The sequence below is a fragment of the Maritalea porphyrae genome (assembly GCF_027213965.1).
Lineage (GTDB): Bacteria > Pseudomonadota > Alphaproteobacteria > Rhizobiales > Devosiaceae > Maritalea > Maritalea porphyrae_A.
The window spans coordinates 629,496-805,463 of the sequence record NZ_JAPWGX010000003.1 but is presented as its reverse complement, the minus strand read 5'-3'; the positions used below and the strand labels follow the sequence as shown (position 1 = coordinate 805,463).

At 49.5% G+C, this 175,968-nt stretch carries 170 protein-coding genes, 7 tRNA genes and 1 pseudogene; 99 read left to right on the top strand and 79 right to left on the bottom strand.

The window, feature by feature from the left end; translation table 11 throughout:
• The first annotated feature begins 133 nt into the window (after window positions 1-133).
• The 14 genes from O4H47_RS12825 (at window position 134) to O4H47_RS12760 (ending at window position 10,025) form a co-directional block, all read left to right on the top strand.
• A complete protein-coding gene (locus tag O4H47_RS12825; protein ID WP_269394369.1) occupies window positions 134-706 on the top strand; it encodes a hypothetical protein in 573 nt (190 codons plus the stop codon).
• Between the two features lie 3 nt (window positions 707-709).
• The gene (locus O4H47_RS12820) at window positions 710-1,054 is read left to right on the top strand and encodes a DUF1353 domain-containing protein (RefSeq protein ID WP_269394368.1); all 345 of its coding nucleotides are present in this window, start codon (window positions 710-712) and stop codon (window positions 1,052-1,054) included.
• A 68-nt stretch (window positions 1,055-1,122) separates the two neighbouring features.
• Complete coding sequence (locus O4H47_RS12815) at window positions 1,123-2,610, top strand: phage tail protein (RefSeq protein ID WP_269394367.1); 1,488 nt, start codon at window positions 1,123-1,125, stop codon at window positions 2,608-2,610.
• A 23-nt stretch (window positions 2,611-2,633) separates the two neighbouring features.
• Window positions 2,634-3,158, top strand: a complete 525-nt coding sequence (locus O4H47_RS12810; protein ID WP_269394366.1) for a phage major tail tube protein — start codon at window positions 2,634-2,636, stop codon at window positions 3,156-3,158.
• Between the two features lie 2 nt (window positions 3,159-3,160).
• The gene (locus O4H47_RS12805) at window positions 3,161-3,535 is read left to right on the top strand and encodes a hypothetical protein (RefSeq protein WP_269394365.1); all 375 of its coding nucleotides are present in this window, start codon (window positions 3,161-3,163) and stop codon (window positions 3,533-3,535) included.
• A gap of 164 nt (window positions 3,536-3,699) precedes the next feature.
• Window positions 3,700-5,988: a hypothetical protein gene (locus O4H47_RS12800; RefSeq protein WP_269394364.1), complete on the top strand. Its 2,289-nt coding sequence runs from the start codon at window positions 3,700-3,702 to the stop codon at window positions 5,986-5,988.
• A complete protein-coding gene (locus O4H47_RS12795; RefSeq protein ID WP_269394363.1) occupies window positions 5,988-6,404 on the top strand; it encodes a phage tail protein in 417 nt (138 codons plus the stop codon). Before O4H47_RS12800 ends, O4H47_RS12795 begins: the two co-directional genes overlap by 1 nt.
• Window positions 6,401-6,628, top strand: coding sequence for a tail protein X (locus O4H47_RS12790; RefSeq protein ID WP_269394362.1), 228 nt, complete (start codon window positions 6,401-6,403; stop codon window positions 6,626-6,628). The genes O4H47_RS12795 and O4H47_RS12790 overlap by 4 nt, the downstream gene beginning before the upstream one ends.
• A 3-nt stretch (window positions 6,629-6,631) precedes the next feature.
• Window positions 6,632-7,750, top strand: a complete 1,119-nt coding sequence (locus O4H47_RS12785) for a phage late control D family protein (protein WP_269394361.1) — start codon at window positions 6,632-6,634, stop codon at window positions 7,748-7,750.
• Between the two features lie 15 nt (window positions 7,751-7,765).
• Entirely contained in the window at window positions 7,766-8,764 is a 999-nt protein-coding gene (locus O4H47_RS12780) for a glycoside hydrolase family 19 protein (protein WP_269394360.1), read from the top strand.
• Entirely contained in the window at window positions 8,761-8,988 is a 228-nt protein-coding gene (locus O4H47_RS12775; RefSeq protein WP_269394359.1) for a hypothetical protein, read from the top strand. The genes O4H47_RS12780 and O4H47_RS12775 overlap by 4 nt, the downstream gene beginning before the upstream one ends.
• Window positions 8,970-9,173 (top strand): lipoprotein, encoded by a 204-nt coding sequence (locus tag O4H47_RS12770; protein ID WP_269394358.1) that lies wholly within the window; start codon window positions 8,970-8,972, stop codon window positions 9,171-9,173. The genes O4H47_RS12775 and O4H47_RS12770 overlap by 19 nt, the downstream gene beginning before the upstream one ends.
• A 148-nt stretch (window positions 9,174-9,321) precedes the next feature.
• The gene (locus O4H47_RS12765) at window positions 9,322-9,540 is read left to right on the top strand and encodes a hypothetical protein (RefSeq protein ID WP_269394357.1); all 219 of its coding nucleotides are present in this window, start codon (window positions 9,322-9,324) and stop codon (window positions 9,538-9,540) included.
• Window positions 9,537-10,025, top strand: a complete 489-nt coding sequence (locus tag O4H47_RS12760) for a hypothetical protein (protein ID WP_269394356.1) — start codon at window positions 9,537-9,539, stop codon at window positions 10,023-10,025. Before O4H47_RS12765 ends, O4H47_RS12760 begins: the two co-directional genes overlap by 4 nt.
• A gap of 81 nt (window positions 10,026-10,106) precedes the next feature.
• Here O4H47_RS12760 and O4H47_RS12755 read toward each other — a convergent pair whose 3' ends face one another.
• The 7 genes from O4H47_RS12755 to O4H47_RS12725 form a co-directional block, all read right to left on the bottom strand.
• The gene (locus O4H47_RS12755) at window positions 10,107-10,628 is read right to left on the bottom strand and encodes a hypothetical protein (protein WP_269394355.1); all 522 of its coding nucleotides are present in this window, start codon (window positions 10,626-10,628) and stop codon (window positions 10,107-10,109) included.
• Window positions 10,629-10,773: 145 nt separating this feature from the next.
• The gene (locus tag O4H47_RS12750) at window positions 10,774-11,178 is read right to left on the bottom strand and encodes a hypothetical protein (RefSeq protein WP_269394354.1); all 405 of its coding nucleotides are present in this window, start codon (window positions 11,176-11,178) and stop codon (window positions 10,774-10,776) included.
• A gap of 41 nt (window positions 11,179-11,219) precedes the next feature.
• Entirely contained in the window at window positions 11,220-11,597 is a 378-nt protein-coding gene (locus tag O4H47_RS12745) for a hypothetical protein (protein ID WP_269394353.1), read from the bottom strand.
• Window positions 11,597-12,790, bottom strand: a complete 1,194-nt coding sequence (locus O4H47_RS12740) for a tyrosine-type recombinase/integrase (RefSeq protein ID WP_269394352.1) — start codon at window positions 12,788-12,790, stop codon at window positions 11,597-11,599. The genes O4H47_RS12745 and O4H47_RS12740 overlap by 1 nt, the downstream gene beginning before the upstream one ends.
• Before the next feature lie 303 nt (window positions 12,791-13,093).
• Window positions 13,094-13,169 (bottom strand) — tRNA-Glu (locus O4H47_RS12735).
• A 116-nt stretch (window positions 13,170-13,285) separates the two neighbouring features.
• Window positions 13,286-13,735 carry a YcbK family protein gene (locus O4H47_RS12730; protein ID WP_269394351.1) on the bottom strand — a complete coding sequence of 150 codons (450 nt, stop codon included), beginning with the start codon at window positions 13,733-13,735 and terminating at the stop codon, window positions 13,286-13,288.
• Window positions 13,736-13,847: 112 nt separating this feature from the next.
• Window positions 13,848-14,264, bottom strand: coding sequence for a VOC family protein (locus O4H47_RS12725; protein WP_269394350.1), 417 nt, complete (start codon window positions 14,262-14,264; stop codon window positions 13,848-13,850).
• Window positions 14,265-14,533: 269 nt separating this feature from the next.
• Between O4H47_RS12725 and O4H47_RS12720 the strand changes: the two genes are divergently transcribed.
• Both O4H47_RS12720 and O4H47_RS12715 read left to right on the top strand, forming a co-directional pair.
• Complete coding sequence (locus O4H47_RS12720) at window positions 14,534-15,163, top strand: cold-shock protein (RefSeq protein WP_269394349.1); 630 nt, start codon at window positions 14,534-14,536, stop codon at window positions 15,161-15,163.
• Between the two features lie 37 nt (window positions 15,164-15,200).
• Complete coding sequence (locus O4H47_RS12715; RefSeq protein ID WP_269394348.1) at window positions 15,201-15,629, top strand: DUF192 domain-containing protein; 429 nt, start codon at window positions 15,201-15,203, stop codon at window positions 15,627-15,629.
• 251 nt (window positions 15,630-15,880) lie between these two features.
• On the opposite strand, the gene O4H47_RS12710 is transcribed toward O4H47_RS12715, so the two are convergent.
• The 5 genes from O4H47_RS12710 to O4H47_RS12690 all read right to left on the bottom strand — a co-directional run bounded on the left by O4H47_RS12710 (window position 15,881) and on the right by O4H47_RS12690 (window position 20,127).
• On the bottom strand, window positions 15,881-16,285 hold the full coding sequence (locus O4H47_RS12710; protein ID WP_269394347.1) for a LuxR C-terminal-related transcriptional regulator: 405 nt from the start codon (window positions 16,283-16,285) through the stop codon (window positions 15,881-15,883).
• Window positions 16,286-16,377: 92 nt separating this feature from the next.
• Window positions 16,378-17,097: a helix-turn-helix transcriptional regulator gene (locus O4H47_RS12705; protein WP_269394346.1), complete on the bottom strand. Its 720-nt coding sequence runs from the start codon at window positions 17,095-17,097 to the stop codon at window positions 16,378-16,380.
• A gap of 193 nt (window positions 17,098-17,290) precedes the next feature.
• Window positions 17,291-19,201 carry a monovalent cation:proton antiporter-2 (CPA2) family protein gene (locus O4H47_RS12700; protein ID WP_269394345.1) on the bottom strand — a complete coding sequence of 637 codons (1,911 nt, stop codon included), beginning with the start codon at window positions 19,199-19,201 and terminating at the stop codon, window positions 17,291-17,293.
• A complete protein-coding gene (locus O4H47_RS12695; protein WP_269394344.1) occupies window positions 19,198-19,812 on the bottom strand; it encodes an NAD(P)H-dependent oxidoreductase in 615 nt (204 codons plus the stop codon). Before O4H47_RS12695 ends, O4H47_RS12700 begins: the two co-directional genes overlap by 4 nt.
• A gap of 144 nt (window positions 19,813-19,956) precedes the next feature.
• Window positions 19,957-20,127 (bottom strand): hypothetical protein, encoded by a 171-nt coding sequence (locus tag O4H47_RS12690; RefSeq protein ID WP_269394343.1) that lies wholly within the window; start codon window positions 20,125-20,127, stop codon window positions 19,957-19,959.
• A gap of 234 nt (window positions 20,128-20,361) precedes the next feature.
• On the opposite strand from O4H47_RS12690, the gene O4H47_RS12685 reads away from it, so the two are divergent.
• Window positions 20,362-20,853, top strand: a complete 492-nt coding sequence (locus O4H47_RS12685; RefSeq protein ID WP_269394342.1) for a hypothetical protein — start codon at window positions 20,362-20,364, stop codon at window positions 20,851-20,853.
• A 78-nt stretch (window positions 20,854-20,931) separates the two neighbouring features.
• Here O4H47_RS12685 and O4H47_RS12680 read toward each other — a convergent pair whose 3' ends face one another.
• The 4 genes from O4H47_RS12680 to O4H47_RS12665 all read right to left on the bottom strand — a co-directional run bounded on the left by O4H47_RS12680 (window position 20,932) and on the right by O4H47_RS12665 (window position 21,841).
• Window positions 20,932-21,186 carry a GlsB/YeaQ/YmgE family stress response membrane protein gene (locus tag O4H47_RS12680; RefSeq protein ID WP_269394396.1) on the bottom strand — a complete coding sequence of 85 codons (255 nt, stop codon included), beginning with the start codon at window positions 21,184-21,186 and terminating at the stop codon, window positions 20,932-20,934.
• Window positions 21,187-21,274: 88 nt separating this feature from the next.
• A tRNA-Arg gene (locus tag O4H47_RS12675) sits at window positions 21,275-21,351 on the bottom strand.
• A gap of 75 nt (window positions 21,352-21,426) precedes the next feature.
• Complete coding sequence (locus O4H47_RS12670; RefSeq protein ID WP_269394341.1) at window positions 21,427-21,732, bottom strand: ETC complex I subunit; 306 nt, start codon at window positions 21,730-21,732, stop codon at window positions 21,427-21,429.
• Window positions 21,733-21,764: 32 nt separating this feature from the next.
• Window positions 21,765-21,841: transfer RNA gene (locus O4H47_RS12665), tRNA-Pro, on the bottom strand.
• 116 nt (window positions 21,842-21,957) lie between these two features.
• Here O4H47_RS12665 and O4H47_RS12660 point away from each other — a divergent pair.
• On the top strand, window positions 21,958-22,734 hold the full coding sequence (locus O4H47_RS12660) for a phosphatase PAP2 family protein (RefSeq protein WP_269394340.1): 777 nt from the start codon (window positions 21,958-21,960) through the stop codon (window positions 22,732-22,734).
• On the opposite strand, the gene metC is transcribed toward O4H47_RS12660, so the two are convergent.
• Window positions 22,731-23,921 (bottom strand): cystathionine beta-lyase, encoded by a 1,191-nt coding sequence (metC, locus tag O4H47_RS12655; protein ID WP_269394339.1) that lies wholly within the window; start codon window positions 23,919-23,921, stop codon window positions 22,731-22,733. The genes O4H47_RS12660 and metC overlap by 4 nt on opposite strands.
• A gap of 226 nt (window positions 23,922-24,147) precedes the next feature.
• Here metC and O4H47_RS12650 point away from each other — a divergent pair, with 226 nt between their 5' ends.
• From O4H47_RS12650 to O4H47_RS12630, 5 genes are all read left to right on the top strand, one after another.
• Complete coding sequence (locus O4H47_RS12650; protein WP_269394338.1) at window positions 24,148-25,170, top strand: amino acid ABC transporter substrate-binding protein; 1,023 nt, start codon at window positions 24,148-24,150, stop codon at window positions 25,168-25,170.
• Window positions 25,171-25,299: 129 nt separating this feature from the next.
• Window positions 25,300-26,496, top strand: a complete 1,197-nt coding sequence (locus O4H47_RS12645; RefSeq protein WP_269394337.1) for an amino acid ABC transporter permease — start codon at window positions 25,300-25,302, stop codon at window positions 26,494-26,496.
• Window positions 26,497-26,507: 11 nt separating this feature from the next.
• On the top strand, window positions 26,508-27,647 hold the full coding sequence (locus tag O4H47_RS12640) for an amino acid ABC transporter permease (protein ID WP_269394336.1): 1,140 nt from the start codon (window positions 26,508-26,510) through the stop codon (window positions 27,645-27,647).
• 6 nt (window positions 27,648-27,653) lie between these two features.
• Window positions 27,654-28,448, top strand: coding sequence for an amino acid ABC transporter ATP-binding protein (locus O4H47_RS12635; RefSeq protein WP_269394335.1), 795 nt, complete (start codon window positions 27,654-27,656; stop codon window positions 28,446-28,448).
• 117 nt (window positions 28,449-28,565) lie between these two features.
• A complete protein-coding gene (locus O4H47_RS12630; protein WP_269394334.1) occupies window positions 28,566-29,582 on the top strand; it encodes a transporter substrate-binding domain-containing protein in 1,017 nt (338 codons plus the stop codon).
• A gap of 9 nt (window positions 29,583-29,591) precedes the next feature.
• Here O4H47_RS12630 and O4H47_RS12625 read toward each other — a convergent pair whose 3' ends face one another.
• Genes O4H47_RS12625 through O4H47_RS12615 form a run of 3 tightly spaced genes read right to left on the bottom strand, consistent with a single transcriptional unit; the run spans window position 29,592 to window position 31,766 of the window.
• Window positions 29,592-29,951, bottom strand: a complete 360-nt coding sequence (locus O4H47_RS12625; RefSeq protein ID WP_269394333.1) for a GFA family protein — start codon at window positions 29,949-29,951, stop codon at window positions 29,592-29,594.
• 26 nt (window positions 29,952-29,977) lie between these two features.
• Window positions 29,978-30,724 carry an alanyl-tRNA editing protein gene (locus O4H47_RS12620; RefSeq protein ID WP_269394332.1) on the bottom strand — a complete coding sequence of 249 codons (747 nt, stop codon included), beginning with the start codon at window positions 30,722-30,724 and terminating at the stop codon, window positions 29,978-29,980.
• A complete protein-coding gene (locus O4H47_RS12615) occupies window positions 30,717-31,766 on the bottom strand; it encodes a cysteine synthase A (protein WP_269394331.1) in 1,050 nt (349 codons plus the stop codon). The genes O4H47_RS12620 and O4H47_RS12615 overlap by 8 nt, the downstream gene beginning before the upstream one ends.
• A gap of 425 nt (window positions 31,767-32,191) precedes the next feature.
• Here O4H47_RS12615 and cysD point away from each other — a divergent pair, with 425 nt between their 5' ends.
• Entirely contained in the window at window positions 32,192-33,106 is a 915-nt protein-coding gene (cysD, locus tag O4H47_RS12610; protein WP_269394330.1) for a sulfate adenylyltransferase subunit CysD, read from the top strand.
• A 1-nt stretch (window position 33,107) separates the two neighbouring features.
• A complete protein-coding gene (cysN, locus tag O4H47_RS12605; RefSeq protein ID WP_269394329.1) occupies window positions 33,108-35,024 on the top strand; it encodes a sulfate adenylyltransferase subunit CysN in 1,917 nt (638 codons plus the stop codon).
• A 78-nt stretch (window positions 35,025-35,102) separates the two neighbouring features.
• Here cysN and O4H47_RS12600 read toward each other — a convergent pair whose 3' ends face one another.
• The 3 genes from O4H47_RS12600 to dctP form a co-directional block, all read right to left on the bottom strand.
• Window positions 35,103-36,374, bottom strand: coding sequence for a TRAP transporter large permease (locus tag O4H47_RS12600; protein ID WP_269394328.1), 1,272 nt, complete (start codon window positions 36,372-36,374; stop codon window positions 35,103-35,105).
• Window positions 36,375-36,376: 2 nt separating this feature from the next.
• The gene (locus O4H47_RS12595; protein ID WP_269394327.1) at window positions 36,377-36,916 is read right to left on the bottom strand and encodes a TRAP transporter small permease subunit; all 540 of its coding nucleotides are present in this window, start codon (window positions 36,914-36,916) and stop codon (window positions 36,377-36,379) included.
• Between the two features lie 66 nt (window positions 36,917-36,982).
• Window positions 36,983-38,002 (bottom strand): TRAP transporter substrate-binding protein DctP, encoded by a 1,020-nt coding sequence (gene dctP / locus O4H47_RS12590; RefSeq protein WP_269394326.1) that lies wholly within the window; start codon window positions 38,000-38,002, stop codon window positions 36,983-36,985.
• A 171-nt stretch (window positions 38,003-38,173) separates the two neighbouring features.
• On the opposite strand from dctP, the gene O4H47_RS12585 reads away from it, so the two are divergent.
• Window positions 38,174-38,566, top strand: a complete 393-nt coding sequence (locus O4H47_RS12585) for a MarR family winged helix-turn-helix transcriptional regulator (protein WP_269394325.1) — start codon at window positions 38,174-38,176, stop codon at window positions 38,564-38,566.
• A gap of 17 nt (window positions 38,567-38,583) precedes the next feature.
• Here O4H47_RS12585 and ubiV read toward each other — a convergent pair whose 3' ends face one another.
• From ubiV to O4H47_RS12550, 7 genes are all read right to left on the bottom strand, one after another.
• Window positions 38,584-39,495: a ubiquinone anaerobic biosynthesis protein UbiV gene (ubiV, locus tag O4H47_RS12580; protein ID WP_269394324.1), complete on the bottom strand. Its 912-nt coding sequence runs from the start codon at window positions 39,493-39,495 to the stop codon at window positions 38,584-38,586.
• Window positions 39,496-39,497: 2 nt separating this feature from the next.
• On the bottom strand, window positions 39,498-40,502 hold the full coding sequence (gene ubiU / locus O4H47_RS12575) for a ubiquinone anaerobic biosynthesis protein UbiU (RefSeq protein WP_269394323.1): 1,005 nt from the start codon (window positions 40,500-40,502) through the stop codon (window positions 39,498-39,500).
• A complete protein-coding gene (gene ubiT / locus O4H47_RS12570) occupies window positions 40,499-41,029 on the bottom strand; it encodes a ubiquinone anaerobic biosynthesis accessory factor UbiT (protein ID WP_269394322.1) in 531 nt (176 codons plus the stop codon). The genes ubiU and ubiT overlap by 4 nt, the downstream gene beginning before the upstream one ends.
• Window positions 41,030-41,123: 94 nt before the next feature.
• On the bottom strand, window positions 41,124-42,422 hold the full coding sequence (locus O4H47_RS12565) for an NAD(P)/FAD-dependent oxidoreductase (protein ID WP_269394321.1): 1,299 nt from the start codon (window positions 42,420-42,422) through the stop codon (window positions 41,124-41,126).
• Window positions 42,423-42,444: 22 nt separating this feature from the next.
• The gene (locus tag O4H47_RS12560; RefSeq protein WP_419719631.1) at window positions 42,445-43,827 is read right to left on the bottom strand and encodes an aspartate aminotransferase family protein; all 1,383 of its coding nucleotides are present in this window, start codon (window positions 43,825-43,827) and stop codon (window positions 42,445-42,447) included.
• Window positions 43,828-43,851: 24 nt separating this feature from the next.
• Window positions 43,852-45,219 (bottom strand): glutamine synthetase family protein, encoded by a 1,368-nt coding sequence (locus tag O4H47_RS12555; protein WP_269394319.1) that lies wholly within the window; start codon window positions 45,217-45,219, stop codon window positions 43,852-43,854.
• Window positions 45,220-45,272: 53 nt separating this feature from the next.
• Complete coding sequence (locus O4H47_RS12550; protein WP_269394318.1) at window positions 45,273-45,959, bottom strand: GntR family transcriptional regulator; 687 nt, start codon at window positions 45,957-45,959, stop codon at window positions 45,273-45,275.
• A gap of 93 nt (window positions 45,960-46,052) precedes the next feature.
• Between O4H47_RS12550 and speB the strand changes: the two genes are divergently transcribed.
• The gene (speB, locus tag O4H47_RS12545; protein WP_269394317.1) at window positions 46,053-47,000 is read left to right on the top strand and encodes an agmatinase; all 948 of its coding nucleotides are present in this window, start codon (window positions 46,053-46,055) and stop codon (window positions 46,998-47,000) included.
• 61 nt (window positions 47,001-47,061) lie between these two features.
• Window positions 47,062-48,489 (top strand): aldehyde dehydrogenase family protein, encoded by a 1,428-nt coding sequence (locus O4H47_RS12540; RefSeq protein WP_269394395.1) that lies wholly within the window; start codon window positions 47,062-47,064, stop codon window positions 48,487-48,489.
• Here O4H47_RS12540 and O4H47_RS12535 read toward each other — a convergent pair.
• Window positions 48,486-49,205 (bottom strand): GntR family transcriptional regulator, encoded by a 720-nt coding sequence (locus O4H47_RS12535; protein ID WP_269394316.1) that lies wholly within the window; start codon window positions 49,203-49,205, stop codon window positions 48,486-48,488. The genes O4H47_RS12540 and O4H47_RS12535 overlap by 4 nt on opposite strands.
• Before the next feature lie 133 nt (window positions 49,206-49,338).
• Between O4H47_RS12535 and O4H47_RS12530 the strand changes: the two genes are divergently transcribed.
• The 7 genes from O4H47_RS12530 to O4H47_RS12500 all read left to right on the top strand — a co-directional run bounded on the left by O4H47_RS12530 (window position 49,339) and on the right by O4H47_RS12500 (window position 56,814).
• On the top strand, window positions 49,339-50,655 hold the full coding sequence (locus tag O4H47_RS12530) for a glutamine synthetase family protein (RefSeq protein ID WP_269394315.1): 1,317 nt from the start codon (window positions 49,339-49,341) through the stop codon (window positions 50,653-50,655).
• Window positions 50,655-51,962: an NAD(P)/FAD-dependent oxidoreductase gene (locus tag O4H47_RS12525; protein ID WP_269394314.1), complete on the top strand. Its 1,308-nt coding sequence runs from the start codon at window positions 50,655-50,657 to the stop codon at window positions 51,960-51,962. Before O4H47_RS12530 ends, O4H47_RS12525 begins: the two co-directional genes overlap by 1 nt.
• 26 nt (window positions 51,963-51,988) lie before the next feature.
• Window positions 51,989-53,074: a polyamine ABC transporter substrate-binding protein gene (locus tag O4H47_RS12520; RefSeq protein ID WP_269394313.1), complete on the top strand. Its 1,086-nt coding sequence runs from the start codon at window positions 51,989-51,991 to the stop codon at window positions 53,072-53,074.
• A 62-nt stretch (window positions 53,075-53,136) separates the two neighbouring features.
• A complete protein-coding gene (locus tag O4H47_RS12515; protein WP_269394312.1) occupies window positions 53,137-54,279 on the top strand; it encodes an ABC transporter ATP-binding protein in 1,143 nt (380 codons plus the stop codon).
• Window positions 54,276-55,223 (top strand): ABC transporter permease subunit, encoded by a 948-nt coding sequence (locus tag O4H47_RS12510; protein ID WP_269394311.1) that lies wholly within the window; start codon window positions 54,276-54,278, stop codon window positions 55,221-55,223. The genes O4H47_RS12515 and O4H47_RS12510 overlap by 4 nt, the downstream gene beginning before the upstream one ends.
• 8 nt (window positions 55,224-55,231) lie before the next feature.
• Window positions 55,232-56,044, top strand: a complete 813-nt coding sequence (locus tag O4H47_RS12505; RefSeq protein ID WP_269394310.1) for an ABC transporter permease subunit — start codon at window positions 55,232-55,234, stop codon at window positions 56,042-56,044.
• A 68-nt stretch (window positions 56,045-56,112) separates the two neighbouring features.
• Window positions 56,113-56,814: an SDR family NAD(P)-dependent oxidoreductase gene (locus O4H47_RS12500; protein ID WP_269394309.1), complete on the top strand. Its 702-nt coding sequence runs from the start codon at window positions 56,113-56,115 to the stop codon at window positions 56,812-56,814.
• A gap of 25 nt (window positions 56,815-56,839) precedes the next feature.
• On the opposite strand, the gene O4H47_RS12495 is transcribed toward O4H47_RS12500, so the two are convergent.
• From O4H47_RS12495 to O4H47_RS12480, 4 genes are all read right to left on the bottom strand, one after another.
• Window positions 56,840-56,915 (bottom strand) — tRNA-Asn (locus O4H47_RS12495).
• A 109-nt stretch (window positions 56,916-57,024) separates the two neighbouring features.
• The gene (gene mobA, locus O4H47_RS12490) at window positions 57,025-57,633 is read right to left on the bottom strand and encodes a molybdenum cofactor guanylyltransferase (RefSeq protein WP_269394308.1); all 609 of its coding nucleotides are present in this window, start codon (window positions 57,631-57,633) and stop codon (window positions 57,025-57,027) included.
• Window positions 57,634-57,728: 95 nt separating this feature from the next.
• On the bottom strand, window positions 57,729-58,454 hold the full coding sequence (locus tag O4H47_RS12485; RefSeq protein WP_269394307.1) for an alpha/beta fold hydrolase: 726 nt from the start codon (window positions 58,452-58,454) through the stop codon (window positions 57,729-57,731).
• Between the two features lie 210 nt (window positions 58,455-58,664).
• A tRNA-Cys gene (locus O4H47_RS12480) sits at window positions 58,665-58,738 on the bottom strand.
• Between the two features lie 180 nt (window positions 58,739-58,918).
• Between O4H47_RS12480 and O4H47_RS12475 the strand changes: the two genes are divergently transcribed.
• From O4H47_RS12475 to O4H47_RS12450, 6 genes are all read left to right on the top strand, one after another.
• Entirely contained in the window at window positions 58,919-59,569 is a 651-nt protein-coding gene (locus O4H47_RS12475; protein WP_269394306.1) for a protein-L-isoaspartate O-methyltransferase family protein, read from the top strand.
• 208 nt (window positions 59,570-59,777) lie between these two features.
• Entirely contained in the window at window positions 59,778-61,082 is a 1,305-nt protein-coding gene (locus tag O4H47_RS12470; RefSeq protein WP_269394305.1) for a TolC family outer membrane protein, read from the top strand.
• A 138-nt stretch (window positions 61,083-61,220) separates the two neighbouring features.
• Complete coding sequence (locus O4H47_RS12465; protein ID WP_269394304.1) at window positions 61,221-62,120, top strand: DUF2497 domain-containing protein; 900 nt, start codon at window positions 61,221-61,223, stop codon at window positions 62,118-62,120.
• 120 nt (window positions 62,121-62,240) lie between these two features.
• A complete protein-coding gene (locus tag O4H47_RS12460; RefSeq protein WP_269394303.1) occupies window positions 62,241-64,898 on the top strand; it encodes a valine--tRNA ligase in 2,658 nt (885 codons plus the stop codon).
• Window positions 64,899-65,188: 290 nt separating this feature from the next.
• Window positions 65,189-66,913, top strand: coding sequence for a dihydroxy-acid dehydratase (gene ilvD, locus O4H47_RS12455; protein ID WP_269394302.1), 1,725 nt, complete (start codon window positions 65,189-65,191; stop codon window positions 66,911-66,913).
• A complete protein-coding gene (locus tag O4H47_RS12450; RefSeq protein ID WP_269394301.1) occupies window positions 66,900-67,685 on the top strand; it encodes a tetratricopeptide repeat protein in 786 nt (261 codons plus the stop codon). Before ilvD ends, O4H47_RS12450 begins: the two co-directional genes overlap by 14 nt.
• 9 nt (window positions 67,686-67,694) lie before the next feature.
• Here O4H47_RS12450 and xth read toward each other — a convergent pair whose 3' ends face one another.
• Complete coding sequence (gene xth, locus O4H47_RS12445; protein ID WP_269394300.1) at window positions 67,695-68,474, bottom strand: exodeoxyribonuclease III; 780 nt, start codon at window positions 68,472-68,474, stop codon at window positions 67,695-67,697.
• Window positions 68,475-68,542: 68 nt separating this feature from the next.
• Window positions 68,543-68,893 (bottom strand): HesB/IscA family protein, encoded by a 351-nt coding sequence (locus O4H47_RS12440; RefSeq protein WP_269394299.1) that lies wholly within the window; start codon window positions 68,891-68,893, stop codon window positions 68,543-68,545.
• Window positions 68,894-68,994: 101 nt separating this feature from the next.
• Here O4H47_RS12440 and O4H47_RS12435 point away from each other — a divergent pair, with 101 nt between their 5' ends.
• The 13 genes and pseudogenes from O4H47_RS12435 (at window position 68,995) to O4H47_RS12375 (ending at window position 83,188) form a co-directional block, all read left to right on the top strand.
• The gene (locus tag O4H47_RS12435) at window positions 68,995-70,194 is read left to right on the top strand and encodes a deoxyguanosinetriphosphate triphosphohydrolase (RefSeq protein WP_269394298.1); all 1,200 of its coding nucleotides are present in this window, start codon (window positions 68,995-68,997) and stop codon (window positions 70,192-70,194) included.
• Window positions 70,195-70,235: 41 nt separating this feature from the next.
• The gene (gene argS, locus O4H47_RS12430; RefSeq protein ID WP_269394297.1) at window positions 70,236-71,996 is read left to right on the top strand and encodes an arginine--tRNA ligase; all 1,761 of its coding nucleotides are present in this window, start codon (window positions 70,236-70,238) and stop codon (window positions 71,994-71,996) included.
• An 89-nt stretch (window positions 71,997-72,085) separates the two neighbouring features.
• Window positions 72,086-74,248, top strand: a complete 2,163-nt coding sequence (locus O4H47_RS12425) for an SPOR domain-containing protein (protein WP_269394296.1) — start codon at window positions 72,086-72,088, stop codon at window positions 74,246-74,248.
• 106 nt (window positions 74,249-74,354) lie between these two features.
• Complete coding sequence (locus O4H47_RS12420; protein ID WP_269394295.1) at window positions 74,355-75,146, top strand: segregation and condensation protein A; 792 nt, start codon at window positions 74,355-74,357, stop codon at window positions 75,144-75,146.
• A 10-nt stretch (window positions 75,147-75,156) separates the two neighbouring features.
• Window positions 75,157-75,864, top strand: a complete 708-nt coding sequence (scpB, locus tag O4H47_RS12415) for an SMC-Scp complex subunit ScpB (protein ID WP_269394294.1) — start codon at window positions 75,157-75,159, stop codon at window positions 75,862-75,864.
• The gene (locus tag O4H47_RS12410) at window positions 75,842-76,966 is read left to right on the top strand and encodes an ABC transporter ATP-binding protein (protein ID WP_269394293.1); all 1,125 of its coding nucleotides are present in this window, start codon (window positions 75,842-75,844) and stop codon (window positions 76,964-76,966) included. The genes scpB and O4H47_RS12410 overlap by 23 nt, the downstream gene beginning before the upstream one ends.
• A gap of 63 nt (window positions 76,967-77,029) precedes the next feature.
• Window positions 77,030-77,182 (top strand): annotated as a pseudogene (locus tag O4H47_RS12405) (twin-arginine translocase TatA/TatE family subunit); the annotation flags it as partial.
• A gap of 105 nt (window positions 77,183-77,287) precedes the next feature.
• Entirely contained in the window at window positions 77,288-78,076 is a 789-nt protein-coding gene (gene tatB, locus O4H47_RS12400) for a Sec-independent protein translocase protein TatB (RefSeq protein WP_269394291.1), read from the top strand.
• On the top strand, window positions 78,076-78,888 hold the full coding sequence (tatC, locus tag O4H47_RS12395) for a twin-arginine translocase subunit TatC (protein WP_419719622.1): 813 nt from the start codon (window positions 78,076-78,078) through the stop codon (window positions 78,886-78,888). Before tatB ends, tatC begins: the two co-directional genes overlap by 1 nt.
• A 69-nt stretch (window positions 78,889-78,957) precedes the next feature.
• A complete protein-coding gene (serS, locus tag O4H47_RS12390) occupies window positions 78,958-80,238 on the top strand; it encodes a serine--tRNA ligase (RefSeq protein WP_269394290.1) in 1,281 nt (426 codons plus the stop codon).
• On the top strand, window positions 80,239-81,015 hold the full coding sequence (gene surE / locus O4H47_RS12385; RefSeq protein ID WP_269394289.1) for a 5'/3'-nucleotidase SurE: 777 nt from the start codon (window positions 80,239-80,241) through the stop codon (window positions 81,013-81,015). It abuts the gene before it with no gap.
• 7 nt (window positions 81,016-81,022) lie between these two features.
• The gene (locus O4H47_RS12380) at window positions 81,023-81,682 is read left to right on the top strand and encodes a protein-L-isoaspartate O-methyltransferase family protein (protein ID WP_269394288.1); all 660 of its coding nucleotides are present in this window, start codon (window positions 81,023-81,025) and stop codon (window positions 81,680-81,682) included.
• 66 nt (window positions 81,683-81,748) lie between these two features.
• Window positions 81,749-83,188, top strand: a complete 1,440-nt coding sequence (locus O4H47_RS12375) for a peptidoglycan DD-metalloendopeptidase family protein (protein WP_269394287.1) — start codon at window positions 81,749-81,751, stop codon at window positions 83,186-83,188.
• A gap of 32 nt (window positions 83,189-83,220) precedes the next feature.
• On the opposite strand, the gene O4H47_RS12370 is transcribed toward O4H47_RS12375, so the two are convergent.
• Entirely contained in the window at window positions 83,221-84,087 is an 867-nt protein-coding gene (locus tag O4H47_RS12370) for an ATP-binding protein (RefSeq protein WP_269394286.1), read from the bottom strand.
• A 161-nt stretch (window positions 84,088-84,248) separates the two neighbouring features.
• On the opposite strand from O4H47_RS12370, the gene yajC reads away from it, so the two are divergent.
• Genes yajC through O4H47_RS12350 form a run of 4 tightly spaced genes read left to right on the top strand, consistent with a single transcriptional unit; the run spans window position 84,249 to window position 88,421 of the window.
• A complete protein-coding gene (gene yajC / locus O4H47_RS12365; protein WP_269394285.1) occupies window positions 84,249-84,596 on the top strand; it encodes a preprotein translocase subunit YajC in 348 nt (115 codons plus the stop codon).
• 33 nt (window positions 84,597-84,629) lie between these two features.
• Window positions 84,630-87,167, top strand: a complete 2,538-nt coding sequence (gene secD / locus O4H47_RS12360; protein WP_269394284.1) for a protein translocase subunit SecD — start codon at window positions 84,630-84,632, stop codon at window positions 87,165-87,167.
• Window positions 87,168-87,560 carry an Mth938-like domain-containing protein gene (locus O4H47_RS12355; protein ID WP_269394393.1) on the top strand — a complete coding sequence of 131 codons (393 nt, stop codon included), beginning with the start codon at window positions 87,168-87,170 and terminating at the stop codon, window positions 87,558-87,560.
• A gap of 6 nt (window positions 87,561-87,566) precedes the next feature.
• Window positions 87,567-88,421, top strand: coding sequence for a phytoene/squalene synthase family protein (locus O4H47_RS12350; RefSeq protein ID WP_269394283.1), 855 nt, complete (start codon window positions 87,567-87,569; stop codon window positions 88,419-88,421).
• Here O4H47_RS12350 and trmFO read toward each other — a convergent pair.
• The 6 genes from trmFO to uvrA form a co-directional block, all read right to left on the bottom strand.
• Window positions 88,418-89,809, bottom strand: a complete 1,392-nt coding sequence (gene trmFO / locus O4H47_RS12345; RefSeq protein ID WP_419719621.1) for a methylenetetrahydrofolate--tRNA-(uracil(54)-C(5))-methyltransferase (FADH(2)-oxidizing) TrmFO — start codon at window positions 89,807-89,809, stop codon at window positions 88,418-88,420. The two genes, O4H47_RS12350 and trmFO, sit on opposite strands and share 4 nt — an antisense overlap.
• 131 nt (window positions 89,810-89,940) lie before the next feature.
• Window positions 89,941-90,090 (bottom strand): DUF1127 domain-containing protein, encoded by a 150-nt coding sequence (locus tag O4H47_RS12340; RefSeq protein WP_269394281.1) that lies wholly within the window; start codon window positions 90,088-90,090, stop codon window positions 89,941-89,943.
• Window positions 90,091-90,305: 215 nt separating this feature from the next.
• Window positions 90,306-90,455, bottom strand: coding sequence for a DUF1127 domain-containing protein (locus O4H47_RS12335; RefSeq protein ID WP_269394280.1), 150 nt, complete (start codon window positions 90,453-90,455; stop codon window positions 90,306-90,308).
• 204 nt (window positions 90,456-90,659) lie between these two features.
• Window positions 90,660-90,809: a DUF1127 domain-containing protein gene (locus O4H47_RS12330; protein WP_269394279.1), complete on the bottom strand. Its 150-nt coding sequence runs from the start codon at window positions 90,807-90,809 to the stop codon at window positions 90,660-90,662.
• 125 nt (window positions 90,810-90,934) lie between these two features.
• Window positions 90,935-91,102, bottom strand: a complete 168-nt coding sequence (locus tag O4H47_RS12325; RefSeq protein WP_269394278.1) for a hypothetical protein — start codon at window positions 91,100-91,102, stop codon at window positions 90,935-90,937.
• A gap of 136 nt (window positions 91,103-91,238) precedes the next feature.
• Window positions 91,239-94,121: an excinuclease ABC subunit UvrA gene (gene uvrA / locus O4H47_RS12320; RefSeq protein ID WP_269394277.1), complete on the bottom strand. Its 2,883-nt coding sequence runs from the start codon at window positions 94,119-94,121 to the stop codon at window positions 91,239-91,241.
• A 273-nt stretch (window positions 94,122-94,394) separates the two neighbouring features.
• On the opposite strand from uvrA, the gene O4H47_RS12315 reads away from it, so the two are divergent.
• Window positions 94,395-94,883 carry a single-stranded DNA-binding protein gene (locus O4H47_RS12315; RefSeq protein WP_269394276.1) on the top strand — a complete coding sequence of 163 codons (489 nt, stop codon included), beginning with the start codon at window positions 94,395-94,397 and terminating at the stop codon, window positions 94,881-94,883.
• A 68-nt stretch (window positions 94,884-94,951) separates the two neighbouring features.
• Here O4H47_RS12315 and O4H47_RS12310 read toward each other — a convergent pair whose 3' ends face one another.
• Window positions 94,952-95,488 (bottom strand): hypothetical protein, encoded by a 537-nt coding sequence (locus O4H47_RS12310; protein ID WP_269394275.1) that lies wholly within the window; start codon window positions 95,486-95,488, stop codon window positions 94,952-94,954.
• Window positions 95,488-97,692 carry an efflux RND transporter permease subunit gene (locus O4H47_RS12305; RefSeq protein ID WP_269394274.1) on the bottom strand — a complete coding sequence of 735 codons (2,205 nt, stop codon included), beginning with the start codon at window positions 97,690-97,692 and terminating at the stop codon, window positions 95,488-95,490. The genes O4H47_RS12310 and O4H47_RS12305 overlap by 1 nt, the downstream gene beginning before the upstream one ends.
• A 369-nt stretch (window positions 97,693-98,061) precedes the next feature.
• On the opposite strand from O4H47_RS12305, the gene gyrA reads away from it, so the two are divergent.
• From gyrA to pgi, 8 genes are all read left to right on the top strand, one after another.
• Window positions 98,062-100,743, top strand: coding sequence for a DNA gyrase subunit A (gene gyrA, locus O4H47_RS12300; protein WP_419719630.1), 2,682 nt, complete (start codon window positions 98,062-98,064; stop codon window positions 100,741-100,743).
• A 31-nt stretch (window positions 100,744-100,774) separates the two neighbouring features.
• A complete protein-coding gene (locus tag O4H47_RS12295; protein ID WP_269394272.1) occupies window positions 100,775-101,401 on the top strand; it encodes a LysE family translocator in 627 nt (208 codons plus the stop codon).
• Window positions 101,402-101,413: 12 nt separating this feature from the next.
• Window positions 101,414-101,905, top strand: a complete 492-nt coding sequence (coaD, locus tag O4H47_RS12290) for a pantetheine-phosphate adenylyltransferase (protein WP_269394271.1) — start codon at window positions 101,414-101,416, stop codon at window positions 101,903-101,905.
• Window positions 101,902-102,534 (top strand): peptidylprolyl isomerase, encoded by a 633-nt coding sequence (locus tag O4H47_RS12285; protein WP_269394270.1) that lies wholly within the window; start codon window positions 101,902-101,904, stop codon window positions 102,532-102,534. The genes coaD and O4H47_RS12285 overlap by 4 nt, the downstream gene beginning before the upstream one ends.
• An 85-nt stretch (window positions 102,535-102,619) precedes the next feature.
• Window positions 102,620-103,090 (top strand): peptidylprolyl isomerase, encoded by a 471-nt coding sequence (locus O4H47_RS12280; protein ID WP_269394269.1) that lies wholly within the window; start codon window positions 102,620-102,622, stop codon window positions 103,088-103,090.
• 25 nt (window positions 103,091-103,115) lie between these two features.
• On the top strand, window positions 103,116-104,192 hold the full coding sequence (queA, locus tag O4H47_RS12275; protein WP_269394268.1) for a tRNA preQ1(34) S-adenosylmethionine ribosyltransferase-isomerase QueA: 1,077 nt from the start codon (window positions 103,116-103,118) through the stop codon (window positions 104,190-104,192).
• Complete coding sequence (tgt, locus tag O4H47_RS12270) at window positions 104,189-105,325, top strand: tRNA guanosine(34) transglycosylase Tgt (protein WP_269394267.1); 1,137 nt, start codon at window positions 104,189-104,191, stop codon at window positions 105,323-105,325. Before queA ends, tgt begins: the two co-directional genes overlap by 4 nt.
• 8 nt (window positions 105,326-105,333) lie before the next feature.
• Window positions 105,334-106,968: a glucose-6-phosphate isomerase gene (gene pgi / locus O4H47_RS12265; RefSeq protein WP_269394266.1), complete on the top strand. Its 1,635-nt coding sequence runs from the start codon at window positions 105,334-105,336 to the stop codon at window positions 106,966-106,968.
• Here the strand turns inward: pgi and O4H47_RS12260 are convergent.
• Window positions 106,965-108,275: a di-heme oxidoredictase family protein gene (locus O4H47_RS12260; protein ID WP_269394265.1), complete on the bottom strand. Its 1,311-nt coding sequence runs from the start codon at window positions 108,273-108,275 to the stop codon at window positions 106,965-106,967. The genes pgi and O4H47_RS12260 overlap by 4 nt on opposite strands.
• Before the next feature lie 98 nt (window positions 108,276-108,373).
• On the opposite strand from O4H47_RS12260, the gene O4H47_RS12255 reads away from it, so the two are divergent.
• Entirely contained in the window at window positions 108,374-109,330 is a 957-nt protein-coding gene (locus O4H47_RS12255; RefSeq protein ID WP_269394264.1) for an ornithine cyclodeaminase family protein, read from the top strand.
• 17 nt (window positions 109,331-109,347) lie between these two features.
• On the opposite strand, the gene O4H47_RS12250 is transcribed toward O4H47_RS12255, so the two are convergent.
• Together O4H47_RS12250 and O4H47_RS12245 are read right to left on the bottom strand one after the other, a co-directional pair.
• Window positions 109,348-109,953, bottom strand: a complete 606-nt coding sequence (locus O4H47_RS12250) for a helix-turn-helix transcriptional regulator (RefSeq protein WP_269394263.1) — start codon at window positions 109,951-109,953, stop codon at window positions 109,348-109,350.
• Window positions 109,953-111,068, bottom strand: coding sequence for an aminotransferase class I/II-fold pyridoxal phosphate-dependent enzyme (locus O4H47_RS12245; RefSeq protein WP_269394262.1), 1,116 nt, complete (start codon window positions 111,066-111,068; stop codon window positions 109,953-109,955). The genes O4H47_RS12250 and O4H47_RS12245 overlap by 1 nt, the downstream gene beginning before the upstream one ends.
• Window positions 111,069-111,185: 117 nt before the next feature.
• Between O4H47_RS12245 and O4H47_RS12240 the strand changes: the two genes are divergently transcribed.
• Window positions 111,186-112,145: a pyridoxal-phosphate dependent enzyme gene (locus tag O4H47_RS12240; protein WP_269394261.1), complete on the top strand. Its 960-nt coding sequence runs from the start codon at window positions 111,186-111,188 to the stop codon at window positions 112,143-112,145.
• A 13-nt stretch (window positions 112,146-112,158) separates the two neighbouring features.
• Entirely contained in the window at window positions 112,159-112,797 is a 639-nt protein-coding gene (locus O4H47_RS12235) for a 5'-methylthioadenosine/S-adenosylhomocysteine nucleosidase (RefSeq protein ID WP_269394260.1), read from the top strand.
• 85 nt (window positions 112,798-112,882) lie between these two features.
• On the opposite strand, the gene O4H47_RS12230 is transcribed toward O4H47_RS12235, so the two are convergent.
• Together O4H47_RS12230 and O4H47_RS12225 are read right to left on the bottom strand one after the other, a co-directional pair.
• Window positions 112,883-112,958 (bottom strand) — tRNA-Lys (locus O4H47_RS12230).
• 95 nt (window positions 112,959-113,053) lie between these two features.
• Window positions 113,054-113,896: a hypothetical protein gene (locus O4H47_RS12225; RefSeq protein ID WP_269394259.1), complete on the bottom strand. Its 843-nt coding sequence runs from the start codon at window positions 113,894-113,896 to the stop codon at window positions 113,054-113,056.
• Between the two features lie 159 nt (window positions 113,897-114,055).
• Here O4H47_RS12225 and glmU point away from each other — a divergent pair, with 159 nt between their 5' ends.
• The 3 genes from glmU (at window position 114,056) to O4H47_RS12210 (ending at window position 118,054) form a co-directional block, all read left to right on the top strand.
• A complete protein-coding gene (glmU, locus tag O4H47_RS12220) occupies window positions 114,056-115,396 on the top strand; it encodes a bifunctional UDP-N-acetylglucosamine diphosphorylase/glucosamine-1-phosphate N-acetyltransferase GlmU (protein WP_269394258.1) in 1,341 nt (446 codons plus the stop codon).
• A gap of 9 nt (window positions 115,397-115,405) precedes the next feature.
• Complete coding sequence (glmS, locus tag O4H47_RS12215) at window positions 115,406-117,232, top strand: glutamine--fructose-6-phosphate transaminase (isomerizing) (RefSeq protein WP_269394257.1); 1,827 nt, start codon at window positions 115,406-115,408, stop codon at window positions 117,230-117,232.
• Between the two features lie 99 nt (window positions 117,233-117,331).
• Window positions 117,332-118,054 carry a DUF502 domain-containing protein gene (locus tag O4H47_RS12210; protein WP_269394256.1) on the top strand — a complete coding sequence of 241 codons (723 nt, stop codon included), beginning with the start codon at window positions 117,332-117,334 and terminating at the stop codon, window positions 118,052-118,054.
• An 8-nt stretch (window positions 118,055-118,062) separates the two neighbouring features.
• Here the strand turns inward: O4H47_RS12210 and recG are convergent, their stop codons facing one another.
• On the bottom strand, window positions 118,063-120,171 hold the full coding sequence (gene recG, locus O4H47_RS12205) for an ATP-dependent DNA helicase RecG (RefSeq protein WP_269394255.1): 2,109 nt from the start codon (window positions 120,169-120,171) through the stop codon (window positions 118,063-118,065).
• Between the two features lie 100 nt (window positions 120,172-120,271).
• Here recG and O4H47_RS12200 point away from each other — a divergent pair, with 100 nt between their 5' ends.
• The 3 genes from O4H47_RS12200 (at window position 120,272) to O4H47_RS12190 (ending at window position 124,915) form a co-directional block, all read left to right on the top strand.
• Window positions 120,272-120,586: a succinate dehydrogenase assembly factor 2 gene (locus O4H47_RS12200; RefSeq protein ID WP_269394254.1), complete on the top strand. Its 315-nt coding sequence runs from the start codon at window positions 120,272-120,274 to the stop codon at window positions 120,584-120,586.
• Between the two features lie 95 nt (window positions 120,587-120,681).
• Window positions 120,682-124,110, top strand: a complete 3,429-nt coding sequence (gene mfd / locus O4H47_RS12195) for a transcription-repair coupling factor (protein ID WP_419719629.1) — start codon at window positions 120,682-120,684, stop codon at window positions 124,108-124,110.
• Between the two features lie 160 nt (window positions 124,111-124,270).
• Window positions 124,271-124,915, top strand: a complete 645-nt coding sequence (locus O4H47_RS12190) for an invasion associated locus B family protein (RefSeq protein WP_269394252.1) — start codon at window positions 124,271-124,273, stop codon at window positions 124,913-124,915.
• Window positions 124,916-124,968: 53 nt separating this feature from the next.
• On the opposite strand, the gene O4H47_RS12185 is transcribed toward O4H47_RS12190, so the two are convergent.
• The gene (locus O4H47_RS12185) at window positions 124,969-126,114 is read right to left on the bottom strand and encodes an FAD-dependent monooxygenase (RefSeq protein ID WP_269394251.1); all 1,146 of its coding nucleotides are present in this window, start codon (window positions 126,112-126,114) and stop codon (window positions 124,969-124,971) included.
• Window positions 126,115-126,293: 179 nt separating this feature from the next.
• Here O4H47_RS12185 and O4H47_RS12180 point away from each other — a divergent pair, with 179 nt between their 5' ends.
• Together O4H47_RS12180 and O4H47_RS12175 are read left to right on the top strand one after the other, a co-directional pair.
• On the top strand, window positions 126,294-127,019 hold the full coding sequence (locus O4H47_RS12180; RefSeq protein WP_269394250.1) for a TerC family protein: 726 nt from the start codon (window positions 126,294-126,296) through the stop codon (window positions 127,017-127,019).
• Window positions 127,020-127,195: 176 nt separating this feature from the next.
• Window positions 127,196-127,286, top strand: a tRNA-Ser gene (locus O4H47_RS12175).
• Window positions 127,287-127,324: 38 nt separating this feature from the next.
• Here O4H47_RS12175 and O4H47_RS12170 read toward each other — a convergent pair.
• Window positions 127,325-127,759 (bottom strand): hypothetical protein, encoded by a 435-nt coding sequence (locus tag O4H47_RS12170; protein WP_269394249.1) that lies wholly within the window; start codon window positions 127,757-127,759, stop codon window positions 127,325-127,327.
• A 164-nt stretch (window positions 127,760-127,923) separates the two neighbouring features.
• Between O4H47_RS12170 and O4H47_RS12165 the strand changes: the two genes are divergently transcribed.
• The 8 genes from O4H47_RS12165 to folD all read left to right on the top strand — a co-directional run bounded on the left by O4H47_RS12165 (window position 127,924) and on the right by folD (window position 135,870).
• Entirely contained in the window at window positions 127,924-128,631 is a 708-nt protein-coding gene (locus tag O4H47_RS12165; protein WP_269394248.1) for a hypothetical protein, read from the top strand.
• Between the two features lie 29 nt (window positions 128,632-128,660).
• Window positions 128,661-130,337, top strand: coding sequence for a vWA domain-containing protein (locus O4H47_RS12160; RefSeq protein WP_269394247.1), 1,677 nt, complete (start codon window positions 128,661-128,663; stop codon window positions 130,335-130,337).
• Window position 130,338: 1 nt separating this feature from the next.
• Window positions 130,339-130,728, top strand: a complete 390-nt coding sequence (locus O4H47_RS12155) for a hypothetical protein (protein WP_269394246.1) — start codon at window positions 130,339-130,341, stop codon at window positions 130,726-130,728.
• Between the two features lie 172 nt (window positions 130,729-130,900).
• On the top strand, window positions 130,901-132,577 hold the full coding sequence (locus O4H47_RS12150; RefSeq protein ID WP_269394245.1) for a formate--tetrahydrofolate ligase: 1,677 nt from the start codon (window positions 130,901-130,903) through the stop codon (window positions 132,575-132,577).
• Between the two features lie 22 nt (window positions 132,578-132,599).
• Window positions 132,600-133,286, top strand: a complete 687-nt coding sequence (locus tag O4H47_RS12145; protein WP_269394244.1) for a 5-oxoprolinase subunit B family protein — start codon at window positions 132,600-132,602, stop codon at window positions 133,284-133,286.
• Window positions 133,283-134,197 (top strand): biotin-dependent carboxyltransferase family protein, encoded by a 915-nt coding sequence (locus O4H47_RS12140; RefSeq protein WP_269394243.1) that lies wholly within the window; start codon window positions 133,283-133,285, stop codon window positions 134,195-134,197. Before O4H47_RS12145 ends, O4H47_RS12140 begins: the two co-directional genes overlap by 4 nt.
• Complete coding sequence (locus tag O4H47_RS12135; RefSeq protein ID WP_269394242.1) at window positions 134,197-134,949, top strand: 5-oxoprolinase subunit PxpA; 753 nt, start codon at window positions 134,197-134,199, stop codon at window positions 134,947-134,949. Before O4H47_RS12140 ends, O4H47_RS12135 begins: the two co-directional genes overlap by 1 nt.
• A gap of 18 nt (window positions 134,950-134,967) precedes the next feature.
• Window positions 134,968-135,870 carry a bifunctional methylenetetrahydrofolate dehydrogenase/methenyltetrahydrofolate cyclohydrolase FolD gene (gene folD, locus O4H47_RS12130; protein WP_269394241.1) on the top strand — a complete coding sequence of 301 codons (903 nt, stop codon included), beginning with the start codon at window positions 134,968-134,970 and terminating at the stop codon, window positions 135,868-135,870.
• 1 nt (window position 135,871) lies between these two features.
• Here the strand turns inward: folD and O4H47_RS12125 are convergent, their stop codons facing one another.
• Genes O4H47_RS12125 through bmt form a run of 6 tightly spaced genes read right to left on the bottom strand, consistent with a single transcriptional unit; the run spans window position 135,872 to window position 141,466 of the window.
• Window positions 135,872-137,908, bottom strand: a complete 2,037-nt coding sequence (locus tag O4H47_RS12125; RefSeq protein ID WP_269394240.1) for an ASKHA domain-containing protein — start codon at window positions 137,906-137,908, stop codon at window positions 135,872-135,874.
• 4 nt (window positions 137,909-137,912) lie between these two features.
• Window positions 137,913-138,818: a dihydropteroate synthase gene (locus tag O4H47_RS12120; RefSeq protein ID WP_269394239.1), complete on the bottom strand. Its 906-nt coding sequence runs from the start codon at window positions 138,816-138,818 to the stop codon at window positions 137,913-137,915.
• Between the two features lie 5 nt (window positions 138,819-138,823).
• Window positions 138,824-139,126 (bottom strand): virulence factor, encoded by a 303-nt coding sequence (locus O4H47_RS12115; RefSeq protein WP_269394238.1) that lies wholly within the window; start codon window positions 139,124-139,126, stop codon window positions 138,824-138,826.
• A gap of 1 nt (window position 139,127) precedes the next feature.
• Window positions 139,128-139,742, bottom strand: coding sequence for a DUF1638 domain-containing protein (locus O4H47_RS12110; RefSeq protein ID WP_269394237.1), 615 nt, complete (start codon window positions 139,740-139,742; stop codon window positions 139,128-139,130).
• Window positions 139,743-139,751: 9 nt separating this feature from the next.
• Complete coding sequence (locus O4H47_RS12105; protein ID WP_269394236.1) at window positions 139,752-140,438, bottom strand: corrinoid protein; 687 nt, start codon at window positions 140,436-140,438, stop codon at window positions 139,752-139,754.
• Window positions 140,439-140,467: 29 nt separating this feature from the next.
• Complete coding sequence (bmt, locus tag O4H47_RS12100; RefSeq protein WP_269394235.1) at window positions 140,468-141,466, bottom strand: betaine--homocysteine S-methyltransferase; 999 nt, start codon at window positions 141,464-141,466, stop codon at window positions 140,468-140,470.
• A gap of 224 nt (window positions 141,467-141,690) precedes the next feature.
• Between bmt and O4H47_RS12095 the strand changes: the two genes are divergently transcribed.
• From O4H47_RS12095 to mazG, 9 genes are all read left to right on the top strand, one after another.
• Window positions 141,691-142,827 carry a septal ring lytic transglycosylase RlpA family protein gene (locus O4H47_RS12095; protein WP_419719620.1) on the top strand — a complete coding sequence of 379 codons (1,137 nt, stop codon included), beginning with the start codon at window positions 141,691-141,693 and terminating at the stop codon, window positions 142,825-142,827.
• Between the two features lie 79 nt (window positions 142,828-142,906).
• On the top strand, window positions 142,907-144,073 hold the full coding sequence (locus O4H47_RS12090) for a D-alanyl-D-alanine carboxypeptidase family protein (protein ID WP_269394234.1): 1,167 nt from the start codon (window positions 142,907-142,909) through the stop codon (window positions 144,071-144,073).
• Window positions 144,074-144,115: 42 nt separating this feature from the next.
• Window positions 144,116-144,769 (top strand): dTMP kinase, encoded by a 654-nt coding sequence (gene tmk / locus O4H47_RS12085; protein WP_269394233.1) that lies wholly within the window; start codon window positions 144,116-144,118, stop codon window positions 144,767-144,769.
• On the top strand, window positions 144,769-145,818 hold the full coding sequence (locus O4H47_RS12080) for a DNA polymerase III subunit delta' (RefSeq protein WP_269394232.1): 1,050 nt from the start codon (window positions 144,769-144,771) through the stop codon (window positions 145,816-145,818). Before tmk ends, O4H47_RS12080 begins: the two co-directional genes overlap by 1 nt.
• Entirely contained in the window at window positions 145,815-147,359 is a 1,545-nt protein-coding gene (gene metG, locus O4H47_RS12075; protein ID WP_269394231.1) for a methionine--tRNA ligase, read from the top strand. Before O4H47_RS12080 ends, metG begins: the two co-directional genes overlap by 4 nt.
• A gap of 12 nt (window positions 147,360-147,371) precedes the next feature.
• A complete protein-coding gene (locus O4H47_RS12070; protein WP_269394230.1) occupies window positions 147,372-148,148 on the top strand; it encodes a TatD family hydrolase in 777 nt (258 codons plus the stop codon).
• On the top strand, window positions 148,145-148,957 hold the full coding sequence (locus O4H47_RS12065) for an MBL fold metallo-hydrolase (protein ID WP_269394229.1): 813 nt from the start codon (window positions 148,145-148,147) through the stop codon (window positions 148,955-148,957). Before O4H47_RS12070 ends, O4H47_RS12065 begins: the two co-directional genes overlap by 4 nt.
• A gap of 354 nt (window positions 148,958-149,311) precedes the next feature.
• Complete coding sequence (locus O4H47_RS12060) at window positions 149,312-149,716, top strand: DUF1801 domain-containing protein (protein ID WP_269394228.1); 405 nt, start codon at window positions 149,312-149,314, stop codon at window positions 149,714-149,716.
• Entirely contained in the window at window positions 149,713-150,525 is an 813-nt protein-coding gene (gene mazG / locus O4H47_RS12055) for a nucleoside triphosphate pyrophosphohydrolase (RefSeq protein ID WP_269394227.1), read from the top strand. Before O4H47_RS12060 ends, mazG begins: the two co-directional genes overlap by 4 nt.
• Here the strand turns inward: mazG and hflX are convergent.
• The 9 genes from hflX to dusB form a co-directional block, all read right to left on the bottom strand.
• On the bottom strand, window positions 150,522-151,829 hold the full coding sequence (gene hflX / locus O4H47_RS12050; protein ID WP_269394226.1) for a GTPase HflX: 1,308 nt from the start codon (window positions 151,827-151,829) through the stop codon (window positions 150,522-150,524). The genes mazG and hflX overlap by 4 nt on opposite strands.
• A 107-nt stretch (window positions 151,830-151,936) precedes the next feature.
• Window positions 151,937-152,185, bottom strand: coding sequence for an RNA chaperone Hfq (hfq, locus tag O4H47_RS12045; RefSeq protein WP_269394225.1), 249 nt, complete (start codon window positions 152,183-152,185; stop codon window positions 151,937-151,939).
• A gap of 164 nt (window positions 152,186-152,349) precedes the next feature.
• Window positions 152,350-153,768, bottom strand: coding sequence for a hypothetical protein (locus O4H47_RS12040; RefSeq protein WP_269394224.1), 1,419 nt, complete (start codon window positions 153,766-153,768; stop codon window positions 152,350-152,352).
• Window positions 153,769-153,776: 8 nt separating this feature from the next.
• The gene (gene trkA, locus O4H47_RS12035; RefSeq protein ID WP_269394223.1) at window positions 153,777-155,153 is read right to left on the bottom strand and encodes a Trk system potassium transporter TrkA; all 1,377 of its coding nucleotides are present in this window, start codon (window positions 155,151-155,153) and stop codon (window positions 153,777-153,779) included.
• Window positions 155,154-155,175: 22 nt separating this feature from the next.
• Window positions 155,176-156,555 carry a sigma-54-dependent transcriptional regulator gene (locus O4H47_RS12030; protein WP_269394222.1) on the bottom strand — a complete coding sequence of 460 codons (1,380 nt, stop codon included), beginning with the start codon at window positions 156,553-156,555 and terminating at the stop codon, window positions 155,176-155,178.
• Complete coding sequence (locus O4H47_RS12025; RefSeq protein ID WP_269394221.1) at window positions 156,556-158,823, bottom strand: sensor histidine kinase NtrY-like; 2,268 nt, start codon at window positions 158,821-158,823, stop codon at window positions 156,556-156,558.
• Window positions 158,824-158,943: 120 nt separating this feature from the next.
• Window positions 158,944-160,392, bottom strand: a complete 1,449-nt coding sequence (gene ntrC / locus O4H47_RS12020) for a nitrogen regulation protein NR(I) (protein ID WP_269394220.1) — start codon at window positions 160,390-160,392, stop codon at window positions 158,944-158,946.
• Window positions 160,385-161,503 carry a two-component system sensor histidine kinase NtrB gene (locus O4H47_RS12015; protein WP_269394219.1) on the bottom strand — a complete coding sequence of 373 codons (1,119 nt, stop codon included), beginning with the start codon at window positions 161,501-161,503 and terminating at the stop codon, window positions 160,385-160,387. Before O4H47_RS12015 ends, ntrC begins: the two co-directional genes overlap by 8 nt.
• Window positions 161,500-162,507 carry a tRNA dihydrouridine synthase DusB gene (gene dusB / locus O4H47_RS12010; RefSeq protein ID WP_269394218.1) on the bottom strand — a complete coding sequence of 336 codons (1,008 nt, stop codon included), beginning with the start codon at window positions 162,505-162,507 and terminating at the stop codon, window positions 161,500-161,502. The genes O4H47_RS12015 and dusB overlap by 4 nt, the downstream gene beginning before the upstream one ends.
• Window positions 162,508-162,667: 160 nt before the next feature.
• On the opposite strand from dusB, the gene O4H47_RS12005 reads away from it, so the two are divergent.
• Both O4H47_RS12005 and O4H47_RS12000 read left to right on the top strand, forming a co-directional pair.
• Window positions 162,668-163,864: a bifunctional 2-C-methyl-D-erythritol 4-phosphate cytidylyltransferase/2-C-methyl-D-erythritol 2,4-cyclodiphosphate synthase gene (locus O4H47_RS12005; protein ID WP_269394217.1), complete on the top strand. Its 1,197-nt coding sequence runs from the start codon at window positions 162,668-162,670 to the stop codon at window positions 163,862-163,864.
• A gap of 2 nt (window positions 163,865-163,866) precedes the next feature.
• Complete coding sequence (locus O4H47_RS12000) at window positions 163,867-164,370, top strand: CinA family protein (RefSeq protein WP_269394216.1); 504 nt, start codon at window positions 163,867-163,869, stop codon at window positions 164,368-164,370.
• Here O4H47_RS12000 and O4H47_RS11995 read toward each other — a convergent pair.
• The 8 genes from O4H47_RS11995 to O4H47_RS11960 all read right to left on the bottom strand — a co-directional run bounded on the left by O4H47_RS11995 (window position 164,352) and on the right by O4H47_RS11960 (window position 172,273).
• Window positions 164,352-164,795, bottom strand: coding sequence for a type II toxin-antitoxin system RatA family toxin (locus O4H47_RS11995; RefSeq protein WP_269394215.1), 444 nt, complete (start codon window positions 164,793-164,795; stop codon window positions 164,352-164,354). The two genes, O4H47_RS12000 and O4H47_RS11995, sit on opposite strands and share 19 nt — an antisense overlap.
• A gap of 15 nt (window positions 164,796-164,810) precedes the next feature.
• Window positions 164,811-165,764 (bottom strand): lipoyl synthase, encoded by a 954-nt coding sequence (gene lipA, locus O4H47_RS11990; RefSeq protein ID WP_269394214.1) that lies wholly within the window; start codon window positions 165,762-165,764, stop codon window positions 164,811-164,813.
• A gap of 61 nt (window positions 165,765-165,825) precedes the next feature.
• Window positions 165,826-167,265 (bottom strand): dihydrolipoyl dehydrogenase, encoded by a 1,440-nt coding sequence (lpdA, locus tag O4H47_RS11985; RefSeq protein ID WP_269394213.1) that lies wholly within the window; start codon window positions 167,263-167,265, stop codon window positions 165,826-165,828.
• Window positions 167,266-167,295: 30 nt separating this feature from the next.
• Window positions 167,296-167,937 carry an SGNH/GDSL hydrolase family protein gene (locus tag O4H47_RS11980; protein WP_269394212.1) on the bottom strand — a complete coding sequence of 214 codons (642 nt, stop codon included), beginning with the start codon at window positions 167,935-167,937 and terminating at the stop codon, window positions 167,296-167,298.
• A gap of 7 nt (window positions 167,938-167,944) precedes the next feature.
• Window positions 167,945-169,309 carry a pyruvate dehydrogenase complex dihydrolipoamide acetyltransferase gene (locus O4H47_RS11975; protein ID WP_269394211.1) on the bottom strand — a complete coding sequence of 455 codons (1,365 nt, stop codon included), beginning with the start codon at window positions 169,307-169,309 and terminating at the stop codon, window positions 167,945-167,947.
• A gap of 30 nt (window positions 169,310-169,339) precedes the next feature.
• Window positions 169,340-170,716: a pyruvate dehydrogenase complex E1 component subunit beta gene (locus O4H47_RS11970; protein WP_269394210.1), complete on the bottom strand. Its 1,377-nt coding sequence runs from the start codon at window positions 170,714-170,716 to the stop codon at window positions 169,340-169,342.
• Between the two features lie 24 nt (window positions 170,717-170,740).
• The gene (pdhA, locus tag O4H47_RS11965) at window positions 170,741-171,751 is read right to left on the bottom strand and encodes a pyruvate dehydrogenase (acetyl-transferring) E1 component subunit alpha (RefSeq protein WP_269394209.1); all 1,011 of its coding nucleotides are present in this window, start codon (window positions 171,749-171,751) and stop codon (window positions 170,741-170,743) included.
• A 204-nt stretch (window positions 171,752-171,955) separates the two neighbouring features.
• Window positions 171,956-172,273 carry an FtsB family cell division protein gene (locus tag O4H47_RS11960; protein ID WP_269394208.1) on the bottom strand — a complete coding sequence of 106 codons (318 nt, stop codon included), beginning with the start codon at window positions 172,271-172,273 and terminating at the stop codon, window positions 171,956-171,958.
• 98 nt (window positions 172,274-172,371) lie between these two features.
• Here O4H47_RS11960 and O4H47_RS11955 point away from each other — a divergent pair, with 98 nt between their 5' ends.
• Window positions 172,372-172,809 (top strand): VOC family protein, encoded by a 438-nt coding sequence (locus tag O4H47_RS11955; protein ID WP_269394207.1) that lies wholly within the window; start codon window positions 172,372-172,374, stop codon window positions 172,807-172,809.
• Window positions 172,810-172,865: 56 nt separating this feature from the next.
• Here O4H47_RS11955 and eno read toward each other — a convergent pair whose 3' ends face one another.
• Together eno and O4H47_RS11945 are read right to left on the bottom strand one after the other, a co-directional pair.
• On the bottom strand, window positions 172,866-174,140 hold the full coding sequence (gene eno / locus O4H47_RS11950) for a phosphopyruvate hydratase (protein WP_269394206.1): 1,275 nt from the start codon (window positions 174,138-174,140) through the stop codon (window positions 172,866-172,868).
• A gap of 154 nt (window positions 174,141-174,294) precedes the next feature.
• The gene (locus tag O4H47_RS11945; protein WP_269394205.1) at window positions 174,295-174,669 is read right to left on the bottom strand and encodes a rhodanese-like domain-containing protein; all 375 of its coding nucleotides are present in this window, start codon (window positions 174,667-174,669) and stop codon (window positions 174,295-174,297) included.
• Window positions 174,670-174,809: 140 nt separating this feature from the next.
• Between O4H47_RS11945 and O4H47_RS11940 the strand changes: the two genes are divergently transcribed.
• Window positions 174,810-175,637: a carbon-nitrogen hydrolase family protein gene (locus tag O4H47_RS11940; protein WP_269394204.1), complete on the top strand. Its 828-nt coding sequence runs from the start codon at window positions 174,810-174,812 to the stop codon at window positions 175,635-175,637.
• Window positions 175,638-175,968: the final 331 nt, after the last annotated feature.

The following is a 175,968-nucleotide window of genomic DNA, read 5'->3' as shown; positions in this document are numbered from 1 at the left end:
GGTTACAATGCGGACGGCTATCCTGGGGGGGCATCGGGACACGGCACAGGCCAGTACGGTCGTGGCGGTATTGGTGGGAAGCCCACAGCAAGCGCAGGAAATGACGGCATTGTCGTTGTGATGTGGTGATCAAATGAAATTTGCGAAAATTGAAAATGATGTCGTGGTCAACATTGTTGTTGCCACCGATGAATTTGCGCAGGCAAACGGTCTCACTGAAGTGAACGACAATGTTGGAATTGGGTGGGTCATTGAAAATGGGCAGCCAGTTGAGCCAGTTATTGTTGAAACATTGGACGAAAAACGTGCGCGCGCACTCCAAATGTTGGCTGATTATGGGCAGAGCATTTTGCGCCAAGGCTACACCCATAACTTTGGCACGATTGAAGAGCCAAACTTTCAAGTGTTACAGCTACGCGCACCAACTGCTCAGAACGATGATGAAAAGAATTGGTCGTCGGCACTTGGCGCTTATACTGCTGCAGTTGTCGCAGGGCAAGGCGAGGTGATGGGGGCAACAATTCGAGTTGAAAGCAATGCGGAAATTGTATTGTCTTTCGCCGATGGCATGGGTTTGCTGATGTCCATGTTCGCATGGGCCGCAAACAACTATAAAACCACATGGCAGAAAAAAGACGCCATAAATGCCGCGTCAACTGAGGCCGAATTAGACGCTCTAATCGCAGATATTCCAAACGGCTGGTAATCCATGTCCCAATACACCAGCCATCAAGGCGCGGTGCATGTGGGCGGCATTCAATATCAGTTCAATCGTGATCTTAAATGGGCAGTTGGGCACAAGGGCGGTGAAGTCTTTGTGGTCAAAGCGGGCACGCCTTTTGACGTGTCGGTGCCTTGGTGTTTGCGATGGCTGATTAGCCCACACGATCACCGCTATCACAAGGCTGCGGCCTTACACGACGAAATGTTGAAACAAGGCTGGTCGCGGGCAACTGCGGCAGCTGAGTTCTTCAATGCGCTCAAAGCAGACGGGGTAACCGGCATAGAGCTTTGGGCAATGTTTCTTGGCGTGGTCGTTGTGACCGTTCGCTGAGCCAATTTCAATCACATTCACAGGCCGTCCTTTGGGGCGGCTTTTTTTATGCCATCAAGGAGAATGTAATGGCTATAATCTCAGGCATTGAGCACGTCCGCGATGGTGTGGACCCCGCTCTAATCGTCGGCTTGGACATGAGCATTATCGGGGTGATTGGCACCGCCGAGGGTGCTGAAGCTGCCAAGTTTCCTCTAAACGAACCCGTCTTTGTTCGCACAAGCGATAGCACCTTGCGTGCTGCCTTGGGCACAACTGGAACGCTGGTTGATGCTCTATCGGGCATTTCATCCCAGCTTGGCAGCGGTGCTGCTCGCGTCGTCGTGGTTCGGGTGGCCGAAGGTGTTGATGCGAAGGCAACCATTGCCAACATCATCGGCAACGAAGAAAACCGTACAGGTATTTGGGCTTTCCTTGATGCCGGCAAAGAACTCACCTACACGCCTCGCATTATCATTGCACCTGGTTACACTTCTCAGACCGAAAGCGGCCTGGGCGAAACAACCATTAGCGCTGCGGGCACTGACGGTACAGATGGGACGTTTGCTCTTGCCTTTACCGGTGGGACAGGTAGCGGTGCTGCGGGAACATTTACTGTAACAAGCGGCTCGGTCACCAGCGTTTTGATCACAGATCCGGGCGTCTACACAGTTGCGCCAACTCTGGATCTTTCTGCCAGTGCTGGTTTGACAAGTGCGACGGCTACAGTTGCCCTTGAACAATTGGCGAACGGTGTTTGTGCGGCTATCCCCACAGTGCTGGAACGGCTTAAAGCTGTGTTTCCCCCAGAAGGGCCAACCTCGACGCGTCAGGCTTATTTAGATTGGCTAGAAACGCTTCCTGCGAGCCATCGGATTATCCACCCATTGCGCGTTGACGCGAAGGTACTGGATAGCAGCGGCGATCCTGTCGTTAAGCCAATGTCGCCCTACATTGCGGCAGCATATGTCCGCCGCGATGGTGAAAACCGAGGTGTTCCATCTGGTTCAATCCACAACCAACCGATTTATAAAATAGTCGGGGTTACTCCTAACATCGACTTTTCATTCATGGACGGTTCAACAGAAGGCCAAGACGATCTGGCTGTTTCTGCTGGTATCGTGGTTCGTGGCGAGGCTGGTGTTGATGGTTCCGTGGGATCAACCGGCTTTACTTTCTTGGGCACCGATACGTTGGCCAGCGAAGATGAATGGCGTTTTGCCCATGTCGTGCGGATGCGCGATGCTATCGAGCTGACAAACGCTAAAATGCAGGCTCAGTATCTTGGCAAGCAAAACATCACAGTCCAAACGGTTGAAGTGCTGTTAAACAACTTGCGTTCGCTGTTTTCGCAGTTGGCGCACGATGGTCACATCTTGCCAGACTACAAGATTGCGTTTTCGCCTGATGCCAATTCACCAGCCGATCTGCGTGCGGGTACTGTTGACCTTGCATTTGCAGTCGAAGAGCCACCCGTACTTCGTAAGATCATCAACCGCTCGCGTCGTAATCCAGATGCTTTGGTTGGTCTTACACAGCGCATTTCCACTCAGCTTGGCGCTTCACAGTCGCTTTAACCCGTCACTAGGAGAATAAATCAATGTCTGGTGCAACAATTCGCCATTTGACGGCGGCTAACTTGTATATCGGAGATGACGATACGTCGCTCCACCTCATCATCAACAATGTGAAGCTGCCAAAGCTCACAGAAAAGACCAAGGATCACCAACCTGGTGGTTCACCCATGGGCGTTAAGCTCGGCATGCAGAAGCTTGAACCTCTCGACCTAACGTTCAAGTTGGAAGGTTACACGCCTGATCAGCTTTCCCATTTCTTACAGCCAAACCGCATCTGGTACACGGTTCGCGGAAACATTCGCGATATGTCCCAACAGCTCGATATTGGCGTGAAGATCTTGGTCGAAGGTCGCATGACCGAAGTTGACCGGGGAGAAATGGGCGACGACTCCATTTCCTCAGATTTCACGATTACCGAAATCTTCAAATACCAAGAGTTCTGGGGTGTTGAAGAGAAATACAACTTCGACTTTGACCAAGGCTACAACGGCATTCGGATTGACGGCAAAAATCCTTATGAAACCGTCGCCTCCAATCTAGGGTTCTAATCATGGAAAACCAGCCCCAACAAACTGAGGGCGTGGCCGATGTGGCCGCGCCTGCTGAAGAGCCGAAGGCGAAACCTGTCGCTGAACATGTTCGTAAAAACGAGCGGTGTAAAAATGTCCCGCTAGAGTGGCCAATTTCTTTCGATGGCAAAGAGTACAAGGAAATCACAATCCGTCGCGCCACTGGCATGGAGATCGCTGAATACATTGGTCATTTGGCGTCGGGTGATGCAAATGTTCAGCCACCATTTATTGATTGCCCTGCTGAAGTCTATGCAGTTTTGGACGACGAAGACCTTGTTACAATTGACGAGGAACTCAAGCCTTTTTTGTCCGAACGCTACCTGAAGGTAGTGAATTACACCCCGGAGACTTAGAGCAAATCGTCAGCCAAATAGGCCACACGTTGCATTACAGTCGTTCTGAGACGCTATCGCTCGATTGGCCAAAGATCTGCGAAATATACGGGCACGCCATCGAAATTGAGCGGGCAAAATCTAAAGAAAGAAAGCTCCTTGCTGGGGTCAAAATGAGGTAACCAATGGCTCGTACATTGCTTGGTATTCTGCAATTAAAGTTGCAGCAAAATGTTTCCTCCGAGGCCAAACAGGTCACAGGTGCGCTCAAAAAGATTGAAGCGGAGACAGCTCGGCTTGGTGCAGCCAAATGGGGTGTTGGGTTCCAACGGCAGCTGGATAAACTAAAAGTCAGCCCAGCTGAATATGCTGCCATCGTAGGTTCGTATGACCGGTTGGCTAAAGGCGTCAACGGCAAGATTTCCAAGGCCGATTTTTCGGCGTGGCGGGGTGGGGTTACTTCCCACCTTACGGCCACTCGCGCCGAATTGGATGAAACTCGCCGTCGTGCAGAAAAAATGCACGCGTCAATTATAGGTAAAAACAGCTATGCAGGCAATATCGCCAAGTCTGCCATGGTTGCATTTGGTGCATATACCCTTTGGTATGGCGCCGGTGTAGCAATGCGCGAAGGCTTTATGGCCGGCGCGGATCGTCAGCGTGAGTTCTTTCGTCAGAAAATGGCTGGCGTTCCACAGGATGAGCAGGATGCCGCGATCGCTCGTGCTCAAGAACTAACATTGAAATATCCAAGTGTTGGCCTAACGGAAATTCTTGAGATGTTTCGAACTGCCAGAAACACGATGGGGAACACTGGAGATGGCCTTGCCATTTTAGAAGATCTTGTTCGAGGACAAGTAACTCTTCAATCGTCTCAAGGTACAGACGTTGCAAGCTCGTCAATGTTGCGACTTATTCGTGGCTTGGACAACATGGGTATCAACTCTGGCGGCGAAGTTGGCATTGAAGCCATGAAAGAGATTATTGCGGGTGCTATAAGAGCAGCGCAGATTGAGGGAAGTGAGATTGATGTTGGCAGTTATTTCGATTTTGCACGGCGTTCAAAAATTGCCGGTCCAGCTTTGTCGGATGAGTTTTTAGCGACGACCGCACCTGTATTGATGCAGGATATGACATCTTCTACTGCCGGTAACGCAATCGCCATGTTCTTCAAGGCATTCATCACAGGTGCGAAAGACACTGCGTCGAAAGTCAATATTGAAGCACAGAAACGAATTGGCATTAGAGATGACAACGGGTTGGTCGACGCCCAGTTGGCAGGTGAAAATCCATACGAATGGACCAAAAAGTATCTTGTGCCGGCACTTGAGAAGTCCGGTGTGGATATGTCTAACGAACTCGCGATTTCAAAAGCAATTGCTGACCTTTCCCGAAATTCAAATGCTACGGGCCTATTGACCAGGATGGTCACACAAAGTCAGCAAATCGAAAGATTGATTGGCATGTATGGGCAAGCAATGGGCCCAGACGCGGCGGACTTAGCTCGCAACGAAGACCCTTACGTTTCTGCAAAAGGGTTTAGCACAAGTTTGCAAAACCTGGCCGCTGCGTTTGGAGAGCACGTTTACCCTGTTCTTATTCCCGGCATGAACAGCATGGCAGATGGCATCAATAGCTTTGCTCAAGCCGTGCGTGAAGCAGATGGGGCCGCAGTTGGTTTAACCGCGCTTGCAACTGGAGTCGGTGCTTTCGGAGCAATTAAAGTTGGCAAAGGCATCTTTGACAGGTTCTCTTCGCTAGGCACAGCTGGACTTTCGTTGCAGAAATCCGCGGTTGATCTGACTGGTGCGGCTGCCGCTTTGAAGGGCAGTGCTGCAGCCGGGGGGATGGGTGTTGATAACGCCGGCAATAGTGCGAAAAAAGCCGGTTGGTTGGCCGCAGGACTCGCTTATGCCAAGAAAGTTGGCGTGGCTGTCGCCCCTGCTGTTGGAGCTGAATTGCTCATCGATAGCCCAACAAGCATGGACGATTTTAAAGCCCAAGTTGCCCAACAAGCGAAAAACAAAGAAGATCTTCGAGAATTTACAAAACCGTGGCGCGAGCCGATGGAAGACTTCTTTTCAAACGCTCTAAATTGGGCGGGTTCTGGTCCGAAGGACACTTCGGTATCTGAGTTTGAGGGTCTTCGAAGCAATGGCCTGAACACGCCACTGTCTGCCGCATTGGAGCCAAACACCGATGGACAAAAACCCAGCGGTGTAGTTGGCCCGTCGAGCGAAGCCGATCCTGCAATTCTCGATCAAATCAGAACAAAGTCTAGCAGCGCCGCGCAGTCTCTTTCGAGTTTGGGACAGCCTGTTGAACTGAACATTGGCGACAGGGCTCTTGATAATATCAATCGGAAGCTGCGGGAGACTGTTGGATTGTTGGACAGGTTGGGTGGCGGTGCAAGCTCAAGCTCAAGCCGCGACCAGGTAAACTCTAGCTTTGCAGACTATGGGGTAACGCCATAATGTTGATGAAACTTGGTTCTGTCGAGTTTGATCTCAAGGTCAACCCTCAAACCCTGTCATATGATGCGGAGCACCCATTTGCTACGCACGAGGTAATGGGCACCAGCCCAATCCATGAGAACATGGGTGACGGAAACGAAAACTATGAAATCAAGGGCGTTGTTCATCCACATCATTTTGGCGGACTTGATGGGTTGAACAAACTCAAACAAGCAAGAGCGAGGGGCGTTCCGGTGCCCTTCATGCGTGGAAATCTAACCCCCAAAGGCTGGGTGTTGATCACTAAATTGAATTTCACCGAGGAAGAACTCGGAATTGGTGGGGTTGGAATGGTGATCAACTTCAATGCCACATTGGTTTCAACTGGCCGACCATCTGCCAACATGGCTCAATTTGTCTTGGGATTGTTCTTATGACCTATGAGACGATCACGGTAACAACTGAGGGCGTTACGCTGGCGGCTATCATCTGGCAGTTCTTAAAACGGCAGCCCGAAGGTTACCTCGAATTGGTGCTTGAACACAATCCAGGCGTTTCGGCGCTTGGACCTGTTCTTCCAATAGGTACAGCTGTGAAACTGCCAATTGAAGAAATACCCCAACAAACCTCAACACGAACTTTGGTTCGCCTCTGGGATTAGACAATGCTTGATTTTGACGGTCCCATCGAAACGCCTTTCGAGGTTACGGTCGGCGGCGTTAATGTCACCAGTGGCTTTCGCGCAACTACCAAGTCGATCACCGTAAACCGTGCAGCCCGAAAGGTTTCAGATACGGCAGACATCACGCTTGCAGATCCTGACGGCTCAACGTTCATGCCACCAACCGGCGCGCCCATTCAGATAATGATGGGCTTGAGCACCTTAGATATGGGCCTAGCGTTCGATGGCTTTGTCGACACGGTGCGGTCGACCGGTAGTAAGTCTGGTGGCCGCGAGATCTCGATTAAAGGCAACTCAGTCGACAATAAGTCCAAGGTCAAAGCACCCGGCATGCGGAGTGAAGACAAAAACAATTTCGAGGCTGTTGCCAAGAAGTGGGGCGGTCTTGCCGACCTAGATATTCGCGTTGCTGGCGACCTTGCTGGTGTTGAGCGTGACTTCTGGCTCATGCAAAACGAAAGCTTCATGCAGTGGGGGCACCGGATTGCCGGTGAACTCGGTGGAGCATTTAAGATCATCGGCAAGAGCGGCTACTTCGCTCCTCTAAATGAGGGCATATCAGCCACAGGGAAGCCGCTGACGGCCATTTCGGCCGCATGGGGCGTCAATCTACTGTCATGGGACGTTGCGCCCATTATAGGACGCCCACAATACGGCAAGATCGTAAGTCGGCACTATGACCTAAATCTTGCCAAATATGTGACAGTCGAGGTTGCTGTAGATGGAGCCGAAGTTGATGTTGATTTCGGCTCGATGTTCAGCGATGCCACCGAAGCCCATTCCAAGCAAACGGCCAAGGCAAAAGCCAAAGAGTCCGAGCGCGAAAAAGGCGAGGGGTCTGTGTCCGTTGTTGGAGATTATGCGGCAGAACCTGAAGCGCCGTTGGTTCTGTCCGGTGCGCGACCAGGCGTTGATGGCACCTACACAATCGATAGCCTTGTTCAAAAGGCGGACAAAAAGTCCGGTTTTGTGACTGATTTAAAGATCAAACGCCCAACGGGCGGCGCCGGCAAAGACAGCCGCGGATCTTCCGCGCCAACACCACCAGCCCGACCGGCAGGGTTGGGCGAACCGATGCTCGGCCCTTTTACACCTTTCTGACATTTGGAGCCCACCATGAAATTGACAGCAGCACACCTCAAGGCAATCGCCTTGGGGCCAACAGACGTGTCCAACATTAACTCGATTGTGGATTCGGTCAACAAGTACGGCCCCAAGTTCGGCATGCTTGCGCCACACCGTTTGGCTCAATTCATTGCTCAACTTGGCGGTGAAAGCGCAGGCTTCCGGTACGACCGCGAAATCTGGGGGCCGACAAAGCAACAGCGCAAGTATGACACTCGGACAGATCTGGGCAACTCGCCAGAACGTGATGGTGACGGCAAAAAGTACAAAGGGCATGGCCCTATTCAAGTCACTGGTCGCTACAACACTGAGGCGTTTTTCAAATGGTGTAAGGCGCAGGGCTACAATCCACCAAGTTTTGTAGATAATCCAGAGTTTATTAATACGGACCCTTGGGAGGGGCTTAGCGCAATATGGTATTGGGAAACCCGCAACCTCAACAAGTGGGCCGACCAGAACGACATCGAGACTGTTCGCAAGCGCGTGAATGGTGGTCTGAACGGGTTTGACCTGGTTCTCACATACTACACTCGCGCGGGCCTTGTTCTGCTCGGTCGCAATATCGGCAAGGGCTCAAAGGCATTTGAGAATGCAGTTCGCAAGTTCCAAGAGCACGCCAAGGCCGATGGCAGCTACAAGGGCGAGATTGATGGCGACGATGGTCCCAAGACACGCGCGGCGTTGCACGCGGCTCTGGTGAAGCTCGGGAAGGCCACGCAGACACAACTCAGCCCTGTGGTTGAAGAAAAGACGGTTGAAAAGAAAGTGGCCGTTTCCCCAAAAGATGTTGAGAAGCCCAAGAAAGATATCTTCACGATTTTCATCACCGGCATTCTGGCAGCGTTCAATACATTCTCTGGTCTTGATTGGCGCGTGCAAATGGCGATTTTCGCGTTCATGGCGATTGGTTTCATCCTATTGCTCACTGGCCGGTTGAACCTTGCGAAAAGTGCGAAGCAAATTCGTTTAGCCATTGAAGGTGGACCATGATTGCCAAGCTGAAACTATACGCAGCTATGGCAGGAGCGTTTGTCGTGGCCTTGGTCGCTGTTTGGTTGAAGGGGCGCTCCGAAGGGAGCTCAATCGAACGCGCCAAGGCTGCGGCAAAGCAGATCAAAGACGCCAAAACCGTTCAACAAAAACGCACCCAATCTGAGCGAATGAGCAAGGATGAGGCCAATAAGGAGTTCGGAAGATGGACGCCAAGAAAGTAATTGTTTTGCTCGGCCTAATCTTTGTCCTTTCGGGCTGTTCAAGCACTGGCGGCGGGCTGTGTTCCATGGGCCCGTTTATACCCGACATAGGCGCGGGCGAACGCTGGACGCTAAATGAAAAACGCAAACTTATCGCTCGCAACAATGCGGGCGTTGAAGTCTGTGGTTGGGAGCGCCCAGCATGAACCATCATCATTTGGCTGATCTAGCCACAGGCGGCATCATAAGTGCTGTACTTTTAGTTTTACTTTTGGCGGACCCTCCTATTGCGGGGATCTGGTTACTCGTTTCGTTGGCCTATTCGTCACACAAGAAGAAAAAGGGGCCAAGGAAATGAAAGGTTGGTTGACGTGGCCGAACATATTGCGTGCGGTTTCGACCATCGCTCTGATTGTCGTGTTCGCAATTGATTATGGGTTTGATGGGTTCGCTAAACCCTTCCCAAAGGAAGCATATGCGGGACTAATCGCGATTGCTCTTGGTGTTGACGTACCCGCCCTGCGCGGGATTGTTCTTCGCTTGCTTGGCGGCGGTAAGGATGGCGGAAAATGATTAGGAGCGCAGTGTCAGCAGTGCTGTCTAGCGTGATCAGCATGACCGCAGTATTCATACTAATGCTCGTGGGTTTTGACGCTGGTTGGCGCCAATACAGTGCGATGGTGCCAGCGGAAGATTGGTTGTCGATCGGTGATATCCATGTCAGCGATTCCTATGAAGGTGTTTGCCCGTCTATGACGGTCGATCGTGATATCCGACAGGACTTCTTTGCCAATTGGCGAGTTGAGGCTGAAAGGAAGGTTGGTGCACTATATGTGTTTCGCCGGATTGCCAATGGGTCAAATTCCTATTCAACCGATGCTGTTCTACCCCCCAATTTAGATCTTGGATGGTGGACCCTTGATGTGTTCTGCAACAAGGATGGTAAAATCATGTTGCCGAGCGGTGTTTATCGCATTAACACGACATGGATAATCGAACCTGCCCATTTTCCGCCCAAGCGGGTGTCTATCAATTCAAACGACTTCACCGTTTACTAATGCCTCCCTCCAAAATTCAGCTCGCCCCCACCTTAACCGGTGGGGGCTCTTTTTTGCGTTCTGGGCCAGGGAAAATGACAATTAACAGGCCGTCGATGTCCACGTAAAAGAGACCTTGCCCCAGTCTGCAAAGAAGTTCGCGTTAGAACTCACGTGGCAACTACGACCGACTTGTTTTCCAAAACCAAAACCAATGGTAGTGCCAGTTTTGCGGTGGTGGTAGTAAGGTGATATCGACCAATGCACTGCACCGTGGTCCTTGCGAGACGCGCTTTCCATGAGATTCCAGTTCATCGTTTTCCCATTGGTCTTATTGATGACAAAGCAACTACCTATGTACGTCGTTTCACAGTGATTAAATGGCCCACAATCCCATTTGTATGTCCAGCTGGAAAACCGCAGCTCAAGGTCTTTCGGTTTACTCAGATCAATTGATTTGCGTAGTAGGTCTTCATCAAAAATTTCCGTTTCAATTGCACATTCAGGAACTTCGATGATTTCGCTGGATCGAGGTTCTAGCAAGCTCATTTGGTTGGCCAGTCTTTCAACCTTTTCCTCCAAATCTAAAAATCTCTGTGATTGTATATCAGTCTTTTTTCCCATGTTTTTTCTCCCTTAAGTATCAGTATCAGCGTAGCACAGCTCCACACATGTTCAAGACGACCAGAATTCAAGAGACTTGTTGAGTTGAAAAATAAGAGGCTGTCGCCTGCGAGTGCGCCAGCTGATCGTAAGAACTCAACTGCGTTCAATCGCTTACGACCCAAGGGTCAAGACCTCTAAGACTGCGTTGCTCGTTTACAAACTGCAAACACACCCCGCGCACAATTGCATCATGAAATATATAAAACGCACCCTCTGACCAACGAGACGTGTTCGTCTTGTAATAATAGTCAACAGCCTCCGACATCATTACCGAGTTGATCTCTAGATCTTTGACACATTTTGATACACCGACCGCCACTGCCTTTTCACCCTCTTCGTTGCTCCATACCTTCAAAGTACGATCATAAATGCCCATTACATAGCCCTGTTGAACCAAAGGATGCGCCCCTTTCCATCGCGCATATGAGTTTAGGAAATCTGCTGATGCTTGATGAGGAAACAGTACAATTATTGCTGCCAAAAAGGCCTTCTTCAGTATAGCAAACACGAAGTATTCCTTTCATAAGAATTTCTTTATTACGCTGCTGATCAACCATCCCGCTGAGCCATGTGAGATGCAATAGTTGATTTTAAAAACTTATCCAATTCATGCCTGACAGCTGGGTCTGTCGCAAGCATTTGCTCGACGATCAATCGCTGGTTGTTGAGAGTGTTGTAGAAAGCCCTTCGGAGATCGTCTAGCCCGCTTTTCATGTCAATTGAGCGACCACTGCCTTTAACTACCTGCCCTTTGTAGTGACCACCCCAACGACCATTCCAATCCCATGTGCCTACATGCGTGCCTTGGCTGTTTCTGCGAATTGAGCCAATTAGCGCCGGACCAAGATAAACTTGAAAATGATAGGGGTCGCCATATGGGCCCGGATCGCGGCGATAATACCAAATGTGCTGCGCCTCTTTTGCCATTATGCTTCATAAATCTTAGGGTCAAATTTGAAGGCAATCGACTGCAGTATGTCTTGCTTGCGTCGCAAGGTTGTCGCCTCGCCATATTTGGGACGGTCAAATTCGTGACCCATCAAATCTGTTTCTTCTCGATCGGTCACACCAAACTCCCTAATTCTCTCGCTGAAACTGTGGCGCAGTGAGTAGAGCGTTATTCCTTTTTCTGGGTAGAGGTTGTTTCGTCTGAAATATCGCCCAATCGCCGTCGTGGCAGAATCGGATTTGTCGCGATATTCGGGGAATCCATCTGGAAACTTGCGCATTGCATAAAGTGCACAGCCAACGAGCGGTATCTTACGAATTGAGGCGTCGGATTTATAGCGCCTGTCGTCTCGATCCGCGACAACGATATGAGGGTACTCGTCATCCAATGCAATGCAGCTGCTATCTAGGTTGCAAATTTCAGTCGGCCGCAGGCCCGTCTCAATCATTGTGAGTACAATAGCCCGTCGAGGCATTTGCAGTGTCTTGAGTGTTGCTGGGGCTAGAAGCCGATCTTGGATGTATTCTTTAGGGAAGGCGTGTCGCACGCCCATCTTATTGGCATTGGTCTGCTTTATTCTCAGTTTCCCCCAAACACTCCAATAATCTGTTTGCAGTGCGTTATCGACCGGCGTGATCATCCCCCGAATATCGCCAATAGATCTGTTCGCAGTGTGAGCGGTCAACCCTTCGTCGCGGATCTTAGTCTCCCACCACTTTTTGAATGCGAGTGTGTCCTCGCGTGTGATAGCGCTCAATGGCTTGTCGCCAAGCACGGATATGAAATAATCGATCGCACGGCGTCGAGCGACCAAGTGCCTTTTTATTTGGCCCTCTGACATTCCTTCCAAGCCATCGCTGTTATACTGGACATACAAATCTGCCAGCTGACTAAACATGTGCACAGGCTTCTCAACAGCACCCAGAATCGCTTTGGCGGTTTTTGGCTGTGAGATGTGCATATGAGCATCTGAGACGCGAGACAACAGATCCTCAAGGTCGCCATTGGCGATTTGTCTGGTTGTCCGATAACCGTAACCAGCAAGTCTCGCACGCCTGATGCCGTCTTCGTACTCCTGCTGGGCCGTTTCAGCATGCCCCTCGGACAGAAGATGCCACTTCTTTTCCAATTCCTCATGGACTATGGCCGCGCGCTCTATGGCCACCGGCATGTCTTTTGTCTTGAGGCTTATGAGGTTCCTGTCTGGCAATCCATGAATCATTAAATTCTTGGGTGTTCGTCGATAGTACACAAGAACCCCGGATTTTCCCCGAGGTTTGATAAATTTTCTAAATGTCATTCCCAGCCCGAAATGTAAAAGTGCATCAAAAGTGCATCAAAAAGTGCATCACTTTTGGATCGCTGTCAAACGGGAAAAATCCCAAAGGTGTTAGGAAACCCCTGTAAATGCAGGAAATCTATGGGATAATAAAAAAAGGCTCCGCATTTCTGCGAAGCCTTTTGGTGCAGTTCGTGGTGCGCCCTACGGGACTCGAACCCGTGTTTCCGCCGTGAAAGGGCAGCGTCCTAGACCACTAGACGAAGGGCGCTTGCGAACTGTGTGGACCGTATATTGGGCCAGAACGAAAGACGCAAGAGGCAATTTCATTTTTTTTGTTTTTTTTCAAAAAAATGCGGATTTTGGGTCCTAACCAGTGGAAAAAACTCAACAACCTTTAAATTGCACCGGGTGCTTGTAGCCGCGTGGCCGTCCACGAATGTCGACGTGAACAAATTTCCGACCCGGATAACAACCCAGTCCGCCAACTTCGCCTGTTTTTTTCAAAAATGCGATTAACTTTGATTTTGAAACCCCAGGAATAAAGATGTCGGCGGCCATGCATTTCTGGTGATATGAGCCCCAAGCCCCGCCCACTTTCCAGTTATGGAACGGATTTCGATAGCCCGAAGACACAACAGGAGCACGTTTGAAGTGCATTTCGGCCTTCCACAACACAAACCGCAACTTAGGCAACAAACAAAAAGTTTGAATTTTGGAGTGCTCCACATAGAGCCCATATTTCTTCTGGTAGTTTGTGCCGCCTTTGAAGCCACCAAGAGAGGCGCAACCTGCCAATACAGTCACACTCAGCAAAAGGGCAATGAACACACGCATCTAGGACTCGCAAATTTCAAAATGGAAAACGAGCCGTTAAGATAGCCCGGCGATGCCTAATCGCCGGTCAAGAAGCATGGTTAAGATTTTACTGTTTTTGGAAACGCACCGATTACCATTCACCAATATTCGGCATGGAAACCCATGGTTCTTTTGGCGCCAAATCGCCTTCTTGTAAAAGCTCAATTGAAATATTGTCTGGCGAACGAACAAAGGCCATGTGCCCATCGCGCGGCGGCCGGTTGATGGTGTAGCCCATATCCATGAGGTGCTGACAAGTTGCATAGATATCGCTAACACGATAGGCGAGGTGGCCAAAGTTGCGCCCGCCATCATAACCCTCTTCGCCCCAATTGTAGGTCAATTCAATTTCACTTTTTTCGTCACCTTCAGGTGCCAAGAAGATAAGCGTAAATTTGCCTTTTTCGTTTTCGAAGCGCCGTGTTTCTTTCAACCCTAGGCCCTCACAATAGAACCTTAGGCTTTCTTCAACGTTCGAGATTCGCACCATCGTATGCAGATATTTCATCGTGATTCCTTTGTATGAACTTGTTTTTACGTTTCGGACAATTGCGTATTGCCAAAAAATCGCACTTTGTGAATGTGAATAACTCGCATGTCGTTATCTATTTGAAGTGGCAATGTTTTTGCTGCTCTAAGCGGGTCATTATGTTGGTAGGTAATTATAATGGTTAATGAATTCTAATTATTTACTTAACAAAGCCGTCTGAATCGGACAAACTTAGAACTTAGTAAGGTGTACCCTGTTTGTGGTGGGACAGGAGAGACAAGAGGGACATGGCGATTATGGGGGCCAAATATATAGCCGAAGTTGATGGTGATACAGAGTACGAGGGCCAAGAGCCATCGGCTGGTAGCAGCGCCAATGAACTAGCCAATGACCCGACTGTGGATGTTATTGAAATTGCTGGGTCGATAAAGTGGTTTGATGTCGCAAAAGGCTTTGGCTTTATTGTGCCAGACAACGGCATGCCTGACGTATTGGTACATGTGACCTGTTTGCGCCGTGACGGCTTTAAAACGGCTTATGAAGGCTCGCGGATCGTTGTAGAGGCATTAGACCGCCCCGGTGGTCTGCAGGCCTTTAGAATCCTTTCTATGGATGATTCAACTGCCAAGCACCCAGCGCAAATGGATCCAGCAAAGACACACGTTGTCGTGGAGCCAACTTCAAAGCTAGAGCGCTTGCAGGTTAAATGGTTTAACCGGCTGCGTGGCTTTGGCTTCCTTTCTGCTGGTGAAGGTCATCCAGACATTTTCATCCATATGGAGACATTGCGCCGTTTTGGTCTTGCTGAGCTTCGCCCCGGTCAATTTGTCTTGGCGCGCTACGGCGATGGCCCAAAGGGCCTAATGGTTGCGGAGATTCGTCCTGATGGATGGGGCGACGCGCCGTCATCCCACTAGACCTATGCTCAACGCAAAACGACGACTAGCGCGCGCCATGTGCGCTCTTTTTCTTTTTTTAGGCCTTTCAGCCTGCAGTGCCAATGAGCATGAGCTGACATTAACCAGCGATACTGGCGCCCATCATTTTCAAATTGAAATCGCTGACGATGATTCTGAGCGCGCAAAAGGCTTGATGTACCGAACAGAGCTGGGCCCTGACGCTGGCATGTTATTCGATTTTTATGAAGAACGACCAGTTTCCTTTTGGATGCGCAACACACTAATCCCGCTTGATATGATCTTCGTGAAAGCAAATGGCAGGATCGTCAATATTCACGTCAATGCAAAACCACACGACCCGACGCCAATTCCGTCAGCCGCACCTGTGCGATTTGTCTTTGAAATTGCAGGCGGGCGAGCCGCGCAGATTGGCTTGAAAGCCGGGGATATGATGACCCATTCCCGGGTGACGACTACACCGTAATCCAGCGATCATTTCTCCGAATTTGCGAATGTTCTACTGCTGACGAGGTAGGATCGCCCCAAGATCTATTTTGACGAGGAATATACGAGCCAAGAAAGGTAAGAATTTCCCAGTTTTCACAATCAACCATCACTGAGAATCACTATAACGCGTCCATTGGCCCAAGAGCGTTGTGATTTCAGGCTCCAATTGGTTCTAAATTCAGCAAAACCTCAAGCCTGTTTGTTGCAATAAAATCTCGTGAGCCAATTTCAACTGGCGGTTGCAGTTTTAGCATATTCCACGGCCGCCGAATCGGTGGCCATCAGGGTTTCCAAGATTGAGAAATAGCGGGCTGCGACGACCATGTTGCCGATTTCCATCTTTTGTATGAAACGCGATTTGTGGACATCCACCGTCCGTGGGCTGATATTTAGTCTTTCTCCAATTTGAACAGCTGTCAGGCCTTCGATGACCTGCTCAAACACCTGAAACTCACGGGTGGTGACACGTTCAAGCCGTCTTGCGAAATGTAAAAGCTCAATGACCTCGGGAACAGGACTTGTTCTTTCCCGCCTCAGGGCAGATGAGTTGTCATTTAGCCATTCCAACAGCGTTGAAAACTTTTCGCTTTTGCTGTGGGCGTTTACCGTTACGCCAAAATCTAATTCATTCATTACTATTCCTAAAATGGACAATAATTTTTTTACTACGCTTCATTATGCGCATGAAAATACACAAAATCACCACCCCCAAATAGGGGGGGCACTCAAATAATACCCAACCGCACAGCTGTTACGACGGTGTGCAATTTGTTGCAACATGCTAGTTTTCGCTGGGCATTCTGCAGGTATGATTTTACGGAGTGATCAGAGATGCCTAATATCCGACTGGTTTCCCAAACCGACTTACCCTCAGCTGCCCACTTTAAAGCTTCACTTTCTCGAGGTGAAAGCGTTATTTCCGGCAGTTTTAGCCTGCGAATATTCAAGGCTTTTTCGTTGAATTGGTGCGCGAACAGCATGATATGAGGCAAGACCTCTTGCCGCATTTTAATCCAGTCTCCATCGCTAACATCTGCATTAAACGACAAAGCGCACATCTCGCCATTTGGCCCATGGATTGGTATGGCAAGGCCCTGTCGCCCCAAGCCATGCTCAACGGACTCGCCAAAGAATGTTTTGAGCGGGGTGGAGTCGTACTTGGCGGTTTCCCAATCAAATGGGATTCTGGCCGACGAAGCGGTTTTAAGGATTGGATCTTGAATGTGATAGCTTTGGCTGAAGTATCTTTCCAACCAAGCAGGCGAGTACGTAGTTATGGCATCAAAGGCGAGGCGAGGCGAAGATTTGCCGGGGTTCAAAATGCCATAGGCAATGTGCTTGCCACCAAATTCGGACGCCTTTTTGCTTAGCTGATCGATTGCTTCATCACGTGTTGCGAATTCTACGTCTTCCGCTAAATATTGGTCCACCGATAAGCTGGTCATAGATCACACAAAATCTTCAATTCTTGAAATATATCAACTCCAACGATAGTGAAAAAAACAGTGCCGTCGAGTTATTTTTTACAATTGTGTTAATTAGCAAAGCAAAGCTGCAAATTCAACTACACATTGTGTATCACTTTGGCGAAATTCTTGCCATTCGCTCTGAAATACTGGTGACTTGTTGAAGGTTTGCCTATTGCTCCGAATCATCAGGGCGATGCCCGGGCGGCATCCAAGCCCTATCTACTGCGCCTTTGTGGCCATCTGTTGAGCCAACCATTGCCCGGTCCATTTCATCCCGCACCTCAATTGCTTTCTTGATGTATTCGTCATTTTCGTGCGGTGGAATATCCGGGTTGTGCAATTCGGCGAGTTGGCGAATCCCCCAAAGGTCAAGTTCTACAAATGCTGAAGCAATTTTTTCGGCCTCATATGGGTGAATGCCCAAGCCTTCTAATGCGGAACGCCCGGCGCGGACAGAACTGTCAAATGTTTCTCGGATCATATCGTTGGCGCCAGCATAGTACATGTCATACACCGAGTTGCGGTCTCTCGCGCGCGCTACGATGTGTATGTCTGGTCGCACCTGGCGGGCGTGGCGCACAATCTCAAGGGCTCGTGCTTCATCGTCGATCGCAACGACAATCATCTTGGCTTCGTGCAATCCTGCGGCGTGCAGCAGATCTGGACGGGACGCATCGCCGAAAAATGTCTTTACGCCAAAACGACCAACGCGGTCGACAGCCTCTGCACTCAAATCAAGAACGACGGTCTTGAACCCATTGCCCAACAACATGCGATTGACGATTTGCCCAAAACGTCCCGTACCCGCAATGATGACGGTACCTTGTTCGGTGATTTCATCCTCTTTGCGCTGTTGTTCGTTCGTCAGTTTTGGCAGAAGCAAGCGCTCGTAGGCTATGAACAAAGCTGGGGTAAGGAGCATTGAAAGCGCCACCACCAGAAGGAGAAGTTGAGATAATTCGTTTGAGATAACGCCATTTTGCAGGGTGAAAGAAAGCAAAACGAACCCGAATTCACCTGCTTGCGCCAGCCCCAACGTGAACAACCATTTGTCTGCGCCCTTGAGTTTAAAAATGATGGCCAAACAATAGAGCACCAAGGCCTTGATCGACATCAGCCCAACAGTAAGCCCCACAACGATGGCAAACTGGTCGAAGAGGTAACCAAAATTGATTCCTGCACCCACGGTGATGAAAAATAGACCCAACAATAGTCCCTTAAATGGGTCTATGTCGCTCTCAAGCTCGTGGCGGAATTCTGAGTTTGCCAGCACGACACCAGCCAAAAAAGTACCAAGGGCAGGGGAAAGGCCAACCAATGTCATTAACAAGGCAATGCCCACCACCAAAAGCAAAGCTGCAGCGGTGAAGACTTCGCGCAATTTTGCACCGGCAATAAAACGGAATAGCGGGCGCGACAAATAATGGCCGCCAACCACCACGGCGACAATGGCCAAAACAGTGACGCCTGCAACTTGCCAGCCCGCCAACCCTTCAACCAAGCTCATTTCTGCGCCATGGCCACCAGAACTTGCACCGTGATCGTCGTGCAGATGGTCAAGGTACTCTTGAATTGCCAAAAGCGGGATTAGCGCCAACATGGGGATGACGGCTATGTCTTGGAACAAAAGAACGGAAAAACTCGACTGACCGCCGTCACTCTTCATCAAGCCTTTTTCGTTCAGCGTTTGCAGAACAATAGCAGTAGAAGAAAGGGCAAAGACCAAACCAACGGCAATCGCGCTTTGCCATGGCACGCCCAAAAGGTAGGCGATTGTGCCAATAATTAAGGTGGTTGCCCCAACTTGCAGTCCACCCAAACCAAGCAAACGGTTGCGCATATCCCAAAGGGCCCTGGGTTCAAGCTCCAACCCCACGAGGAACAACATCATCACAACACCAAATTCGGCAAAATGTTGAATATCTTGAGTTTCTGAGCCAACCAATCCTGTTATGGGTCCAATGACAATCCCAGCAATCAAATAGCCAAGCACTGAACCTAAGCCCAGTCGCTTGGCAATGGGAACTGCAATCACGGCGGCGCAAAGATAGATGAAGCCCTGAAAAAGCAGTCCGGTCATTTCTTTTCCCCCACAACAGATGATATGTTTTCAGCCGTCAATATGGGCAGCTGCTTGGCGCTCTCAAAGTCGAATTCATCGTCCCTCAATGCTTCGAGCAATCGTTGATATTGTGTGGTGTGCTGGGCAAGCCTGCCGTCATTTCGTGCGCGCAAGGAGGCGAACAAGGTGAATGGCGACACATATCGCATCGAACAAAGATTTGCCGTCTGCTGAAGGGGAGACAAGAAAGATGGCAGCTCAAAATTGTTATAGCCTTGCGGGGCATAGGCGGTTTGTGGGCCACCGACCGAAACGACCGGGAGTAGGCATTTGCCGGCCAATGCCGTGCCACCTTCGCCATAGGCAAACCCATACTCAAGCACAAGGTCTTGCCATTCTTTCAGCAAAGAAGGCGTAGAGTACCACATTAGGGGGAATTGAAATATGATGACGTCGTGCGCCAACAATTGTTCTTGTTCTTTATCGATATTAATTTTGAAGCGCGGGTAACGCGCATATAAGTCAACAAAGGTGACGCCTTCAACCTCTTGGGCGACTTTCGCCAAATCCGTGTTGGCGTTTGAATGGCGTGGTGCTGGATGTGCGTGAAGCACAAGAATCGATTTCATAGTCATCCCCAATATCCAACAAACACTATGGGTTTGGCGCTGACAATGAAAGGCAGAACTGCCTGATTGCTAGGCAGCTCTAATGGTTTCGTTATTTAGCAGGACGCAAGCGGTCAAACCCGCGTTCGCGACTTGTAACGACGCTTAGCCGCCGACAAGTGGCGCAAAATGCGAACCTAAGTAGTAGGGCCAGACAATCAATCCAAGTAAGCCTTTAAAAAAACCTAGTTTCAAATAGCCGACAGTGAATAACCACCCAATAAACCACAGCATGCCTGTGCCACTGTGCTGGGTTATGTTGATCTTGCGTTCCATGTTGCCTCCAGGGTTCTACCGTACTCTTTGCCTATCAGTAGTATGTTCAATGAAATTAGGTATTGATTGGTGTCAATTCAATGAATGTTCTGCTGTTTGATCTAAAGAGTTCTTCATTTCGCGTATTTCATACTCCAAATAATTTCCAATTTACAAATTCACTTTTCCGAATAAAGGTAATTTGCGTCACAAATGGCGCTATATGCGGCAATAGCCGTAATCGGGGAGCGTATAATGAAAAAAACTGTTTTAGGGGCGGTGGCCCTTGCGACACTGGTGCTGGCATCACCTGTCGTCGCGCAAGAACTGACACAATGGGACCAGGTTGAAGGTTGGGACATTATGGTTGATCCATCCCTTGGAAACGGTTGTCTTATTCAAGCGGCATATGAAGATGGTTCAATTGTGCGGATCGGTTTCGACCGCAATAATGAATCAGCCTACGTAACGGCCTTCAATGAAAGCTGGGGCGAGATTGTTGAAGGTGAAACCTACGTCGTAGGATTTACACTGGACGACGAACCCTATGAGGGCGAAGCAAAAGGCATTTACCTGGGCGGCGTTCCGGGGGCAGATATCGCGTTTACCAATGAGGATTTTCTATTTGATATTGCTAAGAAATACACCATGACGTTGTACAATGGCGACGAGCAGGTCATGGCGATTGACTTGGCCGGTTCCTACGCTGCACTTGAAGCGGCTGTTGAATGCCAAGGCGCGCAGTAAACTCTATTCGTTGATTCTGCTAAATGCTGATCGAAATAGACCTGCTGGGCAAATCCGCTCAGCAGGTTTTTGTTCGGTTCAAATGTCTTTGATGACTTTAATGAGGAATAGCAAAACGACAGCGCCGATTGTGGCATTGATGATGCCGCCAATAATTCCGCCGCCAATGGCGATGCCCAAAGAAGGCAACAAAATTCCTGCGACAAAAGCCCCAACAATCCCTACGACCATATTGCCGATAAGGCCAAATCCAAATCCTTTGACAATTTTGCCTGCTAGCCAGCCTGCAACAGCTCCAACAAACAAGAATGCAATTAAACTACCAATGCCCATCATTTTACCCTTTCGCCTAATATACCAAGTGCAAATGGGGAATGTTCCGTGAAAAACAAGGGCGTAGATTTTTGCGGTGGGGTCGTCATGGTGATCCCGGCAGGACTCGAACCTGCAACCTGCTGATTAGAAGTCAGCTGCTCTATCCAGTTGAGCTACGGGACCAATAGGTGGCGCTAAGCCAATTGACTAGCGAAATGATGTTAAACTCAGATGTCTAACGAAAGTGCAAAAAGCTGGTTAGTGTGTCCAAGGAGCCCGGCGGTCGCTTTTGAAATTATCAGAATAAGCAACTTTCTTCGGGGTCGCATCGTGTGGTTGCTGCACCACATACTCGATGTTCTTACGTTGGGCGTAGCTTTCAGCCGCTTCCAAAGAGTCAAAAGTGAGTTTCACTTGTGAATTCATGTCTGTGGAAGAGGTGTAACCCATAAGCGGATCAATGGATCTGGCAACTTCGGGTTCAAAAACAAGCACCCAATGCTTGGTTTTGCCGCGGCCAGATTGCATGGCGTTCTTTGCTGGACGAAAGATTTTAGCGGTCATGATCCTACCCAATCATTGTTCCGTTGTGGTGATGGTCGGAGTAGCAAGATTCGAACTTGCGACCCCTGGTACCCAAAACCAGTGCTCTACCAGGCTGAGCTATACTCCGACATTCTCACAACGGATGTGATCACCGGACTGCGATGTACACATTCTTGTGGCATACTGCAAGTCATGTTATCTGCTCATTCTAAGAATAATGCACTTTTTTGTCTGGAATATGAGTTGCCAAAATCCAAAATCAACGCGAATGCAGCTCAAAAACCCTTGTCGTCTGCGGGTTTTAGCCCAAAATGGGTCGGTGTAAGTTTTTTTCTATTCCTCGCCGTTTTTTTGCTGACAATTCTTTGGGATAGAACAACCACTGAGCAATTGACCAATTGGCCAGAGAGAGAACGTGCGTTTTTTGCAGTTTTGGCCCGCGTTGGGGAATCAGATTGGATGCTTATTCCAACCTTGACCCTTTGGGTATTGGCGCAAATCATTGGCCGTTTTCCTCTGGGATACACCCTGCGATGGTTTGTGCGCGGAACTGGAGCAATGAGTGGATTCATTTTTCTAGCTGTTGGCCTGCCCGGCGCACTGTCCGCCATATTGAAAGTCGCCATCGGCAGAGCACGGCCAATTCTAATGGATGAAGTTGGAATTCTGCATTTCACACCCTTTGCTGGGGACTGGCGTTTCGCTGGCTTTCCATCTGGTCATGCTACAACCGCCTTTGCATTCGCATGGGCGCTATACTTTTTGTTTGGTGCACGGATTGCAATTGTCTTTGTGGGAGCCTTTTTGTTGGCCCTTGCTCGCATTGTCGACAGCGCACACTATTTGTCCGACGTATTTGTTGGCACAGGTTTGGGTACAATTGGCGCGTTTTGGGTGCGGGAACAATTTGGCAAACGGGGCCTATTGTTCAGTGCAAAAGTCAAAGGGCGAAAGAATCGAATGCTAACGCCCTTTAAGAGATTGCTTCGTAAGCGCAAACATGCGCGATCGACAGCTTAAAGATCTGCCGCCAATTTGTAGCGCTCAAATCCATCGGCCAAGTCTGATTTTAGGTCGTCAAAATCCTCCAAGCCAACATGCACTCTAAACAGATTGCCTTTTTCCAACCATTTGGTCGCGGATCGTTGGTTTTTGATCGTAACGGGCAATATGAGGCTCTCAAAACCGCCCCAAGAATAGCCCATGCCGAACAGCCGCAAGTGATTCAAAAGTTCAGAAACTGCATTTTGTGGCGCTGGGAGCAGCGAAAAGCCAAAAAGTGAGCCCGAACCAGTGAAATCACGCATAAAAACATCGTGATCAGGATGTTGGGGCAGGGCCGGGTGAAAGACCTTCTCGACGATTGGATTTGCCTCAAGCCACTGTGCCAATTCCAGAGCCCGTCTCTCGTGTTCTTTCATGCGGATGGCAAGCGTGCGCAAGCCCCGCGCCACCAAAAAACTGTCTTCGGGGGAAACGCACACTCCTAGTGCTGTATAAGTCGCTTTGACCTTGTCCGCCCATTTCTCATTTGCTGAGATGGTGCCAAACAAAACATCTGAGTGCCCAACAAACATTTTGGTGCCCGCGTGAATAACGATGTCCGCGCCCATCTCCAATGGTTTGTAATAGAGTGGCGTCGCCCAGCTATTATCATCAATGATCGCAATATCCCGATCTCCGCGCGCTTCAACAATGGCGGGCAAATCTTGAACTTCAAAAGTGAGGGATCCTGGCGATTCGGTGTGAATTGCTTTTGTATTGGCGCGGATCAGTGTGCTGATTCTATTGCCGATTCGCGGATCGTAGTACTCAACATCAACATTGTTGGCACGCAACACCGTTTCGCAAAAGTGACGCGTTGGTTCATATGAACTATCACTAATAAGCACATGGTCGCCAGCGTGTGCCACTGCGAGCAATGTTGTACTGATTGCGCTAAGGCCCGAAGGCGTTAGCAATGTATCGTGCGCGCACTCGAGTTGAGTAATGACGTCCTTTACCGCATCGTTGGTGGGGTTGCCGTGGCGCCCATATTTGTAGGCACTTTTGCCCGCCAAAAGGTCTTCATGAGAATCAAATAAGACTGTCGAGCCACGCACAACAGGTGTGTTGACGAATCCATTTTGGTCACTTGGGTTTCGTCCCAAGTGTGTGAGCACCGTTTCGGGGCCAAATGATGAATTAGAATATTCAGCATTACTCATAAGTTTTTCCATCATCAAAAAAATTTTCCTAAATACCCATGAATGGGGTCAACTTCACTATAGCGCAGGATTTATGTAACTAAAGGCCTTGACCCGGGACCAAAAACCCTTTTCCATTGGTAACTGCTTTGTAGGACAAAAGTTCCTTCATTGCATGTGGTGTCTCAACTTCGGAGGGGAGTGCACCACAAATCAAAAAAAGGGTTAGGAAACAAAAGGCAACGTTATGAAGAAACAACTCGTAACAATCGCTCTTGGAGCAGTGCTGGGTCTATCAGCTTCTGCTGCTTTTGCGGACACACTTGCAGACGTACAGGCTAAAGGCTACTTGCAGTGCGGTGTATCACCAAGCACTCCAGGCTTTGCAGCACCAGACGCGAACAACGAATGGGCTGGCTTGGATGTAGACTTCTGTCGCGCTATGGCTGCGGCGATCTTTGATGATCCAAAAGCTGTTCGCTTTACGCCATTGACATCTAAAGAGCGTTTCACAGCGCTTTCTTCAGGTGAAATTGACGTTCTTTCACGTACAACAACATGGACAATGAGCCGTGATACCAACCTTGGTATCGATTTTGCGGGTACAATGTTCTATGACGGCCAAGGCTTCATGGTTCGTAAAGATCTCGGTGTAGCTTCGGCAACTGAGCTTTCAGGTGCTGCTATCTGTATTGAAGCAGGTACAACAACTGAATTGAACGCTGCTGATTACTTCTCTTCAACTGGCATGGAATACAACGCTGTTGTGTTCGAAGACCAAGACGAAGTTGTAAAAGCATATGATGATGGCCGTTGTGACGTGTTCACAACTGACTCATCAGCTTTGGCTGCAGAGCGTTTGTCACTTGCAAATCCTGATGAGAACATGATTCTTCCAGAAATCATTTCTAAAGAGCCTTTGGGCCCATCAGTACGTCAAGGTGACGACCTTTGGTTCAACATCACACGTTGGGTTTACTTCGCACTCCTAGAGTCTGAAGAACTCGGCATCTCACAAGCAAACGTTGACGATATGCTCGGTTCAGATAACCCAGGTGTTCGTCGTGTGCTTGGCGTTGAAGGTGACTTTGGTACAGCAATCGGTCTTTCAACAGACTGGGCTTACAAAATCATCAAACATGTTGGTAACTACAACGACATCTACGAGCGTCATGTTGGTGCAAGTACACCAGTTGGCATCGCACGCGCAGGTTCAGTTAATGATCTCTGGACACGTGGCGGCTTGATGTACGCTCCACCAATTCGCTAGTCGAATTTGTGATTTGCGGCTCGGCGCCTATGGTGCCGAGCCGTATTTTAAGGGGGAGGGCAATTTGCCCGCCAACTCTGATTGGTCAATATCAGAGAGACTACTCAACAAAAAACTAATAGGGTAGGTATGGCTAAAAGTCAGGAACAGCTGCAGCAAACGCGCAGCGCTACGTCATTAATATATGACCCAAAGTTCAGATCATATGCATTTCAAATTTTGCTACTGATTGGACTTGTCGCGTTTGGTTGGTGGATATTCAACAATACCGTCACCAATCTACAAGCGCAGAACAAAACAACCGGATTTGATTTTCTCGGAAACACCTCGGGATTCAACATTGGTTTCACGCTAATGGAATATGACCGGTCTTCAACATATTTCGATGTGTTCAAGGTTGGTATTCTAAACACTTTGCTTGTTTCCGTAATCGGCATCGTGTTGGCAACCGTGTTGGGCTTCATCATTGGTGTTGCACGCTTATCCAGCAACTGGATCATCGCGCGCCTTGCAACTGTATACATCGAAGTTTTCCGCAACATACCGCTGCTATTGCAGTTGTTCTTTTGGTATTTTGCGGTTCTCAAAACGATGCCATCAGTTAAGAACAGCATCGAGTTTGTCACCGGATCCGTCTATCTGAACAACCGCGGTCTATATGTGCCAGATCCACAACCGAACGATAGTTTCGTTTGGGTTCAGTTGGCCATTGTTGCGGTCATCATCGGTGGATACTTCCTTAATCGATGGTCAGTTCGTCGTTTTGAACAAACAGGGCAGCGTTTTCCGTTTGTACCAGCATTTATTGGGATGCTTGTCGTCATTCCAGCAATTGTGTGGATGGTGACGGGTGCGCAAATCGCACTAGATTATCCAGTGCTTGAACGCTTCAACTTCGCTGGCGGAATTCAAATTCCACCTGAGTTTGTTGCGCTTTTGTTTGGATTGGTAATCTACACAGCGGCCTTTATTGCTGAAACTGTTCGCGCAGGTATTCTTGCGGTGAGCGATGGGCAAACAGAAGCTGCACAATCACTGGGGCTGAAAAACTCTGACCGTCTGAATCTTGTGATCATTCCACAAGCGATGCGTGTGATTATTCCACCGTTAACAAGCCAATATCTTAACCTCACCAAAAACTCTTCTTTGGCGGTGGCGATTGGTTATCCTGACATTGTTAACGTGTTTATGGGCACTGCATTGAACCAGTCTGGTAAAGCTGTTGAAGTGATCTTTATGACCATGATGGTCTATCTGACGCTTTCATTGCTTACTTCAGTTGTCATGAACATTTACAACGCGCGCATTGCGCTAACCGAGCGATAGGGAGAACAAACATGACTGATACAAGTTTTGCCTATGTGCGCAACGAGATGCTTGGGGAGCAGCCAGCTCCTTCAACAAGCAAAGGCCTAGTGGGTTGGTTACGTCAGAACTTATTCTCTGACATCCCCAACTCAATTATGACCATTGTCGGCATTTTGTTCTTGGCTTGGTTCTTGCCGCCGATCTTCAACTTTTTGGTCACTCATGCGGTTTTCCCGTGGTCGGTGGACAACACGGTTGAAGCTTGTCGAACTGAAGAAGCAGGCGCCTGCTGGATTTATGTGGTCGACCGCTTTAATTTCTTCATCTACGGATTTTATCCTTCGGAGTCATATTGGCGAGTAAACATTTGCTTCCTTTTGGGCATAGTGACTTTGGTCCCACTTTTGTGGCCAGACCTACCCCATAAGGGCCTGTCAGCAATTGGTTTCTTTGTTGTTATGCCTGTTGCAACATTTTTCTTGCTCAACGGCGGCGTGTTTGGCCTTACAGAAGTGCCAACAGAAAAATGGGGTGGCTTGACCATCACATTGATCATTGCCACCGTGGGTATCGTTGCTTCGTTGCCTATCGGTATTGTGTTGGCCCTTGGTCGGCGTTCACATATGCCATTTGTGAAATACGTTTGTATTGCGTTCATCGAGCTATGGCGTGCGGTGCCACTGATCACCGTGTTGTTCATGGCGTCGATTATGCTGCCATTGTTCCTGCCGGAGGGGACAACAATCGATAAGCTGCTTCGTGCACTTGTTGGTGTGTCGCTCTTTTCTGCTGCATATATGGCGGAAGTGGTGCGTGGCGGTTTGCAAGCTTTGCCAAAAGGGCAGTATGAAGCTGCAGATGCATTGGGTTTGAACTACTTCAAAGCCATGTATCTGGTCATTCTGCCCCAAGCGTTGAAACACGTTATCCCGGGCATTGTGAACAGCTTCATTTCGTTGTTCAAAGATACCTCTCTGGTATCAATCGTGGGTCTGTTTGACCTTTTGAACACCGTGCAGGCAACCACAGCGCAAGTCGAATGGAAATCACCTCACCAGGCAACAACCGGCTATCTGTTTGCAGCCGCAATGTTCTGGGTATTCTGTTTCGGTATGTCACGTTACTCCATGTATATGGAACGTCGCCTCAATACCGGACACAAGGAGTAGATAAATATGTCAGAAGTATCAGCAGACCAAATCAAGGTCGACCGCACCAAAATGACAGTGTCCGACACGGACGTTGCTGTTGAAATCAACGGTATGAACAAGTGGTATGGCGACTTTCACGTTCTCAAAGATATCAATTTGAAAGTGATGAAAGGCGAGCGGATCGTTATTGCGGGGCCATCTGGGTCAGGCAAATCGACACTTATCCGTTGCATCAACCGTTTGGAAGAACATCAGCAAGGCGAAATCATTGTTGATGGGATCGAGTTGACCAACGATTTGAAGCGGATCGATGAAGTGCGGCGTGAAGTTGGAATGGTATTCCAGCACTTCAACCTGTTCCCGCACTTGACCATTATGGAAAACTGCACACTGGCCCCAATGTGGGTTCGTGGAATTCCAAAAGCAGAAGCTGAAGCAACTGCGATGGAATACCTTGAAAAAGTGAAGATTCCTGAACAAGCAGACAAGTTCCCGGGCCAATTGTCCGGTGGTCAGCAACAACGTGTGGCGATTGCGCGGTCTTTGTGCATGAACCCAAACATTATGCTGTTTGATGAACCAACCTCAGCACTTGACCCTGAAATGATCAAGGAAGTGCTCGAAGTTATGGTGAACTTGGCTGAAACTGGGATGACCATGTTGTGTGTGACCCACGAGATGGGTTTTGCCCGTCAGGTTGCTAACCGCGTTATCTTTATGGACCAAGGTCAGATCATTGAACAGAATGATCCAGACAACTTCTTTGACAATCCGCAGCATGAGCGGACCAAGTTGTTCTTGAGCCAAATCCTGCATTAAACCGATCAATTGATAGGTGTGGCGAAAGTTACACCAATTCAATTGCTTAGTGTTTTGGATTGAACTAAACATATTTTGAGCGGCCTCATTGGGCCGCTCAAAGCTTAAGAGGGATCAATGAACGGTTTGCGTATCATTTTGGCCGGTTTGTTGTTGGCACTTGTGACGGTTCCATCCGCACAGGCTGATACCCTAGATAATGTGCTTGAAAGTGGTATCGTTCGCTGCGGCGCCACAGATGGCCACAAAGGGTTCTCCGAGGTCGCGGAAGACGGCTTTTGGAAAGGCTTCGACGTTGATGTTTGCCGCGCTGTTTCGGCAGCAGTGTTCGGTGTCGCCAATCGCGTGGATTTCACAAAATACTCGGGTACCAACCGTGTTGCTCCTCTACAAAGTGGGGAGGTGGACATCATGGCACGCAGTGCCTATTGGACCATGTCCCGAGACACTCAATTCGCCGTGCAAAACGTTACAGTTACCTATTTTGATGGCCAAGCATTATTGGTGCCAGAGACACTAGGTGTTGTTTCGGCAATCCAATTGAACGACATAATGGTCTGCGCAGTTCGTGGTTCAATCGAACAAGATCGAGCTGAACGCTATTTTTTCGAGCACGAAATAGCTTACAAAGAATCATATTATGAGGAATTCGAAGACCTCATCGTCGCTTACAAAGCAGGGCTCTGCAATGTTGTGACGGCGCCAGCAAGCACATTGCAAGCCATCATTGAAAAAGAACTCAATACGAGTGAACACCGTATCTTGCCTGAGCGACTGTCCATTGACGCATGGGGACCACTTGTGCGCAACAATGATGACCGCTGGCAAAATGTCGTCCGCTGGACGGTATTTGCGCTAATTAATGCCGAAGAACTGGGCGTTAGCTCTCGAAATATTGACACGATGATTGGCAGCAAAAACCCCAAGGTGAGAAGATTGCTCGGCCTTGACGGTAAATTTGGTGCCCCTTTGGGCATTCCTGATACATGGGCGCAAGACGTTATTCGTGGGGTCGGCAACTATGGCGAAATGTTTAGTCGAAACTTTGGCCGTGAAACAGATTTCGCCATTGCGCGCGGCAAGAACGAACTCTGGACCCGTGGCGGCCTGATGTACGCTCCACCAGTGCGCTAGCACTTATTCCTATGCTTCAAGCGACAATGATGCGCCGTCCAACAGGGGCGGGTTGAGCGAACGTGCGTCGACACCATCCAAACAAGCAAGGTTTATCCCATACTTGTCGGGTGCTGAACGGGGTCGATGAAATGTATAGATTCCACAGTTTTTGCAGAAGTGGTGTTTGGCAACCTTTGTGTTCCATTGATAAAGGCCGAGCTGATCTTCACCAGAGAGCAGTTTGAAATTTTCCCCCGGAATGCGAACCATCACAGCATTTTTCTTGCTACACAATGAACAGTTGCAGGTTATCGCATCGGCCAAATCCAGTTTGGCTTCAAACTGCACCGCGCCGCAATGACACGAACCATGATATTGTTTTTCCATCAGTTTTCTCCAATAGGTAGCAGGTGTCAGTCAGCAAAATGTATCGCTACGCGACGATTGATCTTGCCCTTTTTCTCAACTTTGCCAAATCGTATTTTTCCAATTTCCCGCGTGTTGGCCACATGCGTCCCCCCACATGGTTGCCAATCAATGGTCTGATCGCCATCCGAAATTCGGATCATGCGGATTTTGCCTTGGCCAGAGGGTGGTTTTACCGACATGGTTTTGACCAAGTCCGGATTGGCGTCCAATTGGGCCTCGGTGATCCATTCTTCGCTCACATCTAGCTCACGAGCGATGAGAGCATTGACTTGCTCCGCCAATTCTTCTTTGTTTTCGGGAGGTTCAGGCATCTGAAAGTCGAGCCGACCCTTTTCTGCCCCAATCGACCCGCCGGTCACTGGAAGGGGAATTACGACCGACAACAGATGTAATGCTGTATGCATCCGCATGAGTTTATAGCGGTTGTCCCAATCGATATGGCATGTAATGTCATCACCAACTTTGGGCACTTTTTGTCCTTCGGCGGGGACATGGACAATCTGGTGTTTTTCGCCATTCGGATGAACGGTGGTTGCCACTTGGATCTTGTCGCCTGCATCGGTTTCTAAGAAACCAAAGTCGCCGGGCTGGCCGCCGGAGGTGGCATAAAAATTTGTACGGTCAAGAACAATGCCGCCAAGCTCATTGATTTCAACAACCTTGGCGGCAACTGTATTTAAATAGCTATCACTACGAAAAAGAAACTCTGTTTGGTCTGAACCACTATCCATCATCACTCGCCATTACAGATTGAATATCAATATCCAAACTGTTGTCCAAAAAGGACGGTACTGGCAAGCCTTTTGAGTTCAAGAAATCTTTATTGAAGAGTTTGGTTTGGTAGCGATTGCCGTAGTCGCACAAGATGGTGACGATGGTTTTGCCCGGGCCCATTTCTTTTGCCATGCGCACTGCGCCTGCAATATTGATGGCGCTTGAGCCGCCAAGGCACAGGCCTTCTTCGGCCAATAGGTCATAGATATAGGGCAGGGCTTCGGCGTCCGGTATTTGATAGGCTTGGTCCACTGTTAGGCCCTCAAGGTTTGCAGTTATGCGCCCCTGGCCAATACCCTCGGTGATCGAGCTGCCCGTTGAAGCAAACTCGCCGGTTTTGTAATAACTATAAAGCGCTGCGCCTTCTGGGTCGGCAATGCCAATTTGAATATCTTTGTTGCGCTCTTTTAAGGCGTGGGCCACACCGGCAAGAGTACCGCCAGATCCAACCGCACAAATGAACCCATCAACTTTGCCATCTGTTTGCGCAAAAATCTCGGGCCCTGTTGTTTCAATATGCGCTTGGCGATTTGCCACATTGTCAAATTGTTGGGCCCAAATGGCACCCTCTGGCAATTCGTTGTTCAGCTTCTCAGCCAAACGGCCAGACAGCTTCACATAGTTGTTTGGGTTTTTGTATGGCTTTGCCGGCACTTCAATCAATGTTGCGCCAGCTAGGCGGATGCTGTCTTTTTTCTCTTTGCTTTGGGTATCTGGAATAACGATCACTGACTTATAGCCAAGGGCATTGGCGACCATGGACAAGCCGATGCCTGTGTTTCCGGCTGTGCCTTCAACAATGGTGGCGCCTGGGCGCAAAAGTCCGCGTTTTTCCGCATCGCGGATTATGTAAAGCGCTGCGCGGTCTTTCACCGATTGTCCCGGATTCAAAAACTCAGCCTTGCCCCAAATCTCACATCCTGTCGCCTCAGATACTGCATTGAGCCGGATAAGCGGAGTGTTGCCAATTGCGTCTAAAACACTTCTGTGCTGGGTCATACGAGTCATTCCTTTTGATGTTGGCTAGACATTAGGTCTCAAAACGCGGTTTCTCAAGGCACAAATTGGTGAAAAACAAAGGCTTTTCCCATTATTTGGAAAACTTGGCAAACCGATCTAGCGTCTACAAAATAATGGCGAATTAAATTCTCATGTTCTTGGGGTGACATGCCCCTGATTGCCCCACATGTGCCCCAGCTTTTGGTCTTGGCTTTCTGTGCCTTTTGAAAAACTTTGCCCCCAAATTGGCAAAACGAACAATCACGTTTCCCTAAACTTTGCTCAAGCATGGCAGGTCGTGCGCGGATTGTGCCAATGGCAAAAACTACGTTCTTTATGGCCTAACGCACTGATTTGTATGATTGTTTTGCGCGACCCCTCAGCCTATTTTAGGGGCAACTCGTTTTGCCCGTTTTGGAGCCATCATGTCGGCCACACAAAAATCAATTTCCCACCTTCAAGCACTCGAAGCTGAGAGCATAGAGATCTTTCGCGAAGTTGCTTCATCATTCGAACGTCCGGTGATGATGTATTCGATTGGTAAAGATTCAAGCGTTTTGCTGCATTTGGCGCGCAAAGCATTCTTTCCTTCAAAGATTCCATTTCCGCTTTTGCATGTGGACACAACGTGGAAATTTAAGGAAATGATCACCTTCCGTGACCGCATGGCAGATGAGCATGGATTTGATCTGTTGGTGCACACCAACCAAGAAGGTAAAGCGGAAAACATCAATCCATTCGACCACGGCTCTTCGCGATATACAGACATCATGAAAACCGTTGCGTTGCGCCAGGCGCTGAACGCCGGGCAATATGATGCAGCGATTGGCGGTGCGCGCCGGGACGAAGAAAAGTCTCGCGCAAAAGAGCGTATCTTTTCGCATCGCAACGCGCAGCACGCGTGGGATCCGAAGAATCAACGCCCAGAACTCTGGCGGGTGTTCAACACGCGCCTGGCACCGGGCGAAAGCATGCGTGTGTTCCCATTATCCAACTGGACTGAACTCGACATTTGGACCTACATCTATTCTGAAGGCATTGAAATTCCGCCGCTCTACTTGGCGAAAAAACGCCCCGTAGTTGAGCGTTCTGGCACATTGATCATGGTCGACGATGATCGTTTGCCACTGAACGACGGCGAGGTGCCACGTGAAGAAATGGTGCGGTTCCGCACGCTTGGCTGTTATCCGCTAACTGGCGCCATCAAATCAGACGCAGCAACCTTGCCAGAAATTATCTTGGAAATGAATGCCTCCACCACCTCAGAGCGCGAAGGTCGTTTGATCGACAGCGATCAGGCGGGTTCGATGGAGAAGAAGAAACAAGAAGGATATTTTTAATATGTCTATTCAAGAAAATATCCAGAAAAACAATGCTTTGGACGTTGATAGTTGGCTTGGCCAACAAACCAACAAAAGCCTGTTGCGCTTTCTCACTTGTGGGTCTGTTGATGACGGCAAATCAACACTGATTGGTCGGTTGCTTTATGATAGCCAGTTGATCTTGGACGATCAGCTCGCCGCTTTGCAAAAGGAAAGTCACAACCGGACCACGGGTGATGAAGGCATCGACTTTTCGCTATTGGTGGATGGGCTAACCGCAGAGCGCGAGCAGGGCATCACCATTGATGTGGCCTACCGGTTTTTCACCACCAACAAACGCAAGTTTATTGTGGCCGATACACCAGGTCACGAGCAGTACACGCGCAACATGGCTACAGGTGCATCAAATGCAGATGTGGCGATTGTCTTGATCGATGCACGCAAAGGCTTGCTGACTCAAACTCGTCGCCACAGTTTTATCCTTTCACTGATCGGCGTGAAGCATGTTGTGGCCGTGGTCAACAAAATCGATCTCGTTGGTTACGATAAGGACGTGTTCGATAAAATCGAGGCGGAGTATCGCGAGTTCGCGGGTCAATTGGGGTTCAAATCCTTAGTGACTATCCCGATCTCAGCGCTGCGTGGCGACAATATCGTCAACAAAAGTAAAGAGATGGATTGGTATCGAGGCCCGCAACTTGTGCCATATCTCGAAGAAATCGACGTGACCGAAGACAAGACGGAAAAACCCTTCCGTTTCCCCGTTCAATGGGTAAACCGCGCAAGCCTGGATTTCCGTGGCTTCTCAGGAACCGTAGCTGGTGGATCTGTAAAACCAGGTGACGACGTGCTGGTTGCTGCTTCGCGCAAACCCGCAAAAGTTGAACGCATCGTCACGATGGATGGCGATTTGGACGAGGCGATTGCCGGTCAGGCGGTAACGCTTGTTTTGGATCGCGAAATTGATATCTCGCGTGGCGATGTTTTATCTGCCCCTGGCGCAGTGCCTGAGTATTCCAATCAATTTCAAGCAAAACTGGTCTGGATGAATGAAGATCGGGCCATGTCTGGTCGCTCTTACCTGATTAAGGTTGGCACCCAATTGGTGCCCGCTACGATCACCAACATCAAGTATAAGACCAACGTCAACAGCCTAGAGCAAAGTGCAACAAAGTGCCTGGACCTCAACGAAGTTGGCACCGTGACCATCGCAACAGACAAACCGATCGCGTTTGATCCTTATGCTGAAAATGGCACAACTGGTGGCTTTATTCTGATTGACCGCTTGTCCAACGCGACCTTGGCGGCAGGCACCGTGGAATTTGGCCTGCGCCGCGCTCAAAACTTGACCTACCAAGATTTTGACGTGAACCGCAAAACCCGTTCAGAAATGAAGGGGCAAACACCAAAAATTGTCTGGTTTACCGGACTGTCTGGTTCTGGCAAATCAACGGTTGCGAACCTCTTGGAAAAACGCATCGCCGCTGAAGGCAAGCACACATATATTCTTGATGGCGACAATGTACGCCACGGTCTGAACAAAGATTTGGGTTTCACCGATGAAGATCGGGTCGAAAACATTCGCCGCATCGCCGAAGTTGCCAAACTAATGGCCGATGCTGGGCTGATCGTTCTGGTGTCCTTCATATCGCCGTTCAAAAACGAGCGCAAATTGGCACGTGAAGTGGCAGGTGATATCGAATTCATCGAAGCCTATGTGAACACACCGATTGAAGTTTGCGCAGAACGTGACCCCAAAGGGCTTTATGCTCGGGCGAAAAAAGGTGAAATCAAAAATTTCACCGGCATCGACTCGCCTTTTGAAGCGCCTGAGAACCCTGATATTACGCTAAACACGTCGGACCACGATCCGGCAGATTTGGCCAATGAATTGTATGACCTCATGTTTGAGGGCCATCAATATCGTGCGCTCTAATTTTATTTCCTCTGATTAGTCGCTGCACAAACAACTTTAGGCGGCCCCTGGGCCGCCTTTTTTGTTTTGACGCTCAAATTACAGGAGCTTGTAGGGGATGAACAACGCTAAGTCTTTCCAAAACCACAGCAAAATGGCGGTCGACAACATGATCAGTGCAAACGGCATTGCACCTTTCACCACGTCCTCAAGGCGCGCTTTTCCCACCGCTTGAATTACGAACAAGTTCAATCCCACGGGCGGTGTAATTAGTGCTGTCTCGATAAGCACAACAAAGAAAATGCCGAACCAAATGGGGTCGATGCCCATTGCCTGCAAAGCTGGATATAGTACTGGTACCATGATCAGCAGCATCGATAATGCTTCTAAGAAGAAGCCGACGATCAACAATACAAGTCCAACGGCAAGGATAAATAGGGTTGGGCTGGAAATATTGCTCGTTAAGAAACCGCTGATGGTCTGTGGAATGAGATAGAGCGTGATGGCGTAGGAGAATACTTTTGCGCCGGCCACAATGATGAAAATCATTGAAGTTGTGCGCATCGCATCATGAACAGCGGCAGAGAACTTCTCCCAGTTCATGCGCCCCATAGCAAAGGTCATGACAATTGCCAGCACGAAACCAACGCCCGCGCTTTCAGATGGTGTTGCGATTCCTGCGTAAATTGAACCGATTATGGCAATCGCCAATACAACGGTTGGTAATGCGTAAAGCGTTGCCCGAAACCGTTCTCCCCAGCTGTATCGTTGGAGCATTTGAGCATTACTCTTTCGATTGTAGATGACCGCATAAATGATAAACAAAGTCGCCAAAAACAGACCCGGCCCAACGCCTGCAAGGAACAGAGTTGGAATTGAGGACTCGGTAACGACGCCGTACAAAATGAGTGGGATTGAAGGTGGAATAAGAATGCCCAATGTACCGCCGGCGGCCAGCTGGCCAAGGGTGAATGGGCGGTCATAACCGCGTTTATCCATTTCGGGGACGGCAACAGTGCCAATCGTGGCCGCTGTCGCAACGGATGAACCAGAGATTGCAGAAAAGAGTGTGCAGCTCATTGTTGTTGCAACGCCAAGCCCGCCTGGCAGGTGACCAACCCAAGCCTGAACACTGGCAAAAAGATCCCGTCCCACGCCCCCCTTTAGCAGTACATTGGACATGAGTAAGAACAGCGGCACAGCCAACAACTCAAAACTGTCCATCGATCCGAATAATCGCTGCGGCACTGCGATGAGCGGAAAGCCCTTGAGCCAAAGCAAAACCACACCCAGAGCACCCATGGCAAAGGCAACCGGCACCCTGAGCAACAAAAGCCCAATCAGGCTGAAAAGGATAAGAATGACTTCCATTATCAGTGTTGTCCTAATGTGGCATTTTTGATGAGATTGGGGTCGCGCAAAACCTTGATGATTTCCGATAGGCCCTGCAATGAAAGCAAGCCAAATCCAACCCAAATAGAGCTATCTACGAAAACTTTGGGCACTGCTAAGTAAGAGTCCGTGGTGTGGCCCGACTGTGTTGATTTAAGCCAAATATCAAAGCCATATTTGGCAGCGATCAACCCGAAGAACACAACGACCGATATTGAAAATATTTCAACCCAGAACCGTCGCGGGGTGGCCGTGTCACGGAATGCGACATCGATAAGAATGTGTTGTCGGTATTTAAGGACGTAGGCAATTGCAAGGTAGGTTGTCCAAACTTGAAGTATTCTGCTGATTTCATCGACCCAGATCGTCGGCATTGTGAATGCGTATCGCATCACAACTTCGTAGAACACGAAAAAGCCGATGGCACAGAACATCCAACCAGCCAGTCGACCTGTAAATTCTGATACGGCGTCAACTCCGCTGACAAAACCGTCCAAAACAGCTCCCATATTGTTTTTCAACGAAAACAAACTCCCCAAAAGGGCAGGGCGGCACTTCTGACGCCCTGCTGATTGTTTAGACCGATGTTAGTCCGCCCGAGCAGCGGCAACGACATCTGCAGCGACTTGGCCACCACTTTCCACAAAGCGGTCCACAACACCAATGGTGGCTGAAACCCATTCTTGACGTTCTTGCGCGCTCAGCTCAACAACTTCGATGCTTTTGCCCACTTCGGCAACCGCTTCTGCTTCCTCTGCATAAATTGCGTCGCGGAGTTGTTGTTCAACTTGCAAGGCCGCTGTGTCGATGATTGAACGTTCTTCGTCCGTTAAATCCTGATAAAAATCGTTATTGATCACTGCAACAAACTCGATCGCACTGTCATAAGACAATGTCATGTGATCCATGACTTCAAAAAGCTTGCGCGATTTCACTGCCGAGGCACCAGTCATTCCAACATCAACTGCACCTTGCTGATAAGCAAGGAATTGTTTTGAACCAGACATAAGTGTTGGGGCACCTCCAAGCGCTTCCACAGTCCAGCCAAGCACCTTGCCGTAGGTTCTAACTTTTTTCTTATTTAAGTCAGCGGGCACGCGCACGGCTGAGCCTTTCGACAAATAAACATTTCGACCGAAAGCTTGCCACCATAGGACGCGCGAGTTGGTTTCTTCTAGAATTGCTGCGTCCAAAATGTTGCGCATGGCTGAGCCTGTTGCAACACTCGCGCGCAAATGCGCTTCGTCTTTGAAGAAGAAAGGTAGATTGATGACATCCACCGCAGGGACTGCACCTGCAAAACGGCCCAAGAATGCTGATCCAGCCTCAACAGCTCCCGTACCCACTGCAGTGGGGACCTCTTTGTCCTTAAACAACTGAGCTGAAGGGAACAAAATGACTTTCAACGAGCCATTGGATTTCTCTTCAACAATCTCCTTGAAGGCGTTCCAATTGTGACCCAACGAATGAGATTCAGGCAATTGAAGTGTAACGCGGATGGTTTTCTCTGCGCTAGCTTGTGTGCAGCTGAGCGCCAGAAGTGCCGCGGTTATCGTACCAAGAATGGCGTTTTTCACAGAATGTCTCCCCATTGTATAGTCGGACATCAGAACCCTCTTTCTAATCTCCGCAATATTTGCTATCATTTGTATTACATATGTAACTCAGCGTTAGCAGATAGGGTTCTTTAACTCATGTCAAGGGCAAAGCAAGTTGAAAAGGGCGATTCGCTAATCGGAGCAATCTATGCGCTGTCGCAGAAGATTATGCGACTCTATTTGAATGCTGTTGTTAGAGAAACAGGCCTGAATTGGCAGGACTGGCGAATTCTGCGGGCTGCCGTGGAACTGCAGACTTGCCGAGCGCAAGACATTAGCTCAGAAAGTGGTTTGCAAAAGACACACGTGAGTACAGGCTTATCGAGGCTAGAAAAACTTGGTCATATCAAACGCGTGAGCAACCCTGACCACGCCCGAAACAAGCTCATTATCAGCACGGAGAAGGGGAACGAATTAGTGCAATCCGCGAGCCCTGTCCTTGATGAGTTGGAAAGCACTTTGGCCGCCGCCAACGATGACAACGAAGGCAAGGCTTTGCTCAGGAGCTTGCAAGAATACGAAGAGCATCTGGGGAAAATGTTTGAAGATCCAGACGTTGCCAGCAAAAAATAGCTTCTCTTGATTTTATCCTAACGCACCACCGCATCGTGCCATTCGTAGCCCGGCAATTGATGGTAAAACCCGTTGGAGAAGGGCGCATTGATGCCATCATCGCGCATGAGTTTTAGTGCTTCGGATGGGCTGAGTTTATTGTCGAGCACATCGCGGAATGCATTGATGGCTGTGAAGGTACCTTTGGACTGGGGCGAGATGCGGAAGGTTTTGATGCCGATGTTTTGCATTTCGTCTAGGCATTCGACCAGATTAAGCACGGAGTGCGACTGGGTTTGAATGCCGTTCACGGTGAGGAATTTGTCCCCCTCAAGGGTGTCCAGCCGCATGCCATCGGGATCTTCATCACAAACAAAGAGGCATGAATCTTTGGTCCGGTTATGGGCCCGGGCGTGATAACAGCGCGCAGAAAGCGCTAATGACATGCGGCCATAGACTTGTACTTCCAAATCCACATTGAACGGAGCGGCGGCCTTCACCAGCGCTTCAATGCCCGATTTTGGAATTTCGGGGTTTAGACAAATCGAAATGGCGCCGCCTTTTGCATAGACTTCAAGCGCTTCCTCATTGTAGCAGTTCATTAAAGGACCAATATAGTGTGGCTCTTTGCCCATCTGATAAAGCGCAGACACATCGTTGGCCTCAATTAAGAAGCCTTCTGATGTGGCGATTTTTTTCACCTGGCGACGGTCAATGTCCGTGGTGACTTCGGATAATGTTGAAAATACAACGGTTTTACCGGCGTCGGTAAGGCGCTCATAAATATCGGGAATATGCTTGTCGTAGAGCGGTGCGCGTTTGGAGCAAATCACTTCGCCCACAAAAACTGTTTCAACTGGCGCTTCATCAGCCACTTTGAAATAGAAATCGCGCCAATCATCTGCCGCCCAATTATATTGAACAGGGCCAAGGGTTATTTGAGCACTCATTACTATCTCCACGTCTTAGATTTAAACGCGCCTTCGGTTTCTTTGCCGCCTTCGGTCAAAGCAATCAGCTGCGAAATGTCTGGTTCTTCCCCAATCGCATAAGCATCAATCGCTTCGCGGAAGGATGAAACAACTGAGCGGATGTAGGCACGCGAACGTTGACGACCTTCAATTTTCAAGGCGGTCACACCTGCTTTGATCAGATCAGGCAGCAAGCGCGTTAAATTGAGGCTGATTGGCTCTTCAAACGCGTAATAGTTCTTCTTGATCGCCGTATCGTAGCGACCTTTGCAAATAGTTGGGTAACCAGCTGTTTCGCCACATGAAATGCAGTCAATCGCAAACTCGCCTAAACGGGTGGTGAGGTTTTCTTCTTCGTCTGGCTCATACTCGACGTGACTAGCCGGTGAACAAACCCCGTCCATATTGGTAGATACGCCTGTCACATAGTTGGTAAGCGAACAGCGCCCTTCGGCCATCATGCCGATATTGCCGAACACGAAGGCTTCAATTTCGCAATCAATCGCGTCATGTACCCGTTTGATTTCAGCAACAGTCAAAATACGCGGCAAGACCACACGCTTCACACCAAACTGCTCAACGTAATAGTTGATCGCTTCAGGTGAGGATGCTCCCGCTTGCACAGACAAGTGAAGACGCTGTTCGGGATGCTCACGCGCAACATATTGCGCCATGCCGATATCGGCGATGATTACTGCGTCCAAGCCAAGCTCTACGGCATCATCAACAGACTTTTTCCAAAGGTCCGTGCGGCCCGCTGTTGGAAACGAATTGATCGCCGCCAAAACCATCGCATCTCGCTCGTGCGCATATTTCACACTTTCCGTTAGTTCTGCTTTGGTGAAATTAAGGCCAGAGAAGTTGCGCGCGTTCGTTGGGCCTTTAAAGCCGCAATATACCGCGTCTGCACCTGCATCAACTGCTGTGCGTAAGCTCGCTGGCGTGCCCGCCGGGCAAACCAATTCAGGTTTTTCAAGTTGGGTCATGCTCGTGCGCCTGTAATTCTGTTGGCCATATTGATGCTCGCCCGCAGCGGTTTCGCCAGTGGGCCAAATGCCGTTGCAACATCATCTGCAAGGGTCGTGTCCATATCGTCGAGCGCGTTGCGCAATAACAAAATGGCTTCAGTATCGCCGGTAATTAGAATGTCGCGGTTGAAAAACAGCGCGTCGCTGTCCGTTTTACTATCGATCATTTGCAGCAAGGTTGAAAACTTGCCGCTGACCAAAACATCATACTGAATTTCATCATGTCGCGATCGAGCCACCAACGTGGGATTGGCTGGGTCAGGCTTAAGCACCAGCAAAAACGGGACGCCTTTGGCATTGATCAAAAACGTCTTGTTGGCGCCTGATTCCAAACGCTCAAAAAGCTCTGGGTGAATTTTTGCCACATGGCGTACAATTCGGCGAAGCACTGGTTGCAACGGGAGCAACGGGAGCACCCGAGAAATAGGACCAGCTTTTGGGTCGCGAAAAATGCGCGGTTGGCCACGATGTGTTTTCTTTTTCATGGCAAATCGATACGCCTGACGGCTGAATGCAAACTTGATATAAATCAAGTAAATATCAATTTGCGCGGTTTTGCCTCAATGAAGTTGGCTGCGCCTACAATTTGTCGCGCAGCGCGTAATAGGTCATGGCTAGAATGAGCAAGGGCGTGCGCAGGCCAATGCCGCCAGGGAACTTGTGCGTAGGCACATTGGCGAGTACATCAAATCGCTCCGCGGTACCTGCAATAGTATCGGCCATAATCTGCCCAGCAAGTGTCGCCATGCCCACGCCATGGCCCGAATAGCCAGAGGCTGAGTAGATATTTTTACCCAAACGCGCGAAGTGCGGCATGCGGTTTATCGTGATGGCCAGTGTGCCACCCCATGCGTAATCAATTTTTGCGTTTTCAAGCTGAGGAAAAATCTCGAGCATGCATTTGCGTACCAAGCCGGAAATGTCTGCGGGGAACTTGTAGCCATAGCTTTCCCCGCCACCAAACAGCAAACGATTGTCGGCAGACATGCGGAAATAATTGACCACGAATTTGCTGTCAGCAACGGCCAACTTTTCTTTGAAAACTTCTGGAGCCAATTTGCTGCCAAGTGGTTCAGTGGCGATGATAAAATTGTTGATGGGCATCACCCGCTTGGCGGTTTGTCCATTAAGATTGCCCAAATACCCATTGCAACCCAACACGATATGTTTGGCTGTCACCGAACCTTCTGCTGTAGATATTCTGCCCGCATTTTCATCGATCTGCGTAACCCGGCTGTTTTCAAATATCCGTGTACCTGCCTTTTGCGCAGCATCGGCCATGCCAATGGCCAAGGCGAGGGGATGCAAATGCGCCGCACCCATGTCGACCGATCCACCATAATAGGCAGGAGAATCTACCAGTTCGCGCAGTTCTTCCTGTTCGACAAAGCGAATCTGATCATAGTCGTATTCGTTTTGCAGTTTTTCCACATAGTGGCGGCTTTCAGGGATGTAGCGTTTGCGATGATCTGCGTGAATAATGCCCGGCGTTAAATCGCACTCAATGTTGTGTTTCTTGACCAATTCTTTGACGAGATCTTTGGATTGTTCGGCAAACTTCCAAAGCAGATGCGCATTATCGCGGCCGACCATTTTTTCAAGCGCATCTTGTTCAACCCGTTGCCCGGAGCCGAGCTGCCCACCATTGCGGCCAGACGCTCCCCAGCCAACGCGTTGCGCGTCAACGAGCACCACATCGAACCCGCGTTCTGCTAAGTGCAGCGCAGCGGAAAGCCCAGTAAATCCGCCACCAACAACGGCCACATCAGCTTTGATGTCGCCCTTTAGCGTTGGAAAGGGAGCCAGTTGCTTCGTGGTCGCTGCGTAGTAGGACGCAGGATATGCGCCCGCAACATCGTTGGCGGTTAAAACGTCCATGGCCATAGCCAAACCTCAGATTTTAGAGCATACCGTTTTGGCGCATTTTGGCATGAGATTGATCCAGCACACGAGCAACTTTTTCCGCCAACTCGTCAACTTGAGCTTTTGAAATTATGAGCGGTGGCGAAATGATCAAACCATCGCGTACCGCACGCATCACCAATCCATTCTCAATTGCAAAGTCCCGGCAAATGTTACCCGCATCACCAGTCGGTGTTTTGAAAGGTGCTCTGGCGGACTTGTCTGGGGTTAGTTCCAAACCCGCCACCATGCCGCAAATTCTGGCTTCGCCCACAAGCGGATGATCAGCAAACTGCATCCATTTGTCTTTCAAATAGGGGGCTGTCTCTTTCGACGCTGTTTCAACGATTTTTTCTTCGTCCAAAATGCGCAAGTTTTCCAGTGCAACAGCTGCAGCAACGGGGTGACCCGAGTAGGTATAACCGTGGGCAAATTCACCGCCCTTTTGGGCCAATACTTCAGCAACATGGTCCGAAACCATGGAGCCGCCAATTGGCAAATAACCCGAGCTCAGCCCCTTGGCGATGGTCATAATGTCAGGTCGAATGCCAAATGTTTGGCTGCCAAACCAATTGCCTGTGCGCCCAAAACCGCAAATCACTTCATCCGCAATCAACAGGATTTCATATTTGTCGCAAATGCGCTGAATTTCAGGCCAATAGGTATCAGGTGGGATAATGACACCGCCTGCGCCTTGGATCGGCTCGCCGATAAAGGCCGCCACTTTGTCTTCGCCCAAGCGCTCGATCTCGGCCTCTAATTCTTGCGCACATTTAAGGCCAAACTCTTCAGGTGAAAGATCGCCACCTTCGGCATACCAATAGGGCTGCGCGATGTGCGTAATGTCAGGAATTGGCAAACCACCTTGCTCGTGCATAAACGCCATGCCGCCAAGGCTTGCTGCCGCAACGGTTGAGCCGTGATAGGCGTTTTGACGCGAAATGATGACCTTCTTATTTGGCTTGCCAAGGGAAGACCAATAATGGCGTGCCATACGAATATTCGTGTCATTCGCCTCTGATCCTGAACCGGCATAAAACACATGGTTTAAGTCGCCAGGTGCCAGTTCTGCCAGTTTTGCACTCAACTCAATTGCAGGGACATTGGTCGATTGAAAGAATGAATTGTAATAGGGCAGCTGCTTCATTTGTTTTGTTGCAACATCCACCAATTCTTGACGACCATAGCCAACGTTCACGCACCAGAGACCGGCCATACCGTCCAACAGTTTGTTGCCGTTGCTGTCCCAAATATAGGCGCCGTCGGCACGCGTGATAATGCGAGTTCCCTTTGCGTTCAATTCGCCCATGTCAGAAAATGGATGAATATGATGTGCCGCATCAAGAGCCTGCAGCTTTTCGGTTGGCAAATGGTTGTCGATAAAATTCATGGGTCTTCCAATCTATTAAACGTTGAGCAACAAGTGCTCGCGTTCCCAAGGGGAAATCTCGTTCAAGAGTTCTTCGATCTCTTGGAATTTGATGCCTTCATAGACTTTGCAAAAGTCTTCACCCAACATGTCGCGCAGCGCTTGGTTTTCTTCAAATCGGGGCAGGGCCTCGTTAATAGATTGTGGCAGCGTCACACCGTCCTTATAGGCATCTCCGGTACGTTGTTCGCGCGGCTGAGTGCCCGCTTTCATGCCCAAGAAACCACAAGCAAGGCTTGCCGCAAGCGCTAAATATGGGTTGCAATCCATGCCAACGATTCGGTTTTCAACACGTCGAGATTCGGTGTTTGAAATCGGAATACGCAGGCCGGTTGTGCGATTGTCTTTTGCCCATTCGATGTTAGCAGGTGAGGAATCGTCTGCTTTAAAGCGACGATATGAGTTTACGTAAGGTGCGAAAATCGGCACGGCTGAATCCAGGTGTGCTTGTTGTCCCCCAAGGAAACTCCAAAAATACTCGCTCTCGGTCCCATCTTTATTCGAAAAGATGTTCTTGCCCGTTTTTGCATCCACAACGCTTTGGTGGATATGCATGGCGCTGCCCGGCTCATCACGCATTGGTTTCGCCATAAAGGTCGCAAAACAATTGTTGCGTAGTGCTGCTTCACGAATGGTGCGTTTAAAGTAAAATACTTCATCGGCCAGTTTCAACGGGTCGCCGTGCTGCAAGTTGATTTCAATTTGCCCAGCGCCACCTTCTTGGATGATTGCGCCGATTTCCAATCCTTGCGCTTCAGCAAAGTCATAAATATCGTCAATCACCGCGCCATATTCGTCAACAGCGACCATTGAGTAAGCTTGTCGGCCAATTCCTTTGCGCCCTGAGCGTCCAATTGGCGGCTCAATCGGCTCATTTGGGTCAGTATTGGGACGTGTGAGATAGAATTCCATCTCTGGGGCCACAACAGGGCGCCAGCCCTCTGCCTCATAGAACGACAAAACACGCTTGAGGACGTTGCGCGGCGCAATTGTAATTGGTTCCCCGTCGGTTGTTTCTAAGTCATGAACAACCTGCAAAATAATGTCGTCAGTCCAAGGTGCTGCGCATGCGGTACTCAGATCGGGCCGCAAAACCATATCAGTTTCAGTCCACTGGTCTTTAATGTCCATATCCGCATATGCACCAGTTACCGTTTGGTAGAATATTGAAGTGGGCAAAAAAGAGTTGCCGGTTTCGGAGAATTTCTTCGCAGGCATCGTTTTACCGCGCGAAATACCCACCAGATCGGGCACGATACATTCAACTTCTTCCACACGTCGGCCATCGAGCCATTCAGTGGCATGTTCGGGGATTAAGTCCATCCAACTTGGTATTTGTGCCATGAGTTTTCCTTGCTATCCATTTGAATATGGATGTCGCATATAATTTGATCAAATTATGATTTGTCAATCGAATTTGTTTCGACTTCGGGTTGAGGCGTAGTGCGTACAAAGGCCGCGCCGGAGGAAATATCCTCCATGATCGAAGCACGCAGTGCGCCAATATCTTTCGCTTCGATGGCCGCGATGGCACGTTTGTGTTGGTCGTCAAGGTTGCTGGTGCCAACGCGCCCGCAAACCACGCGCATGTACGGTGCCATTTGCAGCCAAAGGCTTTCTGCCATCGAGATCATAATGCTCGCATTTGAGGCTCTATAAAGGGCGAAATGAAAAGCAAAATTGCACTTAAGGTAGTTATCGACACTGCCCTCAAGAATCGCCTTGTCCATTTGGTCGTCAATTGCCCGCAAAAGCATCACATCGACGTTGTCGATTGCACGTACAGCAATTTCTGGTTCAAGCATCAAACGCACCGCCAATAGTTCTTCAATGCGATCGTCATCCATCTCGGGTACCGAAATGCGGCGGTTGCCATGCATTTCTAACGCGCCCTCTGCCACAAGTCTGCGGATTGCCTCGCGCACCGGCGTAAGGCTGACCTCGTGATCATCAGCGATGCCCTGCAAAGTTACAGACATGCCCGGCCGGAACTTCCCAAATAGCAACCGCTCTCTCAAATCACGATACAATCGTTCGTGGGTCGGCAGGTTCACGTCTTCGAGGTCTTGTTGTGGCAGGTCCATAATTCGCTCAGATCTGATTTCGATTTTCGCAATATGGTTGACATTTGATCAAAAAGCAATATTTGATCAAATTATATCGTGGAGGCGATTTTCATGTCTAATGAGTTTAATGGCGATCAGGCAATCCAGTCAGCCAGCCTAAATGGCAGGCAGCCAGAAATGACCTATGCGGGAGTGCTGAGCTTCTTGCGTCGAAAATACAGCAAAGATATTTCTGGCGCTGATGTGGTTGTGTCGGGCGTCCCTTATGATGGCTCCGTTAGCCATCGTTCTGGTTGCCGCATGGGGCCGCAGGCCATTCGCGCCGCCTCGGTTCAATTGGCAGAGCTAAAGGCGTTTCCGTTCGGCTTTGATCCCTTTGAGAATCTGTCTGTGATCGATTTCGGCGATTGTTTTCTGACCCCGCAAAATCAAGCAAGTGTGCCTGAAACCATTCAAAACCATGCGCGTAGTATCATTTCTCAAGACGCCAAAATGCTCACTTTTGGTGGCGATCATTTCGTCACCTATCCACTTCTCAAAGCGCACGCGGAAAAATATGGTCCCGTTGCGCTCATCCAATTTGATGCACATAGTGACACATGGGACGCGGTGCCAGAGCACCTAGATCACGGCACAATGTTCACGCGCGGCGTTGCCGAAGGGGTGATCGACGCAAACCATTCGATCCAAGTGGGCATTCGGACCCACAACGACCAAACGATGGGCTTTGAGATTCTGACTTCACCTTGGGTTCATCGAAACGGGGTTGATAAAACGATTGAGCGCATCTTAGAACGCGCCAGCGACCAACCTGCATACATTAGCTTTGACATTGATTGTTTGGACCCAGCATTTGCTCCCGGCACCGGCACGCCAGTAGTTGGCGGTTTGGCCTCTTGGCAAGCCCTTGAAATTCTACGTGGCCTAGGTAGTCTCAACCTAATAGGTCTGGATGTGGTGGAAGTATCGCCCGCCTATGACCATTCTGAAATTACTGCCATTGCAGCAGCAACCATCGCACATGATTGGCTTTGTCTTTTGGCCCAAAAATCGGTGTAACGATAATGCCCCAAATTAGCTGCGATTGCGGAACTTTGTTCGAGGAACGAACCAAATGACTATGATTGAAAAACGCGAATTCTACATCGATGGCAAATGGGTGGCACCAACCGTGCCCAACGATTTCAATGTGATCAACCCGGCAACCGAGAAACAGGTTGCAACAATCTCGCTTGGTTCGAAAGCTGACGTAGATAAAGCCGTTGCGGCTGCAAAAAAAGCATTTGATACATTCTCACAGACATCAAAAGAAGAGCGTCTTGCCCTGCTCAAACAAATTCTTGAGGTCTACAAAAAACGCCAAGGCGAAGTCGCAGAAGCAATCAAACTGGAATTGGGCGCGCCGCACAAGCTGGCCCATGGTCCGCAAGCAGGCGTTGGGGTTGGCCACCTTGAAGGCTTTATCGACGCGCTTGAACGATTTGAATTTGAGACCAAAGAGCCAAATGGCGATTTGATTTTTAAAGAGCCAATCGGCGTTTGTGGTTTGATAACGCCGTGGAACTGGCCAATCAATCAAATCGCGTTGAAAGTGCTTCCAGCCATAGCAACAGGGTGCACTGTTGTTTTGAAGCCAAGTGAAATCACACCACTGAACGCAATCTTGTATGCTGAGATTTTGGATGAAGCTGGCGTTCCTGCGGGCGTTTTCAACCTTGTAAATGGTGATGGTCTAAATGTAGGTGCCGCACTTTCCCAACATCCTGATGTGGCCATGATGTCATTCACTGGTTCAACGAGAGCAGGGATCGCCGTCTCAAAAGACGCTGCGGAGAACGTCAAAAAAGTAACCCTGGAGCTTGGCGGCAAGTCGCCGAATATCATCTTTGACGAAGAAGGTGCGCTAGATGTTGTGAAGCGCGAAACACGTCGTGTTTTTTCAAACTCCGGTCAAAGTTGCAACGCTAGAACGCGCATACTTGTGGAGCGGTCGATCTATAACGAGGCCATGAAAGTGGCAGCGGATGCGGCAAACGGGCAGAAAGTTGGAGACCCCAACGAGGAGGGGTACCACATCGGACCGCTTGTGAGCCAATTGCAATTTGACCGTGTGCAAGCGCTTATTCAGGCCGGTATTGATGAGGGCGCCACTTTGTTGGCCGGCGGAACTGGGCGTCCAGAAAATGTGAAAAGCGGTTTTTATGTGAAGCCTACCGTTTTTGGCAATGTAAACAACAATATGCGCATCGCCCGCGAAGAGGTGTTTGGACCCGTTGTGGCATTGATCCCTTTTGACACCGAAGAAGAAGCAATTGCCATTGCCAATGACACTGAATACGGATTGGCCGCTGCCGTGCAGACCAATGACCCCGAAAAGGCGATGCGGATTGCCCGCAAACTTCGTGCAGGTATGGTCCATATTAACAATTCAGATATTGGCTACGGCACACCATTTGGTGGCTACAAAATGTCTGGCACAGGGCGCGAAGGCGGCCATTATGGGCTCGAAGATTTCTTGGAAATCAAAGCGGTCTCGGTCCCCGCTTAGCCTTCGCTCAGAATAGTGGCGACGGCGTCGTGTCCAAGTTGGCCAACGCCGTCCCGCACGTCAGCCTCTATGGCTGCACGAAGTAGTTTGGGATCGCGGGCGCGCAACGCCGCTATCGCTTCTTTGTGGCGGTCAATCTTGTAAAAATCGCCCATTTCGCGCAAAGCGATGCGCAAAAATGGGCCGAGCTGCAACCAAACGCTTTCAACCATGGGCATGCGGATATTGTCTGGGTTGGCGCAATAAATCGTACGGTGGAATAGTTGGTTATCTCTTATCTGTTTGTCGCGATCACCTGCCAAAACCGCTTTGTCAATTCTTGCGTCAATGACTTCTAATTCGTCAATGAGGCGGTCGTTGATAAAGGGCAGGGCACGCACGGCGGAAAACCGCTCCAGCTCGACACGTGTTTCGATGAGTTCTTCCAATCGTTCTGCCGTCATGCGCGGCACAACAATTCTTCTGTTCGGCAAGAGTTCGAGCCCATTTTCAGATGATAGGCGGCGCAGGGCTTCGCGCACCGGGGTGGGGCTGGTTTTCAATAGTTCGGCCAATCCGCGAATGGTCACAGACATGCCTGGACGAAACCGGCCAAGCATGATCGCATCGCGTAATTGGGCGTAAATATGCTCCTGAGTAGTTACCCCTTTTTCCCGATTGTTGGCGTGCAGAAAAAGGGAATTGCGATCTGTTGGTTTTTCGTCGATTTTTGTCATGCTGGAGGGCAATATCACCTCTCTAAATGATTGACAATTTTTCTCTTAGTGATACTTTTTATAAAAATGATATCACATTTTTCGAAATAGCCAAGATGTTTGAAAATTTTCGTGATGTGGCAGGGAGTTTGAATTGAGTCGACCTAACGAATATGTGAATCTGATCGTCGGCGTTTGCGACATCAATGGATTGTTGCGGGGCAAACGCCTTGCCGCTTCCTCAATGGAAAAAGTGCTAAAAGAAGGCATTCGCATGCCCACTTCGTCGTGTTCTGTTGATATTTGGGGGAACGATATTGAAGATAGTCCACTTGTTATGGCTAGCGGTGATCAAGATGGTATCTGTTTAGCAACCAGTCGCGGTGCCGTTCCATTAGATTGGAGCGATCGGCCAACAGCTTTGATCCCAGTAACCATGCACGATGCAGAGGGTGTCCCATATCTTGGTGACCCACGAAATGCCTTGGCCGACGTGTTGAGCAAATACGAACAGATGGGGCTAACACCAGTCGTCGCGACTGAATTGGAATTCTACCTGGTTGATAACTCCGGTCATCGGCCAACGCCGCCAAACTCGCGCGAACTTGATTTTTCCCAGAATGATGTGCTTTCGCTGGATGCTATTGCGGATAATTCTAAGTTTCTGGACGCTTTGTACGATTCCTGCATGCTACAGGATATCCCAGCGGATGCTGTTATCTCTGAGGGTGGTGCAGGGCAGTTTGAAGTGAACCTGAACCACCAAGATGATGCCCTGAAAGCGGCCGATGATGCCCTTTATTTCAAGCGCGCGGTCAAAGGTATTGCTCAAAAACACGGCATGGCAGCGACATTTATGGCTAAGCCATACATAAACCGCGCGGGCAACGGCTTTCACATGCACTTCTCGGTTTTGGATCGAGACGGGAACAATGTTTTCGACGATGGCACTGAAGATGGTAGCGACGTCATGAGGTCTGCCATTGCCGGACTGCTTTCAACAATGGAAGAATCTACGCTGATTTTCGCGCCACATTACAATTCCTACCGTCGCTTTGCTGAAAATACGCACGCACCAACCGGGATATCGTGGGGATATGAGAACAGAACTGCAGCAATCCGTATTCCCGGCGGTCCGCATCAAGCGCGACGGATAGAGCATCGCGTCGCTGGCGGCGATACCAACCCATATTTGGTCCTGGCTGCAGTGCTCGGCGGCGCTTTGCATGGCATAAAGAGCAAATTGTCGGCGCCAAGCCCAGTTGTTGGGAACGCATATGAGAAATCTGAAAACTTCATTCCAACCAATTGGCAAGCCGCAATAGACGCGTTTTGTGGCGGCAAAATCTTGCCCACCATATTCAGCGAGCAAATGATCGAAAACCTAAGTTCCTGCAAGCAGCAAGAATTAAACCAAATTTTTCGGCAAGTGACGGACCGAGAGTTCGCCAGTTATTTGGAGACCGTTTGATGAGCCTCGCAAACACGAGTTCAAGTGAACAAGAGCACGTCAATTCCTACTATGCTGCATCAGCCAATCCGGCGCCAAACCGCCCTGCTTTGGTGGGAGAGTTTCAGACGGACATTTGCGTTGTCGGCGCAGGTTATTCCGGCCTATCTACGGCGCTTCATTTGCTTGAGCGCGGATATAAAGTAGCGGTGGTCGAAGGGGCAAAAGTTGGATGGGGCGCTTCTGGCCGCAATGGCGGGCAAATCGTCAACGGGCTCAATGCAAGTCTAGACACCATCCAGAAACGCTATGGTGACGAGTTTGCAGGTTTTGTCGGAGGTCTGGTCACCGAAGGCGGCAAGATCATTCGCGAACGGATTTCAACCTACGACATCAAGTGTGACCTGAAAGAAAAGAACGTTTTTGCGGCGTTTACTCAAAAGCAAATGCGTGAATTGGAAGCCAAAAAAGCGCTATGGTCTAAGCACGGCATGAACGACCATGAGATGCTAGATAAGGCGCAGATTGCGACATACGTCAAAACGGATGCTTATGTTGGTGGCTTGGTCGACCATTCGGGCGGCCATATGCACCCGCTCAACCTAGCACTTGGCGAAGCGGCGGCCATTGAAAAACTCGGCGGCAAAATCTTTGAAATGTCACGAGTCATATCGACGCAAAAAGCGGACGCAGACCAACTTGTTTTAACTGATCAGGGCCAAATTCGATGTAAGACCATCGTCTTTTGCGGAAACGCTTACCTGGGCGATGCATCACGCAAACTAAAATCGCGAGTCATGCCCGTTTCAACACAAATTATGGCGACAGAGCCGCTATCAGATGACATCGCAAATGGTATATTGCCAACCGACACCTGCGTCGAAGACGTGCGCTACATTCTAGATTATTATAGATTGTCTGCAGATAAGCGCTTGTTGTTCGGCGGCGGTACGGTCTATGGCGGCACAGATCCAGCGGACATTGTGGGAAAACTTCGCCCGAATATGCTCAAGCTATTTCCGCAATTGGCAAATACCAAAATCGACTACGCTTGGAGCGGAAACTTTGCGCTTTCGTTTAGCCGCGTTCCGCAGTTAGGGCGTTTGGACAATAATACCTATTTTGCGCATGGATACTCGGGCCATGGCGTCACCGGCTCTCACTTGTTTGGCCGGATTCTGGCAGAAGCAATCGATGGCGATATGTCTCGATTTGACGTTTTTTCAAGCGTACCTTGGATTCCATTTCCGGGAGGGAGGCTCCTTCGGGTGCCATATTCGACAATGGGATCTTGGTACTACGCACTAAAAGACAAACTTGGAATATAAACAGTTCTGATAAAGGGAGAAGTCGGATGAAGAACAAATATGTATTGGTGCCACTAATGGCACTGGCAACAACAGTTGGGGCACAGGCGGAAACGCTAAACGTCTACAACTGGTCGGATTACATTGCCGAAGATACAATCGCAAAGTTTACAGAAGCGACCGGTATCGAAGTCAATTATGACGTATATGACAGTAACGAAGTGTTGGAAGCCAAAATGCTGGCGGGTAGCGCGGGCTATGATGTGGTGGTCCCCACATCTGACTTTTTGCAGCGGCAGATCATGGCGGGCGTTTATCAAAAACTCGATTTCAGCAAACTGCCAAACCTGAAGAACATGGACCCTGACTTAATGGCCGGTGCTGCGGGCTACGACCCTGGCAACGAGCACTCAGTTATTTATATGTGGGGAACCACCGGTATTGGGTTCAATGTCGGCAAAGTGCAAGAGCTTTTGGGTGACGACGCGCCAACTAATAGCTGGGAATTGCTATTCAATCCCGAGTATTCGTCAAAACTTGCAGCTTGCGGCATCAGCATGCTCGATGCCCCAACCGAGCTGTTGCCGGCTGCTATGAACTACCTTGGGCTCGATCCTAAATCGACCGACGCAGCTGACTTTGAAAAAGGAACCGAGCTGCTTCTTAGCATTCGGCCAAACATTCGCTACTTCCACTCTTCGCAGTATATTTCAGATCTCGCGAACGGCGATATCTGCGTCTCTGTAGGTTGGTCCGGTGATATTTTTCAGGCACAAGCACGTGCAGCTGAAGCGGATAACGGCGTTGAAATTGCATATGTAATTCCAAAAGAGGGTGCATTGCAGTGGTTTGATATGATGGCAATTCCAGTGGATGCGCCAAATCCAGATGCGGCGCACAAATTCATCAACTTTGTGATGGATGCGCAAATTACCGCTGATATTACGAATTATGTTTGGTATGCGAACGGAAATGCGGCTTCTGTGCCGTTGGTGGACCCAGATATCACTGGCGATCCTGCTATTTTCCCAACTGCTGATGTAAAGAAAAAGCTCTGGAGCTCAACAGTTTACGGTCAAAAAACCGACCGCATGATCACGGGTCTTTGGACTAAGATCAAAACTGGTCAATAATAGCGAATATTGGAGAGGCGGTTTCCGCCTCTCCGTTTTATGGATAAGTTTTGGGAGGAACCATGTCCGCGCAGACACAACTTGCAGCTGATGAAAAACCTTGGCGACGGCCTGGTGAAAAGCCATTTATCCGTATCAAAAAGCTAACTAAGAAATTTGGCGATTTCATCGCCGTTGATGACGTCAGCCTTGATGTATTTCGCAGCGAATTATTTTGCCTATTGGGTGGTTCTGGTAGTGGAAAATCGACGCTGCTTCGAATGCTGGCAGGGTTTGAAACCCCAACTTCAGGCACAATTGAAATCGACGGCCAAGATATGGCCGGAATTCCCTCGCACGAACGGCCAACAAACATGATGTTTCAATCTTATGCGTTGTTCCCACATATGAGTGTGGAGCAGAACATCGCTTATGGGTTGAAACGCGACGGCGTGGCTAAGTCCGAAATAGCTGACCAGGTTGCTGACATGCTTGGCTTGGTTCAAATGAGCAATTTTGGCAAGCGCAAGCCCGATCAACTTTCTGGTGGGCAACGCCAAAGGGTGGCGCTGGCACGTTCGTTGATTAAACGGCCCAAACTGCTGTTACTTGATGAACCCTTGGGCGCGCTCGACAAAAAATTGCGTGAAGAAACGCAGTTTGAACTAATCAAAATACAAGAAAGCTTGGGCATCACTTTTATGGTGGTTACCCACGATCAAGAAGAGGCGATGACGCTTGCCACTCGCATTGGCGTCATGAACTATGGTGAAATCGTCCAGGTGGGCGAACCTCCCGAGATTTACGAATACCCAAACACGAGATTTGTTGCCGATTTCATCGGCTCAGTGAATATGTTTGAAGGGCGCGTGAAGGAAGACGATAAAGACTTTGTGCGCATAGAGTCTCAAGAGGCAGGTACAGAGATTTATGTGGGGCACGGCGTTAGTTGTTCACCTGATCAAAAACTCTGGTTTGCCATTCGCCCTGAGAAACTCATTTTGAATCGAAAACGACCTGACGGCGATTCCAACATCCTTAAAGGCATGGTGGAAGACGTTGCCTACATGGGCAATCTGAGTGTGTTCCGCATCAAGCTTGATAGTGGAAAGGTTGTGAAAGCAACACAATCCAATCGTGTTCGCAGAGATGATGAAGCAATTTCTTGGGATGAAGAAGTCTATCTAACCTGGGACGAAACGGCTGGGGTGGTGCTCCAATCATGACAGAATCGATCGTCAACTCAAAACCGTTTCAGTGGACTGCTAGGTTTCTTGCCCGATTTGGCTTGAGTGGAAAAGGACTGGTGATTGCAGTCCCAACGCTTTGGTTGCTCGTATTCTTTCTGATTCCGTTCATCGTTGTTCTAAAAATCTCCTTCGCCGAGGCGATGATTGCGCGCCCCCCATATTCCAAACTCGTTCAAGGCACTGAATCAGGTTTTGCGCTGAATTTCAGCTTTCTTAGCTATCAGTATTTGGTTGAAGATGGTTTGTACCTCGCGGCCTATGGGTCTTCGTTGCGCATCGCATTCTTTTCAACCATTTTTGCGCTGTTGGTTGGATACCCGATGGCATATTTCATTGCGCGATCAAGTGGACGGTGGCGCAACATCTTGTTGATGTTGGTAATTATGCCATTTTGGACGTCTTTTTTGCTTCGTGTCTATGCATGGATAGGCATCCTGAAGGGCAATGGATACATCAACAATCTTTTGATGAGCATTGGCATCATCAATGAACCATTGGTAATGATGCAAACAGATTTTGCTGTCTATATCGGCATTGTCTACACCTATTTGCCCTTCATGATTCTGCCGCTATACGCCAACCTGGTTAAACTGGATGGGTCATTGCTTGAGGCCTCAAGCGACCTCGGTGCGCGGCCGTTCACCACTTTCTTAACAGTGACATTGCCATTGTCTCTCCCGGGGATGTTGGCAGGCTGTATGCTTGTTTTCATTCCCGTCGTTGGTGAGTTTGTAATTCCCGCTCTGCTCGGTGGGCCTGACACAAATATGATCGGGCGTGTGCTCTGGGATGAGTTTTTCCGGAATCGCGATTGGCCGACCGCCTCAGCTGTCGCCATCATCATGCTGTTGGTGTTGGTGTTGCCGATTATGCTTTTGCAAAAAGCTCAAGACGGCCAAAACCGATCAGAAACGCTGTAGGAGTTGTTATGACAAAGAGATTCAGGTTCTTACCCATCGCAACGTTCTTGGGATTTGCGTTTCTTTACATCCCCATCATTGTTCTTGTGGTGTTTAGTTTCAACAAATCAAAACTGGTAACGGTTTGGGGGGGCTTTTCAACACACTGGTATGGTGAGCTGTTGCAGGACCCCCAAATATTGGGCGCCGCCTGGATCAGCCTTCGCATTGCCTTTATCAGTGCGTCCTTGGCACTGGTGCTTGGCACACTTGCGGCATTTGTGCTGACACGGCTGGGACGGTTCTGGTTCAAGCCAATGCTCAGCGGGATGACAGCCGCGCCCTTGGTGATGCCAGAGGTGATTACCGGTTTGTCTCTGTTGCTTCTATTTGTTGCAATGGAATCAATGTTTGGATGGCCGGCAGGACGCGGATTTACGACAATTGTTATCGCCCATACGACGTTTTGCTTGGCCTATGTAGCCGTTGTTGTGCAATCAAGGTTGAGCGATATTGACGAGTCGATTGAAGAAGCGGCGAGGGACCTTGGTGCCAAGCCCGTGCGCGTTTTCTTTGATATCACCCTGCCCACCATCGCCCCGGCATTGATGTCTGGCTGGCTTTTGTCTTTCACCTTGTCGTTGGACGATTTGGTGATCGCCAGCTTTGTGTCGGGTCCGGGGGCATCGACCTTGCCGATGGTGATTTTTTCCAAAGTCCGCTTGGGCGTTAGCCCTGAAATCAATGCGTTGGCCAGCTTAATGATTGGTGTGGTCGCACTTGGCGTGGGACTTGCCGCCTGGCAACTGCTCAAATCGCCAAGAACGAAGCCTGTGGAGTGAGCGTGAAACTTAAACGGTGATCTAAGAACACAAGCGGTGCGTAAATCTCTATAGAAAAGAGGAGCGCCATGCAAAGTTTGGGTCAGAGTTTTAATGCGTTGGTCATAGGGGCAACCGGTGGAATTGGTGGAGCATTCCTTGAACAATTGGAAGCACACGGCAATTGCCAATATGTGGCACGTTTGGATCGTGCGAATTTCGAAGGCTTCGATCTGAGGACAGAGTCCTCAATTATTGAAACGAGCAACCACTTTCAAAACGAAGGGGCGTTGTTTGACCTGATAATAGACGCCACTGGTGCACTTGAAATCGACGGCAAAAGACCCGAGCGCGCCTTTGCCGAAATTGATCCTGCAAACATGGCCGCGCATTTTGCGATCAACGCCATTGGAACAGCGCTAATCATTAAACACTTCGCGCCATTGATGCGCCCGGGCGAACGATCGGTCTTTGCAACGCTCGGCGCTAGAGTTGGTTCAATTGAAGACAATAAACTTGGTGGTTGGGTGAGTTATAGGGCCGCAAAAGCAGCTAAGAATCAAATTGTACGTACCGCATCAATCGAAATACAACGGAAACAGAAACAGCACATTTGTGTCGCGCTGCACCCCGGCACAGTGGCTACGCGACTATCTGAAAACTACAACACGCCAAGCGAAAAATTCACGCCACTTATAGCCGCGAAGAAACTGCTGAGCGTCATTGATGGATTGGTACCAAATGACAGCGGATATCAGTTCGCCTATGACGGCAGCCGAGTGCAAAGTTAAGTCAGCAATTTCAGAGAGTTGTTTTTGGCTCCTCAGGCAAGACTCGAACTTGCGACAAATCGGTTAACAGCCGATTGCTCTACCAACTGAGCTACTGAGGATCACCAAACATTCCTGATGATCAGGTGAGACGGGGTTTAACTGTTTTGAACGGGCTTGCCAAGACCTTTTTTGCCATTTTTTCAAACTTTTTTGTTTGTATCGACCAAATTAGGTGGTTCGGGCACTTAGTTTAATTAAGTCGCTAATTTTGTTGACGTTCTTGAATGGATCTTCAGGGTGTGACGACAAAAAATCAATGTAACCAACTTCCAGTTTATCCAAATATCCTCGAACCGAGTTGTTTCGCGCGCCCGACCTTGTTGCTCCAATTCTTGATGCAGCTCCGCAGCGCCACAAACTGCAAGTGGGGTATTCCTGATCACCATACCGGGCCACCACCACATCACTGATTTGCATGAGGGGCACGGCCTGTTGAACAAAATCGCTCGGGAAAAGCGGGCTATCAATCGGAACAATCAGCAAATAGTCGTTCTGATCTGTTGCGCCCAAACTCTTTGCCCATTCAAAACCAGCGTAGATACCGCCCAGCGGGCCAATCTGTGGATCAAATTTGTCGGTTAATCGCGCAACATTTTCAGGCAGTGACGAACGCTCACTATCTGGTGCAAAAGTAATGCTCAAGAAATCAGATTGCGGAAAAATCTGATTGTAGACGAGGGTGGCGAGGTTTGTATTTCCCAGCTTTAGCTGGGCTTTGTCGACGCCGCCCAATCGCACGCCACCACCACCTGCAAGCATTACGCCGAATATCGCCATGGCTGAACCTTAGAAACCCTATATGATAGTTGCCATTTCTTAGGTTATTTTCGCGAAGGGCACCAGTGCAACCTTTAAGCGCCCCGAAGCTGTTTTTAAGCTACTAATTCGACGCGAGCGGAATCAAGCAGGATCGAATTGAACGTCTCATGCGCATCAAGATTGACCAAGTGACCCGAGCCATTGATTTTGTGCAGCGTTGCGTTTGGTATGAGTTCTGCAAACTGTTCAGCTTGTTTGGCCGTTCTATCGAAAAACTCGCCCACAACAACGTCGGTCTGCACGGGTATTTTCGGCAGCTGTTTTTTGCCGTTCCAATCAAGCGCCGCGAGCATTATATCGCGCGCCAAAACGGGTTCTGCAGTCGGAGGTAAAACAGAATCCAAATACAAATTCGATTCGATTGAGTGCTTTCCGTGTAGATCCAGAATGTGCTTGCGCAGCCGTTCCCACGGCGTCGAACGCAATATGACTTTAGCCAACTGCAAGGACAGCGTATCGAGCAAGCCATCGCCAGAGCAATAGTTGGTTTCGACCAAAACCAAACGAGCAACAAGATCAGGTCGCCGGGCGGCCACAATTTGAGCAATTATGCCACCGAAAGAGTGACCGCACAGGGTTACGGGGCGCCCGATGTTGGCGATATATTTCAGTGTATCTTTGGCCCAAGTTTCAATTATGCTGTCGCGCGCAATTTTGCGCGTCGTTGTTCCATATTCGAACACACTCACGGCGTGTTCTGGCGATAGCTTTCTAAACTGTGGCGCAAACTGGTCTGCATCCAAAAGTGTCCCAGGCAAAAATACGAAGTGCTGTTTCACTTGCCGCCCCCCCCAAAAAAAACCAAAAAAGTACTTAAATGCGCCGCGGCACAATAATTGCCGCGTCTCAGGACCTTAAGTCAAAAACTTGATAAATGTAAAGTATTGGGCACGGAAAAGCGCATCAAACCAACAGCAATTGGTCGATAGATCGTTGTAAAGCACAGGAGAATTGCGCCGTCACAATTGATGCAAAAAAGTGGGAATTGTTGGAGGCCACGCCCGGAATCGAACCGGGGTACACGGATTTGCAATCCGCTGCGTCACCACTCCGCCACGTGGCCTCATAACGACAGCGTTGCTATACCAAACGCAAACTGGTTTCAAGAGATTGTTGAGCACTTCGCTTTTAAAGTTGCGCGGCTTTGGCACAAATCCCCAATAAATTGATTTCCCATCGCTTGCATATCAGTAGATACGGCGATATTGAGTTCATCAAGACGCAATGCCAAAAGGAATCTAAAATGGACTTTGAACGCGCACGCACGGCAATGGTTGATAGTCAAATTCGTCCGAATGCGGTTACGGATTTTGACATCATTAGAATCATGAGCGACGTACCAAGAGAAAATTTTGTTCCTGCAGGGCAACGACAACTTGCATATTTGGATCAGCACCTCACACTGTCTGACCAACGTAAGATGATATCGCCCATGCGACTTGCACAATTGATCCAATTGGCAGATTTCAAAAAGACGGACATCGTATTGGATGTGGCATGTGGCACTGGCTACGCCGCTGCCATCATTGCAGGACTAGCCGGATCTGTTGTGGCAATAGATGATCAGGCTGGTTTGGTCGATGAGGCAACCGAAATCTTGGCTGATCTTGAAATCGGAAATGTCGCGGTACTAAACGCTGATTTGCGAACTGGTTGCAGCAAAGAAGCGCCATTTGATGTGATTTTCATTGAAGGTGCGATAGAGAGCCCAACTCTCGAACTCAAAGAACAATTGGCTGATGGAGGCCGTATCGTCTGCGTGGAGCCTGCAAACGGAGTGCTTAGCGCCGTGGTCTACACCAAGAGCGGCTCCGATATCGCGCGACGCGAAGCATTTAATGCAACGGTGCCTCAATTGGCCGCGTTTTCAAGCGTCGCTGAGTTCAGTTTATAGAAAATTTACTGTAGGGACTTGATTATGTCCATAACCCGCCCAACTTGGGGTAGGTGGTGTTGCGTCGAAGCTACATGGCAGAGTAAATAAAATTATTAATGAAAAGTTAATTTTCATTCTTGTGTAATTCGGTGCATATTATGGGCGCTTGGAACAGTTCGGGGTATTTGTTGTGTTATTGAAGCAGTCTATTTTAGCGGCGGCACTAGTGTCGGTCACCTTTTCCGGTTTTGCGCGTGCTGAAAGCCTAACCAACGCGCTGGCAAAAGCTTACACAAACAATCCGGCAATGGCCGCAGCACTTATTAGCGTCAAGCTAGCTTCTGAGGACATCGTGTTGCGCAAAGCGGGGCAACGGCCTCAAGTAAACCTTTCGGGCACAACTCAATACAGTTGGGCAAGCGTTGGTGGCAGTACCACAGCCAATACCAACACAACATTGAATTTGCAGTACAACCAGCGCTTGTTCGATGGTTTTAAAACCGCAGCTCAGATTGATCAGGCGCGTGCCTATGCGAACGCGACGACACACAGCTTGCGCAATACCGAACAAAACGTTCTTTTGTCTGCCGCAACGGCCTATATGGACGTGGTACGAGACACAAATCTTGCTAGCTTGCGAGCTGACAACGTAAAATTCTTGCGTGCCCAAGTCTCTTCTGCGCGCAACCGATTGAATATTGGTGAGGGCACAAAAATTGACGTCGCTCAAGCTGAGGCACGTCTTGCCCAATCTGTTGCCGCCTACAAGTCAGCAGTTAATTCCTTGCGCACGTCGCAAGCGAGTTATGTGCGTTGGATGGGCTCTAAGCCATCTGGTTTGAACTCAAACTTCAAATTTGGCAATGTTTTGCCACGCTCTCTTGATGAAGCTTTGCGTTCTGCAAAAGCCAACCACCCGGCGATTCAAACGGCGATGGCGCAGGTAGAAGCCGCAAAATTTGGTACAGATGCTGCTATGCGGGCTTTCGGTCCTACTCTTGATCTTATTGGCTCAATCTGCGCGATCGACTGCGGCGGCGGTTCTTCACAGGGCACTTCTGGGTCCATTCGTTTGACCTTGGCGATTCCCATCTATCAAGGCGGTGCATTGGGCGCATCAGCACGAAAAGCAAATCTATCGCATATCAATGCTGAGGTAGACGCAAGAGCAACAGTTAATCAGGTCGAAGAGGCCGTTATTTCTGCTTGGTCGGGATTGCAGTCGTCGATTGCATTGATTGAATCTGCAAATGCTGCAGTTCGTTCAAGTCAAATCGCACTTGATGGTGTGATTGAAGAGCGCAACGTTGGTCAGCGCACAACTCTTGATGTTCTAAACGCCAGAGCTGAACTCACCAGTGCCAATGAATCTTTGTACACTGCTCAACGAAACAAAGTGGTTGCTGCATTTTCACTCGTCTCTGCTGCTGGCAAACTAGACGCAGCTTCATTGCACTTGCCCGTAACAATTCAGTCAGCTGATGGCTACCGGGCGCGTGTAGAAGACATCTGGGGCGAATTGCGCGAATAACTCAACTAATTGGTGGAAAACGCTGTTTTTGCACGTCGACTAGACTAACAAGTTAATATCTCGCACAATAAGCTTTAATAGTGCGAATCGCGTCGTGTATTTGATGTGCTTGTTGCTTCGCACGATTGTGAGGCCAAGATGAATCAACCTGCGTCTAAAGACCCATCGATGGACGAAATACTGTCTTCTATTAGGCAGATCATTGCAGATGATGAACCGCCCGCCGATGAGCCGGCGGCGGCACCAGAAATGTTGGCAACCGAAATCACGGCCGACGACGAGCCCGAGAGCCTGACTGCAATGGTGGAGGAGCCGAAACAAGCAGCTAAAGCCGCTCCGCCAGCGCCAGCAAAAAGCGTTTCGCCTCCCGAAGAGGATGAAGAAGTGCCTCTTGCCCTTGGTGCCGAGCAAATGCTTAACCCACCAAACACCAAGGCCGGTATGCCTGACTTGCCTGACGATGATGGCGACGAGGCTCCCTTGGCGCTGAGTGCTGATCAAATGCTAAATCCACCTAAGGCGGAACCAAAAAGTGCTCCCGCTGATGATCTTGTGCGCGCCGCACCGTCGCCGGAAGAATTTGTCGCCGAGTTTGGTGATGATGTCTCCGAAGATGTGGCAATGGTGGTTCCAGACGATATTGCCTTTATCAATGACGACGATTCAGAAGAAGAGTCGGTTGCTATGGATTTAGATGATCTGACAACCGATGTGGACTTGGCTTCGCTTGATGATGCAGTTCCGGCGCAAGAACCAGAACCTGAAGAAGAGATTCCGGCCAGCCCTTTACCTGATCCCACTTTAACAACGCAAATCTCTGAAGAGTTGTTAGAGCCCGCGACCCAAGCCGCCGCTTCTAGCGCCTTCAGTCAGTTGGATGCACTAACCCTTTCTGGCGGTAACGGCCAAACGGTCGAAGACTTGATCCGAGAAATGTTGCGTCCAATGCTTAAAGGCTGGCTAGACGAAAACTTGCCGGGCGTGGTTGAAAAACTGGTTCAACGCGAAATTGAACGTGTTTCTCGCGGTAATCGCTAATCCAAATTGGCTTTTTAGCGGCTGACCTGTTGACAGGGCGGCTCGCCTTGGCTTTACACCTAAATCAAAGTATTTCAGCTGTGGGCAGTCCTTGCCCATGGCAGACAAAGGCTGTGCGACATGATTGATAAGAGCTACAACCCACAAGAGGTTGAAAACCGGATTTATGACGGCTGGACCAGCGAAAACCTGTTTGCGGCAGGGGCTGGCGCTAAAAAGGGGGCAGAGAGCTATACAATAGCCATGCCACCCCCAAACGTCACCGGTGACCTTCACGTCGGGCACGCGCTTACCTTCACCATTCAAGACTTGCTGGCCCGCTTTGAGCGGATGCGTGGCAAAAATGTTCTATGGCAACCGGGCACTGACCATGCAGGCATCGCTACGCAAATGATTGTTGAGCGCCAATTGATGGAAAATCAATTGCCATCACGTCGCGAACTTGGTCGTGAGAAGTTCTTGGAAAAAGTCTGGGAATGGAAAGAAAAAAGCGGCAACACAATTGTGTCGCAACAAAAGCGCCTTGGCGCATCCGCTGATTGGTCGCGCCAACGCTTCACAATGGACGAGGGCATGTCCGAAGCGGTGCTGAAGGTATTTGTTCAGCTGCACAAAGAAGGCCTGATCTACAAAGATAAGCGATTGGTCAACTGGCATCCGGTTTTGCAAACAGCCATTTCTGATCTTGAAGTAGAGAACATCGAAACCAACGGCCACATGTGGCATTTGCGGTATCCAATTGAGGGCACAGACGAAACCATTGTTGTTGCCACAACGCGCCCCGAAACAATGCTGGGTGATACCGGCGTTGCCGTGCACCCAGACGATGAGCGATACAAGCACCTTGTTGGCAAGATGGTAGTGTTACCGCTAACTGGACGCAAAATTCCGATCGTTGCAGATGAGCACGCTGATCCTGAACAGGGGTCTGGTGCCGTGAAGATTACGCCTGCTCATGATTTCAATGACTTTGAAGTTGGCAAGCGCAATAATCTTGAACAGATCAACCTTTTCACCGTTGATGCGAAAATCAATGACGAAGCACCTGAGGCCTATCGCGGCCTAGACCGTTTTGAAGCGCGCAAAAAGGTCGTCGCTGATCTTGATGCCCTGGGCGCGTTGGTTGAAGTTGAAGAAAAGGTTATTGCCGTTCCATACGACGAAAAGTCAAAGCAGGTCGTGATCGAACCCTATTTGACGGACCAGTGGTACGTGGATGCGGTAACCCTTGCAAAGCCTGCGCTTGCCGCAGTTAAAGAAGGGCGCACCAAATTCGTTCCGAAAAACTGGGAAAATACCTATTACGCTTGGATGGAAAATCTTCAGCCTTGGTGTATTTCACGCCAATTGTGGTGGGGACATCAAATTCCAGCTTGGTACGGGCCAGACGACGAAGTGTTTGTGGCCTCATCAGAAGCAGAAGCGCAAGCGGCGGCTGATGCGCACTACGGGGCGCCGACAGAAATCAAACGTGATGAAGACGTGCTTGATACATGGTTTTCTTCAGCACTTTGGCCGTTTTCGACCCTTGGCTGGCCTGAAAAGACCGAAGAATTAGCGACCTATTATCAAACAAACACTTTGGTTACCGGCTTTGACATTATTTTCTTCTGGGTGGCCAGAATGATGATGTTTGGTATTCATTTTATGGACGAAGAGCCGTTTGAGAACGTTTATGTTCACGCACTTGTGCGGGACGAAAACGGTCAGAAAATGTCTAAAACCAAAGGCAACGTAATTGATCCATTGGTGCTTTTTGACGAATATGGCACCGACGCCACGCGCTTCACTTTGGCCGCGATGGCCGCACAGGGCAGGGACATTCGCTTGTCTTTGTCGCGCGTTGAAGGCTACCGCAACTTTGTCACTAAAATCTGGAACGCCGCCCGTTTCCTTGAAATGAACGAGTGCGTTCGCGTTGAAGGCTTTGATCCCAATTTGGTCAATTCAACCCTTAATAAATGGATCTTGAGCCGTACAGCGAAAGCCGTTGCTGAAGTTGAAAAGTCAATTGAAACCTTCCGTTTTAACGAGTCTGCAAATGCGGCCTACGATTTTGTTTGGGGCACATTCTGCGACTGGTTCGTTGAGTTGGCCAAGCCAGTCTTTAACGGCGAAGATGAGGCGCTAAAAGCTGAAACGCGCGCGACAGCCGCCTACGCACTTGACCAAATCTTGGCCCTTTTGCACCCATTCATGCCGTTCGTCACCGAAGAGCTTTGGGCGCAGACCGGCCAACAAGGTCCTGCACGCAAAAAGCAACTCATCATATCTGAGTGGCCACAATTGTCGGCGCTCGTTGATGACGCTGCTGAAGGCGAAATGACTTGGTTGATCGATTTGATATCGGGAATTCGATCAGTCCGCGCAGAAATGAATGTGCCTGCAAGCGCAAAAGTGCCGCTTGTTGTGGTCGGCTCGGATGCGACTACTCAGTCGCGGTTGCAAAGCCAAGAACCAATGGTCAAACGTTTGGCACGTATTGCGGATGTATCCTTTGCTGATGCAGTTCCAAATGAAGCGGCACAATTGGTCTTGAATGAAGCAACATTCTGCTTACCACTTGCCGGTGTCATCGACATCTCTGCCGAAAAAGAACGTTTGGGCAAAGACCTTGCGAAGTTGGACAAGGAAATCGATGGTGTCGATCGCAAACTGGCGAATGAGCAGTTCATATCAAAAGCGCCCGAAAGCGTTGTGAATGATCAAAAGCAACGACGTGATGATGCAAAAGCAAAAAAAGAGCGTGTTGAAGCTGCACTTGCACGACTTGGCTAGTATGGTTGGCTTTTGCCAAGCGGATATGTCATAAATTTGCAACACCGCGGTAAAAATCACTCGAATGTGAAAGGCGGCCACATTTTGACGATGTGGTCGCCATTTTTTTAACCCAATGGGTATTCATAACAGGTCAAGAACAACGCCGTGGGCGGATGGTACGTTGTTTAGTCGCACTGGATTGCGAACCGTACCGTACGCCTTGTCACAATTGTGCCTTGCATCAAACGGTGGCCGAAGTAAAAACATTTTAATGCTACGGCAACAACGATGCTTGGAAGGAATAACCAGTGGACGACAATAACATCGACAAGAGCAAATTACCTAGTCGACATGTAACAGAGGGCCCATCTCGGGCACCGCATCGCTCGTACTATTACGCAATGGGCCTCACCAGTGGACAAATTCACCAGCCTTTCGTTGGCGTAGCTACCTGCTGGAACGAAGCCGCACCATGTAACATCGCGCTTTCGCACCAAGCACAATTTGTTAAAAGAGGCGTTGCCGCAGCACATGGCACACCACGTGAGTTTACAACAATCACTGTGACTGACGGGATTGCCATGGGCCACCAAGGCATGAAGTCTTCGTTGGTTTCACGCGATGTGATTACCGACTCGGTGGAATTGACCATGCGTGGCCACAGCTATGACGCACTTGTGGGTCTCGCTGGTTGCGATAAGTCTTTGCCGGGCATGATGATGGCGATGGTGCGGTTGAACGTGCCGTCTGTGTTCCTTTATGGCGGCTCAATTTTGCCAGGCAATTTCAAAGGCAACCCTGTAACAGTTCAAGACGTGTTTGAAGCTGTTGGTAAGCACTCTGTCGGCGACTTCTCTGATGCTGATTTGGAAGAGCTTGAACGCGTAGCTTGTCCTTCTTCTGGTGCATGTGGCGCACAGTTTACAGCTAATACGATGGCAACTGTTTCAGAAGCGATAGGGCTTGCATTGCCTTACTCCGCTGGCGCGCCAGCACCTTACGAAATTCGTGATCAATTCTGCTACACGGCAGGTGAGCAAGTGATGGAGTTGATCAAGCAAAACATTCGTCCACGCGATATCGTGACGCGCAAAGCCCTTGAAAATGCGGCCACAGTCGTTGCAGCCTCTGGTGGTTCCACAAATGCGGCGCTGCATTTGCCAGCGATTGCAAACGAAGCAGGCATTGATTTTGATCTGTTTGATGTGGCCGAGATCTTTAAGAAGACACCATATATCGCCGATCTTAAACCAGGTGGTCGATATGTGGCCAAAGACATGTTTGAAGCCGGTGGCGTGCCCCAACTCATGAAAACATTGCTCGACAATGGGTTTATGCATGGTGATTGCATGACCGTAACGGGGCGCACAATCGCTGAAAACCTTGAAAAAATCACATGGAACGATAAGCAAGACGTCGTTTGGCCCGCCAATAAACCGATCACCAAAACTGGTGGCGTTGTTGGCTTGCGCGGAAACTTGGCACCTGAAGGCGCCATCGTTAAGGTCGCGGGCATGTCTGATCTCGAATTCACAGGTCCTGCTCGCTGTTTTGACAGTGAGGAAGAGTGCTTCAAAGCTGTGTCCAAGCGTGAATACAAAGAAGGCGAAGTGCTTGTTATTCGTTATGAGGGGCCAAAAGGTGGTCCTGGCATGCGTGAAATGTTGGCAACCACTGCTGCCCTTTACGGCCAAGGCATGGGCGACAAAGTCGCTCTGATCACGGATGGTCGTTTTTCTGGTGCAACACGTGGCTTCTGTATTGGTCACGTTGGACCAGAAGCTGCCGTTGGCGGCCCAATTGCCCTGATCAACAATGGCGACATGATTACCATCAACGCCAATACTGGTGAGATCAATGTTGATCTTTCTGACGAAGAATTTGAAGCCCGCAAATCCAAATGGCAACCGCGCGAAACCAACTTCGGTTCTGGTGTTATTTGGAAATATGCTCAAGGTGTCGGCTCTGCGCGCTATGGTGCGTTAACCCACCCCGGTGCAAAGGGCGAAAAGGAGTGCTATGCGGACATTTAGCATCAGACTCTTAGCTTGTTTGACTGCGGTTTCATTGGCGCTTGCACCGGTGTGCAGCGCCAATGCGCAGGACAACACCAACATTCTATCTCTGTTTGGTAGTGGCGAAGAAGAAGTGTCCAACCAAGACCTGCTGGCGGCTTTGGAAGAAGCCGCCGATGCCGGGCAACCCATCGCTTTGTGGCGATTGGGTGTGATGTACGAAAAAGGCGAAGGGGTGCAGAAAGATCGCACGAAAGCCTTCCTCTACTTCCGTGAACTTGCAAATGAAAACGCGGACACACCACCAAAATCGGTTGGCGCAGACATTGTTGCGCAGAGTTTCTTGAAAATTGGCGAGTATTATCGCGAAGGCGTGCCAGATGCAGGTGTGCAGGCAGACAATTCTTTGTCCCGCAAGCTTTTGCTACATGCGGCTTCCTATTTTGGCGATCCAGATGCACAGTTTAAAGTGGGACAGCTTTATCTAGACGAGAATGAGTTTGGCTATTCACCGCTGCAAAGTGCACGCTGGTTGTCGCTTGCTTCGCGAAAAGGCCATGCAGCCGCCCAGGCAACTCTGGGCGACCTAATGTTTAATGGCGAAGGCATTGATGCAGACCCCGTGGAAGGCCTGATGTGGCTTACCTTGGCCGAACGTCATGCTGGCGGCACGGATGATGAGCATTGGATAGCTGAACTGCACGAACGCGCGCTTTCTGTTGCATCGCCAGATCAGCGTCAACAAGCCATAAAGGCCGCAGATTCGCTTGGCGGCCGGTTTGGTGGTTAGTTGTTTCGACTAGAAATCGAACTTGCCAACAACTGGCACGTGATCTGAAGGCTTTTCTCGCCCTCGCATATCTTTATGAATTTCTACGCTCTCAAGTTTGTCTGCGGCTTGTGGCGAGCACATCAAGTGATCAATGCGAATTCCATTGTTTCGGCGCCAAGCGCCTGCTTGAAAATCCCAAAACGTAAAGGCTTGCTCGTTGTTTACAGCACGCAATGCGTCCGTCATGCCCATAGCTTGGAGCGTTCTAAACCGCTCAAGGCTTTCTGGACGATAAAGCGCATCGCCCCACCAAGCATCATGATCGTGCGTATCCAGCCGATCCGGGATAATGTTGTAATCTCCGGTGACTATTAGAGGTTCTTCAAGCAATAAACGAGCTTTTGTCCAAGCGTTTAATCGGTCCATCCACGATAGTTTATATGGAAATTTCTCGGTATCAACGGGATTACCATTTGGCAAATAAATGCCCGCAATGCGCACCGGGCCTGCAGGGCGTGCGATTACACCTTCTATAAACCGTGCTTGTTCGTCTGTTTCATCACCCGGCAAGCCGCGATTGACTTCCTCGAACGGGTGAAGCGAAAGCAAAGCGACGCCATTAAAGCTTTTTTGTCCGTGCGTCTCAACGTTATAGCCGAGGTCTTCAAACACCTGACGTGGGAAGTTCTCGTCGATGCTCTTGATTTCCTGCAAGCAAACAAGGTCAGGTTTATGCGCTTTCAACCAGTACTCGACCTCCGGCAGGCGCGCTTTAATTCCGTTTATATTCCAAGTTGCTATTTGCATTTTCTTTGGATCGCTTCCATTTGAATCAGTGCTCTAAACTAGAGTGAAGCTATCCTCGCCGCAATAATCTAAACCGAGAAACTGGTGCCACATCCGCACGAAGCGACGGCGTTTGGGTTGTTGATTTGAAAACTTTGGCCAATAAGGTCATTCACAAAGTCAATTTCGGCCCCTTGCATAAACTCAAGGCTCATTGAATCGATTAAAACGCGGGCATTATCGGTTCCTAGTACCAAATCATCGTCGGTGGGCTTCTCTTGAACCAAATTATATTCATACTGAAAGCCCGAACAACCGCCACCAGATACGGCCACACGCAGAACCGTGCCCGGCGCTTGCTTGGCCAATATCGCCTCAATCCGTGCTAATGCGCTGTCGGTGACGACGACTTTTGCCGCTGCTGTTGCAACATCTGACATATTTAATCCCTATCACGTACGCCAAAAGGCGATTTTACAAGTCTTGTTTAATAGATAAGCTTCATAAAGCGCTTTGAAAAGAGGGTACAAGGAAAGTTGAAATGCAATTAAACCGCGCACTCGCGTCTTACGCATCACATTCACACCAATCCTTGGGGCGACAATACCCAACGAGCAGCAGCCCAACTCGCTCTGAGTTTCAACGCGACCGTGATCGTATTATACACTCAAATGCCTTTCGGCGTTTAAAGCACAAAACGCAGGTTTTTCTCCATCATGAAGGCAATCACTTTCGCACACGGCTAACGCACACTCTAGAAGTTTCACAAATCGCGCGTTCAATTGCGCGTGCGCTAAACCTGAATGAAGATTTGGCGGAATGTTTGGCCCTTGCCCATGATCTGGGGCACACCCCATTTGGTCACGCGGGTGAGCGCGTGCTGAACGGAAGGATGAAGGACCACCAAGGGTTTGATCACAATGTGCAAGCAATGCGTGTGGTTACTTTGCTTGAAAATCGATACGCAGAACATGATGGACTGAACCTAACTTGGGAAACTCTTGAAGGCATCATCAAGCATAATGGACCGCTAACGGACAACAATGGGGCTCCCATTGGTCGATATAAATCTGAGGGGCTGCCGTTTGGACTAGATCATATTCCAGCAGTTGCTGATTTGCGATATGACAGTTTTGCGAGCCTTGAGGCGCAAGCCGCTGCAATTGCAGATGATGTAGCCTACAACGCCCATGACATTGATGATGCCCTAAGGGCCGGATTGCTGTCGCTTAATCAACTGCGGGATGTGGCCCTTGTTGGCGAAATCGTATGTGAGGTTCAAGATAGATATCCGGATGTTAGCGCAGACCGACAATCCCACGAAACAATTCGGCGATTAATCACAAGAACAATTGAGGATGTCATTCACACCGCTCAAAACAATATTTCAGGCCAAGCACCGCGCACCGCAGAAGACATTAGGACCGCAGGTCGCGCGATGATTTGTTTTTCAAAACCCATGGAGAGCAAAGAAAAGGAGCTTAAATCCTTTCTGTTCGCCAATGTTTATCGCTCAGATCAGGTGATGGCATCTGTTCGCCAAGGCGAAGAAATCGTTGGGAGATTGTTTGATGCGTTCAAAGAAGGTGAACCCATGCCGCCAGAATGGGAAGTTTTGGCTAACTCTAACCCGATAGGGGGCCGCGAACGAGTTGTTTGCGACTTTGTTTCGGGCATGACAGACCCATACGCCACCGCTACATTTAACCGATTGTTTGACGCGGACGTGGATTTCCGGTAACCGCTTGCACAATCAATTCTTTATGAGATGGACACATCAAAATGGACGCATTTGCAGTCTTTCGCAACCGTGTGGAAGAGAAACTGATCAACCTTTATCCTGAACTGAGCGACAACAAAGCTGCGCTTAGCCGATTTGTGGTTGAACCGCCGCGCGATGCGAGCCATGGCGATTTGTCCTGCAATGCGGCAATGGTGCTCTCAAAGACGCTGAAATCAAATCCGCGCGCAATTGCCGATAGCATTGTTGCAGCGTTTGAGGGCGATCCCCAAGTTGCGAACATCGAAATCGCTGGCCCAGGGTTTATCAATTTCACTTTGACCCCAGACGTTTGGCAGTCAGTGATTGCTGATGCAAACGAGCAGGGCGCTGACTACGGTCGCCCCGCTGTTGCACCTGTTGGCAAAGTAAACGTTGAATATGTATCCGCAAACCCGACTGGTCCGCTGCACGTGGGGCATACGCGCGGCGCGGTATTTGGCGATGCTCTTGCCAGTCTTATGGCGTTTTGTCGCTACGAAATCACGCGCGAGTACTACATCAACGACGCGGGTGGGCAGATCACCGTCTTGGCCAACTCAGCTTATTTGCGGTATTGCCAAGCTCTAGGCGATGATATTGGCGAAATTCCTGCAGGTTTGTACCCGGGCAAATACCTCATTCCAGTGGGCAAAGCCCTTGCTGAGCAGTTTGGCGACAAGTTAAAATCCATGGATGACGCCGAACGTGAAGCTACCATTCGGCCCGTAGTGCTGGAAAAAATGATGGATATGGTGCGCGCCGACCTCGAAAAACTTGGCATCAAGCACGATAAATTCTTTTCTGAATCAACACTACATGGTGGCGGCAACGGCGGCGACATCAAGGAAACGCTTGATTGGCTTCGTGAGCAGGGTCTTGTTTATCAAGGCACACTTGAAGCGCCGAAAGGCAAAACACCTGAAGAATGGGAAGATCGCGAGCAAACACTGTTCAAAGCCACCCAATTCGGCGATGACACTGACAGAGCTCTTGTTAAGTCTGACGGATCATACACCTACTTTGCGGCTGACATCGCCTATCACCGGAACAAATATCTTCGGGGTTATAACTCTCAGATTGTGGTACTTGGCGCCGACCACGCGGGTTACATCAAACGGTTGGGAGCTGCAGGAAAAGCTGTTTCAGGTGGTGAAGCTGAAGTGGACGTCAAGATTTGTCAGTTGGTGAACTTGTTGCGCAACGGCCAACCCGCCAAAATGTCAAAACGGAGCGGCAACTTTGTCACCATGGCCAATTTGGTGGAAGAAGTGGGACAAGACGTGGTACGCTTTATTATGTTGTTCCGCCGGAATGAAGCACCGTTGGACTTCGATTTTGACCTTGTGACGCAGCAAACCCGTGATAATCCTGTGTTTTATGTCCAATATGCACATGCGCGGGCATGTTCCGCTTTTAGAAACGCAGCGCGGGACGTACCAGAACTTGATGTTTCTCCGGATTCCTTGAAGTCTGCAGACCTTAGTTTGCTCTCTCATCCGGCAGAGTTGACGCTTTTAAAAGTAATGGGGCAGTTTCCGCGGGCCATTGAGGCTGCTGCAGTTGCGCATGAGCCGCACCGGGTTGCTTTCTATGTGCATGAGTTAGCCGGCGCGTTTAATGCATTCTGGACTAAAGGCAAAGAAGAGCCGCAGTTACGATTTGTTAATCATGAAGATAGGACAATAACATTGGCGCGACTCGCAATGGTGAATGCTGTCCGACAGATTTTGCGTAATGGATTGGGCATTCTTGGAGTATCCGCGCCAGATGAACTATCATAATTCAGGCACATTGCTGGGTTACCAGCTATAAAATACAGTGTCGTGAATGTAGAGGTGAGGGTCATAACTAACGTTATTGGCCGAACAAAATGACAAATTCGAACGATCGCAACAACCTGGCAACGGATCAAACAGATGATTTGATTGCAGAACTTGCGCGCATTGTTGCAGACGATGCAAAGCAGGCCTCCGTTTCCAAATCGGTTGATGAACGTGCTCAGCTCGCTGCAGATGCCCGCGAAAAGAAGGACGCACAAAGATCGTTTGAACAACAAATTGAAGCGGACCAGTCGTCACAGGATATTGCCCAACCACAAACTGAGCAGGGTGCTGGCGAAATTCTGCCGTTTTCGAAAAGCGGTGATACAGCCCCGTTTTCGCAGATCGGCGAAGGCGTGACCGCAATTCGGACCCCGTCGCCGACGGAGCCATCTGACGAGATGCAAGAGCCTGCAAACACAACGGGCTCCGCGTTCGAGTTCGATTTTTCCCACAACATCAAAATGGGTGTGGACAATGCAGCAGATTCACGGTCGGAAACAGAAGATTTGGATTTTGCCCCATCTCAAATGGATGAAATGGCTGAAGCCGCAAGTTTTGACGTCGATGAAACCATTCCTACTCCGGACGTTTTAGACGGCATTGCAGCCATCATTGAAGATGTTGAACACCAGTCCGCTGAGCCTGTTGCTCCACAGTTTGATCCAATTCCTGTGCCGAGCGGACCAACGTCTCAGCCAAATGATGATCAGCCTGAAAAGGGGATTGAATCAGAGCTCTCCGATAACCTTGAACGGCGTTCCGCTGCTTCTGGTGGTGATTTTGAGTATATCCCTCAGCAGAACTTGCAAGTGCCGGTTGGGGAAGACGAATTTGCTGTGCCACCATCTCAAACCAGCGACGGTGCTGACCTTTCAGAAGAAGTTGAAGATCCGCTCACTGAAATTGAAAACTTAATCGCTGATACAAACAGCCCTCCTACGACAAATCCTCAACCAGCAGATGCGGCAGAGGCCGCAATTTTGGCGGCTTTGGCATCAGCTGCCGGCACACGACCAAGTGTTGAAAAGTCACCCGTGGCGGCAGCACGTGCTTCGACGGCGCAGCTAAGAGAACCAAGGCTAGAGCCTGAAGCTCCAACAGCACGCGACTTTGTCGATCCTGTGGCGCACCAATCCGTTCAGCCAGAACGCAAAGCGACCTACGACGACGAACCAAGGCGTGGTGGCAGCATATTGCCAATTGTTGCCTCAGTCGCAGCGATTGTACTGCTGGCGGTTGTCGGTGGGGTTGCCTATTGGTTTTTTGTTGGCCAAAACCCTGCAGGACAGGACATTCCAGTTGTTTCCGCTCAAAACACACAAGTGAAAGAAACACCAGCTGTAACGCCGAGCGAAACTGGTGGATCCAGTGTATTCACAGCATTAGATGGGAACGCTGAACCAACGGCGCAGGAACAAATTGTTTCGCGTGATGAAACCGCAGGCGCATCAGGAGCTGACGTTGCGCGTGTTGTGACACCAAATAGCTCCAGCGGCGGATTGACAAATCGCAAGGTCAAAACAGTAACCGTTTTGGCTGATGGAACGATTGTAAGCGGTACCGAATCTTCAGCAGGCGCCGAGCAATTACCGCAAGACGTTCGGCCAAATGCGCCAACAGTGGCTGTTGAAACAACAACTGCTGCGACGGATGAAATTGCAAACGTTCTAAATGCTATCAAAGAAGGCACCGAAGTGGCTAGTCAGACTGAGGTGGCGCCTACTGCAGAACCTGTGGCAGTGGAAACAGCAACCGCTCCAATTGATGCATTGCCAGACGATCCAACTGCGCCGCAACCGCCAGCTCGACCTTCTGGCCTTGGGTTCGGTGTTGCACCAACCGTTGCGATCAACACGACCCCCGTTCAGGCTGACACTTCCGCACAACCAATTTCGTTGCTGCCAACTGCAAATGTCAGCGCGCCAGCACCGGCGACTAGTAATGCAACAAGCGCCGGGGTTTCCGCACCATTCTATGTGCAGCTAGCCTCGCAGCGTAGTGTCGAAACGGCGCAAAGCACAGCCTCGTCGCTGCAGCGTAAATTCCCGTCAATTTTGGGAAGCCAGACAATTGACATCAACCAGGTGGATTTGGGCGAAAAAGGAATTTATTTCCGGGTCCGTGTACCGTCCAATAGTTTGGCTGACGCGAACGCACTTTGTTCCAGCCTGAAGTCCAGTGGCGGCGATTGTTTCGTCAGAAACAACTAAACACCTTCATTTCCAGTGAATTGGCGGCATTTGCTGCCAATCCTGCTTGACCAAGTCACATAGACCACGTCACACTTATAACCAATTGATGGTGTAGGCAGGTCACATGGTCCAAAACGCAGATCAAGCAGACTTCATGCAAGATGTTCTCCCAAAGATGAGAGGCGAGGGCATCATGTATGTGGATGTGAAAGGGTATGAGGGCCCGTTGGACCTTCTGCTCGACCTTGCGCGCAAACAAAAAGTCGATCTTGCGAATATATCCGTGTTGGCGCTTGCCGAGCAATACTTGAGCTTTATCGACACGATTCGGGAGCGTCGGATTGAAGTTGCCGCCGATTATTTGGTGATGGCGGCTTGGCTCACCTATCTCAAAAGCCGATTGATGGTGCCGCATGAAGATGACACCGACGAACCTACCGGCGAAGAAATGGCTGCATTGTTGCAGTTTAGGTTGAAACGGCTAGAGGCGATGCGCGATTGTGCCGCCAAACTCATGGGAAGACCCCAACTTGGCCGGGAGATTTTTAGCCGAGGCGACCCTGAAGCTGTTGTGACAGATAGAAAGAATGTTTGGGAGGCTACTTACTTTGATTTGCTGCGTGCTTATGCCACGCAACGCGAGCGCCAGATACCTGCTGAATATGCACCGACACAAAGGACAGTTTGGTCACTGCAAGATGCAGAAGACATTTTGCGAAGATTGATCGGTGAGGGGGCTGACTGGATACCTTTGCACGCATGCCTGTCAAAATATATAGATTTACCTGAAGAGCGAACCACAGCGCTTGCATCAAGCTTTACCGCTTCTTTGGAAATGGTTCGTCAGGGCACATTAGAACTACGTCAAACCCAAGCATTTGGGCCACTTCTATTAAGACGCAAGAGAGGCCTTTAGGGAACACGCTTTGGATCAAGAAAACAACCTGGCTGAAAACAATGAACCTGAAAATAGCGAGATTGTTCGCCGCAATTTGCGCGTGCTCGAAGCATTGTTGTTCGCCGCCAAAGAACCATTGCATTTAAAGGAGGCAATTCCCTTTTTGTCAGATGGTGCGGATTTGGAACATCTAGCAGAGCGACTCACTGAAAAATACAAACACGCTGGCGTCAATTTGGTGAAACGGGGCGATGCTTACGCGTTTAGAACCGCACAAGATTTGGGCTTTCTGCTTCGGCGCGAGGAAACAGAGCGAAAACCGCTCTCGCGCGCAGCTTTAGAGATTATGGCAATTATTGCATACCACCAGCCCGTCACGCGGTCCGAAATTGAAGACGTTCGGGGTGTAGCAACCTCAAAAGGCACACTCGATGTTTTGATGGAGGCGGGATGGGTTCGCATGCGTGGTCGTCGCCGTTCGCCGGGCAGGCCCGTAACTTATGGAACAACTCCTGAGTTCCTGGATCAATTTGGCTTGGAGGCAATAACTGACTTACCTGGGTTGAACGAATTGAAGGGCACTGGGTTATTATCTGCCAATTTGCCGCCAGATTTTACTGTTCCTGCGCCAAATGATGGGGATTTGTTTGACAATGAAGACCCGCTTGATGCAGATGACGACGGAGATGACCTGCTGACCGAACTGAGCCATGATGACCTTGACGAACAATACTGAAGCCAAACAAGCCGGTTTTGACCAAGAATGGGGCCCCCGAGGAACAGCTGGCATCAGCTTTGCTGCTGCATTGGAGTTCAATCAAGTCCATTGTGAAATGGGTGGTCGAGAAGTTCTAAAGGGCACAGATTTTTCAACTGCACCCGGTGAGATATTGTGTTTGCTTGGGGCCTCTGGCTCTGGCAAATCAACCATTCTTCGGGCGACGGCCGGATTACAAGACATTTCGGCGGGAACAATTTCCATCAACAAACGAGTGGTGTCTTCCTCCACCATTTCCATACGCCCCGAAAAACGCGGCATCGGACTGATGTTTCAAGACTTCGCGCTCTTTCCCCATATGTCTGTTCTGCAAAACGTTGAGTATGGATTGAAATCTTTGGGGCGAGAAGAAGCGCGAAATCAAGCTCTACATGCTCTAAAAAGGGTTGGACTTGCGGACCGAGCAGATGGATACCCATCTCAGCTCTCTGGTGGGCAACAACAGCGTTTGGCTCTGGCGCGCTCGATCGCGCCTAAACCTGGGCTGTTGCTCCTGGATGAACCATTTTCTTCGCTTGATGCACGCTTGCGCGAGAGCGTACGTGCCGAAACCTTGGCGGTTTTGCGCGAAACCAGGGCAACATGCGTTATCGTGACGCACGATCCCGAGGAAGCTATGCTGTTTGGCGATAAGATTGCGCTGCTGCGCGATGGGCAAATAGCGCAAATTGGGTCCTCGGATGAGATTTACAATTCGCCACTAGATTTGAGCGTCGCCCGTTTCTTTTCGCCAATTTCCGAGATGCACGCGACCGTTGTGAATGGATTTGCAGAAACACCACTTGGAAAGCTAAGTGTAGCAGGGCGAAGTGACGGCGCAAAAATCATAGTGGCCATGCGGCCAGTCGCATCGGCGAATTTGGTAGAAAAAGGCGAAGGCGCAATGGGTCGCGTCGTCAATAAGCATACAGCAATTGGTATTGATACGATTGAAGTCGCTGTTTCGGGAATTGATCAACCCGTGCGCGTTCGCAGGCCCGCCAGCGACGATGTGTATCCGGGACAAGACGTAAATATCGCGATAAACCCTAATCGTGTCCTTGTGTTTGATGCGATTTGACCATATTTGAATAACGACAAGTTTTTTCGCGCGCTTAATGCGCGATCAAGAGGAGTAAAAACCATGAATCCAGGTCCTTGGGGAATTTTGATCATCGCAGTCGCTGCATTGCTGCTATTTGGTCGCGGCAAAATTGCCGGCATGATGGGCGAAGTCGCTTCTGGCATTAAAGCATTCCGCAAAGGTATGTCTGATGATGAGAAGCAAGTTGCCGAAATCGACGTCAAAAAAGAAGAAGCTGAAAAAGACAAGAGCTAGTTCTGAGGGACCTTTGTCCCCCTAACTCAACAATAGTTCTTTTTTAATGCTGAGGATGTCTTGATGCTGAATATCGGCTTGAGCGAAATGCTGATCATTGCGGCGATCGCGCTTATTGTGGTTGGTCCAAAGGACCTGCCAGCAATGCTACGTCAGATGGGCAAAGTTTTTGGCTCCGTTCGCCGTATGGGCAATGAGTTCAAGTCAGAAATCAGCAAGGTTGCCGCCTTGGATGAGATTAAAGACATCAAGAGCTCAATTACCAAGCCGCTGCAAGACACGCACGAAGAGCTGACGAACCAGTTCAACACCGTCGGCAAAGACGGCGTGGAGCCAAGCGGCGCGATCAAACCCGCAGTGGAGGGGCAGGAAAGCGTTGCGAACGAAATTCGCGAGTCTGCTGGCTTGCCAACAACGCCTTCTCCCGACCCAGCAGCTGCTGCGTCAAGCATGAAAGCAGCGATTGCCCGCGCACAAACCGACGCCGCCGCAAAAGTTGATGGCGACGTTGAGAGTGAAGCAGCGCCAAAGACGCCCGCCAAGAAAGCAGCACCACGAAAACGCGCAGCCAAGAAAACAAGTACGTCTACAAAAACAGTAGCTGCCAAAAAGGCACCCGCAAAAAAGGCTGCGCCGAAAAAACCTGCCGTGCGTAAAACGACCACTGCCAAAACGACGGCGGCGAAATCTGCGACAGCGCGCAAAGCAGCGCCTAAGAAAGCCGCCGCCGCAAAAGAAGTGAAGCCAATTACCGCTGTCGCAAACAAAGGCGGCATTCCTGCCAAAACTGCAGCGAAATTGCAACGTGCCGCACCAGCTAAAGCTGCGGCAACCCCTAAAGGGGACGCATGATGAACAAAATGCTCGAAAACCCCAACGATGAAGTGACACAAAGCGAAGCGCCACTCATGGAGCATCTCGTTGAGCTTCGTACGCGTCTAATCTATTCGTTTGCTGCGATTGCGTTGCTGTTTGTCTTTTGCTTTTTCTTTGCGGGTCAAATCTATACCGTTTTATTGGGCCCCTTCGTGCAAGCCGTTGGTGGCTCAGTGGAAGATGTAAGCTTGATTTACACAGCTCCACAGGAAGCGTTTTTTACTGAGCTGAAAGTTGCACTGTTTGGCGCCATTTTTCTGGCTTTCCCTGTGATTGCCAGCCAAGTTTACATGTTTGTAGCACCAGGCTTATACAAGCGCGAACGAGCGGCCTTTGTTCCCTATCTGATTGCAACACCGATTCTATTTCTTTTGGGCGCTTCGCTGGTGTATTTTGGGGTTATGCCCTTGGCGATGCGCTTCTTCTTATCGTTTGAACAAAATGCACCCGGGCAAGCTTCAATTCAAATGCTTACCCGCGTGAGCGAATATTTGTCTTTGACTATGACGCTGTTGTTGGCGTTCGGTTTGTGTTTCCAGCTGCCTGTCATTTTGACACTCTTGGCCCGTGCCGAATTGATCACTGCTGAAAACCTGAAATCTTGGCGGAAATACGCAATTGTTGCGATTCTTGCCGTTGCGGCTTTTCTCACGCCACCAGATCCTATGACGCAGATCGGCCTCGCTGTTCCGGTTTTTCTACTCTATGAGTTATCCATCTTCGCTGTTCAATTTGTCGAGCGATCGCGGGCGAAACGCGAGGCAGAGTCAGAGAATGACGCTGCATAAGCAAGACCTTTCACCAGCATAAACACATAAAAAGATCACGAAACTGATCGGCAAAAGCCGGAGCACAACATGTTTGACGTTAAATGGATTAGAGCCAACCCCGAAGCATTTGATGCGGGTCTTGAACGGCGTGGAGCAGAGGGCCAGTCACAAAAGATTATCACCCTCGATGATGCGCGCAAAGCGACAGTTCAGCAGCTGAATGAGTGGCAAGAAACACGCAACGCTTCATCCAAACAAATTGGTCAAGCAAAGGCGCAAGGCGACGAAGAAAAAGCGCAAGCGTTGTTGGCACAGGTTGCGGACTTGAAGTCAAAAGTGCAGCAAGGTGAAGAAACGGAGCGCCTTCAAACCGCGGAGTTGAACGACCTGTTAGCAGGACTACCAAACTTGCTGCTTGAAGATGTTCCCGCTGGCGCTGACGAAAACGACAACGTTGAAAAAAGCCGTTTTGCTGAACCAAGACAGTTCAATTTTGAACCCAAAGAACACTATGAGCTGGGTGAACAACTCGGCCAAATGGACTTTGAGATTGCCTCAAAAATCGCAGGATCTCGTTTTGTTGTGCTCAAAAATGGCATTGCACGTTTAGAGCGCGCGCTTGGGCAATATATGCTCGATTTGCACACAACTGAGCACGGATTCACCGAAGTTATCGCGCCGCTCTTAGTACGCTCGGAAGCTTTGTTTGGCACGGGCCAACTGCCCAAGTTCTCAGAAGACGCATTCCGCACGACGGATGACCGCTGGTTGATCCCAACGTCTGAGGTCTCTTTGACGAACCTTGTGCGCGAAAGCATGCTGAGCCATGAGGAGCTGCCACTGCGATTCACATCTTTAACGCCTTGCTTCCGCTCAGAAGCTGGTTCTGCCGGTCGTGATACACGAGGCATGTTGCGTCAACACCAGTTCTACAAGGTTGAGATGGTTGCTGTGACAGCGCCAGACAAATCACTCGAAGAACATGAGCGCATGCTTGGCTGTGCAGAAGCAGTGATGAAGGGATTAGATATTCCATATCGTGTTATGCGCCTTTGTGCTGGTGACATGGGCGCAACGATGATGCGTACCTTTGATATTGAAGCTTGGCTGCCGGGTCAAAACACATATCGCGAGATTTCTTCTGTCTCAGTAGCAGGTGATTATCAAGCGCGCCGCATGGAAGCACGTTATCGTGACGAAAATGGCAAGCCGCAATATGTTCACACGCTGAACGGATCAGGTGTGGCAACAGGTCGGGCATTGATCGCGGTGATGGAAAACTATCAACAAGAAGATGGTTCCATCGCCATTCCCAAAGTTTTGCAGCCATATATGGGCGGCCAAACTGAAATATCAGCGGCCAAATAGATGGCAGACCAGTTGCGCATCCTTGTTACCAATGATGACGGCGTTGATGCGCCTGGTATTAAACACCTTGAAAGAATTGCGCGCGAGCTGTCCAACGATGTTTGGGTCGTCGCGCCTGCGGGCAATCAAAGTGGCGTCGGGCACAAATTCACTTTAGGCACAGAGCTGTCACTTGATCAGCGCGACAAGCGGGTGTTCGCCATCGAAGGCACGCCCGCTGACTGCGTTGCCATTGGCATGACCCACGTGCTGAAAGACAAGCCGGCAGATGTCGTTCTTTCTGGCATCAATCGCGGTCAAAATATCGCAGACATCGTTCATTGTTCAGGCACAGCAGCGGGCGCGCGCGAAGGTGTTTTACAAGGTGCGATTGGTATCGCGTTGAGCCAAAGCATGGATTTTAGCGATGAGCATTTGATTGAGTGGGACTGTTCCGAGCAGTACGGCGCGGCTGCGATAAGGTCAATTCTCGAACATCACGACGCGCATGACGTCTATTACAACGTCAATTTTCCTCGATGCGCGGCTGCGGATGTGTCCGGGATCGAATTGGTACCTCATCAACGGTTCTCAAAGTCAGCATTCGAGTATTATCCAAGCGACAATGACGGGCATTTTTTTGTAACAATCCTGAAAACCCCAACGCCGCTGGATGCTGAAGCTGATTGTGTGCGTTTGCTCGAACATAATGCTATTACTGTTACACCGATGAAATTGCAGCAATCCGATTTCGAAGCCATCAATGCGCTCAAAGGGAAACTATCTCTAACCGATTAGAGGCAATATGAGTGATGCGGAGCAGAATCTTGACTGGGCACGCGCCTCGCTGGTGCTGCAAGCGCGTCAGGCCGGCATAATGCATGGGCATATCCTCAAATCGTTAGAAACCATTCCGCGCGATCGGTTTGTTCCAGAAGAATATATGGAACACGCCTATAGAGACGTTTCAATTCCGCTTGATCACCACCAGTCTATGATTTCACCAATCAAATTGGCCAAACTTTTAGATGCACTCGATCTTGCTGATGTGCCGAATAAGGTTTTGGAAATTGGCACGGGCAGTGGTTTTGCCACTGCAATGCTATCCACGCTTTGTAAACGGGTGTTCACAGTGGAGCGGGACCGACACTTATTGCGCAAGGCAAGCGCGATCTGGAAGGAACTTCGATTGAGCAACATCGTCGAGAACAACGACGACGGATTGCTGGGATGGCCGCATCAAGCGCCTTTTCCGCGAATCTTGCTCACTGGTTCAGTCAAATCATTACCGATCGACCTGACAGATCAGTTGGACGAGGGGGGCTGCCTTGTTGCGGCTATTGGGGAACCAAAAGCGGTTCAAAAGATCACCCGGGTCGACAAAATTGAAGGGAAACTTGATTTCACCGAATTGGGAGACATTCGTCTTCCCGCTTTGGTGCCGGGAAAAAATACAACACTTTAAACTCCCCTTTACCTTAACGCACCTATACTCAAATCCGTTGTAGTGTATTGAGTAAGAGTAAATCGCATGAGTTTTCGCGTACGGATAGGGGTGTTAAAGTCCTCAGTTGCAATCATCGGTGCATTGTCCTGTGCGGCCTTGCTGGCCGGTTGCACCGCTAGTAGGTTCGCCGCACCACTCACCACAAGCTCGGTAAATACAGCTACGAACGCCAATCTTGCACAAGCCATGCCAAATGCGGTTGCTGCAACGCAGCTGCCGCCCGCCGGGCAATATCTAAGCGCATCAAATTCAAGGGCACCATACATTCCAGCTGCGACTGTAGGCCCCTCCGTAAATACACAAAATATCGATACAAGAGACCCGCTCACATCGGGCGTATATCCACAGGTTCAGGCAGCCCCAGTACTGGGGCAGTCGGCTGCGTCGCAATCTCAGATTGTTCGTCAGCAATTGCCCACTTTGACCCCAATTACAGTAACGAGTACCCAGTCAATGCCCGCAATGCCTTCTCTAGCTGAAGTTGATCTCAACACAGCGCCAAAAATCGACAACACAACCACCGCGAGTATCGCAGGCGCGCTTGCACCGCGCGCAGTGCCAGACAATGCGTTTACCCACAAAATAGAGGCGGGCGAATCGCTATATGCAATCGCGCGCCGTTATGACGTGACAACGGATTCAATCGTTGCCGCAAATGGAATGATTTCGCCGGACAGAATTTTCGTTGGACAGGACATTATTGTCCCAGGTCGTCCCGGTATGGTGGCACCAAAATATACCACGCCAGATGTGAAAACGACTGTAGCACCAGTAAAAGTGGCTTCAGCATCCACACCACCGGCTGCTATTCCAACTGCCGCGCCTGCGGTGTCTGCAAGTGCTGCAAAGCCTGCGGAACCGGTTGTTCCAACGCCAACTGCTGCGGTGGCGCCTAAAACGGTGGAAACAGCTGAGGTTGCGCCAAGACCGATTTCTCGACCTACTGGCCTAGCAACAACAGCACCCAAAGCGGCTGTCGCCACCACGCCTGAAAAGGCGGAAGAACCAAAACCAGCACCAGCTGAAAAAGTCACCACGACCGCTTCAATTGCGCCAGTGAAGGTCGAAACGCCACAGGCAAAAGCACCCCAAGCCGTTGCAGGTTCTTTCCGTTGGCCTGTTAAAGGTCGGGTCATCGCAGATTTCCGTGCCTCGAAGAACACAGGTGTAAACATTGAAGTTCCAGAAGGCTCATCGATCCGCGCTGCCGAAAATGGCGAAGTCATTTATGTGGGTAGCGCTGTAGAGGGCTTTGGAAATCTGGTGTTGATCAAGCATAGCAATGGCTACGTGTCTGCATATGCACACCTTAAAGACATTACAGTTGCCAAAGGGGCCGCAGTAAATCGTGGTGATTCTATCGGCACAGCGGGCATGACCGGCGCAGTGAGCCGGCCGCAGTTGCATTTCGAATTGCGCAAAGGGGCAACGCCAGTTGATCCATTGCCGCTTCTTGCAAGCTAAGAAAGCTTGAAATTTAAGCGCTAAGGCCAGTCCTAAAAGAGGGACTGGCCTTTTTTGCCTGCCAAGTGGCGCACGAACTGAATGGCCACGCGGCCAGAGCGTGCCCCACGGGTCGCTGCCCACTCAATAGCGTTGGCGCGTAGTTCCTCCGCATCCACATTAATTTGATAATGCGCGCAATAATGACTCACCATATCCAAATATGTCTGTTGATCGCAGTTGTGGAACCCCAACCACAAACCAAAACGATCAGAAAGCGATACTTTCTCATCAATTGTTTCGCTTGAATGAATGGCAGCGCGCGTTTCGTTCTCCACCATATCGCGGGGCATCAAATGGCGCCGATTTGATGTAGCATAAAACAGCACATTACTTGGTCTGCCCTCCAAGCCACCATCTAGTACCGATTTGAGGGCTTTGTAGTCCATTTCGTCTTTGTCGAACGACAAGTCATCGCAGTAGATCAAGAACTGCGCGTCGGCCTGCGCAACGCAACGCATAAGCGACGGCATTGTTTGAATGTCTTCACGATGAATTTCGATTAAAACTAAGCGGCGAAATGATGTGTCGCTTGCGGATTTTTGCAATATATCTGCGTGCAGTGCTTTGACGATGGAACTCTTGCCCATGCCTTTTGCACCCCACAGTAGTGCGTTATTTGCCCCAAGTCCTTTGGCAAATTGTTCGGTATTCTGGGATAGGATCGATTTTTGATTGTCAATTCCAAGCAGCAAGTCCAATGCAATAAAATTCACTTTGTCGACTGGCTGCAAGCATTGGTTTTGACCGTTCCATTGATAAGCATCTGCGGTTGTGAGTTCTGCAGATTGCTTTAGATCCCGACCTGCAAGGATCGCAAGCGAACGCGCAATGTCCAAAAGCACATGTTTCTTTTTCATTTAATATCCAATCTTTGCGTGAAAAGCTTTGTTTGCCTTTGCATTTGCAAATTTGCACCTATATATTCCCGCACGATCTGAGACCATAACGCGACGAACCGATTTGAGCCCATTTAAGTGGAAATGTTCACGGTTTAAAAGTCGATCTAAGGAGTATCCGTATGTTTGTAACACCAGCATTTGCGCAAGCAGCAGCACCCGGCGCAGCTGATTACCTCACCAGCTTGATGCCGATCTTGCTGATTATCCCGATTTTCTACTTCTTGATTATCCGGCCACAACAAAAGCGCGTAAAAGAACAAGCGAATATGCTCGAAGCAATCCGCCGCGGTGATACCATTGTGACCAGTGGTGGTCTTGTGGGGAAAGTTGTTCGCGTGAAAGACGACAGCGGTGAGTTGGAAGTTGAACTTGCTGAAAACGTTCGCGTAAAGGTTGTTCGCTCAATGGTGGCTGATGTTCGCACCAAAGCTGAGCCCGTGAACGACAACAAAACTGACAAGAAATAGTTCAGCTAACAGACAAGAAGATCTGACTCGCTCATGTTACAATTCTCCCCAATTCGCGCCGCTTTGATACTTATCGTGTCATTGGCTGGTATTTTGTTTACACTTCCAAATCTTGTATCACAGCAAACACTTGCTTCGTTGCCGGATTGGATGCCAAAGCAGCAGATTGTGCTTGGTCTTGATCTTCAAGGCGGTTCGCACTTGTTGCTCCAAGTGAACAAAGAAGAACTTGTTACTGAGCGTGTCAAAGAACTTCGCCGTGAGGCGCGGTCGTTGCTGGCAAATGACAATGCCATCGGTCACATCATCAAGACCGATGGTACGCTTTTGACCATTGAATTGACAGATTCTGCTCAGTTCGAATTGGCAAAAAATGCAATTCAGGATCTTAATATCCCTCTTGCCACAGTAATTGGCGGCGTCGGTGGTGTGAATGAGATCAGTTTTGGGGAAACCGCCGACGGCAAATTGACGATGCAACTCACAGACGAGGGTATCGAAGAGCGCTTGTCATCAGTTGTTGCACAATCAATTGAAGTTGTGCGCCGCCGAATTGACGAATTGGGCACTACTGAGCCAACAATTCAACGTCAAGGTAGTGACCGAATTTTGGTCCAAGTCCCGGGTTTTGATGATTCTCAGCGGTTGAAAGATCTGATTTCGCAAACTGCGCGACTTACTTTCCATATGGTTCACCCAACAATCACAGCGGCGCAAGCCAAAGTGCAGGGACTTCCCGTAGGGACTTTCATTTTGCCCAGCCAAGCAGGTGGCGAAGAGTTGCTAATGGAAGACGTGGCTATTGGCGGAGAGTCGTTGGTTGATTCTCAACCTGGCTTTGACTCCCAATCGGGTCTTGCAATTGTAACTTTCCGTTTTGATACGCGCGGCGCTGTTGTTTTTGCTGAACTAACCGGAGCAAATGTCGGTCAACGGTTCGCCGTTGTTTTGGACGGGCAAGTAATAACAGCGCCAACGATCCAAACGGCCATTCCTGGCGGTTCCGGGCAGATAACAGGGAACTTTACCGCTGAAAGTGCAAATGACCTTGCCGTGTTGTTGCGCGCCGGTGCTCTGCCCGCAACGCTTGATATCATTGAAGAACGCTCTGTGGGCCCAAGTCTGGGTGCTGATAGTGTGCAAGCAGGTCAAATTGCTGGCTTGGTTGGCGGCATTTTGGTGATTGCATTCATGCTGGCGGCCTACGGTGTATTCGGAATTTTCGCGAATATCTCGCTGGTCATCAACATTTTCCTCGTCATGGGCGTTTTGTCTGTACTTGGTGCAACGCTTACCTTGCCAGGCATTGCAGGTATCGTATTGACGATTGGTATGGCGGTTGATGCGAACGTGTTGATCTATGAGCGTATCCGCGAGGAAAAGCGCGCAGGTCGGTCTGTCGTGCAGGCAATTGAAGCTGGCTTCCAGCGGGCGTTTGCAACAATCGTGGATGCTAACGTCACCACGCTGATTGCCGCTGTCATTCTGTTTTTCCTTGGTTCAGGACCAATCCGTGGCTTCGCGATTACGTTGGCCATTGGTATTCTGACAACGATGTTTACGGCATATCTTTTGACGCAATTCCAAATTGCTCGCTGGTTTGCTTGGTTCCGCCCAAAGGAGTTGAAGGTTCACTTGCTGCAGCTCCTGCCTGATGGAACGGCCTTTAAATTTATGGACCGAAAGGTCATCGCCTTTGCGTTTTCTTCAGTGTTGTTGGTCGGGTCCTTTGGTCTTTTCTTCACCCAAGGCTTGAACTTGGGCATTGATTTTAAGGGCGGTTCTTCGATTGAAGTTCAAGCGACAGCTGATCAAGCGGATATCGCGGACATTCGTTCGCGGGTTGGTGAGCTTGGTTTGGGCGACGTTCAAGTGCAAGAATTTGGCAGTGCAAAAGACGTTCTGATCCGAATTGAAACCCAAGATGGCGGCGATACGGCCCAGCAAGAAGCTGTGACCAAAGTTGTTGATTCCATAAAGGGTGACTACGAAGTGCGACGCACTGAGGTGGTTGGTCCAACGGTTTCGGGTGAGCTGGCACAAACTGGCACCATTGCCGTTATAGCGGCTATTATTGCTGTTCTTGGCTATATTTGGATGCGGTTTGAATGGCAATTCGCAGTTGGTGCTGTCGCTGCCTTGGTGCACGACGTTGTGCTGACTATTGGCATGTTTGCCATAACAGGTTTTGAGTTCAATCTTGCCTCTATTGCAGCAATTCTAACGATTGTGGGGTATTCGCTCAACGATACGGTTGTGGTCTACGACCGTGTGCGAGAAAACTTGCGCAAATACCGCAAGATGCTGATGAGCGACTTGTTGAATATGTCGATCAACCACACGTTATCGCGCACTATTCTAACCTCGGTTACAACAATTTTGGCGTTGACAGCGCTTGTGATTTTTGGTGGCGAAGTCATCCGGAGTTTCACTTTCGCTATGGCGTGGGGCGTGATTGTTGGAACATACTCATCAATCTTTGTTGCCGCTCCTCTTTTGATGAACTTCAAATTGAGCGCGCGCGCGGAAGAGGAAAAAGCCGAGCAACGCGCCGATGGCGCGTCTGTGTAAATCGTGTCACAAATCGCAGACGGACATTACAAATATCAGGTTCCCATCGATGCCTATGGCAACGGTGGGTTCCGCTTTGAAGACATGTCACACATTGGTTCGCTGTTGTGTCTGCCATCAGGTATGCACAAATGGGCGATAACCAATGCCACACAATTGGACGAATTGGACTTCACGCAGATATTTGAAAGAAGCGACGAAATTGACGTCTTTCTTATTGGCACAGGTAAAGATATCGCGTTCATTGACGAGAGCATTCGAGAAAAGTTTCGCGAACACGCAATCATTCTTGAGCCAATGAGCACGGGTGCAGCCGTTCGCACTTACAACGTGCTGATGGCCGAAAAACGTGCAGTATCGGCCGGTTTTATCGCAATTGAACGTGCTGAATAAAGCGCTATGCAAACAAGCACCAACCAACGGCACGTTGCTGAAGAATTGAACAAAATATCGCGAGACGACTATCTGGCAACACTATTTATGCCAGAAGATGTGCGCCCAGACGTGCAAGCCCTAGCGGCTTTTGCTGCTGAGCTGCGTGTGGTTCGTCAGCGGGTTTCAGAGCCCACACCAGGCGAAATCCGCCTGCAGTGGTGGCACGACGCGCTAGAAGGCAAAGGTCATGGCGCTGTGCGCGCCAACCCTATTGCGGACAGATTGTTGGTTGCGATTGAAAAACACCGACTTCCCACGGTGCCTTTAAAACGCATGATTGCCGCTCACAGATTTGATCTATATGACGACCCCATGCCGGACGTGAACCAGTTTGAGGGATACGCGGGCGAAACCCGCGCATGCATTTTCCAGTATTTCGCCATGATGTTGGGAGACAAGAGCGCTGATCCAGCGATCTATGCAGAGGCCGCCGGCCATTTGGGGGTTGCAACAACCTACACGCAACATTTGCTAGCCTTTGGCTACAATAGCGCCAAAGGGCAGATCTATTTACCACTAAGCGTGTTCAAGTCCTTTGGAATTGACGACAAGTCTATTCTCGCTGGGCAGAACACCGAACCCCTGCGCCAAGCGATTGGTGCGCATGGTGAAGCGGCCAACGCGCACCTTGCTCTGGCACAAAATGCAATCAAGTTGTTACCTAAGCCGGTGAGAATTGCCTTTGTCCAAAGCGCTGTTTGCGCATTGCAGCTGAGATTTCTCCGAACGCAAAAGGAAAATCCCTTTGTAGCCGCCGGTGCCGGTCGCTCAGAAATGCGTAAGATGATCTCAATGTTTGCCTATGCAGCAAAGAATTAGGCCCAACCTTTTAAGTCTTCCAACGCGCGTTTTGTCATAAGAAGCTTTTTGGCCTTCGCTTTGTCTGGACCGCGCCATCTCCCAATGTGACCCTCTGGTTTTGTGGGTTTTTCAACAGGCGGAAACAGGCCAAAATTCACATTCATCGGCTGGAATGATTTGATGCCATTTGTTTCATCTGCCAAATGACCGCCGGTAATATGGTGCACGAGCGCACCCATGGCCGTCGTAGGTGGTGGTGGCGCAAGTTCTTCGCCCTTTGTTTGTGCTGCAGCCATTCTGCCAACTACTAAACCAAGTCCGGCGCTTTCTACGTATCCTTCAACACCAGTCACTTGGCCAGCAAAACGCAAACGAGGCTCTGCTTTCAATCGCAGTTGTTGGTCTAGTAACTCAGGTGAGTTCAAAAATGTATTGCGATGCAACCCACCCAGGCGCGCAAATTGTGCATCTTCCAAACCTGGGATCATCCGTAAAATATCGGCCTGAACTCCATATTTGAGTTTGGTTTGAAACCCAACCATGTTCCAGAGGGTGCCCAGTGCATTGTCTTGGCGTAGTTGTACAATCGCGTGGCACTTAACGTCCGGGGTTCTAGGGTTTGTCAAACCAACAGGCTTCATAGGGCCAAACCGCAGCGTTTCTCGACCGCGCTCTGCCATCACTTCAATCGGCAAGCAGCCGTCAAAATATGGGACATTTTCCCACTCTTTGAATTCGGTTTTTTCCCCAGCTAGCAATGCGTCGATGAAGGCATTGTATTGCTCTTCATCCATTGGGCAGTTCAAATAGTCTGCGCCTGTGCCGCCCGGACCCGCTTTGTCGTATCTCGATTGTGCCCACACAACATCCATATTGATTGAGTCTTTGTGGATGATTGGAGCTATCGCGTCGAAGAAAGAAAGCGAGTCTGAATTGGTGATCGACTGTATGCCTTCCGCCAGGGCCGGGGAGGTCAGCGGTCCCGTCGCCAAGATGACGTTGTCCCAGTCTTTGGGGGGGAGACCGGCGACTTCGGCACGATCAATCGTAATATTGGGATGAGCCTCAAGTGCCGCCGTTACGTCGCTAGAAAAAGCGTCTCGGTCAACAGCTAGAGCGCCGCCAGCGGGCAATTTGTGTTTTTCTGCCGACTGCATAATGATCGAATTGCAGCGGCGCATTTCTTCATGCAGCAAACCAACGGCATTATACTCATGATCGTCAGATCTAAAGCTGTTTGAACACACCAACTCTGCCAAGCCATCCGTATGGTGAGCGTCAGTTTTTCGTACGGGGCGCATTTCGTGCAGCACTACGGTTGCACCTAGTTCAGCGGCCTGCCAAGCAGCTTCAGAGCCTGCTAACCCACCACCAACAACGTGAATAGTTTTTGAAGAATTTGTCATAGACCGCACATACATTCATTGAAAAATTTGGGCAACAAAAAAGGCCCATTATATGCAAAACACCCGCGACTTCTTTTGAAGTGCGGGTGTTCAAAGGTCTTGGAGGCCAGTGTCTAGTGCAAAGTTTAGCACTAGATGCGAGAAGCTTGCTCGCGTGCCAAAGGCTGAATGTCACCACGGTTGATACCAAGGTCATTCAATTCACGGTCATCAAGAGCGCTCAACTCACGTACTGTCTGACGATAAGAAGCCCAGCGACGAAGTGTTTTTCCGAAATCCATTGCTCATCTCCTAGATAAGGTATTGCGTTGTTGTTGACCTGAACTTAGTGAAGTTTGATGCGAACGAGTAGATAGAGAATGTGCAATTCGTCTATGCGTTTGATGCATGGCTAGATTTGCGCGCGTGCGAACAAAACAAAACACCCGCCACTTCGTTTAAAGTGCGGGTGTCGTGAATTTCGTATACTGATGATTTGATCAGCAAGCAAAACTGATTAGATGCGCTCTGCTTGTGAACGCGCAACAGCTGCAATGTCGCCACGGCTGATGCCGAGGTCATTGAGGCCGCGTTCGTCAAGTGAATTCAAAGCGCGTACAGTTTTGCGATAAGATGCCCAGCGGCGTAGTGTGTTTCCCAAAGCCATGATCATTCTCCTGAACGCGTTGGTTATTGTTTGATGACCTTCATATAATGCTGCAAAGTGATATTGAGTAGAGACAGTTTACGCACATCACCCATGCAGATTACGCAGGTCGTATTTCCAACTGATAGTTGACAAAAAAACACCCGCCGTTCGAGATGAAGGGCGGGTATTCAAGACTATAGTTGATCATTTTAGATGATCGACTTAGATGCGTTCTGCTTGTGAGCGCGCAACAGCTGCAATGTCGCCACGGTTGATGCCGAGGTCATTGAGGCCGCGTTCGTCAAGCGAGTTCAACGCACGAACAGTTTTACGGTAAGAAGCCCAGCGGCGTAGTGAGTTAGTCAAAGCCATGATCATTCTCCTGTTGAATGCATTGGTTGTTGTTTGATGACCTTCATATAGGTCCGCAATGTGAGATTGAGTAGACCCTGTTGCCGCACATCACCCATGCACAAACCGCAGGTCTGGTTAACATGCTAGCGCGTCAAGTTCGCGTGACGATCGTTTTGTTGTACGGGCATGCGGAACTCACGGCTGTAGATGCCTAGCATATCGGCATTGTCATGGATGTTGGTGTCCAACTCACGCAGGTGTTGACGCATATTGAACAGGTCGATGAACGACTGAATGCTCGTGTTTCGCATGGTACTGCCTTTGCAAGATTCTAAGTATGGTCGAGCATACCAAGCTCCACACGCAAGCAGCACTGCCAAAAAGCGTAGTGCAGCCATGCACTATCAACAAGCCAAACACATCAAGTTGTCATAACTATCAGATACTCTATTCAGCCGCTGCTCGCTGTCCTGAGCGACGATCGAACAATTCTTTCAAAAAGCGACCGGTGTGTGAGCGTTTTTCGGCAATAATTGCTTCTGGCGGACCTTCGGCAACAATTTCACCACCGCCGTCACCACCTTCTGGTCCCAAATCAATGATCCAATCGGCTGTCTTGATGACCTCAAGGTTATGTTCAATCACCACAACTGTATTACCTTGGTCCACGAGTTCGTGAAGGACTTCTAGTAGCTTGGCGACATCATGGAAGTGTAATCCGGTTGTTGGTTCATCAAGCACGTAGAGTGTCCGACCAGTCGCTCGCTTTGAAAGCTCTTTTGAGAGCTTAACCCGTTGCGCTTCTCCCCCTGACAGGGTGGTTGCAGGTTGACCAACCTTTACATACCCAAGCCCAACGCGCTGCAGCGTCAGCATCTTGTCTCGAATAGAAGGCACAGCTGAAAAGAACTGAACTGCCTCATCAACAGTCATGTCCAACACGTCAGATATCGATTTTTCTTTGAACATGACCTCAAGTGTTTCGCGATTATAGCGTTTGCCTTTGCATGTATCGCAAGTCACATAAACGTCCGGCAGGAAGTGCATTTCGATCTTATTCACACCGTCGCCCTGGCACGCCTCACACCGCCCGCCTTTAACGTTGAATGAAAAGCGTCCTGGCGCATATCCACGTGCCTTTGCTTCAGGTAATCCGGCGAACCATTCTCGAATTGGCGTGAAAGCACCCGTGTAAGTCGCGGGGTTAGACCGTGGGGTCCGCCCAATTGGGCTTTGATCGATATCGATGACCTTATCAAGAAACTCGAGGCCCAAGAGCTGATCATGTGGGGCAGGGGTTACCCGCGCGCCATTTAGTCTGCGCGCAATCGCTGTGTACATCGTATCAAGCAAAAGAGTGGATTTGCCGCCACCTGAAACTCCAGTAACAGCAACAAATGTTCCAAGCGGAATATCAACGGAAACATTCTTCAAATTGTTGCCGGTCGCGCCTGTAATGCGGATGCGACGGGTGTCAGATAAGGGGCGTCGCTCTTCGGGGATCTTTACGCCCAGCTCGCCGGATAAATACCGACCCGTTAGGCTCTTTTTGTTTTTGATAATGTCTTGCGGTTTGCCTTGTGCAACGATTTCGCCACCGTGAATGCCGGCACCCGGACCAATATCAACAACATAATCGGCAGTTAACACCGCGTCTTCGTCATGCTCCACAACAATGACCGTGTTCCCAAGATCGCGCAAGCGACGCAAGGTTTCCAGCAACCGCGCATTGTCACGTTGGTGCAAACCGATGGATGGTTCGTCAAGTACATAGAGCACACCGGTCAAGCCGGAACCGATTTGGGAAGCCAATCGTATGCGTTGGCTCTCGCCCCCAGAAAGGGTGCCAGAATTTCTTGAAAGAGAAAGATAATCCAATCCAACGTCGACGAGAAAATTCAACCGATCACGAATTTCCTTCATGATCCGCTCACCGATTTCGCGTTGCGTTGGGTTCAACCGGTCGCCAAGGTGCTCAAACCATTCGTAGGCTTCGCGAATTGACTTTTTCGACACATCGCTGATGTGCAACCCGTCAATTTTGACAGCCAAGGCTTCTGGCTTAAGACGATTGCCGTCGCAGACCTCACAAGGCGCACGCGACATATACTTTTCAATTTCTTCGCGCATCCCAGCTGATTCTGTCTCGCGATAACGTCGCTCCAGATTGCCGATGACCCCCTCAAATGGTTTTTCTGTTTTGTAGGAACGCAGGCCGTCATCGTATACGAAAACAATCTTTTGGCCTTTGGTTCCGAACAGAATAGCGTTCTTCACGTCGTCAGCAAGGTCCGACCATGGCGTATCTAGTGACGCTCCATAGGCTTTGGTAACTGCATCCAAGGTTTGGATGTAGTAGGGGGCGGAAGTTTTAGACCACGGTAGGATCGCGCCGCCCTTCAAACTTTTGGTGTCGTCAGGCACAACCAGGTCCGGCGACATTTTTGCTTCGGTTCCCAAACCATCACACGTGGGGCAAGCACCAAATGGATTGTTAAAGGAAAATAGTCGCGGCTCGATCTCTTCAATAGTGAACCCTGAAACCGGACAGGCGAATTTCTCTGAGAAAACCAATCTTTGGTTTTCGCCTTCTTTGGCAACCAACTCAGCAATTGCCAAACCATCGGCCAAATGCAAAGCGGTCTCGAAGCTTTCTGCTAGTCGTGATTGCAAGTCAGGTCCAACGACCAAGCGGTCAACCACGACTTCAATTTCGTGTTTGATCTTTTTGTCTAAGGTTGGTGCGTCAGCGATTTCATAAAACTCGCCATCAATTTTGACCCGTTGAAATCCGCGCTTCATCAAGCCAGCGAGTTCTTTTTTATACTCGCCTTTGCGACCACGAACGATCGGGGCAAGCAAATATAGGCGCGTGCCTTCTTCCAGTGCCAAAACTTTGTCGACCATTTGACTGACCGTTTGGCTTTCAATGGGTAAACCCGTTGCCGGAGAATAGGGAACACCAACCCGAGCATACATCAGACGAAGGTAATCGTAGATTTCTGTGACTGTACCCACCGTTGAGCGCGGGTTTCGAGATGTTGTCTTTTGCTCAATTGAAATAGCAGGAGACAGCCCATCAATTTGCTCAACGTCTGGCTTTTGCATCATTTCAAGGAACTGGCGGGCGTACGCCGACAAGCTTTCAACGTAACGGCGTTGCCCTTCAGCATAGATTGTATCAAACGCCAGTGACGATTTTCCTGAACCTGAAAGCCCTGTCATCACAATTAGCTTGTCACGGGGCAATGTGAGATCAACTGACTTCAAATTGTGTTCTTTGGCCCCGCGAATTACAAGGTCGCGATTTAGGGACGAAGAATTTGACATATTGAACTTTCCGTATCGACTGATGCGCCAATTGCGTTGGCAAGGTTGCTTCTTGCCGCCTAAAAAAGCGCGCTATATTGACTCACATTGCATTTCATAAGAACATAAATAGAACATGCATGGTGTCGTCAAGTGGCTTGTGGATGACTGACAATCAAATCTTCTCGATTGAACGATCATGTGTACATAAGGGACTACGAACAATATGACGCTGCGGATTTGAAAACAACCAAATCAAATTAAACGCAGAATGGCTTTGAAGGGAACGACAAGATGGCAGGAAGCGTAAATAAAGTAATATTGGTTGGCAACTTGGGTGCAGACCCAGAAGTGCGCAACACGCAAGATGGTCGCCCGATCGTGAACCTTCGTATCGCGACATCTGAGCGTTGGCGCGACAAAAGCTCGGGCGAACAGCGTGAAAAAACCGAATGGCACCGCGTTGTAATCTTCAACGAGGGCCTATGCCGCGTGGCTGAGCAGTATTTGCGTAAAGGCTCAACTGTCTACATTGAAGGTCAGTTGCAAACGCGCAAATGGCAAGATCAAGACGGAAACGATAAATACTCGACAGAAATCGTTCTGCAGGGCTTCAACTCTACGCTGACTATGCTTGGTGGTCGCAGCGACAATGAAGGTAGCAGCAATTACGGTGGTGGCGCACGCTCAGGTGGTGCAGGGAACGGCGGTGGCGGTGGCCGACCACAAGCCAGCGCACCGGCTTTTGATTCCGGCGGAATGGACGACGACATTCCATTCTAAACCAAATGATTTAAACAAAAGGCCGCCTGATGGGCGGCCTTTTTCGTTCAAAGTATTTCGGCTCAAGTCTATCTTTTGCTGAAAGGGATATTTGCAACAGATTTTCCGCCACTCTCTTTGTGCAGAATATCAAAACGAACATCAATTTTGTTGCCGTTGAGTTTCAGTGAAACAGCGATATCAAATACGGCATTTGTTTCTGACTTCACGTTTTTCAAAGCGAAAGAAAGATTCTTGCCGGAGCGCTTGCCCACCGCAACGCCTTGGAAGCTTGTGTTTGAGGACATAACGGCTTCAAATCGGCTTTTGTCTTCGATGTAGCCAACTGTACCTCGCATCGAAAGGGTAGTTCCCGCCAGCGAGCACCGCCCATCCAAACCGATTTTAGTTGGGCTGGATTCTTTAAACGTCATTTTGCAAAGTACGGTTTCATTTTCGCCGGTGGACGCAAGGTTTGCCTCGCCTTTACCGCGCCAATTACCAACATAGGATTGCAAAAGATCTGTGTCCGCTTTTGCGGCATAGGATGGGCTTGCAAAGCCAATGAGTGAAACAGCTGCAAGTGCTGCAATGCCAAGCTGTCCCGCTTTGTCCAAGATCTTCACTATTTACTTCCTCCGAAATTCTTCATCATTCGCCCCCCGGCGACGAGCAAAGCAGGCAAAATAATCAAATCGCCGAGCAGTGCCAAAAACAGTGTAAGCACACAAAGCGCTCCAAAAAGGGCAACTTGTGGCAGCACTGAGAATATTATTACGGTAGTCCCGGCACAAAGGATCAATGTGGTTGCGATCAGTGCCGGTCCAACCCTGTCCAAGGTTCGATTTACCGCTTCTCTGTGTTCAAGCCCTTGCCCCCGAGCCCTTACGTAATGGTTCATAAAGTGGATGGTGTCATCCACCGCTATTCCAAAAGCAATGGTCAAAGAAATCACAGTAGTCAATTGCAGTCCGGCACCCGAAACCCAAAGGTAGAGTTCAGTGCCCAGGATCGGTGCAAAATTCGGGATAATGCAAATGAGGGCAACTTTCCATGACCTAAAGGCAATACCAATGATAAAGATCGACAAAACGACAGCAATGGAAAGACCATCTTGCAGGCGTTTGATCATGTTCACACTCTCATAAGCGGAAAGAACACGAAAACCCGTAATCTTTGCATCCCTAATACCGGCGTCTTCCAACTGCTTTGCGGTCTGTTCGACCAGTTCGCGCACGTCTTTTGAGCTCAATCCGGTCGGCACAAACGATGTAGCCATGGCTGTTGTGGCATCATCTGTGATGAAACGCTTTTTCATAAATGGCCCGACAGCGTCAAAGATCTGCTCACGGTTAAAACCAGCGTCATTATAGTGCGTGAAGCTTGCAGCAGAAATCACCTTACCCTTGCCAAAGACATCTTGCATGACGTTGTGGACCGTTTCCATGCGCTTGAAGTCTGCATCCGACACATTCGGATCAGCATCATAAAGCGGGTAGGCAATATAAAGCGGGGCGACGCCGCCAACGCCTTCATCAATGGTGGATGAAATTGCCATAGCCTCAGAGTTCTTGGGCAAGAACTGTTGAAATGAAAAGCTAGGCTGCAGCTGCGTGTGCGGATAAATCATTGCAAAAAAAGCAACCACCGCAAGGGCGGCTATCGGTTTTCCAAATTTATTCGCCAATAATATCAAGCCAGGAATAATAGCTGTTAACGCCACACTTGGCGCCTGTCTTGGTTTGTAACCGAGTTTAATCGCCGCCCGCAGTGCCAGTGGCAAAAACGTCACGAGTGCCAAAAACGCCAAGGGAATGGCAAGAGCACCTGTGATCGCAAATTCAAACACACCTTGGCTCGGTGCAATTGCCAGCGACAAAAACGCGATTATGGTCGTTATGGACGTCAGCGCGCACGCTGGGCTGACCCGAATGATCGTCTCGCGAATGGCGTCTTCGTGCTCCATGCCTTCGCGAGACAATCTTAGCCAATGGAAACAAAAGAACATGCTTTCAGCAAAAGCGATCACAAGAACAAGTGCGGTCAAAATATTCGTCAGAAACGTGAATGAGCCAAACAGCATGGTAACTGTGCCAACAACCCAAACCACTGAAATAAATGGTGTGAGAGTAGCAAGAACAGCACCCCAAAATGTTCTGAACGCCAGAAAGGCAGTCAGAAAACCCAGAATAATGCCGGAGAGTGTGAACTTTATTTGGTCAGACCTACTGGCGTTCAACAGTTCAGCTTTCCAGAGTGGAGGACCAGTGAGTTGGATTGTAAAGCGAGGGTCTTCGTAAAAGCTCATAAGCTCACGAAGCTCTGAAATCATTTCCGCTTCCCCGCGCACCTTCAGCGCGTCCGAATCGGGGAACATGAGCAGGACTAGACCCGACAAATCTTCGACAATCAGGTTGCGCATCATCGGATCATTTTGACGAAGATCCTGAAGTGCGGCAGCAACCTCATCGGCATTCGCCATGTTCTCTGGTACTGCCGGCCGTGTTGCACCATCATCCAGCGCAGGTTTTCGTAAAGAAAAAGGCGAGAGCGTACCGCGCGCGAAGCTATTGAGTTCCAGTTCCAGTGCAAATTCGCGTAAAGTTTCAATAACAGCAGGATCTGTCAGCTGATCTGATTTGACCAAAAGGTAGGCGTCGTTTTCAAACGTTCCAAACGTCTCGCCAATTTCTACATAGGTATCGTAATGTATGCCTGAGTTCTTGTAGAGACGTAGCAAGTCCCCATCGATTGAAACCTTTGGGACTTGAAGCAGACAAAGAGCGGTAAAAGCCAAAAGAACTGCAGTAACAATTTTTGGATACCGCATTGTGAGCGTTCCAATGCGCTCAAGACCAAAGCCAATCGACAAGTTCTCATCCCCAATACATATGAAGCCGCCAATTTTGGCGGCATTTAGCAAAAGCTAGGCGAAAATACTCAAGAATGTCTAGCAAAGGAATGAAATTTCGCATTCAAATTGTGACATTTGAGCGCAAGAACACTGTTTGTGGGAGAAAAATGACTTCGCTTGTGTGCAATCGTACGTTCTAATTGGCCACAGCGCGTGGAATCACTTAAAAACAATCAACCAATTAACGCAACGAAGAACAAAATCACCGTGAGCGATAAACCAGTCGATAAAACCTCTTCAGAACCACCAAGCTCTGACATTTCATTGATTTCGATTACTGATGAAATGCGGCGTTCCTATCTCGATTACGCAATGAGCGTAATTGTTAGCCGTGCTTTGCCTGATGTTCGAGACGGCCTAAAGCCAGTTCACCGTCGGATTCTTTATTCGATGCATGAGAACGGCTACGAATGGAACAAGCAATATCGTAAGTCTGCGCGTGTAGTTGGCGACGTGATTGGTAAATATCACCCCCACGGTGATACCGCCATTTACCATGCCATGGTTCGTATGGCGCAAGAATTTTCCATGCGCCTGCCTCTGATTGATGGCCAAGGAAACTTCGGATCAATCGATGGCGATATGCCCGCCGCGATGCGTTACACAGAAGTGCGCATGGAACGCGTGACAACGATGATCCTTGAGGACATCGACCGCGACACTGTAAACTTCAAAGACAACTACGATAATACGGAAAGCGAACCAACAATTTTACCAGCGCGGTTCCCCAACTTGTTGGTAAACGGGTCTGGCGGTATCGCCGTTGGTATGGCGACGAATATTCCAAGCCACAATTTGGTTGAAGTGATTGATGGCGCAATCGCCATCATGGATAATCCAGAGATTACAACCGAAGAATTGATGGACATCGTCCAAGGGCCAGATTTTCCTACGGCGGGCATTATTCTTGGCCGGCACGGCATTCGGTCTGCATATGAAACGGGCAGGGGCTCCGTGCTTATGCGCGGCGTCGTCACAACCGAAGAAATCCGCAAAGACCGCGAAGCGCTGATCATCACCGAAATTCCCTATCAGGTGAATAAAGCGTCGATGATTGAAAAGATTGCCGAATTGGTGCGCGATAAACGTATCGAAGGTATTTCGGACATTCGCGATGAGTCAGATAGAAACGGCATGCGCGTGGTGATCGAGCTTAAACGCGACGCCTTTGCTGACGTTGTATTGAACCAGCTTTACCGTTTCTCACCTTTGCAAACTTCATTTGGCTGCAACTTTGTTGCGCTGAACGGGGGCAAACCTGAACAGCTAAACCTTCGCCAAATTTTGAAAGCCTTTGTCGACTTCCGCGAAGACGTGGTGAGTCGGCGTACGAAATTCTTGCTCAACAAAGCACGTGACCGTGCTCACATTTTGGTGGGCTTGGTTATTGCCGTTGCCAATGTTGATGAAGTGATCGCAATCATTCGCACGTCTCCAGATCCTGCAACCGCCCGCGCACGTTTGCTTGAACGCGCGTGGCCTGCACACGATGTTGACTCTCTTATTAAGCTCATCGATGATCCGCGACACAGAGTGACCGACGATGGCACTTATTTCCTCTCAGAAGAACAAGTGCGCGCGATCCTAGAGTTGCGGTTGCAGCGCCTGACCGCTCTTGGTCGTGATGAAATTGGCGACGAGTTGAACAAACTTGGCGAGGAAATCAAGGACTACCTTGAAATCCTGCGTTCACGCGAACGAATTGTCGATATCATCCGCAGCGAAATGATTGATGTACGAGACCGGTTTGGCACCCCTAGACGTACGCAAATCCTTGACGTTGCTGGCGATGTGGACGACGAAGATTTAATTGCTCGCGAAGAAATGGTCGTTACTGTTTCTCATGGCGGCTACATTAAACGTGTTCCACTTTCAACTTATCGCGCACAGCGCCGCGGCGGCAAAGGTCGCTCGGGCATGTCAACGCGTGACGAAGACTTTGTTGCACGGCTTTTTGTCGCTAATACTCACACGCCGGTTTTGTTCTTCTCTTCACGCGGAATTGTCTACAAACTCAAAGTCTGGCGTTTGCCAATTGGTGCAGCGAACTCACGCGGCAAAGCGCTCATCAATATACTGCCATTGCAAGAAGGCGAGCGTATCACCTCGATTATGCCGCTGCCTGAAGATGAAACCACCTGGCAGGATCTCGACATTATGTTCGCGACCACTCGCGGGACAGTTCGTCGCAATTCACTTGCAGACTTCGTTCAGGTCAATCGCAATGGTAAGATCGCCATGAAGCTTGAAGACGGTGATGGCATCGTTGGGGTTGAAACATGCTCGCCTGAGGACAACGTTCTCCTGACAACCCAAATGGGTCAAGCTATGCGGTTTGGCGTTGATGAAGTGCGTGTTTTTGCTGGTCGTAATTCGGTTGGTGTACGCGGTATCAAGTTGGCAGAGGGCGACGAAGTTATCGCTATGTCTATCCTTGGGCATTTCGATGCGTCTGCCGATGAGCGAACCGCTTATTTGAAACTACGTCGCCTCATAGAAGGTGATTCAAGCGAATCTGAAGAAGGCGAAGCAATGAGCGCCGCCGAGATCGACCAAGATCGCTACGCAGAAATGAGCGCAGCAGAGCAATTCATTCTCGCAATTTCAGAAAATGGCTACGGCAAACGCTCTTCAGCCTATGAGTATCGCAAAACCGGTCGCGGCGGCAAAGGCATCACAGCGATGGCCATGAGTGATCGCAACGGCAAAATTATTGCGTCCTTCCCGGTTGAAAACGATGATCAAATCATGTTGGTTACCAACGGTGGTAAGCTCATTCGTGTTCCAGTGGATGGCATTCGGATTGCTGGTCGCGCGACACAGGGTGTTACAATTCTGGATACAGCAAAAGGCGAACAAGTCGTTTCTGTTGAGCGAATTTCTGAGCCTGAGCCAGAAGATGACGAAGACCAAGTTGACGGCAATGATCAGTCGGACGAAAATGGAGATGGTAAGGAAAGCGAATAGACGCATTCCTGCCCGTTATGGGGACTAGTCTATGATTTTGCTCGAGCCATCTGCGTTTATCGCGTTCATTACAGCGTGCTTTTTTTTGGCAATCGTTCCTGGACCAACCGTCACATTGATCGTCGCTAATGCCCTCGCAAGGGGCCCAGTTGCTGGCCTACTGACAGTGCTGGGTGCGCAAATCGCCATATTCCTAATGGTGATTGTTGTCGCACTGGGCCTTCAAGCCGTAATAGGTTTTATGAGTTGGGCATTCTTTTGGGTGAAGCTAGTTGGTGCCGCCTATTTGTTGTGGATCGGCTATAAGATGATCACCAGTAGGGCCGGTCTGGTTTTTGACGAAAACACTTCTGTCAAAAGTGGCCACCAATCGGTCATTCAGGGCTTCGTGGTCACCATGTCAAATCCCAAGGCGCTGCTGTTTTTGGGAGCGTTTTTACCACAGTTTATTGAGCCTTCAGCAGCAACCGCGCCACAAGTCGTTGGCTTAGGACTTATCACCATGCTGGTATTTACAATTCTAGACAGTATTTATGCAGTTGCCGCAGGTGGCACGCGCAAGTTTTTGACCCAACAACGACTATCGATAGTCAACAAAATCTCAGGGTCGCTTTTGATAGTCGGTGGCGCATGGTTGGCGCTGCAACGCAAAATTTAGGAAGGAAACTCGATGACAAAGCAAATTGGGTTTTATCCCGGCTCATTTGATCCCATAACCAATGGCCATTTGGATGTCATCGAACGCGCATGTCGTTTGGTAGACAAGCTAATTGTTGGTGTAGGTGTGCACCATTCAAAAGCGCCTCTAACAACGACAGAGGAGCGCTTTGAATTATTGCAGCAAACAACCGCAGCAATGGCAGCGCGAAACAATACTGAGTTAGAATTGGTGACGTTTGATGGTTTGATGGTGCAGGCGGCTCGTGATGTCGGTGCAAACATCATTATTCGCGGTTTACGCGACACAACAGATTATAATTATGAAATGCAAATGGTGGGTATGAATGCCCAGATGGCGCCAGACCAACAGACGGTGTTCGTGCCTTCAAGTCCGCATGTCCGTCATATTTCGGCCACGCTGGTCCGTCAAATCGCCCAAATGAATGGTGACATTTCAGCATTTGTACCTTCCGCAGTTCTCAAACTATTGGCAAAAAAATGAGCGAAACTCCTAAAAAAAACAACCAACTAGTCTCTCTTTTGGTTGTGGCACTGCTGGCGGTTGCTGGTTATCTTTTGTATGTTAATTTTAAACCATCAGCGCCCGCTCCGGTTGAACCTGTTGAGTATGCTGCGTGTGAAACACCCAAGGCGCCTGATGGTGTCAAACCCGTTTTGCTTCAACTTGAGCTTAAAACCGGCGACGTGTTGCTCGAGTTGCGCCCAGATTTAGCGCCCCTTCATGTGGCGCGCTTAGAATCCCTTGCGAAAGATGGCTTCTACAATGGCATTGTTTTTCACCGTGTAATTGACGGTTTCATGGCACAAACGGGCGATCCAACCGGCACCGGTATGGGTGGGTCTGATTTGCCTGACTTGCCTGCCGAGTTTACAGATACTCCTTACCAATGTGGCACCATCGGCATGGCACGAAGCCAAAATCCAGATTCTGCAAATTCACAGTTCTTCATTACTTTTGACGATGCAAATTTCCTTGATGGTCAATATACAGTGCTTGGATTTGTTCGCGATGGCATGGAGCATATCCACCAGATCAAAAAAGGCACCGGCCAAAACGGTATCGTTACCGACCCAGACAAGATGATTTCACTCAAAGTGCTGGATCGCTAAGGCGGTTACGACCAAATAGTCAAAAAATGGGGCTAGCCGGAATGCGCTTGGCCGTATAAGTAGGCGGCAACAAAGGAGATTTAACATGGTTGAAATTAAAGATCGCGAAAACACATTGTTGCTTGAAACGTCAAAAGGCAGCGTTGTCATTCAAATGCTTCCAGATGTGGCACCAAAGCACGTTGAGCGTATCAAGGAATTGGCACGCGAAAACTTTTACGATGGTATCGTGTTTCACCGTGTAATTGATGGCTTCATGGCGCAAGTCGGCTGTCCGTTGGGAACAGGAACTGGCGGTTCTGACAAGCCAGACCTTGAGCAAGAATTCAACGAAACATCACATGTTCGTGGCACATGCTCAATGGCCCGCACTATGGACCCAAATTCGGCAAACTCACAATTCTTCATTTGCTATGGCGATCAAGGATTTTTGGACGGGCAATACACCGTTTGGGGTCAAGTCATTGAGGGTATGGAAGCAGTTGACGCCTTGAAAAAAGGCGAACCAGTGACTGATCCTGACCAAATCTTGTCCATGCGTGTTGCTGCCGACTAACATCTAGAAACGCTGGAACAACATCATGCGCGTCGATCAGTTCGATTTTGAACTGCCCGCTGACCGTGTGGCACTGCATCCCGCCGTGCCACGCGATAGCGCGCGCATGCTTGTTGTTCAACCAGACAAAATGTTGACTGGCGATGCGCCAGCTGATCATGTTGTCACCGATCTTTTGGATTTTCTCCGCCTTGGCGATATACTAATCGCCAACAATACGCGGGTATTGCCTGCTGAACTCGTGGGCAAAAGAACCCGTGGTGACGCCATCGCCAAAGTCACCGTAAATCTGCATAAACGTGATGAAACTAACCTGTGGCGCGCCTTTGCGCGTCCGGCCAAAAAGCTTAAGGTTGGTGAGCAGGTCGCTTTTGAAGCAACTGGCATGGATCCGTTGTTTGCGACATGTGAAGAAAAAGGCGAGGCGGGCGAGGTTCTGCTGCGTTTTGACGTCTCTGGCGCCGAATTAGACGAAGCGATCAAAGCACGTGGCGCAATGCCATTGCCCCCATATATCAGCGCGAAGCGCGCGCATGATGATCAAGACGACACGGACTATCAAACGGTCTATGCGCAACACGATGGCGCGGTAGCCGCGCCAACTGCAGGCCTGCATTTTACCGATGAATTGCTTGCACAAATCGCAGCAAAAGGCGTTGAAATAGATTACGTCACGTTGCACGTGGGGGCTGGCACATTCTTGCCCGTTAAAGCTGACGATACCGACGACCATAAAATGCACGCCGAATGGGGCGAACTGAGCGCGCAAACGGTTGAAAATATCAAAAAGTGTCGCGCAAATGGCGGACGAATATTCGCTGTTGGCACCACCAGCCTACGCGTGCTCGAATCCGCAGCATTTGATGGCGAGCTGAAGCCATTTTGCGGTGAAACCGATATTTTCATTACCCCTGGCTACAAGTTCAACGCCGTTGACGTGTTGATGACGAATTTTCATCTCCCGAAATCAACCTTATTTATGCTGGTCAGCGCGTTCTCTGGATTAGAAAACATGCGCAACGCCTATAAACACGCGATCGAAAACAACTATCGCTTTTACTCATTTGGCGATGCGTCGCTTTTGTTTCAGGAACAGAAATGACCCAGCAAGAATTCTCGTTTGACCTCAAGAACACCAACAACGGCGCGCGATTGGGCGAAATCTCAACGCCGCGTGGCAATATTCGCACGCCTGCGTTTATGCCCGTTGGCACCGCGGCAACCGTAAAAGGTATGTATCCTGAACAAGTGGAAGCGCTTGGTGCGGATATCATTTTGGGCAACACTTATCACCTTATGTTGCGCCCAGGTGCAGAGCGTATGGCAAAGCTGGGCGGCTTGCATGAGTTTGCCCAATGGAAAAAACCAATTCTGACGGATAGCGGCGGTTTTCAGGTCATGTCCTTGGCAAAACTGCGCAAACTTAATGAAAATGGGGTGTCGTTCAAATCACATATTGATGGGTCTTCGCACCTTTTGACTCCCGAACGCTCTATTGAAATCCAAACACTGTTGGGTTCGGATATTCATATGCAGCTTGATGAGTGCGTAGCGCTTCCAGCGGAGCTGGCTGAAATAAAAAGGGCGATGGAGCTGTCCATTCGCTGGGCCGAGCGGTCAAAGACTGCTTTTGGCACACAGCCCGGTCATGCTTTGTTTGGCATCGTGCAAGGTGGCGACAACGAAGTTCTACGTCTGGAGTCGGCCAAGCAGCTGACAAATATCGGCTTTCACGGCTATGCCGTTGGTGGACTGGCCGTTGGTGAACCTCAAGCAACAATGTTTGAAGTTCTTGATTATACGACGCCTGCATTGCCAACAGAAAAACCACGTTACTTGATGGGCGTTGGTAAACCCGATGATTTGTTGGGCGCTGTAAAGCGCGGCATTGATATGTTTGATTGTGTTCACCCAACAAGGGCAGGGCGCCACGGACACGCCTACACGCGTTTTGGGGTGATCAACATAAAAAATGCGCGGCATAAAGAAGATGCGCGACCATTGGACGAACAATCGCCAAATGAAAATTGCCGTCGTTTTCAACGCGCTTATTTGCATCATTTGCTCAAAGCGAACGAAATGTTGGGTGCGATGCTTTTAAGCCAGATCAATTTGGCCTATTACCAAGAATTGATGCAGGGCGCACGCGCCGCAATCGCACAAAACCGTTATGATGATTATGTGGCTGAAACCCGCGCGGGATGGGAAAGAGGCGACATCGAACCTTTAGGATAGGCACTTCTATGTCAGAACAAAACGTTGCTCAAGATCTCGCAAAATTGGATGCCGACCGCCAACGAATTGAACAAATCCATATGCGGGACATGTTCCAAAATGATCCGCAACGTTTCAAAAAATTCTCACTTTGTGCCGGAGAGTTGTTCCTTGACTACTCCAAGAACAGAATTGACGAAAAATCACTCGCCAGCCTTTTTGATTTAGCCCGCACTTCGGGTGTCGAAACGCTTCGCAACCAAATGTGGTCAGGTGAACACATAAATTCGACAGAAAATCGCGCCGTCATGCATATGGCTTTGCGCCACCAAGGCAATGACCAACGAATAGTCGATGGCGAAAACATTTCCGCCCCCATTCGCAAAGTGTTGGCCGCCATGCGTGCCTATGCGACATCCCTGAGATCTGGCGAGATAAATGGCTCGACGGGCAAGAAAATCACAGATGTTGTCAATATTGGCATTGGCGGTTCAGACCTTGGCCCCGCAATGGTTGTGCGCGCGCTTTCTCCATTCGTATCGGAAATCAAGCCGCATTTTGTCTCCAACGTCGATGGCTCAGACATCGCGGATACGCTTAATGGGCTCAACCCAGAAACTACGCTGTTTATCGTGGCGTCCAAGACATTTACGACAGATGAAACGATGACCAATGCCAACTCCGCGCGCAAGTGGTTGTCTGCTGCGCTTGGAGATGCCGCAGTTGGGGATCATTTTGTTGCGGTTTCAACAAATCTGGCTGCTTGCGCGAGTTTTGGCATTCAGCAAGACCGAATTTTCGGCTTCTGGGATTGGGTTGGCGGACGTTATTCGGTTTGGAGTGCCATTGGCCTTTCGGTCATGTTAGCGATTGGTGCTGATCATTTTGATGACTTCTTGATTGGCGCTGCAGAAATGGATCAGCACTTCCTAACCGCACCACTCGAGCAGAATATGCCCGTTATTATGGGGCTGTTGGGCGTCTGGTACCGCAATGCATTTGATTTCTCAACCCACGCCGTTTTGCCATATGACGAGCGCTTGGGGCGCTTTGCCGCCTATTTGCAGCAGCAGGATATGGAAAGCAATGGCAAGTCTGTTCAGCGTGATGGAACCTCGGTAGACTATGCAACTGGTCCTATTGTTTGGGGCGAGCCGGGCACCAACGGGCAACATGCATTCTATCAATTGATCCACCAAGGTACGGATGTCATTCCCGTCGATTTTTTGTTGGCGGCACAAGGTGAAGAAGACTATCCCGTTCACCATGAAAAGCTAGTGGCAAATTGTTTCGCACAATCTGAAGCCTTGATGCTGGGCAAAACCATTGAACAGGTGACAGAAGAACTGCATGGAGCGGGGGTGAGCTCTGAAGCAATAAGAGAACTGGCGCCGCATAAAGTGTTCCCAGGCAACCGCCCCTCCAACACCATTCTTTATAAGAAGCTGACCCCCAAAACCCTTGGCAGCTTGATTGCGCTTTATGAGCACAAGGTATTTGTGCAAGGCGCCATTTGGAACGTCAATTCCTACGATCAATGGGGTGTGGAATTGGGCAAACAATTGGCCAAAGCACTCTTGCCCAAAGTACAAGGCCATGAAGCGGCAACCGCGCATGATTGTTCGACCCAAGGATTGTTGCAGCGCTTCCAGTCATTGCGCTAGAGCGAATTTAAGAAATTAAGCAGTTGATTCCGTTCATTCAATTCGAGTGAACGGAAATCTTCTTTTGAACTTGCCGCTTCACCATCATGCCACAAAATGGCTTCCGTAAGTGTTCTTGCTCTACCATCATGTAGATAATTCTCATTCCCGTTGACTTCCTTGGTGTACCCAAGGCCCCATAGCGGCGGGGTGCGCCATTCCCGCGCCAATTCAGTGTCGCCAAATGCCGGATCGCGCAATCCATTTCCCATATCGTGCAACAGCAAGTCTGTGTATGCAGGCGCAAATTCCTGCTCTTGGTCAAACTTTGCGACGTGACAAGTCTGGCAGCCAATCGACTGAAACAGTTTTTCCCCTGCCAACACATCGTCATTATCGACATGCCTGCGAGGTGGCACGGCCAGGTTGGCGCTGTAAAGCGCAAGTATTCGGGCCTCATTGCCATCAAGTTCAGTGGTTTTGTTCTCCGGTTGGGTTAGGCTCGCCTGTAAACATTGAGGCTGCAACTGTGTGCAATCGCCAGCGTAAGCGGAAAAGAGGGGTGTTGAAATGCCCATGTCACCGCTAGCGGCTTTGGAAGTTTGATGAAGTACAGTTGGTGTTTCAGCTTTCCAACCAAAACGCCCAATTTCACCGTTTGCAAGAAATGAAATTCGTCCAGAAATACCATCTTTATTCAAATCAAAAGGATCAGCATTTTGCGCTAAGGTCTCTTCAGGAACCGTTTCTAAGTACCCTAAGCCAATCAGAGCTTGCGGCAACCGTCCAGACAATTTGGCTTCTGGCTCCAACTCACCATAGGCAAGGTCTGTCGCTTCATATTCCGGGTGTTGAAGCTCCACTAAGTCGCCGGTAGCCATTGTTTTTGTTGTTGTTATGTATGTCACCCGAACAATCGCCTCCGGCGGTGTTCCCACGCCATTCACTTGTATTTGGCTGCCATAGGTTTTGTCTGCTCTCGTGCCAAATTCAAGAGATGGAATGCCAACTGCTATAACAAATGAGGGCGAGAACGAACCTTGTGCAGGGGCCTGTCCGCGTCCATCTCTGACGTGACAGCTTGCACAAGAGTTTGCAGAAAACAAAGGGCCTAAACCGCTCTGGGTGCCATCCGCGTGTTCGTGTACTTCCCATTCATGGTGAAACAACCCCCTGCCATAATTGAATTTGGCAAGGTCTGATGAATTCAGTTTAGGATCAGCGAGAGAAAAAGCAGTGGGACCAAAAAGAACAAGTTGATCGCCGGCGGCTGCAGATGTGAGGCCGAACAAAACTAAAGCAAATATTCCAACATATCGCGTCATCATGAGTAAGCTTATCACAGCAGCTCAACCCAATCACCAACTCCTTGACATAGCCGGACGCAATGTACAAAGTGGACAAAAAGTCCAAATATGGAGCTGATGTGCGTATTTTAAATCGGGAAGAAATTGTTAGCCTGTCAGACTTCAATTCGATGGCTGAAGCAATTGAGCGTTCCTACATCGCAGTCTCCAATGGTGGGGCAACTATTCCACCAGTTGGCTATTTGCCGCTTGCGCAACATAATGGTGATTGCCACGTCAAGTTCGGCCATTTGCATGGAGATAGTGTATTCATCGTAAAAATCGCAACTGGTTTCTATGGTAATGCGAAATTGGGATTACCCACCAGCAACGGCATGATGGTCGCACTATCAGCGCAAACAGGTGAGGTGGTGGCCATCTTGCAGGATGAGGGTTTTCTCACTGATCTCAGAACAGCAATAGGTGCAGCAATTGCCACCAGAAAATTGGCAAAACCAAGCGCTAAGAATGTCCTGGTCGTTGGAGCAGGAATTCAAGCAACACAACAGATTTTGGCACTCAAAAATCTTATGCCAGAGCGCACTTTCAATTTCAAAGTATGGGCGCGCAGTGCTGAAAAACTAGCGAAATTTGTCGAAGAGATGAACGCGGCAGATTGTAAGTTATCCCAATGCACAAATTTGGAGTTAGGCTGTGGAGAGGCCGAGATAATAATGACGACCACACCCAGTAGAACGCCAATCATTATGGATGAGTGGGTGCAAACCGGCACTCACATCACAGCATCTGGCGCGGATGCGCCCGGAAAAAGCGAGCTTGATATATCGCTCATCAAAAGAGCACATATACTGGTGGCTGACAAAATTGACCAATGCCTTGATCATGGTGAGTTTGCCAACGCAAATGCCGCTGGTTTGATTTCTCAGAACGACTGCGTAGAACTTGGCAATGTGCTGGCCAACAAAAAGTTGGGCCGTCAAACAAACGATCAGATTACGATCGCGGATCTAACTGGGCTTGCGAGCCAAGACATCGCGGCGGCGCGCACCGTGTTGGAAGCGGATGGGGTGGTCTAAAAGAACACTACAACGAACTAGGTCTCTTTCAGATAATTGTATATTGTGGCGCGTCCCAATCCGATCACTCGTGCCACATAGTTAACTGAGTGCTTTGCGGCAAAGGCTTTCTTTTCGTTCAAATCTAGCACCAGCTGTTTCTTCTGCTCGCGGGTCAAACGATCGACGCTTGAGTTTTGTGTGGCCGCCCACTGGCTGATGAAAACATTTATTTGTTCATGCCAGTCTTCGTTGAATAGGTTCGCCGGTTTTGCTTTGGATTCTTGCACACTCATCAGGCTGGACAAAACCTGTCTAGCTTGGTCGAATTGCGATAGATCCATATTGATGCACACAAGGGCAGATGCGCGTCCCTCGCTGCTGCGCATGACCAGACTGATTGATTTGATGCGCCGCCCATTCCAGTTGAGCTTTTCATATGGCCCGATAACATTCTCATCGGGCGAAAAGTCAATTTCTTTCAGATTTGACGGGTCACCAATCGCGCGCTTAGAGAAGTTGTTGGCAATATATTGAATTGTTTCTGATCCAACATCATGCACAATCACTTCTGCATTTGGCGCTAGCAATGCAGCAATGGCGTCAGCAAAATTTCGCGCGTTTTCTACGGTGGTTTCGTCCATCAGTCATTTAGCCCGCGAGTGAATTCATGCAATTGCGCAAGCCCTGCTTTTAAGTGATCAGACGGTGCGCCGACACCAATTCTTATATACCCGTCCATGCCATAGCAATCACCTGGCAAAAGCATGATGGAGCGCTCGGTGCGCATCCTGTGCACGAGGTCCGTTGAATTGATATTCATCGAATAGCGCACAAATGCCATTCCGCCAGCCTGTGGCAACTGACACGAATAGTTTTCACTATTCTGCTTAATCCATTCATCAAGCGTGGCAACATTTTGGTTCAAAATTGTGCGGCTCCGCTCCAATATTTCAGACCGCTTTTGCGGTTGAACTACAATGTTTGCCGCAAATTCGCTGACTGAACTGGTTGTAATTGAGGTGTAGTCTTTGCAGTGCCAAGCGCGATCAATGACGTCTTTGGGCCCCGCAAGCCAACCAACCCGCAAGCCGGGTAGGGCCATTGCTTTGGAAAGACCATTGGTTGCAATGCCCTTTTCATATAGATCCGCAATGCTTGGACCTTCGTTGCCGTCCAGCTCAGAGCCTTTGTAGACCTCGTCTGCATGCACATAAATCCCCTGCGCGCGCGCCAAATCAACAATCTGTTCCAATGTTTCTTGCGGCAGAACACTGCCGGTTGGGTTGTTCGGCGAGCAATATGAAATCATTTTGGTGTTCGGCGTAATGGCATCCTTCAACTCGTCCATATCGGGCAACCAGCCAAGTTCCTCGCGCAACGGCACTTCAACGACTTTGACATTTAACGCCTTTGCCCAGCCCCAAATCTGCAAATAGTTCGGCACAATAACAACCAGTTCATCACCAGGGTTCAGCATACCCATCACCAGAACAAAGTTGGCCTCCGCTGAGCCATTGGTGACAATCACATTGTCGGCATTTTTGTCTTTGTACAATTTGGAGATCGATTGGCGCAATTCAACGCCGCCATTGGTCCATCCATACCCCAGCTCAACATCCAGCAGTTGATTAATTTGCTCGGCATCGAGCAATTCGCGCAAGGTATAGGGGTGAACGCCGCTATCAGATAAATTGTAGTCGACAGTGTTTTCGTAAAGCGATTGTATACGCTCGATTGAAAATTCAACGATGTCCATCATGTCCTCCAAGTTGAACGCAATATAACGTTGATCTATTGAGATGAAAAGTCTAAAATAGACAAAACGTACAAATTGTCGACTTTGGTCGCCACGAGAAGAGAAACGAGCATTGTCATGATTAATGAGTGTTACATATCTGCAGCCAACTCAGTGAAAGCACGTGCGCGAATTGCGCAGCACATTTATGTGACCCCTTGCTTGCCATCCAAGGCGATTGGGAATGACTTGGATTGTCAGCTGTTTTTTAAAGCCGAAAACTTCCAGCACACCGGCTCTTTCAAACTGCGCGGCGCACTGAGCAAGTTGACAACATTGAATGCTGAGCAAAGCGTGGTTACGGCAAGTTCTGGCAATCACGGCATTGCTTCGTCATTTGCGGCATCCATTCTTGGCCACAATTTGACGGTTTATCTACCCACCAATGTTTCACCAAAAAAGCTAGAAAGAATTAGATCGTTTGGCGTCCAAATTGTCCAAGAGGGAGACAATTCCGGCCATTCAGAAGTGATCGCACGTGCGGCCGCTGCCCAGGATGAAAACCTGATCTACGTTTCACCATACAATGATGTGGATATCTTTGCGGGCCAGGGTACAATTGGGTTGGAGCTCCTCGAGCAGGTTCCAAACGTCGACAACGTCTTTATATCCTTAGGCGGTGGTGGCCTTGTTAGTGGTATTGGTTCTGTGTTGAAGGCCTTTGGCGACAATATCAACATTGTTGGTGTTTCGGCCAAAAACTCCGCAGCACTTGATGCGGCAATTCGACATGGCAATGTCATTGACGTTGAACATTTTGATACGTTAGCCGATGGCGTTGCTGGGGCCATGGACGAAGGAAGTTTGACACTTCCAATCGCGAGCGAAGTCATTGATGACTTGATTATCTGCGATGAGGCAGAAATCGCAAACAGCCTTAAAATGCTGGCGCGGCAAGAATATCAAATAGTGGAGGGGGCAGCTGCGTTGGCTCTGGCCGGTTTGGTCCAACAAGCTCAAAAATATCGTGGTCAGAACAACGTAGTGCTACTGTGCGGCGCAAACTTTGACGATCAAACCATCCTACCACTCATCTAGTACGAGAAAACCGATGCTCGCTTCACCTGTGATCCCAAATGTTGAACTGAAAACCCTGAAGAATGGCAAAACAGTCTTGTTCTTGATGGCGACCGCCGCCGAGTATTTGACGAATCTAAAAAAGATCATTGTTCCATCAATCATAGGTGTTGGACCGGTTGAAGCAGCCCTCAACACCGCATTGATTCTGACTTCAGTTAAAACATTGCCGGACTTCGTTGTGCTGCTTGGGTCTTCTGGATCAGCAACTTTGCCACAAGGTGAGGTATTCCAAGCAAGCAGTATTGCCTATCGGGACATGGATGCAAGCCCGCTCGGTTTTGAGAAGGGCCAAACGCCGTTTTTGGAGCAGCCAGCTGTCATCAACATGACCAACCTTGTAGATGGAATAGATCACGCTAGCCTATCTACAGGCGCTGATATTGTCCTCACCAAGAGCTTTGAACATATTGAGCAAGATATGGTGGATATGGAAAGCTATGCTGTCCTGCGTCTGTGCCAAGCCTTTAGTGTGCCCCTAATCGTGCTACGGGGCATCAGTGATGGGCCCGAGGAATTGAAGGTTTATGAGGACTGGACGCGCCTGCTACCCACCGTCGACAAAAACCTTTTTAAGGCTTTGCGCGTGGTTTTGGCAAAAATCGGCGCCTAGGCATTCCATGTGATCTGCCACAAACTTCCACATCGAGAGGTCAGCTAAGTAGCTGATTACTCTACACAATGATGTCTAAGAAGAATGGTGTGCCCGGACAGATTCGAACTGTCGACCGTCCGATTAAAAGTCGGATGCTCTACCAGCTGAGCTACGGGCACTTGAAATTCACTGGCGAACAGCGCGGACAATAGTTTTATTGGCTGCTAAGTCAACAAGAAAAATCCAACTTTTTGAATTTTTCTTTCACGCTCATTTAGCGAGAGAGTTCAACGCCCCCAAAACCGCTAGCTTCGCACGTCACACCAGTGCGAGAAATCTGCAAACATAGCGAAATGGCCTCTGAAATATCTGAGATTGGACCGGCTATTAATCTCAAATCACCAGAATCATTATTGATTGGCAGCAATCTCGGCTCCAAACCAATCAACAATGTGCCAACATCCGCTTTGTAGCGCTGCCAAACGATTGGCGCGCCATCAACGGTTACTGTTGGGCCTATAATCAAACCAAACTCTGTTGAGCTGACTTGCACAGCTGGTGAGTTGTCGGCAACTGTGTTTGGTATGTTCAGTACTTGCTCATCAACCTTTTCGGGCAGAGCTTGCTGCAAAGTCTCTGGCGACGCTTCTGACATTGGGCGGTTATCGAAAAGGCTTGATTGGACAACCTTCACCTCATCAGTGCTTTTGATAATTTCTTCGCCATTCGCTTCATTGATCGACGCTGTGATCAATGAACGGTCAATCGTCGCATCCGCCGGAAGTGCTTCCATAAGCATAGGAATAGTTGATTCTAGGGCCCGAACACGCCTTGAGAACTTTGAACTTGATTCCTCGCCCAGCGTTAGTCTGGTGCCAGCGATAGAGTTGGCGCGTTTGAGCGAGGCGAATTCCAGCCGAATTGACGTCAATTCGGCCTGCAATTGATTGATTGTGCCTGACGAATTTCGAGTTTCGCGTAGACCGTTCAAAAATTTCGACGGCACAAAGTTCGCAATGCTCGTTAGCAAGACCATTGATGTAACAACACCCACGGCAATGAAGCCCCAGATTTTTACGTCTGCTTGTTCAAAACGGTTGATTTCTATTGAAGCCAAACTCGTCTCCCCTGGTCCGCGCGAATCGCAAAGTCTTAACCATCATTATTGCACAAGTTGAATAATTGGTTCATGTGCTGCAGGTCTGTTTCCATTTTGCCAACACATTCTTGCAATAAATGAAATGAATAATACTCAGATTCGGAGCAGCTTCCGCACATGACTGACACATTGACCATTGTCCTTGCAGCCGGCGAGGGGACGCGCATGAAGTCGACCACGCCAAAAGTCCTGCATAAAGTAGGTGGGTTGCCCATGCTGGGACACGTGGTTTCCAGTTGCCGCGCTGCAGGGGCCAGCAAAATCGCAGTTGTGTTGGGCCCAGAGCACCAAGCTTCTGCAAACTACCTGCAAAATCTCGACCCACAAATCCATACGGTTGTTCAACACGAACGATTGGGCACTGGCCATGCTGCCATGCAGGCCAGAGAACATTGGGCTGGTTTTGACGGTTATGTTTTTGTTCTGTTTGCCGACAATCCAATGATACAGGCGCAAACAATAGCGCAAGCAAAGTCAGTTCTTGACGATGGCGCTGACTTGGTTGTTGTGGGTTATGAGCCCGCTAGCCCATTCGGCCTTGGCCGACTAATCATGGACGGCGATCAGTTGGTTAGAATTGTGGAAGAAAAAGATGCCGACGACGATCAAAAACGCGTCGGCTTTTGCAACTCTGGTATTATGGGGTTTAAGGTCAATTGTCTCAAAGCAGTTATCGATGAAATTGGCAATGATAACGCGCAGGCTGAGTTCTATCTAACGGATGCGGCGCAAATTGCACGAAGTAAGAGCTTCGTCGTAAAAACGTCTAAAAGCCAAGAAAATGAAGTGCTTGGCGTCAATGATCGCGTTCAACTTGCCGCGGCTGAGCGCGTGTTTCAGACAAGAAAGCGCACACAAGCCATGTTGGGTGGTGTTACGCTAGTTGCACCAGAAACGGTGTTCTTTTCATACGACACTCAAATTGAACAAGATGTGATAATTGAACCAAATGTTGTCTTTGGTCCCGGTGTCACGGTTAAATCTGGCGCGACCATTCATGCTTTCTCTCATTTGGAAGGTGCTTTTGTTGACAAAGACGCCAACATTGGCCCCTACGCAAGGCTTCGTCCGGGCGCGAACATGGGGGCAGGCAGCAAGGCTGGAAACTTTGTCGAGGTCAAAAAGTCAGACATCGGACCCGGCGCAAAAATCAATCACCTGACATATATCGGCGATGCGCAAATTGGTGCTGGTACTAATGTTGGGGCAGGCACCATCACCTGCAACTACGATGGAAAAAACAAATTCAAAACAACCATCGGAGAGAACGCATTCATCGGCTCAAATAGCTCACTTGTAGCACCAGTTGAGATTGCAGATGGTGCCTATGTCGCTTCGGGAAGTGTTGTTACTCACAATGTAGAAAAAGACGCACTGGCTATAGCCCGCTCCAAACAAACGAACAAATCTGGCTACGCAAATGTCATCAGACAGCGTTGGACAGAGAAGAAAGACTGAGGAAAGACTATGTGCGGAATTGTTGGAATTGTTAGCGACAAACCAGTTGCCGATAGAATTGTAGATGCGCTCAAACGTTTAGAATATCGAGGGTATGACAGCGCCGGCGTTGCGACATTTGCTGATGGCAAAATGGATAGAAGACGTGCACCCGGAAAGCTAACAAACCTAAAGAAACGCATAAGTGAAGAGCCTTTGGCGGGTAACATTGGCATCGGCCACACACGTTGGGCGACCCACGGTGCACCGACCGAAGCAAACGCGCACCCACACATGACGCAAAAGGTTGCGGTCGTTCACAATGGCATTATTGAAAACTTCCGCGAACTACGAGATGAGTTGGGCGTTGATGGCTATGTTCCTGTTTCAGAAACAGACACTGAAATGGTTGCTTTGCTTGTCACGCGTGAAATGGACAAGGGCGCAGCGCCATTTGACGCTGCTGCAGCTGTTATCAAGCGGCTCGAAGGCGCGTTCGCCCTAGCAATGATGTTCAATGGTGAGGACAATCTCATCATCGGTGCCCGTCAGGGCGCACCCTTGGCCGTAGGTCACGGCGATGGTGAAATGATTTTGGGCTCAGATGCGATTGCACTTGCTCCATTCACCAATAAAGTTACCTACCTCGAAGAGGGCGATTGGGTCGCCCTGACAAAATCAGACGTGCGAATCTTTGATATTGATGGTTCGCCGGTCAATCGACCGATTTCGACAGCAAACACCGGTGCCGCCTTGGTGAGCAAGGGAAACCACCGGCACTTCATGTCCAAAGAAATCTACGAGCAACCCGACACGATTTCGCACACGCTTTCCAATTATGTGAATTTTGCGAAACGCAAAATTCAACTGCCGCAAGAATTGCCATTTGATTTTTCCAAATTATCAAAAGTTACTATCGCGAGTTGTGGTGGTTCATATTACGCAGCGATGATCGCAAAATATTGGTTCGAAAAATACGCTCGTCTACCCGTAGAGGTCGATATAGCGTCAGAATTCCGTTACCGCGAGCCGCCAATGGAAAAGGGCGGACTGGCGATTTTTGTTTCCCAGTCTGGTGAAACCGCTGATACATTGGCTGCGCTGCGATATTGCGTGTCTCAGGGGCAACACATCGCTTCGATCGTCAATGTGGCGGAAAGCACAATTGCACGAGAATCAGATGTGGTTTTCCCAACATTGTGCGGGCCAGAAATCTGCGTGGCTTCAACCAAAGCAACAACAGCGCAACAAACTGTTTTGGCAACTCTTGCAATCGCCGCGGGCAAACAGCGTGGTGTTTTGAGTGACAAAGATGAGTCAGAACTTGTTGATGCGCTTGCAAAACTCCCTGGCGCAATGTCAAAAGCTTTGGCATCCGAACCAAAAATCGCGAGTTTGGATAAAGCATTATCCAAAGCAAAAGACGTTTTCTATCTCGGCCGAGGTGCACTTTATCCTGTCGCTTTGGAAGGTGCACTCAAGTTCAAAGAGATTACCTACATCCATGCAGAAGGCTACGCTGCTGGTGAGCTGAAGCATGGGCCAATTGCCTTGATTGACGAAAAGGTGCCAGTTGTCGTTGTCGCTCCTTCAGACGCATTGCTTGAGAAAACACTTTCCAACATGCACGAAGTGGCTGCGCGTGGTGGCAATATCATTCTCATAACAGACGAAGCAGGCGCAAAGCACGCGGGCGACGACATAAATGAGATTATTCTGATGCCAGAAGCGCACGAATTGGTGCAGCCCATAATTGCGACAGTACCGGTGCAGTTGTTGGCGTATCATACTGCGGTGTTTATGGGGACGGACGTTGATCAGCCACGTAATTTGGCGAAGTCAGTAACTGTGGAATAGCGTAATCGCCACAAGTTGAACAATAAAACGCAATGTCTGATCGCTTAAGCGCCAATCAGGCATTGCACTATAAGATAGGCGCTCTATATAGATCAGACTATGAGCGAAAAACCAGACCACAACAATCATGACGAAGAGCACCCACCTCAAAAAGTGACGGCGGGACGTCGGCTTACAAATTACTTTCTGACTGGGCTAGTGATTGCGGCTCCAGTGGGTCTGACAATCTATATAACGTGGTCAATTATCCGCTTTGTTGATGACTTTGTTAAACCGCTCATTCCACCCCAATATAACCCCGATACCTATCTCCCAATAAGCGTGCCCGGATTTGGCCTTGTAATTGGCGCTCTTGCTCTAATTATGCTTGGATTCCTAACCGCAAATCTGGTCGGCAGAACCTTGGTGCAATTTAGTGAATCAATTTTGCATCGGATGCCGTTTGTTTCAGTGCTTTATCGTGGCCTAAAACAGATTTTTGAAACTGTGGTCAGCCAAAGCCACTCCAACTTCAAACAGGTTGGTTTGATCCAATATCCCCGCCCAGGGTTGTATGCTTTGGTATTCATTTCGACGGATGCGAAAGGTGAAGTGGCCGAAAAGGTAGTTGGGAAAGATGTAACGAGTGTCTTTTTGCCAACGACACCAAATCCCACGTCAGGCTTCTTGCTGTTTCTGCCCCGTAGTGAGGTGCAAATTCTCGATATGACGGTGGAAGACGGTGCCAAATTGGTTATTTCTGCAGGGCTTGTGTCGCCAGAATATCAAAAGAAAACCGCCGAGCTTGCAGCAAAATCTGGCCTCTCTTCCAAGAAGAAATAGGTTTTTGCCTATCCTGCTCTGATCAGTGGAATCGCTAGATCTTTCCTGAACAAATAGAGCAGGGTGCGCGCTGCTTCGCCTTCAGCTCCTTGAAGTCCGGGATTGCGCTCCAACAGATCAACCGCATCATCATGTGCGATTTCCAAAAGGTCTTTATGGTAATCGGGAATTGCAATGCGAAATCCGGGCATGCCAGATTGACGCGTACCCAGCAGATCACCTTGTCCGCGCAACTCCAAATCTCGTTCAGCAATCTCAAACCCATCTTCTGTCGCACGGATGGTTTTCAGCCGCGCTTGCGCCATTTCAGTTAGTTTGTCGCCGTGCAAAAGTAAGCATGCCGATCGTTTGTCGCCTCGGCCGACACGGCCTCGCAATTGATGAAGTTGAGAGAGACCAAATCGCTCTGCATGTTCAATAATCATGATTGTAGCGTTGGGCACATCGACCCCAACTTCAATCACGGTGGTTGCAACTAAAATTGAAAGTTCATTTCGTTGAAAGCGCTCCATAACTTCCTGTTTCTCATCAGCTTTCATGCGTCCATGCACCAAGCCCACACGGTCTCCAAATACTTGGCTTAACGCTTTATGCCTATCCTCTGCGGAAACGAGGTTTAAATTTTCAGATTCTTCAACCAGGGGGCAAACCCAAAATGCCTGCGCACCTTCCGCAACCTTTGCCTTCAAGCGAGCGATAACGCGCTCATATTCGTTTGAAGAAAGGATTGCGGTATCGATTGGCTGTCTGCCTGCTGGCTTTTCTTTGAGCAAGCTCACATCCATGTCACCAAAGTGGGTGAGCACCAACGTGCGAGGAATGGGCGTGGCGGTCATCACAAGCAATTCCGTCTTGCGGCCCTTTTCTGAAAGGGCAAGTCGCTGGTGTACGCCGAAACGATGTTGCTCATCAACGACAGTCAGCCCTAGCGATTTGAAAACGACACTTGATTGGAATAGGGCGTGAGTGCCAACAACAATGTCGATTTCACCAGATTCAATGCGCGCTTGAATGGCGCGGCGCTCTCCCGCGGGCATCTTGCCGGTAAGCAAAGCCACTTGCAATCCGGCCTTTTCCCCAATCTCTGCAATCGTTGAATAGTGCTGTGTTGCCAAAATTTCAGTGGGTGCCATCAATGCGCTTTGGTGGCCCGCTTCTGCCATTGCCGCCATTGCCATTAGGGCAACAACGGTCTTACCAGACCCCACGTCACCTTGAACCAGCCGTGCCATTTTGCGATTTGAGCGCAAATCATTCTCTATGTCGGTGACCGCCGCTTCTTGACCACCTGTAAGCTTAAAGGGCAGGGCTTCGCGCACTTTTTGGGTGCTCTTACCGGTAAGGAGGCGTTGCACACCGCTTTCGCGTGTCATGGTTGCCCGCACCAATTGTAGGGTCAGCTGGCCAGCAAAATACTCGTCATAAGCCATTCGCGCTCGCGCAGCGCCTTCGATCTTTGCTTCAGCGGGCGTTTGCGGATCGTGTGTTTGGTGCATCGCTGTTTTAAACGACGGCCAACCGTTCAAATCGAGCCGTGAATGGCCAATCCATTCGGGCACATCGGGTAGCTTTGAAAGCGCATGCTGCGTCGCAAGTTGTAGTTTTTTTGACGTTAGGCCACTGGTAAGTGGGTAGACGGGTTCAACCAAAGGCAAATCATCGAATTTGTCCTCATCAACGATATAATCTGGGTGATTCAGCTGTGGAATGCCATGATAAAATGTGACGAGACCGGAGACATACTTCTTGTCGCCCACAGGTAAGGTTTTTTCCAACCAAGAAGCGCGGCCGGCAAAGTAAGAAATCACGATCTCACCGCTCTCGTCGTGCGCTTCAATTCTATAAGGAACCCGTTTGTTGTTGCGCGGGGGTGGTATGTGCCGATCGATATGCAATAGAAAAGTGGAAATTGCCCCGGGTTGAGCAAACTGCACGCCCGGTTGTTGGCGCCGATCAATGATGCCCGACGGCATATGCATCAACACATCAAGCAACACTGCATCCTGATTCTCAGGCGCACCGAAGAATGAAGCCATCAGTTTGCTCAACTGTGGGCCAACACCCTTAACGGTGCTCACGGCTGCAAAAAGTGGATTTAGAATGTCTGGACGTGCCAATGATTCTTCCCAAATCGGTGATTTCTTGCAATTTATATCCTAATTGTCCGCGGCGAAAGGCTGACAAAACCGAATTATCCGCGTAAATGGGAGCACGAAATTGGCGCAAATCAAATGGTGGTTCCCTGTGACTGGTACAAAACGTGAAAATCCTCAAGATCGTTTGAAGAAAATCAAATATCGCGCGCACCACCGTGGCACTCAGGAAATGGATATCATCCTCGGTGGCTTTGTGGATGGAGCTGTAGCAGATTACACATCAGCGCAGTTGGATGACCTTGAAGCTTTGATGAGCGAAACAGACGCAGATCTTTACAATTGGATTATTGGCAAAGAGCCGCTGGACAATGCGCCTTTTCCCGATCTTTTAAAACAGATCTCCCAGTTTCAACATGACCGCGTTTCGGACGAATAATGGCAAGTTCTAACGACAAGACACTGGCGCATGACAAGCGCTTGGATGTGAATGCGCTCTCGCCCAATCGTTTTATCACCGGTGTGCCCGATGGTATGCAGCCGGTTGAACTGGCGCGATTGGTTGAAATTGAGGCAAAGGCCAATCCATCAAGACGTGTTTCGGTTTGTTTTGTCGCGCGCGATGGCCGCCGCATGCAGAAAATGGCGGAGCTGCTAAAAAGGTTAATGCCGTCACACAATATTTTGGCGTTTCCGGCGTGGGACTGTTTGCCTTACGATCGGGTGTCACCAAATGCCTCTGTTTTGGCGGAACGGATGACGACCCTTGCTGCGCTGCGCAATGCGGCAAACGTTGGCACCGTTGTTGTAACTTCAGTCAATTCTATTGTGCAAAAAACTGTTTCAACGCAATTTGTTGATGAATTTTCTTTTAGCGTTACATCAGGTCAAGTGGTTCAAACCGAACGGCTAACTGGTTGGGCGACGGTTAATGGCTACATGCGGGTGCCAACAGTCCGTGAGCCAGGTGAATACGCAGTGCGCGGCGGCTTGATTGATTTGTTCCCAGCGGGATATGAAAATCCGCTGCGATTTGATTTTTTCGGGACCAGCCTCGAGAGCATTCGAACTTTTGACCCAGAAACGCAACGAACGATTGCGCAACAAAAAACGGCGACCATGGTGCCGATGGGCGAAATCGTTTTACACGAAGACGCCATCTCGCGTTTTCGTCGCGGCTATACCGCCAGTTTTGGCGGCAACACGGCCAACGATCCGCTATATGCTGCGATCAGTGCCGGTCAACGTTTTGCTGGCATGGAACATTGGTTACCCCTTTTCTATGAGCAAATGGGCACCTTGCCCGACTTCTTGCACGAAGCACCACTTGTGTTGGATGAGCAAGTCAATCAGGCCATCGCAGAGCGTCGCGTTCAAATCTCAGACTATTATGAAGCGCGCCGCGAAGCCTTTGAAGAAGGTGATGCAGGCACTGTTTATAAACCTTTGCCAGCAGATCGGCTGTACCAATTGGGCGACGATCTGGCTTTGGCCAACCCGGGAGATGTTGTTCAAATCACGCCGTTTGCGACTTTGGACAGCGGGTTGCTTTCAAATGAAAACCGAGAAGGTCAACTTGCCCCTAATTTTTCAAAAGAGCGGCAATCGGACAGCATAAATCTGTTTGAGGCGGTCATAGATACTGCAAAAGCAGGAGCACGCGCAAAAAAACAAGTCGTTATTGCGTGTTGGACCCAAGGCACGCGCGACCGCATGGCACAGGTGCTCAAAGATCACGACGTCACAAAAACAAAACTTATTGAGCACTGGCCCCAAGTCAAAACCCTAAATATTGGCGAAGTCGGTCTTATTGTTCTGGGCCTTGAAAGTGGCTTTGAAACCAAAGATCTTTTGGTCTTGTCAGAACAAGACATTCTTGGCGAACGCATCATTCGCGCGTCTAAACGCCGAAAAGGGGGAGAGGCGCTTACCGAGGCAACCGGGTTGGCGTCTGGCGACTTGGTGGTGCACGTAGATCACGGTATCGGCCGTTTTGTCGGCCTGAAGGCGATCGACGTTATGGGTGCCCCGCACGATTGTGTTGAAATTGCCTATTCCAAAAACGACCGCCTTTACTTGCCTGTTGAAAATATCGAGCTGCTCTCGCGATATGGATCGGATGCCGGTGATGGCATTTTGGATAAACTTGGCGGCGTTGCGTGGCAGGCAAAGAAAGCCAAGCTGAAAAAGCGCATCCGCGAAATGGCGGAACAGCTCATCCAAATTGCAGCGGCCCGCACCATGTCCAAAGGCGATGTGGTCGAACCGCAGATGGGCGTTTATGAAGAGTTCTGTGCTCGTTTCCCTTATGAGGAGACAGAAGATCAATTAACGGCGATTGATGCGATATTTGACGACCTTTCAACTGGCCGCGTGATGGATCGCCTTGTTTGTGGGGACGTTGGCTTTGGTAAAACTGAAGTTGCGCTGCGCGCGGCATTCGCTGTCGCGCTTTCTGGCAAACAAGTGGCCATTGTTGTGCCAACAACGCTTTTGGCGCGTCAGCATTTCAAAACATTCTCGGAACGTTTCGCGGATTTGCCGGTTCGGGTGCGCCAAGCCTCCCGTTTGGTGAGCGCGAAAGAACTCAAACTCACTAAAGACGGTCTGACCGATGGCAGTGTTGATATCGTTATCGGTACCCATGCTTTGCTGGCAAAAACGATAAAGTTCAAAGACTTAGGTTTGCTTGTTATCGATGAAGAGCAGCACTTTGGTGTTGGACACAAAGAGCGCCTGAAAGAACTCAAATCGAGCGTTCACGTTTTAACGCTTTCAGCCACGCCAATTCCAAGAACGCTCCAGCTTGCACTAACCGGCGTGCGAGACCTATCGCTTTTGGCCACACCGCCAGTGGATCGGCTCTCAGTACGTAGTTTCGTTTTGCCGTTCGATCCTTTGGTGGTGCGCGAGGCGTTATTGCGTGAAAAATACCGGGGCGGGCAGTCTTTTTATGTGGTTCCCCGCATCAAGGATCAGGCAGAAATTGTACGCTTTTTGGATGAGCAAGTGCCAGAAGTCAGCTATGTGGTTGCCAATGGGCAAATGCCACCAAGTGAACTCGACGACATTATGAATGCCTTCTATGACGGCAAATTCGATGTGCTAATTGCCACCACCATCGTAGAATCTGGGTTGGACATTCCAACCGCCAACACGCTCATTGTCCACCGCGCCGACAATTTTGGACTTTCCCAATTGCACCAAATTCGCGGGCGAATTGGGCGTTCTAAAATCCGCGCCTATGCGCTGTTCACAACACCAACTCATCAAAAACTAACGGACATGGCAACGCGCCGGCTCACAGTGCTGCAATCGCTGGATAGCTTGGGTGCTGGTTTCCAACTGGCAAGTCACGACCTTGATATTCGGGGTGCCGGCAATATCCTTGGGGAAGAGCAATCGGGCCACATTAAAGAAGTTGGGTTTGAACTCTATCAAGCAATGCTTGAAGAAGCAGTTGCAACGCTCAAATCTGGCGGTGATATGGACGAGGACGACGGCAAATGGTCGCCGCAGATATCATTGGGCATGCCTGTAATGATTCCAGAGGCTTACGTTCCGGATTTGCAGGTTCGCATGCAGCTCTATCGCCGTTTGGGAGATCTAACAGAATCCGCCGAGATCAATGCGTTTGGAGCCGAATTGATCGATCGATTTGGACCACTCCCTGAAGAAGTCCAACACTTGCTCAAAATTGTTCTGGTTAAATCACTCTGCCGCACCGCAAATGTTGAAAAAGTGGATGCTGGACCAAAAGGCGCTGTAATCACATTGCGCAATGGTATGTTCCCTAATCCACATGGATTGGTGCAAATGGTTGCAGATAAAAGAGAACACGCTAAAGTGCGCCCGGACCAGAAGTTAGTATTTTCGCGTAATTGGCCTGACGCCAATAAGAAATTGATGGGGGCAGCAAGAATCCTAACACAGCTGGCAAAACTGGCGGCAACTGACGCGTAGATGCATTCCATTTCTTTCACGCTATCAACCATTTGAAAGAAAATCCGTTGGATTGGTCAAACCGTCATGTTATTGCCCGAATTGAGGGTTCAAAAGGGACAGAATTTTGGCGCGCAGGATTGTCAATGAAAATTGCCTTGCGCTGCAATCAGGGAATGCAATGAATAAGATGAAAAACAAATTCGCACCGTTGGCAGTTTTTGCCGCATTGGCCTTGTTTGCTGGCGCAGCACACGCGCAAGACGCGGCTGCACAGCAACCAGTTAATCCTGAAGACAACTGGGTCAAAGTATGTGACAAATTGAAGTCTGGCGAAAAGGCGTGCATTGTGCGTCAAGTTGTATTTGCAGGCTCAACCAAGATCGGCGCATTCACATTCCGCGACGATCCATCATCCAAAAATCGTTATTTTGTGCAAGCAGAAATGCCTCTGGCGATTTCTTTGCTGTTCAACCTAAAGTGGCAGATTGATGGTGCAAAGCCATTCTATACGCCGTGGGCGACTTGTGATCCGACCAAATGCACCAGCCACTCCAATATGCCAAACGCCTTCTTGGAGTCTCTTAAGCGTGGTGCAAAACTGACAATGACCGCAAAAAACCGGGCATTCAAGGATCTTTCAATTGATATTGATTTGAACGGCTTTACCGCGGTTTATGAGGGCGACAAGGCACTCACACCTTCAGAATTCCAAAATCAACTTTCTGGACAATCAGCGCTTCAGCAACAACTGCAAGAAGCGGCTGAGAAAATCAGACAAGAAAAACAAGCTACAGAAGCTCCAGCTCCAACTGACGGGAACTAAGAGTTTGCTTTGAATTGTTTGAGTTTGAAAGGGTCGCTTTGGCGGCCCTTTTTTTATCGGCCCATGCCGAATTGAAATGCAAATTTGCGCAATGGGCTCAAGCTTTTCAGCGCCCAAACACCACCCAGTCGCACGCCTTGGGCCGGAAGCATTTCGGTGATCAACGACCGAAATAGCCCATCCACAAACCCACCAGTGCGCTTTAGGTCGCCTTGGCGCAAATCGTCATACTTTTTGCTGGCGTTGCGAGCGTCAGTTGCGGAAAACCCTGGCACCAGTCCGTCGATGGCCGCAACATAGTCTTCGACATCGCGCAAGCCCAAATTCAGCCCTTGGGCACCAATGGGCGGGAACGCGTGCGCCGCTTCGCCGATCAGAAAGGCACCGTCTTTGCCAACAACTGGTACCGCAAGATTGCTCAGGGGAAATACAAAGGCCTTTGTCAAAGGCTTTGCGTGGCCAAACAAATGGTGCGATTTTTTTCCTAGCTCTTGGGCAAAGTCTGCCGCTGGCATATTGGCGACCTTTTGCAAAACCTCATGGTCATCTAGCCAGACCAAATTGATTTTGTTATCGCCAGCGGGGACTAACGTAAATGGACCGTTTTCATAATGAAACTCAACAGAAGTTTCTTTTTCAACACGGTCAAATTCTACATCAGCAACCAATGCTGACTGTTTGAACGGTGTTGTATGTGATGCGAAACCAAGACTATCACGCACCTTTGATTTTTTGCCGTCGGCCCCAACGAGCATGGTGGCTGATACTGAAGTGCCGTCTTGACTGCTTATTTTGTAATGGCCATTTTCCTGCTTGATTTGCTCAACCATAGTTTCTTTGACGTCGAAGTGTTGAGATGGCTGTGAAAAAGCATCGAGCAAATCACAATTAGCAAAATTGTAGCCAAATGCTTCAATCTCTATCTCAGCACTATCAAACAAAGCCTCTGGTGCCCGCAATAGCCGGCTTGTGGCGTCAATGATCCTGATTTTGCGCAGTGGAGTGCCGAAGGCATGCGGATCAGATATCAGGCCCGCATGAAGCATGAAGTCGACGGTCGGCATCATCAAGGCGGATGTTCGATAGTCCTTGGCAAACGCAGGTGCGAAATGAACGACACTGAAGCCACGCTCTGCGGCCAGTCGCGCGGCCGCAACGCCTGTTAGGCCGCCACCAATTATTGCTATGTCGTATTGCATCAAGCTCTCTTGCTCTGAGTGAAAAGCACCAAAGCCTTATGCCTCAATTCAAACCCTATGCCAATCACCATGGTGACGCAGCCGCTGGCGATAACTGCAAATCGATAGTTCACACCGTTCAAATATGAATTATGCTCCACCGAACACACAAAACCATTCAAGACGAGGGGATTCGGCAAATGGAATGGATTTCAGACCCTGCGATTTGGGCCAGTTTGGCCACACTAACGGCCATGGAGATTATCCTAGGTATAGACAATATCGTCTTCATATCCGTGCTTGTATCGCGTTTGCCTGAAAAACAGGCAGATCAAGCCCGCAAAATTGGCCTCGCTTTGGCATTGGTCGCCCGAATAGTAATGCTGGCACTCCTGGCCTGGATCATTGGCCTAACACAGCCACTTTTTACAGCCTTTGGCCATGATTTCGCATGGCGAGACGTCATCTTGATCGCCGGAGGATTATTCCTGCTCTACAAAGCGACCCATGAAATCCACCAAGCAGTGGAAGACCCGCATGGGGATGAACCCAAATCCAAAGTTGGCGCCACATTTATGGCCATTATCGGTCAGATTATCATTATTGACATCGTCTTTTCTGTCGATTCAATCGTCACCGCAATCGGCATGGCCCAGCATGTGCCCGTCATGGTTGCAGCGGTCACTATTGCAATGTTTGTCATGTATGTTGGGTCAATTCCAATTTCCAAGTTTATTGCTGAGCACCCAACAACCAAAATGCTCGCTTTGGCGTTTTTGATGCTCATTGGTATGTCTCTCGTTGCGGACGGCATTGGGTTTCATATTCCAAAAGGATATATCTATTTCGCTATGGCATTCGCAACTGGCGTCGAATCGATCAATATATTGATTTCACTACGCAAAAAACGCCAAAAACAAAGCTAGAAATCCAAATGCACTGCAAAGGCGAGGGGGGCGAACCCTCTCGCTTGGTTGTTTCGTGCGTCAAAAATTGTAGGCAAAGTGGGGCGTTCGCGCATTTGAGCCCAACAATTGAATTTTATATCGATTTACCCCTTGCAACTTGTGGCGCACTACGTTAGATCACGCTCCATCATTGCGGGTGGGTGGCAGAGCTGGTTGAATGCACCGGTCTTGAAAACCGGCGAGCGTGCAAGCGTTCCGGGGGTTCGAATCCCTCCCCACCCGCCATGATAAAAACCCAAACATGGCCATGGTTTTGATGCCCGCTAGAGCTGGGCAAGCTCGCATGCGTCATCATGTACGAATTGCACTTTATCCAAACATTCGTTGACTAGAGTATTAAATGCTGGATCCGCAGAAACGGGTTTCGTGTGTTCAACGATAAGGCGGCAACGGCGCAATAAAACCTGAGATGCTTTTGCCGCAGAATGGGCGGCAGTATCAGCATCGGCTAGGGTGATTTGGTCCGCACCGTCTTCTGTTCGCAAATGTTGAACCAGTTTGCGCACCAATTCGATTGAGCTTTCAAGCTCAGTCAGCCATTTCACCAACTCGTCGCGATCCATGGCACGAAGCATGCCCGTTGGTCGTTGGGCACGATCCAAAAATGTGGTTGCAAACGCAGGCTTTGCTGCTTCAGCCGCTCTGTTCATCAAATTCGCGCGATCTTCAATCGACAGGACAGCATCAATTTTTGGCATGTTGGCCGTTGGTTCCGTTGTTTTTCCAAATCAAAGGCTATCAGCCAACGTTAAAAGCGCAGTTAATTGCAGTGATTAAACTCATGAATGTTCAGCAATGGGTTGAAATTCAAGCAAAACCAACCAATATACGTCTCAGCAGAGCAAGAGGGGCGAAACAAACGGTGCGAAACATATTTTTGGTGGCTTTACTGGTTTCGCTGTTGTTTGTGCCTGCATTTTATTGGTGGTTTCAGGTCGATTTGATCTGGGTCGCAGCCTACGCGGCGATCTCTGCCGTGCTCGCGTTTACGGTTCCCTTTAGTTACAATTTGCTTGGTTTTGAAAAACGAGATCAGCAACGGGTTCTCGCCGCCAAAGAACAAGCCAATTATGAACGCATTCTCGGCGAAATACGCACCATCTCGTTGAACTTGAATGAGATTGGTGAAATTGAGGCCTCAAAGCAGACTGACCGACTATTGGGAATGGTGGACGATTACCACGAGGTGATAACAAAGCGGTTCGCAGATTCTCCGCTTTCGGTAAGTTCGCACGCAGAGATCGCCCAACGCGTCCAAAACATAGTGGTTCAAAACCTTTCTGATCTTGTGGTTATCGCGCGCAGCGTTTCTGGAATTGACCGGGAAGACTTGGCAAATTCGATGCCAGAGCAGGGCGCCGATTTGGCAATTGAGCGACGCATGGAACTAGTCAGCGCCCAGCGCACAAAAATGAACGAGATTATTGAAGCCAATCGCACCCTATTGACCGCGCTCGCAGAAACCTTGGTGGAAGTCGCCAATATTCAAAAGCAGGACGCCACAGAACACGATGAGGCCATATTGCGACTTCGTGAGTTGGCAGACCGCGCGAAGAAATTTCATATTTAGCGCTTATGGCGCAACGAAGGAGCTGTTTGATGAAGATGACCATGAAAGCACTTGTCGGTACTGCCCTTGTTGCCGGCGCGCTATCGCTTAGCGGTTGTGGCGGCGCACCAATTGAAACAACTGAAGCCGCACACGAAAACATTGCAAAGCTGGTCGCAGAGGATATCAAGCCCACACGGCAAGAAAACCGTGTCCGCGCCAACATTGAGCTAACGCCAACGAACCTGCTTTCGCTCCTGCCAAGTATTTCAGAGTACCCCATAACTGTTGGGCAGCCTGACAGTTCAAGCGTAGAGTCAGTCGAGATTTTCACCTCTTCGGAAAAGTCGGGAAAAGGCACAGATGGGCTCTATAACGAATTGGCCGAACGGTTCAACAGAATGGGCAAAAGCATAAGCAATGGCAAAACCGCCGCCATTTCCGTGCGTAAAATGCCCTCTGGCCTGGGTGCGCAGTTCATTCTTGCTGGACAAAATGTCCCGGACGCATTTTCACCTTCCAATAAGCTCTGGGGTAAAATGATAGAGTCCCAAGGCATTTCGGTTGATGAAATAAACCCTGTTACAGCGCCAAACACAGCAGGCATTGTGGTGCGTAAAAGCAAAATTGATCTGATCACAACGGATGGTGTTTTGGATCTGCAGAAATTGCTTACGGAAGTCACCAGCGGCGAATTCTCGATGGGGTACACAAACCCCTACCAGTCAAGCACTGGTTTGAACTTCTTGATGATGGTTTTGCACTCCTTTGCGCAAGGTGACGAGGCTGAGTTCTTGTCGCCAGATGTGGCCAGTGCTTTTGAAGCATTCCAGCTCGGTGTTCCATTCGTTGCACAGAATACGTTGCAAATGCGCGATGCAGCAGTCGGCAGCGGTGTGCTCGACGCTTTGGTAATGGAAAACCAAACTTGGGTAAATGTTACCGGCATGGCAGATTACGAATTCGTACCATTTGGCGTGCGCCATGACAGCCCGCTCTATGCACTGCCACAAGCTGATGAAGCAGAGCGCGAAGTGCTCGATTTGTTCAACAAATTCATTATTGAGAACAAAGGCCAAATTTCAGACTTTGGTTTTGGTGGCAATCCCACTTACAAATCGAGCTACGATATCACTGATGGGTCATTGATCCAGCAAGCGCAAAAGCTCTGGAAAGATAAAAAGTCAGGTGGCAAGCCCATCGCTGCTGTGTTTGTGGCCGATGTTTCCGGTTCAATGGATGGCTCACGGATCAAGGAGTTGCAAAAAGCGCTTGTGGATTCGTCTGACCTCATCGCCGCGAGCAATGCAATTGGTTTGGTCAGCTACAACAATGCGGTGAATATTGATCTGCCCGTACGCCAATTCAATTTACAGCAAAAATCTCTCTTTATTGGAGCTGTCGAAAGCCTTTCTGCTGGTGGTGCAACAGCAACGAACGACGCCGTGGTTGTTGCTGCAAACGAACTCATCAATTTCGGTGCGGCCAACCCAGATCACAAACTGATCATATTCGTATTGAGCGATGGAGAAACCAACGAAGGCTTGGACTTTTCTACAGTAAAAGAAACCCTGCGGTTTGCACGAATTCCAATTCACACCATTGCGTACGAGCTTTCTTCGGATCACCTCAAAGAAATGGCAAGTTTGGTTGAAGCGGCATATATCGAATCCAGCGTTGGTTCAGCATCATACCGCATCGGCAACCTTTTGAATTCGGAGATGTAATTTGGCTTGGCTGAAATCCTTTATCGCTCTGGTTCTTCTGCAGGCCGTCATTTGGGGCGGCACGCATTTTTACTATTCAACCAACCCAAAGCAAGTCCTTTTGGTCGTCGACACGTCTTATGCGATGAAGTCGAATTTTACCGACGCGCAAAAGTGGATTGATGATTTTGTGGCCAGCACGCGCTACACCAACATCGAAGTCGGCACGGACAAAGTTGCTTTAGGCAACCTCAAAGACTTGCGTTCCCAAGACGTATTGTTCAGAACCGCATTTGGCCGCATTTCTGCCGAGAATGTATCTGCACTATATGCGAATGCAAACGCACCAACCAAATACCTACTTACCAGCGAACCTCTAACACTCGAAGGTTGGCAGGTAGTTTCATGGTAATATAGTCCCCCCATGAAATAGCACTGCTCAAGCAAATATCGAAATGCAATACGCTACATCTCTATTTGACCCAATCAGAGCTAGACAAACCAGTATTCATTGCGTTTAATTCGCCCCAAGCGCGCAAAAAGTGTGCACCATAAAAACGAGACTACTCTGGGGACAAACATACATGACATATAAGTCAGATATTGAGATCGCGCGCGCCGCGGTCAAACAACCTATTGCGCAAATTGGCGCGAAACTTGGCATCGATAATTCTCACCTTTTGCCCTTTGGGCACGACAAAGCCAAAATCTCCGAAGAATTCATCAAGTCATTGGACGGTCAAAAAGACGGTAAACTGATCTTGGTCACCGCCATCAACCCAACGCCAGCAGGCGAGGGGAAAACCACCACCACCGTTGGTCTTGGTGATGGGCTAAATAGAATTGGCAAAAACGCAACGATATGTATCCGCGAACCTTCGCTTGGCCCATGTTTTGGCATGAAGGGCGGCGCAGCAGGGGGCGGATATGCGCAGGTTGTGCCGATGGAGGATATCAACCTACACTTCACTGGTGACTTCCACGCCATTACTTCAGCCCACAATCTCCTATCCGCAATGCTCGACAATCATGTTTATTGGGGCAACGAAGAAAAGATCGATATTCGCCGCATCACTTGGCGTCGGGTAATCGACATGAACGATCGCGCGTTGCGTTCAATTGTGGCTTCGCTCGGCGGCGTAGCAAACGGCTATCCGCGCGAAGCTGGCTTTGACATCACTGTTGCTTCTGAGATCATGGCCATTCTTTGCCTTGCAGATGATTTGGAAGACTTGCAGAACCGATTGGGCAATATCATCGTCGCCTATCGGAACGACAAAACACCCGTCTATTGTCGCGATATCAAAGCTGATGGCGCAATGACTGTTTTGTTGCAACAAGCAATGCAGCCCAATCTGGTACAAACACTTGAGAACAACCCCGCCTTCATTCATGGCGGACCATTCGCCAACATCGCTCATGGTTGTAATTCAGTAATTGCCACAAAAACAGCGCTCAAACTCGCCGATTATGTGGTTACAGAAGCTGGATTTGGCGCGGACCTTGGGGCTGAAAAATTCTTTGACATTAAATGTCGCAAAGCCGGTTTGAAACCATCTGCAGTTGTTATTGTCGCAACCATCCGCGCCCTCAAAATGAATGGCGGGGTGGCTAAAGACGCACTTGGGAACGAAGATGTGGATGCCTTAGTGCGCGGTTGCGCAAACCTTGGTCGCCACATCGAAAACATTCAAAAGTTTGGAGTGCCTGCGGTTGTGGCCATCAACCACTTCGTCACCGATTCGGACGCGGAAGTGCAAGCCATACGAGATTACGCAAGCTCCGTGGGAGCCGAAGCCATATTATGCCAACATTGGGAAAAAGGCTCAGAAGGGACTGTTGAGCTTGCGAATAGGATCGTAGAGATTGCGGAAGGTAACACAGCGGACTTCAAGCCACTTTATGAAGCCGATCTGCCCTTACTCGCCAAGATTGAGAAGGTCGCCAAAGAAATCTATCGCGCCGACAAAGTTGTGGTCGATAAAAAGATCGAGAATCAGTTACGCGAATGGGAAGAGGCTGGTTACGGCAATCTGCCGGTTTGCATGGCCAAAACCCAATATTCCTTCTCAACGGATCCAAATTTGCGCGGTGCACCCACAGGGCACACAATTCCTGTGCGTGAAGTAAGGCTTTCTGCTGGTGCGGGCTTTGTTGTTGCTGTATGCGGTGACATTATGACGATGCCCGGTTTGCCCCGCAAACCATCGGCCGAAGCAATTCATTTGGATGACAACGGCGAAATCCAAGGATTGTTCTAGGCCCAGCTGAAGGATGACTATGGTGGCGAGACAATTTCAGGAAAATGAAATCATCTCCCGCCTTATTCCGCTTGGCGACCGTGCGATTTTGGTGCGGTTTGGCAACCAGCTTACACTTGAAGCAAACCACAATGCGCAAGTGTTTGCGGACCTTTGCCGCGAGAAGCTTGGTTCAATGATTGACGGATGCAGTTCAAATCTTGTGTCCGTCATTTTGCGTTATGATCCGTTCAAAACGCAATTCAATGATCTGAAAAACCAAATCATGCTCTTAATGAGCACTTTTGATGGCGACAAATCTGGCCCAGATAAGCCGTTGCACAACATCAATGTCATATATGGCGGCAAATACGGCCCTTGTTTGCAGGACGTGTGTGAAATGCTTGAGCTGAGTGACGATCAGTTCATCAAGTCTCACACGAGCAAACCTTTGCACGCCCTGGCTTTGGGGTTTTCACCCGGTTTTCTTTATCTCGGTTTGCATGATGAAAAACTGCGGGTTCCTCGTCGGGAGCAGGTGCAAGAAAACGTGCCCGCCGGATCCATTCTGTTCGCAGCTGGGCAAACAGCCATAACCTCGCGTCCCATTCGCACGGGCTGGCACGTTATTGGTCAAACTGATTTTCGCAACTTTGATTCATCAAGCCAAACACCGATAATGGTAAATCCTGGCGAGTTGGTTCATTTCCAAGTGGTGGAAAACCTATGAGTGGCTCAATAACAATTCAGCGTGTATCGCCCAATTCAACCATACAAGACGCTGGGCGGCCCGAAGGCTTGCTTTATGGGCTTTCCGCTAGCGGGCCAATGGATAGAACCGCCTTTAACAAAACAGCTGCCGCGCTTGATGGTCAAGGCAGCCAATCGGTAATCGAATTCTCTATGTTGGGCATAGATTTTGTCTATTCTGGTCCACCTACAGAATGCGCTGTTGATGGCGGCGAATTTCAGATCAAGCAAAACAACGATGAAAAGCAATGGCCTGCACTTCTGTTGTTGACCGATGGCGATAAGGTAAGCATCACAACAGGCAGGGCTGGCAATTACGGTTACCTCCGTTTTGCGCAAAGCTTGAATATCCCCATCGTTATGGGCAGTAAGTCAACAAACTTGGCAGCTGGCGTTGGTGGATTTGAGGGGCGCGCCCTCAAAGCGAATGATCAGATCACATTTGGCGATGGTGTGCAGTTGCGCACAAATAGTGTTGGCTCACAGACCAAAAGTGCGGCGCCAAGTTCAAATATAGTGCGCGTATTGCCCGGTTTACATGCAGATTTGCTTGGCCCGGCCATGTGGACGAGGCTTTTTGAAGCACCATTTAAGATTTCCAATTCCATTGATCGGATGGGTTTTCGCCTTTCAGACCCGCTGGCACGGTTTGATATTTCACAACACAAGAACATCGTTTCAGATGCAGTTGTGCTGGGTGATATCCAGCTATTAGGTGATGGAACACCAGTAATACTGATGCGCGATCACCAACCAATTGGCGGTTACCCCCGAATTGCTACTATCATCGATGCGGACCTTGATTATGTGGCGCAGCTGCGCCCAAATAGAGAGATAAGTTTCATTTCAACGACGCTGGAAAAAGCACATAAGGCGATGGTGAATGGATGATGGCTGATCGCTGGATTGATTTGAACGCAGACTTGGGTGAGGGCACCGGCAATGATGCGGCGATGATGCATTATGTCTCAAGCGCCAATATCGCCTGCGGCGGTCACGCAGGAGACGATGACACCATCCAGCAATCAATTGATTTGGCGCTGAAAAACGAGGTCACAATCGGCGCACACCCCGGGTTTGAGGATAAAGAGAACTTTGGGCGCAAACAATTGCATCTCACCTCAGCCGAGTTGAGCAATCAAATCTTACGCCAACTCGAACGGTTTGAAGGTTGGGCTCAAAAAGCCAACACAACAACCAAATATGTTAAACTGCACGGCGCATTGGCCAATATGACCGCCGCTGACTTTGATTTGGCCTTGACCGCCTATGAGGCCGTAAAGTCATTCCGCAAAGACATGCCCATTTTAGCGCTTGCGAATTCCCAACAAACCAAGGCTGCAAAGCAGTTAAGTTTGCCCGTGTTTGACGAGGCATTTGCGGATCGTGCCTATACCGAAGATGGCCAACTCGCCTCTAGAGCAATTGAAGGCGCGGTCTTGACACAAGACAAGGCAGTCCTTGAACAGGTCACCTATTTACTGACTACAGGTTGTGTAAAAACGATCTCAGGTGGCGATCTGAAATTGCCCACACAATCGATCTGCCTTCACGGCGATAATGCCCATGCGGTTCACTTGGCAGAACGCATCAGCGAAACCATCAAGGCATTGGGCATAAACATAAAATCATTTGCGAAATAAAAAACTCTGGGGTGCAAAATGACAGCAAAGATTATTGATGGGAAAGCGTTTGCACAAGGACTGCGCGAACGGATTGCAGATCACGTTGAGCGCTTAAAATCTGAACACAATATAACGCCGGGACTTGCCGTGATTATCGTGGGTCACGACCCCGCAAGCCAAGTCTATGTGAACAATAAGGCAAAGCAGACAAAAGAAGTTGGCATGAACTCATTTAAGTATGAGTTGGCCGCCGACGTGCCAGAGGCAGAAGTTCTCGCCCTTATTGAAGAACTCAACAATCGTGACGATGTGCACGGTATCCTGTGCCAATTGCCGGTGCCAAAACACATTGATGAAAACAAGATCATCAATGCTTTAAGCCCTGCCAAAGACGTCGATTGCTTCAGCCCAGAAAATGTTGGCAAAGTCGCCATCGGCTTGCCCGGCCCCGTGCCATGCACCCCTTTAGGCAGCCTAATGCTTCTGCGCGATGAATTGGGAGATCTTACGGGGTTAAACGCCGTGGTTATTGGGCGTTCAAACCTTGTGGGTAAACCAATGGGCGCATTGCTTTTGCGCGACAGCGCCACAGTCACTATTGCCCATTCTCGTACCAAAAATCTGCCCGCAATCTGTGCGCAAGCAGATATTGTTGTTGCGGCCGTTGGCCGACCAGAAATGGTCAAAGGCGATTGGATTAAACCCGGCGCAACTGTTATCGACGTTGGCATCAACCGCATTGCGGCGCCAGAGCGTGGAGAAGGCAAGTTCCGGTTGGTTGGTGATGTCGACTACAAGGCCGCAGCTGAAGTTGCTGGTGCCATCACACCAGTACCTGGCGGCGTTGGGCCGATGACCATCGCTTGCCTGTTGGCCAACACCGTTACAACAGCTTGCTTGGCAAACGGACTAACCCCACCAAGCGATTTGACGGCTTAAATCAGCGCGCGCGATTGCGGCCGCGTCGGCGCGGTCGTCCGCCATCGGTGCCGTTTTCTGGTGCAACAAATGCTGGCATGTCGAAATGGGCACGTGTACGCACAAACTCATCTTGGCTGTTGGGCAAGCCCATCGCGGCAACAAACAGGTCTTGGAACGCTGGCTCTAGCGCGGTTTCAACCTTAGTGACCTGCTGAACTGTTTCTTCAATTCGCTTTCGTGCGTTGACGTCGAGCAGTGCGATCAACGCGCCTTGTCCAGCGGCATTGCCGACAGCTTTGACCTTGTCGACCGCGCAATCTGGGACCAGGCCCAAAAGCATGGCGTAAGCTGGATCGATATAGGACCCAAATGCGCCAGCCAATCGTATTTCGCCAACTTCTGTGATGCCTGATTTTTGCATCAGCAATTTCACGCCAGCATAAAGCGCCGCTTTTGCCAATTGGATCGCTCGCACGTCATTCTGAGTAACCTCAATATGTGGCGTGCCTTCGTTGACAATAAAGCTCCAAGTGCGCCCATTTGGTTTCAGAACAGCTTCTTCGGGTTCATTTTGTGGCGAGCGAATAATTCCGTCTTGGGTCAGTATTCCCGCCAGAAGCATCTCGCCGATGATTTCGATAATGCCCGAACCACAAATTCCAGTGACGCCAGTTTCTTTTGACTTCACGCCGAACTCATCATGGTCAGACCATTCTTCGGTACCAATAATTTTATATCGGCATTTTAGTGTTTCGCGGTCAACCCGGATGCGTTCGATAGCACCGGGCGCGGCGCGTTGGCCGCACGAGGTTTCAGCCCCTTCAAATGCAGGTCCGGTCGGCGAGGACGCCGCCAAAAGCTGTGTGCCGTCCCACAATGCGATTTCTGCATTTGTGCCCACATCAACCACCAAAGTGGGGTGAGATTCTGTTTCGGGATGCTGTGCCAACAACACCGCAGCCGCATCTGCACCTACATGGCCCGCAATGAGGGGTAATAGGTAGACAGAAGCGCCCAAAGGCATATTCAAACCAATGTCAGATGCGCGGCAATGAATGGCTTCAGACTGCACCAAAGCGAAAGGCGCTTGGCCAATTTCGGTGGGGTCCCAACCAAGAAAAAGATGATGCATCACAGGGTTTGCAACAAACACCGCATCAAGCAGGGCCGCGCGGTCTTTGCCTGTAATTTCAAGAAGTTGGTCAACCAAACCATTTATGGCTTTCACCACAGCGTTAGTTAAGTTTTCTTGGCCGTTGTCGTTCATCATCACGTATGAAACGCGCGACATCAAATCTTCGCCAAACCGAATTTGCGGGTTGGCAACACCAGTTGACGCGAGAATTTCACCCGTCATCAAATCGGTCAAATGCGCGGCAATTGTGGTGGAACCGATGTCGACAGCGAGTCCCGATACATTCTCAGAATAACCGGGACTAATTGAGACAATTTCAGGTGCTGTTTCGGGGTTGTGAATTGCAACGGTCACTTCCCAATTTGCCTTACGCAGCAGCTTTTGCAAATCGCGTTTTAAGTGATGCGCCATGGTGATCGTACCCAGATCAAAACGCTCGTTGATCGCTTTGATCAGCCGATCCGCATCGCCTAGCGGGTTGTGCATATCAGGCTGTTCAACTTCAGCGTAGTAGAGCCGAACAGCAGGTTGGCGAACCATGCCGATAGTGTCCGCATCTTTGCGAATGGTTTGCCCAGCAACTTTGAATGCATCAGGAATTTCAATAACAACGTCGCCTTGCAGAGTGGCTGAACAGGAGAGGCGGTGCCCGTCCTCTAACCCACGTTTTTCGGCATAGCGCTGTTCCTTAAATCCTTTTTCAGAAAGCGCGTCTTCGCGGCTTTCGATATTGAGTTTTGAAAAATGTCCTTCAGCAACAGACACTTGGCACTTGCCACAAATGCCGCGTCCGCCACAAACACTTTCAACATAAACGCCCAACTCTCGCGCAGCATCAAGCAGCGGCGTTCCCACCGGAAAGCGCCCTTTGCGGCCGGATGGTTGAAAAACAACCAATGCATCTTTTTGTTGAGCGTTCACAAAATTATCCCCGACGACGACGACCGGAGCGACGGCCACGACCACCAGCTTCTTCGCCTTCAACCACAGGTCTGTTTGCACGCAACCATTCGGCACAATCCGGGTCCAACCCGTTCAATACGTTTGCCGCACGAACTGCATCCATTTGCTCTTTGTGCAATGGGCTCATGATTGCTGACGTCATGCCGTGGCCCGCAGCCATAGCGATGAAGTGACCCGTCATCAACTGACGGTTTGGTATGCCAAAACCCACATTTGATGCACCACAGGTGGTGTTGACTTTCAACTCTTCACGCAAACGCCGAAGTAGCGCAAATACTTGACGACCAGCATCATTCATCGCGCCAATTGGCATCACGAGCGGATCGACAACCACGTCTTCTTTTGGGATACCGTGGTCTTGTGCACGCTCAACAATTTTCTTGGCAACGGCAAAGCGCACATCTGGATCAGTCGAAATGCCCGTTTCGTCGTTTGAAATGGCAACAACTGCAGCGCCATATTTTTTGATCAGCGGCAAAACGCGCTCAAGGGACTCGTCTTCACCCGTTACGGAATTCACAAGTGGCTTGCCCTGATAAACAGCCAAACCGGCCTCAAGCGCATCAATAATCGAGCTATCAATTGAAATAGGAACATCGGTTAGGCTTTGCACCAGCTGGATACATTCGGCCAAGATTTTTGGCTCATCCGCTAACGGAACGCCAGCGTTGATATCAAGAACGTGTGCACCCGCCGCAACTTGCGCCAACGCATCGGCCTGCACGGTTGTATAGTCATGTTCCTTCATCTCTGCGGCGAGTTTTTTGCGTCCAGTTGGGTTGATCCGCTCTCCAATCACGCAGAAAGGTTGGTCAAAGCCAATCGCGACTTCTTTGGTCGGGGATGATAAAACTGTACGTACGGTCATGGATGCTAGCCTTTTAGTGTGTTGCCGCCGTTGCGGGCGATGTCTGCTAAGATTTTTGTCGGGAATTGCGTTTCAAGCTCGTTCGCGATGCGCTCAACCGCTTCAGCAGGCGCTTCATCCCCAATATCGATTGTTGCGCGACGCCACTCTTCCAAATAGCTATCAGTATCTTCAGCGCCGCTTTCCATTGCTGCCTTGTCTACAGCAACCAAAAAACGGTCGGCGAGGGGGCGTTTGATGGCCTTGCGGCCTTTGCCAAAAGTGACCTGAGTTGGAATATCACGCCAATAAATAACAACTACGGACATGTTAAGCTGCCCCTTTCAAGAAATCGCCGAGCAATCCAAATTGCGTCTTTTTGTGTTCAAACCGCAGCCCCAAACGGGCGGCGGCATCTTCTGCCTTTTCCACCAAAGCGTGGTCTTCACTTTGCGCCAAATATACAAGCCGCGTGTAATTGCCGAAATAGGCCTCAAGCAATTCCGGATGTCGGTCCAACCCAAGGGGTTTGAACACCAATGTATCAAACTGGCGGACCAGAAAATCCGTCAAATAGAAGGTACCCGGCTCATTGTCTTGCAACTGATTAAATTGCTCTAAACCAAGGTAGAATGCATAACAATGCGCGCCTTCAATCCGTGAAGCATTGTACTTTTCAAGGACTTGATCAAGTCGACCGGCCGTTCCGCAATCACCATAACCGACCAAAAGTTGCGAGCAAGTTGTCGACATATCAGCCAAAACCGCATCAACTGCTGCTGGTATTTCACTCGGTTTATTGTGCAAGCCTGCAGGCAGAAAACGCACGTCAAACAGATCGGGAGCGAGTTGTTTTTGTATAGCCAGAATTTCGCGCGCAAGGGCACCGCAGGCCACGAGGCCGGTTTTTCTTATCGCTGTCGCAAATGTATTTTGGTCGTCCATTTGGCCAATCTATGCAGCCTGCGAAACAAGGCGTTTTGCCGTCTCCACAGCAATCGCTGCATCCTTACAATAAGCGTCCGCACCAATCGCTTCGCCAAACTCTTCGTTCAGCGGCGCTCCACCAACTATGACAAAAAGGTCATCACGAACGCCCTTTTCTTTAAGCGTCTCAATAACCACTTTCATATAGGTCATCGTGGTGGTCAAAAGTGCCGACATCCCCAAAATATCAGGTTTATGCTCTTCAATAGCGGCAAGGAACTGGTCAACATCGGTGTTAATGCCAAGGTCGATAACCTCAAAGCCCGCGCCTTCCATCATCATGCCCACAAGGTTTTTACCGATATCGTGGATGTCGCCCTTGACGGTGCCGACAACCATTTTACCCATTTTGGGTGCTCCGGTTTCGGTAAGGAGAGGGCGCAATATGTGCATGCCGCCCTTCATGGCGTTGGCCGCAAGCAAAACTTCTGGCACAAACAAAATTCCATCGCGGAAATCGTCGCCAACGGTCTTCATGCCCACAACCAAAACCTTAGTCAGAATGTCGTAGGGCGCCCAGCCACGCTCAAGATAGATATTAACGCCTTCAATGATTTCCTCTTTCAAGCCATCATAAAGGTCGTCTTGCATCTGTTCGGAAAGCTCTTCGTCGCTCAACTCAGAAAGAATGATATCGTCTTCATCATCAGCCATAATTCAGATCCCTATCTGCAACTCAAATCTTAAGAACGTTTGCGGCGACGGTTCGAGCGGTCAGCCGTTTTGTCAGTTTTTGGAGAAACCAGAGGTCCAAGGATTTCTATGATTTCTTCGGCAGTTGGTGCATCACCACCATTGTGCTCTCGCACAGCATCCGCCATCGCTTTAACGTGGGCCGGGCTATTGCCGCAGCAACCCCCAATAATTGAAATGCCCAGGTTCATCGCCAATTTAGCATAGTCACCCATAAGTTCGGGCGATCCTGAATAAACAACTTTGTCACCCGCGATTCTAGGAATGCCAGCATTTGCTTTAGCAACGACGGGAATGCCGCCAGAGTGGGCAACAAGGTCGATTGCTGCAACCAACAAATCAGAAGCTCCAACCCCGCAGTTTGAACCAAAAGCAACGGGTTTAGTCGGCTTAGCCTGCATGGCATCGCCGAAATCCGCTGGAGAAAAGCCCATCATGGTTTTGCCCGCAGTGTCAAAGCTTGCAGTCACCACATAATCCATGCCGACTTCATTAGCCGCTTCAATGGCTGCGTCAATTTCTTCAGGTGAGGACATGGTTTCAATCCATGCCACATCGGCGCCACCCTTTTTAAGGCCCGTCATTTGCTCAATAAAGGCCTCAACTGCACCTTCATACGTCAATTCGCCCAAGGGCACTAACAAATCGCCAGTTGGTCCGACGGACCCAGCAACAACAATCTCACGACCGGAGTTTGCAACCAAATCACCAGCAATTGTGGCAGCAGCTTCATTAACTTCAACCACCCGGTCATCAAGTTGGTGCAGGTGCAAACGACGCGCCGTGCCACCAAAACTATTGGTCACCAATATATCAGAACCCGCGTCAATAAACGACTGGTGCAGCTTTTGGATGCGATCAACATGGTCAAAATTCCAAGCTTCAGGTGCCTGTCCAGAATCAAGACCCATCGGGATTAGGTTGGTCCCAGTTGCCCCGTCAGCAAGCAAAATGCCGCGCTCATCAAGCAGTTTTTGAAGTTTGTTCATTGTTGGCTGTCGCTTTCCAAAGTCATCTTGTTGGTTCTAATAACACAATTTAGATATAAAGAAAGCTTTATATCATCCTGAGTTGTCCAAAATCCTGACACAAGTTCGCCTTATTTCTAGTTAAGAACGAGAAAATTAAGCTTGCAGCAACCATGCCGTCGATCGTCATTGGTAATTGCACCCCAAAAGACTGTATAAAATTGGTCATATCGGTTGGAAGTTTTGTGTACGTAATTATGATTCTTAAAAAGCTTAAATCCCACGTTCGCGTGGCAGTCTTACTTAGTCTTGCAGCGCCCGTGTTAGCAGCATGTGGCGGCAGCAACAGCTTATTCAAAAATCCGCTGATCAATAACAAGACGAAGTTTTCGTCCTCTGAGTATGGCGTCGGCGCTTCTCCAAGGCTCACAACTGGGTCGCGAGTTAAAAAGGGTGGGGGTCGTTACCAAGTTGGCAAGCCATATAAGGTTGCTGGTAAATGGTATGAGCCAAAAGTACAGCCAAACTACGACAAAACTGGCACCGCGAGCTGGTATGGCCCAAATTTTCATGGCCGTCTGACAGCCAACGGTGAAATCTACGACCAAAACATGCTCAGCGCCGCGCACCCAACCCTGCCGCTGCCTTCCTATGTCCGTGTGACCAACATGTCGAATGGTCGATCTGCGTTGGTGCGTGTGAATGATCGAGGACCATTTGCACACGGTCGATTGATCGATTTGTCGAGCAAAACCGCAGATGTGTTGCAGTTCAAGCAACAGGGTACAGCAAAAGTGCGTGTGGAATATGTGGGCAAAGCACCAATTGATGGTGATGATACGCGTTTCCTTTTGGCCAGCATAAACAAAAAAACAGATTTGGAACGAGGTCGCACACAATTAGCGTTTGCCGGCGGAACAAAACTCGCCAGCGTGTCGCGTGATCAGCTTAGCGTGCAGGCACAATCCTTTGTGCCGACCCCGCCAGCGCGAACCGTGATGACACAAATGCCAAGTTTTGAGGAATCCACGTTCGACTTATTGGTCTCCTCTTATGCGAACAGTTCAAATGAACCTGTCAATGCAGCCCACCTTGCAATTGAGAATATGAGTGCTGTGCCTGATGCACTCGGTGTCTGGCGCGAATCTGCAGAACATGGGTTCATCGACGTGAACCGGTCTGTTGGTGTATTTAAATCGCTTGAATCAGCGCACCAAGTGGGACAAGAACTCGCTCTTCTTGCTATCGTTGATTTGCGCCCCACAAATCTGAACGGCGTGACAGCAACGCAGGTGTTTCTCGAAAATCTCCGTCCCGGCGTTTCCAAGCAAGACATAAATGATCTCACGCAACGACTTGGCCTAAGCGACTTCGTGCTGTAATAAATCTCTATGACCGAATACAAGTTGTGTTCAGGTGAACCTGCGGGGAGGACCTGTGCAGGTCGGTGAGGAGTATACAGTGGCCACCAGTTGTCGTTCAGGCAGAATTGCGCAAGCAGTCCTTGCGTTGTTGTTCTTGTTTTGCCTGCCCGCGTTCGCACAAGTAGAGTTCAATACCAAAGCAAAATTTGCCGTCTTGATGGACTATAACTCGGGCACCGTGTTGTACCAAAAAGACGCAGATGAGCGCATGGAACCCGCGTCCATGGCAAAACTCATGACAATTGCAGTCGTTTTTGATCAGCTTCAAAAGGGGCGCTTGAGCCTAGACGACGAGGTTTTCATTTCGGAAAAGGCATGGCGAGAAGGCGGTGCTGCCTCTGGCGGTTCAACCATGTTTGCGGAATTGGATTCAAAAGTCAGTGTCGGTGACCTTGTAAAGTCAGTCATCATTCAATCTGGAAACGATGCAAGCATAGCCTTAGCAGAGGCCATTGGTGGCACAGAGCTCTCATTTGTTCGCATGATGAATGAAATGGCCAAGGATATCGGTTTGCAAAGATCTGATTTTGCAAACTCGACAGGTCTTCCTGACCCTACAATGCATGTGACCGCACGTGATCTAGGTAATCTGGCTCGACATATTATTAAAACCTACCCCGAATATTATTCAATTTTCTCTGAGCCAAGTTTTGAGTGGAACAACATCAATCAGGGCAATCGCAACACATTGCTCGACGACGGTATTGGCGTTGATGGGCTAAAAACAGGGCACACCGAATCCGCTGGCTATGGCATCGTGGCAAGTACAACAGAAAATGGTCGACGTTTAATCGCCGTTCTGCACGGCATGGAAAGCAAGAAACAGCGGACTGAAGAAGCGCGCAAACTGTTGACATGGGGCTCTAGAAGTTTCGAACGCATTCAAGCTTTTGACCAAGACCAGATTGTCGCTGAAATCCCGGTTTATGGCGGGGAAAAACCGAAGGTCGGCTTGACGGGTGAAGGACAAATCGACCTTTATGTGCCAAAAGGTTCAAAACGCTGTCTTTCTGCAAAGATTGTGTACAATGGACCATTGATTCCGCCCGTGGACCGTGGTCAACAGGTTGCGTCGCTGCAAGTATGGTGTGACGATAAGCTTATCCAGTCTTCACCCTTGTATGCAGCGGAAACAATCGAGCAGGGCGGTATTGTCCGTCGTGCGACAGATGCACTTAAAGAATTGGCTTTCGGCTGGATCTAAGTCTAGATTTTGCCTTTAAACGACAAGGTTCACCCCACTCAAATGACCGCGAAATTCATCACATTTGAGGGCGGAGAGGGCGTTGGAAAATCAACGCAAATCAAACGCCTTGTGGCCAATTTGGTCAAGCATGGCGTTGAAGCCGTACGCACGCGCGAGCCCGGCGGTACCCCACGCGCTGAAGCCATCCGTTCGTTTCTACTGCAAGGCAAGTCCGAACAATGGGGACCAAGTGCAGAGGCGATCCTTTTTGCAGCCGCACGTTTGGATCACGTCAATTCAATGATTAAGCCAAATCTTGAAAGTGAAAAATGGGTCCTTTCAGACCGGTTTTGCGACAGCACACGTGCCTATCAAGGATTGACCGGCGGCGTGCCTGACCAGCTTATCGATGCTTTAGAAACCTTGGCACTGAACGGTGCAACGCCAGATTTGACCATATTGATTGATATGGACCCTGAACTAGCATTCGAACGGGTTCGCAAACGCGCGGCGGAGGATGGGTTGAATTTGCCCCCTGATCGCTACGAAAAAGAAAACATAGAGTGGCATCGCCGGTTACGCAGAAATTTCCTCGATATTTCGCGGGCGAATGAAAGTCGATTTGTGGTTGTCGATGGCACGCAGAACGTCAATGACATGGAAAATGACATTTGGGCAAAAGTCACAGCCAAGTTTCCTGAATTGGTCGCATAATGTCGGAAAAAGAATATCCAGCACATGCTGACCAATTGCCGGGCGTTCCGCCCCCTGAAATGCAACAAAAACTGTTTGGCCATAGTGATGGACAGCGTCAGTTATTGGAAGCATATCAGGGCGGCAAATTACACCATGCTTGGTTGATCGCTGGCCAAAAGGGTATCGGAAAAGCCACATTTGCATTTGATATTGCGCGCAAGCTTTTCAGCCTTTCCGGCAATGAAACCGAGCAACGCGTTGCGGAAATGGTTGCCACTGGTGGCCATCCAAACCTTAAAGTCATTCGTCGCGCGTTCAATCATAAAACAGGAAAATACGCAGCCAATACGGGCGTAGACGTTGTGCGTGACGCAATGCGGTTCTTTCAAACAAGTGCCGCCACCAAGGGATTGCGTATTTGTATTGTTGACAGCATCGACGACCTGAACGCAAACGCCGCCAACGCGCTTCTTAAAACACTTGAAGAACCGCCTGCAAATGCATTGTTTTTGTTGATTTGCAACCAATTGGGGAAAACGCTTCCCACCATTCGGTCACGTTGCCGATTGCTCCGGTTGGGCGTTTTGATGGATCAAGATGTTTCTGCAGTTGTCGGTCAAATTGCTGGGCCAGACGCGCAAGCGCAACTGCCTTCAATTTTGGAAATTGCGCGTGGTCGGCCGCGCAAAGCGTTAGAAGCGGTTATGGCGTCATCCGACCCAACACTTCAAGCGCTTGGAAATTGGTTGGCACAGCCAAATCTTTCAAATGACGCGCAATTGATGCAGTTGGGCGCTTCGATCGCCCAGTCAAAAGACGAGGCAATTTGGCCGATGGCCTTAGAAATGCTGGAAAATGCAATTGCCTGGCGCATTAAACATCTCGCGCTGACCGACAAGAACAACCCTGCGCTTGCCAAGGCAATGTCCGTGTGGGAAAAGACGGGCGAGCAGCTAAGAGATCAGGCCGTTTACAACCTCGACAAGAAACAAACAATAATCATGATATTGGACGCGATTTGCGAATTAGATCGCGTAGCGCCAATAAACTTTGAACCGAGCACATGACCGACAAGACCTATTACATCACAACAGCAATTCATTATCCAAACGGCGTTCCACACATCGGCCATGCCTATGAAATGGCAGGCACGGACGCCATGGCGCGTTTCAAGCGCTTGGATGGATATGATGTGCGGTTTTTGACCGGCACCGACGAGCACGGCATCAAAATGGCCCAAACCGCTGAAGCGCAAGGTATTTCACCTAAGAAGCTTGCTGATATAAACTCTGCTCAGTTCCGCAGGTTGGCAGAGGCGTTAAACCTTTCCAATGACGTTTTCATCCGCACAACGGAAGAGCGACACCACAAAGCAAGCCAGGCCATTTGGGATAGAATGCTTGAAAACGGCGATATTTACGAAGGCAAATATGCAGGTTGGTACTCTGTTCGCGACGAAGCATATTATGACGAAAGCGAATTGTTTGAAGGTGAGGGGGACGAAAAACTATCGCCCCAAGGCACACCTGTTGAATGGGTAGAAGAAGCAAGTTTCTTCTTCCGTCTTTCTGCATTTGAGGATCGCCTGCTCAAGCTCTATGAAAAACAGCCAGATTTCATTGGCCCCGCATCTCGCAAGAATGAAATCACATCATTTGTAAAGTCTGGCTTGAACGATCTATCGATATCGCGCACCACATTTGACTGGGGTATTCCCGTGCCCAATGTCGAGGGGCACGTAATGTATGTATGGGTTGATGCGCTGACAAACTATCTGACTGGGGTTGGTTATCCAGATACAGATAGTGAGGACTTTAAAAAATATTGGCCCGCAGATGTGCACGTCATTGGCAAAGACATCATCCGCTTCCACGCAATCTATTGGCCCGCATTCCTAATGTCAGCCGGTATTGCTTTGCCAAAGCGCGTTTTCGCGCACGGCTTTTTGACCAATGACGGACAAAAGATGTCAAAATCTCTTGGAAATGTGGTTGATCCATTTGAAATTATTGATGAATTTGGCGTCGACGCCGTGCGCTTCTTCTTCTTGCGTGAAATCAACTTTGGCAATGATGGTGACTATGGTCGCGAAAAATTCATCAATCGTTGCAACGCGGATTTGGCCAATGACTTTGGCAATTTGGCACAACGGTCTTTATCGATGATTGGTAAAAACTGCGAAGGCAAGGTGCCAACGCCAGGCGATTTGAAACCGGAAGACATTGCATTGTTGAAGTCTTGCAAAGATGCCATTCAAGTTGCCCGCAAGGCCATAGATAGAAACCATGTACATGCGGCAGTGGCGGCGGTTTGGGACATTGTAGGCGAAGCCAACAAGTATTTTGCTAATGCGGAGCCTTGGTCACTGAAAAAGACAGACCCAGAGCGCATGAACACGGTTCTTTACGTGACCGCAGAGGCCATCCGCCGCTTGGCAATACAGGCGCAAGCAATCGTGCCCGCTTCTGCAGGCAAATTCCTAGACCTCTTGGCGATTGAGCCGGACAAGCGCTTGTTCGAGCATGTGAACGATCAATACATGATGCAACCCGGAACAGCGTTGCCGGCACCAACCCCTGTGTTTAAGCGCTTCGACAAAGAATCCTAAGGGGCAGATTTCATGCTTGTAGACAGTCATTGCCACTTAGATTTCGAGGCGCTTCAAGAAGATTTTGCCGGTGTCATGCAGCGCGCAAAGGCCGCTGGCGTTGAACGGATGGTCACCATCTGCACGCGTGTAAAAAAGTTTGACCAAATCCGCTTGATCGCTGAACAAAATGACAACGTATTCTGTTCAGTTGGCACGCATCCACACAATGCGGACGAGGAACTGGATATTAGCGTGGACCAACTGATTGAGTTGGCACAACACCCCAAATGTGTTGCGATTGGGGAGGCGGGGCTCGATTATCACTATGACAACGCACCCCGCGATGCCCAAGAAATAGGATTTCGCCGCCACATCGAAGCCGCGCGGGTGACACAATTGCCACTTGTCATCCACACCCGTTCTGCGGACCAAGACACAATCGACATTTTGCGCGAAGAAACTGAAATTGGTGCATTCCCATTTGTCTTACACTGTTTTTCCGCGGGTTTAGAATTGGCAAAAATTGGCGTCGAGTTGGGTGGTTATGTTTCATTTTCCGGTATCGCCACCTTCAAGTCTGCACAAGCAATACGCGATGCCGCACACGCCATACCAATCGAGCGGATGCTCGTTGAAACAGACGCCCCATATCTTGCACCAGTTCCGCATAGAGGCAAATCCAACGAGCCGAGCTTCGTGCGCCACACGGCGGAATATCTAGCTGCGGATTTAGGCGTAGATTATCAATCCTTTGCGGCACAAACCACCGCGAATTTTGATCGACTGTTCGCAAAGGCAGCTCAATGAGTGTTGAGCAAAAAATCCAGGTTACAATTTTGGGTTGCGGCTCGTCCGGGGGCGTGCCACGCGTTGGTGGAAATTGGGGCGATTGTGACCCAAAAAACCGAAAAAACCGGCGCCGCCGTTGTGCGCTTCTAATCACAGCAACAAGTGCAACTGGCGGCCAAACGAACATCGTTATTGATACGGGATGCGATATTCGCGAACAGCTACTCGATGCAGGTGTTACCAGTGTTGACGCTGTATTCTATACCCATGACCATGCAGATCACACCCACGGGATCGACGATTTGCGCGTACTTGCGCTCAATGATCGAAAGCGCGTTGAAGTCTATGCAAATCGACCAACGCTAGAACGGTTGAAATCGGCATTTGGCTATTGTTTTCATGCACCTATTGGCAGTCCATATCCGCCCATTCTAAATGCAAATGAAATTGATGATGGCGATGCTGTAACTGTCGAAGGCGAGGGTGGCCCGGTCACCCTGCACGCCTTTAATCAAGAACATGGCAGCATAATCTCGCTTGGCTTTCGGGTGAAAAAACTTGCCTATTCTTGTGATGTCTCAGACATCCCAAAATCATCACTCAACGAATTGAAAAATCTTGACGTCTGGATTATAGACGCTTTGCGCCGGACACCACATCCAAGTCATTTTTCTCTTGATGACTCTGTCCGCTGGATTGAAAAAATGCAGCCCGTGCAAGCATATCTAACCAATATGCACATCGACCTTGATTATGTGACCGTGAATAATGAGACGCCAGAAAATATCAAACCTGCCTATGATGGTTTCACAATCGAATTGCAGTAATTGCGACGCCTTGTGACTTGGCGACCTTAAGTGAGATGTCACAAGCTTCTGCATCATTGGCACCTCGTTGCATACAATTTGGAAATGACCACGCAAGCAATAACACCGACAGTGGCTATGAAAATCGAACATCTATAAGAACGGCTCAAATGCCGTATGCTGTGCGAAGCTGCAACACTAGGTGAATTCCCAAGCGATCAATGACGAAAAAGTTCCATAATATATATTATGCGAATACGAACAGGCCGCAATACGAGCAAACGTCAGAGACGAAAGAAAACCTCTGCCGGGCTTGGCGCTTTTGCAAAAGCCGTAGTATGTCTGAACAAAGCTCCTTGAACAAAGACATACACCGTGCCGGATATACTCGATCAAAGAATTTCTGAATATAGCGCAACCCAGCAGAATACCTTGTGTTTTTTGCGTGAACTTGTGCACGCTGTTGCGGCCAACACCACTGGCTGTGGTTCTATCATTGAGGCGCTCAAATGGAATCAAATCAGCTTTCTCACCCAAAAACCAAAATCGGGTACGACGATCAGATTTGACCAAAACTCCAGCGGTACAATCTCACTCTATGTCAATTGTAACTCCACGTTGATCGCTGACATCAAACAGCACTATCCGACCGAGTTCGAGTATGTTGGCTCACGCGAAGTGGTGCTTCCGAATGATCTGTCCAAATGCCACCAAGAATTGGAGCATATGATTGCCCTTGCGCTCACCTACCATCAAAACAAAAGAAGCAAAGCCTCGTGAAACCAAGTCGTGACATTTCTACGCTAATCGAAATCATGCGCCGTCTACGTGATCCAAAGGATGGATGCCCTTGGGATTTGCAGCAAGACTTCCACTCGATCAAACCTCATACGATCGAAGAAGCCTATGAAGTGGCAGACGCTATTGAGCGAGAAGATTTCGATGATCTGAAATCTGAACTTGGTGACTTGCTTTTTCAACCGATTTATTACGCGCAAATGGCGAATGAAACCAACAAGTTCGATTTTGGTGACGTAGTATATGGCATCTGCGAAAAACTCATCCGGCGACACCCACATGTTTTCGAACAGGTGGAAATTGAAACGGCGGATGGGGTCAATACAAATTGGGAAAACATTAAGGCATCGGAACGGGTAAAAAAGACAACAGAAGCCGGAAAGCACCCATCTGTGCTTGATGATGTGCCCCGTGCCCTGCCCGCATTGACACGGGCAAATAAACTCGCCAAACGCGCAGCACGCGTGGGATTTGATTGGCCAAGTGCTCAAGGTGCTTTGGACAAAGTGCGAGAAGAAACCCAAGAAGTTGCTGGGGAAATCGAAGCACAAAACCAAAACCAAATCGAAGAAGAAATTGGCGACCTTCTGTTTGCAATGGCCTCCTTGGCGCGCAAACTAAATGTCGACCCAGAGGTCGCACTTTCCAATGCCAACAATAAGTTTATCCGCCGGTTTCACCACGTGGAAAAACGCTGCCTTCAGGAAGGGATAACCCTTCCCGAGGCAGGACTTGAAAAACTGGAGGAGTTTTGGTCAGAAATTCGACAGTCAGATAAACAAACGCCTTAATCGGCGTCTGCTTCTGTTGCGTTTTCGGGCGTTGGAACTGCCTGTTCAACGACGAACTTGTCAAATTTTTCCAAGAACGGTGACATTTTGTCTTTGGCCACGCGCACTTCATAACAAATTGCGCTGCCGTCTTCGGTTGGTTCTGCGCTGAGCACTTCGCCATGATCATAAAGCCAATGAGCCGTGTGGGCCGCACTGTGTGGCAGCATAACTGTCTGAAAACGGCCTGTTTTACCAAGCTCAACTTCAATTACAGCCAATAATTCATCGAGCCCCTGCCCGGTCTTGGCCGAAATCTCAACAATTGGAATTGATTTGCTGCGGTGACGGCGGCGAAGCTCAAGCTGCTCTTCAGTCAGCATGTCCACCTTGTTCCAAACCTCAATGAACGGCACCTTTTCAGGGGTCACTTCAAGGTCAGCTAAAACATCATTCACATCTTGGCACTGGGCCATGTAGTCGTCATTAGCAATATCACGGACGTGCAACACAACGTGCGCTTCAGTAACTTCTTCTAGCGTTCCACGAAACGCAGCAATCAAATCAGTCGGCAAATCGGCAATAAAGCCAACGGTGTCAGAAAACACCACTTCGCGCTTATGTGGCAATGTTGCCCGACGAACAGTTGTATCCAGTGTGGCAAACAGCTGATCTTCTGCCTTGATATCAGAATCGGTCAGCAGATTAAAAAGTGTAGACTTGCCCGCATTCGTGTACCCAGCCAAAGCAATAATCGGGAATGGAATAGACTGACGGGATTTGCGCTGTTCAAATCGGGTTCGCTGCACTTTTTCAAGTCGCTTGGTGAGCAATGTCACCCGCTCTTGCAACAAGCGTCGATCCGATTCGATTTGCGTTTCACCAGGCCCACCGACAAACCCTAAGCCACCGCGTTGGCGTTCAAGGTGGGTCCATGACCGCACCAAACGTCCCCTTTGGTAATTCAAATGCGCGAGTTCAACTTGCAAAACACCTTCCCGCGTCGCTGCGCGGTCACCAAAGATCTCAAGGATCAGAGCGGTTCTATCCAGCACCTTCGCCCCAAGTTTGGTTTCAAGGTTGCGCTGTTGAATTGGAGACAGCTGCGCATCTATCAACACCAAAGCGATATTGTGTTCTTCAACTTGTTTTTGGATCTCTTCCACATGGCCACCGCCGATGAATGTGGCAGGTTTTACCTCACGCACATTCCACGCTTGCGCATCGATGATGTCCAAATTGATCGCGCTCGCGAGGCTTTTGAATTCCTCGAGCCGCGCTTCAATTGTGCGACGACTTGCCTGCCGTGCAACGTCTGGACACACCAACAAAGCGCGTGTTGCTTCGACACGACGGTCTATATAGCCGGCGGTTCCCTTTTGGAAATCTACACCAACCTGTGTTTCATTTTCGTTATTCTTGGACAGCGCAGTTAGCCTTTGTCGCTGGTCTCTGGATCAAACAATTGAATTGGAGCGCCAGGCATAATTGTCGAAATCGCATGCTTGTACACAAGTTGAGATTGAGACTCGCGGCGCAACAATAAACAAAAATTGTCGAACCAAGTTATAACGCCTTGCAGCTTCACGCCATTGACCAAGAAAATGGTCACTGGGATTTTGTTTTTCCGGACATTGTTGAGGAAAGAGTCTTGCAAGTTCTGGTTTTTGTCATTGGGCATTCTGGGGGCCTCTTTTTTGGGTAGATCGGGTGGCAACAATCACCTTCAGTACCAAGATTATATCCTAAAGCTCGTCCCAACAACCGTGTTTGGACAAAGAGTTAATAAAAACACCGCCCTAAATGGGTACGCATATGCGCACGAACTGTCAATCTGTTTGGATATTATCGCTGCCGAATATCGCTGATTGCCGCCAAGATAACCAAAATCTCCAGTTTCCCGGCCAAAGCGATGGCAGAAATCCACAGACCAATCAAATATCCGTGCTCGCCACGCACGGCGTCCGCGGTCACCAAATTGGCGACAGAGCTTAAGCTGCCAACGGATGAAGAGAACGCGTCTTCAAATGACATCCCCAAAATGGCAAAGCCCAACATGCCCAAACACATGGTCAAAATGAACAGAAAGAAGAAACTCCAAATCGCCTTGATTGCCCCCGAGCTTCCAAAACGCTCTTCCAGTCGTCCCGACAGGATTGCATTTGGAAAAACCAACTGACGAGCTTGCAAAAGCGAATTGAGCAGCATGATCCCTAGTCGGTAAAGTTTTATCCCGCCACTCGTCGAAAACGTAGCGGCGCCTCCCATTGCCAACATAAATGCCAACAACAACGGTACGCTGGAAACTTGTGATGTTTGGTGTGTGACGCCTGTGGTTGTCATTGTTGAGGCAACATCAAAAATATGGCGCAAGAAAGCAAAAGGTGCATCGCTTGTCAGGCCATTAATAAGCGCCACCAATACACCAATGCCCAATATCAAAACGATTGCCCCAATACTCTCGCGGTGTTCTCGCCAAAGCAGTTCAAATCGTCGAGCAAAAATCATGCGGTGCCAAATAATGCTTGTGCCGCCGACCATCATAAAGCCGATCATGGTGATTTCGGCCGCACGATTATTGAAGATCGATCCTCCAGACTGGGTGGGCAAAAAGCCGTTGGTCGACATGGCCGCAGTGGCGGCCAAGGTTGCATCAAGCGGTCGCACGCCTTGTATCAACAAGATCAAAAGGCACAAAAATGTTAGCCCAATATATGGCAGCGCAATTGCTGCCAAGGTGCGAAAAAGCTTGGGCCCACCATAACCGGTGCTGTGCAAAACAAACCGTAAATCGCGGTTCGGCAGACCACCAACACGATAAGGGCTCAAGACATAAACAATTAGCGCCAGCGTCAAAAAGCCACCGAACCAAGCAATAATCGCCCGATATGCTTTCATCGGTGTGGCAATAGTTTCAGGCACCAAAAACGTTGTGCCAAGCGCTGTTGCGGCCGAACTTGCTTCATAAAAAGCACCAAGGAACGACATGCGTTCAAGCAAAACAAATGGTATTGTTGCGGCCAGAACCAAGGTCAACCAGCAACAACAGGCCAAGACAAACATGCCGCCGCGCGACAACCGAGACGCCTGACGGTTGAACGCAAGGATAACCACAACCGAAAGGAAAACATAAGACACAAACAAAAGGCCAAATCCTTCAATGTGTTTGACGCTTTGTCCCATAACGGCAACAGTAAATGGCGCGATTAAGCAGGCTGAGAAACCTGCCAAAACCAAACTACAGATTGAAAAAATGGCTGGCATATACTTGCCTAAAAGAAATCTATGCTGACGCGGAACATTTGCTCCACTTGCCGCACCGCATCTGCCAAAGCAAACACAATCACAAAATCACCCGCTTCAACCCGTGATTGACCTGTTGGCACAATCATCTTGCCGCCACGAATAATTGCGCCGATGCGCACACCGTCACCAAAATTGAAATCCTTGAGTGGTTTACCCACCAACGGTGAGGTTTCCAGCGCTTCAGCCTCCAGCAACTCAGCAGCACCATTGTAGAGCGTGTAAACCCCCCGTATGCGACCCCGGCGAACATGGCGCAGTATTTTAGAAACAGTAACGGTTCTTGGATTGAGAAAGGCATCCACACCAAGCCGTTTCGCAAAACGAGGATATTGTGGCTGGTTGACCAATGCAATTGTTGTTGCCCCGCCTAACTCGCTCGCCAAAACCGAAGACAGAATATTTGTTTCATCATCGTTGGTTAGACCCAAATACATCTGGGCATTCTGAATGCCAACTTCATGCATAATATCTTCATGCAACCCGTCACCATAAACAACAATGGCCTCATTTAGGTTTTCTGCAGCGCGTTGTGCTGTCCGGCGATTGTTCTCAATTAGCCGTACGGAGATGCCCTCACCCAACTCTTCCAATTTCCGCGCAACATATTGTCCGATATTCCCCGCCCCGCCAATGACGACTTTGTTGGGAAATGGCACGTCTTTGCCAAACATCGCCAACACGCGGTTCACCTGAGACCGGCCAACCGCAACAATAGCTTCGTCGCCGGGAACCAAAAAATCGTTCGACTTTAGTGCTTTCATTACGCCACCGCGCCGAACCCCCATCACTGTCGCCTCCAGATTTGGAAACAGCTCCGTGAGTTGCAACAATGGCGTATCTATGATGGCACAGTCTTCTGTCACAGCAACCGTGATAACCAGAACCTGGTCGTCGTCGAATGACACAAGATCGAGCGCGCCCGGATATGCCATTCGCTGCAGGATCAATTCACCCACCTCGACTTCGGGCGAAATAATCACGTCAATTGGCAAGTGATCACGCGCAAACAAATCACTCCACTCAGACTTCAAATAGCTTTGGGCACGTATGCGAGCAATTCGTGTTGGAATTTTAAAAATTGAATGTGCGACCTGACAGGCAGTCATGTTGACTTCATCAACCTGAGTCACTGCAATCAACATATCAGCTTCGCGCGCGCCCGCTTGCGCCAAAACGTCGGGGTGCGACCCATGTCCATGCACACCACGCGCATCCAAAGTGTCGCGAACGCGCTGTACCAACTCAGGATTGCTATCAATCACGGTAACTTCGTTGTCTTCCATCGCCAATTGCTCAGCGATTCCATAGCCAACTTGCCCAGCGCCACTAATAATTACGCGCATAAATGCCCCCTCAGTTTGACCGTTACAGCCCTAGTGACTTCAATTTTCGATGCAGTGCGCTACGCTCCATACCAACAAATTCAGCAGTACGCGAGATGTTACCGCCAAATCGTTCAATCTGCGCCACAAGATATTGCCGCTCAAAGACTTCACGCGCATCTCTCAAGGGCAATGTCATCAAATGCGGGCTGTCACTACCATCATCAACTGAGGGCAATACTTCGCCAATGTCAGCGGGCAGCATTTCAGCCGTTACACAGCCATCGTCAGGAAAGTCATCGTTGAGCATAATAATCAGTCGCTCCAACGAGTTTCTCAACTGACGTGCATTACCGGGCCAATCTTGTGCTTGCAAAACGGCCATCGCATCGGCCGAAATGTTGAAAGACTTTAGGTTATGAACTTGCATCAGAGTTTTTGTGAGTTGATTGACCAGCAAAGGAATGTCCTCGCGCCGCTCTTTCAGTGCGGGCAGCGCTAAAGGAATAACCGCCAACCGATGAAATAGGTCAGCCCTAAATCTCTCTTCTTCCACCAGCTTGGCGACATTTGTTGAACACGAAGACACGATACGAACATCAACGCCAACTCGGGTTTCGCCGCCCAACCGCAAGAATTTATTTTCTACAATTGCACGCAGCACAAGTGCTTGCATGTTTTGCGACAGCACTTCGACTTCAGCAAGATAAAGCGTACCACCATGCGCCCTTTCAAAAGCTCCCGCTCGAATTGACTTTGATCCATTGTCAGCAGTTTCCTTGCCGAACAACTCTTCAGCCAGCTCATCTTCGCCATGCATGGCAAGGTTTACTTCAACAAATGGTCCATCAGATCGATGTGATAACTCATGCAACAAGCGCGCGCATAGCCCTTTTCCCGTCCCCGCTGGTCCAGTCAAAAAGACCCGCGAATTCGTCATCGCGCATTTGCTTAGAGCTGCCTTAATGTTCAAGAACGCTGGCGATACGCCAACAAATTGATCGCTGTCCGCGCCTGAGCGTACTTTTAACTCCTCAACTTCATCTTTAAGGCGACGATTTTCAAAAGCACGTTGCGCGATCAACAATAACCTGTCGATTTTAAACGGTTTTTCGATGTAGTCAAACGCGCCACGACGGATTGCTGAAACGGCTGTCTCAACATTGCCGTGGCCAGAAATCATAACCACGGCGATGTCTTTGTGCCTCTCCTGAATAGCGTCAAGCAACTGCAATCCATCAAGGCGAGAACCCTGCATCCAAATGTCTAAGAACACCAAGCCTGGACGTCGCGCCTCAATTGCTGCCAACGCCGAGTCAGCATCGTGCGCCAACCGGGTTTCATACCCCTCATCTTCAAGAATACCCGAGATCAGTTCCCGAATGTCCGCTTCGTCATCTACAATAAGTACGTCTTGTGCCATCTACTCATCCACTGCCTGAGTTTTCCCAGGTCCATCTTCGTCTTTAATCAAAATCTGTTGTGCAGTCGTTTTGTGGGATCTAGGCAATGTGAAACGGAAACACGCTCCTACCTTCCCGTTTTCATCAGGTTGTGCGTCTTGTAACTCAACCGTACCGCCATGCTGCTCGATAATCTTTGAAACAATTGCAAGTCCGAGCCCCGTCCCCTTGCCACGCGTCGTCATATAGGGTTCCAACAATCGGCTCCTATTGTCTTTTGGCCAACCGTTGCCATTGTCCTCAACCTTTACAACAATATCGTTGTCCACCACTTCAGCTGAAACGCATATTTTCGGCACTCTTCCTTTAAAATCTTCTGTAGATTCAAGAGATTCAGATGCATTCTTAATCAAATTTGTTAGAACCTGAGAGATCAATCTTTCATCGAATTCACAAATAACATCTGAACTTGGCAATTGGGTTTCAATTCGAATTTCAGGATGACGCACCCCTTCGGAGAACACCGCCTGTTTGATTGTTTCGTTTAGGTTTGCAGGAGCCACATTTGCAGAAGGCATACGCGCGAACGTCGAAAACTCATCAACCATCCGTCCGATATCACCGACTTGGCGCATAATTGTGTCGGTACATTTGTCAAAAACCTCAAAGTCTCCATCCAGCTTTTTCCGATACCGCCGCCGAAGGCGTTCGGCAGATAGTTGGATCGGTGTAAGTGGATTTTTGATCTCATGGGCAATACGCTGTGCAACATCAGCCCAAACGCTTGTGCGTTGAGCCGCGATCAAGTCCGAGATATCGTCAAGCGTTATCACGTAACCTTTGGAGTTTTCGCTGGTTCCTTCCCGCGTTATACGGGCTTGATACGTCCGCTCTTCCCCAAGCTTAGATTTGATTTCAATCTGCTCTTGGTTCTGTTCGCGTTGCGAATTCATTGCCAAAGACACAAAATCTGCCAGAGCGGGCACAATTTCGCCAACCAGTTTACCAATGATCTTTTCGCTCTTGGCTTCAAACATTGCAGCCGCGCTGGCGTTGACTATGGTAATCCGACCATCCGGATCAAGGCCCACAATGCCCGCGCTCACGCCTTCAAGCACCGCTTCAGTAAATTGGCGCCGTTGATCGATGGTGTCGTTGGCAGACAAGAGCGCGCCGTGCTGGGCGCGCAATTGCGACGTCATACGGTTAAATCGGCTCGAGAGGTCAAACATATCGCCTGTCACCCCTTTTACGGGCACACGAATGTCCAATTCCCCTTCCGAAACTTTGGTGGAGGCCACCATCAAATTTCTAATCGGGGTCACCAAACGGTTGGCAAGGGCAATCCCAACCCAAACAGCGCCAAGCAAAACCACAAACGCCAACCCCACATACATAAATGCGAATGTGATCTGAAATACCAACCGGTTTGATTCATATTCCCGATATTCGGCCACATTTTGGTCGGCGAGCCGCATGTATTCCAAAACTTGCGGGTCAACATCTCTGGCGACAAACAAATAATAGTTATCGTATCCAGCAAGTTTGATCACAGCGCCAACGAGGTTTTCACGTCCAGGCCTGATCAAGTCAGGCTGTTTTTCTTGTACGCCTACGAGCAGGTTAGGCGGAAGACTGGGATTGCCCCCACGAGAGGGTAATCTCGCCCTTAACACAACAACTTGCTGTTCATTTAGAATATAGGCGAACGGCAACGAACGGCTTTGCGCCAGCGAAGTCAATATGTCTGTAAAACTGCCTTGGTTTTGGTCAAACACATCTTGGATTTTCTCTAGCTCCGCCGCCAATGACAAGGTGTCGTCGCGCAACACATTCGCATGCTCGTTCAAATAGGATTGGGCTACGGAACGAGAACTCTCAACCATTGTGCGGGAACGTTCCGAAAACCAATGGTCCAGACCCTGATTGAGCGCCAAAGAAGCAACAACTGCCACAATGAAAGCGGGCACTGCGGCCGCCACGGCAAACATTGAAACCAACCGTATATGTAGGCCAGATCCAGCCTGTTTGGTCAGCCGAGCTTGCAAAAGCAAATAGGTTTCGGTCAACAGCAAGGCGATGACCAACAGGATCAAAATACCATTGACCAGCCAAATAAAGGGCCAGAGCGATGGATCAGGTTCAATCGGCGTTGCACCGGTAAGAATGGCGAAGGAAATTGACGCAGAGGCAATCGCAGCTACAACCAGCACAATGCCGAGGTAGCGCAAAAAACGATTCCGTCGCAAAAACAATTGCCTGATGCGCGGTGCGCTTGTGTCGCTCAAACTCAAAAATCCTTGGGCTTTGGGAAGTCAGACTGTGCCACAATAGTAACACCCCGTCCGTAAGACTTACCGCATTCACCCTAGTGATCAAGAAGAATGTTGCTAAAATGTGACAGAACGCTACCGGCTGGCGTTTTTTGCGACCTTTATTTGATGCAAATTGAGCTTTTTTCGCAATGTATTGCGATTTAGACCCAACAATTCAGCGGCCTTTACTTGATTGCCGTTGCATGCCGTCAGTGTAATCTCGAGCATAGGCACTTCGATTTCGTCCAAAATGCGGTGATAGAGATCGTCTGCGGGCAGCCCGGGCTCGGCCTGTGCAAAAATCCGCATCAAATGTCGTTCAACGCTTTCTTGCAACGATTGCCCTTCGTTTGCACCACTTGTAGGCGCTGCCATATGCGTTGCGTTTTGGCCAAACTCCGTTTTGACCATTTCTGCAGAAATCACCTCTTCAGGATAAAGCGCGACGAAACGATGGATAAGGTTTTCAAGTTCGCGCACATTGCCTGGCCATCCGTGCTGCGACAATAACTCAAGCGCTTCTGGGGTGACCGATTTGCGCAATTTGGTTTCTTCGCTGTATTTCTCAATGAAATGACGCACCAAATCCGCGATATCTTCTGGTCTCTCGCGCAAGGCCGGCATCCGCAATTGCACAACATTCAAGCGGTAGTACAGATCCTCGCGGAATAGGCCTTGCCGGATCAATTGGTTCAAGTCGCGGTGTGTCGCAGCGATAATGCGCACGTCCGTTTGTATGGTCTCGCGTCCACCAACTCGGGTAAACTCGCCTTCTTGCAACACCCGCAATAAGCGCGTTTGCGCCGCCATTGGCATATCACCAATTTCATCCAGAAACAGTGTGCCGCGCGCCGAGAGTTCAAAATGACCAGGCGCCCGCGCATTCGCCCCCGTAAAAGCACCCTTTTCATGGCCGAACAGTTCTGATTCAATCAAATCCTGCGGAATGGCTGCCATATTGATTGCATTAAACGGACCGTTTTTGCGCTTGCCAAATTCGTGCAGCGCCCGCGCCACCACTTCTTTGCCGGTGCCGCTTTCACCAGAAATCATAACAGTAAGGTCCGTTTGAATAAGCCGCGCCATAGTGCGATATATCTCTTGCATTGGCGCAGAGCGGCCCACAAGCGGCATATCATCAACTTCAACGTCGCTGGTCCTATTGGCTTTGTTCTCCCGCTCCTGCAGCGCTTTCTCAGCCGTGTTGGTCACTTCAACCAAGTCGAAAGGTTTGGGCAAATACTCATATGCCCCCGCTTCGCTGGCCTTCACCGCTGTCATAAAGGTGTTTTGCGCACTCATAACAATGATGGGCAGGTCCGGGCGCTGCTTTTGAATTTTCGGCAAAATGTCAAATGCGCTGCCATCAGGCATCATCACGTCGGTAATCAGCAAATCACCTTCACCACGCGACACATGGTTCCACAGCGTTGCGATATTGCTCATGGGCAATACATCGTAACCTGCCCGGGTGAGGGCTTGGCTTAGCACCAGCCGTATTGAGGCATCATCGTCAGCCACCAAAATTGTGCGCTTACTCATCTAAAGCTTCCCTTTTTGGACTTGCTGTGTCAGCCTTTGCCATAGGCAACAACGTTTTGAAAATCGTGCGGTCGCCAACATAATCAACGTCTACAATGCCGCCCTGCCCGCGAATTAGCTTTGCCACCATCGCAAGACCCAACCCGCCGCCGGTCTTTTTGGACGTCACAAAGGGTTCAAAAATATGCGGCAACATATCCGCATCTATGCCCGGTCCATTGTCCTCAACCGTTATCTCCAATGGCAAAGACAAGCGCTCGCGCGTGCCTTGCACACCAACACGAATGCCGGGTCGATATGCCGTTGATATTTTGATCTTACTACCAGGCTCGCTTTTTACAGCTTCGGCCGCATTTTTGATCAGATTAAGATAGACCTGCACCAATTGGTCCCAATTGCCCAAAACTGGTGGCAAACTCGGGTCAAAGTTCTTTTCAATCACAATGCCTTTGGCAAATCCATTTTCGGCCAGCAGTAATACATGGTTCAGCACGGCATGAATATTGATCGAGGTCAGCTCAGGATGGCGTTCATCGCCAAAAACTTCCATACGGTCGACCAATTTAACAATTCGCTCCACTTCCTGCTGCACCAAGCGCGCTAAAGGCCGATCTTCATCGCTTGCACTTTGTTCAAGCAATTGGGCCGCGCCTTTGATCCCAGACAGAGGGTTCTTAATTTCATGCGCCAGCATGGCGGCAAGGCCGCTGACTTGGCGCGCCGCACCTTGCGAGGTGAGCTGCTTGTCAATTTTGTCCGCCATGGTGCGTTCAAACAGGGTGATCACGACCAAATTGGGGTCTGATCCCATTGGCGCAACATGAACATCCACCAACCTCTCAACCGGCAAGTTCACATTGCCGATTGCAATCTTATGTTCACTTGATGCGGCTTGACGCTCATGCACATGCGCCAAGAGCCCGAGCAAGGGTGAAGATGGGGCAACATGATCGTCAATCGTTTGACGTTTCAACAGGTTTTCAGAAGTTTGGAAAAAGCTCTGCGCAGCATAATTGGCCATCACAATGCGGTTGGACTTCCCACAAATCAGCACCGGTTGCGTCATAGATTGGAAAGCTGAAAAGGCCAATTCATAGGACGTTGGGCTCATGCGGCTACCTCCACCAATTGATCAAACAACTGGTCAATCAATGCAGGAACTTGCAATGCATCACCTTGCGTCAGCAAAGCCGCACGGGCCGCTTTAGGAATCGTAAACTCCAAAGCCAAAACATCCATATACCAGCCCAAATGTTTGCGCGCGCACCGCATACCAAGCGCTGTGCCATATTCTTCCATCATCAAGCTGTAATGCTCTTTCATCAGGTTTTGCCGCTCTTTAAGCGCTGGGGTAGCTGGAACCGGATTGCCGTGCAGTGCTGCACCAACCTGCCCCAACAACCAGGGCTGGCCCTGTGCACCTCGTCCGATCATCACAGCGGCAGCGCCGGACAATTCCAACGCGCGTTTTGCAGTTGCAATGTCCACAATGTCACCATTCACCACCACGGGCACATCAACCGCTTCAACAACATCACGCACGGGCGACCATTTCGCCGCGCCCTTATAGAACTGTTGGCGGGTCCGCCCATGGATCGTGATCATCTGAATGCCGGCTTTTGCAGCATCCTGCGCAATTTCTGGCGAATTGATGCAATCGTCGTTCCACCCAAGGCGCATTTTCAGCGTCACAGGCAAACTGGTGGCACCAAGAACAGACTCGATCAGCGATTGCGCCTTATCCGGTACTCGCATCAGAGCTGAGCCAGCATAGCCATTTGTCACTCGTTTGGAGGGGCAGCCCATATTGATATCAATAATATCGGCACCACTGTCTTCGGCAATTTTTGCACCTTCCGCCATCCACCGGCCTTCGCAGCCCGCAAGTTGAATGATATTCGGCAGCCGTTCGGGTCGACCAAGCCGACGCGCCATATCCGCATGGCCATTGGTTAAAGCCGCACTTGCGATCATTTCAGACACAACCATGCCCGCGCCATAGCGCGCCGCGATCGTGCGAAACGATTTGTCCGTTATCCCAGACAAAGGCGCAAGAAACGCATTTGAGGGAAAAATGTGGGTGCCAATCTGTATTGGCTTGAGCTGATCATGCATAATTTTTGCGCAATATTGAAACGTGATTGAATAATAGACAGAGATTAAGTTTTAAGCAAACGCCCAATTGGAAGTTTGGGTTAACTCATGCTTGTCGCTTGCGATGGTCTAGCGTTATCGCTAAACCCAATCTAGTGCGCAAAAAAGATCTGGAGCATTTATGCCTCAAAACAACCCAAAAACCGCTGTCATTATCGTTGCAGCTGGTTCTGGAACGAGGTTGAACAGCCGCTCCTCAGACTTACCCAAGCAATATCAGCTGCTGGATGACAAAACGGTCCTTGAGCACACAATAAACGCTTTCACCCAGCACCATTTGATCGATGTGGTCTTGCCCGTCATTAGCGTGCCCCACCAATCAAATTACGATGCCCTTGAACTTGATGATGCAAAACTGCTTACGCCGGTGCTTGGGGGCAAAACCCGGCAATCCTCCGTCTTGGCCGGGCTTGATGCACTGCAGTCGCACAATCCTGATGTGGTTTTAATCCACGATGCTGCGCGACCTTTCGTCAGCGCACAAATCATAACTGACGTCATCGACGCGTCGATGGATGGTGGCGCCATTCCCGCGTTGCCGGTTACCGACACACTCAAATTTTCGCCAGATGGAAAATCGATCACTCAAACGCTTGATCGCACCCAGCATTTCGTTGCGCAGACACCACAAGGTTTTGCATTCGCAAAAATCTTGTCCGCACACATCAACGCCCAGGCACAATCAAGCGCCGAATTCACTGACGATGCATCGATCGCCGAATGGGCAAACATGGATGTTTCAATTGTCGCAGGCGAAGTTCAAAACAAAAAAATTACGTTTTCTCAAGACCTTGCGGAGGCCCGTTCAAGTATGAACGATAACAATAAACTCGAAACCCGCGTCGGGTCTGGCTATGACGTTCACGCTTTTGAAGTCGGCAATGAAGTCATCCTTGGGGGTATTCACATCCCGTTTGACAAAAAACTTAAAGGCCATTCAGACGCGGATGCGGCCTTGCATACCATCACCGATGCTATCTATGGCGCATTGGCCGAAGGTGATATCGGCCAGCATTTTCCCCCGTCCGACGACAAATGGAAAAACAAAGATTCAGCAGTGTTCCTTGAACATGCGATCTCACGCCTTTCTGCCCGCTCCGCGCGCTTGGTAAATGTGGATCTGACGATAATTTGCGAACAGCCCAAAATTGGTCCACACTGCATCGCTATGCGGCAAAATATTGCGGATATATGTAAAGTATCAGTATCTCGTGTTTCGGTTAAAGCCACCACATCTGAAAAGTTGGGCTTCACCGGACGCGGAGAAGGCATTGCTGCACAGGCTATTGTTGCCATTGAATTGCCCGCAAAGGACTGAATATGCTTGAAGACGATGTATTGCATTTGGCCCAAATCACCATCGAACAACTCACCTCAAAACGCCTAACCCTCGCCACGGCGGAAAGCTGCACCGGCGGCTTAATCGCAGGCGCTTTAACAGCGATTCCAGGATCATCTAACGTAATACATGGCGGTTTCGTTACCTACTCAAATCGCGCCAAGTCAGAAATGCTGGGCATAGATCCGGACTTGATCGAAGAATATGGTGCTGTGTCAAAGCAAGTGGCTTGCGCCATGGCAAAGGGTGCGCAGAAAGAAACACGCACCTCGTTAGCCATCGCTGTTACGGGCATTGCTGGCCCATCGGGTGGCAGTGCAGATAAGCCAGTTGGCTTGGTGCATTTTGCCTGCTCAGACGGTAAAAAATCGAGCCACATTGTGCGCAAATTTGGCGATATTGGCCGGGAAGAGATACGCGAAGAAACAGTTCGCGTCGCCCTCACCCTTGTTTTAGCTTGTGTTGATCAGCGCGCTTTGCCATAGCGTTGTGCCGCTTGAGTCATAAAGGCATCAACGATTTCACGTTGTTTTTCAACGAATAATGGTTCAGCAATCGCTGCAATAAACCGATTACGCATCTCAAAGTCGACGGAAAAATCAACGTGCGTGCCCGTAGGTGTCTGGCTGAACTGCCATTCACTCCACAATCGTGAAAACGGATCGTCATCCGACACCGCTGTTACACGCAACGCCTCACGGTCCGCGTGCACTTCACTTTCATAAGACTGATTGATCGGCCCAAATGACACATGCATACGCGCCAAACATTTGCCCTCTTGGGGCAAATTGGTAATGTTCATGTCCGAGCAGTTTGGCACGAAAGATGGATAAGCGGCCAAATCACTCACCAGATCAAACATTTGTTCTGGCGAGTGTTGCACTTCGCGTTCAAAAGCAATTTTGGTCATAAAGCTTTGTTTTGCCTAGCTCAATTTGGCTTCACGTGCCTTACGAAGCTTTTCAAAATCATCGCCCGCATGGTGCGACGAACGGGTCAATGGGCTCGAGGAAACCATCAAAAAGCCTTTGGTATAAGCAATCCGCTCATAAGCTTTGAACTCGTCCGGGGTCACAAAGCTTTCAACCTTGTGGTGTTTGCGGGTCGGCTGCAAATATTGACCGATGGTCAAGAAATCGACGTTTGCGACACGCAAATCATCCATTAATTGCAATATCTCGTTCCGCTCTTCACCCAAGCCAACCATAATGCCGGACTTGGTGAACATGTTCGGGTCAATCTCTTTGACTTTTTGCAACAAGCGGATCGAATGGAAATAGCGCGCGCCTGGACGAACAGTCAGATAGTTTGATGGCACTGTTTCTAGGTTGTGGTTGAACACGTCAGGCTTTGCCGCGACCACCTTTTCCATTGCGCCTTCTTTGCGCAAGAAATCGGGGGTCAGCACTTCAATTGTAGTGCCCGGTGAAATTTCTCGCACCGCTTGAATGACTTCAACAAAATGCTGTGCGCCGCCATCTGAAAGATCATCACGATCAACTGAAGTGATCACAACGTGTTTTAGACCCAAGGTCTTGACCGTGTTGGCCACATTCATTGGCTCATTTGGGTCTAGGGCGGTCGGCAGTCCTGTGCGTACGTTACAGAATGCACAAGCGCGTGTGCAAATCTCACCCATGATCATCATAGTGGCATGCTTTTTGTCCCAACATTCACCAATGTTCGGACAACCCGCTTCTTCACACACGGTAACAATTGAATTGTCTTTTACGATCTTGCGGGTCTCTGCGTAACCTTTAGACCCGGGCGCTTTCACCCGAATCCAAGCTGGCTTGCGCAAGACTTCTGTGTCCGGGCGATTTGCCTTTTCAGGATGGCGTGGACGCGCCTTATTCGTATTATCAACCAAAGTCACCACAGCGGGATGCTCCTTTGTCGGATCAGCGAAAACGGCCCCAAATTGAGGCCGCTATTTTGCCCTATATATTGAGTGCTTGATCGTAAGCGTCAAGGACACTCTCTTTCATCATTTCGGACAATGTGGGATGCGGGAAGATTGTATGCATCAATTCTTCCTCAGTCGTTTCCAAATTCATTGCAACAACAAAGCCTTGAATGAGTTCTGTTACTTCTGCACCAACCATATGTGCACCAAGCAACTCGCCGGTTTTCTTGTCAAAGATCGTTTTCACCAAGCCCTCAGGCTCACCCAAAGCAATCGCCTTGCCATTGCCCATGAAGGGGAAGCGCCCTACCCGAATGTCACGACCTGCCGCTTTTGCGGCCTTTTCGGTCAAACCAACGCTCGCAACTTGCGGCTCACAATAGGTACAGCCCGGAATTTGGTTTTTGTTCATTGGGTGAACATCTTTGCCAGCAATCTTTTCGATGCACATGACGCCTTCGTGCTCGGCTTTATGAGCCAACATCGGCGCGCCCGCTACATCACCAATCGCATAAATGCCATCGACGTTGGTTTTGCAATATCCATCAATTGAGATGAACCCGCGCTCGGTCTTAACGCCAACTTTTTCCAAGCCAATGTTTTCAACGTTGGCCATAACACCAACCGCAGAAATCAGTTTTTCAGCTTCAATAACTTGGCTTTGCCCGTCTTTGAGTTCCACGTGGGCTTTTACGCCACTGGCAGAATTTTCAACTTTGGCAACTTTGGCCTCCGTCAAAATCTTGATACCACGCTTTTCGAGCCGCTTACGCGCATGTGCCGAAATCTCTTCATCTTCAACCGGCATGATTTGGCTCATCAATTCAACAACCGTCACATCCGCGCCCATCGACGCGTAGAACGAGGCGAACTCAATCCCGATTGCGCCAGACCCCATAACCACCAGAGATTTTGGCATTTCTTGTGGTACAAGCGCTTCAAAGTAAGTCCAGATGTTTTTGCCTTCTGGTTCAATGCCCGGCAGCACTCGAGGACGCGCGCCCGTTGCGATAATGATGTGTTTTGCGGTATAAGTGCCGTGTGGCAACACGCCTTTTGGTGCAGGAACGGAAGGCTCCATCACAGGTTTTGATGATGGTCCGACTTTGACTTCGCCCGGCTTGGTGATTTGTGCTTCACCCCAAATAACGTCAATCTTGTTCTTTTTCATCAAGAACCCAACGCCATTGTTCATTTGTTTGGCAATTTGGCGTGAGCGTTTCACAACGTCTGAAATTTCAAACGTGAACTCACCAGCTTTCAGTCCAAAGTTTTTCGCATGGCCCATGTGAGAATAAATTTCAGCGCTACGCAGCAGTGCTTTTGTTGGGATACATCCCCAGTTAGAGCAAATCCCTGCCAAGTGTTCGCGCTCAACAACGGCTACTTTCATGCCCAATTGCGCGCCGCGAATGGCTGCAACATAACCACCTGGTCCGCCGCCGATAACGATCACATCATACTGATTTGCCATGTTCTTTTCCTTATCTTTGACGCCCAACAATTATTGGATCGACAATAATTCTCTTACAATTGGTGCAAGGCCCACGCCAATTGCACGTGTATTCGCTATGTCCAGATGCACGCCATCTGCAGGGTCAATTCGTGCGACACTAGCCGCATCAAAGAGCGCAACTTGTTCGCGCTCACATATTTGGGCGTAATTGGCAGCATATTCCTTGGACAAGTCACCGGCCCCTGCCATCACGTCGTTAAACAGCTGGTCGGCCCCTTTTTCAACATGTGGCGGGGACACAACAAGTATTTTTGGCACATGGTGTCCAGGTTTGTAGCTGAACGTTTTCACAATGTTGATCAGCCGCGCAATGCCCATCGCAGAACCTGCTGCATTCCCACAAATGTGCGAACGCATGTCGTTGGTGCCCAAGAAAATGATCACCAAATCTAGCGGTTCGTGTGTCGCCAATAACATCGGCAAAGCTTTTGATCCATTGCGCTCTGTAGGAATTGAATAATCGTCAAAAATCGTTGTGCGACCATTCAACCCTTCAGCGAAAACGCGTGCTAGCCCACCCAGTTCTGTTGCAAGAACATTTGGCCAGCGATCCTTGAATGGATGACGGCCGCCGGTCACAGCGTCCGCCCCCCAAGTCAATGAATCCCCAAAGGCAAGCACGTTTTTCATGTTTTGCTTACGCCAGCATCATCACAGGTGTTTCGATCAGTTGCTTGAACACACCAAGCGCCTCAGCACCCAGCACGCCATCAACAACCCGGTGATCGCACGACAAGGTTACGGTCATGAAATTGCCAACAGTGATTTCACCGCTTTCAACAACAACACGCTCTTCGCCAGCGCCAACAGCCAGAATTGTCCCATGCGGTGGGTTAATCACAGCCTGGAAGTTCGTAATGCCGAACATGCCAAGGTTTGAAACAGAGCTGCCGCCACCTTGATATTCATGTGGCGCAAGTTTTTTCGATTTTGCCCGCTTGGCCAAATCTTTCACTTCAGCTGAAATCTCGCGCAGTGACTTAGTCTCTGCTTTGCGCACGACCGGTGTGAACAGCCCCCCAGGCACAGAAACAGCAACCGCAACATCCGAATGGTGATGCTTCAATGTATGCTCACCTGCCCAAGATGCATTTGCGTCAGGCACTTGGTTCAATGCCATTGCCCAAGCTTTCATGATGAAATCATTCACCGAGAGCTTGAATTCAGGACGACCGTTTTCGTCTTTCTTGGCTGTCGCATTAATCCGCGAACGCGCTTCAAGCAAATCGTCAAGTCGAACATCCATACTGATATAGAAGTGCGGAACCGTTTGCTTTGCTTCCGTCAAACGAGCGGCAATAACCTTGCGCATGCCGTCGTTCGCCACCAAGTCATAGCTACCTTCTTCATAAAGCGCGATCACTTGGCTATCTGCCATGCCACTCGAAATGGCCGGTGCAGAGGCCGAGGCGCTTGGTGCCGCAGTCGGCACGCCCTCGCGCATGGCTTTTTCAATATCGCGTTTTACGACCCGGCCTTTTGGACCAGTGCCAGCAAGAATGCTCACATCGATATTGGCATCTGCCGCCAAGCGACGTGCCAAGGGCGAAGCAAAGGTGCGCTCGCCGCTTGCTTTTTGCACTGGCGCTGCTGCAACCGGCGTTGGTGCCGCAGGGGCTTGTGCAGCAACTTGCGGTGTTGAAGCAGCTGGTGCGGCGGCGGGTGCTTGGTCGGCTGTAGGTTTTTCTTCGACCGCAGCAGGTGCTGCAGGTGCCGCCGCTGGAGGGGCGCTAACTTCGCCGATATCCGAAGCGCTTTCACCATCTTCCAGCAAAACCGCAATCACTGTGTTCACTTTTACGCCTTGGCTACCTTCAGCAACCAAAATCTTGCCAACAACACCTTCGTCGATGCTCTCAACTTCCATCGTGGCCTTGTCGGTTTCAATTTCTGCGATGACATCACCAGCAGAAACCGTATCACCCTCTTTTACGTTCCACTTAGCAAGGTTTCCCTCTTCCATGGTCGGAGACAGGGCTGGCATTGTAATATTGATCGTCATGTTCGATCTTCCTTTTTCCCTGAACGTCGACTAGCGGTAAGTAACGGAGTTTACAGCTTGAATGACTTCTTCAACGCTTGGCAACGCGAGTTTTTCCAAATTCGCTGCATATGGCATTGGCACATCTTTACCCGTGATGCGTGTTACTGGCGCATCAAGATAATCAAAGGCTTCTTCCATCAAACGTGCTGAAATTTCTGAACCGATTGAACCTTGTGGCCAACCTTCTTCAACAGTTACGCAACGACCTGTTTTCTTAACTGATGCAACAACCGTCGGCATGTCCAATGGACGCAGGGTGCGCAAATCTATCAATTCAACATCCACACCAGCGGCAACCAGTTTTTCTGTCGCTTCAGTGGCGTATCGCATGCCCATTGAATGAGAAACGATCGTCACATCAGAACCCTGACGAACGACTTTGGCTTTACCCAAAGGCACAGTCCAATCGTCAAGTTTTGGAACGTCAAATGATGTGCCGTAAAGCAACTCATTTTCTAAGAATACAACTGGGTTTTTGCTGCGGATCGCTGACTTAAGCAAACCCTTCGCATCGGCTGCACTATAGGGGGATACAACAATCAAGCCTGGAACATGCGCATACCAAGCTGAGAAGTCTTGGCTGTGCTGCGCGCCCACGCGAGACGCAGGACCATTTGGCCCACGGAACACGATTGGTGATGTCACCTGCCCGCCAGACATATAATGGGTTTTGGCCGCAGAGTTGATGATTTGGTCAATCGCTTGCATGGCGAAGTTGAACGTCATAAATTCAATGATCGGCTTCAGGCCTGCAAATGCAGCACCAACGCCTAGACCAGCAAAGCCATGTTCAGTGATCGGCGTGTCAATCACCCGGCGCGCGCCGAACTCTTGTAGCAAACCTTGGGTGACTTTGTAGGCACCTTGATATTCAGCAACTTCTTCGCCCATCACAAACACATCGTCGTCTGCGCGCATTTCTTCCGCCATCGCATCACGCAAGGCTTCCCGTACAGTGGTCGACACCATTTCAGTGCCTTCAGGCACTTCAGGATCAGCTTGTGGAGCAAACGCTGGCGCTGCTGGAACAGGTGCAGCAGATGCCGCTTCTTCAACTGGCGCGCTTGCTGCAGGTTCCGCAGCGGCAGGTGCGGCCGAAGCCTGAATACCATCCGCGCTTTCGCCTTCTTCAAGCAAAGCAGCAATTGGCGTGTTCACTTTCACGCCCTGAGTTCCCTCAGCAACAAAGATCTTGCCGATCACACCTTCGTCCACCGCTTCCACTTCCATGGTCGCTTTGTCGGTTTCAATCTCAGCAATCACATCACCTGAGGTCACTGTATCACCTTCTTTAACCAACCATTTGGCAAGGTTTCCCTCTTCCATTGTTGGCGACAGAGCAGGCATCAAAATTTCTATTGGCATATGTTTTCTCCTGGTCCGTCGAATCTAGACTGTAATCTCAGTATAAAGCTCAGCAGCATCTGGCTCTGGATCGTTTGTGGCAAAGTCCGCAGCTTCAGAAACAATTGCGCGCAGTTCTTTGTCTAACGCTTTCAATTCTTCCTCGGTGGACCATCCATTATCCAAAATCCGCGCTTTTACCTGCTCGATCGGATCGCGCTCGGCCCGCATGGACTGCACTTCGTCTTTTGAACGATATTTTGCTGGGTCAGACATGGAGTGACCGCGATAACGATAAGTCTGCATTTCCAAGATGTATGGCCCATTGCCTTCACGCGCATGTTTCATCGCCCGAGCAGCGGCTTCACGCACCATGCGCACGTCCATACCATCGACTTGCTCACCCGGGATGCCAAATGAAGCACCACGTTGCGACAAGTCCGTTGTAGAAGCTGCGCGCTCTAGGCTGGTACCCATTGCGTAGCGGTTGTTTTCGATAATATAGATCGCTGGCAAATTCCAAAGCTTCGCCATATTGAAGCTCTCGTAGACTTGACCTTGGTTGGATGCGCCATCGCCAAAGTATGAAAGGCTAACAGTGTCTTCACCGCGATACTTTGCAGCAAATGCCAAACCTGTACCAAGGCTGACCTGCGCGCCAACGATGCCGTTACCGCCATAGAACCGTTCTTCATTGGAGAACATGTGCATGGAGCCGCCCTTGCCCTTGGACAAACCGCCCGCACGCCCGGTCAACTCAGCCATCACAGCTTTCGGATCAAGGCCAACAATCAGCATATGACCGTGGTCGCGATAACCAGTAATTGAAGCGTCGCCCTTTTTAGAAGCCATGTGAACGCCTGTCACAACCGCTTCTTGACCGATATAAAGGTGACAGAACCCACCAATCAGACCCATGCCATACATTTGGCCCGCTTTTTCCTCAAAGCGTCGGATCAACAACATTTCACGATAGGCGTATAGATCTTCTTCTTTCGTGAACTCAGGTGCGTTCGACTTGCTCGCCGCAGCCTTAGTATCGGTCTTTTTGGACATTCGCTTCTCCAACTTTGAACCGCATTTTCAAGCATCAACGCCTAATCAGGGTTCTTCCGCATATATATGGACGCATCTTAACGCGCCAATGAGATGAAAAGAAATATTGTTTTACTCGAGATAACGCCGCTAACCATCTGTAAAAAAGCAACATAAACCGATTAACTGATATTAGGTTATTTGCTGGTATTAACCGATATACGGTTACTCTGAATCTGTGGGAACAATCAGATCATTCGGGTTGCTGAACCCTAGCAGATGTCGTGCACGTTCTGTCAATAGATCAGGATCAAGACGATCCGTTGTCAGCAAGGAATTTCGGTTCTGTGCAACTTCAACACGATGGGCGAGCTGATCTCGCTCTTGGGACAGTTCAATCAATTGTTCAGAAAACTTGGCTTGTGAAACAATACCAAAATTTCCCTCAACCAGATGATACCCAAGGTACCCCTGAAAGGCGATCAGCACCGTAGCAATCGCTAGCTTATTGCGCAAAGAAGGGCGCTTAAGACGTGTGGGCATTTACGCAAAATCCTTAGAGATAGATCTTGCTTGAATGTAAATAATTTGTGTTAAATCTTAGTGACTTCAAACCATTTCAAAACCTGTGGAGCAAACTTTTGGAACAACGCGCCAGCCTTATCACCCTTGGTGTGCGTGACCTTGCCGCATCGTGCCAATTCTACCAAAACCTAGGATGGCAGATGGCGAGTAACCCCAGTGATGACATTGTGGCCTTCAACCTGCAAGGATCTGCTCTTGCACTTTATGGGCGCCAAGAACTGGCCAAAGACGCGCACGTCGAATTTGCGGACGGACAATACTCCCCCTTCACCCTCGCACATAATGTAAATTCCGCTGACGAGGTGGACACGATCTTAGCACAAGCACAACAGGCCGGGGGTAAGTTGATCAAGCCGGGCCAGACCGTTTTTTGGGGCGGGTACTCAGGCTACTTCGCAGATCCTGACAGCTTTTTGTGGGAAGTGGCACATAATCCATTCTCAGTCTTGAGTCCCAATGGCGAGTTTCGCTGGGGCGGACATGACCAAACGTAAAAACGCCGCCAAGGGCTCCCCGGCGGCGCTTCGATTAGTAATTTTAGAGCAATAAACTAGCTCTTCAGAATATCACGGCCCGCATATTTGGCTGCAAAACCAAGTTGTTCTTCAATGCGGATCAATTGATTGTATTTTGCCAACCGGTCAGAACGCGCCAATGAACCAGTTTTAATCTGACCGCAATTCATCGCGACAGCCAAATCAGCAATTGTTGCATCTTCTGTTTCGCCAGAACGGTGCGACATAACTGATGAATAGTTTGCCTTATGCGCCATTTCCACAGCTTCCGAGGTCTCGGTCAAAGAACCAATTTGGTTCACCTTCACAAGGATTGAGTTGGCAACGCCCATTTTGATGCCAGATTTCAAACGCTCAGAGTTTGTCACAAACAAATCGTCGCCCACCAATTGGCATTTGTTGCCAATGGCTTGGGTAAGGGCTTTCCAGCCGTCCCAATCGTCTTCGTCCATACCGTCTTCAATTGAAATAATTGGGTACTTGCCAACAAGGTCTTCTAGGTAGCGCACCATTTCGTCGCTGCCCAAAATCTTACCTTCACCTTTCAGGTTATACTTGCCGTCTTTGTAATACTCGCTGGATGCGCAATCCATGGCGAGATAAACATCTTCACCCGGCTTGTAGCCTGCTTTTTCGATCGACTGCATGATGAAATCAAGCGCGGCAGTTGTTGAAGAAAGGTTCGGCGCGAAGCCGCCCTCGTCGCCCACATTTGTGTTGTGACCTTCAGCCGACAAGCCCTTTTTCAACGTGTGGAAAATCTCTGACCCAACACGAACCGCATCCGCAATGCTTTCAGCACCAACCGGCATAATCATGAATTCTTGAATATCGATTGGGTTGTCCGCATGCTCGCCACCGTTGATGATGTTCATCATCGGCACAGGCAATAGATGCGCATTTGAACCGCCAATATAGCGATATAGTGGCAGCGCTGAAGATTCTGCCGCCGCTTTGGCGACCGCCATTGAAACACCAAGAATCGCGTTAGCGCCCAGCTTGGCTTTATTGTGTGTGCCATCTAGGTCGATCATCACCTGATCAATCGAACGCTGATCAAGCGCGTCCATGCCTTGAATCTCGTTGAAGATGACCGTGTTGACCGCGTCCACGGCTTTGGTAACGCCTTTGCCCATATATTGAGCGCCGCCATCGCGTAGCTCAACAGCTTCATGCGCACCGGTTGAAGCACCAGAAGGCACAGCAGCGCGGCCAAATGAGCCATCATCCAAAACAACGTCAACTTCAACGGTTGGGTTGCCACGGCTATCAAAAATCTGACGGCCAGTTACATCAATAATGGCGGACATTATGTCATCTCCTAGTGGGGGTTGGTGAGTTGGTCGATGTCATAGCGCCAATTTTTGACCTTGCAAAGTCCAATTGCTCAATTCTGGCCCAATCCGGCGTAAAACAGGAGCTGGCGCTGTCTTAGCGCCCCTCCCATTTCAATCTATTGCCCGGCTAAGCCTCTGTCGGCCCACCAGCTTCTTTCCATTCGTTGAAGCCGCCAATATTTGTAACAGATGAATAGCCCATATCTTTAAGCGTTTTGCCCGCCAAAGCGGCCTGCCCGCCTACGGCGCACAACACAAAAATATTTGCGTCCTTTTGCATCGCTGGATTGTGGTGTGGGGTTTTGTCGTCCGCTGCAAACTCGATGAACCCGCGCGAAATACGCACTGCGCCTTCAACTGTACCTGTTTTTGCAATGTCACCCGAATCCCGAACATCCACAAAGACGCTGTTTGGTTTTCCATGGAAAGCAATGCCTTCAGTCGCCGGCACCCGCTTCACAACCGCATTGGCTTCTTCAAGGTAATCTTGTGCTGTTTTCATTTTTTTGTCCTAGTTTGGAGGGATATGATCGACCCAAGCATTATATGGGCATTATTGGCGATGCCGGAAATCAATTCTTTGACAGCACCTTGTCCAAATCATGTAGCTTCAATATGCGATGATTTGAAATGGGCGGAACCATGATGACAAACGAGAATAATTTTAAGATTGGCATTGCTCAAAGCCAAATCTCAAGCGACGTCGCCCAAAATGCCGCAGAAATCTGCCGCCTCATTACGAAAGCTGCCGCCAAACAGGCGCGGCTAGTCTTGTTTCCCGAAGGAGCCCTATCTGGTTACGCAAAAGCGCATATTTTGCACCCAGACCAGTTTGACCACGCCGCTATTGGCGATCAAATCAAGCGCATTGGTGATGTTGCGCGCCAAAATAACATTTGGGCTGTGATTGGTGCGTGCCACCAAATCGAAGGAACGGACAGACCCTACAACTGCCAATATATCATATCCGATAAAGGCGAACTTGTTGCCCGTAACGACAAAATCTATATCTCCCATACCGAACTGCAAGATTGGTACACGCCAGGTGAACCTGACCCCAAAACAATCGATATCGACGGTTTTAAATTCGGCTTCGCCATTTGTATTGAGGCGACAATGCCGCAGCATTTCCAGCAACTCGAAGAAATGGGTGTGGATTGCATTCTCTATTCTTCCATGGCGAATACCAGTCTGTTTGAAACCTTATTGCGCGGTCATGCTGCGGCTTTCACCTATTGGGTTGCTGTTTCGGAACCAGTACAACCTGACCAAGAACTCTGTTCCATGTTGATTGATCCAAATGGCCAAGTTGAGCACAAAGCCACTACGGATGGCCATCAGGACTTGATTATTGCAACCCTTGATAGAGCCGACCCACGCTACGATATCCAACTGCGTTTGGCAAAGCCATGGCGGCGCAAGGCACGCAAAGGCGACATCTACAAAGATAAACGACGTGGACACAAATGACAGCAAGACACGCCAATTCCCTCAACGGTCGCCGACCTTGAGCTATTCCAAAAATGCAGACACGCGAGGCGTTTAAGGTCTCGTCTTATGTAGTTTAGTTCAAAAATGACACGTTAAACGCCTCGCGTGAAATGGCTTTTGCCTTAAAACTGAAATACCCCGAGGTGCTAAACCCTTCTATCCCCTTGCTCAGCGTTCCATCAAAATTGTTTTGATCGCCATGATCATTTGATGAGTGCCCATTGGCACAGGTGGAAAACAATACCCACCAAACATCTTACAAGCTGCCTTCGGTGTCAGGCTGGACATTTCAATTCAACGCGAACAACAA

What these genes read in the sequence shown, in the direction of transcription:
- gyrA (WP_419719630.1), top strand. Translation starts at nt 98,062, where the DNA reads ATGCGGCGTTCCTATCTCGATTACGCAATGAGCGTAATTGTTAGCCGT.
- O4H47_RS12475 (WP_269394306.1), top strand. Translation starts at nt 58,919, where the DNA reads ATGGACTTTGAACGCGCACGCACGGCAATGGTTGATAGTCAAATTCGT.
- yajC (WP_269394285.1), top strand. Translation starts at nt 84,249, where the DNA reads ATGTTTGTAACACCAGCATTTGCGCAAGCAGCAGCACCCGGCGCAGCT.
- O4H47_RS12350 (WP_269394283.1), top strand. Translation starts at nt 87,567, where the DNA reads ATGCAAACAAGCACCAACCAACGGCACGTTGCTGAAGAATTGAACAAA.
- O4H47_RS12535 (WP_269394316.1), bottom strand. Translation starts at nt 49,205, where the DNA reads ATGACAAAAATCGACGAAAAACCAACAGATCGCAATTCCCTTTTTCTG.
- O4H47_RS12325 (WP_269394278.1), bottom strand. Translation starts at nt 91,102, where the DNA reads ATGCGAAACACGAGCATTCAGTCGTTCATCGACCTGTTCAATATGCGT.
- O4H47_RS12725 (WP_269394350.1), bottom strand. Translation starts at nt 14,264, where the DNA reads ATGAAATATCTGCATACGATGGTGCGAATCTCGAACGTTGAAGAAAGC.
- tatB (WP_269394291.1), top strand. Translation starts at nt 77,288, where the DNA reads ATGCTGAATATCGGCTTGAGCGAAATGCTGATCATTGCGGCGATCGCG.
- O4H47_RS11975 (WP_269394211.1), bottom strand. Translation starts at nt 169,309, where the DNA reads ATGACGATCAATATTACAATGCCAGCCCTGTCTCCGACCATGGAAGAG.
- O4H47_RS12565 (WP_269394321.1), bottom strand. Translation starts at nt 42,422, where the DNA reads ATGGACGTTTTAACCGCCAACGATGTTGCGGGCGCATATCCTGCGTCC.
- O4H47_RS11940 (WP_269394204.1), top strand. Translation starts at nt 174,810, where the DNA reads ATGATGACAAACGAGAATAATTTTAAGATTGGCATTGCTCAAAGCCAA.
- O4H47_RS12635 (WP_269394335.1), top strand. Translation starts at nt 27,654, where the DNA reads ATGTCAGAAGTATCAGCAGACCAAATCAAGGTCGACCGCACCAAAATG.
- O4H47_RS12280 (WP_269394269.1), top strand. Translation starts at nt 102,620, where the DNA reads ATGGTTGAAATTAAAGATCGCGAAAACACATTGTTGCTTGAAACGTCA.
- O4H47_RS12555 (WP_269394319.1), bottom strand. Translation starts at nt 45,219, where the DNA reads ATGGCACAAATACCAAGTTGGATGGACTTAATCCCCGAACATGCCACT.
- O4H47_RS12630 (WP_269394334.1), top strand. Translation starts at nt 28,566, where the DNA reads ATGAACGGTTTGCGTATCATTTTGGCCGGTTTGTTGTTGGCACTTGTG.
- O4H47_RS12110 (WP_269394237.1), bottom strand. Translation starts at nt 139,742, where the DNA reads ATGGACGACCAAAATACATTTGCGACAGCGATAAGAAAAACCGGCCTC.
- O4H47_RS12650 (WP_269394338.1), top strand. Translation starts at nt 24,148, where the DNA reads ATGAAGAAACAACTCGTAACAATCGCTCTTGGAGCAGTGCTGGGTCTA.
- O4H47_RS12295 (WP_269394272.1), top strand. Translation starts at nt 100,775, where the DNA reads ATGATTTTGCTCGAGCCATCTGCGTTTATCGCGTTCATTACAGCGTGC.
- cysD (WP_269394330.1), top strand. Translation starts at nt 32,192, where the DNA reads ATGTCGGCCACACAAAAATCAATTTCCCACCTTCAAGCACTCGAAGCT.
- O4H47_RS12115 (WP_269394238.1), bottom strand. Translation starts at nt 139,126, where the DNA reads ATGTCCGTAGTTGTTATTTATTGGCGTGATATTCCAACTCAGGTCACT.
- O4H47_RS12185 (WP_269394251.1), bottom strand. Translation starts at nt 126,114, where the DNA reads ATGCAATACGACATAGCAATAATTGGTGGCGGCCTAACAGGCGTTGCG.
- O4H47_RS12775 (WP_269394359.1), top strand. Translation starts at nt 8,761, where the DNA reads ATGATTGCCAAGCTGAAACTATACGCAGCTATGGCAGGAGCGTTTGTC.
- O4H47_RS12070 (WP_269394230.1), top strand. Translation starts at nt 147,372, where the DNA reads ATGCTTGTAGACAGTCATTGCCACTTAGATTTCGAGGCGCTTCAAGAA.
- O4H47_RS12380 (WP_269394288.1), top strand. Translation starts at nt 81,023, where the DNA reads ATGAGTGATGCGGAGCAGAATCTTGACTGGGCACGCGCCTCGCTGGTG.
- serS (WP_269394290.1), top strand. Translation starts at nt 78,958, where the DNA reads ATGTTTGACGTTAAATGGATTAGAGCCAACCCCGAAGCATTTGATGCG.
- O4H47_RS12370 (WP_269394286.1), bottom strand. Translation starts at nt 84,087, where the DNA reads ATGAAAAAGAAACATGTGCTTTTGGACATTGCGCGTTCGCTTGCGATC.
- O4H47_RS12515 (WP_269394312.1), top strand. Translation starts at nt 53,137, where the DNA reads ATGTCCGCGCAGACACAACTTGCAGCTGATGAAAAACCTTGGCGACGG.
- O4H47_RS12685 (WP_269394342.1), top strand. Translation starts at nt 20,362, where the DNA reads ATGAAAAAAACTGTTTTAGGGGCGGTGGCCCTTGCGACACTGGTGCTG.
- pgi (WP_269394266.1), top strand. Translation starts at nt 105,334, where the DNA reads ATGTCAGAACAAAACGTTGCTCAAGATCTCGCAAAATTGGATGCCGAC.
- O4H47_RS12810 (WP_269394366.1), top strand. Translation starts at nt 2,634, where the DNA reads ATGTCTGGTGCAACAATTCGCCATTTGACGGCGGCTAACTTGTATATC.
- O4H47_RS12410 (WP_269394293.1), top strand. Translation starts at nt 75,842, where the DNA reads ATGACCTTGACGAACAATACTGAAGCCAAACAAGCCGGTTTTGACCAA.
- O4H47_RS12450 (WP_269394301.1), top strand. Translation starts at nt 66,900, where the DNA reads ATGCGGACATTTAGCATCAGACTCTTAGCTTGTTTGACTGCGGTTTCA.
- O4H47_RS12670 (WP_269394341.1), bottom strand. Translation starts at nt 21,732, where the DNA reads ATGACCGCTAAAATCTTTCGTCCAGCAAAGAACGCCATGCAATCTGGC.
- O4H47_RS12620 (WP_269394332.1), bottom strand. Translation starts at nt 30,724, where the DNA reads ATGGATAGTGGTTCAGACCAAACAGAGTTTCTTTTTCGTAGTGATAGC.
- O4H47_RS12250 (WP_269394263.1), bottom strand. Translation starts at nt 109,953, where the DNA reads ATGGACGAAACCACCGTAGAAAACGCGCGAAATTTTGCTGACGCCATT.
- queA (WP_269394268.1), top strand. Translation starts at nt 103,116, where the DNA reads ATGCGCGTCGATCAGTTCGATTTTGAACTGCCCGCTGACCGTGTGGCA.
- O4H47_RS12305 (WP_269394274.1), bottom strand. Translation starts at nt 97,692, where the DNA reads ATGCGGTATCCAAAAATTGTTACTGCAGTTCTTTTGGCTTTTACCGCT.
- O4H47_RS12315 (WP_269394276.1), top strand. Translation starts at nt 94,395, where the DNA reads ATGGCAGGAAGCGTAAATAAAGTAATATTGGTTGGCAACTTGGGTGCA.
- O4H47_RS12765 (WP_269394357.1), top strand. Translation starts at nt 9,322, where the DNA reads ATGAAAGGTTGGTTGACGTGGCCGAACATATTGCGTGCGGTTTCGACC.
- O4H47_RS12695 (WP_269394344.1), bottom strand. Translation starts at nt 19,812, where the DNA reads ATGAAATCGATTCTTGTGCTTCACGCACATCCAGCACCACGCCATTCA.
- O4H47_RS12770 (WP_269394358.1), top strand. Translation starts at nt 8,970, where the DNA reads ATGGACGCCAAGAAAGTAATTGTTTTGCTCGGCCTAATCTTTGTCCTT.
- folD (WP_269394241.1), top strand. Translation starts at nt 134,968, where the DNA reads ATGACAGCAAAGATTATTGATGGGAAAGCGTTTGCACAAGGACTGCGC.
- glmS (WP_269394257.1), top strand. Translation starts at nt 115,406, where the DNA reads ATGTGCGGAATTGTTGGAATTGTTAGCGACAAACCAGTTGCCGATAGA.
- argS (WP_269394297.1), top strand. Translation starts at nt 70,236, where the DNA reads ATGGACGCATTTGCAGTCTTTCGCAACCGTGTGGAAGAGAAACTGATC.
- bmt (WP_269394235.1), bottom strand. Translation starts at nt 141,466, where the DNA reads ATGAACAAACTTCAAAAACTGCTTGATGAGCGCGGCATTTTGCTTGCT.
- O4H47_RS12540 (WP_269394395.1), top strand. Translation starts at nt 47,062, where the DNA reads ATGATTGAAAAACGCGAATTCTACATCGATGGCAAATGGGTGGCACCA.
- O4H47_RS12700 (WP_269394345.1), bottom strand. Translation starts at nt 19,201, where the DNA reads ATGACCGGACTGCTTTTTCAGGGCTTCATCTATCTTTGCGCCGCCGTG.
- O4H47_RS12615 (WP_269394331.1), bottom strand. Translation starts at nt 31,766, where the DNA reads ATGACCCAGCACAGAAGTGTTTTAGACGCAATTGGCAACACTCCGCTT.
- O4H47_RS12680 (WP_269394396.1), bottom strand. Translation starts at nt 21,186, where the DNA reads ATGGGCATTGGTAGTTTAATTGCATTCTTGTTTGTTGGAGCTGTTGCA.
- O4H47_RS12705 (WP_269394346.1), bottom strand. Translation starts at nt 17,097, where the DNA reads ATGACCAGCTTATCGGTGGACCAATATTTAGCGGAAGACGTAGAATTC.
- O4H47_RS12465 (WP_269394304.1), top strand. Translation starts at nt 61,221, where the DNA reads ATGAATCAACCTGCGTCTAAAGACCCATCGATGGACGAAATACTGTCT.
- speB (WP_269394317.1), top strand. Translation starts at nt 46,053, where the DNA reads ATGTCTAATGAGTTTAATGGCGATCAGGCAATCCAGTCAGCCAGCCTA.
- O4H47_RS12435 (WP_269394298.1), top strand. Translation starts at nt 68,995, where the DNA reads ATGCAATTAAACCGCGCACTCGCGTCTTACGCATCACATTCACACCAA.
- O4H47_RS12550 (WP_269394318.1), bottom strand. Translation starts at nt 45,959, where the DNA reads ATGGACCTGCCACAACAAGACCTCGAAGACGTGAACCTGCCGACCCAC.
- uvrA (WP_269394277.1), bottom strand. Translation starts at nt 94,121, where the DNA reads ATGTCAAATTCTTCGTCCCTAAATCGCGACCTTGTAATTCGCGGGGCC.
- secD (WP_269394284.1), top strand. Translation starts at nt 84,630, where the DNA reads ATGTTACAATTCTCCCCAATTCGCGCCGCTTTGATACTTATCGTGTCA.
- O4H47_RS12180 (WP_269394250.1), top strand. Translation starts at nt 126,294, where the DNA reads ATGGAATGGATTTCAGACCCTGCGATTTGGGCCAGTTTGGCCACACTA.
- O4H47_RS12015 (WP_269394219.1), bottom strand. Translation starts at nt 161,503, where the DNA reads ATGAGCCCAACGTCCTATGAATTGGCCTTTTCAGCTTTCCAATCTATG.
- O4H47_RS12000 (WP_269394216.1), top strand. Translation starts at nt 163,867, where the DNA reads ATGCTTGAAGACGATGTATTGCATTTGGCCCAAATCACCATCGAACAA.
- O4H47_RS12260 (WP_269394265.1), bottom strand. Translation starts at nt 108,275, where the DNA reads ATGATGACGCGATATGTTGGAATATTTGCTTTAGTTTTGTTCGGCCTC.
- O4H47_RS12625 (WP_269394333.1), bottom strand. Translation starts at nt 29,951, where the DNA reads ATGGAAAAACAATATCATGGTTCGTGTCATTGCGGCGCGGTGCAGTTT.
- O4H47_RS12190 (WP_269394252.1), top strand. Translation starts at nt 124,271, where the DNA reads ATGAATAAGATGAAAAACAAATTCGCACCGTTGGCAGTTTTTGCCGCA.
- ubiV (WP_269394324.1), bottom strand. Translation starts at nt 39,495, where the DNA reads ATGAGTGCTCAAATAACCCTTGGCCCTGTTCAATATAATTGGGCGGCA.
- O4H47_RS12160 (WP_269394247.1), top strand. Translation starts at nt 128,661, where the DNA reads ATGAAGATGACCATGAAAGCACTTGTCGGTACTGCCCTTGTTGCCGGC.
- trmFO (WP_419719621.1), bottom strand. Translation starts at nt 89,809, where the DNA reads ATGACAAATTCTTCAAAAACTATTCACGTTGTTGGTGGTGGGTTAGCA.
- O4H47_RS12640 (WP_269394336.1), top strand. Translation starts at nt 26,508, where the DNA reads ATGACTGATACAAGTTTTGCCTATGTGCGCAACGAGATGCTTGGGGAG.
- O4H47_RS12825 (WP_269394369.1), top strand. Translation starts at nt 134, where the DNA reads ATGAAATTTGCGAAAATTGAAAATGATGTCGTGGTCAACATTGTTGTT.
- O4H47_RS12780 (WP_269394360.1), top strand. Translation starts at nt 7,766, where the DNA reads ATGAAATTGACAGCAGCACACCTCAAGGCAATCGCCTTGGGGCCAACA.
- O4H47_RS12785 (WP_269394361.1), top strand. Translation starts at nt 6,632, where the DNA reads ATGCTTGATTTTGACGGTCCCATCGAAACGCCTTTCGAGGTTACGGTC.
- O4H47_RS12335 (WP_269394280.1), bottom strand. Translation starts at nt 90,455, where the DNA reads ATGGCTTTGGGAAACACACTACGCCGCTGGGCATCTTATCGCAAAACT.
- O4H47_RS12720 (WP_269394349.1), top strand. Translation starts at nt 14,534, where the DNA reads ATGGCGATTATGGGGGCCAAATATATAGCCGAAGTTGATGGTGATACA.
- O4H47_RS12135 (WP_269394242.1), top strand. Translation starts at nt 134,197, where the DNA reads ATGGCTGATCGCTGGATTGATTTGAACGCAGACTTGGGTGAGGGCACC.
- O4H47_RS12715 (WP_269394348.1), top strand. Translation starts at nt 15,201, where the DNA reads ATGTGCGCTCTTTTTCTTTTTTTAGGCCTTTCAGCCTGCAGTGCCAAT.
- O4H47_RS12170 (WP_269394249.1), bottom strand. Translation starts at nt 127,759, where the DNA reads ATGCCAAAAATTGATGCTGTCCTGTCGATTGAAGATCGCGCGAATTTG.
- O4H47_RS12105 (WP_269394236.1), bottom strand. Translation starts at nt 140,438, where the DNA reads ATGGCTGATGATGAAGACGATATCATTCTTTCTGAGTTGAGCGACGAA.
- O4H47_RS12805 (WP_269394365.1), top strand. Translation starts at nt 3,161, where the DNA reads ATGGAAAACCAGCCCCAACAAACTGAGGGCGTGGCCGATGTGGCCGCG.
- O4H47_RS12600 (WP_269394328.1), bottom strand. Translation starts at nt 36,374, where the DNA reads ATGGAAGTCATTCTTATCCTTTTCAGCCTGATTGGGCTTTTGTTGCTC.
- mobA (WP_269394308.1), bottom strand. Translation starts at nt 57,633, where the DNA reads ATGGCGATATTCGGCGTAATGCTTGCAGGTGGTGGTGGCGTGCGATTG.
- O4H47_RS12040 (WP_269394224.1), bottom strand. Translation starts at nt 153,768, where the DNA reads ATGCCAGCCATTTTTTCAATCTGTAGTTTGGTTTTGGCAGGTTTCTCA.
- O4H47_RS12460 (WP_269394303.1), top strand. Translation starts at nt 62,241, where the DNA reads ATGATTGATAAGAGCTACAACCCACAAGAGGTTGAAAACCGGATTTAT.
- O4H47_RS12240 (WP_269394261.1), top strand. Translation starts at nt 111,186, where the DNA reads ATGATTAATGAGTGTTACATATCTGCAGCCAACTCAGTGAAAGCACGT.
- dctP (WP_269394326.1), bottom strand. Translation starts at nt 38,002, where the DNA reads ATGTCCGACTATACAATGGGGAGACATTCTGTGAAAAACGCCATTCTT.
- O4H47_RS12820 (WP_269394368.1), top strand. Translation starts at nt 710, where the DNA reads ATGTCCCAATACACCAGCCATCAAGGCGCGGTGCATGTGGGCGGCATT.
- O4H47_RS12525 (WP_269394314.1), top strand. Translation starts at nt 50,655, where the DNA reads ATGAGCCTCGCAAACACGAGTTCAAGTGAACAAGAGCACGTCAATTCC.
- O4H47_RS12140 (WP_269394243.1), top strand. Translation starts at nt 133,283, where the DNA reads ATGAGTGGCTCAATAACAATTCAGCGTGTATCGCCCAATTCAACCATA.
- O4H47_RS12760 (WP_269394356.1), top strand. Translation starts at nt 9,537, where the DNA reads ATGATTAGGAGCGCAGTGTCAGCAGTGCTGTCTAGCGTGATCAGCATG.
- O4H47_RS12510 (WP_269394311.1), top strand. Translation starts at nt 54,276, where the DNA reads ATGACAGAATCGATCGTCAACTCAAAACCGTTTCAGTGGACTGCTAGG.
- O4H47_RS12440 (WP_269394299.1), bottom strand. Translation starts at nt 68,893, where the DNA reads ATGTCAGATGTTGCAACAGCAGCGGCAAAAGTCGTCGTCACCGACAGC.
- cysN (WP_269394329.1), top strand. Translation starts at nt 33,108, where the DNA reads ATGTCTATTCAAGAAAATATCCAGAAAAACAATGCTTTGGACGTTGAT.
- O4H47_RS12330 (WP_269394279.1), bottom strand. Translation starts at nt 90,809, where the DNA reads ATGGCTTTGACTAACTCACTACGCCGCTGGGCTTCTTACCGTAAAACT.
- O4H47_RS12730 (WP_269394351.1), bottom strand. Translation starts at nt 13,735, where the DNA reads ATGCGTGTGTTCATTGCCCTTTTGCTGAGTGTGACTGTATTGGCAGGT.
- eno (WP_269394206.1), bottom strand. Translation starts at nt 174,140, where the DNA reads ATGTCCGCCATTATTGATGTAACTGGCCGTCAGATTTTTGATAGCCGT.
- O4H47_RS12080 (WP_269394232.1), top strand. Translation starts at nt 144,769, where the DNA reads ATGTCGGAAAAAGAATATCCAGCACATGCTGACCAATTGCCGGGCGTT.
- O4H47_RS12795 (WP_269394363.1), top strand. Translation starts at nt 5,988, where the DNA reads ATGTTGATGAAACTTGGTTCTGTCGAGTTTGATCTCAAGGTCAACCCT.
- trkA (WP_269394223.1), bottom strand. Translation starts at nt 155,153, where the DNA reads ATGCGCGTAATTATTAGTGGCGCTGGGCAAGTTGGCTATGGAATCGCT.
- glmU (WP_269394258.1), top strand. Translation starts at nt 114,056, where the DNA reads ATGACTGACACATTGACCATTGTCCTTGCAGCCGGCGAGGGGACGCGC.
- ubiU (WP_269394323.1), bottom strand. Translation starts at nt 40,502, where the DNA reads ATGACCCAACTTGAAAAACCTGAATTGGTTTGCCCGGCGGGCACGCCA.
- O4H47_RS12505 (WP_269394310.1), top strand. Translation starts at nt 55,232, where the DNA reads ATGACAAAGAGATTCAGGTTCTTACCCATCGCAACGTTCTTGGGATTT.
- xth (WP_269394300.1), bottom strand. Translation starts at nt 68,474, where the DNA reads ATGCAAATAGCAACTTGGAATATAAACGGAATTAAAGCGCGCCTGCCG.
- metG (WP_269394231.1), top strand. Translation starts at nt 145,815, where the DNA reads ATGACCGACAAGACCTATTACATCACAACAGCAATTCATTATCCAAAC.
- O4H47_RS12745 (WP_269394353.1), bottom strand. Translation starts at nt 11,597, where the DNA reads ATGGCAAAAGAGGCGCAGCACATTTGGTATTATCGCCGCGATCCGGGC.
- O4H47_RS11960 (WP_269394208.1), bottom strand. Translation starts at nt 172,273, where the DNA reads ATGCCCACACGTCTTAAGCGCCCTTCTTTGCGCAATAAGCTAGCGATT.
- O4H47_RS12790 (WP_269394362.1), top strand. Translation starts at nt 6,401, where the DNA reads ATGACCTATGAGACGATCACGGTAACAACTGAGGGCGTTACGCTGGCG.
- O4H47_RS12425 (WP_269394296.1), top strand. Translation starts at nt 72,086, where the DNA reads ATGACAAATTCGAACGATCGCAACAACCTGGCAACGGATCAAACAGAT.
- O4H47_RS12740 (WP_269394352.1), bottom strand. Translation starts at nt 12,790, where the DNA reads ATGCCGGTGGCCATAGAGCGCGCGGCCATAGTCCATGAGGAATTGGAA.
- O4H47_RS12375 (WP_269394287.1), top strand. Translation starts at nt 81,749, where the DNA reads ATGAGTTTTCGCGTACGGATAGGGGTGTTAAAGTCCTCAGTTGCAATC.
- O4H47_RS12285 (WP_269394270.1), top strand. Translation starts at nt 101,902, where the DNA reads ATGAGCGAAACTCCTAAAAAAAACAACCAACTAGTCTCTCTTTTGGTT.
- O4H47_RS12815 (WP_269394367.1), top strand. Translation starts at nt 1,123, where the DNA reads ATGGCTATAATCTCAGGCATTGAGCACGTCCGCGATGGTGTGGACCCC.
- O4H47_RS11995 (WP_269394215.1), bottom strand. Translation starts at nt 164,795, where the DNA reads ATGACCAAAATTGCTTTTGAACGCGAAGTGCAACACTCGCCAGAACAA.
- pdhA (WP_269394209.1), bottom strand. Translation starts at nt 171,751, where the DNA reads ATGTCCAAAAAGACCGATACTAAGGCTGCGGCGAGCAAGTCGAACGCA.
- O4H47_RS12120 (WP_269394239.1), bottom strand. Translation starts at nt 138,818, where the DNA reads ATGACCGTACGTACAGTTTTATCATCCCCGACCAAAGAAGTCGCGATT.
- lpdA (WP_269394213.1), bottom strand. Translation starts at nt 167,265, where the DNA reads ATGGCAAATCAGTATGATGTGATCGTTATCGGCGGCGGACCAGGTGGT.
- O4H47_RS11945 (WP_269394205.1), bottom strand. Translation starts at nt 174,669, where the DNA reads ATGAAAACAGCACAAGATTACCTTGAAGAAGCCAATGCGGTTGTGAAG.
- ntrC (WP_269394220.1), bottom strand. Translation starts at nt 160,392, where the DNA reads ATGAGTAAGCGCACAATTTTGGTGGCTGACGATGATGCCTCAATACGG.
- O4H47_RS12755 (WP_269394355.1), bottom strand. Translation starts at nt 10,628, where the DNA reads ATGGGAAAAAAGACTGATATACAATCACAGAGATTTTTAGATTTGGAG.
- tgt (WP_269394267.1), top strand. Translation starts at nt 104,189, where the DNA reads ATGACCCAGCAAGAATTCTCGTTTGACCTCAAGAACACCAACAACGGC.
- tmk (WP_269394233.1), top strand. Translation starts at nt 144,116, where the DNA reads ATGACCGCGAAATTCATCACATTTGAGGGCGGAGAGGGCGTTGGAAAA.
- O4H47_RS11970 (WP_269394210.1), bottom strand. Translation starts at nt 170,716, where the DNA reads ATGCCAATAGAAATTTTGATGCCTGCTCTGTCGCCAACAATGGAAGAG.
- O4H47_RS12065 (WP_269394229.1), top strand. Translation starts at nt 148,145, where the DNA reads ATGAGTGTTGAGCAAAAAATCCAGGTTACAATTTTGGGTTGCGGCTCG.
- O4H47_RS12030 (WP_269394222.1), bottom strand. Translation starts at nt 156,555, where the DNA reads ATGGCACAAGACGTACTTATTGTAGATGACGAAGCGGACATTCGGGAA.
- dusB (WP_269394218.1), bottom strand. Translation starts at nt 162,507, where the DNA reads ATGCATGATCAGCTCAAGCCAATACAGATTGGCACCCACATTTTTCCC.
- ubiT (WP_269394322.1), bottom strand. Translation starts at nt 41,029, where the DNA reads ATGAAAAAGAAAACACATCGTGGCCAACCGCGCATTTTTCGCGACCCA.
- O4H47_RS12005 (WP_269394217.1), top strand. Translation starts at nt 162,668, where the DNA reads ATGCCTCAAAACAACCCAAAAACCGCTGTCATTATCGTTGCAGCTGGT.
- O4H47_RS12710 (WP_269394347.1), bottom strand. Translation starts at nt 16,285, where the DNA reads ATGAATGAATTAGATTTTGGCGTAACGGTAAACGCCCACAGCAAAAGC.
- surE (WP_269394289.1), top strand. Translation starts at nt 80,239, where the DNA reads ATGGCAGACCAGTTGCGCATCCTTGTTACCAATGATGACGGCGTTGAT.
- O4H47_RS12210 (WP_269394256.1), top strand. Translation starts at nt 117,332, where the DNA reads ATGAGCGAAAAACCAGACCACAACAATCATGACGAAGAGCACCCACCT.
- O4H47_RS12645 (WP_269394337.1), top strand. Translation starts at nt 25,300, where the DNA reads ATGGCTAAAAGTCAGGAACAGCTGCAGCAAACGCGCAGCGCTACGTCA.
- O4H47_RS12150 (WP_269394245.1), top strand. Translation starts at nt 130,901, where the DNA reads ATGACATATAAGTCAGATATTGAGATCGCGCGCGCCGCGGTCAAACAA.
- O4H47_RS12500 (WP_269394309.1), top strand. Translation starts at nt 56,113, where the DNA reads ATGCAAAGTTTGGGTCAGAGTTTTAATGCGTTGGTCATAGGGGCAACC.
- O4H47_RS12340 (WP_269394281.1), bottom strand. Translation starts at nt 90,090, where the DNA reads ATGGATTTCGGAAAAACACTTCGTCGCTGGGCTTCTTATCGTCAGACA.
- O4H47_RS11980 (WP_269394212.1), bottom strand. Translation starts at nt 167,937, where the DNA reads ATGAAAAACGTGCTTGCCTTTGGGGATTCATTGACTTGGGGGGCGGAC.
- O4H47_RS12245 (WP_269394262.1), bottom strand. Translation starts at nt 111,068, where the DNA reads ATGGACATCGTTGAATTTTCAATCGAGCGTATACAATCGCTTTACGAA.
- metC (WP_269394339.1), bottom strand. Translation starts at nt 23,921, where the DNA reads ATGAGTAATGCTGAATATTCTAATTCATCATTTGGCCCCGAAACGGTG.
- O4H47_RS12690 (WP_269394343.1), bottom strand. Translation starts at nt 20,127, where the DNA reads ATGGAACGCAAGATCAACATAACCCAGCACAGTGGCACAGGCATGCTG.
- O4H47_RS12420 (WP_269394295.1), top strand. Translation starts at nt 74,355, where the DNA reads ATGGTCCAAAACGCAGATCAAGCAGACTTCATGCAAGATGTTCTCCCA.
- O4H47_RS12520 (WP_269394313.1), top strand. Translation starts at nt 51,989, where the DNA reads ATGAAGAACAAATATGTATTGGTGCCACTAATGGCACTGGCAACAACA.
- tatC (WP_419719622.1), top strand. Translation starts at nt 78,076, where the DNA reads ATGAACAAAATGCTCGAAAACCCCAACGATGAAGTGACACAAAGCGAA.
- O4H47_RS12800 (WP_269394364.1), top strand. Translation starts at nt 3,700, where the DNA reads ATGGCTCGTACATTGCTTGGTATTCTGCAATTAAAGTTGCAGCAAAAT.
- mfd (WP_419719629.1), top strand. Translation starts at nt 120,682, where the DNA reads ATGCAGCCGGTTGAACTGGCGCGATTGGTTGAAATTGAGGCAAAGGCC.
- O4H47_RS12235 (WP_269394260.1), top strand. Translation starts at nt 112,159, where the DNA reads ATGCTCGCTTCACCTGTGATCCCAAATGTTGAACTGAAAACCCTGAAG.
- hfq (WP_269394225.1), bottom strand. Translation starts at nt 152,185, where the DNA reads ATGCCCAATGACAAAAACCAGAACTTGCAAGACTCTTTCCTCAACAAT.
- coaD (WP_269394271.1), top strand. Translation starts at nt 101,414, where the DNA reads ATGACAAAGCAAATTGGGTTTTATCCCGGCTCATTTGATCCCATAACC.